Annotated in this window: 218 protein-coding genes and 6 tRNA genes (1 of these 224 only partly in view); 96 read left to right on the top strand and 128 right to left on the bottom strand. The window is 72.2% G+C overall.

Features of this window, described 5'->3' with window-relative positions; all coding sequences use genetic code 11:
- Together N542_RS24030 and N542_RS0108710 are read left to right on the top strand one after the other, a co-directional pair.
- The coding region (locus N542_RS24030; RefSeq protein WP_155992936.1) for an HNH endonuclease signature motif containing protein at nt 1-796 on the top strand (796 nt) is incomplete at its 5' end.
- A 9-nt stretch (nt 797-805) separates the two neighbouring features.
- Nucleotides 806-1,531 carry a DUF4184 family protein gene (locus N542_RS0108710; protein ID WP_028643596.1) on the top strand — a complete coding sequence of 242 codons (726 nt, stop codon included), beginning with the start codon at nt 806-808 and terminating at the stop codon, nt 1,529-1,531.
- Here N542_RS0108710 and N542_RS0108715 read toward each other — a convergent pair.
- From N542_RS0108715 to pcaH, 7 genes are read right to left on the bottom strand one after another with little or no spacing between them, the layout of a single operon-like run.
- Nucleotides 1,518-2,162: a 3-oxoacid CoA-transferase subunit B gene (locus tag N542_RS0108715; RefSeq protein WP_028643597.1), complete on the bottom strand. Its 645-nt coding sequence runs from the start codon at nt 2,160-2,162 to the stop codon at nt 1,518-1,520. The two genes, N542_RS0108710 and N542_RS0108715, sit on opposite strands and share 14 nt — an antisense overlap.
- Entirely contained in the window at nt 2,159-2,830 is a 672-nt protein-coding gene (locus N542_RS0108720) for a 3-oxoacid CoA-transferase subunit A (protein WP_028643598.1), read from the bottom strand. The genes N542_RS0108715 and N542_RS0108720 overlap by 4 nt, the downstream gene beginning before the upstream one ends.
- Entirely contained in the window at nt 2,827-4,008 is a 1,182-nt protein-coding gene (locus N542_RS0108725) for a thiolase family protein (RefSeq protein WP_028643599.1), read from the bottom strand. The genes N542_RS0108720 and N542_RS0108725 overlap by 4 nt, the downstream gene beginning before the upstream one ends.
- Nucleotides 4,005-5,186 (bottom strand): bifunctional 3-oxoadipate enol-lactonase/4-carboxymuconolactone decarboxylase PcaDC, encoded by a 1,182-nt coding sequence (gene pcaDC / locus N542_RS0108730; protein ID WP_231482576.1) that lies wholly within the window; start codon nt 5,184-5,186, stop codon nt 4,005-4,007. The genes N542_RS0108725 and pcaDC overlap by 4 nt, the downstream gene beginning before the upstream one ends.
- Nucleotides 5,183-6,277, bottom strand: a complete 1,095-nt coding sequence (locus N542_RS0108735) for a lyase family protein (protein WP_028643601.1) — start codon at nt 6,275-6,277, stop codon at nt 5,183-5,185. Before N542_RS0108735 ends, pcaDC begins: the two co-directional genes overlap by 4 nt.
- A 4-nt stretch (nt 6,278-6,281) precedes the next feature.
- Nucleotides 6,282-6,785 (bottom strand): dioxygenase family protein, encoded by a 504-nt coding sequence (locus tag N542_RS0108740; RefSeq protein WP_028643602.1) that lies wholly within the window; start codon nt 6,783-6,785, stop codon nt 6,282-6,284.
- Nucleotides 6,782-7,591: a protocatechuate 3,4-dioxygenase subunit beta gene (pcaH, locus tag N542_RS0108745; protein ID WP_028643603.1), complete on the bottom strand. Its 810-nt coding sequence runs from the start codon at nt 7,589-7,591 to the stop codon at nt 6,782-6,784. Before pcaH ends, N542_RS0108740 begins: the two co-directional genes overlap by 4 nt.
- A gap of 70 nt (nt 7,592-7,661) precedes the next feature.
- On the opposite strand from pcaH, the gene N542_RS0108750 reads away from it, so the two are divergent.
- The 4 genes from N542_RS0108750 (at nt 7,662) to N542_RS26550 (ending at nt 11,907) form a co-directional block, all read left to right on the top strand.
- Nucleotides 7,662-8,405: an IclR family transcriptional regulator gene (locus tag N542_RS0108750; protein ID WP_028643604.1), complete on the top strand. Its 744-nt coding sequence runs from the start codon at nt 7,662-7,664 to the stop codon at nt 8,403-8,405.
- Between the two features lie 97 nt (nt 8,406-8,502).
- Nucleotides 8,503-9,693 carry a 4-hydroxybenzoate 3-monooxygenase gene (locus N542_RS0108755; protein WP_028643605.1) on the top strand — a complete coding sequence of 397 codons (1,191 nt, stop codon included), beginning with the start codon at nt 8,503-8,505 and terminating at the stop codon, nt 9,691-9,693.
- Nucleotides 9,694-9,760: 67 nt separating this feature from the next.
- Nucleotides 9,761-11,116 (top strand): S1C family serine protease, encoded by a 1,356-nt coding sequence (locus N542_RS0108760; RefSeq protein ID WP_051551543.1) that lies wholly within the window; start codon nt 9,761-9,763, stop codon nt 11,114-11,116.
- Nucleotides 11,117-11,151: 35 nt separating this feature from the next.
- Entirely contained in the window at nt 11,152-11,907 is a 756-nt protein-coding gene (locus N542_RS26550; RefSeq protein WP_051551544.1) for a CPBP family intramembrane glutamic endopeptidase, read from the top strand.
- On the opposite strand, the gene N542_RS24040 is transcribed toward N542_RS26550, so the two are convergent.
- The 4 genes from N542_RS24040 to npdG form a co-directional block, all read right to left on the bottom strand.
- Entirely contained in the window at nt 11,837-12,289 is a 453-nt protein-coding gene (locus tag N542_RS24040) for a PGPGW domain-containing protein (protein ID WP_036507153.1), read from the bottom strand. The genes N542_RS26550 and N542_RS24040 overlap by 71 nt on opposite strands.
- 52 nt (nt 12,290-12,341) lie before the next feature.
- Nucleotides 12,342-13,004, bottom strand: coding sequence for a PQ-loop domain-containing transporter (locus N542_RS0108775; RefSeq protein WP_028643607.1), 663 nt, complete (start codon nt 13,002-13,004; stop codon nt 12,342-12,344).
- Nucleotides 13,005-13,239: 235 nt separating this feature from the next.
- Nucleotides 13,240-14,004, bottom strand: a complete 765-nt coding sequence (locus N542_RS0108780) for a crotonase/enoyl-CoA hydratase family protein (protein ID WP_028643608.1) — start codon at nt 14,002-14,004, stop codon at nt 13,240-13,242.
- A 30-nt stretch (nt 14,005-14,034) separates the two neighbouring features.
- Complete coding sequence (npdG, locus tag N542_RS0108785; RefSeq protein ID WP_028643609.1) at nt 14,035-14,712, bottom strand: NADPH-dependent F420 reductase; 678 nt, start codon at nt 14,710-14,712, stop codon at nt 14,035-14,037.
- Nucleotides 14,713-14,813: 101 nt separating this feature from the next.
- Between npdG and N542_RS0108790 the strand changes: the two genes are divergently transcribed.
- The gene (locus N542_RS0108790; protein ID WP_028643610.1) at nt 14,814-16,868 is read left to right on the top strand and encodes a DHA2 family efflux MFS transporter permease subunit; all 2,055 of its coding nucleotides are present in this window, start codon (nt 14,814-14,816) and stop codon (nt 16,866-16,868) included.
- Here the strand turns inward: N542_RS0108790 and mftF are convergent.
- Genes mftF through mftA form a run of 7 tightly spaced genes read right to left on the bottom strand, consistent with a single transcriptional unit; the run spans nt 16,865 to nt 22,420 of the window.
- Nucleotides 16,865-18,253, bottom strand: a complete 1,389-nt coding sequence (mftF, locus tag N542_RS0108795; protein ID WP_028643611.1) for a mycofactocin biosynthesis glycosyltransferase MftF — start codon at nt 18,251-18,253, stop codon at nt 16,865-16,867. The two genes, N542_RS0108790 and mftF, sit on opposite strands and share 4 nt — an antisense overlap.
- Entirely contained in the window at nt 18,250-18,972 is a 723-nt protein-coding gene (locus tag N542_RS0108800) for a mycofactocin-coupled SDR family oxidoreductase (protein ID WP_028643612.1), read from the bottom strand. Before N542_RS0108800 ends, mftF begins: the two co-directional genes overlap by 4 nt.
- Nucleotides 18,969-19,604 carry a mycofactocin biosynthesis peptidyl-dipeptidase MftE gene (mftE, locus tag N542_RS24045; protein WP_036507383.1) on the bottom strand — a complete coding sequence of 212 codons (636 nt, stop codon included), beginning with the start codon at nt 19,602-19,604 and terminating at the stop codon, nt 18,969-18,971. Before mftE ends, N542_RS0108800 begins: the two co-directional genes overlap by 4 nt.
- Nucleotides 19,601-20,800: a pre-mycofactocin synthase MftD gene (gene mftD / locus N542_RS0108810; protein WP_028643613.1), complete on the bottom strand. Its 1,200-nt coding sequence runs from the start codon at nt 20,798-20,800 to the stop codon at nt 19,601-19,603. The genes mftE and mftD overlap by 4 nt, the downstream gene beginning before the upstream one ends.
- A gap of 1 nt (nt 20,801) precedes the next feature.
- Nucleotides 20,802-22,007: a mycofactocin radical SAM maturase gene (gene mftC / locus N542_RS0108815; RefSeq protein WP_051551545.1), complete on the bottom strand. Its 1,206-nt coding sequence runs from the start codon at nt 22,005-22,007 to the stop codon at nt 20,802-20,804.
- The gene (gene mftB, locus N542_RS0108820) at nt 22,004-22,300 is read right to left on the bottom strand and encodes a mycofactocin biosynthesis chaperone MftB (RefSeq protein ID WP_028643615.1); all 297 of its coding nucleotides are present in this window, start codon (nt 22,298-22,300) and stop codon (nt 22,004-22,006) included. The genes mftC and mftB overlap by 4 nt, the downstream gene beginning before the upstream one ends.
- A 12-nt stretch (nt 22,301-22,312) precedes the next feature.
- On the bottom strand, nt 22,313-22,420 hold the full coding sequence (mftA, locus tag N542_RS27120; RefSeq protein ID WP_081795100.1) for a mycofactocin precursor MftA: 108 nt from the start codon (nt 22,418-22,420) through the stop codon (nt 22,313-22,315).
- A gap of 85 nt (nt 22,421-22,505) precedes the next feature.
- Between mftA and mftR the strand changes: the two genes are divergently transcribed.
- On the top strand, nt 22,506-23,081 hold the full coding sequence (mftR, locus tag N542_RS0108830) for a mycofactocin system transcriptional regulator (protein ID WP_028643616.1): 576 nt from the start codon (nt 22,506-22,508) through the stop codon (nt 23,079-23,081).
- Here mftR and N542_RS0108835 read toward each other — a convergent pair.
- On the bottom strand, nt 23,074-26,208 hold the full coding sequence (locus N542_RS0108835; protein ID WP_036507156.1) for a M14 family metallopeptidase: 3,135 nt from the start codon (nt 26,206-26,208) through the stop codon (nt 23,074-23,076). The genes mftR and N542_RS0108835 overlap by 8 nt on opposite strands.
- A 214-nt stretch (nt 26,209-26,422) precedes the next feature.
- On the opposite strand from N542_RS0108835, the gene N542_RS0108840 reads away from it, so the two are divergent.
- From N542_RS0108840 to N542_RS0108855, 4 genes are all read left to right on the top strand, one after another.
- Complete coding sequence (locus tag N542_RS0108840; protein ID WP_028643618.1) at nt 26,423-27,592, top strand: acyl-CoA dehydrogenase family protein; 1,170 nt, start codon at nt 26,423-26,425, stop codon at nt 27,590-27,592.
- A gap of 91 nt (nt 27,593-27,683) precedes the next feature.
- The gene (locus N542_RS0108845) at nt 27,684-30,461 is read left to right on the top strand and encodes an alpha-amylase family glycosyl hydrolase (protein WP_051551633.1); all 2,778 of its coding nucleotides are present in this window, start codon (nt 27,684-27,686) and stop codon (nt 30,459-30,461) included.
- A gap of 88 nt (nt 30,462-30,549) precedes the next feature.
- The gene (locus tag N542_RS0108850) at nt 30,550-30,756 is read left to right on the top strand and encodes a hypothetical protein (RefSeq protein WP_028643620.1); all 207 of its coding nucleotides are present in this window, start codon (nt 30,550-30,552) and stop codon (nt 30,754-30,756) included.
- Nucleotides 30,757-30,814: 58 nt separating this feature from the next.
- Nucleotides 30,815-31,831: a LacI family DNA-binding transcriptional regulator gene (locus tag N542_RS0108855; RefSeq protein WP_028643621.1), complete on the top strand. Its 1,017-nt coding sequence runs from the start codon at nt 30,815-30,817 to the stop codon at nt 31,829-31,831.
- Nucleotides 31,832-31,855: 24 nt separating this feature from the next.
- Here N542_RS0108855 and N542_RS27125 read toward each other — a convergent pair whose 3' ends face one another.
- Nucleotides 31,856-32,002 (bottom strand): DUF1059 domain-containing protein, encoded by a 147-nt coding sequence (locus tag N542_RS27125; RefSeq protein WP_081795101.1) that lies wholly within the window; start codon nt 32,000-32,002, stop codon nt 31,856-31,858.
- A gap of 30 nt (nt 32,003-32,032) precedes the next feature.
- Nucleotides 32,033-32,608, bottom strand: a complete 576-nt coding sequence (locus tag N542_RS26555) for a TetR/AcrR family transcriptional regulator (protein ID WP_028643622.1) — start codon at nt 32,606-32,608, stop codon at nt 32,033-32,035.
- Nucleotides 32,609-32,733: 125 nt separating this feature from the next.
- Here N542_RS26555 and N542_RS0108870 point away from each other — a divergent pair, with 125 nt between their 5' ends.
- Nucleotides 32,734-33,585, top strand: coding sequence for a phosphatase PAP2 family protein (locus tag N542_RS0108870; RefSeq protein WP_197025915.1), 852 nt, complete (start codon nt 32,734-32,736; stop codon nt 33,583-33,585).
- On the opposite strand, the gene N542_RS0108875 is transcribed toward N542_RS0108870, so the two are convergent.
- Nucleotides 33,477-35,312 carry a phosphoenolpyruvate carboxykinase (GTP) gene (locus tag N542_RS0108875; RefSeq protein WP_028643624.1) on the bottom strand — a complete coding sequence of 612 codons (1,836 nt, stop codon included), beginning with the start codon at nt 35,310-35,312 and terminating at the stop codon, nt 33,477-33,479. The genes N542_RS0108870 and N542_RS0108875 overlap by 109 nt on opposite strands.
- A gap of 157 nt (nt 35,313-35,469) precedes the next feature.
- Nucleotides 35,470-37,953, bottom strand: coding sequence for a lamin tail domain-containing protein (locus N542_RS26560; protein ID WP_197025916.1), 2,484 nt, complete (start codon nt 37,951-37,953; stop codon nt 35,470-35,472).
- Nucleotides 37,954-38,119: 166 nt separating this feature from the next.
- Between N542_RS26560 and N542_RS0108885 the strand changes: the two genes are divergently transcribed.
- Both N542_RS0108885 and N542_RS0108890 read left to right on the top strand, forming a co-directional pair.
- Entirely contained in the window at nt 38,120-39,151 is a 1,032-nt protein-coding gene (locus N542_RS0108885) for a dihydroxyacetone kinase subunit DhaK (protein ID WP_028643625.1), read from the top strand.
- A 7-nt stretch (nt 39,152-39,158) separates the two neighbouring features.
- Nucleotides 39,159-39,788 carry a DAK2 domain-containing protein gene (locus tag N542_RS0108890; RefSeq protein WP_197025917.1) on the top strand — a complete coding sequence of 210 codons (630 nt, stop codon included), beginning with the start codon at nt 39,159-39,161 and terminating at the stop codon, nt 39,786-39,788.
- Between the two features lie 381 nt (nt 39,789-40,169).
- On the opposite strand, the gene N542_RS0108895 is transcribed toward N542_RS0108890, so the two are convergent.
- Complete coding sequence (locus N542_RS0108895) at nt 40,170-40,598, bottom strand: Hsp20/alpha crystallin family protein (protein WP_442937452.1); 429 nt, start codon at nt 40,596-40,598, stop codon at nt 40,170-40,172.
- Between the two features lie 135 nt (nt 40,599-40,733).
- On the opposite strand from N542_RS0108895, the gene N542_RS24060 reads away from it, so the two are divergent.
- Together N542_RS24060 and N542_RS0108905 are read left to right on the top strand one after the other, a co-directional pair.
- On the top strand, nt 40,734-41,042 hold the full coding sequence (locus N542_RS24060; RefSeq protein ID WP_051551547.1) for a MerR family transcriptional regulator: 309 nt from the start codon (nt 40,734-40,736) through the stop codon (nt 41,040-41,042).
- Nucleotides 41,043-41,051: 9 nt separating this feature from the next.
- Nucleotides 41,052-41,495: a ferritin-like domain-containing protein gene (locus N542_RS0108905; protein WP_028643628.1), complete on the top strand. Its 444-nt coding sequence runs from the start codon at nt 41,052-41,054 to the stop codon at nt 41,493-41,495.
- A 103-nt stretch (nt 41,496-41,598) separates the two neighbouring features.
- Here the strand turns inward: N542_RS0108905 and N542_RS0108910 are convergent.
- Nucleotides 41,599-41,671, bottom strand: a tRNA-Arg gene (locus N542_RS0108910).
- 78 nt (nt 41,672-41,749) lie between these two features.
- On the opposite strand from N542_RS0108910, the gene N542_RS0108915 reads away from it, so the two are divergent.
- The 3 genes from N542_RS0108915 (at nt 41,750) to N542_RS26565 (ending at nt 45,463) form a co-directional block, all read left to right on the top strand.
- Nucleotides 41,750-42,265, top strand: coding sequence for a hypothetical protein (locus N542_RS0108915; RefSeq protein ID WP_028643629.1), 516 nt, complete (start codon nt 41,750-41,752; stop codon nt 42,263-42,265).
- A 228-nt stretch (nt 42,266-42,493) separates the two neighbouring features.
- Nucleotides 42,494-44,326 (top strand): phosphoenolpyruvate carboxykinase (GTP), encoded by a 1,833-nt coding sequence (locus N542_RS0108920; protein ID WP_028643630.1) that lies wholly within the window; start codon nt 42,494-42,496, stop codon nt 44,324-44,326.
- 120 nt (nt 44,327-44,446) lie between these two features.
- Complete coding sequence (locus tag N542_RS26565; RefSeq protein WP_051551548.1) at nt 44,447-45,463, top strand: TrmB family transcriptional regulator; 1,017 nt, start codon at nt 44,447-44,449, stop codon at nt 45,461-45,463.
- 433 nt (nt 45,464-45,896) lie between these two features.
- Here N542_RS26565 and N542_RS0108935 read toward each other — a convergent pair.
- Nucleotides 45,897-45,990: transfer RNA gene (locus N542_RS0108935), tRNA-Ser, on the bottom strand.
- Nucleotides 45,991-46,059: 69 nt separating this feature from the next.
- On the bottom strand, nt 46,060-46,530 hold the full coding sequence (locus tag N542_RS0108940) for a hypothetical protein (RefSeq protein WP_155992938.1): 471 nt from the start codon (nt 46,528-46,530) through the stop codon (nt 46,060-46,062).
- 106 nt (nt 46,531-46,636) lie between these two features.
- Here N542_RS0108940 and N542_RS0108945 point away from each other — a divergent pair, with 106 nt between their 5' ends.
- Nucleotides 46,637-47,020, top strand: coding sequence for a hypothetical protein (locus N542_RS0108945; RefSeq protein ID WP_028643632.1), 384 nt, complete (start codon nt 46,637-46,639; stop codon nt 47,018-47,020).
- Nucleotides 47,021-47,077: 57 nt separating this feature from the next.
- A tRNA-Ser gene (locus tag N542_RS0108950) sits at nt 47,078-47,162 on the top strand.
- A 29-nt stretch (nt 47,163-47,191) separates the two neighbouring features.
- Here the strand turns inward: N542_RS0108950 and N542_RS0108955 are convergent.
- Nucleotides 47,192-47,425: a biotin/lipoyl-binding carrier protein gene (locus N542_RS0108955; RefSeq protein WP_028643633.1), complete on the bottom strand. Its 234-nt coding sequence runs from the start codon at nt 47,423-47,425 to the stop codon at nt 47,192-47,194.
- A 68-nt stretch (nt 47,426-47,493) separates the two neighbouring features.
- On the opposite strand from N542_RS0108955, the gene N542_RS0108960 reads away from it, so the two are divergent.
- Nucleotides 47,494-48,141, top strand: coding sequence for a hypothetical protein (locus N542_RS0108960; RefSeq protein WP_028643634.1), 648 nt, complete (start codon nt 47,494-47,496; stop codon nt 48,139-48,141).
- On the opposite strand, the gene N542_RS0108965 is transcribed toward N542_RS0108960, so the two are convergent.
- Nucleotides 48,053-49,222: a hypothetical protein gene (locus N542_RS0108965; protein WP_028643635.1), complete on the bottom strand. Its 1,170-nt coding sequence runs from the start codon at nt 49,220-49,222 to the stop codon at nt 48,053-48,055. The two genes, N542_RS0108960 and N542_RS0108965, sit on opposite strands and share 89 nt — an antisense overlap.
- A gap of 11 nt (nt 49,223-49,233) precedes the next feature.
- On the bottom strand, nt 49,234-49,998 hold the full coding sequence (locus tag N542_RS0108970) for a carbon-nitrogen hydrolase family protein (protein WP_231482577.1): 765 nt from the start codon (nt 49,996-49,998) through the stop codon (nt 49,234-49,236).
- An 18-nt stretch (nt 49,999-50,016) separates the two neighbouring features.
- On the opposite strand from N542_RS0108970, the gene mobA reads away from it, so the two are divergent.
- Genes mobA through N542_RS0108990 form a run of 4 tightly spaced genes read left to right on the top strand, consistent with a single transcriptional unit; the run spans nt 50,017 to nt 52,529 of the window.
- Nucleotides 50,017-50,565: a molybdenum cofactor guanylyltransferase gene (gene mobA / locus N542_RS24070; protein ID WP_231482578.1), complete on the top strand. Its 549-nt coding sequence runs from the start codon at nt 50,017-50,019 to the stop codon at nt 50,563-50,565.
- Nucleotides 50,566-50,618: 53 nt separating this feature from the next.
- Nucleotides 50,619-50,945 (top strand): DUF6457 domain-containing protein, encoded by a 327-nt coding sequence (locus N542_RS24075; protein ID WP_051551549.1) that lies wholly within the window; start codon nt 50,619-50,621, stop codon nt 50,943-50,945.
- Nucleotides 50,946-50,961: 16 nt separating this feature from the next.
- Nucleotides 50,962-51,936: an NAD(P)H-quinone oxidoreductase gene (locus N542_RS0108985; protein WP_028643637.1), complete on the top strand. Its 975-nt coding sequence runs from the start codon at nt 50,962-50,964 to the stop codon at nt 51,934-51,936.
- Nucleotides 51,937-51,968: 32 nt separating this feature from the next.
- Nucleotides 51,969-52,529 (top strand): bacterial proteasome activator family protein, encoded by a 561-nt coding sequence (locus N542_RS0108990; RefSeq protein ID WP_028643638.1) that lies wholly within the window; start codon nt 51,969-51,971, stop codon nt 52,527-52,529.
- A 114-nt stretch (nt 52,530-52,643) separates the two neighbouring features.
- Here the strand turns inward: N542_RS0108990 and N542_RS0108995 are convergent, their stop codons facing one another.
- Genes N542_RS0108995 through serS form a run of 5 tightly spaced genes read right to left on the bottom strand, consistent with a single transcriptional unit; the run spans nt 52,644 to nt 56,616 of the window.
- Entirely contained in the window at nt 52,644-53,216 is a 573-nt protein-coding gene (locus N542_RS0108995; protein WP_155992940.1) for a hypothetical protein, read from the bottom strand.
- 17 nt (nt 53,217-53,233) lie between these two features.
- A complete protein-coding gene (locus tag N542_RS0109000) occupies nt 53,234-54,034 on the bottom strand; it encodes an HAD family hydrolase (protein WP_028643640.1) in 801 nt (266 codons plus the stop codon).
- Nucleotides 54,027-54,524: a GNAT family N-acetyltransferase gene (locus N542_RS0109005; protein WP_028643641.1), complete on the bottom strand. Its 498-nt coding sequence runs from the start codon at nt 54,522-54,524 to the stop codon at nt 54,027-54,029. The genes N542_RS0109000 and N542_RS0109005 overlap by 8 nt, the downstream gene beginning before the upstream one ends.
- A complete protein-coding gene (locus tag N542_RS0109010) occupies nt 54,521-55,354 on the bottom strand; it encodes an HAD family hydrolase (RefSeq protein ID WP_028643642.1) in 834 nt (277 codons plus the stop codon). Before N542_RS0109010 ends, N542_RS0109005 begins: the two co-directional genes overlap by 4 nt.
- Nucleotides 55,351-56,616, bottom strand: a complete 1,266-nt coding sequence (serS, locus tag N542_RS0109015; protein ID WP_028643643.1) for a serine--tRNA ligase — start codon at nt 56,614-56,616, stop codon at nt 55,351-55,353. Before serS ends, N542_RS0109010 begins: the two co-directional genes overlap by 4 nt.
- Nucleotides 56,617-56,690: 74 nt before the next feature.
- On the opposite strand from serS, the gene N542_RS0109020 reads away from it, so the two are divergent.
- Entirely contained in the window at nt 56,691-58,262 is a 1,572-nt protein-coding gene (locus tag N542_RS0109020) for a YegS/Rv2252/BmrU family lipid kinase (protein WP_028643644.1), read from the top strand.
- Between the two features lie 170 nt (nt 58,263-58,432).
- On the opposite strand, the gene N542_RS0109025 is transcribed toward N542_RS0109020, so the two are convergent.
- Both N542_RS0109025 and N542_RS0109030 read right to left on the bottom strand, forming a co-directional pair.
- Complete coding sequence (locus N542_RS0109025) at nt 58,433-58,900, bottom strand: nitroreductase family deazaflavin-dependent oxidoreductase (protein WP_028643645.1); 468 nt, start codon at nt 58,898-58,900, stop codon at nt 58,433-58,435.
- Between the two features lie 21 nt (nt 58,901-58,921).
- Nucleotides 58,922-60,526 (bottom strand): MFS transporter, encoded by a 1,605-nt coding sequence (locus N542_RS0109030; protein WP_051551550.1) that lies wholly within the window; start codon nt 60,524-60,526, stop codon nt 58,922-58,924.
- 101 nt (nt 60,527-60,627) lie between these two features.
- Between N542_RS0109030 and N542_RS26570 the strand changes: the two genes are divergently transcribed.
- Nucleotides 60,628-61,512, top strand: coding sequence for a MarR family winged helix-turn-helix transcriptional regulator (locus N542_RS26570; RefSeq protein WP_051551551.1), 885 nt, complete (start codon nt 60,628-60,630; stop codon nt 61,510-61,512).
- Nucleotide 61,513: 1 nt separating this feature from the next.
- On the opposite strand, the gene N542_RS0109040 is transcribed toward N542_RS26570, so the two are convergent.
- From N542_RS0109040 to N542_RS0109050, 3 genes are read right to left on the bottom strand one after another with little or no spacing between them, the layout of a single operon-like run.
- A complete protein-coding gene (locus tag N542_RS0109040) occupies nt 61,514-62,992 on the bottom strand; it encodes a DUF6297 family protein (protein ID WP_028643647.1) in 1,479 nt (492 codons plus the stop codon).
- Nucleotides 62,989-63,648: an ABC transporter ATP-binding protein gene (locus N542_RS0109045; RefSeq protein ID WP_028643648.1), complete on the bottom strand. Its 660-nt coding sequence runs from the start codon at nt 63,646-63,648 to the stop codon at nt 62,989-62,991. The genes N542_RS0109040 and N542_RS0109045 overlap by 4 nt, the downstream gene beginning before the upstream one ends.
- Nucleotides 63,645-64,034, bottom strand: a complete 390-nt coding sequence (locus tag N542_RS0109050) for a DUF4446 family protein (protein ID WP_028643649.1) — start codon at nt 64,032-64,034, stop codon at nt 63,645-63,647. The genes N542_RS0109045 and N542_RS0109050 overlap by 4 nt, the downstream gene beginning before the upstream one ends.
- Nucleotides 64,035-64,163: 129 nt before the next feature.
- Here N542_RS0109050 and N542_RS0109055 point away from each other — a divergent pair, with 129 nt between their 5' ends.
- From N542_RS0109055 to N542_RS0109075, 5 genes are read left to right on the top strand one after another with little or no spacing between them, the layout of a single operon-like run.
- Nucleotides 64,164-65,009, top strand: coding sequence for a prephenate dehydratase (locus N542_RS0109055; RefSeq protein WP_442937438.1), 846 nt, complete (start codon nt 64,164-64,166; stop codon nt 65,007-65,009).
- 10 nt (nt 65,010-65,019) lie between these two features.
- Entirely contained in the window at nt 65,020-65,706 is a 687-nt protein-coding gene (gene larB / locus N542_RS0109060) for a nickel pincer cofactor biosynthesis protein LarB (protein WP_028643651.1), read from the top strand.
- Entirely contained in the window at nt 65,703-66,863 is a 1,161-nt protein-coding gene (larC, locus tag N542_RS0109065; RefSeq protein ID WP_028643652.1) for a nickel pincer cofactor biosynthesis protein LarC, read from the top strand. The genes larB and larC overlap by 4 nt, the downstream gene beginning before the upstream one ends.
- On the top strand, nt 66,863-67,453 hold the full coding sequence (locus N542_RS0109070; protein ID WP_028643653.1) for a TMEM165/GDT1 family protein: 591 nt from the start codon (nt 66,863-66,865) through the stop codon (nt 67,451-67,453). Before larC ends, N542_RS0109070 begins: the two co-directional genes overlap by 1 nt.
- 10 nt (nt 67,454-67,463) lie before the next feature.
- Nucleotides 67,464-68,684: an arginine deiminase gene (locus N542_RS0109075; protein ID WP_028643654.1), complete on the top strand. Its 1,221-nt coding sequence runs from the start codon at nt 67,464-67,466 to the stop codon at nt 68,682-68,684.
- Nucleotides 68,685-68,804: 120 nt separating this feature from the next.
- On the opposite strand, the gene N542_RS0109080 is transcribed toward N542_RS0109075, so the two are convergent.
- From N542_RS0109080 to N542_RS0109100, 5 genes are all read right to left on the bottom strand, one after another.
- On the bottom strand, nt 68,805-69,740 hold the full coding sequence (locus tag N542_RS0109080; RefSeq protein WP_028643655.1) for a DUF5926 family protein: 936 nt from the start codon (nt 69,738-69,740) through the stop codon (nt 68,805-68,807).
- 10 nt (nt 69,741-69,750) lie between these two features.
- Nucleotides 69,751-70,569 carry a glycerophosphodiester phosphodiesterase family protein gene (locus N542_RS0109085; RefSeq protein ID WP_051551552.1) on the bottom strand — a complete coding sequence of 273 codons (819 nt, stop codon included), beginning with the start codon at nt 70,567-70,569 and terminating at the stop codon, nt 69,751-69,753.
- Between the two features lie 9 nt (nt 70,570-70,578).
- Entirely contained in the window at nt 70,579-72,219 is a 1,641-nt protein-coding gene (gene abc-f, locus N542_RS0109090) for a ribosomal protection-like ABC-F family protein (protein WP_028643657.1), read from the bottom strand.
- A 125-nt stretch (nt 72,220-72,344) separates the two neighbouring features.
- Nucleotides 72,345-73,544, bottom strand: coding sequence for an ATP-binding protein (locus tag N542_RS0109095; protein ID WP_028643658.1), 1,200 nt, complete (start codon nt 73,542-73,544; stop codon nt 72,345-72,347).
- A gap of 61 nt (nt 73,545-73,605) precedes the next feature.
- On the bottom strand, nt 73,606-73,866 hold the full coding sequence (locus N542_RS0109100; protein WP_051551553.1) for a hypothetical protein: 261 nt from the start codon (nt 73,864-73,866) through the stop codon (nt 73,606-73,608).
- Nucleotides 73,867-73,924: 58 nt separating this feature from the next.
- Between N542_RS0109100 and N542_RS0109105 the strand changes: the two genes are divergently transcribed.
- Nucleotides 73,925-74,791 carry an Fpg/Nei family DNA glycosylase gene (locus N542_RS0109105; protein WP_028643660.1) on the top strand — a complete coding sequence of 289 codons (867 nt, stop codon included), beginning with the start codon at nt 73,925-73,927 and terminating at the stop codon, nt 74,789-74,791.
- Nucleotides 74,792-74,839: 48 nt separating this feature from the next.
- On the opposite strand, the gene N542_RS0109110 is transcribed toward N542_RS0109105, so the two are convergent.
- Nucleotides 74,840-75,433 carry a DUF4396 domain-containing protein gene (locus N542_RS0109110; RefSeq protein ID WP_231482579.1) on the bottom strand — a complete coding sequence of 198 codons (594 nt, stop codon included), beginning with the start codon at nt 75,431-75,433 and terminating at the stop codon, nt 74,840-74,842.
- Between the two features lie 22 nt (nt 75,434-75,455).
- On the opposite strand from N542_RS0109110, the gene N542_RS0109115 reads away from it, so the two are divergent.
- Complete coding sequence (locus N542_RS0109115; RefSeq protein WP_028643662.1) at nt 75,456-75,791, top strand: rhodanese-like domain-containing protein; 336 nt, start codon at nt 75,456-75,458, stop codon at nt 75,789-75,791.
- 4 nt (nt 75,792-75,795) lie between these two features.
- Here the strand turns inward: N542_RS0109115 and N542_RS0109120 are convergent, their stop codons facing one another.
- Nucleotides 75,796-76,287, bottom strand: coding sequence for a hypothetical protein (locus tag N542_RS0109120; protein ID WP_028643663.1), 492 nt, complete (start codon nt 76,285-76,287; stop codon nt 75,796-75,798).
- Between the two features lie 30 nt (nt 76,288-76,317).
- Complete coding sequence (gene aat / locus N542_RS24085) at nt 76,318-77,001, bottom strand: leucyl/phenylalanyl-tRNA--protein transferase (RefSeq protein ID WP_036507168.1); 684 nt, start codon at nt 76,999-77,001, stop codon at nt 76,318-76,320.
- 39 nt (nt 77,002-77,040) lie between these two features.
- Here aat and N542_RS0109130 point away from each other — a divergent pair, with 39 nt between their 5' ends.
- Nucleotides 77,041-77,733 (top strand): EcsC family protein, encoded by a 693-nt coding sequence (locus tag N542_RS0109130; protein WP_028643664.1) that lies wholly within the window; start codon nt 77,041-77,043, stop codon nt 77,731-77,733.
- Here N542_RS0109130 and N542_RS0109135 read toward each other — a convergent pair.
- The 5 genes from N542_RS0109135 to N542_RS0109155 are packed head-to-tail and all read right to left on the bottom strand — an operon-like array spanning nt 77,694 to nt 84,419.
- Nucleotides 77,694-78,908, bottom strand: a complete 1,215-nt coding sequence (locus N542_RS0109135; RefSeq protein WP_028643665.1) for a hypothetical protein — start codon at nt 78,906-78,908, stop codon at nt 77,694-77,696. The genes N542_RS0109130 and N542_RS0109135 overlap by 40 nt on opposite strands.
- Nucleotides 78,905-79,999, bottom strand: a complete 1,095-nt coding sequence (locus tag N542_RS27475) for a hypothetical protein (protein ID WP_028643666.1) — start codon at nt 79,997-79,999, stop codon at nt 78,905-78,907. Before N542_RS27475 ends, N542_RS0109135 begins: the two co-directional genes overlap by 4 nt.
- Nucleotides 80,000-80,030: 31 nt before the next feature.
- Nucleotides 80,031-80,966, bottom strand: a complete 936-nt coding sequence (locus N542_RS0109145) for a hydroxymethylglutaryl-CoA lyase (RefSeq protein ID WP_028643667.1) — start codon at nt 80,964-80,966, stop codon at nt 80,031-80,033.
- A complete protein-coding gene (locus N542_RS0109150) occupies nt 80,959-82,866 on the bottom strand; it encodes an acetyl/propionyl/methylcrotonyl-CoA carboxylase subunit alpha (RefSeq protein ID WP_036507171.1) in 1,908 nt (635 codons plus the stop codon). The genes N542_RS0109145 and N542_RS0109150 overlap by 8 nt, the downstream gene beginning before the upstream one ends.
- The gene (locus tag N542_RS0109155; RefSeq protein ID WP_028643669.1) at nt 82,866-84,419 is read right to left on the bottom strand and encodes a carboxyl transferase domain-containing protein; all 1,554 of its coding nucleotides are present in this window, start codon (nt 84,417-84,419) and stop codon (nt 82,866-82,868) included. The genes N542_RS0109150 and N542_RS0109155 overlap by 1 nt, the downstream gene beginning before the upstream one ends.
- A 104-nt stretch (nt 84,420-84,523) precedes the next feature.
- Between N542_RS0109155 and trxA (N542_RS0109160) the strand changes: the two genes are divergently transcribed.
- Both trxA (N542_RS0109160) and N542_RS0109165 read left to right on the top strand, forming a co-directional pair.
- A complete protein-coding gene (gene trxA, locus N542_RS0109160) occupies nt 84,524-84,910 on the top strand; it encodes a thioredoxin (protein ID WP_028643670.1) in 387 nt (128 codons plus the stop codon).
- Nucleotides 84,911-84,929: 19 nt separating this feature from the next.
- On the top strand, nt 84,930-85,472 hold the full coding sequence (locus N542_RS0109165) for an SACE_7040 family transcriptional regulator (protein WP_028643671.1): 543 nt from the start codon (nt 84,930-84,932) through the stop codon (nt 85,470-85,472).
- Here N542_RS0109165 and N542_RS24090 read toward each other — a convergent pair.
- Entirely contained in the window at nt 85,465-86,166 is a 702-nt protein-coding gene (locus N542_RS24090) for an SWIM zinc finger family protein (protein ID WP_155992942.1), read from the bottom strand. The two genes, N542_RS0109165 and N542_RS24090, sit on opposite strands and share 8 nt — an antisense overlap.
- Nucleotides 86,163-88,868, bottom strand: a complete 2,706-nt coding sequence (locus tag N542_RS0109175; RefSeq protein ID WP_028643672.1) for a DEAD/DEAH box helicase — start codon at nt 88,866-88,868, stop codon at nt 86,163-86,165. The genes N542_RS24090 and N542_RS0109175 overlap by 4 nt, the downstream gene beginning before the upstream one ends.
- A gap of 61 nt (nt 88,869-88,929) precedes the next feature.
- Here N542_RS0109175 and N542_RS0109180 point away from each other — a divergent pair, with 61 nt between their 5' ends.
- On the top strand, nt 88,930-89,418 hold the full coding sequence (locus N542_RS0109180) for a glutathione peroxidase (protein WP_028643673.1): 489 nt from the start codon (nt 88,930-88,932) through the stop codon (nt 89,416-89,418).
- Between the two features lie 98 nt (nt 89,419-89,516).
- Here the strand turns inward: N542_RS0109180 and N542_RS24095 are convergent, their stop codons facing one another.
- Nucleotides 89,517-90,449, bottom strand: a complete 933-nt coding sequence (locus N542_RS24095; protein ID WP_051551555.1) for a type IV toxin-antitoxin system AbiEi family antitoxin domain-containing protein — start codon at nt 90,447-90,449, stop codon at nt 89,517-89,519.
- 269 nt (nt 90,450-90,718) lie between these two features.
- Between N542_RS24095 and N542_RS0109190 the strand changes: the two genes are divergently transcribed.
- Nucleotides 90,719-92,200 (top strand): DHA2 family efflux MFS transporter permease subunit, encoded by a 1,482-nt coding sequence (locus tag N542_RS0109190; RefSeq protein ID WP_028643674.1) that lies wholly within the window; start codon nt 90,719-90,721, stop codon nt 92,198-92,200.
- A gap of 16 nt (nt 92,201-92,216) precedes the next feature.
- On the opposite strand, the gene N542_RS0109195 is transcribed toward N542_RS0109190, so the two are convergent.
- From N542_RS0109195 to N542_RS0109225, 7 genes are all read right to left on the bottom strand, one after another.
- Nucleotides 92,217-93,263 carry an NAD(P)H-dependent amine dehydrogenase family protein gene (locus tag N542_RS0109195; protein WP_028643675.1) on the bottom strand — a complete coding sequence of 349 codons (1,047 nt, stop codon included), beginning with the start codon at nt 93,261-93,263 and terminating at the stop codon, nt 92,217-92,219.
- A gap of 53 nt (nt 93,264-93,316) precedes the next feature.
- Nucleotides 93,317-93,901, bottom strand: coding sequence for a hypothetical protein (locus N542_RS24100; protein ID WP_051551556.1), 585 nt, complete (start codon nt 93,899-93,901; stop codon nt 93,317-93,319).
- Nucleotides 93,898-95,037, bottom strand: a complete 1,140-nt coding sequence (locus N542_RS24105) for a CDP-glycerol glycerophosphotransferase family protein (protein WP_051551557.1) — start codon at nt 95,035-95,037, stop codon at nt 93,898-93,900. Before N542_RS24105 ends, N542_RS24100 begins: the two co-directional genes overlap by 4 nt.
- A 42-nt stretch (nt 95,038-95,079) precedes the next feature.
- Nucleotides 95,080-97,182 carry a RecQ family ATP-dependent DNA helicase gene (locus N542_RS0109210; RefSeq protein ID WP_028643676.1) on the bottom strand — a complete coding sequence of 701 codons (2,103 nt, stop codon included), beginning with the start codon at nt 97,180-97,182 and terminating at the stop codon, nt 95,080-95,082.
- A 202-nt stretch (nt 97,183-97,384) separates the two neighbouring features.
- Nucleotides 97,385-99,040 carry a LuxR C-terminal-related transcriptional regulator gene (locus N542_RS28065; RefSeq protein WP_028643677.1) on the bottom strand — a complete coding sequence of 552 codons (1,656 nt, stop codon included), beginning with the start codon at nt 99,038-99,040 and terminating at the stop codon, nt 97,385-97,387.
- A 22-nt stretch (nt 99,041-99,062) separates the two neighbouring features.
- Nucleotides 99,063-99,800, bottom strand: coding sequence for a 2-phosphosulfolactate phosphatase (locus tag N542_RS0109220; protein WP_028643678.1), 738 nt, complete (start codon nt 99,798-99,800; stop codon nt 99,063-99,065).
- A gap of 20 nt (nt 99,801-99,820) precedes the next feature.
- Nucleotides 99,821-101,770 carry a M13 family metallopeptidase gene (locus N542_RS0109225; protein WP_028643679.1) on the bottom strand — a complete coding sequence of 650 codons (1,950 nt, stop codon included), beginning with the start codon at nt 101,768-101,770 and terminating at the stop codon, nt 99,821-99,823.
- Between the two features lie 87 nt (nt 101,771-101,857).
- Between N542_RS0109225 and N542_RS0109230 the strand changes: the two genes are divergently transcribed.
- On the top strand, nt 101,858-102,166 hold the full coding sequence (locus N542_RS0109230) for a putative quinol monooxygenase (RefSeq protein ID WP_028643680.1): 309 nt from the start codon (nt 101,858-101,860) through the stop codon (nt 102,164-102,166).
- Between the two features lie 7 nt (nt 102,167-102,173).
- Here N542_RS0109230 and N542_RS0109235 read toward each other — a convergent pair whose 3' ends face one another.
- The 6 genes from N542_RS0109235 to N542_RS27480 all read right to left on the bottom strand — a co-directional run bounded on the left by N542_RS0109235 (nt 102,174) and on the right by N542_RS27480 (nt 105,991).
- Nucleotides 102,174-102,500, bottom strand: coding sequence for a hypothetical protein (locus N542_RS0109235; RefSeq protein WP_028643681.1), 327 nt, complete (start codon nt 102,498-102,500; stop codon nt 102,174-102,176).
- 20 nt (nt 102,501-102,520) lie between these two features.
- Nucleotides 102,521-103,489, bottom strand: coding sequence for an NADPH:quinone oxidoreductase family protein (locus N542_RS0109240; RefSeq protein ID WP_028643682.1), 969 nt, complete (start codon nt 103,487-103,489; stop codon nt 102,521-102,523).
- A 36-nt stretch (nt 103,490-103,525) separates the two neighbouring features.
- Nucleotides 103,526-104,191 (bottom strand): hypothetical protein, encoded by a 666-nt coding sequence (locus N542_RS0109245; RefSeq protein WP_155992944.1) that lies wholly within the window; start codon nt 104,189-104,191, stop codon nt 103,526-103,528.
- A gap of 95 nt (nt 104,192-104,286) precedes the next feature.
- Nucleotides 104,287-105,549 (bottom strand): M15 family metallopeptidase, encoded by a 1,263-nt coding sequence (locus N542_RS0109250; protein ID WP_081795107.1) that lies wholly within the window; start codon nt 105,547-105,549, stop codon nt 104,287-104,289.
- A 47-nt stretch (nt 105,550-105,596) separates the two neighbouring features.
- Nucleotides 105,597-105,791 (bottom strand): hypothetical protein, encoded by a 195-nt coding sequence (locus N542_RS0109255; RefSeq protein WP_028643685.1) that lies wholly within the window; start codon nt 105,789-105,791, stop codon nt 105,597-105,599.
- 50 nt (nt 105,792-105,841) lie between these two features.
- Nucleotides 105,842-105,991, bottom strand: coding sequence for a hypothetical protein (locus N542_RS27480; RefSeq protein ID WP_155992946.1), 150 nt, complete (start codon nt 105,989-105,991; stop codon nt 105,842-105,844).
- Between the two features lie 140 nt (nt 105,992-106,131).
- On the opposite strand from N542_RS27480, the gene N542_RS0109265 reads away from it, so the two are divergent.
- Together N542_RS0109265 and N542_RS26575 are read left to right on the top strand one after the other, a co-directional pair.
- Nucleotides 106,132-106,773 (top strand): pyridoxamine 5'-phosphate oxidase family protein, encoded by a 642-nt coding sequence (locus tag N542_RS0109265; RefSeq protein ID WP_028643686.1) that lies wholly within the window; start codon nt 106,132-106,134, stop codon nt 106,771-106,773.
- Between the two features lie 46 nt (nt 106,774-106,819).
- The gene (locus tag N542_RS26575) at nt 106,820-107,686 is read left to right on the top strand and encodes a hypothetical protein (RefSeq protein WP_051551558.1); all 867 of its coding nucleotides are present in this window, start codon (nt 106,820-106,822) and stop codon (nt 107,684-107,686) included.
- Here the strand turns inward: N542_RS26575 and N542_RS24115 are convergent.
- The gene (locus tag N542_RS24115) at nt 107,661-109,061 is read right to left on the bottom strand and encodes an MFS transporter (RefSeq protein ID WP_051551641.1); all 1,401 of its coding nucleotides are present in this window, start codon (nt 109,059-109,061) and stop codon (nt 107,661-107,663) included. The genes N542_RS26575 and N542_RS24115 overlap by 26 nt on opposite strands.
- Nucleotides 109,062-109,125: 64 nt before the next feature.
- Here N542_RS24115 and N542_RS0109280 point away from each other — a divergent pair, with 64 nt between their 5' ends.
- Nucleotides 109,126-109,986, top strand: coding sequence for a hypothetical protein (locus N542_RS0109280; protein WP_028643687.1), 861 nt, complete (start codon nt 109,126-109,128; stop codon nt 109,984-109,986).
- On the opposite strand, the gene N542_RS0109285 is transcribed toward N542_RS0109280, so the two are convergent.
- Genes N542_RS0109285 through N542_RS0109300 form a run of 4 tightly spaced genes read right to left on the bottom strand, consistent with a single transcriptional unit; the run spans nt 109,987 to nt 114,284 of the window.
- Nucleotides 109,987-111,141, bottom strand: coding sequence for an ROK family transcriptional regulator (locus tag N542_RS0109285; protein ID WP_155992948.1), 1,155 nt, complete (start codon nt 111,139-111,141; stop codon nt 109,987-109,989). It abuts the gene before it with no gap.
- 22 nt (nt 111,142-111,163) lie between these two features.
- On the bottom strand, nt 111,164-112,018 hold the full coding sequence (locus tag N542_RS0109290; protein WP_028643689.1) for a carbohydrate ABC transporter permease: 855 nt from the start codon (nt 112,016-112,018) through the stop codon (nt 111,164-111,166).
- On the bottom strand, nt 112,015-112,947 hold the full coding sequence (locus N542_RS0109295; RefSeq protein ID WP_028643690.1) for a carbohydrate ABC transporter permease: 933 nt from the start codon (nt 112,945-112,947) through the stop codon (nt 112,015-112,017). The genes N542_RS0109290 and N542_RS0109295 overlap by 4 nt, the downstream gene beginning before the upstream one ends.
- Nucleotides 112,947-114,284, bottom strand: coding sequence for an ABC transporter substrate-binding protein (locus N542_RS0109300; protein ID WP_028643691.1), 1,338 nt, complete (start codon nt 114,282-114,284; stop codon nt 112,947-112,949). The genes N542_RS0109295 and N542_RS0109300 overlap by 1 nt, the downstream gene beginning before the upstream one ends.
- Before the next feature lie 105 nt (nt 114,285-114,389).
- Between N542_RS0109300 and N542_RS0109305 the strand changes: the two genes are divergently transcribed.
- Both N542_RS0109305 and N542_RS0109310 read left to right on the top strand, forming a co-directional pair.
- A complete protein-coding gene (locus N542_RS0109305) occupies nt 114,390-116,354 on the top strand; it encodes a beta-galactosidase (protein ID WP_197025918.1) in 1,965 nt (654 codons plus the stop codon).
- Nucleotides 116,351-118,465 (top strand): alpha-galactosidase, encoded by a 2,115-nt coding sequence (locus N542_RS0109310; RefSeq protein WP_028643693.1) that lies wholly within the window; start codon nt 116,351-116,353, stop codon nt 118,463-118,465. The genes N542_RS0109305 and N542_RS0109310 overlap by 4 nt, the downstream gene beginning before the upstream one ends.
- Nucleotides 118,466-118,487: 22 nt before the next feature.
- On the opposite strand, the gene N542_RS0109315 is transcribed toward N542_RS0109310, so the two are convergent.
- Both N542_RS0109315 and N542_RS0109320 read right to left on the bottom strand, forming a co-directional pair.
- On the bottom strand, nt 118,488-119,057 hold the full coding sequence (locus tag N542_RS0109315) for a TetR/AcrR family transcriptional regulator (RefSeq protein ID WP_028643694.1): 570 nt from the start codon (nt 119,055-119,057) through the stop codon (nt 118,488-118,490).
- A gap of 5 nt (nt 119,058-119,062) precedes the next feature.
- Complete coding sequence (locus N542_RS0109320) at nt 119,063-120,490, bottom strand: fatty acid desaturase (RefSeq protein WP_028643695.1); 1,428 nt, start codon at nt 120,488-120,490, stop codon at nt 119,063-119,065.
- A 170-nt stretch (nt 120,491-120,660) separates the two neighbouring features.
- On the opposite strand from N542_RS0109320, the gene N542_RS24120 reads away from it, so the two are divergent.
- Nucleotides 120,661-121,437, top strand: a complete 777-nt coding sequence (locus N542_RS24120; protein ID WP_051551560.1) for an NYN domain-containing protein — start codon at nt 120,661-120,663, stop codon at nt 121,435-121,437.
- Nucleotides 121,438-121,446: 9 nt separating this feature from the next.
- Nucleotides 121,447-122,199 carry a polyphosphate--glucose phosphotransferase gene (gene ppgK, locus N542_RS0109330; protein ID WP_028643696.1) on the top strand — a complete coding sequence of 251 codons (753 nt, stop codon included), beginning with the start codon at nt 121,447-121,449 and terminating at the stop codon, nt 122,197-122,199.
- Here ppgK and N542_RS27130 read toward each other — a convergent pair.
- On the bottom strand, nt 122,175-122,699 hold the full coding sequence (locus N542_RS27130) for a MarR family winged helix-turn-helix transcriptional regulator (RefSeq protein ID WP_028643697.1): 525 nt from the start codon (nt 122,697-122,699) through the stop codon (nt 122,175-122,177). The two genes, ppgK and N542_RS27130, sit on opposite strands and share 25 nt — an antisense overlap.
- A gap of 70 nt (nt 122,700-122,769) precedes the next feature.
- Here N542_RS27130 and N542_RS24125 point away from each other — a divergent pair, with 70 nt between their 5' ends.
- On the top strand, nt 122,770-124,935 hold the full coding sequence (locus N542_RS24125) for an MMPL family transporter (protein WP_231482580.1): 2,166 nt from the start codon (nt 122,770-122,772) through the stop codon (nt 124,933-124,935).
- A gap of 145 nt (nt 124,936-125,080) precedes the next feature.
- Nucleotides 125,081-126,031 carry a hypothetical protein gene (locus tag N542_RS0109345; RefSeq protein WP_155992950.1) on the top strand — a complete coding sequence of 317 codons (951 nt, stop codon included), beginning with the start codon at nt 125,081-125,083 and terminating at the stop codon, nt 126,029-126,031.
- A 123-nt stretch (nt 126,032-126,154) separates the two neighbouring features.
- On the opposite strand, the gene N542_RS0109350 is transcribed toward N542_RS0109345, so the two are convergent.
- Entirely contained in the window at nt 126,155-127,528 is a 1,374-nt protein-coding gene (locus tag N542_RS0109350; RefSeq protein ID WP_028643699.1) for an NAD-dependent malic enzyme, read from the bottom strand.
- Nucleotides 127,529-127,719: 191 nt separating this feature from the next.
- On the opposite strand from N542_RS0109350, the gene N542_RS26580 reads away from it, so the two are divergent.
- Complete coding sequence (locus N542_RS26580; protein ID WP_051551561.1) at nt 127,720-128,310, top strand: TetR/AcrR family transcriptional regulator; 591 nt, start codon at nt 127,720-127,722, stop codon at nt 128,308-128,310.
- Between the two features lie 50 nt (nt 128,311-128,360).
- Nucleotides 128,361-130,730, top strand: a complete 2,370-nt coding sequence (locus tag N542_RS24135; protein WP_036507178.1) for an MMPL family transporter — start codon at nt 128,361-128,363, stop codon at nt 130,728-130,730.
- A gap of 118 nt (nt 130,731-130,848) precedes the next feature.
- Here N542_RS24135 and N542_RS0109365 read toward each other — a convergent pair whose 3' ends face one another.
- Entirely contained in the window at nt 130,849-131,331 is a 483-nt protein-coding gene (locus tag N542_RS0109365) for a glutathione peroxidase (RefSeq protein ID WP_028643700.1), read from the bottom strand.
- A gap of 91 nt (nt 131,332-131,422) precedes the next feature.
- On the opposite strand from N542_RS0109365, the gene N542_RS0109370 reads away from it, so the two are divergent.
- Nucleotides 131,423-131,602 (top strand): hypothetical protein, encoded by a 180-nt coding sequence (locus N542_RS0109370; protein ID WP_028643701.1) that lies wholly within the window; start codon nt 131,423-131,425, stop codon nt 131,600-131,602.
- A gap of 29 nt (nt 131,603-131,631) precedes the next feature.
- On the opposite strand, the gene cls is transcribed toward N542_RS0109370, so the two are convergent.
- Genes cls through N542_RS0109385 form a run of 3 tightly spaced genes read right to left on the bottom strand, consistent with a single transcriptional unit; the run spans nt 131,632 to nt 133,857 of the window.
- Nucleotides 131,632-133,122 carry a cardiolipin synthase gene (gene cls / locus N542_RS0109375; protein ID WP_028643702.1) on the bottom strand — a complete coding sequence of 497 codons (1,491 nt, stop codon included), beginning with the start codon at nt 133,120-133,122 and terminating at the stop codon, nt 131,632-131,634.
- A gap of 13 nt (nt 133,123-133,135) precedes the next feature.
- A complete protein-coding gene (locus N542_RS0109380; protein ID WP_028643703.1) occupies nt 133,136-133,429 on the bottom strand; it encodes an SHOCT domain-containing protein in 294 nt (97 codons plus the stop codon).
- Between the two features lie 8 nt (nt 133,430-133,437).
- Nucleotides 133,438-133,857: a DUF6325 family protein gene (locus N542_RS0109385; protein WP_028643704.1), complete on the bottom strand. Its 420-nt coding sequence runs from the start codon at nt 133,855-133,857 to the stop codon at nt 133,438-133,440.
- Between the two features lie 181 nt (nt 133,858-134,038).
- On the opposite strand from N542_RS0109385, the gene N542_RS24140 reads away from it, so the two are divergent.
- Nucleotides 134,039-135,142 carry an AI-2E family transporter gene (locus N542_RS24140; protein ID WP_036507425.1) on the top strand — a complete coding sequence of 368 codons (1,104 nt, stop codon included), beginning with the start codon at nt 134,039-134,041 and terminating at the stop codon, nt 135,140-135,142.
- Here the strand turns inward: N542_RS24140 and N542_RS0109395 are convergent.
- A complete protein-coding gene (locus N542_RS0109395; protein ID WP_028643705.1) occupies nt 135,126-135,317 on the bottom strand; it encodes a hypothetical protein in 192 nt (63 codons plus the stop codon). The two genes, N542_RS24140 and N542_RS0109395, sit on opposite strands and share 17 nt — an antisense overlap.
- Nucleotides 135,318-135,501: 184 nt before the next feature.
- Between N542_RS0109395 and N542_RS0109400 the strand changes: the two genes are divergently transcribed.
- The 5 genes from N542_RS0109400 (at nt 135,502) to N542_RS24150 (ending at nt 143,627) form a co-directional block, all read left to right on the top strand.
- A complete protein-coding gene (locus N542_RS0109400) occupies nt 135,502-136,026 on the top strand; it encodes a DUF1269 domain-containing protein (RefSeq protein WP_197025919.1) in 525 nt (174 codons plus the stop codon).
- A 191-nt stretch (nt 136,027-136,217) separates the two neighbouring features.
- Complete coding sequence (locus N542_RS28430) at nt 136,218-138,776, top strand: LuxR C-terminal-related transcriptional regulator (protein ID WP_028643707.1); 2,559 nt, start codon at nt 136,218-136,220, stop codon at nt 138,774-138,776.
- 219 nt (nt 138,777-138,995) lie between these two features.
- Entirely contained in the window at nt 138,996-141,602 is a 2,607-nt protein-coding gene (locus N542_RS28075; protein ID WP_155992952.1) for a LuxR C-terminal-related transcriptional regulator, read from the top strand.
- A 58-nt stretch (nt 141,603-141,660) separates the two neighbouring features.
- On the top strand, nt 141,661-142,248 hold the full coding sequence (locus N542_RS24145) for an HdeD family acid-resistance protein (protein WP_051551562.1): 588 nt from the start codon (nt 141,661-141,663) through the stop codon (nt 142,246-142,248).
- 14 nt (nt 142,249-142,262) lie between these two features.
- Nucleotides 142,263-143,627 (top strand): hypothetical protein, encoded by a 1,365-nt coding sequence (locus tag N542_RS24150; protein WP_051551563.1) that lies wholly within the window; start codon nt 142,263-142,265, stop codon nt 143,625-143,627.
- On the opposite strand, the gene N542_RS0109425 is transcribed toward N542_RS24150, so the two are convergent.
- Nucleotides 143,548-144,474: a YhjD/YihY/BrkB family envelope integrity protein gene (locus N542_RS0109425; RefSeq protein WP_155992955.1), complete on the bottom strand. Its 927-nt coding sequence runs from the start codon at nt 144,472-144,474 to the stop codon at nt 143,548-143,550. The two genes, N542_RS24150 and N542_RS0109425, sit on opposite strands and share 80 nt — an antisense overlap.
- Nucleotides 144,475-144,591: 117 nt before the next feature.
- On the opposite strand from N542_RS0109425, the gene N542_RS24155 reads away from it, so the two are divergent.
- Nucleotides 144,592-145,161, top strand: a complete 570-nt coding sequence (locus N542_RS24155) for a potassium channel family protein (RefSeq protein ID WP_155992957.1) — start codon at nt 144,592-144,594, stop codon at nt 145,159-145,161.
- On the opposite strand, the gene N542_RS0109435 is transcribed toward N542_RS24155, so the two are convergent.
- From N542_RS0109435 to N542_RS0109445, 3 genes are all read right to left on the bottom strand, one after another.
- Nucleotides 145,128-146,045, bottom strand: coding sequence for a formylglycine-generating enzyme family protein (locus tag N542_RS0109435; RefSeq protein ID WP_036507184.1), 918 nt, complete (start codon nt 146,043-146,045; stop codon nt 145,128-145,130). The genes N542_RS24155 and N542_RS0109435 overlap by 34 nt on opposite strands.
- A gap of 40 nt (nt 146,046-146,085) precedes the next feature.
- Nucleotides 146,086-148,341, bottom strand: a complete 2,256-nt coding sequence (locus N542_RS24160; protein WP_081795111.1) for a SpoIIE family protein phosphatase — start codon at nt 148,339-148,341, stop codon at nt 146,086-146,088.
- A 67-nt stretch (nt 148,342-148,408) separates the two neighbouring features.
- Nucleotides 148,409-149,647 (bottom strand): D-arabinono-1,4-lactone oxidase, encoded by a 1,239-nt coding sequence (locus N542_RS0109445; RefSeq protein WP_028643711.1) that lies wholly within the window; start codon nt 149,645-149,647, stop codon nt 148,409-148,411.
- 81 nt (nt 149,648-149,728) lie between these two features.
- Between N542_RS0109445 and N542_RS0109450 the strand changes: the two genes are divergently transcribed.
- The gene (locus N542_RS0109450; protein WP_028643712.1) at nt 149,729-150,127 is read left to right on the top strand and encodes a DUF7144 family membrane protein; all 399 of its coding nucleotides are present in this window, start codon (nt 149,729-149,731) and stop codon (nt 150,125-150,127) included.
- A gap of 7 nt (nt 150,128-150,134) precedes the next feature.
- On the opposite strand, the gene N542_RS0109455 is transcribed toward N542_RS0109450, so the two are convergent.
- From N542_RS0109455 to N542_RS0109465, 3 genes are all read right to left on the bottom strand, one after another.
- A complete protein-coding gene (locus N542_RS0109455; protein WP_028643713.1) occupies nt 150,135-151,265 on the bottom strand; it encodes an RNA polymerase sigma factor in 1,131 nt (376 codons plus the stop codon).
- Between the two features lie 8 nt (nt 151,266-151,273).
- Entirely contained in the window at nt 151,274-151,687 is a 414-nt protein-coding gene (locus N542_RS0109460; protein WP_028643714.1) for a YciI family protein, read from the bottom strand.
- 144 nt (nt 151,688-151,831) lie between these two features.
- Nucleotides 151,832-151,914 (bottom strand) — tRNA-Leu (locus N542_RS0109465).
- 153 nt (nt 151,915-152,067) lie between these two features.
- Here N542_RS0109465 and N542_RS0109470 point away from each other — a divergent pair.
- From N542_RS0109470 to pknB, 7 genes are read left to right on the top strand one after another with little or no spacing between them, the layout of a single operon-like run.
- Complete coding sequence (locus N542_RS0109470) at nt 152,068-152,775, top strand: FhaA domain-containing protein (protein ID WP_028643715.1); 708 nt, start codon at nt 152,068-152,070, stop codon at nt 152,773-152,775.
- A gap of 12 nt (nt 152,776-152,787) precedes the next feature.
- On the top strand, nt 152,788-153,264 hold the full coding sequence (locus N542_RS0109475) for an FHA domain-containing protein FhaB/FipA (RefSeq protein ID WP_028643716.1): 477 nt from the start codon (nt 152,788-152,790) through the stop codon (nt 153,262-153,264).
- 6 nt (nt 153,265-153,270) lie between these two features.
- On the top strand, nt 153,271-154,593 hold the full coding sequence (locus tag N542_RS0109480) for a PP2C family protein-serine/threonine phosphatase (RefSeq protein ID WP_028643717.1): 1,323 nt from the start codon (nt 153,271-153,273) through the stop codon (nt 154,591-154,593).
- The gene (locus tag N542_RS0109485; protein ID WP_028643718.1) at nt 154,593-156,011 is read left to right on the top strand and encodes an FtsW/RodA/SpoVE family cell cycle protein; all 1,419 of its coding nucleotides are present in this window, start codon (nt 154,593-154,595) and stop codon (nt 156,009-156,011) included. Before N542_RS0109480 ends, N542_RS0109485 begins: the two co-directional genes overlap by 1 nt.
- On the top strand, nt 156,011-157,483 hold the full coding sequence (locus tag N542_RS0109490) for a peptidoglycan D,D-transpeptidase FtsI family protein (RefSeq protein ID WP_028643719.1): 1,473 nt from the start codon (nt 156,011-156,013) through the stop codon (nt 157,481-157,483). Before N542_RS0109485 ends, N542_RS0109490 begins: the two co-directional genes overlap by 1 nt.
- On the top strand, nt 157,480-158,934 hold the full coding sequence (locus N542_RS26585) for a serine/threonine-protein kinase (protein ID WP_051551565.1): 1,455 nt from the start codon (nt 157,480-157,482) through the stop codon (nt 158,932-158,934). Before N542_RS0109490 ends, N542_RS26585 begins: the two co-directional genes overlap by 4 nt.
- 14 nt (nt 158,935-158,948) lie before the next feature.
- Nucleotides 158,949-160,703: a Stk1 family PASTA domain-containing Ser/Thr kinase gene (pknB, locus tag N542_RS24170; RefSeq protein WP_036507189.1), complete on the top strand. Its 1,755-nt coding sequence runs from the start codon at nt 158,949-158,951 to the stop codon at nt 160,701-160,703.
- Here pknB and N542_RS0109505 read toward each other — a convergent pair.
- Complete coding sequence (locus tag N542_RS0109505; RefSeq protein ID WP_028643720.1) at nt 160,700-161,476, bottom strand: DUF881 domain-containing protein; 777 nt, start codon at nt 161,474-161,476, stop codon at nt 160,700-160,702. The two genes, pknB and N542_RS0109505, sit on opposite strands and share 4 nt — an antisense overlap.
- Before the next feature lie 116 nt (nt 161,477-161,592).
- Between N542_RS0109505 and N542_RS0109510 the strand changes: the two genes are divergently transcribed.
- On the top strand, nt 161,593-162,048 hold the full coding sequence (locus tag N542_RS0109510; RefSeq protein ID WP_028643721.1) for a cell division protein CrgA: 456 nt from the start codon (nt 161,593-161,595) through the stop codon (nt 162,046-162,048).
- A 241-nt stretch (nt 162,049-162,289) separates the two neighbouring features.
- On the opposite strand, the gene N542_RS0109515 is transcribed toward N542_RS0109510, so the two are convergent.
- Nucleotides 162,290-163,204 (bottom strand): rhomboid family intramembrane serine protease, encoded by a 915-nt coding sequence (locus N542_RS0109515; protein ID WP_028643722.1) that lies wholly within the window; start codon nt 163,202-163,204, stop codon nt 162,290-162,292.
- Between the two features lie 13 nt (nt 163,205-163,217).
- Nucleotides 163,218-163,730 carry a peptidylprolyl isomerase gene (locus N542_RS0109520; protein WP_028643723.1) on the bottom strand — a complete coding sequence of 171 codons (513 nt, stop codon included), beginning with the start codon at nt 163,728-163,730 and terminating at the stop codon, nt 163,218-163,220.
- Nucleotides 163,731-163,890: 160 nt separating this feature from the next.
- Between N542_RS0109520 and N542_RS27855 the strand changes: the two genes are divergently transcribed.
- Nucleotides 163,891-164,520: a hypothetical protein gene (locus N542_RS27855; RefSeq protein WP_051551566.1), complete on the top strand. Its 630-nt coding sequence runs from the start codon at nt 163,891-163,893 to the stop codon at nt 164,518-164,520.
- A gap of 96 nt (nt 164,521-164,616) precedes the next feature.
- On the opposite strand, the gene N542_RS0109530 is transcribed toward N542_RS27855, so the two are convergent.
- The 16 genes from N542_RS0109530 to dnaA all read right to left on the bottom strand — a co-directional run bounded on the left by N542_RS0109530 (nt 164,617) and on the right by dnaA (nt 180,757).
- Nucleotides 164,617-165,657, bottom strand: coding sequence for a 1-acyl-sn-glycerol-3-phosphate acyltransferase (locus N542_RS0109530; protein ID WP_028643724.1), 1,041 nt, complete (start codon nt 165,655-165,657; stop codon nt 164,617-164,619).
- Nucleotides 165,654-166,520 (bottom strand): patatin-like phospholipase family protein, encoded by an 867-nt coding sequence (locus N542_RS0109535; protein WP_028643725.1) that lies wholly within the window; start codon nt 166,518-166,520, stop codon nt 165,654-165,656. Before N542_RS0109535 ends, N542_RS0109530 begins: the two co-directional genes overlap by 4 nt.
- Nucleotides 166,517-166,861: a DUF3817 domain-containing protein gene (locus tag N542_RS0109540; RefSeq protein ID WP_036507441.1), complete on the bottom strand. Its 345-nt coding sequence runs from the start codon at nt 166,859-166,861 to the stop codon at nt 166,517-166,519. The genes N542_RS0109535 and N542_RS0109540 overlap by 4 nt, the downstream gene beginning before the upstream one ends.
- A gap of 9 nt (nt 166,862-166,870) precedes the next feature.
- Entirely contained in the window at nt 166,871-167,623 is a 753-nt protein-coding gene (locus tag N542_RS0109545; protein ID WP_028643727.1) for an SURF1 family protein, read from the bottom strand.
- 88 nt (nt 167,624-167,711) lie between these two features.
- Nucleotides 167,712-168,728, bottom strand: coding sequence for a hypothetical protein (locus N542_RS0109550; RefSeq protein WP_028643728.1), 1,017 nt, complete (start codon nt 168,726-168,728; stop codon nt 167,712-167,714).
- A 197-nt stretch (nt 168,729-168,925) separates the two neighbouring features.
- Nucleotides 168,926-169,001, bottom strand: a tRNA-Ala gene (locus tag N542_RS0109555).
- A 24-nt stretch (nt 169,002-169,025) separates the two neighbouring features.
- Entirely contained in the window at nt 169,026-169,151 is a 126-nt protein-coding gene (locus N542_RS28080; protein WP_231482581.1) for a DLW-39 family protein, read from the bottom strand.
- A 35-nt stretch (nt 169,152-169,186) separates the two neighbouring features.
- A tRNA-Ile gene (locus N542_RS0109565) sits at nt 169,187-169,263 on the bottom strand.
- Nucleotides 169,264-169,334: 71 nt separating this feature from the next.
- The gene (locus N542_RS0109570) at nt 169,335-169,937 is read right to left on the bottom strand and encodes a DUF3566 domain-containing protein (RefSeq protein WP_028643729.1); all 603 of its coding nucleotides are present in this window, start codon (nt 169,935-169,937) and stop codon (nt 169,335-169,337) included.
- Complete coding sequence (gyrA, locus tag N542_RS0109575) at nt 169,937-172,576, bottom strand: DNA gyrase subunit A (RefSeq protein WP_231482613.1); 2,640 nt, start codon at nt 172,574-172,576, stop codon at nt 169,937-169,939. The genes N542_RS0109570 and gyrA overlap by 1 nt, the downstream gene beginning before the upstream one ends.
- Before the next feature lie 135 nt (nt 172,577-172,711).
- Complete coding sequence (gene gyrB, locus N542_RS0109580; RefSeq protein WP_442937443.1) at nt 172,712-174,859, bottom strand: DNA topoisomerase (ATP-hydrolyzing) subunit B; 2,148 nt, start codon at nt 174,857-174,859, stop codon at nt 172,712-172,714.
- Between the two features lie 217 nt (nt 174,860-175,076).
- A complete protein-coding gene (locus N542_RS0109585) occupies nt 175,077-175,643 on the bottom strand; it encodes a DUF721 domain-containing protein (RefSeq protein WP_028643732.1) in 567 nt (188 codons plus the stop codon).
- Nucleotides 175,633-176,787 (bottom strand): DNA replication/repair protein RecF, encoded by a 1,155-nt coding sequence (recF, locus tag N542_RS0109590; protein WP_028643733.1) that lies wholly within the window; start codon nt 176,785-176,787, stop codon nt 175,633-175,635. Before recF ends, N542_RS0109585 begins: the two co-directional genes overlap by 11 nt.
- A 23-nt stretch (nt 176,788-176,810) precedes the next feature.
- Nucleotides 176,811-177,710 carry a phosphogluconate dehydrogenase (NAD(+)-dependent, decarboxylating) gene (gene gnd, locus N542_RS0109595; RefSeq protein WP_028643734.1) on the bottom strand — a complete coding sequence of 300 codons (900 nt, stop codon included), beginning with the start codon at nt 177,708-177,710 and terminating at the stop codon, nt 176,811-176,813.
- Between the two features lie 23 nt (nt 177,711-177,733).
- On the bottom strand, nt 177,734-178,870 hold the full coding sequence (gene dnaN / locus N542_RS0109600; RefSeq protein ID WP_028643735.1) for a DNA polymerase III subunit beta: 1,137 nt from the start codon (nt 178,868-178,870) through the stop codon (nt 177,734-177,736).
- Between the two features lie 432 nt (nt 178,871-179,302).
- Entirely contained in the window at nt 179,303-180,757 is a 1,455-nt protein-coding gene (gene dnaA / locus N542_RS0109605) for a chromosomal replication initiator protein DnaA (RefSeq protein WP_028643736.1), read from the bottom strand.
- A gap of 513 nt (nt 180,758-181,270) precedes the next feature.
- Here dnaA and rpmH point away from each other — a divergent pair.
- From rpmH to N542_RS0109645, 8 genes are all read left to right on the top strand, one after another.
- The gene (gene rpmH, locus N542_RS0109610) at nt 181,271-181,408 is read left to right on the top strand and encodes a 50S ribosomal protein L34 (RefSeq protein WP_028643737.1); all 138 of its coding nucleotides are present in this window, start codon (nt 181,271-181,273) and stop codon (nt 181,406-181,408) included.
- Between the two features lie 29 nt (nt 181,409-181,437).
- Nucleotides 181,438-181,797, top strand: coding sequence for a ribonuclease P protein component (gene rnpA / locus N542_RS0109615; protein WP_028643738.1), 360 nt, complete (start codon nt 181,438-181,440; stop codon nt 181,795-181,797).
- On the top strand, nt 181,794-182,072 hold the full coding sequence (gene yidD / locus N542_RS0109620; protein WP_028643739.1) for a membrane protein insertion efficiency factor YidD: 279 nt from the start codon (nt 181,794-181,796) through the stop codon (nt 182,070-182,072). The genes rnpA and yidD overlap by 4 nt, the downstream gene beginning before the upstream one ends.
- Before the next feature lie 3 nt (nt 182,073-182,075).
- On the top strand, nt 182,076-183,083 hold the full coding sequence (gene yidC, locus N542_RS24185; RefSeq protein ID WP_036507201.1) for a membrane protein insertase YidC: 1,008 nt from the start codon (nt 182,076-182,078) through the stop codon (nt 183,081-183,083).
- Nucleotides 183,076-183,696, top strand: coding sequence for a Jag family protein (locus N542_RS24190; RefSeq protein WP_081795114.1), 621 nt, complete (start codon nt 183,076-183,078; stop codon nt 183,694-183,696). Before yidC ends, N542_RS24190 begins: the two co-directional genes overlap by 8 nt.
- Before the next feature lie 44 nt (nt 183,697-183,740).
- A complete protein-coding gene (rsmG, locus tag N542_RS0109635; protein WP_231482584.1) occupies nt 183,741-184,466 on the top strand; it encodes a 16S rRNA (guanine(527)-N(7))-methyltransferase RsmG in 726 nt (241 codons plus the stop codon).
- Nucleotides 184,467-184,612: 146 nt separating this feature from the next.
- Nucleotides 184,613-185,554 carry a ParA family protein gene (locus N542_RS24195; protein WP_051551567.1) on the top strand — a complete coding sequence of 314 codons (942 nt, stop codon included), beginning with the start codon at nt 184,613-184,615 and terminating at the stop codon, nt 185,552-185,554.
- A complete protein-coding gene (locus N542_RS0109645) occupies nt 185,551-186,519 on the top strand; it encodes a ParB/RepB/Spo0J family partition protein (protein WP_028643741.1) in 969 nt (322 codons plus the stop codon). The genes N542_RS24195 and N542_RS0109645 overlap by 4 nt, the downstream gene beginning before the upstream one ends.
- Before the next feature lie 45 nt (nt 186,520-186,564).
- On the opposite strand, the gene N542_RS0109650 is transcribed toward N542_RS0109645, so the two are convergent.
- Together N542_RS0109650 and N542_RS0109655 are read right to left on the bottom strand one after the other, a co-directional pair.
- Complete coding sequence (locus N542_RS0109650; protein WP_028643742.1) at nt 186,565-187,329, bottom strand: lysophospholipid acyltransferase family protein; 765 nt, start codon at nt 187,327-187,329, stop codon at nt 186,565-186,567.
- A 13-nt stretch (nt 187,330-187,342) separates the two neighbouring features.
- Nucleotides 187,343-188,557: a pyridoxal phosphate-dependent aminotransferase gene (locus tag N542_RS0109655; protein WP_028643743.1), complete on the bottom strand. Its 1,215-nt coding sequence runs from the start codon at nt 188,555-188,557 to the stop codon at nt 187,343-187,345.
- Between the two features lie 61 nt (nt 188,558-188,618).
- Here N542_RS0109655 and N542_RS0109660 point away from each other — a divergent pair, with 61 nt between their 5' ends.
- The gene (locus N542_RS0109660) at nt 188,619-189,272 is read left to right on the top strand and encodes a GNAT family N-acetyltransferase (RefSeq protein ID WP_028643744.1); all 654 of its coding nucleotides are present in this window, start codon (nt 188,619-188,621) and stop codon (nt 189,270-189,272) included.
- Here the strand turns inward: N542_RS0109660 and trxA (N542_RS0109665) are convergent, their stop codons facing one another.
- The 7 genes from trxA (N542_RS0109665) to N542_RS0109695 all read right to left on the bottom strand — a co-directional run bounded on the left by trxA (N542_RS0109665) (nt 189,273) and on the right by N542_RS0109695 (nt 198,061).
- Nucleotides 189,273-189,599: a thioredoxin gene (gene trxA / locus N542_RS0109665; RefSeq protein ID WP_028643745.1), complete on the bottom strand. Its 327-nt coding sequence runs from the start codon at nt 189,597-189,599 to the stop codon at nt 189,273-189,275.
- Nucleotides 189,600-189,681: 82 nt separating this feature from the next.
- Nucleotides 189,682-190,698, bottom strand: a complete 1,017-nt coding sequence (gene trxB / locus N542_RS0109670) for a thioredoxin-disulfide reductase (RefSeq protein ID WP_028643746.1) — start codon at nt 190,696-190,698, stop codon at nt 189,682-189,684.
- Nucleotides 190,699-190,799: 101 nt separating this feature from the next.
- Entirely contained in the window at nt 190,800-191,441 is a 642-nt protein-coding gene (locus N542_RS0109675; protein ID WP_028643747.1) for a hypothetical protein, read from the bottom strand.
- Between the two features lie 58 nt (nt 191,442-191,499).
- Entirely contained in the window at nt 191,500-192,189 is a 690-nt protein-coding gene (gene sigM / locus N542_RS0109680; protein WP_028643748.1) for an RNA polymerase sigma factor SigM, read from the bottom strand.
- Complete coding sequence (locus N542_RS26595; protein ID WP_051551568.1) at nt 192,186-194,144, bottom strand: protein kinase family protein; 1,959 nt, start codon at nt 194,142-194,144, stop codon at nt 192,186-192,188. The genes sigM and N542_RS26595 overlap by 4 nt, the downstream gene beginning before the upstream one ends.
- 67 nt (nt 194,145-194,211) lie before the next feature.
- A complete protein-coding gene (murJ, locus tag N542_RS0109690; protein ID WP_036507210.1) occupies nt 194,212-195,909 on the bottom strand; it encodes a murein biosynthesis integral membrane protein MurJ in 1,698 nt (565 codons plus the stop codon).
- Between the two features lie 7 nt (nt 195,910-195,916).
- Entirely contained in the window at nt 195,917-198,061 is a 2,145-nt protein-coding gene (locus N542_RS0109695; RefSeq protein WP_155992959.1) for a DUF6049 family protein, read from the bottom strand.
- 70 nt (nt 198,062-198,131) lie between these two features.
- On the opposite strand from N542_RS0109695, the gene N542_RS0109700 reads away from it, so the two are divergent.
- Nucleotides 198,132-199,589 (top strand): CCA tRNA nucleotidyltransferase, encoded by a 1,458-nt coding sequence (locus tag N542_RS0109700; RefSeq protein ID WP_028643751.1) that lies wholly within the window; start codon nt 198,132-198,134, stop codon nt 199,587-199,589.
- Nucleotides 199,590-199,671: 82 nt separating this feature from the next.
- A complete protein-coding gene (locus tag N542_RS0109705; protein WP_028643752.1) occupies nt 199,672-201,243 on the top strand; it encodes a helicase HerA-like domain-containing protein in 1,572 nt (523 codons plus the stop codon).
- 43 nt (nt 201,244-201,286) lie between these two features.
- Here N542_RS0109705 and N542_RS24210 read toward each other — a convergent pair whose 3' ends face one another.
- The 3 genes from N542_RS24210 to N542_RS0109720 all read right to left on the bottom strand — a co-directional run bounded on the left by N542_RS24210 (nt 201,287) and on the right by N542_RS0109720 (nt 204,204).
- Nucleotides 201,287-202,327, bottom strand: coding sequence for a hypothetical protein (locus N542_RS24210; protein WP_036507215.1), 1,041 nt, complete (start codon nt 202,325-202,327; stop codon nt 201,287-201,289).
- A gap of 141 nt (nt 202,328-202,468) precedes the next feature.
- Complete coding sequence (locus tag N542_RS0109715; RefSeq protein WP_028643753.1) at nt 202,469-203,554, bottom strand: inositol-3-phosphate synthase; 1,086 nt, start codon at nt 203,552-203,554, stop codon at nt 202,469-202,471.
- A gap of 17 nt (nt 203,555-203,571) precedes the next feature.
- Nucleotides 203,572-204,204, bottom strand: coding sequence for a PadR family transcriptional regulator (locus N542_RS0109720; RefSeq protein ID WP_028643754.1), 633 nt, complete (start codon nt 204,202-204,204; stop codon nt 203,572-203,574).
- Nucleotides 204,205-204,441: 237 nt separating this feature from the next.
- Between N542_RS0109720 and N542_RS0109725 the strand changes: the two genes are divergently transcribed.
- Together N542_RS0109725 and N542_RS24215 are read left to right on the top strand one after the other, a co-directional pair.
- Entirely contained in the window at nt 204,442-206,748 is a 2,307-nt protein-coding gene (locus N542_RS0109725; RefSeq protein ID WP_028643755.1) for a transglycosylase domain-containing protein, read from the top strand.
- Nucleotides 206,748-208,190 carry a glycosyltransferase family 87 protein gene (locus N542_RS24215; RefSeq protein WP_051551569.1) on the top strand — a complete coding sequence of 481 codons (1,443 nt, stop codon included), beginning with the start codon at nt 206,748-206,750 and terminating at the stop codon, nt 208,188-208,190. Before N542_RS0109725 ends, N542_RS24215 begins: the two co-directional genes overlap by 1 nt.
- On the opposite strand, the gene N542_RS0109735 is transcribed toward N542_RS24215, so the two are convergent.
- Together N542_RS0109735 and N542_RS0109740 are read right to left on the bottom strand one after the other, a co-directional pair.
- Nucleotides 208,151-209,221 (bottom strand): alanine racemase, encoded by a 1,071-nt coding sequence (locus N542_RS0109735; protein ID WP_028643756.1) that lies wholly within the window; start codon nt 209,219-209,221, stop codon nt 208,151-208,153. The two genes, N542_RS24215 and N542_RS0109735, sit on opposite strands and share 40 nt — an antisense overlap.
- Complete coding sequence (locus N542_RS0109740) at nt 209,221-210,366, bottom strand: lipid II:glycine glycyltransferase FemX (protein WP_028643757.1); 1,146 nt, start codon at nt 210,364-210,366, stop codon at nt 209,221-209,223. Before N542_RS0109740 ends, N542_RS0109735 begins: the two co-directional genes overlap by 1 nt.
- Before the next feature lie 103 nt (nt 210,367-210,469).
- Here N542_RS0109740 and N542_RS0109745 point away from each other — a divergent pair, with 103 nt between their 5' ends.
- The 5 genes from N542_RS0109745 (at nt 210,470) to N542_RS0109765 (ending at nt 216,194) form a co-directional block, all read left to right on the top strand.
- Nucleotides 210,470-211,144 carry an RNA polymerase sigma factor gene (locus N542_RS0109745; protein ID WP_231482586.1) on the top strand — a complete coding sequence of 225 codons (675 nt, stop codon included), beginning with the start codon at nt 210,470-210,472 and terminating at the stop codon, nt 211,142-211,144.
- 1 nt (nt 211,145) lies between these two features.
- Complete coding sequence (locus N542_RS0109750) at nt 211,146-211,607, top strand: hypothetical protein (RefSeq protein WP_028643759.1); 462 nt, start codon at nt 211,146-211,148, stop codon at nt 211,605-211,607.
- Nucleotides 211,608-211,614: 7 nt separating this feature from the next.
- Entirely contained in the window at nt 211,615-213,285 is a 1,671-nt protein-coding gene (locus N542_RS24220) for a S8/S53 family peptidase (protein ID WP_051551570.1), read from the top strand.
- Nucleotides 213,286-213,289: 4 nt separating this feature from the next.
- Nucleotides 213,290-215,776, top strand: a complete 2,487-nt coding sequence (locus N542_RS24225) for a CHAT domain-containing protein (RefSeq protein WP_155992960.1) — start codon at nt 213,290-213,292, stop codon at nt 215,774-215,776.
- Between the two features lie 103 nt (nt 215,777-215,879).
- Complete coding sequence (locus N542_RS0109765; RefSeq protein WP_028643760.1) at nt 215,880-216,194, top strand: hypothetical protein; 315 nt, start codon at nt 215,880-215,882, stop codon at nt 216,192-216,194.
- A 50-nt stretch (nt 216,195-216,244) separates the two neighbouring features.
- Here the strand turns inward: N542_RS0109765 and N542_RS0109770 are convergent, their stop codons facing one another.
- Nucleotides 216,245-217,033: a deoxyribonuclease IV gene (locus tag N542_RS0109770; protein ID WP_028643761.1), complete on the bottom strand. Its 789-nt coding sequence runs from the start codon at nt 217,031-217,033 to the stop codon at nt 216,245-216,247.
- A 33-nt stretch (nt 217,034-217,066) separates the two neighbouring features.
- Nucleotides 217,067-217,813 carry an SDR family NAD(P)-dependent oxidoreductase gene (locus N542_RS0109775; protein ID WP_051551572.1) on the bottom strand — a complete coding sequence of 249 codons (747 nt, stop codon included), beginning with the start codon at nt 217,811-217,813 and terminating at the stop codon, nt 217,067-217,069.
- 100 nt (nt 217,814-217,913) lie between these two features.
- Between N542_RS0109775 and N542_RS0109780 the strand changes: the two genes are divergently transcribed.
- Nucleotides 217,914-218,786, top strand: coding sequence for a helix-turn-helix transcriptional regulator (locus N542_RS0109780; RefSeq protein ID WP_036507220.1), 873 nt, complete (start codon nt 217,914-217,916; stop codon nt 218,784-218,786).
- Between the two features lie 6 nt (nt 218,787-218,792).
- Here N542_RS0109780 and N542_RS0109785 read toward each other — a convergent pair whose 3' ends face one another.
- A complete protein-coding gene (locus tag N542_RS0109785) occupies nt 218,793-219,167 on the bottom strand; it encodes a DUF4406 domain-containing protein (protein ID WP_197025920.1) in 375 nt (124 codons plus the stop codon).
- 68 nt (nt 219,168-219,235) lie between these two features.
- Between N542_RS0109785 and N542_RS0109790 the strand changes: the two genes are divergently transcribed.
- Nucleotides 219,236-219,991, top strand: a complete 756-nt coding sequence (locus tag N542_RS0109790; protein ID WP_028643765.1) for a DeoR/GlpR family DNA-binding transcription regulator — start codon at nt 219,236-219,238, stop codon at nt 219,989-219,991.
- Here N542_RS0109790 and N542_RS24230 read toward each other — a convergent pair.
- Nucleotides 219,988-220,932: a serine/threonine-protein kinase gene (locus tag N542_RS24230; protein WP_051551573.1), complete on the bottom strand. Its 945-nt coding sequence runs from the start codon at nt 220,930-220,932 to the stop codon at nt 219,988-219,990. The genes N542_RS0109790 and N542_RS24230 overlap by 4 nt on opposite strands.
- Nucleotides 220,933-221,099: 167 nt before the next feature.
- Here N542_RS24230 and rpsF point away from each other — a divergent pair, with 167 nt between their 5' ends.
- The 4 genes from rpsF to rplI all read left to right on the top strand — a co-directional run bounded on the left by rpsF (nt 221,100) and on the right by rplI (nt 222,837).
- On the top strand, nt 221,100-221,390 hold the full coding sequence (rpsF, locus tag N542_RS0109800) for a 30S ribosomal protein S6 (protein ID WP_028643766.1): 291 nt from the start codon (nt 221,100-221,102) through the stop codon (nt 221,388-221,390).
- Nucleotides 221,391-221,508: 118 nt separating this feature from the next.
- Nucleotides 221,509-222,078 carry a single-stranded DNA-binding protein gene (locus N542_RS0109805; RefSeq protein WP_028643767.1) on the top strand — a complete coding sequence of 190 codons (570 nt, stop codon included), beginning with the start codon at nt 221,509-221,511 and terminating at the stop codon, nt 222,076-222,078.
- Between the two features lie 61 nt (nt 222,079-222,139).
- Nucleotides 222,140-222,376, top strand: a complete 237-nt coding sequence (gene rpsR / locus N542_RS0109810; RefSeq protein ID WP_008355445.1) for a 30S ribosomal protein S18 — start codon at nt 222,140-222,142, stop codon at nt 222,374-222,376.
- 14 nt (nt 222,377-222,390) lie between these two features.
- Nucleotides 222,391-222,837, top strand: a complete 447-nt coding sequence (gene rplI / locus N542_RS0109815) for a 50S ribosomal protein L9 (protein ID WP_028643768.1) — start codon at nt 222,391-222,393, stop codon at nt 222,835-222,837.
- 69 nt (nt 222,838-222,906) lie between these two features.
- On the opposite strand, the gene N542_RS0109820 is transcribed toward rplI, so the two are convergent.
- Nucleotides 222,907-224,262 carry an MATE family efflux transporter gene (locus N542_RS0109820; protein WP_051551574.1) on the bottom strand — a complete coding sequence of 452 codons (1,356 nt, stop codon included), beginning with the start codon at nt 224,260-224,262 and terminating at the stop codon, nt 222,907-222,909.
- Nucleotides 224,263-224,808: 546 nt separating this feature from the next.
- Here N542_RS0109820 and dnaB point away from each other — a divergent pair.
- On the top strand, nt 224,809-225,879 hold the 5' portion of the coding sequence (gene dnaB, locus N542_RS0109825; protein WP_051551575.1) for a replicative DNA helicase. The gene runs 303 nt beyond the window's last position; only the first 1,071 of its 1,374 coding nucleotides appear in the window; the start codon lies at nt 224,809-224,811; the stop codon falls past the right edge of the window.

Genomic DNA, 225,879 nt, shown 5'->3' on the forward strand with positions numbered 1-225,879 from the left:
CGCGGAAGAGCACGACGCGAAGCGCCTCACCATCCTCGGGCGCAGACTCCTCGAGGTCATCGCACCCGACCTCGCCGACCAGCACGAGTCCGACCTCCTCGAGAGAGAAGAAGTCAAAGCCGCACAAGCGTGCCGGCTCACGATGAGCGATGACGGGCACGGCAAGGTCCACGGACGGTTCACGTTGCCCGCCCTGCAGGCAGCCGAGCTGAAGAAGATGCTCCTCGCGCTCGCCGCACCCAAGCACCTCGCCGCCACCCACGGCCCCGGCGTCGAACGCAGACCCGGACCCGAGCGGATGGGCCGAGCGTTCTGCGAGCTCATCGACCACATCAGCGCGAAAGACCTCCCGCAGGTCGGAGGGCGGGACGCGACGATCGTGGTCACCATCAGCCTCGACACCCTCCTCGGCCGGCTCGAGAAGGCCGGGGTCCTCGACACCGGCGAGCGGATCAGCCCAGCCGCAGCCCGCCGGCTGGCGTGCACCGCGAAGATCATCCCCGTCGTCCTCGGCGCGGACTCCGAGGTCCTCGACGTCGGCCGAGCCAGACGGTTCTTCACCAAGGCGCAGCTCACCGCTATCAGTCTGCGCGACGGCGGCTGTGTGGCCGAGGGCTGCGACTGGCCGCCCTGGATGTGCCACGCCCACCACTGGACCAGATGGACCGACGGCGGCCCTTCCGACCTCCACAACGCCGGCCTCCTCTGCCCCCACCACCACGCCCGAGCCCACGACCCGACGTACGAGATGACCCGACATCCCCACGGCAGAGTCGCCTTCCACCGGCGGACCTAGAGTCTGCTCGTGCCGTTCACCCTGAGCCATCCCGCCGCGGTGCTGCCGCTGCGCCGACTCGGCTTGCCCATGACCGCTCTGGCGATCGGCTCGATGGTTCCCGACGTGCCGCTCTTCCTGGGGTGGAGCCGGGGCTACCAGGTGACGCACGGCCTGGTGGGCGTCGTCACGGTGGACCCCCTGCTGGCGGTGTTGGTGATCGCGTTCTGGTTCGGCTTGGTCCGCGACGTGCTGGTCGAGCTGTCGCCCGACGTCGTTCGCTCCCGACTGGCGCCGCACGTGCGATGGACGACGCGGCTGTGGCTGCTGGCGCCGGTCGCGGCCGCCCTCGGCGCGCTGACGCACGTCGTCTGGGACACCTTCACGCACCCGGGCCGCTGGGGAGCCGACCAGATCGGCTGGCTGCACACCGAGCACGCCGGTCTGGGGGGCGCGAAGTGGGCGCAGTACGCCTCCGGCATCGTCGGGCTGGCGATCGTGACCTGGTCGGTGGTCGCCCACCTGCGGGCGTCGGTGCCGATCAGCTCTCCCGCGCCGAGGTCGCGCTGGGCGTCGTTGGTTGTGGCGACGATCGTCGCGAGCGGCGCCGTCGCCGGACTGGTGACCGCGCTCGCGCACGCGCCCGGCCTCCACGCGATGGCGTTCAACGCCGCCGTGAACGGCATCATCGCGGTCGTCGTGAGCACCACCGCGGTGTGCGTCGTCTGGCGCGCCGTGCGGCCTAGCCCCGGGTGAGCCGCACGTCCAGCCGGCTGGCGAGCTCGTCGTACGACGTCCCGAACGTCTCGACGACCACGACGTCCGCGTGGTCCGGGCGGCCACCGACCTCGAAGACGGCGACGTCGGTGTAGACCCGGGAGACGCACCCCACGCCGGTGAGCGGGTAGGTGCACTCCGGCACGAGCTTGGGCGTGCCGTCCTTGGCGAAGAGGGTCATCAGCACGTAGACGCTCTTCGCGCCGATGGCGAGGTCCATCGCGCCGCCGACGGCCGGGATCGCGTCGGGGGCACCGGTGTGCCAGTTCGCCAGGTCACCGCCCGCGGAGACCTGGAAGGCACCCAGGACGCACACGTCCAGGTGACCGCCGCGCATCATCGCGAACGAGTCGGCCTGGTGGAAGTACGCCGCTCCCGGCGGCTCGATCACGGGGATCTTGCCGGCGTTGACCAGGTCGGGGTCGATCTCGTCACCGCGCGCCGCGCGGCCCATGTTGAGCATCCCGTTCTCGGTGTGCAGCACCACCCCGGCATCGGCGTCCAGGTGGTCGGCCACCAGCGTGGGCTGGCCGATCCCGAGGTTGACGTAGGCGCCGTAGGGGATGTCGCGGGCGACGCGGGCCGCCATCTCGTCCTTGGTCAGACTCACACCTGCACCACCCTGTCGACGTAGATCGACGGCGTCACGACCGCCTCGGGGTCGAGCTCGCCGGTCTCCACGATCGAGGTGACCTGCACGACCGTCGTCCTCGCCGCGGTCGCCATCACCGGACCGAAGTTGCGCGCGGTCTTGCGGTAGACCAGGTTGCCCATCCGGTCGGCGCGGTAGGCGCCGACCAGGGCGACGTCACCGCGGATCGGGTACTCCAGGACGTAGGTCCGCCCGTCGATCTCACGGGTCTCCTTGGGCCCCTCGGGGCCCTGGGCCAGCGGGGTGCCGACACCGGTCGGGCAGAAGAAGGCGCCGATCCCGGCCCCCGCGGCGCGCATCCGCTCAGCGAGGTTGCCCTGCGGCACCACCTCGAGCTCGATCGCGCCGGAGCGGTAGAGAGCGTCGAACACGTACGAGTCCGCCTGGCGCGGGAAGGAGCAGATCACCTTGCGCACCCGGCCCTGGGCCAGCAGGGCCGCGAGGCCGGTGTCGCCGTTGCCCGCGTTGTTGGAGACGATCGTCAGGTCCGTGGCGCCCTGCTCGATCAGCGCGTCGATCAGCTGCACCGGCATCCCGGCCAGCCCGAACCCGCCGACCAGCACCGTCGACCCGTCCGCGACCCCGGCGACCGCCTCGGCCGCGGTGTCGCAGAAGACAGCCGTCATGACACGTTCTCCAGCACGAGGGCCAGTGCCTGCCCCACCCCGATGCAGATCGCGGCGACGCCGTAGCGTCCGCCGGACTCGACCAGGCGCGCGGCGAGCGTGGCGATGACCCGGCCGCCGGACGCGCCGAGCGGGTGGCCGATCGCGATCGCACCGCCCTTGGCGTTCACGATCTCCGGATCGACCTTCCATGCGTCCACGCACGCCAGCGACTGCACCGCGAACGCCTCGTTGAGCTCCACCGCCGAGACGTCCGCCCACGTGATCCCGGCCCGGGCCAGCGCCCGCTCAGCCGCCTCGACCGGCGCGTAGCCGAACATCGGCGGCTCCACGGCCGAGACCCCGCGCCCGGCGATCCGAGCGATCGGCGCCCGACCGATCGCCGCGGCGGCACCCTCCGACCCGAGCAGCACGGCAGACGCCCCGTCGTTCAGCGGCGAGGCGTTGCCCGCGGTGATGGACCCGTCGGGGCGGAACGACGGCTTCAGACCGGCCAGCCTCTCCACGGTCGACCCCGGCCGGATGCTCTCGTCGCGGGTCAGCTCGACGCCGTCGACCGGCACGACCAGGTCGTCGTAGAACCCGGCACGCCACGCCGCGTCGGCCCGCTCGTGCGAGCGCGCCGCGAACTCGTCCTGGCGCTCCCGCGAGATCGAGAACCTCTCCCCCAGCAGCTCGTTGGCCTCGCCCAGCGACACCGTCCACTCCACCGGCATCCGGTCGTTGACCAACCGCCAGCCCAACGTCGTGGAGACCGCCGTGACGTTGCCGGCGGGGAAGGCACGTGACGGCTTCGGCAGCACCCACGGCGCCCGCGTCATCGACTCCACCCCACCGGTCAGCACCACCTCCGCATCACCCGACTCGATGGTCCGCGAGCCGATGATCGCGGCATCCAACGACGAGCCGCAGAGCCGGTTGACGGTCGTGGCCGGCACCGAGACCGGCAACCCGGCCAGCAGCACCCCCATCCGGCCCACGTTGCGGTTGTCCTCGCCGGCCTGGTTCGCACACCCCCAGACCACGTCGCCGATCACGGCCGGGTCGAGGCCCGGCGCCTGCGCCAGCACCCCGCTGATCGCCGTCGCGGCCAGGTCGTCCGGCCGCACCTCGGCCAGGGCGCCGCCGAAGCGACCGAACGGCGTACGCACGGCGGCGTACACGAATGCGGAGCTCATAGGAGTCCTTCCTCGACGAGCACTCCGGACGCGATCCGGAAGGCGGTGTTGGCGTCCGGGACGCCGCAGTAGACGGCGGACTGGAGGATGACCTCCTTGATCTCGTCCACCTCCAGCCCGTTGCGGAGCGCGGCACGCACGTGCATCGCCAGCTCCTCGTGGTGGCCCCGCGCGATCAGCGCGGTGAGCGTGATCATCGAGCGCGAGCGACGGTCCAGGCCGGGGCGGGTCCAGATCTCACCCCAGGCGTACGCGGTGATCAGCTCCTGGAAGTCGCGCGTGAAGTCGGTGGTGCCGGCGATCGCCCGGTCGACGTGCGCGTCGCCGAGCACCTCGCGGCGCACGAGCATCCCGGCGGAGTCGTCGCCCCGGGGCCTCTCGCCCAGGAGGTGCTCCCGCAGCAGCCCGACCACCGCCGACGGCGCCTCGGCCGGCGCCAGGTGGGCGACGCCGGGGAGCTCGACGTACCGGCCGTCCGCGACGCCGTCGACGATCTCGCGCAGCCGCTCGGGCGGCGTGGCGACGTCGGCGCTGCCGGCGATCGCGAGCACCGGCGCCGCGATCTCGCCCAGCCGCCCGCGGACGTCGTACGACGCGAGCGCCGCGCAGACCTGGGCGTAGCCCTCGTCGACCGCGTCCGACAGCGCGTGCAGCAGGGCCGCACCACGCTCCGGCTCGCGCTCGAGGAAGCCGGGCCCGAACCAGCGCTCGGCCGAGGCACCGACCAGCACCGGCGTGCCGGAGGCCCGGACCTGGCCGATCCGCTCGGCCCACGACTCCGGCGAGCCGATCTGCGCGCCGGTGCAGAGGAGCACGGCGGCGTCGACCCGGGCGGGCGAGTCCAGCAGGAGCTGCAGCCCGACGGCGCCGCCGACGGAGTCGCCGGCGTAGCAGAAGGACCCGCCGAGGTCGCCGCGCTGCTCGAGGATGTCGTCGACGACGCGGAGCACGCCGGCCGCCAGCTCGGCCATCGTGAAGGGCTCCTCCGGGACCGACCGGTTGTGCCCGTGCCCCGGCAGGTCCCACGCGAGCACGTCGAAGGCGTCGGTCAGGCCCTCCGCGCAGGCGGTCCACAGGGTGGCCGCGGACGTGCCGAGGGAGGGTCCGAGGACGAGCAGCGGGAGCTCGGCGCGGTGGCGCGCTCCGGTCATCCGGACGGCGGTGATGCTCGGGATCACGGGGTCTCCTCCAGGGTCTGCCGGGCGCGGGCCACGACCGCGTCGACGTGGGCGGCCGCGTCGCCGAGGTAGGCCGTCGCGGGCTCGTGGCCGGCGGCCGCCGCCATCGCGCGCTGCTCGCTGAGGACGGTGTCACCGGCCGCGGCCAGCGTGGCCGCCATCCGGTCGGTGTCCACGACCAGGTCGGCGACCAGGTCGTGGGTCTGCGAGGCCGCGACCAGCGTGCGCCGCACCAGGTCGCGCAGCGTCGCCCACTCGGCGTGCCAGCCGCCGTCGGCCCGGTCGTCGACCTGCTGCGCAGCGGCCAGGTGCAGGGTCGCGGCGAGCTGAGGGGTGGTCAGCGCCGCGCGCCGGACCAGGACCGACAGGGTCGGGTTCGCCTTGCCGGGCATCGTCGACGACCCGCCGCCGGTGCCCTCGGCCAGCTCGCCGATCTCGGGCCGCGACATCACGACGACGTCGTTGGCGATCCGCGCGCAGGCGTCGGTGACACCCGCCAGCGCGTCGCCGATCCGGGTGACCGGCGCCCGCGTCGTGTGCCAGCGAGGTACGCCGAGCGGCACCTCACGACCGAGCTCGACGAGTGCGGCCCGGGTGCCGGCGGCTCCGCCCAGCTGCTGCGGGAAGGCCAGCCGGGCCAGGTCGTCGTCGGCGTCGAGGACCGCCGTGAGCCAGGCTGAGACCCGGAAGCCGAACGTCGTCGGCACGGCGTGCTGGGTCAGCGTCCGGGCCACCATCGCGGTGTCGCGGTGGAGCTCGGCCAGCTCGGCGAGCCGCCCGGCGACCGCGTGCACGTCGCGCCGCAGCGTCACCGCCGCGGCCGCGGCCATCCGCATGAGTGCGGAGTCCACGACGTCCTGGCTGGTCAGGCCGCGGTGCACGTCCGGCTCCTGCTCGCGCAGCAGCCGCACCAGCGGGATCACCGGGTTGCCACCGGACTCGGCGGCGAGCGCCAGCTGGTCGGGGTCGACCGGCGTCGAGATCTCGCGACCGAGCCAGTCCTCCTCCACGGCGAGCAGGGCGCCCACGAAGTCCGGTGTGGAGAAGTGCGAGCCGGCGCGCTCGTCCCCCGGCCAGAACAGGTCCGTCATGGGGTCAGTCTTGCGCGTAGGCGAGGAAGACGGTCTCGTCCTCGCCCTGCAGCCGGATGTCGAACACGAAGCCCCGGTCGTCGGCGCGCGCGGTGGCGCCCGGCCAGTGCTCGGGCGCGGCACCCGGCAGGTAGGCCCGGGTCAGGAGCCGGTCGAGCAGGCCGCGGGCGAACACCGTGATGGCGAAGTACGGCGTCGCGCCGCCCGGACGCAGCGTCGTGAACTGGAAGTGCCCGGTGCGGTCGGTCGCCGCCCGGCCCCAGCCGGTGAACGTGTAGCCGTCGCGGTGCAGCGAGCCCGCGGCGCGCGGGACCGCGCCGTCCGGCCCGGTCTGCCACACCTCGATCAGCGCGTCGGGCACCGGGTCACCCGCCCCGTCGTACACACGGCCGTGCAGCCGGATGGCGTCCGGACGCGTGGGCGGCACCAGGTGGCTGTCGCCGTCGTACGGCAGCGCGTAGCCGAAGAACGGCCCGACGGTCTGGCCGGGGGTGGGTGCGAGCGTCACTGGTCGTCCTCGGTGTCGGCGTCGGTCGGCGTGCGGTGCGAGCCGGTGAGCACGATGTCCCACCGGTAGCCGGTGGCCCACTCGTGCGTCGTGACGTCGTGGTCGTACGTCGCGACCAGCCGGGCGCGCGCCGCCGGGTCCACGATCGACTGGTAGATCGGGTCGAGCGCGAACAGCGGGTCGCCCGGGAAGTACATCTGGGTGATCAGCCGCTGGGTGAACTCCGTGCCGAAGAGCGAGAAGTGGATGTGCGCCGGGCGCCACGCGTTGTGGTGGTTGCGCCACGGGTAGGGCCCGGGCCTGATCGTGGTGAAGCGGTAGGTGCCGTCGCCGTCGGTGAGGCAGCGACCCGTGCCGGTGAAGTTCGGGTCGATCGCGGCCGGGTGCTGGTCGCGCTGGTGGAGGTAGCGGCCGCCGGCGTTGGCCTGCCACACCTCGACCAGCTGGTGCCGGACCGGACGGCCCGCGCCGTCGGTGACGCGACCCGTCACGACCATCCGCTCGCCGACCGGCTCGCCGCGGTGCTGGATGGTCAGGTCGGACTCGAGGGGGTCGACGTCACGCTGCCCGAAGACCGGCGCCCACAGCTCGATGCCCTCGGGGTCCACCTGGTGCGGCGCCTTGGTCGGGTGCCGCAGGATGCTGGAGCGGTACGGCGGGTAGTCGAGCCGGGCGTCGGTCTCGACGACCTGCGCGGCGTCGTACTCCTGCGCGATCGCGTCGATCTCGGCGCTGATCTCGGCCTGGGAGGTGGAGGCGGCGTCGGAGGACGCGCTCGACGCGGCGGCGGCGGCAAGCTCGGTCACGTCGAGGACGGTAGGGGGGACCGGCCGCGCTGACGACGCCCGGCTTCCGGCCAGTGGAACAATCGATCCCATGGCCGGCAACAGCTCCACCCCCGGCGCCACCGTCACGTCGCGGGCGCTGGCCCTGCTCGGCGCGTTCGACGCGCAGCACCGCAGGCTGTCGCTGACCGACCTGGCGGCGCGCGCAGCGCTGCCGGTGCCGACGGCCCACCGCCTCGTCGGCGAGCTCGTGGCCTGGGGGGCGCTGACCCGCACCTCGACGGGCGAGTACGCCGTCGGGCGGCGGCTCTGGGACCTCGGCCTGCTCGCCCCGGTGCAGACCGGCCTGCGCGAGCTGGCCTCGCCGTACCTCCACGACCTGTACGGCGCCACGCTCGCCACCGTGCACCTCTCGGTGCGTGACGGCGTCGACGTGCTGTACGTCGACCGCCTCGCCGGGCACGCGTCCGTCCCGGTCGTCAGCAGCATCGGGTCCCGGCTGCCGCTGCACTCGACCGGCGTCGGCAAGGTGCTGCTCGCGCACGCTCCCGCCGAGGTGCAGCGGGCCGCGCTCGGCAGCCTGACCCGGATCACGCCGTACACGATCACCCAGCCGGGGCTGCTGCGGCGCCAGCTCGCCCGCGTGCTCCGCGACGGCTACGCCACCACCACCGAGGAGATGAGCCTCGGTGCCTGCTCGATCGCGGTGCCGATCCGGCGGGGAGCCGACGTCGTGGCGGCCCTCGGCATCGTCGTGCCGACCCTCAAGGACCGGGCCAAGCTCGTCGGCGCGATGCAGGTCGCCGCCCGCGGCATCGGGCGCTCCCTGGGTTGACGCTGGGTTGACGCGGGGTTGACGCGGGGTTGACGCTGGTTCCACCCAGCGGAAGCACGGGGTGAGCCCACCCACCGCCCCCGACCAGACTGCCGCCATGCGCACCCAGGTCGCCATCATCGGCGCGGGCCCGTCCGGCCTGCTCCTCTCCCACCTCCTCGCCGCCGACGGCATCGAGTCCGTCGTCCTCGAGACCCGGTCGGAGGAGTACGTCGCCGGGCGGATCCGCGCCGGCATCCTCGAGCAGTCCACGGTCGACCTGCTGCGCGAGGTCGGTCTCGGCGACCGGCTGGACCGCGAGGGCGACCCGCACCGCGGCATCTACCTCCAGTGGCCCGGCGAGCGCCACCACCTGGACTTCGTGGACCTCGCCGGCCGGTCGGTCTTCGTCTACGGCCAGACCGAGGTGCAGAAGGACCTGGTCGCGGCTCGCACCGCGGCCGGGCAGGAGATCCACTACGAGATCAGCGAGACCGCGCTGCACGACACCGCGTCCTCGGGCTCGGGGACGGACCGGCCCTCGGTGACCTTCACCGATCGCGCCGGGGTCGCCCAGCGGCTGGAGGCCGACGTGGTGGTCGGCTGCGACGGCTCCTTCGGCCCGTCGCGCCAGACCGTCCCGCAGGCGGTACGGCGCACCTGGGAGAAGACCTATCCCTACTCCTGGCTGGGCATCCTCGCCGATGTCGCCCCGTCGACCGACGAGCTGATCTATGCCCGGCACCCCGACGGGTTCGCCATGCACTCGATGCGGTCGGCGACGGTGTCGCGGCTCTACCTGCAGGTGCCCAACGACACCCGGATCGACGACTGGTCCGACGACCGGATCTGGGACGCGCTCGCGACCCGGCTCGGCCACGGGCAGGACGGCTGGCACCTCACGCCCGGTCCGGTGACCGACAAGAGCGTGCTGCCGATGCGCTCGTTCGTCCAGCAGCCGATGCGGCACGGCCGCCTCTTCCTCGCCGGCGACGCGGCGCACATCGTGCCGCCGACCGGCGCCAAGGGACTCAACCTCGCGGTCGCCGACGTCGCCCTCCTGGCACCGGCCCTGGTGGCCCTGCTGCAGAAGGACCACCCCGGCCTCGCCGACGCGTACTCCGACGCCGCGCTGCGCCGGGTCTGGAGGTGCACCCACTTCTCGTGGTGGATGACGACGATGCTGCACACCAGCGGCGACCCGTTCGACGAGCAGCTCCAGCTCGCGCAGCTGCGCTGGGTCACGTCGAGCGAGGCCGGCGCGACCGGGCTCGCCGAGAACTACGCCGGCCTGCCCATCGGCTACTGAGCTTCCACAGCGTTCGTACAGGAAGTTCCGGGTCCTACTCCCAGGATCGTCGGGTCGACTGAGGACCATGAGCGACCACGAATCCTTTGACGAGACGCGCCCGATCGAGCGCAGCCCCCAGCCCCCGGCGTACGACCCCTACGGCAACCCCTACCAGGACCCGTACGCCGCCCCGTTCCACCAGGCCGCAGCGCAGCCCGCGCCGCAGGCAGCCCGCCGCGCCGCCTGGAGCTGGCGCTCCACCCTCGCCGGTGCCGTCGCCGGTGGCGTCATCGCGGCCTCGGTCGCGGTCCCGGTCAGCTGGGCCTTCGCCCACGGCGGCGGGTCCAGCGTCGCCGACAGCCCGGCCGCCGCCGCGCCCCAGACCCCCCAGACCCCCCAGACCCCGCAGCAGACCCAGCCCGAGACCGGCGACGGCTCCGGTGGCGCGTTCGGGTACGGCGGCCCGGGCCAGCAGGACCAGCAGCAGGACCAGCAGCAGGGCGGCAGCACCAGCAGCCAGGCCGGCAACCAGACCGACGCGACCGCCGACCAGTCCCAGGGCGTCGTCCTGATCGACACCACGACGACCGCCGGCGAGGCCGCGGGCACCGGCCTGGTCCTGGACTCCTCCGGCCTGGTCCTCACCAACTACCACGTCGTCGAGGGCTCGACCTCCGTCAAGGTCACCATCGCGTCGAGCGGCGACACCTACGACGCCACGGTCGTCGGCCACGACCAGACCGCCGACGTCGCGCTGCTCCAGCTCGACGACGCGAGCGGGCTCGCCACGATCGACCTGGACGAGAGCGACGACCCCGCGGTCTCCGACGCCGTCACCGCCGTCGGCAACGCGCAGGGCCAGGGCTTCCTCTCGGCCTCGACCGGCTCGGTCGTCGCGCTCGACCAGTCGATCGACACCCAGTCCGAGGGCACCGTCGCCGGCGAGCACCTCACCGGCCTGATCGAGACCGACGCCTACGTCGTGGGCGGCTACTCCGGTGGCGCCCTGCTCGACGGCGACGGCGAGGTCGTCGGCATCACCACCGCCGCCTCCAGCGGCGGGCAGACCCAGAGCTACGCGGTGCCGATCGAGGACGCGCTCGGCGTCGTCCAGCAGATCGAGGACGGCAACGGCTCCGACGAGGTGCAGGTCGGCCCGTCGGCGTACCTGGGCGTCTCCATCAGCCAGCAGGCCGCCCAGTCGGCCTCGTCCGGCGTCCAGGTCGGCCAGGTCGAGAGCGGCGGCGCGGCCGCCGGGGCCGGCATCGAGGCGGGTGCCACCATCACCGGCATCGACGACACCACCATCACGTCGTACGACGTGCTCAAGTCGGCGCTCGCGACCCGCGAGCCCGGTGACTCGGTGACGCTGAGCTGGACCGACGCGTCCGGCGGCACCCACAGCGCGAAGGTGACGCTCGGAGAGTCGCCGGTCAACTGACCCGGCTTCCGCCGGGTGGCCCCTAGGGTCGGCCCGTGGACGCTCTCCTGGCGGCGGTCGTGGTCGTCACGCTCTGCGTGGCGACCGCGGCCGCCGTTCGTGCGAGACGGCTCGGGCACCCGCTCGGCGCCGGCATCCGCGGCGTCGGTGCGGCGCGCAGCATCGCGACCGGCCTGGCGATCGCCGCCGCCGGCATGCTGGTCACCACCGGCCTGATGGCGGTCGCCGGCGTCGCGCACGTCGACGGGGTCGAGCTGCACGTCGGCGTGCTCCTCCTCGGCGCGCTGGTCTTCACGCTCTCCGCGTACGTCGAGGAGCTGCTCTTCCGCGTCCTCATGCTCGGCGGGCTGGTGCGCCTCACCGGACGCCCGTGGCTCGCGCTCGCCGTCATGGCCGCCATGGTGGGCGCCTTCCACCTCGCGACCACCGCGCACACGACCGCACTGTCAGTGCTCAGCAGCACCCTCGGCGGCGTGATGTACGGCGTCGCCTTCCTCCGCACCGGCAGCCTCTGGCTGGGCGTGGGGGTGCACCTCGGCTGGAACTGGTGGCAGGGCACCGTCCTCGGCTTCACCGTCAGCGGCACCGACGACTACAGCGGGGCGCTGCTGCAGGTGCACCCGGCGGGCGCCGACTGGCTCGGCGGAGGCGACTACGGCCCGGAGGGCAGCGTGCTGTCGCTCGTCGGTCGCCTGGTGATCATCGGGCTGGTCCTGGCCGTCACGGCGGGACCGGGTCGCCCTTCACCCGGTACTTCCAGTAGCTGTAGCCCAGCAGCCCGAGGGCGATGAACCCGGACAGCACCAGGGTGACCCCGGTCGCGGGGCCGCCCACCAGCCACCACGACTCGCGCACCGGCCACCAGCCGGGAGCGGACGGGCTGATGATCCACAGCACCCCGACGGCGAGGATGGCCAGTGCGCCCAGCGCCGAGAGGACGATGCGCAGCCACGTCTCGACCCCCTCGGCGGCGGTCCGCTTGGCGACCCGCTCGACCGGTGCCAGCCGGCGCTCGGCCCACTCGTACTGCTGCGACAGCACGACCAGGCCGGCGAAGAGCATCAGCAGCCCGGGACCGGGCAGCACCAGGGCGGCGATGCCGGCGACCACCAGCGTCCAGCCGACCACCTCCAGCAGGATGCGCCTGAGGGCGGCGCGACCGGAGATAGCCATGCCCCGAGCCTGCCAGACCCGGTCAACCGGGCGGCGGCGCAGGACCGGTGGGTCAGGCCGCCAGGCTCAGGTCGTCGCGAGCGACGTCGGGGTCGATGCCGTCGGGCACCCGCACGAGGCGGGCGTGCACGTGCGGGGGCACGGCGAGCCGGGTCAGGATCAGCACGGCGCCGCTGGTCGCGACGAGGGCGTAGATCAGGTTGGCGTCGATGTCGGCGATCAGTCCGTAGGCACCCGCGAGGGCGGCATCGACGATCAGCATCGCCCAGGCCGAGGCCGCGATCGCGGACACGTCGTGCGAGCGCCACGCGGTGACCGCGGCGGGGCCCACCATCAAGGTGATGGAGCAGCCGAGCGCCACGATGATCGGCCGGGAGCCGAGGACCGGCACCAGAGCCGTCAGGACCGCGATCGCGGCCGCCCAGACGAGCGGCATCCACAGGCGGTCCCGGTCGCCGCCGCGACGCCAGGCGAGGACCATCGCGCCGGCCGTGCCGGGCAGGGCGAGCAGTGCCGGGAGGACCACCCAGACCTCGTGCTCGACGACGCCGAAGGTCGTCCAAGCGATGCCACTGACCGTCGAGTTCGCGAGCGCGGCGACGCTGACCCCGGCGGCGCTGCCGGAGCGCGCGAGCTTGCGCATCTGGGGGACGGTGTAGGCGAACGCCAGGAGCGTGCCGGCCAGGCCGACGACGGTCGCGAGCGAGAGGTTCACGGGCTTCTTCTTCTGGACACAGACGACGGCCGCCGGGAGCCGGTGGGCAACCGGGCTCCCGACGACCGTCGTCGAGGCTGACTAGGGAGGGCGGTCGACGGCGCGCACGCCGGGCGACACGCTCCATCGTACGGTTCTTACGGACCATATTCGACCAAAAGCATGGTGCGTCAGGGTGATGTCACCCACAGATCGTCCCGTGCTACGACGTCCAGACAGGAAGATATCCCGTTTCTCAGTGACCCCGGTACTGCGGCGAGCGCTTCTCGGCGAACGCGGTCGCACCCTCCTGGGCGTCGGCGGAGACGAAGACCGGCAGGATGATGTCGAGCTGCTTGGCCCAGGCCTCGGCGGCGGTCCAGTCCCGAGCCGCCCGGGCGACCTGCTTGGTGACCGCGACGGCCAGCGGGCCGTTGGCCGCGATCACGGCGGCGAGCCCGAGGGCACCCTCGAGCGCCCCGCCGGCGGGGGTCACCCGGTTGACCAGGCCGAGGTCGGCCGCTCGCTGGGCGGTGATCGGATCACCGGTCAGCAGCAGCTCCAGGGCGATCGCCTGCGGGATCCGCTGCGGCAGCAACATCGCGGCCCCACCACCGGCCACCAGCGCCCGCTTCACCTCCGGTACGCCGAGGTGGGCGTCCTCGGCGGCGACGACCAGGTCGCAGGCGAGCAGCAGCTCGAAGCCACCCGCGACGGCCCAGCCCTCGACCGCGGCGATCAGCGGCTTGCGCGGCGGCGCCTCGGTCAGGCCACCGAGACCGCGCCCCTCGATGGTCGGCGACTCACCGCGCAGGAAGGCCTTGAGGTCCATGCCCGCGCTGAACGTGCCGCCGGCGCCGGTCAGCACCCCGGCCCGCAGCTCGTCGTCCGCGTCCAGCTGGTCGAGCGCCGCGGCCAGACCGGCCGCCACCGCCCCGTTGATCGCGTTCCTCGCCTCGGGCCGGTTGATCGTGATGACCAGGACGCTCTCGCGCCGCTCGACCAGTACCTCGTCCGCCATGGCTGCTCTCCTCGCTCGTCCGGGTGACGCTCAGATGTCGGTGACCCGGATCCCGGCGTGGGCCTTGTAGCGGCGGTTCACGCTGATCAGGTTGGCCGTCAGGGCCTCGACCTGGTGGGCGTTGCGGAGACGGCCGCCGTAGACGCCGCGGACACCGGGGATGGTGGCGGCGAGGTCCTGGACCAGGTCGGTGGCCTCGCGGACGTCACCCAGCACCAGGACGTCGGTGTCGACCGAGGCGACCTCGGGGTCCTCGAGCAGCACGGCGCTGACGTTGTGGAAGGCGCCGACCACGGTGCTCTCGGCGAGGATGCCCTGCGCCTGCTGGGCCGCCGAGCCCTCCTCGACCGGCAGCGCGTAGGCGCCCTGCTTGTCGAAGCCCAGCGGGTTGACGCAGTCGACGACGATCTTGCCCGCCAGCACGTCGGCGAGCGACGTCAGCAGCTCGGGGTGGCCGTCCCACGGGACCGCGACGACGACGATGTCGCCGGCCGCGGCGGCGCCGGCGTTGTCGGCGCCAGTCACCGTGCCCCCGACCGCCTCGGCCAGCGTGGCTGCGGCCTCGGCGGCGCGCTCGGCGCTGCGACTGCCGATCACGACGGGCAGCCCGGCGGCCGCGAAGCGCCGGGCCAGACCACGGCCCTGCGGTCCGGTGCCACCCAGCACGGCGACGGTCCTGCCAGCGAGGGACTCGGGAAGGTTGCTCATGCCGGCCACTCTGTCAGCCGCTCGCCGGGTCGTCGCGGTCGAGTCAGGTTGTGGACGTCGTTCCCCTTGCGGGTTCCCGGCCTTTCCGGTCTGATCGACCCATGGCATCGGTCGCCGCTGAGGCGGCACCCTCGGAGCCGGCCGTCGGCGGTCCGATCACCCTCGAGGGACGGGCGCGGATCCTCGCCTTCGCGACGATCGGCCTCGGCATGCTGCTGGCAGCGCTCGACGGCACGATCGTGTCGACGGCGTTGCCGACGATCGTCGGCGACCTCGGCGGCAGCGCCCACGTGTCGTGGGTGGTGACGTCGTACCTGCTGGCGCAGACGGCGGTCACCGTGGTCATCGGCAAGGTCGGTGACCAGTTCGGCCGCAAGAACGTCTTCCAGATCAGCGTGACGGTCTTCATCGTCGGCTCGATGCTCTGCGGTCTGTCCCAGGGCATGACCTGGCTGATCGCCTCGCGCGCGATCCAGGGTCTCGGCGCCGGTGGTCTGACGGTCACCGCGACCGCGCTGATCGCCGACATCATCCCGCTGCGCGAGCGCGGCAAGTTCCAGGGTGCGCTCGGCGCCGTCTTCGGCGTCGCGACCGTGATCGGTCCGCTGCTGGGCGGGCTGCTGACCGACCACGCCAGCTGGCGCTGGTGCTTCTACATCAACGTGCCGCTCGCAGCGATCGTGATCGTGGCCGCGCGCTACACCATCCCCAAGGTCCCCGTCGGCGCCAAGCCGCGCATCGACTACCTCGGGATGGCCACCGTCGCGGTCGGCGCGTCCATGCTGGTGCTGGCGACCAGCTTCGGCGGCACGACCTACCCGTGGGGCTCCTGGCAGATCATCGGTCTGCTCGTCGGCGGGGTCGCCGTGCTGGCGCTCTTCGTGCTCGTCGAGTCCCGGGCGGCCGAGCCCATCCTGCCGTTGCGCCTCTTCAGGTCCACGGTGTTCTCGAACTGCTGCGGCCTGGCCTTCATCGTCGGCTTCACGATGCTGGGCGCGATGACGTTCCTGCCGTCCTTCTTCCAGTACGTCGAGGGCGTGACCGCGACGCAGTCCGGCCTCCGGATGCTGCCGCTGGTGCTCGGACTGCTGATCACGGCGATCGTGAGCGGCAACATCGTCAGCAAGACCGGCCGCTACAAGGTCTTCCCGGTCGCCGGCGGCCTGGTGATGGCGCTCGGCCTCTTCCTGCTCTCGACGATGGACCCCTCGACGTCGACCTGGCTGTCGGCCCTCTACCTCTTCGTCCTCGGCATGGGCATCGGCCTGTCCATGCAGGTGCTCACGATCATCGTGCAGAGCTCGGTGCCGTACGGCGACCTGGGCGTGGCCACGTCCGGGGTCACCTTCTTCCGCACCATGGGCAGCGCCTTCGGCGCCGCCATCTTCGGGACCCTCTACGCCAACTTCCTCGGCGACCGGCTGCCGGAGGCCATCGCCCAGAGCCCCGGCGTCACCCCGCCCGACCTGGCGACCCCGAGCGCCCTGCACGCCCTCGACGACGCCCTGATCGCGCCCATCGTCAATGCGTACTCCGAGGCCCTGACGCAGGTCTTCCTGTGGGCGGTCCCGGTCGCGCTCGCGGCGTTCGTCCTCGCGCTCTTCCTGCCGCAGGTCAAGCTCGGCAACAGCCTCGCGCCGTCGGCCAACGACCTCGGCGGCGGCTTCGGTGCGCCCGAGTCGCTGTCCAACGACGAGGTCCTCGGCCGCAGGATCGCCAACCTGCTCTACGGCCAGCGCCGCGACGTGGTCCTCGACGTCCTCGGTGACCAGACCGACTCGCTCGACGCCGCCCGGATCTGGGCGCTGGTCCAGGTGCACGGCCTGACCGTCGCGGACCGCCACGCGGACGTCGCCCAGATCGCGCACGCCCGGGCGCTCCCGGCCGCCATCCTCGAGCCGGTCTTCGCCGACCTGATCGTCGACGGCTTCGCGGAGGGATCACTCCACGACCTCAGCCTGACCCCGGCGGGACACGCCGCGATCGCCGCGCTGCGGGTGAGGCTGCGGGACTGGATCATCGAGCACCTCGACGGCGTCGAGACCGACCCCGAGGCCGTGTCGGCGGCGATCACCCGCGTCGTGCGCCGCTTGGTCATCGAGCAGGCGGACAGCAAGGACCGGGCGCCCGCGCTGCTGCCGTCGGGTCAGGGCTAGCGCGTACGACGCCCGGTGATCCGGGGCACCAGCACCCGCGCCGACCCGGCGCGCACGGCGCCCCACCACAGCCCGGCGCCGTACGCCAGGTCGTCGGCCCGTCGCGCGACGAACGCCTCCGCCGCCTGCGCAGGACGCACCTCGCGATGGTCGAGCAGGTCCCAGAGCATCGCCGCCGCGACGGCCCGGCGGGCCCGGCGGGAGACGAGCGAGGCAGCGGCCGCCCCCGGCCACCAGTGCCGCAGCAGCAGGTGCGAGCCCTGCCGCAGCGTCGAGACCGTGACCTCGGCCGTGAGCGACGTGGCCAGCGGGCCGCGGTCGCGGGTGTCCGGCAGGGTCCGGCCGAGCCGCACGCGCACCAGCGCCACGCAGACGAGCGCCACCGGCAACGACGCACGGCGCTGCGCCGCCAGGGCCAGCACGCCGACCGCGGGCACGGGCGAGAGCACCGCCGGCGCCATCCAGTCGCCGTGCCGCTGGGCCAGCCACGCCCCTCCGGTGCCGTAGAAGGCCTTGCGGCCCAGCCAGGTCGACCAGGTGCCGCGGCTGTCGTGACCGGCGACGTGCGCCGGGTCGTAGCGGACGTGGCGGCCCGCCTGGATCAGTCGCCAGACCAGGTCGACGTCCTCGCCCACGCGACGGCCCTCGTCGAAGGCACCGTCCTCGAGGTCGGCGACCCGCACCAGCAGGCAGGCGCTCGGCAGCCAGCCGACCTTCGACCACGGGCGCACCAGCGCCGGCGCGTCGCCCAGGTCGAGCGAGAGCCCGTCGACGTCCCAGCGCTCGAACCGCTGCGGATCGTCGCTGCGGGCGACCCCCTGCACACGTGGACCGACAGCCGCCACGCGCGGATCCGCGAAGTGGCCGGCGAGACCGCGCAGGCTCTCGACGTCGACGACGACGTCGGAGTCCACGAACGCGACGTACGGCGTCCGCACCTCCCCCAGTCCGGCGTTGCGGGCTCCGGCCGGCCCGAGGTTGGAGGGCAGCGCCACCAGCCGGGCGCCATGTCGTCCCACGACGCCCGCCACCGCCGCCGGGTCGTGCGAGGCGTCGTCGACCACGACGACCGACAGGCCGGCGAGCCCGTGCAGCAGCCGGTCGAGACGATCGGCGCGGTCGCGGACCGGGACGACGACCGTGATCTCGGTGGCAGCAACCGCGGTGTCGATCACCGGCGTCGCCAGGTTGGCCGCCAGCAGCCGCTCGGCGACGGCACCCGTGGTGGGGTCGCGCACCGCGAGCACCTCCCCGCGCTGCAGCGACGGTGCGGGCTCCTTCAGCCGCAGCACCCGCAGCGGCGAGCCGCCGACCAGGGTGCGGCCCCCGTCGTGGACGCGTACGTCGTCGCCGACCCGCACCCGGAAGCCGGTGGGCAGCGTCATCCCGTGAAGCCGCCGTCGGCCTGCACGACGCCGCCGTTGAGGACGGCGCCCTCGACCGAGCAGCAGAACGCGATCGTGGCGGCGACCTCCGCGGGGTCGAGGATCCGCCGGAGGAGCTGGTGGGCGGCGAAGTCCTCCACGTCCGGCAGGCCGTAGAGGTCGGCGGTGGCCTCCAGCATCGGGGTCCGGGTCGAGCCCGGCGACACCGCCACCGCTGTCACCCCGGTCCCGACGAGGTCGGCGGCGAGTCCCCTCACCAGGCCCACCACGGCGTGCTTGACGGTGGTGTAGGCCGCGAGGTGGAAGAGGCCGTGCGCACCGGCCGCGGAGGCGACCGCGACGAACCGGCAGCCGCTCGGGTCCGGCTGGGCGAGCAGGTGCGGCACGACGACCGCGGCGGTGTTCCACACCCCGACCACGTCGTGCTGCCACAGGTCGTCGAGGTCGGCGGGCGGGGTCTGCCACAGCGGTTGCCCGCCTCGGATCACGGCTGCGGCGGCCACGGCGGCGTCGAGCCGACCCCAGCGCTCCAGGGCCAGGTCGACGGCGGCCTCCAGCACCGCCCGGTCGCGCACGTCACCGACGACATGAGCGACGGCCTCCGACTCCTCAGCCGGGTCGAGGTCGACCCCGACCACGGCGTACCCCTGCGTCACGAGGCGCGCGACCGTCGCCGAGCCGATGCCGCCGGCGGCTCCGGTGACCAGCGCGACCCTCATCCGAGCCGCCCAACGACGTCCGCGACCATCGCCTCGAGCACGCGCTCGCCCTCGGCCGCGGAGGCTCCCGCCGGGTCGCCGAGCACCCCGTTGGGGGACACCGCGCCGACGCCGCCGGCCATCATGGCGGGGAGGATCTCCCTCAACGGCCGGGTGTTGCCGACCTCGGCACGGTCGAGCCGCACCGACGCGGGCCGCAGGTGCAGCATCAGCGAGGTCTCGGTGAAGCCGGCGTGCAGGTCGACGTCCTCCGTCGCGCAGGGCACCCACTCGATCTCGTCGGAGGCGCGCAGCGCGGTCAGGTTCCCGCCGTGGGCGTTGACGAAGACGACCCGGTCGGCCCAGGTGCGCAGGGAGCGGGCCAGCTCGACCGCGACGTGCGTGAGCGCGTCGGTGCCGATCGACGCCGTGCCGGCGAAGGACTGGTGCTCACCGCTCGAGCCGTAGGACAGGGGTGGCGCGACCCAGGTCCCGGGCAGCTCGGCCGCCACGGCCCGCGCGACCGCCACCGCGATGGTGGTGTCGGTGTCGAGCGGCAGGTGGGGCCCGTGCTGCTCGATCGACCCGACCGGCACCAGCACCAGAGCGGCGCCGGCCGTCTCGGACGACGTCGCGTCCGGCAGGTGACTCATGACCGGTGGAAGCCGTCGGGGATCAGCAGGTGCTCGGGGGTCAGCTCGTCGACCGAGGAGACGCCGAGTCCCAGGAGCGCAGAGTCGATGCCACCGTGCAGGACGTCGAGGACGTTCTCCACGCCGGCCTGGCCGTTGGCCGCGAGACCCCACAGGTAGGCCCGCCCGATGAGCACGGCGCGGGCGCCCAGGGCGAGGGCCTTCACGACGTCCGAGCCGCGTCGTACGCCGCCGTCCATCAGCACCTCGACCTGGTCTCCGACGGCCGTGGCGATCGGGTGGAGCAGGCGGATCGCGGCCGGGGTGCCGTCGAGGTTGTTGCCGCCGTGGTTGGACACCGAGATCGCCGAGACCCCAGCATCCACGGCCTTCTGGGCGTCGTCGACGCGGCCGACGCCCTTGAGCACGAACGGCGTGCCACTGAGCTGCGACCACTGCTCGCGCATCCAGGCGACGTCCTCCCACGACGGCGGCGGGGTGGTCATCCACTCGTAGTAGGCACCGAAGAACGTCGGGCCCTTGTCCGCACCGGGCGCAGCGAGGTTGGGGGCGGTCAGGTCCGGGATCTGGCCGGTCCTGCCGAACTGGTAGAGCCAGCGCGGCCTGGTCGCGACCTTCGGCGCCATCCGCACCATCGTCTTGAGGTCGACCTTCTCGGGGATCTCCGGGCTGCCCCAGTCGCGGCCCATCGAGAACGACCAGTCCAGCGTGGCGATCAGGCCGATGGCGCCGGCCTGGTGGGCGCGCTCCATGCGCTGGACCATCACGTCGCGGTCGCCGGTCCAGTACATCTGGAAGAGCGTCCTGGGGCAGGCCTCGACGACCTCCTCGACCGACTTGGAGGCGAAGTTGGACAGCCCCATCAGGGTGCCGCGCGCGGCGGCGGCCCGAGCCACGGCGACCTCACCGTCGGGGTGCACCGCCTGGACCCCGGTCGGGCTGATCAGCACCGGCAGCGAGACCTCCTGGCCCAGCACCGTGCGGGACATCGACCGCTCCGCGTGGTGACCGGCGACGTGCGGCAGCACCCCGAGCTCCATGAACGCGGCCTGGTTGTCCGACACCGTCTGCCCGCGCTCCGAGCCCGCGACCAGCGCGGCGTACACCGGCTGGGGCAGGCGCTTCCGGGCGCGCCGCTGGGCGACCGCCACGGACTCGAACCAGGGGTTCTGCCGCCACGGGTTCTCGACCTTCACCTCAACCACCGGCCGGGACGAAGCCGGCGAGCGGGCTCTCGGCGCAGTCGCTGACGGGCGGGCGGGTCATGAGCTTGAGCATGACCGGCTGGTTGCGCGTCGGGTTGGCCTTGGAGTGGTCCTGGCTCGCGGCCGGCAGCACCCGACCGCCCGCAGCAGCCAGGTCGTCGAGCGCGGACTCGCCGTAGCCCTGCACGCACTCGGGGTCCGGGCCGTCGAGGGGCAGGCCGGTGAAGAACTTGGCAGCCATGCAGCCGCCGCGGCAGGAGTCGTAGAAGTCGCACTTCGCGCACGCCCCACCGGTCTGCGGCGAGCGGAGCTCCTCGAAGAGCGCAGAGGTCTGCCAGACCTGCTGGAAGCCGCCGTCGGCGAGCAGGTTGCCGGCCAGGAAGTTGTCGTGGATCGCGAACGGGCACGCGTACACGTCCCCGATCGGGTCGATCAGGCACACCACGCGACCCGCTCCGCAGAGGTTGAGGCCCGGCAGGGCCTCCCCGAACGCGGCCAGGTGGAAGAACGAGTCACCGGTCAGCACGTTGTCACCGGAGGCCATCAGCCAGTCGTAGAGCACCTTCTGCTGCTCCGGCAGCGGGTGCAACTCGTCCCACACGTCCGCGCCGCGACCCGAGGGACGCAGCCGCGTCAGGCGCAGCGTCGCGCCGTACCTGTCGGCGAGGGCCTTGAACTCGTCGAGCTGCCCGATGTTCTGCCGGGTGCAGACCACACTGATCTTGGCGTCGGCGAAGCCCGCGGCCTGCAGGTTCTCCAGCGCGGTGATCGCCATGTCGTAGGACCCCGGCCCACGCACGTAGTCGTTGACCTCCGCGGTCGCGCCGTCGAGCGAGATCTGCACGTCGACGTAGCCGGCACACGCCGGACCCGCCAGGAACGCCGCGCGCTCCGGATCCAGACGCACCCCGTTGGTGGAGAACTTCACGCCCACCTGGTGGTTGACCGCGTACTCCAGCAGGTGCCAGAAGTCCGGGCGGATCGTCGGCTCGCCGCCACCGATGTTGACGTAGAACACCTGCATCCGCTGCAGCTCGTCGATCACCGCCTCGGCCTGCTCGGTGCTCAGCTCGCGCGGGTCACGCCGACCCGACGACGACAGGCAGTGCGCACACTCCAGGTTGCACGCGTAGGTCAGCTCCCACGTCAGGCAGATCGGGGCGTCCAGCCCGAGCTCGAAGTGCTCGATGAGTCTCATGCGCTCTCCTCCACGGATCCGGTCGGTACGTCGGGACGGGGCCGGATCATGTCCGCCTCGGCCAGGCCCTCCAGCGCGGCGGCGTACGCCGCGTGCTGCCCCTCGGGCACCCCCACCGCGACCAGCGCGGACCGCACGTCGGGGTGCTGGGCCAAGCCCTCCACCACCCGCACCAGCTCGGGGCGCTTGAGGAAGGTCAGCTTGCGGTTGCCGAAGTGGTAGGCCAGCGCCCCGAACGGCTCGGGGCGCAGCGCCACCGACGGCGACAGCCGCCACGGCTCATCGAGGATCATCGGGTCAGCGGCTCAGTAGACGCCGCACATGCCGTCGATCGAGACCTCTTCGATCAGGTCCTCACTGGTGAGCGCGGCGGTGACGTCCTGCTCGACGGGCTCGTTCTGCTCCGGGTTCATCGCAGCCTCCTGGTGGATGTGCTCTGGTTGGATGTGGTGCGGGCCACACTAATGGCACCCAGCGCCACAAAGATAGGGTCGAGGAATGAGCAGTCGGGGCCGTCCGGGTGCGACCAGCCACGCGCGGATCGAGGAGTCCGCGTTCCGGCTGTTCGCCGAGCGCGGGTTCGACGACGTGACGATGGCCGACATCGCCGCCGAGGTCGGCGTAGGACGGCGCACGCTCTTCCGCTACTTCGAGTCCAAGAACGACATCCCCTGGGGCCAGTTCGCCAGCACCCTCGAGCACTTCCGCCAGATCCTCGCCTCGATGCCGGTGGACCTGCCGCTCTGGGAGGCCGTGCACCGCGGCGTGCTCGCGTTCAACGACGTGCCCGACAGCGCAGTCCCGCCCCACCGGGACCGGATGCGGCTCATCCTCGGCACCCCCGCGCTCCAGGCCCACTCGGTGCACCAGTACGCCGAGTGGCGCGACGTCATCGCCGACTACGTCGCCCGGCGGCGCGGCCTGGAGCCCACCGACATCCTGCCCCGCACGGTCGGCAGCGTCTCCCTGGCGCTCGCCATCTCGGCGTACGAGGGCTGGCTGGCCGACCCGAACGCGGACCTCGCGACGCTGCTGGACCAGACGATGACCAGCCTGCGCGGCTACCTCAGCTGATCGGCTTCACCCCCGTCAGGTGATGCAGGGCGCGAGCCATCAGCGCGTTGCGCTCCGCGTCGGTGGAGACGCCCTCCAACCCGAAGCCCACCAGCAGCGAGCGCGGTGTGGCGATCGTGTTGCCGACCGGGAAGCCCGAGGCGTCGGTCTGGATGAAGCTGTTGGCGTTGGCGCCGCTGCCGTCGGGAGGTCCGGTGATCTGCCAGCCGCCCAGGTCGCTCTCGAACGACGTGGCGGTGCCGTCGGGGAGGACGATGTCGTCGAGGAAGACGCCGATCCCCTGGGTGGCCCAGTCGCTGGCGTACGCGATCGAGACCTCGACGCTCTGCCCGGCGTACGCCGACAGGTCCACGCTCCACTGCTGCCAGCCGCCGGAGTTCCCGCTCGCCGCGTTCCAGGCCCCGGTGGTGCCGGTGGGATCGCACGTCGAGGGACCGGTCTGGGTCTGGTAGTGGTCGAGCTGCGGGTGGAGGGTCCGCCAGCCATCGGAGTTCTCCTGGTGGCAGCTGTCGCCGGTGGCCTGCGTGGTGTGGCCGCCGGCGTCCGGCAGCGTCGTCCAGTCGTCGGCCCCCGGGGTGCGCGCCTCCACGAAGAGGTGGTCCCAGGCGGCCTCGGTGTCGTACGACGTCCAGAACGTCATCGATCCGCCGCCGGCCGGGACGGCGATCTCCCGGGTGACCCGCTTGTAGGAGGCGTCGGCGATCTGCGAGTACAGGTACTTGTCCCCGCTGTGCGGGTCGAAGGGCCCGCCGGGCTTGTCGTAGCGTGCCGCCGCCCAGCTCTCGAACTGCTTGAACTCATCGACCGGCAGGATGCCGCTGGTCGCGATGAACGAGGACCTGCGCAGCGTGTTGGCGGCGAGGACGGGGTCGTCGAGGCCCCAGGACAGACCCGTGAACGGGTCGTCCACCCCGACCGAGTCGAACGCCGTCCCGTCGGCGTGACCGTCGTTGGCCACGGCCAGGTAGCCACCGAGGTAGTACTGCAGCACGTCGTTGGTCGTGTCGCCGCCGAAGAACGAGCCGTACGTCGGCAGGCAGCGGCGCGGATCGACGTCGGCCGGTGCGGGGTTGCAGTCGATGACGCCCTGGGGGTCGTAGAGCTGGGCGCCCACGTTGGTCGTGTACTGCTGGCCCGCCGAGTCGCCGGCGAGCATCGCCCGGCCGCCCTCGTTGAGGTAGGAGCGCAGCTCGAGCAGCTCGTCGATCGCGAGCCGGTCGGCGTTGCCGCCCGCGCGTCCCGCGGTCCGGGTCACGAGGTCGTCACCGGTCTCCCAGACCACGGCGTCGTAGTGGCTGAGCACGCCGAGCGCGTCGGGTGCGACCCGGCCGGCCGCGTCGATGTCGTAGAGGTCCGCGTCCTCGCCGTTGGCGGCGAGGGCGTCGGTGTAGGCGTCGGCGTGGTGCGGCCCCGCCGTCGACTGCACCGGCGAGGCGCCCGTGTAGTCCTCGGCGGCGACCACCAGCACGTCGCGCCCGGAGTCGGAGACGGCGTCGTAGGTGAACGACTCGCTGCGGTGGTGGCGCGCCTCGAACCAGACCTTGACCGAGTCCCCGGGGTCCGTGCCGCGGACGACGCCGCGGACCTGGTGGTAGTAGACCGACGCCGGGTCGTAGGTGGATCCGCCACCCCACTCGTGGGTGGGTGCCGAGCGGACGCGCCCGTGGTTGATCCGGTACTTCAGCGTGACCCTGCCCAGGCTGCGCTTGGCGAGCACCGCGACCGGCTGCGGGTCGCCGTACGACTTCGTGAAGCTCAGCTGCACTCCCGGGTTGCCGCTCTTGTAGGGGTCGTCGCTGTCCAGGTAGAAGGGCTTGGTCCTGATGCCGGTGACCGTCTTCGGGTCGTCGGGGTCACCCGCCGACCGCGCGACGGAGTCGGCGAAGGGCAGGTTGCGCTCGAACTCGGCCTGCACCAGCGCGTCGTCGTCGGGGAAGACGAAGCCGCATCCCTCGCAGCCCTCGGACAGCTCCGGCGTCCAGGCGAGCGCGCCCGTGCTCACGTGCGCGTAGTCCGTCGTCTCGCCGTTGGTGACGTAGAGGACGTCGGAGCTCAGGCCCGGGTGGAAGTCGGGGATCGCCGGGGCGTCCAGGTTGCCGGACAGGGCGTAGTAGATCGGGTCGTCGGCGGTCGGCGTGCCGGTCTGCCAGCCCTCGGCGTACAGCAGCCACTGGCCCGCCGAGTGGTAGTTGACCTGGAACGCGAACCCGATCCGGTCCAGCAGGCCGACCATGGCCCGGGTCTCGGGCTCCGACGCCGGCGCCGGGCCGCGGTAGGTCTCGCTGGACTGGATGGACGACGAGCCCTCCTCGTCGTACCCCCAGTGGTTGGGGAAGTTGCGGTTGGGATCGACGCCGTCGCCCACCTGGATCTGCCCGTCGCCGTTGTTGTCGCGGAGGTTCTTGCGCCACAGCCGCTCGTGGTCGAACGTGTACTGGTAGCCGTCGGGGTTGGCCACCAGCACGAACCACAGCTCGGTGGACCTCAGCAGCTTGCGGACCGACTTGTCGTGGGCGCGCCAGCGGTCGATGTAGTGGTTCATGAGGCGGCGGTTGACCTCGGTCGAGATCCACTCGCGGGCGTGCTGGGTCGAGCTGTAGAGCACGGCCGGCCGACTGCCGTCCCGCTTGCTGCGGGCGTTCTGCGTCACCTTGACCGCCAGGATCGGCCGGCCCTGCCCGGTGTGGCCGATGACCTCGACCTTGACGAGGCGGGGGTTCTTGCGGGCCGCCGCGTAGATCTGGTCCCGGATGCCGCCGCGCTCGTCGTACGAGCGCCAGACGTCGAACCCGCCGGCCGCCTGCTTGGCCGCGAGCTGACGGACCGTGAGCCCGCCCTCGACCCGGGTGAGCTCGACGCCGACGCCCTGCCTCTCGAGCTTGTTGGCTTGCGCACCGTCGAGCACGACGTCGAGCTCGAGGCCGGCCGCGACCGATCGCTGGCCGCTGACCTCGACGCCCAGGTCGGAGACCGCGGAGAGCTCGGACGGCGTGACCGTCAGGGTGTACGCGTCCAGCCGGTCGGGATCGCGTCCCGCAGCCGTGGGTGCCGCGGTCGCGGGGGTCAGTCCCGCGCACAGGGCGGTCACCACCACGAGGACCAGTGATCCGATGAGCCAGTTCCGCATGTGCCGCACCTCCGAGGAAGCCCCCCGGTCAGTCTCTGAGTCTGGCACCGGCGCCGCCGTCCGGCGTCCCCCAATTTGACGACGCCGGAGCCCGTGGACGTGCGTGCTGGTCCGCGGGTCCGCGGGTCTGCTGGTCTGCTGGTCTGCTGGTCTGGGGAGCGTGGGAAGGACTCCGCCGCGCGGTCACGTGGGGCGTCGGGGTTAGGGTCCGAAGATGCCCGCGTCCCGCCTGCTGCCCTCCGACGAAGCCGTCGACCTGATCGGCCTGGTCCGTGACCTGGCGACCCGCGAGCTGGCCCCGCTGGTGGCGCGTGCGGAGCGCGAGGAGCAGTTCCCGCGTGAGGTCTTCCGGGTGCTCGGCCGGGCCGGGCTGCTCGGCCTGCCCTATCCCGAGGAGTACGGCGGGGGCGGGCTCGCCTACGAGGTCTACCTGCAGGTGCTGGAGGAGATCGGAGCCGTCTGGGCGAGCGTCGGCGTCGGGACCTCGGTGCACGCGCTGAGCTGCTTCGGACTGGTCACCGCCGGGACCGAGGAGCAGCGGCAGCGCTGGCTGCCCGACATGCTCGGTGGCGAGCTGCTCGGTGCGTACTGCCTCTCCGAGCCGCACGCCGGCTCGGACCCGGCCGCCATGACGACCCGCGCCCGGCTCGACGGCGACGAGTACGTCATCACCGGCGCCAAGGCCTGGACCACCCACGGCGGGCACGCCGACTACTACAAGGTGATGGCCCGCACCGGCGACGGGCGCAACGACATCTCGTGCTTCCTCGTGCCGGCCGACACCGACGGGCTGGTCGCCGACCCGCCGGAGCAGAAGATGGGTCTCACCGGGTCCGCGACCGCGACGATGCGCTTCGACGGCGTCCGGATCCCCGTCGAGCGCCGCCTGGGCGCTGAGGGGCAGGGACTCAAGATCGCGCTGGCCGGTCTCGACGCCGGCCGGCTCGGGATCGCCGCCGTCGCCACCGGGCTCGCCCAGGGTGCGCTCGACCACGCGGTCGCCTACGCGCAGAGCCGCGAGACCTTCGGCGAGCGGATCATCGACCACCAGGGCCTGAGCTTCGTGCTGGCCGACATGGAGGCCGCGGTCCAGAGCGCCCGGGCCACCATGCTGCACGCGGCCCGGCTCAAGGACCAGGGCCTGCCGTACGGCCGCGAGGCGTCGGTCGCCAAGCTCGTCGCCACCGACAACGCGATGCGGGTGACCACCGACGCCGTCCAGGTGCTCGGCGGCTACGGCTACACCCGCGACTTCCCGGTCGAGCGCTACATGCGCGAGGCCAAGGTGATGCAGATCTTCGAGGGCACCAACCAGATCCAGCGGCTGGTCATCGGCCGCTCGCTCGACCGCGGCGACTCCGGACGCCTCCACCGCTCGACCTGAGGAGCCTCCCCGGGTTGTGGACCGTCGGTGCCGCCGGTTAGGTTGCAGGTCTCGTCACCAAGGTGTGACCTGGATCACTCGGGAGTTCCAGATGCGTCTGCTGCTGCGCACCCTGTCCGTCGTCGTCGTGCTCGCGGTGCTGGCGCCCCTCGCGCCGGCCGCCGCCCACCCGCCGCGGCACGGCCATCCGTCGGGCTCGGGCGGCCGGTACGCCGGCCACGCCCTGCGCACCGGGCTGACCGACCAGGACTTCTACTTCGTCATGGGCGACCGGTTCGAGAACGGCGACACCGCCAACGACGAGGGCGGCCTCGGCGACGACCCGCTGGTCAGCGGCTTCGACCCGACCAGCAAGGGCTTCTACAACGGCGGCGACCTGGCCGGGCTGCAGTCGAGGCTCGACTACATCAAGGGGCTCGGCACCGACGCGATCTGGCTGACCCCGATCTTCCAGAACAAGGCGGTGCAGCTCGAGGACGGCCCCTCCGCGGGCTACCACGGCTACTGGATCACCGACTTCACCAAGGTCGACCCGCACCTGGGGACGAACGCCGACCTCGCGGAGCTGGTCGACGCCGCGCACGCCAAGGGGATGAAGGTCTTCTTCGACATCATCACCAACCACACCGCCGACGTGATCGGCTACGAGCAGGGCGACCGGACGGCGTACGTCTCGAAGGACGTCTCGCCCTACCGCACCGCGAGCGGTCGGGTCTTCGACGACCGCGACTACGCCGGCACCTCGCGCTTCCCCGACCTGGACCCCGCGACGTCCTTCCCCTACACGCCCGTGCTCGACCCGGCGGAGCGGGACCTGAAGGTCCCGGCCTGGCTCAACGACCCGACGATGTACCACAACCGCGGCAACACGACCTTCACCGGCGAGGACAGCCAGTACGGCGACTTCTTCGGCCTCGACGACCTCTTCACCGAGCGGCCGGAGGTGGTCGACGGGATGACGGACATCTACCGGAGCTGGATCGGCGAGTTCGGGATCGACGGCTACCGCATCGACACCATGAAGCACGTCAACGACGAGTTCTGGCAGGCGTTCGGCCCGGGGATCCTCGACTACGCCCACCGGCACGGGAAGCGCGACTTCTTCATGTTCGGCGAGGTCGCGCTCGACGGCAGCGACGCCGCCGCGAAGAGCTTCACGTCGCACTACACGACCCACGACGGCATGCAGGCGATCCTCGACTTCCCGTTCCAGGACGCCGCGCGCGGCTTCGCCTCCAAGCGGCTGCCGACCCAGCGGCTGGCGGACTTCTTCGCCAACGACGACTGGTACACCGACGCCGACTCCAACGCCTACTCGCTGCCCACCTTCCTCGGCAACCACGACATGGGCCGGTTCGGCTCCTTCGTCACCGCCGACAACACCACCAACGGCGAGAGCGCCGACGACACCGAGCTCCTCGCGCGCGACCGGCTGGGTCACGAGCTGATGTACCTCTCGCGCGGCAACCCCGTCGTCTACTACGGCGACGAGCAGGGCTTCACCGGAGCCGGGGGCGACCAGCTCGCGCGGCAGACCATGTTCGCCAGCCAGGTGCCGGAGTACCGGGCCGACACCCAGATCGGCACCGACCGCACGGGCGCCGACGACAACTTCGCGACCGACCACCCGCTCTACCGCTCGATCGCCGACCTCGCCGCCCTCACCGACCGCTACCCGGCGCTGCGCAACGGCGCCCAGCAGGTGCGCCTCGCCTCCGACTCGACCGGGCTGCTCGCCTTCTCGAGGATCGACCGGCGCCGGCAGCGCGAGTACGTCGTGGTGCTCAACAACAGCGAGCAGCCGGCCTCCGGCGCGGTGCCGACGTACGCCCGCAACGGTGGCTTCTCGCGGGTCTACGGCACCGGCCCGGCGCACCTGCGCACCGACCGCAGCCGCAACCTCGCGGTGACGGTGCCCGGGCTGTCGACGACCGTCTACGCCTCGGACGCCCGGATCCCCCGGTCCCACCGGGCGCCCGACCTCAGGCTGCGCGCTCCCCGGCCGAGCGAGGTCTCCCGCGGCCGGATGCACGTGGCCGCGGACGTGGCGGGCTCCTCGTTCTACGAGGTCACCTTCCAGCGCCGGACCGGCCGCGGCCCGTGGCGCACGATCGGCACCGACGACTCCGCGCCGTACCAGGTCTTCGACGACGTCAGCACGCTGCGGCCCGGCACCGGGGTGGAGTACCGCGCGGCGGTGCTCGACAACGCCGGTCACACCCGGGGGACCGCGCCCCGATCGGCGCGCGTCCCGTCGCCGACGATCCGGCTCGCGTCGCCGGCCGGCCCGACGGTCACCGCCATCGACCCGGTCCGGCTCGACGCCGCCGTGGACCCCGAGCGGGCCACCCAGTCGGTCACCTTCCAGCGACGGCTCGGCTCCGGCGCCTGGACCACTCTGGGCACGGACACCTCCTCGCCGGCCTACACGCTCAGTGACGACGTCTCGGACCTGCCGATCGGCACGGCGGTGACCTACCGCGCGGTCCTCCACGAGCGCTCCCTGCCGGCCGTGACCAGTGCACCGGTCACGGTGACGACCGCCGATCCGGTGCCGCTGCGCGACAGCGTGACCGTGGCGGGCAGCCTGCAGTCCGAGCTCGGCTGCCCCGGCGACTGGCAGCCCGACTGCGCCGCCGCCCACCTGGCGTTCGACACCTCGGACGGGCGGTGGCACCGGACCTTCACGCTGCCGAAGGGCGACTACGAGTGGAAGGTGGCGATCAACGACTCCTGGACCGAAAACTACGGCGCCGGTGGTGCCGCGGGCGGCGGCAACCTCGTGCTCAGCGTCCCGGTCGGCGGCGGCACCTACGTCTTCACCTGGGACCAGGTGACCCACGAGCCGAGCCTGGCGCCGGCGGGCTAGACGTCTCCTCCCGGACTACTTGACCGGTAAAGTGCGGCAGGCGTACTGTACCGGTACAGCGTCATTCCACAGAGCCCGAGGAGGAGCCATGACGTTCGACCCCACCACCGCCAACCTGGCCGTCCGGGCCACCCTCGCGACGGTCGGCAGCGCCCGACCGGACGCCCCGGTGGTCGCGGAGCGACCCGCCCGCACCCGTCGTACCGTCGCCGCCCGCAGCCAGGTGGCCGCCCGGCTGCACGGCCTGGCCCGCTGGGTGGAGCCGGCCCAGCGGCACAGCTGCCAGCCCGGCTGAGCGTCACCTGGTGAGCGCCGTGCCGGCCGTTGGGCCGACCCGCGATACTGGGTCGGCCATGGCCAAGGTGACCCTGCAATCGATCGCGGACCGCGTCGGCGTCAGCCGGATGACGGTGTCCAACGCGTTCTCGCGCCCCGACCAGCTCTCCGCCGAGCTGCGGACCCGGATCCTGGCGGCCGCCGAGGACCTCGGGTACGTCGGACCGGACCCCGCGGCCCGCGCGCTGGCGCGGGGGCGCAGCGGCGCCGTCGGCATCATCCTCAACGACCGGCTCAGCGACGCCTTCGAGGACGCCATCGCCTCGGAGTTCTTCGCCTCGGTCGCCGACACGCTCGCCGACAACGGGCTGGCGCTCACCCTGCTGGCGTCGAGCCGGGACGACTACGTCCCGTCGCGCGACGTCGCGATGGACGGCGCGCTGCTCTACATCTGCGAGCCCGAGTCGGTGGACCTCGCGTGGCTGGACCGACGAGGCCTGCCGCAGGTCGCGATCGACCAGGACAAGCGCGAGCACGTCGCCAGCGTCAACGTCGACGACCGCGGGGGCGCGCGCTCGGCGGCCCAGCACCTCGTCGACCTCGGCCACACCCGCATCGGCATCCTCACGCTCGCGAGCAACGCGGGCGGTCCGTCGCCCAGCTTCCCGGCCACGCAGCGGATGCTCGGCTGGGACGACGTCCTCGCCACCGCCGGCATCGAGCCGCAGGTGGCCACAGCGCCCTACCGGCCGACGAGCGCCGCCCAGGAGGCCGCTCGCGCCCTGCTCGACCGACCCGACCGGCCGACCGCCGTCGTCTGCTTCTCCGACTCCTTCGCCCTCGGGGTCGTCCGGGCCGCGGAGTCTCTGGGACTCTCGGTGCCCGGCGACGTCTCGGTGATCGGCTTCGACGACAGCCCGCTGGCCGAGGTCTCCCGACCGCCGCTGACGACCGTGCGGCAGGACGTCGCCCGCAAGGGCGGACTGGCCGTGGCCTCGCTGCTGTCGGTGATGGGCGGGCAGCAGCCGGTCGACGACGTGCTGCTCCCGACCGAGCTGGTCGTGCGGGAGAGCGCCGGACCGCCACCGCGCTGAGGCGTCACCCCAGCAGCGGCCGCGTCACGTCGCGATGAAGAGGATCTCGTCGCGGCCGTAGGACATGCCCGGATGTGCGGCCGCGAGGTGCTGCTGGGTCAGCTCGACCAGCTCGTCCTCGTCCTGGGCCTTGATCACGTCACCGCACGGGCAGCTCAGTCGCGTCTTCATGGCTCCAGGGTAGGGCGCAGCAAGAACGTGTTACAGGTCGGTCGGACCCAGCACCCGTGCGGACAGCGCGACGAGGCTGGCGGCCAGGTCGTCGGCGCTCGGCCGGTCCGGGCCGTCGTCCTGCAGCAGCCACGCCCGGACGACCCCGAGGAACCCGGCGGCGGCGTACCGCAGCACCGCCGGTCCGGCCGCGGGCGTGCGCTCGGCGAGCCGGTCGACCAGCCAGCTCTCGACGGCGTCGCGGGAGGCGGAGAACGCCGTACCGCTGCCGATGGTGCGCTGCCAGGACGCGCGCTCGGCGCCCAGCTCACCGAGGAATCCGACCAGCAGGCGGTAGGACGCCTCCGGCCCGTCGCACGGCGACTCCCCGCTCGCGCGCTGCTCGGCGTGCAGCCGGACGAAGCGCTCCTCGATGCCGGCGGCCGCGACCTCGTCGAGGCTGGAGAAGTGCTGGTAGAAGGTCGGTCGGCTCACGCCGGCCTCGGCGCACAGGGCCGAGATCGAGATGTCGCGCGGGTCCCGGGTCCGCATCAGGGCACGCAGCGCCTCGGCGAGCTGGGTGCGGCTGCGCTCGACGCGCAGGTCGGCGCGAGTATCTGACGTCACGCTCGCCCCTCCTCCCGATGAGTCTGCCGTGCGGTGCGGGTCGGACCCAGTGTGGAGCGGATCGCCCGCGCACGCTAACTTACACTTGTAAGAGTTGTCGGAAGGACGGGTACGACGCGATGTCGGTGAGCACGGCGGGGCGCATCTCCGCTCGCCGTACCCTTAACCTCGACGTGGCCCGGGAGTTCGCCCAGGTGCTGCTGGCCTTCCTCGCCTACAACGTCGGCCGGATGCTGGCCACCCACGACCTCGGTCGCGCGAACGCCAACGCCCACGGGGTCGTCGACGTCGAGCGGTGGCTGCACCTGCCCGCCGAGGCCGCCCTGCAGGACTGGGCTCTCGGCCACGAGTGGCTGATCGAGCTGGCGAACCGCTACTACGTCTCGGTGCACTTCCCGCTCACGGTCGGCGTCCTGGTCTGGCTCTACCGCTACCGGCGCCCGACGTACCGCTGGGCGAAGCGCGCGATCTTCACCGCGACCGCCGTCGCCCTGGTGTTCACGGTGCTGCTGCCGGTGACCCCGCCGCGGCTGCTCGGCTCTCTCGGGATGGTCGACACCGGTCACGCCGGTGGCATCTCGATCTACCAGGCGCCCGTGCTGGGGAGCATGTCGAACGAGTACGCCGCGATGCCGAGCCTCCACGTCGGCTGGGCGCTCCTGGTCGCGGTCGTGCTCGTCTCCGCGTGCCGGACCCGCTGGCGCTGGCTGTGGCTGCTGCACCCGGTGACCACGGTCCTCGTGGTCGTCAGCACCGCGAACCACTACTGGATCGACGGCATCGCCGGCTCGGCCCTGGTGCTCGCAGCGCTGTGCCTGACCCGGCCGGGCACGACGCTCCGGGCATGGCCCCGGGCGACCGGCGTCGCTCAGGCCTCCGCGTCGAGCGCGGCCGAGACCCGGCGGTGGGCCTCCCAGATCTCCTCGGGCAGCCGGTCGAAGGCCTTGAGGTGCGCCTCGCGGAAGCCCATCTCCTGACGCCACCGCTCGTTGTCGATCGTCAGGATGATCTCGAGGTCCTCGGGCGTGATCTCGACACCCTCGAGCTCGAGCTCCTCGACCGTCGGCAGCACGCCGACCGGGGTCTGGCGCCCGGTGACGTCGCCGTCCTTGAAGCGAGCGAGCCAGAGCAGCGCCCGCAGGTTCTCGCGGTAGCCGGGCCAGCGGAAGTGGCCGTCCTCGCCCCGCTGGAACCAGTTGACGTGCGCGAAGATCGGGCGGTCGGTCGCCGCACCGATGATCTTCAGCCAGTGCGCGGCGTAGTCGCCCTCGCCGTACGCCATGAACGGCCGCATCGACATCGGGTCGTAGCGCAGCTGGCCGTCCACGCCCTCGGCGGCGAAGGTCGCCTCGGCGCCGAGCGTCAGGCCGTCGTAGACGCCCTCGGCCAGGTCGGTGATCGCGCGGACGAGCGGCTCGCGGTCGCTGGTGCGGCCACCGAAGATGATCGCGTCGATCGGGACGCCGGCGGGGTCCTCGAAGTCGGCGGCGACGTTGGGCACGTTGTCGAGCGTCGTGGTGAAGCGGCTGTTGGGGTGCGCCCACGGTGACGTGTCGTCCGCCGCGCGCTCCGAGATCAGCTCGCCCTTCCAGTCCTGCCACCCGGTGACGTCCGCGGGCGGGCTCTTCGTCATGCCCTCCCACCAGACCTCGTGGGTCTGCTCGTTGTAGGCGACGTTGGTGAAGATGACGCCGGACCCGTCGCCGATCGACTCGAGCGCCGTCGGGTTGGTCTTCTCGTTGGTGTCCTTGGCGACGCCGAAGACGCCGAACTCGGGGTTCATGCCGTAGACCCGGCCGTCGTCGGGGTTGACCCACAGCCAGGCGATGTCGTCGCCGTAGAACTCGACGTGGTAGCGGTCGCCGAGGGCGTCCGGCGCGAGCGTCATCGCGAGGTTGGTCTTGCCCGAGGCGCTCGGGAAGCCGCCGCAGATGTGCCAGCGCTTGCCGGTCTCCTTGTCGGTGATGCCGAGGAGCATGAACTGCTCGGCCAGGAAGACCCCGGACGCGCGGCCGTCGTAGCAGGCCTGCCGCAGCCCGTGGGCGATCTTGCCGAGGAGCGCGTTGCCGCCGTACGACGAGCCGAAGTGCAGGATCGTGCGCTCGTCGGCGACCGTCGCGAAGTAGCGCTGGTCGTCGGGCGTGCCCTGGCCGAGGTTCTCCAGGTCACCGGTCACGTGCACCGCACGCACGAAGCTGTTGGGGTCCTCGAGCTCGTTGACGTACGACGCACCGACGCGCGACATCCGGATCATGTGCAGCACGACCGGGCGGCTGTCGGTGAGCTCCACGCCCGCGGCGTACGGCGTCAGCGGCGATCCCGGGGGTGCCATCAGGTACGGGATGACGTACATGGTCTTGCCGGCCGAGGCCCCGCGCATCCGGTCGGTGAGCAGCTCGGTCATCTCGGCCGCGGGCTTCCAGTTGTTGTAGACGCCCTTGTCGTCCTCGGTGCTGGTGGCCACGACCGTGCGCTCCTCGGAGCGTGCGGTGTCCTTGAAGTAGCTGCGCGAGTAGTAGCGGCCCTCGCCCGCCGGGAGCAGCTCACCCGCGTCGAGCGCCTCCTGGACCAGTCGCGCGTCGTCGGCCGCGTCAACCACCTCGACCCGGTCGGGCTGCGTGATGGCGGCCCACTCGGCCACGTACTCACGCACTCGGGGGTTGGTGAGTCCTGCCTCGTCCAGCGCACTGTTCACATCGACCATGTCCGTCGCAGCCTCTCGATCCATCCGGCGGGTGCTGGGCACGGTACCCAACATCCGCACCGCCGGGTCCATCGGCGTGCGTTAGAAGCGCCACATCCCAACCCACACTGGGCTTTCGTCTTCGGAGGGCCTAAGTGGGAGGGTCGAAAACGGTCGTTCAGCGGACCCTTCCGGACGCCGCCGAGGACCGGGCGGCGGACCGGTAGCCGGCCGCGGAGCCGACCACCCGGACCGTGATCCGCTGGCCCCGCAGAGCCGCCGTGAGCCGCAGCCGCGCGGTGCCCTGGCCTCGGATCACCGTGCCGTTGGCCAGCCACCGGTACGACAGGTGGACGGCCGAGCCGCCGGCGCTCCATCGGCCGGGCCTGACGACGAGCGTGCGCCCCACCCTGGCGGTGCCCCGGATCGTGGGCCGCGCCGTGGTGATGGTGCCGGACCGGACCGCAGCCGTCGCTCGCGAGGTGGCGGTCCGGGTCGCGTAGCCGACCCGCGCGCCGGTGACCCGGACGGCGATGGCGGCTCCGCGCTGGGCCGCGGTGAGCCGCAGGGAGCGGCCCGTGGCGCCGGCGATCGCACGGCCGTCGGCGAGCCAGGTGTAGCGGAGCTGCACGGGGCCCGGACCCCAGCCACCGGCGGCGGCGGTGAGGGTCCGACCGACCGTCGGCGTACCGCTGACGGTGGGGGTGCCGGCGGTGAGCGCGCCCGCGACGACCGTGGTGGTCGCCGTCGTGGTGACCGGGCCGAACCCGGAGCGGGTGCCGGTGACGCGGAGCTCGACCGTCGCGCCGACCAGCGTCGGGTCGCTCAGGGTCAGCGGCGCATCGGTCGCGAGGACGGTGTCGCCGACCTGCCAGCCGTAGTGCGTGCTGACGCCGTCGTCCCACGTGCCGAGGTCCGCGGTCAGCCGGCTGCCGATCGTCGGTGTCCCGCCGATCTGCGGGTCCGGGGTGAGCGACTGGGTCAGCCCGAGGTCGAGGTCGAGCGTGCCGCTCCACAGCGAGTGGCCGAAGCGGTTGCCGTCATCGGCCCAGAGCACCTGCCGGGCGCCGCCGGTGGCCGTCGAGGCCGGGGCGACGACGAAGCCCTCGAGGTTGTAGTTGGGCAGGCCCGTGGGGGCGCTGTAGTCGCGCTCGACGGCGAAGTGGCCGTCGCTGCCGACCTTCAGCAGCGCGGTGGCGTTGCCGCAGGTGTTGTCGCAGTGTGCCCAGATCCGGCCGAGGTCCGCGTCGTACGACGCCTCCATGACGCCGACCATCCCGGTGGCGATGTCGGCGACGCGGACGAAGGTGTGGTCGGTGTTGAGCACGTAGGCACGCAGGTGGCCCGTCTTCTCCACGGCGCCCAGGAAGAGCCCGGGGGCCGCTTTGCCCGGGTACGCCGCCGGGTCGTAGCGCGTCCCGGCGTCGGTGCGGAACCCGGCGCGGGTCAGGAAGGCGTCGGGCACGTAGGCGACGCCCTCGAAGCCCAGGTTGGCGTCCGCGTTCGTGAGGCCGAGGTCGGGCGTCAGGACCCACTGGTCGCTGGCGACCAGCGTCGTGCCGCTCGCGGTCGGGTCCAGCTTGAGCACCGAGTCCAACGGGACGCCGGAGGCGGCGTTGTCGCGCTCGGTCGTGACGTAGAGCGAGCCGTCGGGGCCGACGGTGAGTCCTTCGCTGTCCGGCAGGCCGGAGCCTCCGGGGAAGCGGAGGTCCTTGCCGGCCGACCAGTCGTTGGCGGTGTCCTTGACCCAGCCCGCGCCCGATCGCAGCAGCCGGTAGACGTGGCTCTTGTTCTTGACGGCGTACAGCACGTCGGCGTCGTTCGGGTCGAAGGCGAGGCCGCTGAGGTCCTGCCCCGACAGGCTGGTCACCCAGGCGCACTGGTCGTCGGCCGTCACCGGCGTCTGCGAGCCGGGCCAGGCGACGACGCCGGCGGGGACGGTGCCGGGCGCGGTGCCGCCGTCCTCGGTCTGGCACGGCGCCTCGGGACCTCCGCCGCCACCGGCCCCGCCACCGTCTCCGGTGCGGACGTCGGTGGGCGTCAGGGTCCCGTGGGTCGAGGCGCCCGGCGAGCCGATCGAGCCGGTCGCGCTGGTCCAGGAGGCCTCCGCGTCGGCGGCCGTCGCGATGCTCCACCCGGTGGTGGTCGCCTTCGCACCCAGGTGGGCGGCGTCCACCCACGCCGACCGGCCCTTGCCGGGGAAGAAGCCGCTCACGTACGACACCGAGTCGACCTCGGCGCCGCTGCCGTCGTAGAGGTGGACCGCGTTCGGGCCCTTGTTCAGGGTCTCCGTGCCGTCGTTGACGATCGCGACGGAGGCCTTGAGTCCCCAGTCCGTGCGGAACGCCGTCGCGTCGGCGTCGGTGATGATGGCCGACGCTCCCGGGGCCAGCGTGCCGAGCGACGTCAGCGACACGGCTCCTGCCGTCGCCTTCACGTTGTCGTAGGACCAGCCGGTCAGGTCCTGGGCAGCGTCGCCGATGTTGGTCAGCTCGACGTACTCGCCGTCACCGCCGGACGCGATCAGCCCGCCGTACGCGATCTCGGTGATCCGGATGACGGCCCCGGTGTCCGCGTGCGCGGGTGGGACGACGACGCCCAGGGTGAGCACGCCGAGCGACGTGGCCAGTGCGGCAGACAGGGAGCGGCGCGCGTGCGGCAAGACAGTTCCTTCGTCCGGGGTGGCTCGAGATCCGACTCCGCAGGCTGGACATCGCGTCGCAACGAGCCGCCAACCCGGACGGAACGGCGCGAGAACGTCAGGTGACCACTCGCGGCCGGCCCGTGGCCCGGCCATGATGGCTCCGTCCGGACGAGGGGAGACAGTGGTGCGACGGAGCCTGGCGAACGATCCCGACGACCTGGTCGCCGAGGCGCTGGAGGGCCTCGCGCTGGCGCACCCCACGCTGCTCCGGTACGACGCCGAGCACGGGTTCGTCGCCCGGGCGGCGCCGGCACCCGACAAGGTCGCCCTGGTGTCAGGGGGTGGCTCGGGGCACGAGCCGCTGCACGCGTCCTTCGTCGGCACCGGCATGCTCGACGTGGCCGTGCCGGGTGCCGTCTTCGCGAGCCCGACCGCCCTGCAGCTCTACGAGGCGACGCGCGCCGCGGACGCCGGACGGGGCGTCCTGCACATCGTGAAGAACTACACCGGCGACGTCATCAACTTCACCATCGCCCGCGAGCTGGCCGACGAGGACGACGCCGTCGCGACCGAGGTGGTGCTGGTCGACGACGACCTCGCGACCGACCCAGCGACCGACCCAGCGACCGACCCAGCCGAGACCGACGACGGTGGGCCGGGGCGACGCGGTACGGCGGCCGTGGTCGCGGTCGAGAAGATCTGCGGCGCCGCGGCCGAGGCCGGGGCGGACCTGGCGACGGTGGCGGCGCTCGGCCGGCGGGTCGCCGGCCGGGCCCGCAGCATGGCGCTCGCGCTGACGGCGGGGACGCACCCCGGCGAGTCGCGGCCGGCCTTCGAGCTCGACGGGGACGAGGTCGAGCTGGGCGTCGGCATCCACGGCGAGCGGGGTCGCTCGCGGGTCCCGATGGCGAGCGCCGACGAGCTCACCTCGCTGCTGGTCGAGCCGCTCCTGGCGAGCCTCGAGCTGGCCCGTGGTGGCGGCGTCGTCGCGATCGTCAACGGGCTCGGCTCGACGTACCCGCTCGAGCTGCACGTCGCCGCCCGGGCCGTCCACCGGCTGGTGACCGCCCAGGGCCTGCGCGTGGATCGCTTCCTGGTCGGCTCCTACGTCACGTCCCTGGACATGCACGGGGTGTCCGTCACCCTGCTCCCCGTCGACGAGGAGCTCCTCCGCCTGTGGGACGCCCCCGTCCGAACTCCCGCCCTGACCTGGTGAGGCACCCGTGAACGCATCCGACACCACCGCCGGCGACGAGCTGGCCCCCGGCTTCGGCCGGACCTGGACCGAGTCGATGATCGCCACCTTCGCGGTCGAGGCCGCCCGCCTGGGCGAGCTGGACCGGCTCTCCGGCGACGGCGACTTCGGGCGCAACCTGACCTCGGCGTACGCCCGGGTGGAGCAGGAGGTCGCGACCGCTCGGCCCCGGACCTACCGGGAGTGGCTGACGTGCGTCTCGCGCGGCTTCCTGGGCACCGGCGGCACCAGCGGTCCGCTCTTCGGGATGTTCTTCCGCGAGCTGGCCCGCTGCGCACAGGGCGACGAGCCGACGCCGGCCGAGCTCGGTGCCGGGTTGGCGGCCGGCCTGGCCGTGGTGCAGCGCTACGGCCAGGCCGAGGTCGGCCACAAGACGATGGTCGACGCCCTGTCCCCGGCGGCCGACGCCCTCGCCGTACCGGGGGCGACCCTGCGTGACGCCGCGGCTGCGGCCGCACGCGGCGCCGAGTCGACGTCGTCGATCATCGCCCGGCGTGGCCGCGCCAGCTACGTCGGCGAGGCCTCCCGCGGCGTCCTCGACCCGGGCGCCGTCGCGGTGGCGCTCATCGTGCAGCTGGCGGCCGACGCCGCCGGCTGAGGGACCGCGGGCCACGACTCCCGATCGCTCCACCGGAGCGGGGGGCCGTGGCCCGGGCTCTCGTCATCGTGCAGGCGGTCCGCGTTCGCGTGCCACCGTGGCTGCGGGTCGCCGAGCGCCACCGCCGCGGCGGAAGGTCCGACCGGCGCCCCAGCACGGCGGCCCGGACGGGTCGTGCGCCCCACGACGGACGGGTGGGCGGGTGGGCGGTGCTCCGCCCCAGGCCGCCTCGATCAGCTCGTCGAACTCGCGCCGGAGCCATGCGACGTCACCGGCGACCATCGCGATGAAGGCCTCGTCGATCTCGTCCGTAACGGATCGTGGGGCCGTCGCGGCGACGTCGCGAGAAGCGTGGCCGGACATCGCAGGTCCACCGCAGGCTCAGGCGCTGATGGCGGTGCGCTCGGCGTTGGCGCCGCCGGTGCTGATCTGGATCTTGCGCGGCTTGGCCTTCTCCGCGACGGGCACGCGGAGGCGCAGGGTGCCGTCCTCGTACCGCGCGTCGATGGCGTCCAGATCCAGGTTGTCGCCCAGCACCAGCTGGCGGCTGAAGATGCCCCGGGGACGCTCGGAGGCGAGCATCTCCCAGTCACCGTTGCGGGCGACCCGCTCGGCCCGCACCGTGAGCACGTTGCGCTCGACGTCCAGGTCGATGGACTCCGGGGAGACGCCCGGCAGGTCGAACTCGATCACGAACGTGTCGGCCTCCCGCCACGCGTCCATGGCCATCACGGCCGGCCGGTTGGTCGTGCCCAGCACCTGGTGGGTCAGGCGGTCAAGATCGCGGAATGGGTCGGTGGTGCGCAACAACATGAGTCGTCCTTTCCCTCGAGGTCGTCAGACCGGTGGTGTGTCCCAGGATCTGTATCACTGGGTATAGGTTTTATATACCCACGATCACGGCAAGGATCAAGTGGTCGGCATCGGGAAATCTGGAGGGTCGTCATGTCGGACGCACGCGGGGTCTTCGCCATCTCGGTGGCGGCCGACCTGGTGTCGATGCAGATCCAGAACCTCCGGGTCTACGAGCGCCATGGACTCGTCACGCCCAGCCGGACACCGGGCGGCACCCGCCTCTACAGCCCCGACGACATCCGGCGGCTCCACCGCATCCGCACGCTCCTCGCGGAGGGACTCAACCTGGCGGGGATCGCGCGCGTGCTGCTCCTCGAGGACGAGGTCGCGCGACTGAGGGCCCGGGTTACGTCGACGCCCCGGACGGGTACGGCGCCGTCAACATCCCATCGTTACTGAGGAGTCATCGTGTCGGACGACAAGCACGTCGCCAAGGAACTGGTCGAGACGCTCAAGGACGGTGACCGCGGCTTCGCCAGCGCGGCGGACAAGCTGCGGGACAGCGACCGCCCGGAGTGGGCCGCGACGCTGCAGCGTCTGTCCGAGCAGCGTGCCGAGTTCCACCGCGAGATCGTCGCCATGGGCGAGGACTACGGCGACGACGTCGACGAGAGCGGGACGGTCGCCGCGACGGTGCACCGCGGGTGGATCTCGCTGAAGGACGCCCTGACCGGCGACGACCCCGACGGCGTCCTCAAGGCGGTCCTGACCGGCGAGGACCACGCCGTGTCGGAGTACGAGAAGGCGCTCCAGCAGGACCTCACCGCGGGATTCCGGACCGTTGTGACCCGGCAGCACGCCGCGGTCGTCGCTGCCCGCGACGAGGTCAAGGCGCTCCAGGCCGTCTCCTGACCTTCGCGCGCCGGTCGGCAGCAACGCCGGCTCCGACCGGCGTGCTGCGAGAACGACAGAAGCCGCAGACCCAGCATCGCTGGTCTGCGGCTTCTTCGTTCGGTGCGCCTGTAGGGATTCGAACCCCAAACCTTCTGATCCGTAGTCAGATGCTCTATCCGTTGAGCTACAGGCGCATGTCGCCACTCGCGTGAGCGACTGGACGAGGATAGCCGAACGCAGCAGGGTTGCCGAAATCAGGGGAGGATCGCGCCATGCTCCCTCGGGTCGCCGTCGCACTCGTCCTCGCGCTCGCCACCGGCGCCGGACTCGTGCTGACGGGCTGCCAGGGCGGGAGCGAGCAGCCCGGGCCCGCGCCGAGCAGCGTCGAGGCGTTCCCGGAGGCGCCGCGGATGTCCGAGCCGCTCACGGTCCGGCTGCGTCCCTCGCTGCGCCGCCTGGGCGAGTCGGGCGCCTACCGCTTCGTCGGTGACTCCGGCCCGGTCGTGGTCGCCCGAGTGACGACCGCGCCCTCGGCCGACCACACCTCGTGGGGCACGACCGTCGTGTTCGCCGCCGGGTCCGCCGACGCCGTACGGCGGGCTCGGGACCAGGCGGCCGGCTTCGGCGGCGTGGTCGTGGTGACGGTGGGCGACGACGTCGTCGCGAGCATCCCACCGGCGGACCTGACCCCTCGTCGAGCGGTCCGCTTTGGACTTGAGAAGTCCGAAGCATGGGCGGTTGTGGACGCATATCGCGATGCTCAGACCCGCTCAAAACAAGGGATGTGACGCTCCCCACGGAGCATTGATCGATCCAATGTGTGGCTGCCGGACAGCCCGGTACTGTCGCTGCAATCCCGAGCCAGACCGCCCGGTCTCCGGCCCCCGGGACGCTCCACCACTCGCCGACAACGACGCCGAGCGATCCGCCACTACTCCACGACACACCGTCGATGCGCTCGACGGCCGGCGACGCCCCTCCCGTGGGCAGCACCGTGCATCGCGAGAGGGACCAGCATGACCGCCACGCAGACCGCCATCACCCACCCCACCACCCACCAGGGGATCCTCGAGTTCGTCACCGAGGTCGCCGAGCTGACCCGGCCCGACCGGATCCACTGGTGCACCGGCTCCGACGAGGAGTGGACGGAGCTCACCCAGCAGCTGGTGGCCACGGGCACCTTCACCCGGCTGAACCCCGCCATCAAGCCGAACTCCTTCCACGCCGCGTCCGACCCGATCGACGTCGCCCGCGTCGAGGACCGCACCTACATCTGCTCGGTCGACGAGCGCGACGCCGGCCCCACCAACAACTGGATGCAGCCGGAGGAGATGAAGGACCGCATGCGCGGGCTCTACGCCGGCTGCATGCGGGGACGCACCATGTACGTCATCCCGTTCGTGATGGGTCACCTCGACGCCGAGAAGCCGATGTTCGGCATCGAGGTCACGGACTCGGCGTACGTCACCGCCTCGATGCGGGTGATGTCGCGCATGGGCAGCGACGTGCTGGCGCGGATGGAGCAGCTCGACGCGTCGTTCGTCCGGGCCGTGCACTCCGTCGGGCACCCGCTCGCCGAGGGCGAGGCCGACGTGACGTGGCCGTGCAACGACACCAAGTACATCGTGCAGTTCCCCGAGGAGCGGACCATCTGGTCCTACGGCTCGGGGTACGGCGGCAACGCCCTGCTCGGCAAGAAGTGCTACGCCCTGCGCATCGCCAGCGTGATGGCCCGCGACGAGGGCTGGCTGGCCGAGCACATGCTCATCCTCAAGCTCACCTCGCCCGAGGGCACGGTCAAGTACATCGCCGCCGCCTTCCCGAGCGCCTGCGGCAAGACCAACCTCGCCATGCTCGAGCCGACGATCCCGGGCTGGACGGTCGAGACCCTCGGCGACGACATCGCCTGGATGCGCGTCGGCGCCGACGGCCGGCTGTGGGCGGTCAACCCGGAGTTCGGCCTCTTCGGGGTCGCACCCGGCACCAACGAGCACACCAACCCCAACGCCATGCGCACCATCAACAAGGGCAACTCGGTCTTCACCAACGTCGCCCTCACCGAGGACGGCGACATCTGGTGGGAGGGCCTCGAGAACCCGCCCGCACGCGCCACCTCGTGGAAGGGCGAGCCCTGGACCCCCGAGTCCGACGAGCTCTCGAGCCACGCCAACAGCCGCTACTGCACCCCGATCAAGCAGTGCGACATCCTGGCGGCGGAGTACGACGACCCGCGCGGCGTGCCGATCGACGCGATCCTCTTCGGCGGCCGGCGCAAGACCACCGTGCCGCTGGTCTTCGAGGCCCGTGACTGGACGCACGGCACGTTCCTCGGCGCGACGCTCTCCTCCGAGACGACCGCGGCGGCGGTCGGTGCGGTCGGCGTCGTCCGCCGTGACCCGATGGCGATGCTGCCCTTCATCGGCTACAACGCCGGCGACTACTTCGGCCACTGGATCAACATCGGCAAGGACAACGACGCCACCAGGCTGCCGAAGATCTTCTACGTCAACTGGTTCCGCCGCGCCCGGCTCGACGACGGCAGCGAGGGCGGCTTCCTGTGGCCCGGCTTCGGCGAGAACAGCCGGGTGCTCAAGTGGGTCGTGGAGCGGATGGACGGCCGGGCCGAGGGGGTCGAGACCCCGATCGGCTACGTCCCGACCCCGGACGCGCTCGACACCGACGGCCTGGACATGTCCGACGCCGACCTGGCGGCCGCGCTGTCGGTCGACACCGACGAGTGGGCCGCCGAGCTCCCCCAGATCCAGGAGTGGTTCGAGAAGTTCGGCGACGACCTGCCGGCCGTGCTCTGGACGGAGCTCGACGCGCTGCGCGCCCGGCTCGGGCGCTGACCGACCAGGACGCCGTACGACGTCGCGACGGCCCCGTCTTCTCGGACGGGGCCGTCGCCGTTGGTCCGCTGTGGAATCATCGGGGCACGAGCGGTCTCGGGAGGACTGGCGGGAGGGGACGTGGGGACACCTGGCGCGGACGAGCGCGGGCTGTTCGAGCTGGCTGCGACACCCCTGTACGAGGAGATCGTCGGCACCGGCGGCCTCGTCGCCGGAGACCCGCGGATCGAGCCCGGCGGCGAGCTGCAGGCTGCGTTCGAGCAGCTGCGCGACCTGGGGCTGGTCCGCCTCGAACCCGCCAGCGACCGGTGGGTGGCCGAGGATCCCGGCCTGGTGCACGGCCGCATCGTCGCGCCGCTGAGCCAGCAGGGGGCCCAGCTCCTCGAGGAGTCGTCGCGCTGGGCCGAGGCCATCAACGTCGTCGCCCAGGTCTGGCGCAAGGCACCCGAGGCCTCCGAGCGCGGGCCCTTCCGCTACCTGCACGGCAGGGACGCCATCAACTCGTTCCTGCACACGGTGGTGCCCGACGCCGAGGAGGAGGTCCTCACCGCCCAGCCGCAGAGCGGCCGGGACACAGGCGAGGGATTGGTCAACGTGCTCGCCAAGGAGAAGGCGATGCTCGAGCGGGGCGTCCGGATCCTCACGCTCTACCAGCACAGCGCCCGGCGCAGCACCGCCACCCGCGAGTACGTCGCGGCGCTCAGTCCGCTGGGGGCGGAGGTGCGCACCCAGGACGAGTTCTTCAACCGGATGATCGTCGTCGATCGCCGTACGGCCGTCATCCCTGCCCCAGACGACCTGGGCACGGCACTGGCGATCCATGAGCCCACGATCGTGGCCTATCTCGTCGACGTGTTCACCCGGTCCTGGGAGCGGGCGAGGCCCTTCACCAGCCAGGAGGCCTCGGTCGTCAAGCACATCGCGGGCGAGCAGCGCGCGATGACGATGCGGATGCTGGTCGAGGGCCACTCCGACCCGGTCTCCGCCAAGCGTCTCGGGGTCAGCCCGCGGACCTTCGCGGGCTACATCGCCGACCTCAAGGACGAGTTCGACGCGGAGACCCGCTTCCAGCTCGGCTACACGATCGGCCGGCTGGGCGCCGTCGAGAGCGAGACGAGCACCCCCGAGAACGACTGAGGGCAGTGGTCCGATGGACCACTGCCCTCAATCTCGTGAGGCGGCTCCCAGGGAGCCATGGAGCACGGGAACGTGGGGGGACGTCCGGCTCCAGCCTCAAGTCTGTCGATCAGCGGCGGTGCGAGTTACCCCACGTGAAGTCGGCGTGGGCGGGGGCGGAGATCCCCAGCAGGCCGACACTGAGCATGGCGGTCGCGATGACAACAGCGGCCTTTCGCACAATCTTCATTCTCTTCACCTCTGCTTGGATCGGACCCCACGGTTGGCCCGTTGCTTCAAGTGTGGGCGATCCGTGAGGGGCTCGGAACCAAACCGTGCCTCACTTATCTGCAATGCAACATCCTGCAATTTGGGGCAAAGTGCACAGATGTGCGAACCCCCGGAAGTGCGCCAGCCCCCCTCCGCGACGAGCGCGCGAGGGGGGCTGGGCCACTGGCGGAGGCGGAGGGATTTGAACCCTCGATGGGGTTGTAGCCCCAAACCCGCTTAGCAGGCGGGCGCCATAGACCGGACTAGGCGACGCCTCCCCGACAGCGAGCACACATTACAAGCACGCGGCGCGGCGCGCCGAATCAGGGCCGAGATCCGGCCGGGGATCACGAGAGCGGGCGCAGCCCCTGGCCGCGGCGCAGGTGGCCCTGGAGGTCGCGCACGAACTGCTCCCGGTCGACGTCGAGCAGGGTGACCGGGATCGTGGTCGTGCGGCCGTCGACCAGCTTGAGCACCAGCACCGGCAGCCCCCGGGGCGTCGCCGTGACCGCCTCGCCCACCTCGGTCCACGCCGCGGCGGTGACCCCGGCACCGCGCACCAGGCGCACCCGGTAGCCCGTCGTACCCAGGTGGACCACGACGATCCGGCGAGTCAGCAGGTGCCCCGCCGCCAGGACGCCGAGCACGCCGAGCACCGCGACGCCGACCAGCACCAGGATCGACAGCCCGGAGACGGCGACGACCAGCGTGACGACGGAGAGCAGCACCGCGAGCACGACCAGGAGGCCGCCGACGATCCGGCCCGAGACCGCCGGCGCGAACCGGTAGTCGGACACCTCCGGGGACACCTCAGGCATGCACTGATTGAACAAGACACCGGATTGGTGCCCGACAGCGGGTTGTCGTCGGGCCGACCGCGGGGTGACACTCGAGGTCCCACTCCTCCGGGCCCGGGAGGCAGCCATGCCCGTCACCGACACGGGGCTGCCCGCCGCGATGCGAAGCCTGGCCGTGGCGCTCGACTCCCGACACCGGACCGGGGTGTCGACGGGTCAGTGGCGCTGGCGCGTCCGCCAGCAGATGGCGGCACTGCGCGACGCGCTGGTCGCGGAGGCGGGCAACGGCGACGAGGGGTGGACAGCCGCCCGCGAGGGCGGGATGCTGCGCGAGCGCAACGCCCTGCTCGTCCGGATGGGGACACTCGGGCCCCGGGTGCTGGAGCACCCGGACCCCGACGCCGTGCACCTCGACCTCCAGCGGCTCCTGGCCGACGTCGGCCACCACGCCCAGCGGCTCCGCAACCTCGCGTACGACGAGGTCGAGCTCGAGCTGGGCGGATCCGAGTGATCGCGCCGGTCGGCGCCTTCTACACTTCTCGGGTGCCCGGTCCTCGGACCGACACGAGGAGGGGTGCCGGAGCGGCCGATCGGAACCGCCTTGAAAGCGGTCGTAGGGAGACCTACCGCGGGTTCGAATCCCGCCCCCTCTGCTCAGCCGGCTCTGCTCGCCCGGCCCTGCTCAACCGGTGACGATCTCCACGAGCACGTCGCCCTCCTGGACCACGTCGCCCGGGGCGACCTTGATCGCGCGGACGGTGCCCGGCGCCTCGACGAGGACCGGGATCTCCATCTTCATCGACTCCAGCAGCACGACGGTGTCGCCGGCCTCGACCCGGTCGCCCGGCTCGACCGCCAGGCTCAGCACGTTGGCCACCATCTCGGCCACGATCTCGGTCACCTGTTCGCGCGCCATGCTGCGAACCTAGTCGTTACCGCCCCGTACCCCGGTATCAGGGCGGCCGGACGCCGCTCCTCGTCGGCATGACCACACTCCGGATCCGCCTGGCGGTGGCCACCGTCGGGGGCGAGGACCTCCCCCAGCCCTTCGTGTGCGAGGACCTGGACGCGATGATCGGCCTCGATGCCGACGTGTACGTCGGCTCCGGGGTGCGCACCGATCGGCACCGGCAGGCGTGGTGGCGCAAGCTGCGCGAGGCCGGCCTGGAGACCTACCACCGTCACGAGGGGGCCCCGATCTCGACCCGGCTCCCGGTCCTGCACCCCTGGTCGGCCGCGATCCGGCTGGATGCCGCGCCCACGACGCAGGTCCTGGGGCCGTGCTTCTCGAGCAGGCGCCTCGAGCGGTGCCGGAGCAGAGGGGTCACCAGCATCATCGCGGGCGAGCTGGGCGCCCAGCCGCCGGCGTACCACCCCGACCAGGTGGTGGTGGCCCGGGTCGGCTCCGTCGGCATCGTCGTGGTGCCCGCGGCCGGCGTCGAGGTGACGCTGAGCGGCGAGCTCGCCGTACCGGCCAGCCAACTGCACGCCGAGCGGCCGGTCTTCGCCGCCGACCTGACCCTGAGGGCGACGGTGGCGGCGGTCAGAGCAGGGCGCGCGTACGGCGCGGCTCCGGTCGCAGCGCGCCGGCTTCCTCGGCTCGACGACCTCGCCGCCCGCGCGGCCCGGTGACCGCCAGGTCGACCCGGATCACGACGAACCCGACGACCAGGCCGACCACGGCCCCGTACGTCACCGAGAGCACGCTCTCGGTGAGCGTGACGCCCGGGTTGACCAGGCCGCAGGCGACCGGCGCGGTGGCGGCGACACCGAAGGCGCACACCCACCAGCCCTGACGGCGCCGGGCGCGCATGTGCACGCCCCAGGCCAGGGCGGGGATCCCGAGCGCCGTCTCGAGGGGGCGCGGGAAGGCACCGAGGTGGTCGCGCGACCAGACCACGACGTCGAGCAGGCTGGTGACCAGGCCGGGGGTGCCGTAGCGCCGGAGCAGCTCGGCGTACGCGAGGGTGATCGCGAGCACGACGGTGCCGATCAGCACGATCACCACGCCGCGCCGGCCGAGGCCGTGCAGACCGGCCCCGAGGCGGTAGACCAGCGCGAACGCGCCGAGCAGGGCGAGGCCCAGCACGGCGTACTCGAAGCGGACGACCTGGACGACCGGCTCGAAGCCGACGGTCGCCAGCGCTCCGATCGCGGCCAGCAGCACCGCGATCGCGACCTCACGCACCGTCGCCACGAACCGGACCGCCGGGACGGTGGCCATCACCGCGAACACCGCCGAGACCACGGCGGTCAGCACCGCGGCCCCGGTGCGCAGCGCGTCGTCGCCGCTGATGGCGGCGATCAGGCCGAGCGCGAGGGCCACCCCGCCGGACACCAGGGGGCGGCCGCCGGTGCGGACGGCGAGCGCCCACGCGTACGCCGTCGTGACCGCCACGGCGCCGCCCGCGCAGGATCCGGCGGGACCGACGTCGAGGAGGCAGCCGACCAGGGCGACCAGGCCCGCCAGGACGACGACCGCCCAGAGCACGAGCGGCCAGCGCGAGCGGGCGAACCGCTGGCTCCGGCTGAGCGCGCGATCCGGCGCGCGATCGACGTCGGGAGCGGGCACCGCCGGCCGGACCGCCGGGGAGTCCGGCGGCGTCTCGACGGGTGTCGCCGGGGGCACGGCGGCACTGCGGGTGGCCCGGGTGGCCCGGCGCGTCCGCCGGGGCACCGGCTCGGCGCGACGACGGGGGGCGGACCTGGACACGGGGAGGAACGTTACAGACGCCGGTTGGTCAGCGAGGGATTGGTCCTGCGGGCCCGTTCGAGCACCGGGTGCTCCAGCACGGCCGTGAGGACGGCAGCGTCCTCGTCGGCCTCGACGAGCACCTCGCCCAGCGGGTCGACGACCAGCGAGTGCCCGGAGTAGCGCGGCCCGGGCTGGCCGACGGCCACCACGAAGGCGGTGTTCTCGATCGCCCGCGCCCGCACCAGCGTGCGCCAGTGGTCGACCTTGTGCGGCCCGGCGACCCAGGCCGACGGGACGACGAGCACCTCCGCGCCGGCGTCGACCAGCGCGCGGGCCAGCTCCGGGAAGCGGAGGTCGTAGCAGGTCATCAGCCCGACGCCGAAGCCGTGGAGGTCGAAGACCACCGGTGCGATCGGCCCGGCCGACAGCCGGTCGGACTCGCGGTAGCCGAAGGAGTCGTAGAGGTGGATCTTGCGGTACGACGCCGTGGCGCCGCCCCGCACCACCAGGGTGTTGAAGGGCCGCGCCGGCTCGTCGCCCGGCTCGAACATCCCCGCGACCACGGTGGCGCCGCGGTCCTGCGCGACCCGACCGACCTCGGTCGCGAACGGGCCGTCCAGCGGCTCGGCGTACGCACTGATGTCGGAGCCGGCCTCGCCGAAGTCGCGGGCGAACGCCTCGGGGAAGACGACCAGGTCGGACCCGCTCGGCGCGAGCCGGTCCAGGGACGCCCGGTTGGCCTCCGGCTCGAGGCCGGATGCCTCCTGGACGAGAGCGACGCGCAGACTCACCACGGTGCGAGACTGCCACACGTGACCTTCTCCGCCATCGTGCTCGCCGGCGGTCGGGCCGTGCGGCTGGGCGGGGCCGACAAGGCGTCGGTCGAGCACCGGGGCCGCACCCTGCTCGAGCACGCGCTCGAGGCCCTGGCCGACGCGGCCGAGGTGGTGGTCGTGGGGGACCCGGTGCCGACGACGCGGCCGGTGAGCTTCGTGCGCGAGAGCCCGGCGTACGGCGGGCCGGTGGCGGCGCTGCTCACCGGGCGGGACGCGCTGCGCGACACCCCGGGCACCCTCGGCGTCCTGGCCGTCGACATGCCGCTGGTCACGGCCTCGACCTTCCGTCGCCTGGTGGCCGCGGCGGCCGGTCACGACGGCGCGTTCCTCACCGACGCCGACGGCCGGCGCCAGCTCGCCGGCGTGCTGCAGGTCGAGCGCCTCGACGCCGTACGCCCGGGTGCGGAGGCGCAGCACGGGATGGCCCTGCGCGCGCTGCTCGCCGACCTCGACCTGGCGCTGGTCGCACCGATCGGTGCCGAGGGCCACGACATCGACAGCTGGGCGGACCTGCGGGAGCTCTGAGCGGCGCCACGAAGGGGGTTGCGGCACCGCGAGGATGCGACGACTGTGGTGTCGTGAACCTGCACGACTGGATCGATGAGCTGATCGACGTGCTCGACCTCGACACCGAGGTCGACGAGGCGCTGGTGCTCGACCTGGCCAGGGTCGCGGCCCACAACGTGGTCCGGCCGGCCGCCCCCATCTCGACGTACCTGCTGGGCTACGCCGCCGGCTCCCAGGGCGCGGACCCCGAGCAGATCGAGGCGCTGGCGGCCCGCGCGCAGCGGCTCGCCGAGAGCTGGGACCGGCCCGCGGACGCGCCCGACCCCGACGACGTCAACGACCCCATCCCCGACGATGCCGGGGTCGACCACACCGGCGAGGAGTTCGAGGACGCCTGATCCCTAGGGTGGGTCCATGCGCGCCGTCATCGCCACCACGCCCGGTGGACCCGAGGTCCTGTCCGTCACCGAGCTCCCGGACCCGGAGATCGGTCCGGACGAGGTCCTGCTCGACGTCGCCGCGGCCGGCCTCAACCGCGCCGACCTCCTGCAGCGCCAGGGCTTCTACCCGCCGCCGCCCGGTGCGTCGGAGGTCATCGGGATGGAGTGCAGCGGCACGGTCGCGGCGGTCGGCGCGGGCGTGACCGGCTGGTCCGTCGGCGACCGGGCGTGCGCCCTGCTGGCCGGGGGCGGGTACGCCGAGCGGGTCGCCGTACCGGCCGGACAGCTGATGCCGGTCCCGGACGGTGTCGACCTCGTGACGGCCGCGGCGATCCCGGAGGTGGCGGCCACCGTGTGGTCGAACGTCTTCATGGTCGCCGGCCTGCAGCCCCGGGAGACCCTCCTGGTGCACGGCGGGGCCGGCGGCATCGGGTCGTTCGCGATCCAGCTCGCCCACCGCCTCGGGTCGCGGGTGATCACGACGGGCGGGACCGCGGAGAAGCTCGCCGCCTGCGCGGCCCTGGGCGCGGACGTGACGATCGACTACCGCGAGCAGGACTTCGTGTCGGTCGTGGCCGAGCAGACCGACGGGGGGGTCGACGTCATCCTCGACAACATGGGCGCGAAGTACCTCGACCGCAACATCGACGCCCTCGGCATCGAGGGCCGGCTGGTGATCATCGGGATGCAGGGCGGGTCCAAGGCCGAGCTCGACATCAACAAGCTGCTCCGCAAGCGTGGCGCGGTCATCGCGACCAACCTGCGCGGCCGGTCGGTCGCGGAGAAGTCGGCGATCTGCGCGTCCGTCGTCGAGCACGTCTGGCCGCTGGTCTCCGACGGACTGGTGCAGCCGATCGTCCACGGCACCTTCCCGCTCGCCGAGGCCGGCGCGGCGCACGCCCTGATGGAGTCGGGCGAGCACAGCGGCAAGATCCTGCTCACCGTCTGAGTGCCTTCGGTGCCCCGGTTACGGTTGCGGGCATGAGCGAGCCCAGCGAGCCCGAGCAGCACGTCGTCGTCATCGGCCCGGACGGCCAGCCCGTCGCCGTACCCGCGTCGGCGCTGCTCCCCACCCCCGACGACGGTGACGAGCACACCGGGGCCGGCGACCTGGTGGAGCAGCCGGCCAAGGTGATGCGGATCGGCAGCATGATCCGCCAGCTGCTCGAGGAGGTGCGCTCCGCGCCGCTCGACGAGGCGAGCCGGATCCGGCTCAAGGAGATCCACGCGGTGTCGATCAAGGAGCTCGAGAGCGGGCTCGCTCCCGAGCTGGTCGACGAGCTCGAGCGCCTCTCGCTGCCCTTCACCGAGGACGCCGTCCCGTCCGACGCCGAGCTGCGGATCGCGCAGGCGCAGCTGGTCGGCTGGCTCGAGGGGCTCTTCCACGGCATCCAGGCCACGATGTACGCCCAGCAGATGGCGGCGCGGGCGCAGTTCGAGCAGATGCGGCGGGGGCTGCCGGCGGGCGCGGCGCGTCCCGAGGGTGGCGAGGGGCCCCAGGCGCCGGCCACGCCGGGCGACTCCGGCGGCATGTACCTCTGACTTCTCAGGCACTTCCTGGACTTCTCGGGCACTGCAAGGCCTGAGAAGTTCAGGAATCCCCGGTTTACCGGGTATCCCTGGCACGGCCGGCCCCGAGCGATCCGGCGGCAGGGACTAGGCCCGACGCCGACCGCGCCAGGCCACGAACACCAGCCCGAGGACGCCGACGAGCACCAGGGCGGCGCCGGGTGCGGCCACGCGCAGGGCGTCGGCCGGGGCGTCGGCGACGGTGGTGAAGGTGGCCTTGACCGGAGCCGGCGGCGCGGCCGCGCGGCCCTGACCGAGCAGCCGCTCGACCTGGGCGACGTACGCCGCCGTGGCGGGCGCGGTGCCGCCGCGCCGGTCGATGACCAGGTCGCTGCCCTGCACCTCGGTGAAGAAGACGTACGCCGTGTCGACCTGGAGACCCGGTCGCCCGCACGCACGCGGCCGGCTGTCGGTCGTGACGGTCACCTGCTGGCCCGTCACCTGGCCCTTGTAGATCCGGTCGACGTCGACGGTGAAGGTCGTGGTGTTGCCCGCGACCGTGCGCTCGGCGACGGTCCCGGTGAAGACGTCGGCCGCCGCGATGGTGCGCTGCTGCAGGTCGGCGTTGCTCGCCGGGCAGGCGGCCAGCGCCGGCGCGCTCCCCAGCGCCACGATCGCGGAGCACGCGAGGAGGAGGGCGGTGAGGAGACGGCGGACCACGGCGCCCATCTAACAGATCACAGCCCGAAGACACCAGCCAGGACCTGCGCGACGCCGTCCTCGTCGTGGCCGGGCGCGACGTGGTCGGCCGCCGCCACGACGCTGGGGTGGGCGTCGGCCATGGCGTACGACGTGCCGGCCCAGGTCAGCATCGGCAGGTCGTTGGGCATGTCGCCGAACGCGATCACGTCGGCCGCGTCGACACCCAGTCCGGCCGCCACCACGGCGAGCGTCGACGCCTTCGTGACGCCGGGCGCGCTGATCTCGAGCAGCGCGGTCGACGACGACCAGGTGATCACCAGCCGGCCCTGCACGACGTCCTCGGCCAGCGCCCAGAACTCCTCCGGGTCGAGCTCCTCGTGGCGCGCGAGCAGCTTGAGCGCGGGGCGGTCGAAGAGCTCCGCCAGGGGCGCGCGTCGTACGCCGTCGGGCAGGTCGCCGCGCTCCATGAAGCCGGGCTCGAGGTCGATGCCGTCGAGGGACTCGACGGCGAACGTGGTGCCCGGGACGGCGGCGCGCAGGTCCGCCGCGACGGCGATGGCGGTCGCCGCCTCGATCGGGCGCACCGTGCGCGGCTCGTCGCGGGCGACGTCCCACACCAGGGCACCGTTGGAGACGATGGCGATGCCGTGCGACCCGACGTACTCGAAGACGACCTCGGTCCAGCGCAGCGGCCGGCCGGTGACGAACACGACGGGGACGCCGAGCTCCTCGACCGCGAGCAGCACGTCCCGGGTGCGGTCCGACACCGAGCCGTCGGAGCGGACCAGCGTGCCGTCGAGGTCGGTGGCGACCAGCCGGGGCTTCACCTCAGCCACCGGCCGCCGCCGGCAGCGGTCGGGCCATCACGAGCTCGCCGTCCTCGCTGGCACCGCGCAGCTCGGTGAAGCCGCACTTCGCCAGCACCCGGATGCTGGCCTTGTTGGTCGGCTCGACGCTGGCCCGCACGCGTACGCCGGCGGCGTCGGTCTCGGCCAGCAGCGCGGTCAGCGCCTCGGTCGCGAAGCCCCAGCCGCGGGCCTCCTCGACCAGCCCGTAGCCGACCTCGGCCTCGGGCACCCCGTCGGTCGCGGGCTCCGGCGGGCCGAAGAAGCCGATCGAGCCGAGGGCGGTGGTGCCGCGGACGATGTGCCGCGGCGCCCACGGATCGCCGGGCCGGTAGATCGTCGCCGCGTCCCGGTCGTCCTGGCGCGGGTAGTCGCGGTGCCACCCCTGGCGGCCCCGGCCGGCCCGGATGTCGGCGGCCTCCTCGGGGGTCCACACCGGCAGCGTCAGCCGCTCGCTGGCCACGGTCGGCGGCAGGCTCACGCGAACCACCGGTCGAGCTCGGTGGCCAGTCCGTCGTCGTACACGCTGCCGGTCACGTCGTCGGCGGCGTCGAGGACCACCTGGATCGCCTGACCCATGGCCACGCCCCGGCGCGCCCACGCGAACATCTCCAGGTCGTTGCGGCCGTCGCCGACCGCGAGCGCGTCGTCGGCGGTGAGGCCCAGCTCGCGGGCGACGTACGCGAGCCCGGAGGCCTTGGAGACGCCGACCGGCGCGAGGTCGAGCCAGGCCGTCCACCCGACGACGTAGCTGGTGCCGTGCAGGCCGAGGTCCGCCGCGAGCGCGACGAAGTCGTCGGCGGTGGCGTCCGGGTCGCGGATGATCACCCGGCTCACCTCGGCGGCCAGCAGGTCGGCGACGTCGGTGATGATCATGTCGCCGGAGAGCTCGCCCTCCGGGAAGTGCGAGTTGACCCGGTAGCCGACGCCACGCTCCTCGACCGCGACCAGCGCGGAGGGGTGCCGCTCGAGGATCGCCTCGACCGCGGGGCGGGCGTCGAACTTCTCCTCGTGCACGACGTCGAGCGGCGGGTAGCGGAACACGACCGCGCCGTTGGACGCGACGATCCAGAGCCGCTCGCGCTGCTCGTCGTACAGGTCGAGCAGGTCGGCGACGTCGGTCATGCCGTGCGGGGAGCGTCCGCTGGCCAGCACGACGTGGGCGCCGGCGTCGAGCGCCCGGTGGACGGCGGCGTGGACGGCGGGCGAGATCTCCTCGTGCGTCGTGCCGGCACCGTCGATCCACTTCAGGATCGTGCCGTCGATGTCGAGGGCGACCAGGGCGGGCCGCCAGCCGTCGGGAGTGCTCACAGCGCGACGGGCTCCAGGACCTCGCGCCCGAGCCACTTCTGCAGCGCCTTCGGGACCTTCACGGAGCCGTCGGCCTGCTGGTGCGTCTCCAGGATCGCGACGATCGTGCGGGTCGAGGCGCACAGCGTGCCGTTGAGGGTCGCGACCGGCTTCACCCCGTCCTCGAACCGCCCGCGGATGTCGAGGCGGCGGGCCTGGAACTCGGTGCAGTTGGAGGTGGAGGTGAGCTCGCGGTACTTGCCCTGGGTCGGGATCCAGGCCTCGCAGTCGAACTTGCGGATCGCCGACGTGCCGAGGTCGCCGGCGGCGGTGTCGATGACCTGGTAGGCGAGCTCGAGCTTGTCGAGGAAGGCCTTCTCGATGCCGAGCAGCCGCTGGTGCTCGGCGTACGAGTCCTCGAGGGTCGTGTAGACGAACATCTCGACCTTGTCGAACCAGTGCACGCGGATGATGCCCTTGGTGTCCTTGCCGTGAGAGCCGGCCTCCTTGCGGAAGCAGGGGCTGAACGCCGCGTAGCGCAGCGGGAGCGTGGCGCCCTCGAGGATCTCGTCGGAGTGGTACGCCGCCATCGGGACCTCGGAGGTCCCGACGAGGTACATGTCCTGGCCCTCGATCCGGTAGACGTCGTCGGCGGCCTGGCCGAGGAAGCCGGTGCCCTCCATCGCGCGGGGCTTGACCATCGACGGCGCGATCACCTGGGTGAAGCCGTGCTCGCGAGCCGTCTCGTTGGCCAGGTTGATCAGGGCGAACTCGAGCTCCGCGCCGACACCGGTCAGGAAGTAGAACCGCGAGCCCGACACCTTGGCGCCGCGCTCGATGTCGATCGCGCCGAGGAGGCGCCCGAGCTCGATGTGGTCGCGCGGCTCGAAGTCGAACTCCACCGGCGTGCCGACCCGCTCGATCAGCGTGAAGTCGTCCTCGCCGCCCGCCGGCGCCTCGTCGGCGGCCAGGTTGGGGATGCTCAGCACCGCCTCCTGCCACTCGGCCTCGGCGGCGTTCTGCGCGGCCTCGGCCGCCTTGACGTCGGCCGCCAGCGTCTTGGTCCTGGCCAGGAGGTCCTGCTTCTCGGCGCCCTGCGCCTGCGGGATCAGCTTGCCGAGCTGCTTCTGCTCGCCACGCTTCGCCTCGAACTCCACGATCGCCTGTCGACGGGCCGTGTCGGCGGCCAGCGCGCGGTCGACGACGTCGTCGGACAGGCCGCGCTTGGCTTGGGCGGCACGGACGCGGTCGGGGTCGTCTCGGAGGATGCGCGGGTCGATCATGCCGTCAGGCTATCCGGGGTCGCCTCGGGGGCGCGCAGGAGATGTCCTCGGTGGGGGACGGCATACTTCGGGGCGTGCTCGACCGTCCCCGCGCCATCGTCCTGAGCTGGGCCACGCTCTGCTTCGTCCTCCTCGGCCTGCTCACCCTCGCGGTCGTCGACAACGCCGAGTGGCTGTGGGACATCGACAACCGCGGGGAGTCGTCCCAGGAGTGGGCGACCGACGTCTCGTGGCTGCACGACGTGCTCCGGTGGGTGGAGATCGCCTTCGGCACGGTCGCGATGACGGCGTACACGGTGGTGCTCGTGGTGGTGCTGCTGCGCCGCTACCAGCGCGCCGCGATCTTCACCGCGGGCGTGATGATCGTGACCTCACTCGCGACGACCGTGCTCAAGGCCGTGGTCGCGCGTGACCGGCCCTCGTGGCAGAACCCGGACGCGCTACTGCACAACGGCGCCTTCCCGTCGGGTCACGCGTCGGCGGTCACCGCCCTGGGCGGCGTCGTCGTCGTCCTGGTCTCCATGCTGGTGCGCCGCAAGAGCGTGCGCCGCCTGACGTACGTCGCGGTCGCGCTGGCGATCGTCGTCGTCGGCCTCGACCGGGTGCTGCTGGGCCGCCACTACCCCTCCGACGTCGTCGGTGGCGTGCTGCTGGGCCTGGGTGTCCTGCTGCTGGGGATCGCGCTCTACAACCCGCTGCCGCGCAGCCACGCGGCCAGCGTCGAGCCGCTGCCCGAGGTCTTCGTGTCCGACCGCCGGCTCGCGGTCGTGCTCAACCCGATCAAGGTGGAGGACGTCGGCCAGTTCGAGTCGATCGTGACCGCGATGGCGGCGGAGACCGGCTGGTCGACGCCGTCGTGGCACTACACGACCATCGAGGACCCCGGGACCGGGATGGCCGCCGCCGCGTCCGTCGCCGGCGCCGACCTGGTGCTGGTGTGCGGGGGTGACGGCACGGTCCGCGAGGTGTGCGCCGAGCTCGCCGGCACCGGCATCCCGGTCGGGATCATCCCCGCGGGCACCGGCAACCTGCTGGCCCGCAACCTCGGCATCCCGCTCTACCTGCGCGCCGCGATCGACGTCGCCCTCACCGGTCAGGACCGCGCGATCGACCTGGCGAGGGTCTCCGGAGACGGCTTCGACGCCACCCACTTCATGGTGATGGCCGGGATGGGCTTCGACGCCGCGATCATGGAGGGCGTCAACGAGGACATCAAGAAGCGCGTGGGGTGGCTCGCCTACGTGCTCTCGGCCCTGAAGTCGCTGATGTTCCCCGCCGTCCGGGTCGAGGTCTCGGTCGACGGCGGCGAGTTCACCAAGCACCGGGCCCGCACGATCGTGGTCGGCAACGTCGGCTTCCTCCAGGCGGGCATGCCGCTGCTGCCCGATGCGGCGATCGACGACGGCGTGCTGGACGTGGTGATCCTGCACCCGCGGAAGTTCCTGTCCTGGATCCCGCTCGCCTACCGGGTGCTCGCCCGCCGGCCCCGCACCGACGAGCTGGTGAACCGGATGACCGGGCGCACGATCGTCATCCGCACCGGCTCCGACACGCCCCGTCAGCTCGACGGAGACGCCATCGGCCCCGGTCGCGAGCTGCGCATGGAGTGCATCCACGGCCGGCTGCTGGTCCGCGTCCCGAGGTAGCGGAGACGCGCCAGCGGATCCGCTGAGGGTGATCGAGCGAGCCGCGCGGCTGAGGGACGAAGCCGCGACCGGCGTGTCGAGATCCGGAGACGCGCCAGCGGATCCGCTGAGGGTGATCGAGCGAGCCGCGCGGCTGAGGGACGAAGCCGCGACCGGCGTAGGACCGGCGCCTAGCGCGGGGTCAGCCAGAAGAGCGGCAGCTCGCGGTCGGTGCGCTCGGCGTACTTCCCGTAGTTCGGCCAGCCGGCGACGGCGACCGCCCACTTCTCGTCGCGCTCGGGCCCGGAGAGCTCGCGCGCGTCGACCGCCATCGTCCGGCCCCGGTAGGTGATCAGCGGCTCGTCGGCGACCCGCAGGTTGCCGGCCCAGGCGGGCGGCGTGGCCGCGCCCCAGTTGGAGCCGACGACCAGCCACCCGTCCCCGTGCGGCACCGTCAGCAGCGGCGTCGAGCGCAGGATCCCGCTCTTGCGGCCGGGCACCTGCAGCACCAGCTCCTGCAGACCGGTCGCCATCATGATCGTGACGCGTCCCCGGCTGACCCGCTGCAGGAGCTTGTCGGTGCCGACGATCAGCCCTGAGTAGCGAGGCAGCCAGGGCTGGGCGCCGAGCTTGACCGCCATCCACCGCATCGGGTTCATGGCCGGACGATAGCGCTCGGATCAGGCCGTGGCGACGCCCTCGGACAGCGAGGCGTCCGGCTCGTCGCCCGCGGGCGCCGGCGGCCCACCGTGGACCACGAAGTCCTGCTGCCGGATCAGCACCAGGCACAGCACACCGACGACGAACGCCGTGCCGGCGCCGATCAGCACGATGTGGTTGAGCGCCTCGACGAAGGCGGAGGTCGCGGCGTTCGCGAGCACCGGGCGTACGGCCGCGGGCGCCTGCTGGATGACGGCGTCCACCTGGCCGCCGGTGACGGCGCCGGCGATCTGGTCGGAGCGCCCCGCGGCCGGCGTGCCCGCGAGCTTGTCCTGGAGGCCGGCGGCGACCTGGTGGCTGAAGATCGACCCGAGGGCCGCGATGCCGGTGGCGATGCCGACCTGGCGGAAGGTCGAGTTCACCCCGGAGGCCATGCCCGCCCGGGCCGGGGCGACCACGCCGACGGCGGTCGAGACCAGCGGCGGGTTGATCATGCCGACGCCGATGCCGGAGACGACCAGGCCGGGGATCAGGTGCGTCCAGCCCGAGCCGGTGTCGATGCCGGTCACCAGCAGCAGGCCGACGCCGAGCACCAGGAAGCCCGGCCCGATCAGCCACTTGGTGGGCAGGTGGTCCATGAAGCGACCGGTGACGGCCGAGGCGACGAAGGTGGCCGCCGAGAGGAAGAGCAGGCGGACGCCGGTCTCGACCGCGGAGTAGCCGAGGACGTTCTGCAGGTAGATCACGATGTAGGTCAGCAGCGAGAAGATCGACGCCGAGACGCCGAAGGCGGCGAGCAGGCCGGCGGTGAACGTGGGCTTCCGCAGCAGCGCCAGGTCGAACATCGGGTCCTGCTGACGCAGCTGGGTGACCACGAAGATCGCCAGCAGCGCCGCCGAGACGACCAGGCTGGTCACCACGGTGCCGTCGTCCCAGCCGTCCTTGCCGGCCTCGATCAGGCCGAAGACGAGCAGGCCGAGGGCCGAGCTGAAGGTGACGAAGCCGATCCAGTCGGGGCGGCCGGCGTACGGGTTGCGAGACTCCTGGACCCGCGTCATCGAGATGAACATGGCGACCAGGCAGATCGGCAGGTTGACGAAGAAGATCCAGCGCCACGACAGGCCGCTGGTCAGGATGCCGCCGAGCACCGGGCCGATCGCCACGGCCACGCCGGTGGTCGCGCCGAAGGCACCGAAGGCGACCCCGCGGTCCTTGCCGGTGTACGTCGTGCCGAGGATCGCCAGCGACGTCGCGAACATCGCCGCGCCGCCGATGCCCTGGGCGGCCCGGGCGATCGCGAGGAACTCGATGCTCGGCGCGAGCCCGCAGAGCAGCGAGCCGATGGTGAAGAGCGCGGTGCCGATCACGAAGACCTTGCGGCGGCCGTAGATGTCGGCGAGCGAGCCGGCGGTCAGCAGGAGCGCGGCGAGGCTGAGCGCGTAGGCGTCGATCACCCACTGCAGGCCTGACAGCGAGGCGCCGAACTGCCCCTGGATGTCGGGCAGCGCGACGTTCACGATCGTGACGTCGAGCAGGAGCATGAAGACCCCGGTGCACACCGCGACCAGCGTCCACCACCTGCCCCGGTCGGTCCCGTGCTCCGCCTGCACTGTCGAGTCAGCCATTTTCATCAACCACCAAATCATCATCTGCTTAACGATTACCTGCAGTACGATACGCTGGATCGGAAATTCGTCAAGTGGCTAACGATCAGGGGCTTGATCGCATGGTGATTCCCGAGGTGACCGAGAGCCGGGTGCTGCTGCCCTCGCTCGCGCAGAACGACGGTCATCTCTTCTGGCGCGCCGCGGCGCGGGTGCACGCCGCTCTCGCCGAGACGCTCCCGCCGGGCGTCGACGTGCACGAGTACGCCGCCCTGCTGTCCCTCGCCGGCGGCGTGACCCGGACCCAGCAGTCGATCGCGTCGGCGATCAGCACCAGCCGCACCACGGTCGTGAAGGTCGCCGCCGACCTCGCCGCCCAGGGGCTGGTCACCCGGGTCCGCAACCCCGACGACCGCCGCTCGTACGCCTTGACCCGCACGGCCGAGGGCGCGGCCGCCGCCCGGCGCTGGCGCCGGCACGTCGAGGACCTCGACGAGGCCCTGACCTCGGTCTTCACGATCGACGAGCACGAGGAGCTCCGCCAGCTGCTGGTCCGGATCTCGGAGGGGGAGCTCGCGCAGGACACGCCCCCGCCCCTGCTCGAGAGCGTGGGCTTCCTGATCACCCGCGTGCACTTCCGGATGCACCGGGAGTTCTCCGCGGTGCTCGCCCCGCTCGGGATCGAGCCCCGGCACAAGGGCTGCCTGGCGGCGCTGCACGAGTCCGGGCCGATCTCGCAGGCCGAGCTGGCCCGGATCCTCGGGGTGAGTGCCGCGAGCGTCGTGCAGATGGTCGACGACATGGAGCGGCGCGGGCTGGTCGAGCGGCGCCGGCCGGACACGGACCGGCGTACGCAGCTCCTCCACCTGCTGCCCGCCGCCGAGACGGTGGCCGCCGAGGCCGGGGTGCTGAGCGACGGGCTGACCTCGGCGCTGCTCGCCGTGCTGACCCCCGCGGAGCGCACGCGGCTGACCGGCTACCTGGTGCGGTTCGTCACCGCTCCGTAGGTCAGGGCCGCGACACCAGGAACGACAGCACGGCCGCCATGAGGGCGGCCGAGACGGCGGCGCCGTTCGTCGTCGGCGCGACCAGCAGCGGCACCGTCCCGAGCAGGAGCACGTCGAAGCCGCGCAGCACGCTGAAGTAGAGCGAGGTCGGCACCGCACCCATCGGCGAGGTGATCAGGGGAAGCCGGTAGTCCGGCGGCCGGCTGGTCATCCAGCGCACGGCGGACGTCGCGACCACCAGGCCGCACGCCAGCGCCGTCGCCACGCTGTCGGCCCAGGCACCACCGACCGCGTCGTGGACCGCGGGCGTCGCGGCCGCCCCCCACAGGACGAGGACCCCGCCGGGCACACCGAGACAGGCCCAGCGCACGGCGGAGGCCGGGAGCGGGAAGCAGCGCAGGAGGCTCGCCGTGCGCGAGAGGACGCGGAGAGAGGTGAGCAGACCGACCCCGGCCACGAACCCCGTCAGGGTCACGACCAGCAGCATCGCGTGGCCGAGCCCGAGCGTGGCCGCGAGGTAGGGCAGGACCAGCGACCCGGCGAGCGCGACCAGCACCTGCGGGGACCGGCGCAGCCGGACCACCTCGCGCCAGACGAGCGCGCTCGTCCCGGTGCCGCGACCGCGGACCACGCGCACCGAGCTGCGCGCGCGCCAGTGCCGGGAGACCAGGATGTCGTAGAGGAGCGTGAGGTCGAGGCTGGCCAGCGCGCCGGAGAGCCCCGGGAGCAGCGCACCACCGGAGACGAGGCGGTCGCGCCCGATCAGCCGCAGGTCGCGGTAGGCGGCGACGAGGGCGAGCACGGCCAGCGACCCGACCACCACCAGGGCGAGCACGAGGCGCGGGGCCGTCGGGGCCCGGAGGGTCGAGGGGACGGCGTCGACCGCGACCAGGACCAGCCCGACCCACAGGGCGCCGCCGAGCAGCCAGGACAGCACGCGTACGGCGGGGTGGCGGCGCGCCTGGGCGACGGTGGCGACCCCGACCAGCAGCACGCCCCCGGCCGCGAAGACGCCGGTGAACCACCCCACGACCGGCGCGGGGTAGCCGCTCAGCGTGGCGCCGACAGCAGCGACGGTCGCGGCGGCCACGGCGCCGGCCACGGCGGAGAGGGCCAGGCGTCCGCGCACCAGGGTGGTCCGGTCGAGCGGGGTCGTCAGCAGCCAGGTGCCGACCGCCGGGGAGACCAGCATCGGCCCGAGCAGCCGGGCGACCGCGAGGACGAGGGCGGCCGCGCCCAGCCCGAAGAGCCAGCCGAGGGCGTCCCGGGCGTCGAGGCACGACAGCGCGGTGCAGGAGCCCGTGGCCCCGACGCGCAGGTTGACGATCACGCTGACGGCCATCGCCCCCAGCACGATCGCGGAGAAGATGACGACGTACGCGTCGGTGAACGCCTCCACGAGGCTGGTGTCGACGCGACCGCGGCGCCAGTGCCGGATCTGTCCGCGGAGCTCGCGCACGTCCCTGCCGGCGGTGCTCACTCGGGTCGGTCCAGGTCGTGCACCCGGTCGGCGACCGCGGCGACCAGGTCCGGGTCGTGGCTGGCGAGCAGGATCCCCAGGCCGGCCGCCTTCTCCCGGAGCAGCCGCTCGGTGAGCCAGACCAGCCCGGCCTGGTCGAGCCGCGCCTCGGGCTCGTCGAGCACCAGGAGCCGCCGCGGCCGGACGAACGCGCTGGCCAGGGCAAGGCGGCGCCGCTGCCCCGATGACAGGGTGCCGGGCAGCTGGGCGGCCTGCGGCGTCAGCCGGACCTCCTCGAGCACCTCGTCGACGACGCGGTCCGCGTCCTCCACGCCGTGGGCCCGGGCGAAGAGGTCGAGGTGCTCGATGACGCTCAGGTCCGGGAAGAAGTCCATGTCGTCGAGGACGATCGCCAGGTCGCGGCGGACGCTCACCGAGCGCTCGTCCACCGGTTCCCCGTCCAGCTCCACCGACCCGGACGTCGGGGCGTCCACCCCCGTCACGCAGCGCAGCAGCGTCGACTTGCCCGCGCCGTTGCGCCCCCGCAGGGCCAGCGCCTTGCCCGCCGTGACGGTGAGGTCGACCCCGGAGAGGACCTCGACGTCACCGAACCTCTTCGTGAGCGCGCGGACCCGCAGCAGTGGCGGCGTCCGGCTGGGCCTGCCCGACCTGCTCACGGACGCGCGTGCTCGATCGCCTCGAGCTCCTCGGGCGAGAGCTGCTGCTCGCAGGTCCAGCCCGTGATGCTCTTGGCGTAGGTGCGCGCGTCGCTGCGCCCGTGGATCGAGGTGAGCACGACGCCGCTCCCGCTGGTGTCGAGCAGCGCCACCGACCACGAGAGGTGACCACCCATGTCGCCGAACGCGTCGTACCGCACCACCGCGAGGTGGCGCAGCGCGTCCACCGCCTCGCTCTGCAGGGCCGCCACCTCCTGGCGCAGGCCCTGGACGTCCTCGGGGAGCGCGTCGACGCCGGTGCCTCGCCGCGGTCGACTCCCCCGGCGCAGCGTCACCAGCGCGACGACCAGGGCGAGGACGGCGACGATCAGGGCGAGGAGGTCCACGCGTCCGAGAGTAGGTCGGCGCGGGTGGACACCTGGCCGGACCCGCCGAGCCGGTCGGTCCGGACCGCGCGGACGCCGCTCCCCGGGCGGCCCGCCTCGACACCCGGCCTGCGTGGGACCATGACCGGCGTGACCCGACGCATCGCCTACCAGGGCGAACCCGGCGCCAACTCCCACCTGGTGTGCAAGCAGCACTACCCCGACTGGGAGGCGCTGGCGTGCGCGTCGTTCGAGGACGTCTTCGCCGCCGTCGAGGCCGGCGACGCCGACCTGGCGATGATCCCGATCGACAACTCGATCGCGGGCCGGGTGGCCGACATCCACCACTTCCTGCCCGACTCCGGGCTGCACATCATCGCCGAGCACTTCCTGCGGATCCGCTTCAGCCTGATGGCCATCCCAGGCGCGCGGATCGACGACATCCGCACCGTGCACAGCCACGTCCACGCGCTCGGCCAGTGCCGCAAGGTGATCCGCCAGCACGGGCTGACGCCGGTCATCTCGGGCGACACCGCCGGGGCCGCCCGAGAGATCGCCGAGCTCCGCGACCCGACCCAGGCCGCGATCTCCCCGCCGCTCGCGGCCGAGATCTACGGGCTGGAGATCCTGGCCGACGACGTCGAGGACGAGGACCACAACACGACCCGCTTCGTGGTGCTGTCGCGCGATCTCGTCGAGGCCCCGGCCGGCAACGGTCCGGTGGTCACCAGCTTCATCTTCAACGTGCGCAACCTGCCGGCCGCGCTCTACAAGGCCCTCGGCGGCTTCGCGACCAACGGCGTCAACATGACCAAGCTGGAGAGCTACATGGTGGGCGGCGAGTTCACCGCGACCCAGTTCCTCGCCGAGGTGGACGGGCATCCCCAGGACACCGGACTCCGCAACGCGCTCGAGGAGCTCGCCTTCTTCACCACCGAGGTGAAGATCCTCGGGGTGTACCCCGCCGATCCGTTCCGCGCGCGGGTCTCGCAGTAGGTTCGCCTACGTGGACCAGCACGACCCCCGCACCGCAGACCTCGGTTTCGCCCGCGTCGACGTCGATCGCGCTGCGCGCACCGGCGACCCCGAGGTCGTCTACGGCGCCGGCAAGACCCCCGACCAGGTGGTGGCGATCCTGCGCGCGCTCCACGACAAGCACCCCGAGCGCGCCGTGCTCGCGACCCGGCTGACCCCGGAGGCGCTGGACCTGGTGGCCGCCGCCCTGCCGGACGCCACGATCGACCTGGTGGCGCGCGCGGTCACGCTCGGTCCCCTGCCCGAGCCGCACGGCACCGTCGCGGTCGTCGCCGCCGGCACCTCGGACGCGCCCGTCGCGGCCGAGGCCGCGCTGACGATCCGCGTCCACGGCGCGGCGGTCGACCGGGTCGACGACGTCGGTGTCGCCGGCCTGCACCGCGTGCTCGGCGTGCGCGAGCGGCTCGCCGCCGCCGACTGCCTCGTCGTGATCGCCGGCATGGAGGGCGCGCTGCCCTCGGTCGTCGGCGGCCTCACCGGGGTGCCGCTCGTCGCGGTGCCCACCAGCGTGGGGTACGGCGCCTCCCTCGGCGGCGTGGCCGCCCTGCTCGGGATGCTCAACTCCTGCGCGCCCGGCGTCACGGTCGTCAACATCGACAACGGGTACGGCGCCGGGGTGCACGCCGCCCGGGTCGCCCGGCAGAGCGCGCCCCGATGACGCACCTCTGGGTCGACGCGTCCTCGGGCGCGAGCGGCGACATGCTGCTCGGCGCCCTGGTCGGGGCCGGCGTGCCGCTCGAGGTGGTGCAGTCGGCCGTCGACGAGGTGTCGCCCGAGCCGGTCGCGCTCCGCGTCGAGGAGGTACGCCGCGCCGGGCTGGCCGCCACCCGCGTGCACGTCGACGTCGCCGACTCCCAGCACCACCGCACGTGGCGCGACGTCCGGGGGCTGCTCGCCGGCCACGACCTCGCGCGGTCGGTCTTCGAGCGGCTCGCGGTCGCCGAGGCCGCGGTGCACGGCACCACCCCGGAGGAGGTGCACTTCCACGAGGTCGGCGCCCTCGACGCGATCGCGGACATCGTCGGGGCCTGCGCCGGCTTCGCCCACCTGGGTGCGACGTCGGTGACGGTGTCGCCGGTCGCGGTCGGATCCGGCACCATCGAGAGCGCGCACGGCACCCTGCCGGTGCCGCCCCCGGCCGTGGCCGAGCTGCTCCGTGGCGTCCCCACCTTCGCCGGCCCCGGCCGCACCGAGCTCTGCACGCCGACCGGTGCCGCCCTGCTGACCACGCTCGCCACGGCCTGGGGACCGCAGCCGGCGATGTCCGTGGACGCCATCGGGGTCGGTGCCGGCGGGCGTGACCCCGAGGGGCACGCCAACGTGGTGCGCCTCTTCGTGGGCCTCGCGGCCCGTGCCTCGACCGGCGGGGGCCCGCTGCTGCTGGAGTGCAACATCGACGACCTGGACCCGCGCGTCTGGCCGGCGGTGATCGCGGCGCTGCTCGAGGCGGGTGCCTCGGACGCCTGGCTGACCCCGATCCTGATGAAGAAGGGCCGCCCGGCCCACACCCTCAGCGCGCTGGTCGACAGCGGGTCGGCGGACGCCGTACGCGCCGCGATCTTCCGCCAGACCACGACCATCGGGCTGCGCGAGCAGCCGCTGACCAAGCACGCGCTCGACCGCGAGATCGTCGTCGTCGAGATCGGCGGACAGCGGGTGGACGTCAAGCTCGCCCGCCACGAGGGCGTCGTGGTCAACGCACAGCCCGAGTACGACCACGTGGTCCGGGCCGCGGCCACGCTCGGCTGCCCGGTCAACGACGTGCTCACGGAGGCCTCGGCACTCAGCCGGGCCTATCTCGGAGAGGCCCCCTGATGGACCCGGTCGTCATCGGCCTCACGTTCCTCGCGATCTTCGTCGTCGAGCTGCCCGACAAGACCTTCCTCGCGACGCTGGTGCTCGCGACGAAGTACCGCCCGATCCTGGTCTGGATCGGCGTCGGCCTCGCCTTCCTCGTGCAGACCCTGGTCGCGGTGCTGCTCGGCCACGCGGTGTCGTTCCTGCCCGAGGAGGTCGTGCAGGCCGCCGCCGGGGTGATGTTCCTCGTCGGCGCGGTGATCCTCATCCGGGAGGGTCGCGGCCACCAGGAGGCGGCCGCCAGCGACGAGGAGATCGAGACCAGGCCGGTGCACGGCTGGCGCGCGGTGCTGGCCAGCTTCCTCGTGCTCTTCGCGGCCGAGTGGGGCGACCTGTCGCAGCTGCTCACGATCTCGCTCGTGGCGAAGTACGAGGAGCCCGTCGCGGTCTTCATCGGCGCGCTCAGTGCGCTGCTGATCGTCAGCGGGCTGGCCGTCGTCGCCGGGCGCCAGCTCCAGCGCTTCGTCAAGCTGCACGTGCTGCACTACGTCGGGGCCGGGGTCTGTCTGGTGCTGGCCGCGATCACGGCGTACGAGCTGCTGACCTAAGGTCGGGCCCATGCCCACACATGGCGCCGACAGCGAGGTCGGCCGGCTCCAGACCGTCCTGCTCCACCGTCCCGGCAACGAGCTCAAGCGGCTGACGCCGCGCAACAACGACCGCCTGCTCTTCGACGGGATCCCGTGGGTGGCCCGCGCGCAGGAGGAGCACGACGCCTTCGCCGAGGCGCTGCGCAGCCGGGGCGCCGAGGTGCTCTACCTGACCGACCTGCTGACCGAGACGCTGGCCGACCCGGCAGCGCGGCTGCACGCGATCACCACCGCGCTGGCTGCGCTGCACCTCGGCGACACCCTGCGCGACTACCTCGCGCGGTTCCTCGGCGAGGCCTCCCCCGAGGAGCTCACCGACTACCTGACCGCCGGCATCCGCAACGACGAGGTGCGCGGCGGCTTCGGCCTCGTGACGTCGCTGCTGGCCAACGACGACTTCCTGATCGACCCCCTGCCCAACCTGCTCTTCACCCGCGACTCGTCGGTGTGGGTGCGCGACCGGGTCGCGGTCACCTCACTGGCGATGCCGGCCCGCTCCCGCGAGACCCAGCTGACCGAGCTCATCTACACCGAGCACCCGCGCTTCCGCGGCACGCGCAAGCTCCACGGCTGGCACCACGAGCACGTGGAGGGTGGCGACGTGCTGCTGCTCGCCCCCGGCGTCATCGCGGTCGGCGTCGGCGAGCGGACCACGCCGGCGGGCGTCGAGCGGTTCGCCCGCCAGGTCTTCCACGCCGACCTGGCGCACACCGTGCTCGCCGTGCCGATCGCGCAGGAGCGCGCGACCATGCACCTCGACACCGTCTGCACGATGGTCGACGTCGACAAGATCGTGATGTACCCCAACGTCGCCGACTCGCTCACGGCGTACGCCGTCACGCCCGCCGGCAGCGCCCAGGACGAGCACGACCTGGCGCTGACGGTGGCCGACGCCGAGCCGTTCCTGGTCGCCGCCGCGAAGGCGATGGAGATCGACACGCTGCACCAGATCGACACCGGGCTCGACCCGGTCACGGCCGAGCGGGAGCAGTGGGACGACGGCAACAACACCCTGGCGATTGCGCCCCGCGTCGCGGTCGCGTACGAGCGCAACCACGAGACCAACGCCCGCCTCGAGGAGGCCGGCATCGAGGTGGTCCGGATCGCCGGCTCCGAGCTCGGCTCGGGCCGCGGAGGGCCGCGCTGCATGAGCTGTCCGGTGTCCCGGACGCCGGTCCCCGTCGGCTGAGGGGTCGCGAAGACCCGGCCGCTGTCGACGGGGGAGGCGACAACGACCGGGCGTGGTGACACTACGACGCCGAAGCGCGGTCCTACAAACTTCAACCCGCCATTTCGACGTGACGAACGTCTAGCGCAGCGTGACCTGACGGTTGGCGAGGCCCGAGCGCGCGGACCGCTCCTCCGTGGTCAGGTCGGAGTCGTCGACGAGCGCCGCGGCCAGGTCCTTCGCGAACCGTGCCGCGGGATCCTCGAGCGCCTCCGGGCCGGTGCCGACCGGCAGGTCCCAGACCGGCGCCAGCAGCCCGTGGGCGCGGAACATCCCCACGAAGCGCGAGCCCTCGACCAGCACGTCCTGGCCGGCGGCGTGCAGCCGCGCGAGGGCGTCGAGCAGGTCGTCCTCCGGCTCGGGCATGACCCAGCGCAGGTGCTCCTTGGTGCCGACGTTGGTCCAGTACGCCGCCTCGACGCTGGTCAGCCGCGCGGTCGGGTTGGACGCGGCGTTGGCCTGCTCGAGCGCGGCCTCGGCGGCGGGACGGTCCGCCTCGGGCACGTCGGCCACCCAGAAGCCGAAGCCGTCGTGGACGGTGACCGTGAGCGGGTCGCTGCCGACCAGGTCCTGCAGGCGCGGGCCGGCGCCGGGGTCGTCGGTCAGCCCGACGACGCCGGGCTCGGCGACCAGCGCGGCCTCGAGCACCGCACCCAGGTCGCGGGCGGGGTCGCCGAAGTTGTGCTGCACCTGGAGGCCGAGCCAGATCTCGCCGTTGTCGCGCACCATCGCCGGGGACGCCATCGGCAGCAGCGTGCAGAGCCGCACGACGCGGTCAGGGTCGGCCTGGAGGACCAACGGGGCGGTGGCGGCCGGCACGAGCTCGCGCAGGGCCACCACGTCGCACTCCGACGGGAGCCCCTCGAACGGGCGGCCGACGTACACCGCGGCGGCGCCGCCGGGCGCACCGTGGCAGGCCTTGTAGCGCTTGCCCGATCCGCACGGACAGGGCTGGCGTGGGCCGACCTCGCCCTCGGTCGGGGCGGGACGGGACTTGGTGCGGGACTTCTTGGCCATGGCGGCGAGGCTATCCGGCGCTGCGCCCGGCGGCACTCTCGCGGTCGTCGAGGAGGTCGAGCAGGTACGCCGGCCGGTCGGTGATGACGGCCTTGACGCCGAGCTCGAGGCAGAGGTCGAGCTGGCTCTCGGTGTTGACCGTCCATACGTGCAGGTCGTGGCCGGCGCGGAGGATCCGGGGGCCGAGCCGGGGGTGCTCGGTGAGCTCCTTGATGCCCGGCCCGACCAGCCAGTCACGGCCGATGGTGCGCCGCAGCATCGGCCAGGTGCGGGCGTGCTCCAGCAGCATCACCACCGGGACGTGCGGCGCCAGCCGCTCGACGCGCTGCAGCGCCGTGAAGGAGAAGCTCATCACCCGGGCCGGTCCGCCCGGGCGGTCCCAGCCGAGGTGGCGGAGCTGGTCGACGAGGCGGCGCTCGACGAGCCCGCCGTACCGCGTCGGGTGCTTGGTCTCGATCGCCACCTCGACCCGACGGTCGTAGTCGGCGACCACCTCGAGGAGCGTGCGCAGGGTGAGCACCTTGTCGAGCTGGTCGTCCGGGTCGGGCGCCTCGTCGTCGAGGTCGGCCCAGGGGTGCTTCCAGGAGTGGAAGTCCAGCTGGTCGAGCTCGGCGAGCTCGGTGTTGGAGACCACGGTGCGGGTGCTCGTCGTACGCCGGAGGTCGCGGTCGTGCACGCAGACCAGGTGCCCGTCGGCGGTGAGCCGGACGTCGCACTCGAGACCCTCGGCCCCGGCGTCGAGCGCGGCGACGTACGCCCGGAGCGTGTGCTCGGCGTTGTCGTGGCTGGCGCCGCGATGCGCGACGACCTGGGGTCTCACGAGGACCATGGTGCCGCCTCAGGACTCCTGGACGACGGAACCGTCCGCGACACGCCAGCGCCGGTCCAGGCTGACGTTGTCCAGGAGCCGGCGGTCGTGGGAGACGAGCACCAGGGCCCCGTCGTACGACGCGAGCGCCTCCTCGAGCTGCTCGATCGCGGGCAGGTCGAGGTGGTTGGTCGGCTCGTCGAGCACGAGCAGGTTGACCCCACGGCCTTGGAGCAGCGCGAGCGCGGCCCGGGTGCGCTCCCCCGGCGAGAGCCGGCCGACCTCGCTGGCGACCTGGTCGGCCTTGAGACCGAACTTCGCGAGCAGCGTCCGGACGTCGGCCGGCGACAGCTCCGGGAGCTGGGCCTCGACCGCGTCCCCGAGCGGCCGGTCCTCGGCGAGGCCGGTGCGGGCCTGGTCGATCTCCCCGATCTCGACCGAGGCGCCGAGGCTGGCGCTGCCGGTGTCGGGCGCGATCCGCCCGAGCAGGAGGCTGATCAAGGTCGTCTTGCCGGCGCCGTTGGGTCCGGTGATGCCGATCCGGTCGCGCGCGTTGACCTGGAGCGAGGCCGGGCCGAACCGGAAGTCGCCGCGTCGCAGGACCGCCTCGTTGAGGGTCGCGACCACGGCGCTCGAGCGGGGTGCCGCGCCGATGCTGAACTGCAGCACCCACTCCTTGCGGGGCTCCTCGACCTCCTCCATCCGGGCGATCCGCGACTCCATCTGCCGCACCTTCTGGGCCTGCTTCTCCGACGACTCGCTCGAGGCCTTGCGACGCATCTTGTCGTTGTCGGGGTTCTTCTTCATCGCGTTGCGCACGCCCTGCGAGCTCCACTCGCGCTGGGTCCGCGCCCGCGAGACCAGGTCGGCCTTCTTGTCCGCGAACTCGTCGTACGCCTCGCGCGCGTGCCGCCGCGCCACCGCCCGCTCCTCGAGGAACGACTCGTAGCCGCCGTCGTACACGCTCACCTGGTGCTGGGCCAGGTCGAGCTCGACGATCCGCGTGACGCAGCGGGCGAGGAACTCGCGGTCGTGGGAGACCAGCACGACGCCGGCGCGCAGCCCGCGGACGAAGGTCTCCAGGCGCTCGAGGCCGGCGAGATCGAGGTCGTTGGTGGGCTCGTCGAGCAGGACGACGTCGAAGCGGCTCAGCAGCAGCGCCGCCAGCGCGGCGCGGGCGGCCTGGCCGCCGGAGAGGCTCGTCATCAGGGCGTCCGGGCCCACGTCGAGGCCGAGGTCGGCGAGCATCGGCGCGATCCGGTCCTCGAGGTCGGCCGCACCGCTGGCCATCCACCGGTCGAAGGCGGCGGCGTACTCGTCGTCGGCGCCGGCCGCGCCCGTGCCCAGGGCCTCCGCGGCCGCCTCCATCGCGGCGGTCGCCCCGGTCGCGCCGGTGCGGCGCCCGACGTACGCCGCCACGCTCTCGCCGGGGACCCGCTCGTGCTCCTGGGGCAGCCACCCGACGAACGCGTCGGAGGGCGCCGTCGACACGGTGCCGCCGTGCGCCTCGAGGTCGCCGGCCAGGATCCGCAGCAGCGTGGTCTTGCCCGCGCCGTTGGAGCCCACGACACCGACGACGTCACCGGGCGCGACGGTGAGGTCGAGGCCCTCGAAGAGGGTGCGGTGCCCGTGCCCGCCGGCGAGGTCCTTGGCGACGAGGGTGGCGCTCACGGGCTCATTGTGGCGGGTCGGGCCTGCGTCGGTTTCACCGGTGCACCGGTGAAACCGTCACTTCTCGGGTGATGCAACGGCCCAGAAGTGACGGAACTGCCCGAGAAGTACGCCGGCCGGGGCGCTCACCGGCTGCGCAGGAACTTGCCGAAGTGCGGGACCGTGAAGGCCACGCTGCCGCGCTCGCCGGAGTAGACCAGGCCCTTCTTGATCAGCCCGTCGCGCGCGGGCGACAGCGACTGGGGCTTGCGGCTCAGGTGGGCGGCCACGTCGGCGGTGGCGATCGGGCCGTCCACGCTCCCGTCGCCGCGGTCGACGCCGAGGTCGGCCATCGCGCTCATGTAGTCGCGCTCGGCCGGGGTGGCCCGGTCGTAGCGGGCGCCGAAGAACCCGACCGCGAGCTCCGCCTCGGCCTCCGGCGCAGCGGCGCGTACGTCGGCGGCGCGGATCGGCGTCCCGACGGCGGCGTCCCAGGTGACCTTGCCGTAGGCCTGCACGAAGTAGGGGTAGCCGTCGGTGAGCCGGTAGAGCTCGTCGAGCGCCTCGTCGTCGAAGTCGACGTCCTCCTCGGCGGCCGGGAGCCGCCAGGCCCGGTCGGCCATCTCCCGCGGGAGCCGGTCGACGGAGGCGTAGCGGAAGAGCCGCTCGGCGTACGACTTGGACGCGGCGAGCGCGACCGGCAGGTGCGGGAGTCCGGCACCCACGACGATCAGGGGCGCGCTCTGCTGGCTGATCTCGTGGCAGGCGCCGCAGAGCGCGGCGAGCTCGGCGGTCGAGATGTCCTGCATCTCGTCGATGAAGAGCGCGATGCCGACACCGAGGTCGCCGGCGAGCGTGGCGACGTCGGTGAAGAGCTCGACCAGGTCCAGCTCGAGGTCGCCGGAGTCGGCCCGACCGCGCGCCGCGACGACGTCGGTGGGCGGCGTCCAGCGGAAGCCCCTGCGGTGGTCGACGTCGGTACGCAGCGCGAAGCTCTTGAGCACCCCGGCGACCGCGTCGACCCGGTCGGGGTCGCGGTGGCGGTGGGCGACCTCGCGCACGGCGGCGTGCACCGCCTGCGCCACCGGGATCCGGATGCTCTGGTCGGGACGGGCCTCGATCTTGCCGGTGCCCCACGCGCGGCGCACGGCCTGCCCGCGCAGCGCGTTGAGCAGCACCGTCTTGCCCACGCCGCGCAGGCCGCTGAGCACCATGCTGCGCTCGGGGCGGCCGGCCGCCACCCGCTCGAGCGTGACCTCGAACTGCTGCAGCTCGCGGTCGCGACCCGCGAGCTCGGGCGGTCGCTGGCCCGCCCCGGGGGCGTACGGGTTGCGGATCGGGTCCATGCCAGGAAGGTATCGGGCCGTCTAGCGGATCTCCTAGACTCCCGACGGCGCGGCGCGCGGGTCAGGCGGACTCGGACTCGACCACGCCGAGCCGGTCGCGGGCGTCCTCGTAGGAGCGCACCAGCCCCGCGCGGAGCGTGTCGATCAGCCCGGGCACCTCGTCGATCGCCAGGCGGAAGGACCCGGCGCACACGTTGTCGCGCCACAGCGACAGCACGACCATGCCGGCCTCGTCGTGCCAGGTGACGCGCAGCGCACGGTCGCCCCCACGGGGGTCGAGGTAGATCGACCCCGTCTGCGGCAGCGGGCGGACGGCGGGCACACCTCCATGATGCTCCCGACCAGCAACTGTTGTCACCGGTTCTGCCTAGGATGACGGGGTGCCCGAGCTGCCCGAGGTGGAAGCCCTGGCCCTCGACCTGAGGAGCCGGCTGGACGGCCACGCCATCGCGAAGATCCACCTGGCGGCGTTCAGCGCCCTCAAGACCTTCGACCCGCCGCTGTCCGCGCTCGAGGGCACGATGGTCGACGACGTGACGCGGCACGGCAAGTTCCTCGACATCGAGGCCTCGGGGATCCACCTGTGCCTCCACCTCGCGCGGGCCGGCTGGGTGCGCTGGCGCGACGAGGTGCCGACGATCCCGCCCAAGCCCAGCACGAAGTCCACCCTCGCGCTGCGCGTGGTGCTCGACGACCAGTCCGGCCTCGACATCACCGAGGCCGGCACCCGCAAGAGCCTGGCGGTGTACGTCGTCCGCGACCCGCAGGACGTGCCCGGCATCGCCCGGCTCGGCCCGGACCCGCTCACCGACGACTTCACCCTGGAGCGGTTCGCCGGGATCCTCCGGGCCGAGGGCCGCAAGCAGCTCAAGGGCGTGCTCCGCTACCAGAGCACCATCGCCGGGATCGGCAACGCCTACTCCGACGAGATCCTGCACGCCGCGAAGATGTCGCCGTTCAAGCCGGCCAGCGGCCTCAGCGACGACGAGGTCGCCGCGTTGTACGCCGCCCTGCGCACCACCCTCGGCGACGCGGTCGAGCGCTCGCGCGGCCTGCACGCGAGCGAGCTCAAGGGCGAGAAGAAGTCCAACCTCGCGGTGCACGGCCAGACCGGCAAGCCCTGCCCGGTCTGCGGCGACACGGTGCTCGAGGTGTCCTTCGCCGACTCCAGCCTGCAGTACTGCCCGACCTGCCAGACCGGCGGCAAGCCGCTCGCCGACCGCCGGATGAGCCGCCTGCTGAAGTGACCCCCCGGCGCCGGCCGGCGAGCCGGGCGCGCTCGTGCGCCGGGCTCCTCAGCGGCCGGCAGCGGCGTGGCTCCGGTCGCCGTCGAGCTCGTCGGCGATCGACACCACGAGACCGCCGAGCATGAACGCGACCAGCACGGCCACCAGCGACGACGTCGGCAAGGACGGGATGAGCCGCCGTGCTCCGACCACCTCGCCACCACCGTGGTGGTGCTCGTGCAGCAACGCGTGTCCCTTGCCGCGCTGCAGCAGGTGGCGGTTGACCGGGTACGCCGCGAAGAACGCCGCCGTCAGCGAGATCATCATCCCCACCCAGAACACGACGTTGACCAGCCCCGCGTCCATCGCGCCGGGGATGATCGCCATGACGAGGTTGTCGACGAGCTCCATGGTCGCTATTGACAGAGTGTCAGCAGCGACGACGACGCTCAGCGCGGCGCCGACGGACAGCCCGGCCCGGACCAGCGGGAGCGAGGAGAGCGTGAAGCCGAAGACGAAGGCGAGCGCCACCGACAGGGCGATGGTCCAGCCGTTCGCGAGCCCGGCGGCGGTGCCGACGATCAGCCCCACGATCTCGCCGATCGCGCAGCCGGTCAGGCAGTGCAGCGTCGCGCTCGCGGCCATCGAGTTCACGCCCTGCACGGCGTCAGCCTAGTCTCGGACCATGAGCCAGATCCCGACCGTCTCCGTCGACGCCGTGCCCGACCCGCTCCCCGAGGAGCTCTCGGTCCTCGACGTCCGCGAGGACGTCGAGTGGGAGCACGGGCACATCGAGGGCGCCGTCCACATCCCGATGAACGACCTGCCCGAGCGGCTCGACGAGGTCGGCGGCGGGCAGACCCTGGTGGTCTGCAAGGTCGGCGGCCGCTCCGGTCAGGTCACCGCCTGGCTGGCCGAGCAGGGCTACAACGTGGTCAACCTCGACGGCGGCATGCTCGACTGGGCCTCCGCCGGCCGGCCGATGGTCAGCGAGACCGGCCAGCCGCCCCGGGTGGTCTGACCGGTCAGGAGCCGGACGACGGCAGCGACAGGTCCGGGGTCGGGCAGCTGTCCGCCGTCCACGTGGCGAACGCATCGGCCGCCTTCTTGTCCGCCTTCGACAGCTGGTCGTCGAGGTTCTGGAAGTCCGTGAGCCCGGCCTTCGAGCTCAGGTCCTGGATCTTCGCGATCACGACCTCGAAGCCGTCGCGGGCCTCGTCGCTCATCGTGGCCGGCGTCCCGTAGTCGGCCATGCCGTCCGCCCACTTCTTGATGCCCGCGAGGGCGCGCGTGGGGTTGGTGCGGTCCCCGGCGAGCAGGCTGTCGTACAGCCCGTTGAACTTCGCGCAGAAGCCGCTCTCGGAGGCGTCCGTCGGCGCACTCCCGGCATCGGCGCCACCACCGTCGCTGTCGGACCCGCCGCACCCGGCGAGGCCACCGAGCAGCAGCACGACCCCGGCGATCCTGAGAGCGGTCGTCCCTGCGGTCGTCCCCGTGGTCGTCCCTGTGGTCGCCATGCGTGCCCCTCGGTCGTCGATGGTTGCGGCTCACCCTGCGGTGAGGAAGGCCGGCTCGCTCTCCCGAAGAGCCCGGGACAGCCGGCGCAGATACGTCTCGCGGCTCACCTCGACCACCCCGAGCGACGCCAGGTGCGGCGTCGACCACTGCACGTCGAGCAGACGCTGACCCGGCCCACTCTGCCGCAGCCCTTCGACGAGCGCGACCAGGGCGACCTTCGAGGCGTCCCGCTCGCGGTGGAACATCGACTCGCCCGCGAAGAGGCCGCCGATGGCGACGCCGTACAGCCCCCCGGCCAGACGTCCGTCGCGCCACGCCTCGACGGAGTGCCCCCAGCCCAGCTCGTGCAGGCGGAGGTACGCCGCGCGGATGTCGCTGTCGATCCAGCCCTGGGGCCGCGAGGGGTCGGCGCACGCGTCCGCGACCTCGGCGAAGGCCGTGTCGACCCGGATCTCGAAGTCGCGGCAGGAGCGCCGCAGCGACTTGGTGACCCGCAGCCCGTCGAGCGGCAGCACGCCGCGGCGCACCGGGCAGAACCAGTACATGGGGTCCCCCGGCGTGCCCGACGGCATCGGGAAGAGCCCGCGTCGGTACGCCGCCAGGAGCGTCCCGGGCGCGAGGTCGGCGCCGATGCCGACCAGGTCGTCATCGGGGTCGTAGCCCGCCGGGTCGCCGAACGTCCAGTGCGACGGCGGGGGCTCGACGGGAGGCACGCACCGACCGTAGCGGGCACCGGTCCGTACGATCGAGGCGTGGGCGCGAAGAGCAACATCACCGCAGCGGCCGGCAAGTACGTCGCGCCGCGGCTGCCCGCGCTCGCCCCGGAGCTGAACGCCTCCTTCGTGCGCGAGGCCCTCGACCGCGCGATCCACGGGGTCGGCCCGCTGCCGTCGGCCGCGAAGACGGCCGAGAAGGCGCTGCGCGAGGCCGACGGCCGCGACCGGCGCGCGGTCCGCTCGGTGGTCGACGACCACGTCCGCTACGCGGGGGCCCAGGGGATGCTGACCAGCGTCGGTGGCGCCTTCACCGCGATGGTCACGATCCCGACGAACATCACCGGCCTCGCGCTGATCCAGGCCCGGATGGTCGCCGTCATCGCCCACGTGCGCGGTTACGACCTCGAGGACCCGCGGGTCCGCAACGCGGTGCTGGCCTGCATGCTCGGCGAGGACCGGGTCGACGCGCTGGTCGCCGCCCGCAAGATCCCGGCTCCGCCGATGGCGCTGGCCACCGCGCCGGCGCACGACCCGGCGACCGACCGGGTGCTCTGTGCCGAGGTCACCTCGGAGCTGGTGACGAAGGTCGCCGGCAAGCACGCTGCCATCGCGGTCGCCCGCCGGGTCCCGGTCGTCGGAGGCATCGTCGGCATGAGCGTCGACGGCTTCGCGACCTACCAGATCGGGCGCTACTCCGGCGCGGAGCTGCGCCCGCGCGCGCGCCGGTAGGCGCCGAGCGCCGTGCGACCGAACCCGCTGTCCTGCAGCCGGCGTACGGTCCGCTCGCGCCAGCGGTACGTCGGGCGCAGGTAGGAGCGCTCGAGGGCGCGGTAGGCCTCGTCGAGCTCGGCCTGCACCTCGCCCTCGCGCCGGCGCAGCCGGGCGCCCTCCAGCAGCAGCGCCTTGATGGCATCGAGGGCGGCGGCGCCGACCTCGGTCTCGTCGGGCTGGTCGGGGTCGACGTACGACGCGGAGGGTGCGGCCCCGACGAGGTCGTCCAGGTCGCCGATCACGTCGTACCCCTGCCGCCGGAGCTCCTCGGTCCACGTCGTGGTGAGCTCGGAGACCCACGGGTGCAGGTCCGGCGGGAGCGCGAGCCGAGCGGAGCCGGTGCGCCGCGACAGCATCTGGTGGGCGACCACCTCGGTGACCAGCGGCCGGTAGTCGCCGGGCTCCAGCTCCGCGCTGGAGATCGCGTTGATCCGCCGCATCAGGGTGGTCTCAGGCACGCCCAGGGACACGTTGGAGCGCTCGCCCTCGAGGTCGAGCTCGAGGCCGTCGAGGCCGAAGGCGGTGCTGAACCGCTCCCACAGCAGCTGTCGCGGGCCGCCCGCCGGCGGCACCGTGATGATGTGGACCTGCTCGGGCGGCAGGTCGTGACCCCACCGGTCCAGGATGTCGGGCAGCTCCTGCGCCGCCCAGAACCAGCTGCCGATCCGGGAGTCGCGGTCGGGGTCCTGGATGGTGTCGAGGAACTCGCGGTAGGACAGCTCCTCGCGGTGCTTGAGGTTCTCCTGCCACTCCGCGGGGATCTGGCGGACCAGGTCGCGCGCGGAGATGACCAGGTGGACCTCGGTCCCGGCACCGTGACCGAGGGAGCGGATCGCCCGGTCCGCCTCGGCGCGCGTCGCGGTCGCCAGGATCTCGTGGCTGACGATCGCGGTGCCGGGGTGGCGGCGTACCGCCTCGGCCAGCCGGTCCCACCCACCGACGCCCTGCCGCTCCAGGCCACCCCACTGGGTGCGGGTCAGCTCGAGCGCCGCGAGGAAGTGGGCGTCGAAGCGGTCGGCGGGGTAGAGGATGCCGGCGGCTTCGAGGACGGTGCGGTTGCGGAAGAGGACGTCCTGGAGGTACGACGTGCCGGTCTTCGGGGTGCCGACGTGCAGCAGGACTCGAGTGCTCACTTCTTCTCCAACAGCAGGCGCAGGGCGAGCGCCAGGACCCCGGGGTCCGAGGGCTCGGTGACGCCGGGACGGTCGATCGGCAGCAGGCTCCCCAGACGGCCGTGGACAGCGTAGCCACCCTCCAGCAGGTCGTCGGTCGTACGACGGGCGTGCGCGCGCACCCACCCGGTGTGCCGCGCCGGCAGCACCAGCGGCTCGCCCGGGGCGTCGAGGAGGCGCGGCACGAGGGACTGGCGGAGGAGGGCCCGACGCTCCTCGGGCACCACGAGCACCCCGAGCACCTGCCCGACCCGGCGGGCCAGGTCGACGGCGTCGGCGGTGAGCGGTGGGCTCCCGGGCAGCGGTCCGCGGCCCCGGGTCAGGCGAGGGACGGCGTCGAGGTCCAGCACGACGTGGACCCGCGCGGTGCCGACCTCCCGGCCCCAGTGGTCGGCGGTACGCGCCAGGTCGATCCTGGCCGGCAGCCGGTCGGCTCGGGAGGCCCGGTCGAGCCAGGCGCGCCACGACTGCACGCCCTGCGACAGGCTGCGCGCGGTCCACAGGTCGACCAGCATCTGGCCCACGTCGGTGCCGAGCACCAGCGTGCGCGCATCGCGGCCCCCCGGCGGCCGGCCCTGCGCCGCGAGGGCGGCCCGGCGCGGGTCGGTGAGCATCGGGTCGCCGACGAGCCGGTAGCGCCGGCGCCACGGCCGGGGACGCGGCAGGCGCGTCGGGCTCGCCAGCCCGGCAGCGACGACGTCCTCCGCGAGCAGGGCGGACGCGACCCGCAGGAGCTCGCGCTCGGGCAGGTCCGCCGGATCGACCGGCGCGGACCCGAAGCCACGGGGTCGCGCGGCTCCGGCGAGCTCCAGGTCGAGACGCCCCCGGCCGGCCGGGCTCGCCTCGAGCACCCGTCGGGCGAGCACGGCGTCGACCGGGCCCGCGGCGTTCAACCGCCGCAGCAGCTCGAGCTGCTGGGCGCCCGGGAGGTAGCGCCCGGCCGCGGCACCGTCGTCGCTCCAGCGGTCCCAGGGCGTCGTACCGCCGTCTCGGAGGTGGGCCACCCACCCCCACCCACGACGCAGGCCCGGGAAGTCGTCGTCGAGGGCCATGGCGAGGATTGTGCCGCAGGCACGGGGTTCGCTACGACGCGTCTTGAGCCAGTGCTCGCACGACGGCCGACGGGCTGGGCCGCCCGAGGTGCCCGGCCATCCAGACGCTGGTGTCGACGACCTGCTGCAGGTCGACGCCGTGCTCGATGCCGAGCCCGGTCAGCATCCAGACCAGGTCCTCGGTGGCGAGGTTGCCGGTGGCGCTCTTGGCGTACGGGCAGCCGCCGAGGCCACCCGCGCTCGCGTCGTACGTCGTGATGCCGGCCTGCAGGGCGCTGTAGGTGTTGGCGAGGGCCTGGCCGTAGGTGTCGTGGAAGTGCATCGCGAGCTGGTCGACGCCCATGCCGGCGCCCACGAAGGCGTCGACGAGCGCCGTCACGTGCCCGGGTGTGCCGACCCCGATGGTGTCGCCGAGGCTGAGCTGGCTGGCGCCGAGGTCGAAGAGCCGCCGGCCCACCTCGACGACCTGGTCGACCGGCACGCCGCCCTCCCACGGGTCGCCGAAGCACATGGAGACGTAGGCCCGGACGTCGAGCCCGGCGTCGCGGGCGCGGCGCACGGTCGGCTCGAACATCGCGAGCTGCTCGTCCAGGCTGCGGTTGAGGTTGCGCTGCGCGAAGGTCTCGGTGGCCGAGCCGAAGACCGCGATGTGCCGCGCGCCGAGCTCGAGCGCGCGGTCCAGGCCGCGCTCGTTGGGGACCAGGACGGGGCAGTCCCGCCCGGCCTCGCCGAGCAGCCCCATCAGCTCGGCCGCGTCGGCCAGCTGCGGCACCCACCTCGGGTGGACGAAGCTGGTGGCCTCGACGATCGGCAGACCGGCGCCGAGGAGGCGGCGTACGAACTCGGCCTTGACGTCGGTCGGGACCAGCGCCTGCTCGTTCTGCAGGCCGTCGCGGGGTCCGACCTCGTAGATCGTGACGTGCGTCGGGAGCCCGTCCGGTCGTACGACGGTGGGGAGCTCACTCATCGGGCTGCACCTCCTGCTCGACCTGCACCAGCGTGGCTCCGAGCGCGACCTGCGCACCGGTGGTCGCGGCGAGCCCGACCACGGTGCCGGCGAAGGGCGCCTTGAGCGACAGCTCCATCTTCATCGCCTCCAGCACGACCAGCACCTGACCGGCCTCGACGCGGTCGCCGTCGGTGACGCGCACGTCGAGCACGGTGCCCGGCATCGGCGCCGTGATCGCGCCGTCGCCGGCAGCGACCGCGTGGTCGCCGAAGACGTCCGGCGCCTCGAAGACGAACCGCTGGCCGCGGAACGACACCTCGGCGACGTGCGGCTGGACGTTGACGACGGCCGTGTGGCGCTGCCCGTCGACCGCGACGGTCAGGGTGTGGTCGGCCGCGGCGACCTGCCGGACGGTCCTGCCGTCGACGGTGCCCCGGTGCCGGTCCACCACGACCGGGCGGTCGAGCTCCACGACGGTCGGCGCCGGATCGGCGCCCGCGCGCCAGCCGTCGGACTGGAACGGGTGACCCGCGTCGACCACCGCGGTGAGCATCGCGCTCACCCACGCCGCGAAGATCCGCGGCAGCGCGTCGTCGGGACGCTCGATCTCGGCGGTGTCGAGCCAGGCGGTGTCGATGGTGGCGTCGCGGAAGTCGTCGCCCGCGACCAGCGTCCGCAGGAAGCCGGCGTTGGTCGTGAGGCCGAGGATCGCGGTGTCGTCGAGCGCCGCGACCAGCGCCTGTCGCGCGGTCTCGCGGTCGGGCCCGTGCACGACGACCTTGCCGAGCATCGGGTCGTACGACGTGCTCACGACCTGGCCGGGCTCGAGCGCGTGGTCGACCCGCACGGTGGCGCCGGTCGTCGAGGTGCGAGCGGAGCGAGCCTCGGAACCACCCGGCCACCTGACGATCGACGTCCGGCCCGCCTGCGGCAGGAAGCCGCCGAACGAGTCCTCGGCGTACACCCGGGCCTCGATGGCGTGCCCGGTGGCGGTGACGTCGTCCTGGGTGATCGGGAGCGGCTCGCCGGCGGCGACGCGGAGCTGGAGCTCGACCAGGTCGAGCCCGGTGATCGCCTCGGTGACGGGGTGCTCGACCTGGAGGCGGGTGTTCATCTCCAGGAAGTAGGCCTCGCCGGTGTCGGAGTCGAGGAGGAACTCGACGGTGCCCGCGTTCTCGTAGCCCACGTGGCGGGCCAGGGCGACCGCGCTGCTCGTGACGAGCTCGCGGACCTCGGGGGTGATGGTCGGAGCGGGCGCCTCCTCCAGCACCTTCTGGTGGCGGCGCTGGGTGGAGCAGTCGCGCTCGAAGAGGTGGACGACGTTGCCGTGGCTGTCGCCGAGCACCTGGACCTCGATGTGGCGGCCGCGCTCGACGTACTTCTCGACGAGCATCGTGTCGTCGCCGAAGGAGGACAGCGCCTCCCGCCTGGCGCCGGCCAGCGCCTCGTCGTACTCCGCGGCGGACCGGACGATCCGCATGCCCTTGCCGCCGCCGCCGGCGGCGGCCTTGACGAGCACCGGGTAGGCGGCGTCGTCACCGGTCGGGACGACGGGTACGCCGGCGGCGATGGCGATCTCGCGGGCGGCGTCCTTGCGGCCCATCCGGTCCATCACGTCGGCGGAGGGGCCGACCAGCGTGATGCCGGCAGCCTCGACCGCGCGGGCGAAGGCCGCGCGCTCGGAGAGGAAGCCGTAGCCGGGGTGGATCGCGTCGGCCCCGGAGGACTGCGCGGCTGCGACGACGGCGTCGATGTCGAGGTAGCCCTCGACCCGGACCGCGTCGTCGGCGGCGCGGACGTGCGGCGCGTCGGCGTCGAGGTCGGTGAAGAGCGCGATCGTGCGGAGGCCCATGGTGCGGGCGGTGCGCATCACCCGCAGCGCGATCTCGCCGCGGTTGGCGATCAGGAGGGTCTGCATCACATCCTCCAGACGCCGTACGACGGCGCAGGGATCGGGGCGTTGGCGGCGGCCGCCAGGCCGAGGCCGAGGACGCGGCGGGTGTCGGCGGGGTCGATGACGCCGTCGTCCCAGAGCCGGGCGGTCGAGTAGTACGGCGAGCCCTGGGTCTCGTACTGCTCGCGGATCGGCGCCTTGAACGCCTCCTCCTCGACCGGGTCGTCGAAGCCGCGGACGGTGGCGAGCACCGAGGCCGCCTGCTCGCCACCCATCACGGAGATCCGGGCGTTGGGCCACATCCAGAGGAAGCGCGGGTCGTAGGCGCGCCCGCACATGCCGTAGTTGCCGGCGCCGAAGGAGCCGCCGATGACGACGGTGAACTTGGGGACGACGCTGCAGGCGACCGCGGTGACGAGCTTGGCGCCGTCCCGGGCGATGCCGCGGTTCTCGTACTCCTTGCCGACCATGAAGCCGGAGATGTTCTGCAGGAAGACCAGCGGGATGCCGCGCTGGTTGCACAGCTCGATGAAGTGCGCGCCCTTGAGGGCCGACTCGCTGAAGAGGATGCCGTTGTTGGCGACGATGCCGACGGGGTGGCCCCAGACGTGCGCGAAGCCGGTGACCAGCGTCTCGCCGTACAGCTTCTTGAACTCGTGGAAGCGGCTGCCGTCGACGATCCGGCGGATCACCTCGCGGACGTCGTACGGCGTGCGCGTGTCGGCGGGCACCACGTCGTACAGGGTGCTCGGGTCCTCGTGCGGCTCCTCGACGGGCAGCACCTCCCACGGCGTCCCGGTGGTCGAGGTGCGAGCGGAGCGAGCGTCGAGACCACCTCGCGGGAGGGTGCCGACGATGCTTCGGACGATCGCCAGCGCGTGCGCGTCGTCCTCGGCGAGGTGGTCGACGACGCCGGAGGTGCGCGCGTGGACGTCGCCGCCCCCGAGCTCCTCGGCGGTCACGACCTCACCGGTCGCGGCCTTCACCAGCGGCGGACCGCCGAGGAAGATCGTGCCCTGGTTGCGCACGATCACGGTCTCGTCCGACATCGCCGGGACGTAGGCGCCGCCGGCGGTGCAGGAGCCCATCACGCTGGCGATCTGCGGGATGCCGCGGGCGGAGAGGTTGGCCTGGTTGAAGAAGATCCGGCCGAAGTGCTCCCGGTCGGGGAAGACGTCGTCCTGCATCGGCAGGAACGCGCCGCCGGAGTCGACGAGGTAGACGCACGGCAGCCGGTTGTCGGCGGCGACGGTCTGCGCGCGGAGGTGCTTCTTGACGGTCAGGGGGTAGTAGGTGCCGCCCTTGACGGTCGCGTCGTTCGCGACGACCACGACCTCTCGGCCGCTGACCCGGCCGATGCCGGTGACGATGCCGGCGGACGGCACGGCGTCGCCGTACATCCCGGTCGCGGCCAACGGGCTCAGCTCGAGGAAGGGGCTGCCCGGGTCGAGCAGCCGGTCCACCCGGTCGCGCACCAGCAGCTTGCCGCGGTCGGTGTGCTTGGTCCGCGCCGCCTCGCTGCCGCCGGTCCGGGCGACCGCCAGCCGCTCGCGCAGGTCGTCGACGAGGTCCTTCATGTGGCTCACCCCGCCAGGTTAGCGATCATTAACCTGGTGGTCCACCGTGAGGAGGATCCCGTCGCAGCCGGAATGACCGGGCCGCCCGAGCCGTTGAGGAGAGCATGGCCACCACCGAGCTGACCTCTGACATCTTCGAGCGGACCGTCGTCGACAACGGCATCGTGCTGGTCGACTTCTGGGCATCCTGGTGCGGCCCGTGCGTGCAGTTCGCACCGATCTTCGAGGCCGCTGCCGAGCGCCACGAGGACGTGGTCTTCGGCAAGGTCGACACCGAGGCCGAGCAGTCATTGGCGGCCGCAGCGCAGATCACGTCGATCCCCACGCTGATGGCGTTCCGTGACGGCATCCTGGTCTTCAGCCAGCCCGGCGCCCTCCCGGCGCCCGCGCTGGAGCAGGTGATCACGGCGGTCAAGGGCCTCGACATGGACGACGTACGCCGTCAGATCGAGGCGCAGCAGAACGGTGAGACCGGCACCGCCCAGGGTTAACAGCCCCTAACCTGGGGCCATGAGCCGGCGCGACCAGATCCTCGCCACGGCGGCGGAGCTCTTCGCGCAGCGCGGCTATCACGGGGTCTCCGTGGCCGACCTGGGAGCGGCCTGCGGCATCTCCGGACCGGCGCTCTACAAGCACTTCCCCTCGAAGCAGGCGATGCTCGCCGAGATGCTGGTCTCGATCAGCGAGGAGCTGCTCAGCGAGGGCCGGCGCCGGGTCACCGAGACGCCCGAGCCCCGGGCCGCGCTCGGGGCGCTGGTCGACTGGCACGTCGACTTCGCGCTGCGGCACCGCCCGCTGATCGTCGTCCAGGACCGCGACTGGGAGTCGCTGCCCGAGGACGCCCGCGAGCGGGTCCGGGCGCTGCAGCGGGAGTACGTCGACCTCTGGGCCGCCGAGCTGCAGCTGCTCCACGCCCGGCTCGAGCTCGCGACCGCGCGGTCGATGGCGCACGCGGCCTTCGGGCTGATCAACTCCACCCCGCACAGCGCTCTGCTGCCGGACGCCGCCATGCGCGACCTGCTGACGCGGATGGCCCTCGGCGCGCTCACCTGACCGGGTCGTCCGCCTGAGGCTGGTGGATATCCATGCCGGAGGCGGACGACTCGGCTTCGTCGACGATCCGGGCGGCGTACAGCGCGGCCTCGACGGCCTGGTCGAGATCGACGTCGGCCTCGACGTCTGCTGCGACGACGGCGCGCGCGTGCAGGCGGGCGAGCAGCTCGTCGCGGGACAGTCCCCGCAGCTGGAAGAGCACGAACGGGTCCGCGTCGACCAGCCAGGCCAGCTGGTAGAGCACCGCCAGGGCGTGCACGCACGGGTCGGTCCAGTGGTCGCACCCGCAGACCGAGCCGAGCTCGTAGCCGCTCGGCAGCAGCTCGGCACCCGACTCGTCGGCCTGCTCGACCAGGTCGTGCGGCAGCTCGCCGGCGACCAGGGCGGCGACCCGGCCGGCCACGGCGGCGACGGTCTCGACCAGGGCCGTCAGCCCGGAGTGGTCGAGCACCGGCAGCGTGCCCTCGACGGTCCAGAGCCCGCGCGCGTCGTCGACCGACGCGACGTACCGGCCCGGCTCGGTCGCGATCTGCCCGACGTGGCCGCCGCGGGCCAGCGCCCGAGCGGCGCGCAGGTCGGCCTCGGCGTACGACGCCTCCTCGACGGCCCGGACCCACGCCTTGCCCCACCACGTCGACGCCCGGGCGCCGCCGCGACGCGGCCCGACCCGCGGGTGCAGCACGGCGCCCGTCATGAGTCGAAGGCGTCCGGGCGCAGCGTCACCAGGTCGCGCAGCTCGTCGTTGCTGAGCTCCGTCAGCGCGGCCTCGCCGCGACCGAGCACCGCGTCGGCCAGCGCCCGCTTGCGCACCAGCATCTCGGCGATCTTCTCCTCGATGGTGCCGCGGGTGATCATCCGGTGCACCTGCACCGGCCGGGTCTGCCCGATCCGGTAGGCACGGTCGGTCGCCTGCTCCTCCACCGCGGGGTTCCACCACCGGTCGACGTGCAGGACGTGATCGGCGCGGGTCAGGTTCAGCCCGGTGCCGCCGGCCTTGAGCGACAGCAGGAAGACCGGCGACTCACCGGCCTGGAACCGCCGCACCATCGCCTCCCGCTCCCGCACCGGCGTGCCGCCGTGCAGGAACTGGTGCGGTACGCCGGCGCGGGCCAGGTGCCCCTCGAGCAGCCGGCCCATCGCGACGTACTGCGTGAAGACCAGGGCGGCGCCATCCTCGGCCAGCACCGTGCCGAGCAGCTCGTCGAGGAGGTCGATCTTCTGCGAGCGTCCCGAGAGCGTCACCGCGGACTGCTTGAGGAACTGCGCCGGGTGGTTGCAGATCTGCTTGAGCCCGGTGAGGAGCTTGAGCACCAGCCCCCGACGGGTGTCCTCGTCCGCACGCTCGATGCGGTCCATGATGTCGCGCACGAACGACTCGTAGAGCACCACCTGCTCGCGGGTCAGCCCGATCCGGTGGTCGGTCTCGGTCTTCGCCGGCAGCTCGGGCGCGATGCCGGGGTCGGACTTGCGCCGGCGCAGCAGGAAGGGGCCGATCAGGTCCGCGAACCGGGCCGCCTTGGTCGGCTCCCTGCCGGACTCGATCGGCGCGGCCCAGGCCTTGCGGAAGGCGTTGCGGCTGCCGAGCAGTCCGGGGATCGCCCAGTCGAGGATGGCCCAGAGCTCGGTCAGGTTGTTCTCGACCGGGGTGCCGGTCAGCGCCACCCGGGCGCGGCTCGGGATCGTGCGCAGCGCGCGGGCGGTCGACGTACGAGGGTTCTTCACATGTTGGGCCTCGTCGGCGACGACCAGGTCCCAGTCGGCGGCGCCCAGCCGCTCGGCATCACGCTGCATGGTGCCGTACGTCGTCAGCACGAACCCGTCGCCGGCACCGGCGAGGTCGCGTGCGCTGCCGTGGAAGCGGACGACGGGCGTGCCGGGGGCGAACCGGTGCACCTCGTCCTCCCAGTTGCCCAGCAGGCTCGCGGGGCAGACGACCAGGGTCGGCCCGGTAGCGCCGCGCTCGTGGCGGTGCAGGTGCAGCGCGATCAGCGTGATCGTCTTGCCGAGGCCCATGTCGTCGGCCAGGCAGGCGCCGAGGCCCAGCGAGGTGAGCTCCGCCAGCCAGGTCAGCCCGTGGCGCTGGTAGTCGCGCAGCGTTGCGGTCAGGGCGGCCGGCGGCTCGACCGGCTCGCGGGTCGCGGCGCTCAGCAGCCGGTCGCGCACCTGCAGCAGGCTGGCCCCGACGATCACCTGCTCCTGCCGGCCCTCGCCCGTCGCCGAGTCGGTGCCGACCTGCACGGTCCCGGTCAGCGCGGCCGCGACCGCCTCGGCCGGCTTCACCGTGCGCAGCAGCCGCTTGCGGGCCTTGCGGACGATGGAGGGGTCGACCACGGTCCAGTTGCCGCGCAGCCGCATCAGCGGCGTGGCCGACGACGCCAGCAGGTCCATCTCGTCGTCGGTCAGCGGGTCGCCGTGCAGCGCCACCTGCCACTTGAAGGCGAAGAGCGCCTCGGTCCCGAGCAGCGGCTCGTTGAGCGGCTCCTCGCGCGAGGCCCCCGGCGAGGCGCGGTCGAGCGTCGCGGTCGCGCTCAGGTCACGCCCGAGGCTGCGCGGCCAGAGCACGTCGACGCCGCCGTCGCGCAGCGCGCCGACGCCCTCGTCGAGCAGGCTGACCAGCTCGTCGGTGTCGAGCACGAGCTGGTCGGGCACCCGCAGCTCCAGCAGCCGGTCGAGCACCGGCCACGCGTCGGCGGCCGCCCGCAGCGCGATCGCGGCGTGCGTGCGCGCCCGGCCCCCGAACCCGTGCTCGTCGGCGTCGTGCGTCCACAGCATCGCCAGGTCGCAGAGGTGCAGCGGGTTCTGCTCGTCGTGCACCTGCGGCACCAGGCGTACCGCGCCGGCGACCAGCTCCTCCTCGTCGGCCTCCACCCGGATCGAGAGCCGCACCAGCTGGGGCAGGTCGGTCGGGTCGACGCGCCGGTGCTTCGCGAGCCGGGCCTGCAGGCGCTCCTCGAACGTCGGCCCGCGCGGCGTCGCGGGCCGGCGTACCGGCGCCTCGGTCGGAGGCTGCCGCGGCATCGCGTCGGCCACCGCGTCGATCAGGTCGCGCACCACCCGCTCGTCGTCGCGCTGGGCGCGCGCGAGCATCTCGATGCGCTCCTCGTCCTCCTCGTCGAGCCCGCTGATCCGCCAGCTCGGCGTACCGGTCCCCGACGCCGCGGCGCTCGGCGCGAACTTGCCCGCCGCCACCAGCCGCATGCCCAGCAGGGCCGCACCGGCGAGCAGCCCGACGCTGGGGTGCAGGTCGTCGCGGTTGCGGGCCTTCGTCAGGACCGGCAGCGCCGCGCGGATGGGGAGCGCGACCGTGCGACGCGCGTCGCTGAACTCGACGACCCCCTCCCGCGGCGGCTCGGCGGCGCGGAAGGTCGCCGGGCCGGTGAGCGGGACGAAGGACACGGGCAGACGCTAGCCCGAGACACCGACACGGCGGCTTCGGCGAGGTCCTACGCTCGTCGTCATGACGATCCTCGACTCCCCGATCGCCCGGCTCGACGGCTCCGCCGCGACCCTCGGCGACATCACCGGCGGCAAGCCTGCCCTGCTGGTCAACGTGGCGAGCAGGTGCGGCCTGACGCCGCAGTACACCGGGCTCGAGCAGCTCCAGGAGACGTACGCCGACCGCGGCTTCACCGTCGTCGGGATCCCCTGCAACCAGTTCCTGGGCCAGGAGCCCGGGACCGCCGAGGAGATCCAGGAGTTCTGCTCCGCGACGTACGGCGTGACCTTCCCGATGACCGAGAAGATCGAGGTCAACGGCGACGAGCGTCACGAGATCTACCGGTCGCTCGTGGAGACCCCGAACGAGAGCGGCGAGGCCGGCGACGTGACGTGGAACTTCGAGAAGTTCCTCGTCGACGGCTCCGGCGCGGTCGTGGCCCGCTTCAGCCCGGGCGTCGTTCCCGAGGACCCGGCTCTCGTCGGTGCGATCGAGGCCCAGCTCGCCTGAGGCGTCGCCGGTCGGGTGGGTTTCACCGCCTACCCGGTGAAACTCACCGTTCTTCGACAGAACTTCGTCGAGGAACTCCGAGTTCTGTCCAGGAACCCCTACGCGGCGGCTCGCAGGATCGAGCGCAGGCGAGCTGCCGTCCGGTCGGGGGCCAACAGGTCGGCCCACACGAAGCGGACCATGCGGTAACCCGTCAGCTCCCGCATCTCGTCCTCGCGCCGCTTCTCGCGCAGCACGGCTTCCTCGATGGACTCCCCCGGCCTGCGAAGCCGGAGGTACTTCGCCTTCCCGTCGAACTCGCCCATAGTCGCCGCGTCGTGCCACACGAAGTCGGAGCGGCCGACGAGCCGACCGCTGGGCGCGCGGACCTCCCACTGGAGCTCCGGCCGGGGCAGGTTCATCCGGCGACACAGCAGGCGGAACAGCGTCTCGCCCACTGACTCTGAATCGCCGTCGATCAGGTCGAGCATGATGCGGTGGGTCAGGGTGCTCGGCCAGAACTCCATGGGCCGCACGAGCAGCTTCATCTCAGGCACGGAGGTCAGTCCGCGGTGCACGAAGTCGTCGCCCAGGACCACACCCGCCTCCACGCCGTGCAGGGCGGTGACGTCGAGCACCGTCCGACCGGGCGAGGTGAGCCAGTGCCCGTTGCGCCGGCTGATGTCTCCGACGAGGCAGCCTCCGGTGTGGTGCACCAGACCGGCGCTCTTGCGGCCGCCGCCGTCGAAGTGCGTCAGGTGGACGCGACTGAGGTCGAGCCCGTACGCCGGCCCGCCCCACAACTGCGCAGCGCTCACGTGTGACAGGGCGACGCCGTCGTCGTACTGGAGCATCACAGCCTTGGCCAGCAGCAGCTGCTTCCCCTGGGCATCAAGGCTCCTCCACGTCGCTGCGAGGGCGTACGCGCCCTGCCGGATGCGCACGATGTGTCCCGCCTTCATCAGCTGGGACAAGTGGCTGTCGCGATAGCCGCAGCGAATGACGTCGCGTCGCAGCAGCAGACCGTCGGGAGTGATCAGCTCGAGCACCATGACCTGCTGATGCCCCCTCCGCCGCGACCCCCACCACGCGACCTCCTCACCTGTGGACAACCACGGATTCCTCGGTTGTGCGGGACTTGGTCACCCGACGAAACTCGGGGTTCTTGGCCGAAACTTCGTGCGAGAACCCGGAGTTTCACCGGGTAGCCGGTGAAACTGCTCCCGACGAGGCCGTTGCACTCAACGCGGTGACGAAGACCACGGGACGGGGAGACCAAAGTCGGGTGACCGGCTCCGGGGAGCCCGCCTAGCCTGGTCAGGTGAGCACCGAGACCCCCACCCAGCCGTCCCCGGCCGCATCCGACAAGCTCGACCGCGGAGTCCTCGTGATCGCCGGCGTGGTCGTGCTCGGCGCGATCATGTCGATCCTGGACATCACCATCGTCTCGGTCGCGCTGCAGACCTTCACGGAGGTCTTCGACGCCACCGCGGCTCAGGTCGCGTGGACGATGACCGGCTACACGCTGGCGCTGGCCGCGGTGATCCCGCTGACCGGCTGGGCGGCCGACCGGTTCGGCACGAAGCGGCTCTACCTGATCGCGATCGTGCTCTTCGCCCTCGGCTCCGCGCTGTGCGCGCTCGCCACGTCGCTGCCAATGCTGGTCACCTTCCGGGTGCTCCAGGGTCTCGGCGGCGGCATGCTGATGCCGCTCGGCATGACGATCCTCACCCGGGCCGCGGGACCGGAGCGGATCGGCCGGGTGATGGCCGTGATGGGCATCCCGATGCTGCTCGGCCCGATCTTCGGCCCGATCCTCGGCGGCTACCTGATCGACGTCGCGAGCTGGCACTGGATCTTCCTGATCAACGTCCCGATCGGCGTCGCCGCGCTCGTGTACGCCGCGATCGCGCTGCCGAAGGACCACGTCCACCCCTCGGAGAGCTTCGACTGGCTCGGCATGGTGCTGCTCTCGCCCGGGCTCGCGCTCTTCCTGTACGGCATCTCGACGATCCCCGAGACCGGCACCTTCTTCGCCACCAAGGTCGTCGTGCCGGTGGTCATCGGGACCGTGCTGATCGTGGCCTTCGTGCCGTGGGCGCTCGCCCGGCGCAACATCCACCCGCTCATCGACCTGCGGCTCTTCCAGAACCGCAACATGACCGTCGCGGTGATCGCGATGTCGCTCTTCGCGATCTCGTTCTTCGGCGCCGGCCTGCTCTTCCCGCTCTACTTCCAGCAGGTCCGCGGCGAGGACGCGCTGCACGCCGGACTGCTGCTTGCACCCCAGGGCTTCGGCGCGATGATCACGATGCCGATCGCCGGGATCCTGGCCGACCGGATGGGGCCCGGCAAGATCGTGATCGTCGGCATCACCGTGACCACGATCGGCCTGGCGATGTTCTCGACGCTGACCGACACGACGTCATACGGCTTCCTGATGCTGTCGCTCTTCGTGATGGGCCTCGGCATGGGCGGCACGATGATGCCGATCATGTCCTCGGCGCTGGCCACGCTCCGCGACCACACCATCGCCCGTGGCTCGACGCTGATGAACATCGTCCAGCAGGTCGCCGCCTCGATCGGCACCGCGGTCTTCACCGTGCTGCTCACCAACGGGCTCCTGGACAACGTCACCGCGGCCACGCCACCCGAGGAGGTCCCGGCGGCGACGGCCGAGGTGTTCGGCAACGTCTTCCTGGTCGGCGCAGCGCTGGTCGCCCTGGTGCTGATCCCCGCCTTCTTCCTGCCTCGCAAGAAGATCGAGCACCAGGTCGACCCGGCCGTGCTCATCGGCCACTGATCGCGCGACTCGCCGGTCAGCCGGCGGCCGCGACCCGTCCGGTCACCGGTGGCAGGTCCGCCAGGGTGACGATCCCGGGCTCGGCGGCCACGACGTACGGGACCGCGTTGGTGACCGGCATCGCGGTGTAGCTCATCCCGAGGTCCATGAATCCCTCGCTCCAGTCCTTCGGGGGCAGGCAGTGCAGGACGGTGCGCATGTTGGGCACCCCGAAGACCTGGATCACGTGGCCGTGCTGGAGCGGCTTCGGCGGCACCGTGTGCTCGCCCATGGTCCAGTTGAAGCCGACGCTGACGACGTTGCGGTCACCCACCCAGCCGCGGTGGTAGCCCATCACCCCGCCGACGGTCCCGGCCGGGATGGTCATGAACCCCAGGTCACTGTCGCCGGTCGCCGCGGTGAACTCGACGTCGAAGCTCATCCGGTCGAGCGTCACCCCGATCGCGTCGGCCATCATCGCGGCTGACTCCGCGAAGACCTCGCTCTCCCGCCGCACCGACTCCGCCAGACCGGGCGTCTCCGGGTCGAGCGAGAACCCCATCGCCCGCTGGGTCTCCGCGCTCTCGTACGTCGAGCAGTCGACCGACTCGGTGATCCGGAGCTCGTCCACGCGCTCGCACGAGCCGCTGAGCACCATGGCGACCATGTTGGTCATGCCGGGGTGCGCCCCGCTGCCGAAGATCGAGGTGCGGCCGGTCTCGCACGCCTGCTCGATCCGCGCCCGGTCCTCGGGCGTCTGCTTGCCGCCGGTGATCCAGGCGGCCGACGTACAGACGTTGACGCCCGACCCGAGCAGCGCGCAGAGCTCGTCGACGCTCGGCCACAGCGGGTTGTAGCAGCACGCGTCGGCGCCGAGGGCCAGCAGCGCCTCGACGTCGTCGGTGGCCAGGATGCCGGTCGGGGCCGGCCACCCGCCGAGGTCCGCGGCGTCCTTGCCGACCTTGTCGGCACCGTGGGCGTAGACCCCGACGAGCTCCATGTCCGGGCGGCCGAGGATCGCGTGCAGGGAGCGGCGGCCGATGTTGCCGGTGGTCCACTGGATCACGCGGAGAGGTCTGTCCATGGCCGCAGACTAGAACCTGTTCTACTCCCGGTCCAGGGCCGGACGGGGATCCCTCAGTCGGTCCAGGCCCAGCTGGCGAGGACCGAGTCCGTCACCTTCGCGCGCTCGCTCCCCGCCAGGTCCGCGCTGAAGGAGAACGTCACGACGAAGGTCTGGCCGTCGTTCGTCGGGTAGAACTGCTCGACGGCGTAGTCGGTCCCGTTCGTCGAGGCGGACGCCGACAGGTGCGCGGTCTCGCTCCCGGACACGTCGACGCGGTCCTGGACGACGATGTCCTCGAAGCTCCCCGCCGCCAGCTCGCGGCGGGCGAGGGTCTCCGCCTGCGCGGGCGTCAGGTCACCGGCCGGCGACAGGATGACGTTGACGTTGTCGGTGAACCCGTCGCGGTCGGCCGGATCCACCGCGAAGCTGTCCAGGTCGAAGCCGGAGGGGCTCCGCGACGGCTGCCGCCATCCCCGAGGTGCGTGGAAGACGTAACCGGTCCCGCTGATCTCCCGGCCCTGCGCGACGGGCGTCGGCGAGGGCGAGGTCGATCCCGTGGACGTGGACGTGGACGGCGCTGCCGTCGGCTCGTCGGACGAGCCCGAGCAGCCGGCGCACGCGAGCACGGCGGCCAGGGTGACGAGCGCGCGGATCATGCGGTGATCGCCTGGTCGAGCCCGGGGCCGCCCACGAGGCGGTCGCGGAGCGCGATCAGCTCGGCCACCGACTCCAGGAAGCGCGTGGTGCTCTCCCCGACCTGGAGGTCGTCGAAGTAGTGGTGCCGCATGGCCGCCCGGGCCAGGTGGTGCTCGTCGTGCTCGAGGCGCGCGGCGACCAGCGCGGTGAGGTCGGCCACCTCGAACTCGTCCAGCACGTCCGCGCACCGGCTGACCGGCACCTCCTGGCGGAGCCGCTCGGCGTCGTGGTGCCGGTCGGTGAGGAAGATCGGCTTGTCGGTGCGCAGGTAGAGCCAGTCCAGGCCGACGGAGGAGACGTCGGTGATGATCGCGTCGCAGTCCGGCATCACCGCGAGGATGTCGCCGGCCGTGACGGCGACGTGACCGGCCTCGGGCTCCTCGACGTCGGCCGCCGTGACCAGCGCGAGGATCCGGGCGTGCGCGTCCCGGATGGCCTCGACCTGGCTCGTGGTGACCTTCGGGTGCGGCTTGTAGACCACCCGCACGTCGGGGACGTCGAGCACGGCCCGCACGATGTCGACGCCGAGGGTGTCCACCGAGGTGTAGTCGTTGTACTCCGCGTCGCCCTCCCAGGTGGGCGCGTAGAGCACGGTACGGCGCGCGCTCGGCTCGAGCAGCGCCGGCGGGCGCAGGTCGAGCTGGGGCCGCCCGGTGCGCACCAGGCGGGACACGTCGAACTCGAGCAGTCCGGCCTCGTGCCGCTGCACGGCGGCCTCGCCGGCGACGAAGACGCGGTCGTACGCCTTGGCGTTGTTGCTCGCCATGCTCTGCTTGTCGCTCTCACCGTGGTTGATGTGGACGTGCAGCTTGCGCCCGTCCAGGAGCGACTGGAAGTTGAGCATCGAGTTGTTGCAGTAGAGGACGACCTTGGCGTCCGAGTGCGCGTACCGGTCGGTCAGCTCGGCGAAGCCCGGGACCAGCGTGATCGGCAGCCGGGTGCGTCCCGCGAGCAGCTCGGCGGTGTCCTCCTCGCGCGCGACGATCTCGACCGGATGCTGGTGGTCGAGCTGCTCCAGCACGGGCAGCCACTGGATCAGCTGGTAGCTGCGCGTGGGGTCGTCGGCGAAGTAGGCGAGGACATGAGCGTGGTTCACCGACGCACTCTAGATCCCGGTTGTGTCATTCGTGCAACCGGCCTACGAGGTGGTGGCGAGCACCAGCGGTCGCACCTCGGCGGCGCCCGCCGACCGGATTGCCCGGGCGGCCAGGGTGAGCGTCCAGCCGGTGCCGACCCGGTCGTCCACCAGCAGGATCCGGCTGCCCGCCGCGACCTCGGCCTGGAGGTCGAACCGGCGACCCACCGCCGCGATCCGCTGGGCGGAGTTGGCGGCACCCTGACCGGGGACCACGTCGGGGTCGACGATCGCGTAGCGGCCGACGACCGGGACGCCGAGGTAGCGCGACAGCCCGTCGGCCAGGTCGGCGGTGAGCGTCGGGTGGGTCTCGGACTCGACCACGACGATGGCGTCGACGGGCGGTCGCCAGTCGCCGAGCACCTCCACCACGGCCTTGACCAGCGGCACCGGCACCGGGCCGTCGGGGGTGGCCGGGGCGAAGAGCTCGCGCAGCGCGTTGCCGTAGCCGAGGTCCGTGAGCCGGGCGACCGCACGCCCCTCGAGCGCGGCCTCCGCGATCTTGCCGCGCAGCTCGACCCCGAGGTTGGCCAGGGCGGTCGGCCACATCTTGCGCGGCTCGACGACGACACCGGGTCGCGACAGCCGCGCCTCCGCCTCCTCGACGGCGCCGGCCGAGATCTCGGCGGCGAGCGTGAGCCCGCCGCAGTTGTCGCAGCGTCCGCAGTCGGTGGCGCCCGGGTCGTCGAGCTGCTCGCGCAGGAACCTCATCCGGCATTCGTCGGTCGCGATGTAGTCGAGCATCGCGCGCTGCTCCCGCTCGCGGGCCTCGGTCACCCGGCGGTAGCGGTCCTCGTCGTAGGTCCACGGCTGCCCGGTGGACTCCCAGCCGCCGCGGACCCGGCGTACGGCGCCGTCGACGTCGAGCACCTTGAGCATCGTCTCGAGGCGGTTGCGGTTGAGCTCGACGTAGGTCTCCAGCGCGGCGGTGCTCAGCGTGCGGCCCTCCTCGCCGAGCACCTCCAGCGTCCGGCGGACCTGCTCCTCGCGGGGGAACGCCAGCGAGGCGAAGTAGGCCCAGATGTCGCGGTCCTCGATCGCGGGCAGCAGCACGACCGTGGCCTCGGCGGTGCCGCGGCCGGCACGACCGACCTGCTGGTAGTAGGCGACCGGCGACGGGGGCGCCCCGAGGTTGACCACGAACCCGAGTGTCGCGTCGAAGCCCATGCCCAGGGCGCTGGTCGCGATCAGCGCCTTGACCCGGCCGTGGACCAGGTCCTGCTCGAGGGCGTGCCGCTCGGTGGGCTCGGTCTGGCCGGAGTACGCCGCCACCTCGTGACCGCGCGAGCGCAGGTAGTCGGCCACCTCCTGGGTGGCGGCCACGGTCAGGCAGTAGACGATGCCGGACCCGGGCTGCTCGGCGAGGTGGTCGGCGAGCCACGCCAGCCGCTGCTCCGGCGTCGTGAGACGGACGACGCCCAGTCGCAGCGACTCCCGGTCGAGGGTGCCGCGCAGCACCAGCACGTCGCCGAGCGTGCCGGCGCTGCCGAGCTGCTCGGCCACGTCGTCGGTGACCCGGGCGTTGGCGGTGGCGGTCGTGGCGAGCACCGGGATGCCCTCGGGGAGGTCGCGGAGCAGCGTGCGGATGCGGCGGTAGTCGGGACGGAAGTCGTGGCCCCAGTCGGAGATGCAGTGCGCCTCGTCGACCACCAGCAGACCGCAGGTGGCCGCCAACCGCGGCAGCACCTCGTCGCGGAAGCCCGGGTTGTTGAGCCGCTCCGGGCTCACCAGCAGCACGTCGACCTCGCCGGCCCGGATGGCGTCCTGGATCGGCTGCCAGTCCTCCATGTTGGTGGAGTTGATGGTGACCGCGCGGATGCCGGCCCGCTCGGCGGCGGCGATCTGGTTGCGCATCAGGGCCAGCAGCGGCGAGACGATCACCGTGGGACCCGCGCCCTGGTCGCGCAGCAGCAGGGTCGCCACGAAGTAGACGGCCGACTTGCCCCAGCCGGTGCGCTGGACGACGAGTGCCCGGCGCCGGTCGACCGCGAGGGCCTCGATCGCCGCCCACTGGTCCTCGCGCAGCCGGGCGTCGTCGCTGCCGACCAGGGCTCGCAGGTGGGCCTCGGCGCTGGCGCGGGCGTCGGTGGTCGGCGCGGATGTCATGGCTCGTGTCTACCAGCGAGCAGCGACACCGGCCGCGCCCCCTCCACAGGACCTCCACGAGAAATGTCCGGGGCGAGGTATCTGGCGCCCGGTGGCCGCCTCCTGACGACTGCCGGCGCGCAACACGGGGTGCGTGCCAGTGCACACAGGTCGTGTGCCCCAGGACGTCCCATGGCGCGTGCTGGGGCACACGACCGCCGCACTACCTCGCGGCCACCACCTCGCGCGCGATCGCGGTGCGCCCGGAGAGCCCCCAGCACAGCAGGATCGACGTGACGTGCTTGTCGACCGTCCGCGCGCTGATGCCGAGCCGCTGCGCGATCTTGGCGTTGCCGAGTCCCTCGGCGACCAGCTCGGCCACCTCCCGCTGCCGCGGCGTGAGGGCGTCGAGCGAGCACGAGGGCGCGGCGTACGACGTGCCGTCGGCCATCGCGCGCGGCAGCTCGGCTCGGGTCGCGACGCCGAAGGCGGCCAGCACCCGGGAGACGTGCGCGCGCACGGTGTTCTCGCTGAGCCGCAGGCGGCGCGCGACCTGGCGGTTGCTGGCGCCGTCGGCGACCAGCCGGGCGACCTCGCGCTCGCGCCCCGTCAGCCCGGACCACGCGCTGCCTGTCACCGGCACCATCCGCAGTCCGACCGAGCGCAGCTCACGAGCGGCCGCACGGCGTACGACGAGGTGCCCCCGGGCCTCGGCCGCCGCCACGACGTCCGCGAGGTTGCGCGCCACGGCCGGGCGCCCCGACGGCAGGTGCATCCGCGCCCGCGCCAGCACGATCTCGGCCTCCGCCTGCTCGATCCCCCGGCCCGAGCGGGCCGCACGGGCGGTCGCGACCTCGCCCCACGCGACCGCGTCCTCGACGGCACCCCGGGCCAGCTCCACCCGGCTCAACGCCCGCGCCGCCGTCGAGTCACCGGCCGAGGAGCCCAGCAGCGGCTCGAGCCACGCCGACCAGGCCTCCGCGGCGTCGGTGTCGCCCTGGTCGATCGCCAGGGCCACCAGCATCTCCAGGCCCAGCGCCCGGTCGACGACGGTCAGGTCACGCAGGTCCGGGTGGAGGCCTCCCGCCACCAGCACCTGCCGGGCCGCGTCGGCGAGCTCGGCCACCGCGACGAGCCCGAACGCGGCCAGCAGGTGGCTGCCCCGACTCAGGTGGTCCGACGGCTGCGGCGCCAGCTCGTCCACCGCAGCCGCACGACGGCGTACGTCGGCGCGCTCGGCCCGGTTGCCGGCCAGGAAGCAGGCGGTGCCGTGGTGCACGGCGGCCAGGGCCGGCGGCAGCGGGGTGACGTCGACCGAGCCCAGGACCGCCAGAGCCGCGTCGAGGTCACCGCTGAAGGCGAGCATCCGCGCCCGGCACGCGACCATGACAGCGCCGAACGGGTGGGCCCGGCCGCCCAGCACCAGCGGCTCGACGGGCCGCTGCCCTGCCAGCCGGGTGGCCTCCTCGATCCGCGCCTGCGCCAGCAGCGCCTCGGCGGCGACGTAGCGCACGAACTCGCCGGCGGCGCCTGCAGGCACCGCGTCGAGGACCGGGGGCGCGGGGTCGTCGTGGCACCAGGCCGCGGCCCAGCCGGTCACCGATGCGGCCAGCGCCGCCGCGTCGGGGTCGGGCTCGCTGACCTCGGCGAGCGCGGCCGCCCAGTCGCCCGTCAGCGTCTGCGCGAGACGCCGCAGCTGACCCGCCCAGGTGCCCGACGCGGCCGTGCCCTGGACGTACTCGGTCAGGTCCCCGGCCGCGACGGCGTCGAGCAGCGTCTCGAGCTCGCGCTCGCGGACCTCGTCCCCCACGTCGGCAGCGTAGGTCGCGCCGGGCGTCGTGTCGCCCGACATCGCGGTGTCGGGGGGCAGGCGGCCCACCCCGGCTCCACGCGTCAACGCGTCAGCGCGTCCCGGCGCCGGTCACCTCGGCGGCCACGAAGGCGTCGCCGACGAGCACCGGCACCCGGTCGCTCGTGTCGGCCTCGGCCGCGATGGTCACGTCCTCGGCGAACCCCATCGCCACCAGCTCCTGCCCGCTGGTGCAGGCGTGCAGCTCCTCCGCGAGCCGGCCGGCCACGGCCCGGTGTGCCTGCTCGGCCATCCGCGCCTCCGGGCTCAGGCGGGCCGCTCGCAGGTCGACCAGTCCGGCGATCACGGCGCCGGCACCCCACAGGTCCTCGACGGCCGGGCGCAGTGACCCGTCGGGCCAGCGCTCACCGGCGGCGATCACCACGATCGGCGTACGGCGTCCCGCCAGCCACCGCGCGACGGCCGCGGCGTTGCGCAGGCTCGCACCCACGACCGTCGAGCCGCCCCCGGCCAGGGCGGAGCAGATCGCAGACCCGTTCGGCGAGGGCAGCACCAGCCGGCGCACGCCGGTCGCCGCGCGGACCGACGCGGGCGACAGGCTGACGCCGGCGCGCCGCGAGCGACCCCGGGCCAGCACGGCGTCCCGCTCGACGGCGTACGCCTCCGCCCGCTCGTCCTTCCAGCCGAAGGGGTAGACCGTCACCCCGTCGTCGATCGCGACCGACAGCGTCGTGGTGAAGGACAGCACGTCGACCACGACCGCGACGCCGCCGCGCTCGGCCGTGGCCGCGGCGCCGGTCGGTCCCCACTCGAACCCGATGTCCCCCACGGGTCCAGGCTAGGAGGCCGTCACCAGATCCGCACGCGGTCCTCGGGCTCGAGCCACAGACCGTCACCGGCGGTGGTCTCGAAGACCTCGTGGTACTCGTCCAGGTTGCGCACGATGTTGGCGCGGAACTCCGGCGGGCTGTGCGGGTCGATCGTGAGGAACTGCTGCTCCTGCTCGGTGCGGCGCTTGGTGCGCCAGCAGTAGGCCCAGTTCATGAAGAGCTTCTGCCGGTCCTCGGCGGGAGCCGAGCCACCACGGGCGATCAGGTACGCCGTGTGCCCGATCGTCAGGCCGCCGAGGTCGCCGATGTTCTCGCCGACGGTGAGCGCGCCGTTGACGTGCTCGCCGGGCAGCGCGCGCGGCTCGAAGGCGTCGTACTGCTCGATCAGCGCCTTGGACTTCACCTCGAAGGCGGCCTTGTCGTCGGGGGTCCACCAGTCGTTGAGGTTGCCGTCCCCGTCGTACTGCGCACCCTGGTCGTCGAAGCCGTGACCGATCTCGTGCCCGATCACCGACCCGATGCCGCCGTAGTTCTCGGCCTCCTCGGCGTCGGGCGAGAAGAACGGCGGCTGCAGGATGCCGGCCGGGAAGCAGATCTCGTTGGTGCCGGGGTTGTAGTAGGCGTTCACCGTCTGCGGCAGCATGAACCACTCGTCGCGGTCGACCGGGGAGCCGATCTTCGCCAGCTCGCGGTCGGTGTCGAAGGCGGAGGCCGCGGCGACGTTGCCGAGCAGGTCGTCACGCGAGACCTGCAGCGCGGAGTAGTCCCGGAACTTCTCGGGGTAGCCGATCTTGGGCCGGAAGCGGTCGAGCTTGTCGTAGGCCCGCTGCTTGGTCTCCTCGGTCATCCAGTCGAGCGCCTCGATGGAGACCCGGTACGCCGCGAGCAGGTTGGCGACCAGCTCGTCCATCATCGCCTTCGCGCGGGGCGGGAAGTGCCGCTCGACGTACACCTTGCCGACCGCCTCGCCCATCGCCCCCTCGACGAAGGCGACGCCACGCTTCCAGCGCGCCCGCAGCTCGGGCGTGCCGTTGAGGGTGCGGCCGTAGAAGTCGAAGTTGGTCTCGACGAAGTCGTCGGTGAGGTAGCCCGCCGACGCCCGCAGGACGTGGGAGAGCAGCCACTCGCGCCACTCCTCGATGGGGACCTCGTCGAGGACGGACGACAGGTGGGAGAAGTACGACGGCTGCCGCACGCACACCTCGGCCAGCGTCTCGTCGCTGCCACCGAGGTTGGTGACGTAGGCGTCCCAGTCGAAGCTCGGGCAGAGCTCGACCAGCTCGGCCTTCGTCATCAGGTTGTAGGTCTTCTGCACGTCGCGGGTCTCCGCGCGCTCCCAGTGACCGGCGGCGATCCGGGTGTCGATCGCCAGCACCGTCGCGGCGGCCCGGCCGGCGTCGGCGTGACCTGCGAGGTCGAGGAGGCGCGTCAGGTAGCCCACGTACTTCTCGCGGATCTCGGCGAACTTCTCGTCGCGGTAGTAGGACTCGTCGGGCAGCCCAAGGCCGCCCTGGCCCAGGTTGAAGAGGTAGCGGTCCGAGTCCTTGCTGTCGGTGGCGACGTAGGAGCCGAAGAGCCCGTGGCCACCGATCCGCTCGAACTCGCCCAGGAACGCCGCCAGGTCGCGGACGTCGCGCAGCCCGGCCACTGCGTCGATCATCGGGCGTGCGGGCTCGATGCCCTTCGCGTTGATCGTGTCGGTGTCCATGAAGGAGTGGAAGAGGTCACCGATCTTGCGGGCATCCTCGTCGACGCCGCCGCCCTCGGAGACCGTCCGCGCGAGGTCCTCGATGATCGTGCGGACCTGGTCCTCCGCGGCGTCGGCGAGCTGGACGAAGGGCCCCCAGCTGGAGCGGTCGGACGGGATCTCGACCTCGTCGAGCCAGCGCCCGTTGACGTGGCCGAACAGGTCGTCCTGCGGCCGGATGGTGGTGTCCATGCCCTCGCGGGCCTCCTCGAGAATGCTCACCTCACGACCCTAGCCGCCCCGGGTGGGCAGAGCGGAATAGGCCGTACGGGCAGCGTCGAGACGGTTCGGCGCGCTACGGTCCACGTCATGACCGACCTGCCTGCGGACGCCCTGCGCGTCGTTGCCACGATCCCGATCGACCCGGCGAAGTCGGCCGAGGCCGCCGCCGCCCTCGCGACGCTCGCCGCCGCCACCCTCGAGCAGGAGGACGGCTGCTACGCCTACGACGTCTACGAGTCCGCCGCCGCTCCCGGGGTGTTCGTCACCGTCGAGGCCTGGCGCGCCCAGGCCGACCTGGACGCGCACATGGGCACGCCCCACATCGCTGCGGCCTTCGAGGTGCTCGGCGGCGCGATCGCGGGCGACATCGCGATCCACCCGCTCAAGGCGATCTGACCCCGGCTCAGCCGTTGAGCGACTCGCGCGCGTTGGCGATGACGTCCTCGCGCGAGCTCCCCTCGAGGCGCGCGAGCCGGTCGACGAGGTGCCCCACGACCAGGGTGATCCCGCTGAGGAGCGGCGCGATGTCGACCTCGAGCTCGGCCTCCTCGTCGTCGGACTCCTCGACCGTGATCTCGATCGCCCCGATCTCGAGGAGCCGCCCGAACGCCAGCTGCATCGCGTCGTTGATGACGGCGTCACCGATGCCCGGGTCGGCCGCGGTCACCCCGTCGAGGATGACCTGGGCGGTCTGCAGGGCACGGGCGCGGTCTTCTTCGGTCTCGTCCATGCACCCATTCTCCTACGTCGTCAGCCGCGCACGTGCACGACGGACTTGCCGAGCGTCCTGCGCTGCTCCATGTCGACCAGCGCCTGGCCGAAGCTCTCCAGGTCGTACGTCGCCCCGATCGGCGGCCTGATCACGCCCGACTCCATCATCGGCAGCAGCTCGGCCCACTGGTGCTGCATGTAGCCGGGCCGCATCATCGCGAAGGCGCCCCAGCCGACGCCGCGCACGTCGACGTTGTTGAGCAGCAGGCGGTTGACCTTGACCTCGGGGATGCCCTGGCCGGCGGCGAAGCCGACCACGAGCAGCCGACCCTGGGTGGCCAGCGAGCGCAGCGAGTCGGTGAAGACGTCACCGCCGACGACGTCGACGACGACGTCCACCCCGCGACCGCCGGTGAGATCCTTGACGGACTCCCGGAAGCCGTCGAGCAGGACGGTCTCGTCGGCTCCCGCCGTGCGCGCGATGGCCGCCTTCTCCTCGGTGCTCACGACGGCGATGGTGCGCGCGCCGTACCCCTTCGCCACCTGGAGGGTCGCCGTGCCCACGCCGCCCGCGGCGCCGTGCACGAGCACCGTCTCGCCCTCGCGGAGGTGGCCGCGCTCGGCCAGCGCGAAGTGCGCGGTCAGGTAGTTCATCGGCAGCGCGGCGCCCTCGTCGAAGGTCAGGCGGTCGGGCAGCGCGAAGGTCGTGTCGGCCGGGCTGGCGACCAGGTCGGCGGCGTTGCCGTAGCCCGCCACGCCCGCGACGCGCTGGCCCGGGGTGAAGCCCTCCGGACCGGAGACGACGACGCCTGCGAAGTCGACGCCCAGCGTGAACGGCGGCTCCGGCTTCAGCTGGTACTCACCCTTGCTCAGCAGCAGGTCCGGGAAGGAGATCCCGACGCTGTGCACCTCCACCAGCACCTCGTCGGCCTGGGGCGTGGGCTCGAGGACGTCGTTGACGACGAGATCGGCCGGACCGGTGGGAGTGACGACCTGGACAGCGCGCATGCGCCCGAGGCTAGCGGGGCGCATGCGCGCCCCGGATCACGGTGCGGTGTAGACCCAGACGTACGGCAGCCTCATGGTCCCGGCGTTGGACGCCGTCGCGGTGACGTAGAACCCGTTGTTGCCGGCCGCGTCGGTGCCGCTCGTGGCTCCCGAGTACACGACCGAGGCGCCGTTGGCCACGTTGGTCGTCGTGCTCCCGAGGTAGACGCAGAGCGCCCCCGGCACCGCCGTCGGCGCGGCGAACGTGCCGGGGCACGACGCCGCGTCGGTCTCGCTGACCTCGGCGAGCGCCGACGTGCCGAAGAAGAGGTTGCGGCCGGTGGTGAAGTCGTCGAGCACCACGGCCGTCGTGAAGGGCAGCGGGGTGTAGGCGTTGAGCACGATGCCGCCCGCGCTGACCTCGCCGTCGACCCGTCCGCCTCCCTTGATCACCGTGCCGGACGGCGGCGGGGCGAACGCACTCGCGCCGGCGGTGCCGTTCTTGCCGTTCTTGCCCCGGAGCTTGGCGATCTCCGACTTCTTGACGTCCCTGAGCAGCAGCGTGCCGTTCTTGATGTCCTTGCTGGTGATCGTGTTGTCCTTGATCTGCTTGCTGGTCACGAGAGCGCCGGCCGTTGCGGCGCCGCCCATCGCGACCACCAGGACGAGGACGCCCAGCAGGAAGATCGGCAGGCTGGACAAGCGGCGGGGACTTCGGGGCATGCTGGCTCCTGGGACGTCACGAGATCGGATGGTCCCTCGACCGTAGGGTGACGGGTCGTCCACCGATATGGCCCGATCGGAGCATTGCCAGCGGCTCAGCGCGGTGCGATGAGCCGGTTCATCTCGAAGTGCATCGGGTCGGTGTAGTGCCAGTCGCCGCCCCAGGCGAAGCCCCAGCGCTTGAAGATGGCCACGACGCCCCGGTCCATCTGCCCGACGGTGCCGCGCTGGTTGCCGGGCACGTTGAGGTCGAGCGCGAGCCCGAACGCGTGGTTGGAGAGGCTGGTCGACCCCGCGATGAAGCGCGGGTAGTAGCAGCCGGCGTACTCGCCGGGATGGATCTTGTCGGCCAGGCCCTGCGCCTGCACGTCCTTCAGTGCCGCGATCAGCTGCGGGAAGATCGCCTTGTTGCAGGTGATGCTGCCCAGGATCGGCACCGTCGCCGTCGCGATGTGCGCGGCCGCCCAGGCCGGGTCGGGCGCGATCCGGCCGCCGCCGAGCACGGTGTAGCGGTAGGTGCCGACGGCATCCGCCGCGGAGCCCACGACGACGGCCGTCTGCACGACGTCGGGGTCGAGGCCGTAGCGGGCGATCGAGTCGGTCATCTGCACCGACGAGCCGGTGCCTCGCAGCAGCTGGGTGATCGGCGTGCGCAGGGTGATCGGTGCGGTGCCCCCCGAGCGGATCAGCAGGGCGTTGCCCGGCGTCAGGTCGAGGTCCTTGATCCAGGTCGCGTTGACCACGGCGTCGACCTCGAGCGCCTGCGGGGCGTAGGCGCCGATGTGGACGGCGGTGGCGTCCTCGGCGCTGCCGAGCGCGAGGAAGCCGTCGGCGCCGACGGGCAGCTTCTTCGCCGTCGAGCGGGCCAGGGCGAGCTCACCGGCCGCGACCCGGCCCCAGATCTCGTCGGTCTGCGCGCTGCCGGTGGGCGTGTAGTTGCGGTACGTCGCCGGGTCGACGGCGGCGATGGTCAGCGCGCGGTTCTCGATGACCGCCTGGCCCAGGGAGATCTGCTCGACGTCGGTCACCCCGGGCAGGCGGCGGATCGCCGTCACGACGCCGTCGTCGAGGGTCTTCGAGCCGGTGACGATGATGTCCGAGGGGGCGATCTGGCCGGTGCGCCGACCCGGCGCGTCGACGGCGTGCGCCGGGTCCAGGGTGGGGCCGCTCGACGGCGACGGCGACGGCGTACCGCTCGGACTGCCGGAGGCCGTCGCGGGGCTGCTGGAGACCGGACCCGACGGCGGGTCGTCGGCGCGCGAGCCGGACGCGTCGCAGCCCGCGGCCACGGAGACGGCCAGCAGCCCGGCGACGGCCGTGCCGACGCGTGCCCTGACCCGCGCTCCCCCCGATCTCACCGGTCCAGGGTAGGCGGGCCTGCGCAGCGCGTCAGGCGGTCACCGGTTCACACGCACCAGAGCACGGCCTCGGTGGCCAGGTCGGCCGGGGAGTAGACCCCCGCCAGGTCGGGGCGTCGGCCGAAGAGGTCGTTCAGCGCGCGGACGTGGTCGAGCGCTCGGCTCTCCGCGACCGCCGCTGCGTCCTCGGCCGGTTCGACGGGGCGGACCGACTCTCGTTGCAGTGTCGCTGCGTGGGTCATGCCCAAAGTCTACTGGATCTATTGAGTTAATCAGTCAGGCGGTGCTGCGGTCAGGCGGACCAGCGCAGGGCCTCGTCGGTGACGTCGGCCGGTCGGTAGACGCCGGTGAGCTCCGGTCGCCGGGCCAACAGGTCTGCCAGGGCACGCACGCGGGCGACCGCCCGCGGCTCCCAGACCGGTGCCTGCTGCTCGTCGGTCATGTCGTCTTCCCCTCGTTCGGTGGCGGTCGTGGGCCTTCCCTCCTATCGGCAGCGGTTCCCTCGATCGCACCGACGACACCCGACGGGAGCCACCCGGTCTGGACCTTCTGCGGCGCACGACGAGATGGTGGGATGGCTCCATGGACCGACTGCACCGCTTCCCCGAGCAGGGCGTCGCCGACCGGGCCGCGCTCGATGGCCTGCTGGACTCCCAGTGGGTGGGCGTCCTGGCGTGCGTCGTCGACGGGTGCCCACTGGCGGTCCCGATGCTCTACGCCCGCGACGGCGACCGGCTGCTGCTGCACGGCTCGACCGGCGCCGGGGCGCTGCGCGAGGTCGCTGCGGGCGCTCCCGCGGTGCTGACCGTCATCGCGCTGGACGCGCTGGTGGTCGCACCGACGACCTTCGAGTCGTCGGTCAACTACCGCTCGGCGACGGTGCGCGGACCGCTGGAGACGCTCGACGACGAGGCCCGGGCGGTGGCGCTGGACACCTTCTCGGAGGTGCTGGTCCCGGGTCGTACGGCGGAGGTCCGGCCCTCCAACCGCAAGGAGCTGGCGGCCACCCTCGCCCTGTCCCTGCCGATCCGGCCCGGCGGCTGGCTGCTCAAGGTCGCCGCCGACTGGCCGGCGACCCCGGCGGAGGCCGACGCCGCGGAGGACGTGTGGAGCGGCCTGGTGCCGGTGCGCACGGTGCTGGACCCACCCGTCCCGGCCCCGTGGGCGACCGGACTGCCCGTGCCGGAGTCCGTCCGGCGACTCACCGGCCCCGACGACGCCTGACGACGGCACGAGGGAACCGGAGCCCGCCGGTGCGCGTCCCAGGCACATGCGTCTGATCCTGGCGACCCTCGTGCCCGTGCTGCTCCTCGCCGCGTGCGGCGGGCGGACGACCACGCTGCTGGCCGACCCGGCGGCCACGCCGTACGCCGGCCCGATGCACGTCGAGCGGGACCTCGACGACGACGCGACCGTGCTGGCCGCCACGGGGGCGGCCGGTCTCGCCCTCGAGTGCACCGGTGCGCCGCGGCGCGGGGGTGGCGGCGACTACGTCGACGGCGGCCTGGAGACCGTGCAGGACTCGCCCCGGGCCGCCCTTGCCGACCTGATCGACGAGGAGGGCGTCCCGGTGCCGGACGACGGCTACCGGGTCGAGCGGGTCGAGGACGGACGCGCACTGCTGTCCTACGACGTCGACGACCGGACGAAGGTGGCGGTGATCGCGCGCGACGACATCACCGACTTCGACCACGACACCGGCTGGGGCGTGGAGGTGTGGGCGATGTGCGATCCCGCGGAGCTCGGCGCGGAGGTCGCGGAGCGGCTCGGTCTCCAGCTCTGGGCGGACGCCGACGGGCGGCCCGTGGCGACGACCGAGGTGATGTCCTACGCCGGCGCCGCGCACTGCGACTGGCAGGACCTGACCTGGTTGGAGATCGGCGCCGCCACCGACGCCGACCAGGACGTCGACACCTACCTGAGCGGTGACGAGGACGGCGCCCTGGCCGACTTCCTCAGCACCACGCCGGACGCGTCGGCCACCCTGCCGCCCGACGCGACCGACACCGGGTGGCAGCGCGCCGGCCGCGAGCTGTGGCTCGGCGAGCATCCCCGGGCGGCGTACCTGGTCAGCGTCGACGACCGGACGGACGTGCAGCGCTGGCCGGCCGTCACGGATCCGATCGGCTGCGCCTGATGGTCAGCCAGGACAGGACGCCGGCACACACCAGCAGGACCGCGCAGATCCCGAGGGCCGAGCGGTACGCCGCGTCGAACGCCGCCGGGTCGGCGTACTCCTCCCCACCGAGGCCGACCACCAGCGGCAGCGCGGCCACGGCGAGCAGGGAGCCGGCACGGGCGACCGCGTTGTTGACGCCGCTCGCGATGCCCGCGTGCTCGTCGGAGGCCGCCGCGAGCACCGTCGCGGTCAGCGGCGCGACGAGCAGCGCCAGGCCCAGTCCGAAGAGCGTCATGCCGGGCAGGACGTCGCGCCAGTAGCTGACGTCCTCGCCGACCGAGCGCAGCAGCAGCGCGCCGACGGCCATCACCAGGGGACCCACGGTCAGCGGGATCCGCGGACCGATCCGGGTGGCGAGCGCACCACCCCTCGAGGCCAGCAGCAGCATGCACACGGTGAGCGGCAAGGTGGCGATGCCGGCCCCGAGCGCGCCGTACCCGCTCACGGTCTGGAGCTGCAGCACCAGGAAGAAGAGCACGGCGCCGAGGGCGGCGTAGACGATCAGCGTCATCGCGTTGGCGGCCGTGAACGTGCGGTCGCTGAAGATGCCGAGCGGCAGCATCGGGTGGTCGCTGCGGCGCTCGTTGACGACGTAGCCGACGGCGGCGAGGCCGGCGATCGCGACGGCCCAGGGCGCGACCGGACCGCCCCACTCGATCAGCGCGTAGGTCAGTCCGCCGAGGAAGACGGTGGCGAGCAGCGCTCCGACGAAGTCCAGACGGCGCGGCGCGTGGGGGTCCAGCGTCTCGGGGACCGACCTCACCGCGACCACGACGGTGACCACCGCGATCGGGAGGTTGATCAGGAAGATCCAGCGCCAGCTGGCGTACTGCACGAGCGCGCCGCCGAGGAACGGCCCGATCGCGGAGGCGACGCCGCCGAGCCCGACCCAGGAGCCGATCGCCCGGGCCCGGTCCTGACGGACGAACGCGCCCTGGATCATCGCCAGGCTGCCGGGCGTGAGGAGGGCGGCGCCCGCGCCCTGGAGGACCCGCGCCGCGATCAGGACCGTCGGGTTCGGCGCCAGTCCGCACAGCAGCGACGCGGCGGCGAACCACACCGTGCCAATCACGAAGACCCGCCGGCGGCCGTACCGGTCGCCCAGGGCGCCGCCCAGCAGGATCAGGCTGGCCAGCGAGAGCAGGTAGCCGTTGGTGATCCACTGCAGCTGGGCGAGCGACGCGTCGAGGTCCTCGCCGATGGTGGCCAGGGCGACGTTGACGACCGTGCCGTCGAGCATCGTCATGCCCGAGCCGAGGACGGCGGCGGCCACGACCGCACGACCGGTCGCCGTCCCGAGTCGTACGCCGTCCAATCCGGGAGCGTCGGTCACGACGAACACGCTATCGGTGACATCCCCGATGTCGCCGCCCCGCACTCCACCCTAGGATCCAGCAATGTCGCCTGTCTCGCTCAACGAGGCGAGGCTGGTCGACCACGTCGATCGGCTCGGTCTCGAGCACCCGCCGATCGACCTCGCGTCGGTCGACTACTCGGTACGCCGCCCCGACGTCTTTAACGAGCGCTTCGGCCGCGTCCTGGACTACATGGCCCGCGTCGAGCTCGAGGTCGATCGCAACGTCATCGAGCTGACGACCCTGCTGCCGGACCCTCCCGAGATCGACCGGCGCTTCTACGCCGACGTGTGGCAGCCGCAGGAGATCCAGCACGGGCTGATCCTCGACGAGCTCCAGATCCGGCTCGGTCGTCCCGGCGCCGAGCCCGACCTGACGTCGCTGGGCGTCAAGATGCGGATCCTCGGCGCGGTGGCCCACCTCGACGCCTTCCAGGACGTCTGCCGGATGCTCTACTACCTCACCGGCATGGCCACCGAGCGGTCCGCGGTGCTCGCCTACAACCTCCTGCACGCCGGGGTCGTGGAGATGGGCGAGACGGCCGTCGCGGAGACGATCGTCGCACCGATCCGGCGTCAGGAGCCCGGCCACTATGCCTTCTACCAGCTCTCCGCCCGCGGCCTCTGGTCGCAGCTCGCGGCCTGGCAGAAGTGGATGGTCCGCCGGATGCGCAGCCTCTCCTTCGCCCCGGTCGGCGCCAACAACGCCCAGCAGACCGCCGACTTCGGCGACATGCTCGCGACCCTGCGGATCGACCAGGACGTCGAGGGCTTCGCGGGCCAGATCTCCCGGGTCGAGCGGGAGCTGCTCTGGGCCCACCGCCGTGGTCTCAAGGTCCCGCCGTACGTCGCGCGCGCCTTCCGCGACGCCGTCGACCTCGCGCACCTGCGGCGCGCCGCCTGATCAGCCCTCGCCGCGGATGAACGCCTGGAGCGCGATCGTGGCGGCGCCGTGCGCCCAGGCCTCGAAGGTCAGCGGCCGGATGATCAGCTCGCAGTGGATCGCCTGGCCGTAGGCCTGCTCCACGAAGCCCGCCCGCATCGGCTCCCGGATCAGGTCGAGCGCCGCCAGACCCTCCCCGGTGAGCACCACGCACTGCGGCCCGAACAGGTTGACCACCGAGGCGATCCCCAGCCCCAGCGCGTGGCCGGCGACGCGGAACACCTCCGCCGCGCCCTCGTCGCGACGACCCCGCTCGACCGCTGCCTCGAGGTCCAGCACCTCGGAGCCGACAGCGGCCGAGACGTCGCGCAGGATCGAGGGCGTCGTGGCCACGGTGTCCAGGCAGCCCGTGCCGCCGCAGTGGCAGAGCCGGTCACCGGCGATCGGCAGGTGCCCGAGCTCGCCCGAGACCCCGTGCACCCCCGCCAGCACCTGGCCCTGGAAGGACAGCGCGCACCCGATCCCGGCGCCCACGGTCACGACCGCGAACGACGGCCGCCCGGCGCCGGCGCCGAACCACCACTCACCGGCGGTCAGCGCGCGTACGTCGTTCTCGACGATCACCGGCAGCCCGATCCGCGCGTGCACCATCGGCGCGAGCCGGACGCCGTGCCACCCCAGGAAGTGGGAGTAGGACACCAGGCCGGACTCGTCGACGCCGCCGGAGATGCCGATCGCGACGTGCCGCAGCCTCTCGCCGTGCTGTGGCTCGGTGCACAGCTCCTCGATCACCTCGACGATCGTGTCGACCACCGGGTCGACCTCGTGGGTGGCGAGGTCGCGCCGCACGGTGGCACAGGTCTGTCCGGACAGGTCGACCAGCACGCCGAGCACCTCGGAGCCGGTCACCTTCAGGCCCACGACGTACGCCACGTCGCCGCAGATCTCGACCCGGCTCGCCGGCCGTCCGAGCCCGCCGCTGATCGACGGCCCGACCTCGCGCAGGTAGCCGGCCTCGGCGAGCGGGTTCACGACCTTGGTGACGGCGGCCGAGGTGAGTCCGGTCCGCCGCGTCAGGTCGGCTCGCGACATCGGCCCCTCGATGACCAGGGCGGACATCACGGCCACGGCGCCGGGGCTCGAGGAGGGCAGTCCTCCGGGGCGCCTGCTGCTCACGCGCACACGGTACCGGCCCGTCTCATCCCTTCGTGGAGCCCAGCGTCAGGCCGGCGACGAAGTGCTTCTGGAGCACGAAGAACACCAGCAGGACCGGCAGCGCGATCAGCACCGACCCCGCCGAGAGCAGGTTGTAGTCGGTGAAGAACTGGCCGCGCAGGTTGTTGAGCGCGCTGGTGATCGGGAACTTGTCGCCCTGGCCCCCGAGCAGCACGGTCGCCCAGAAGAACTCGTTGTAGATCCAGGTGGTCTGCAGGGTCGCCAGCGCCGCGAGCGCCGGACGCACCAGCGGCATCGTGAGCTGCCAGTACTGCCGCCACACGCTGGCCCCGTCGACCTCGGCAGACTCGTAGATCTCGATCGGCAGCGTCTTCATGTAGTTGCTGAGCACGAATGTGCAGAACCCGATCTGGAACGCGACGTTGATGCCGATCAGGCCCCAGTAGCTGCCGAGCAGGTGCCCCGTGTCGCTCATCGCCATCGGCAGCGGCACCTCCCGGTACATCCGGAAGACCGGCACCAGCAGCGCCTGCGGCGGCAGCAGGTTGGCGGCCAGGAAGATCCCGAGCAGGGCCAGGTTGAAGCGGTAGCTGAAGCGGGCCAGGACGAACGCCGCGAGCGAGGACAGGAAGAGCGTGAGCACGACGGCAGGCACGGTGATGATCACCGAGTTCACGAAGTACTTGCCCAGCTCGGCGTTCTGCCAGACGTCCACGTAGTTCTGGAGGGTCCAGCCGCCGAACGACGCGTAGCCGTGTGCCTGCGTGTAGGCGTAGTCACGGAAGGAGTTCAGCACCGCCCACAGCAGCGGGAAGAGCCAGATCAGTGCCAGCACCCCCATGCAGACCGTCGCGATCGCGCCGCGGTTCTTGTTCATCGCTCGCGCTCCTGACGGAAGACCACCCGAAGGTAGAGGGTGATGAAGACCGACGAGATCACCATCATGATCACGGCCAGCGCCGAGCCGAAGCCGTAGCGGCTGGCCTCGCCGACCACGTTCTGCGCGACGAGAGCGCCGATCAGCTCGAGCCCGTTGGTGCCGCGGTTGATCACCCAGACCAGGTCGAAGGCCCGGATCGACTCGATCACCACGATGACGACGACGATCATGTTGATCGGGCGCATCACCGGGAAGATCACCTGGAAGAACGTCTTGGCCTCACTGGCCCCGTCGACCGCCGCGGCCTCCCGGAGGGACGAGTCGACGCCCTTCAGCCCGGCCAGGTAGATCAGCATGATGTAGCCGGTGTGCCGCCACGCGGTCGCGACCAGGGCGGCCCACAGGTTGACCGAGGGGTCGCCGTACCAGTCGGTGTCGGTGCCGAAGACCTGGTTGATCAGGCCCTGGTCCCGGGAGTACATCAGCTGCCAGATGAAGCCGGTGAGGGCCAGGGACAGCACGACCGGGAGGTAGAACGCGGTCTGGTAGAAGCGGCTGAACCGCATGTTGCGGTCGAGCACGACGGCCAGGAACATGCCCAGCAGGGTCGGTCCGAGGAAGAGGAAGGCCAGCCAGATCAGGTTGTGCCGGATGGCGGGCCAGAACGGCGGGTAGATCTCGACGATGTCCCGGTAGTTCTGGGTGCCGATCCACTGGATCGTGCTGACGTCGCCGATCCCGTTCCAGGCGCCGAAGGACAGGATCACCGACAGCACCGCCGGCACCCAGACGAGCGCGATCACGAAGACCGCCGGCAGCGCCACCATCACCAGGACGACGACGCGGTCGCGCCAGGGCAGCCGTCGTGACGGGCGACGGCCACCCCGCGGTGCCGCCTCGGGGACGGGGAGCTCAGGGACGGACATCAGCCACCGAAGATCGAGACCTTCTGCTGCTGCAGGCTCTTCGTGACGCCGTCGATGTCGGACGGGTCCTTGAGGAACTGCTGCAGCGACGGGATGACCACCGTGGAGGCGAAGTCGGAGCGGGTGTCGCGGTCGAGGAACTGCGCGATGTCGGTCGCCTGCCCGACCACCTCCGCCGACTTCTTCTGCAGTGCGGAGTAGACACTGGTGTCCGCGCCGGAGTTGGCGGCGATCAGCGGCGTGTTGCCCTTGTTGGCCGCGTCCGCGGCCGCCGCGGTGCCGAGGTACTTCATCATGTCCTTGGCACCGGCCTGGTTGCCACCGCCCTTGGCCACGCAGAAGCCGTCGATCGGGGCGTCCAGCGCGGTGGCGCCGATGGAGGCGTCGAGCTCGGGGAAGGTGAAGAAGTCGAGGTCGTCCTCCTGGTCCGGGATCCCGTCGACCACGAACGTGCCGAGCAGGTACATCCCGCACTCGCCCTTCCCGAGCGAGGTGGCCGCCTCCTGCCAGGTCCGTCCGAGCGGGTCCTCCTGGTGGTAGGGCAGCAGGCCCTTCCAGGCGTCGAAGACCTGCTTGACCTCGGCCGAGTCCCAGTCCTTCTCGCCGGCCATCAGGTCCATGTGGAAGTCGTAGCCGTTGATCCGCATGTTGAGGATGTCGAAGGTGCCCATCGCCGGCCAGCCGTCCTTGTCCGCGAACGCGAACGGGGTGACGTCGTCCTTCTGCATCTTCTTCATCAGGGTCGTCAGGTCGTCGAGCGTCGTGGGCGGCTCGTAGCCCTTCTTCTCGAACGTGGACTTGAGGTAGAACACCGCCCACGGGTAGTAGCCGACCGGCACGAAGTACTGCTTCCCGTCGCTGGCGGTCGACGCCTGCTTGAAGCTGTCCCCCAGGCCGTCGATCGGCCAGACGTCGTTCACGTCGGAGATCAGGCCGGACTCGGCGAACTGGTTCATCCGGAAGCCGGCGAACCACGTGAAGACGTCGTCCGGGCTGCCCTGGAGGTAGGTGTTGATGTTCTCCTGGAACGTGTTGTGGTCGACGGCGTTGAGGTCGACCTTGCCGCCGGACTTCTGGGCGTACGCGTCGGCGACGGACTTGAGCCGGTCGTACGCCGGCCCGGAGCCTTTGGCCTCGTTGATGCCGAACTTCACGGTGCTGCCGGCACCGGAGCTGCCGCCGCTGTCAGAGCCCCCGCAGGCGGTGAGCAGCGAGGGTGCGCCGAGCAGGCCCGCACCCAGCAACGCCCCTTGGAGGAACCTGCGCCGCGAGGCGGCCGCGGTCACGGCCACGGACGGCGGGAGCGGCTGCCCGAACGGCGAGCGAGCTGGTGACATGACGACGACCTCCCATTTGACAACACTTTCTTATAATGAGACGAATAGTCGGCGTGACCACGGTCACATGTCAACCCCGGCGTCGAGAAGGACGGTGTGAACGGCGTGCCAGCAATCGCGTTCGGCGGTGACTACAACCCGGAGCAGTGGCCCGAGGAGGTCCAGGACGAGGACGTCCGCCTGATGCTGGAGGCCGGCGTCGACCTGGTCACGGTCGGGGTCTTCTCCTGGGCGCTGCTCGAGCCGGAGCCCGGGCGCTACGAGCTCGAGTGGCTCGACCGGGTGCTCGACCGGCTCGGTGCGGCCGGCATCGGCGTGGACCTCGCGACCGCGACCGCGTCGCCGCCGCCCTGGCTCGCCCACCGCCATCCGGAGACGCTGCCGGCGACCGCCGACGGGACCCGGTTGTGGCCCGGCGGGCGGCAGGCCTTCTGCCCGAGCTCGCCGGTCTACCGCGAGCACGCCGTACGCCTGTGCCGCACGCTCGCGGAGCGGTACGGCGCCCACCCGGCCCTCCGGCTGTGGCACGTCGGCAACGAGCTCGGGTGCCACAACCCGCTGTGCTACTGCGACGTGAGCGCGGCGGCCTTCCGCCTCTGGCTGGCCGAGAGGTACGGCGACGTCGCCGAGCTCAACCGGGCCTGGGGCACCGCCTTCTGGTCCCAGCGCTACGGCTCCTTCGACGAGGTCGTGCCGCCGCGGACCGTGACGGCCACGGCCAACCCGACGCAGCAGCTGGACTTCCGGCGCTTCTCCTCCGACCAGCACCTGGCCAACTTCATCGCCGAGCGCGACGTGCTGCACGAGGTCTCCCCCGGCGTCCCCGTCACCACGAACTTCATGGTCACCAGCCACATCCGCGAGCTCGACTACCACCGGTGGGCGTCCGAGATGGACGTCATCTCCAACGACTTCTACGTGACGGCGGCGGACCCGGAGGGCTACCGGGAGCTGGCCTACTGCGCCGACCAGACCCGCGGGCTCGCCGGCGGCGGGCCATGGCTGCTGATGGAGCAGTCGACCAGCGCGGTGAACTGGCAGCCCCGCAACGTGGCGAAGCAGCCCGGCGAGCTGCTGCGCAACAGCCTGCAGCACGTCGCCCGCGGCGCGGACGGCATCCTCTTCTTCCAGTGGCGCGCGTCCCAGGCGGGCTCGGAGAAGTTCCACTCCGCCCTGGTGCCGCACGCCGGCACCGACACCCGGGTCTGGCGCGAGACCGTCGAGCTCAGCCGGACCCTGGACCGGCTCGACGAGGTGGTCGGCTCCCGCACCGACAACGACGTGGCGATCCTCGTCGACTACCAGGCGTGGTGGGCCTGCGAGCTCGACTCGCACCCGAGCACCGACGTCACCTACCTCGACCGGGCGCACGCCGTGCACGCCGCGCTGACCGACCTCGGCATCGGGGTCGACGTCGTCCACCCCGACACCGATCTCGGGCACTACCGCCTGCTGGTCGTGCCGACGCTCTATTCGCTCACCGACGCCTCGGCCGCGCGGATCGAGGCCGCCGTCAGCGCCGGCGCTACCGCGCTGGTCACCTACTTCAGCGGGATCGTCGACGAGCACGACCACGTGCGGCTCGGTGGCTACCCCGGCGCCTTCCGCGACCTGCTCGGCATCCGGGTCGAGGAGTTCTACCCGTTGCGCTCCGGAGACCGGGTCGCCCTCAGCGACGGCTCCGCCGGCGACGTCTGGACCGAGCTGCTGCACCTCGCGGGCGCGACCGCCGAGGCGTCGTACGTCGACGGGCCGCTCCCGGGCGTGCCCGCGATCACGCGCCACCAGCACGGCGAGGGGGTCGGCTGGTATGCCGCGACCCGCCTCGACCGGCCCTCGCTGGCGGCGCTGGTGGCCCGGCTCGTCGAGGAGGCCGGGGTCCGGCCGATCGCCCCGGGGCGCCCGGGGCTCGAGCTCACCGAGCGGACCGACGGCGAGCGTCGCTGGGTCTTCGTGGTCAACCACACCGACACCGAGGCGGTGGTGGACGTGGCCGGTCACGACCTGGTGCGCGACGAGGCCTTCGGCGGTCGGGTGCCGGCCGGCGGGGTAGCGGTGGTCCGTCGATGAGCGACCTGGTCCACCTGCGCCGCGGCGGCACCAGCGTCGTGCTGCGGCTTGACGACGACCGGCTGCCGGTGGTGCTGCACTGGGGCCCCGACCTCGGTGACGGCCCCCTGGACGACCTGCTGGCGGCGATCGCGACGCCGTACGTCGACTCGGTCGTGATGATGCCGCCGTCGGTCTCCGTGGTGCCGCAGCACTCCGCCGGGTGGCTCGGTCGCCCCGGTCTGCTCGGCAGCCGGGACGGGCAGGCGTGGTCGACGACCTTCGCCACCGTCGCGCACGCGGTCACCGACGGTGCCGTCCGCAGCGTCGGCCACGACCCCGAGAACGCGCTCGACGTGTCGGTCGAGCTGGAGCTCACCGTGGACGGGCTCGTGCGGGTGCGCGCCGGCGTCCGCAACCGGGGCGCGACGGCGTACGGCGTCGACCGGCTCGAGCCGACCCTGCCGGTGCCCGACGAGGCCGCCGAGCTGCTCGACCTGACCGGTCGCCACAACCACGAGCGGGTGCCGCAGCGCCGGCCCTTCGACGTCGGGCACTGGGTGCGCGAGGCGTGGGGCGGCCGGCCCGGGCACGAGTCGGCCACGCTGATGTGCGCCGGCCGACCGGGCTTCGGCTTCCGGTCCGGACGCGTGTGGGGCGTCCACCTGGCCCACAGCGGCAACCAGTCGCTGAGCGCCGAGCGCTCCTTCACGGGCTGGCGGCTGCTGCGCGGCGGCGAGCTGCTGCTGCCGGGCGAGGTGCGTCTCGAGCGGGACGAGGAGTACTGGTCGCCGTACCTGCTCGGCTCCTGGGGGGAGGGCCTCGACGAGCTCTCCGGGCGCGTGCACCGCCACCTGCGGCGGCGCCCGCAGCACCCGCGCACGCCCCGCAAGGCCCTGCTGAACACCTGGGAGGCCGTGCACTTCGACCACGACCACGACAAGCTGCTCGCGCTCGCGGACCAGGCGGCGGCGGTCGGGATCGAGCGGTTCGTCCTCGACGACGGCTGGTTCCGCGCGCGGACGGCGGACCGGGCCGGGCTGGGCGACTGGTACGTCGACGAGGTCCGCTGGCCCGACGGGCTGCACCCGCTGGTCGACCACGTGCACGGGCTCGGCATGGACTTCGGGCTGTGGTTCGAGCCCGAGATGGTCAACCGCGACTCCGACCTCGCGCGCGCCCACCCGGAGTGGCTGCTGCAGACGGAGCACGGGCCGGGCCCGGACTCGCGGCAGCAGCAGGTGCTCGACCTCGGCCACCCGGAGGTCTTCGACCACCTGCTGGCGCGGATCTCGGCGCTGGTGTCGGAGTACCGCATCGCCTACCTCAAGTGGGACCACAACCGACCCCTCGTCGACGCCGGCCACACCCCGACCGGTCGCGCCGGCGTGCGCGCGCAGACCGCGGCGGTCTACCGGCTGATGGACGAGCTGAGGCTCCGACACCCGGGCCTGGAGATCGAGTCGTGCAGCGCCGGTGGCGCCCGGCTCGACCTCGGCGTCCTCGACCGCGCCGACCGGGTCTGGGTGTCGGACTGCATCGACGCGCACGAGCGGCACCGGATGGTGCGCTGGACCGGCGTGCTGCTGCCGCCGGAGGTGATGGGCACGCACGTCGGCGCCACCGTCGACCTGACGACCCGGCGCGCCCACACCCTCGACTTCCGCGCCGCCACGGCGATCTGGGGGCACTTCGGCGTGGAGTGGGACCTCACCTCCGTCTCGGCCGAGGAGCTGGCCCGTCTGGCCCTCTGGGTCGCGTTCTACCAGGAGGTGCGGGGCCTGCTGCACCACGGCGACGTCGTCCGGGCCGACCTCGCGAACCCGGCCCTGCAGCTGGACGGGGTCGTGGCCGCCGACCGCCGCGACGCGCTCTTCCGGCTCTCCGCGCTCGACCACAGCGCCACCTGGCCCCCCGGGGTCGTGGCGCTGCCCGGGCTCGACCCGGACACGACGTACGTCGTGCGCGCGCAGGCTCCCGGGGACGCCGCGGTCAACGGCCGGGACGTCGGGCGGGTGGGGTGGGCCGGCGACGGCGTCCGCCTCACCGGGCGGGTCCTCGGCACCGTGGGCCTCCAGACCCCGCTGCTGCAGGTGGACGAGTCGGTCCTGATCCGGGTGTCGGCGGAGTAGGCCGAGCGACCGGGAGCGACCGCTAGCCGCGCAGCGCCCGACCCGCGAGCCAGGCGATCCCGTCGGCGGTCTCGGCGGGCGGACCGGTCGGCTGCATGACGTGGCTGAGCACCACCCGCACGACCACGTCGATGGCGATGTCGAGGTGCGGGCCGTCCAGGCCCAGGTCGTACGGCGTGACCCGGTCCGTGACCACCTGCTTGGCCACCGCCAGCAGCGAGTGCGAGTGCGTCGTGAGCAGCGGGAGCAGCTCGGTGTCGGCGCCGTGGGTCGCGGAGACCACGGCGTGCAGCAGGTGGTTGTCCTCGGCCAGCTCGAGGACGCCGTACGTCGCCGCGCGGATCGCGCCCACCAGGTCGTCGGGGTGCTGGTCGAAGGCCGTCGACACCACGGCGAGGAAGCGGGTCAGCTCGCGCAGGATGACCGCCTCCGCGAGGCCCGTCTTGGAGCCGACCTCGTTGTAGACCGTCTGCCGGCTGACGCCGACGCGCTCGGCCAGCGAGCCCATGGTGACCCCCGACCAGCCCGCCTCGGTCGTCATCGCGACCGCGGCGTCGACGATCCGCTCGCGAGTCGTCGGGGCCGCGGTCATGGTGCTCAGGCTACGACCTCCGGGAGCGGCACGAAGTCGACCTTGTCGCGGACGCCGCAGTCCGGGCAGCACCAGGAGTCGGGCACGTCCGCCCACGCCGTACCGGCCGCGAAGCCCTCGTGCTCGTCGCCCTGCTCGACCCGGTAGGTGTAGTCGCAGCCGGGGCAGCGCGCCGCGAGCACCTCGACCGGCCCGGTGCTCGAGGTGCGAGCGGAGCGCGCGTCGGACCCGCCGGCGACCGGGGTCGGGGCGGGCGGGTACGTCGCGAGGATCCGGTCCCGCTTGCGCGGCGAGAGGTTGGCCCGCGACAGGTCCCCGTCGAAGTGCGCCAGGACGCGCGGGTCCATCACCCGCCGCCACACCGCCGGGACGGCGGCGAGCACGATCATCCCGGCGTACCCGGTCGGCAGCACCGGCGACTCCTCGAAGTCGCGCAGCGACTGGTAGCGCCGCGTCGGGTTCGCGTGGTGGTCGCTGTGGCGCTGCAGGTGGTAGAGCAGCACGTTGGTCGCGATGTTGTTGGAGTTCCACGAGTGCGACGGGTCGACCCGCTCGTAGCGCTGCCGCTCGCCGACGCCGACCTTCTGGCGCAGCATCCCGTAGTGCTCCATGTAGTTCACGACCTCGAGCAGCGAGAAGCCCACCACCGCCTGGATCACGAGGTACGGCAGGATCCCGATCCCCAGCCACGCGACCAGCGCGCCCCACAGCACGAGCGACATCAGCCAGGCGTTCAGGACGTCGTTGCCGAGCCGGAAGGGGTGCTGCTTCCTGCGGGCGTAGCGGCGCCTCTCCAGGCGCCAGGCCGACCGCACCGAGCCCACCACCGTGCGCGGCCAGAACTGGTAGAAGCTCTCACCCACCCGCGAGCTCGCCGGGTCCTCGGGGGTCGCCACCCGCACGTGGTGCCCGCGGTTGTGCTCGATGTAGAAGTGGCCGTAGAAGCTCTGCGCCAGGGCGATCTTGGAGAGCCAGCGCTCGTTCTCCTCGCGCTTGTGGCCGAGCTCGTGCGCGGTGTTGATGCCGATGCCGCCGATGCAGCCGATCGACACCGCGAGGCCGACCTTGTCGACCACCGCGAGGTCCGCTCCGCCGGCGACCAGCCACATGCTGCCGACGAAGCCGACGTACTGGATGGGCAGGAAGAGGTAGGTGATCCATCGGTAGTAGCGGTCCTGCTCGAGCGCCTCGATCACGTCGTCGGGCGGGTTGGACCGGTCGAGCCCGGCGACCAGGTCGATCGCCGGCACGACGACCAGGATCACGATCGGGCCGATCCAGAACCAGACGCCCCAGCCGGTCAGCGCCCACAGGCCGTAGCCGATGAACGCCAGCGAGGGGACGACGAGCCCGATCAGCCAGAGGTAGCGCTTCCGGTCCCGCCAGCCGTCGGTCGAGCCGGCCGAGACGGTGCTGTTGGCGATCGCAGACATCCGAGGTGCCTCCTGTCGGTGGTTGACAGAACCCTAGGAAATGTCAATCAGTTTGACAAGACCGATCCGAATGTAAAGTTCGGCTGGAGCGGTCCGTCCGGCCCGGCAGGGAGCACCGGCGCGCCGACGCCGGCGCGGCATCTCGGTGACGACAGTGGTAGGAGTGGGGCGTGACCGAGTCCCCGACCGTCCGCCTCGCCGTCCTGATCGACGCCGACAACGTCTCCTCCTCCCACTCCTCCGCCCTGCTCGCCGAGCTCGCGCGCTACGGGATCCCGACGGTCAAGCGGGCGTACGGCGACTGGACCACCCAGCAGCTCACCGGCTGGAAGTCCGAGCTGGCGCGGCACGCGATCCAGCCGATCCAGCAGTTCGCCAACACCGTCGGCAAGAACTCCACGGACTCGGCGCTGATCATCGACGCGATGGACCTGCTCTACTCGGCCAACCTCGACGCCTTCGCCCTCGTGTCCAGCGACAGCGACTTCACCCGCCTCGCGACCCGGCTGCGCGAGTCCGGCAAGACCGTCTACGGGCTCGGGCAGCGCAAGACCCCCGCCTCCCTGCAGGCCGCGTGCGACAAGTTCATCTTCCTGGAGGTGCTGCGCGACCAGGACGACGCCGAGGACGTGCCCCCGAGCCAGGACGCGGACGCCGAGGGCGACTCGCTGCCGGACCTGCGCACGATCCTCGAGGCCGCCGTGCGCAGCACCGCCCAGGAGGACGGCTGGTCGCCCCTCGGCGCGGTCGGCACCTACCTGGGCAAGGCGCACGCGTCCTTCGACCCGCGGCACTACGGCTACTCGCGCCTCAGCGTGCTGGTCGGCAAGCAGGACTACCTCGACCTCGACCACCCCGACGGCGGGCAGCCGCGCGTGCGGGTCACGCCGAAGCGAGCGCCCCGCAAGCGGACCGCCGCCAAGAAGACCACGGCCGCCAAGCCGTAGGTTGGTCCCATGTCCAGCGCACAGCCCTTCGGCATCGACTTCGGCGGCACCGGCATCAAGGGCGCCCCGGTAGACCTCGACACCGGCGACTTCGCCGCCGAGCGGGAGCGGATCCGGACCCCGGAGAGGTCCACGCCCGAGGCGATCGCGGAGATCTTCGTCGACCTTCTCGCCAAGTTCCCCGACTGCACCGGGGCCGTCGGCGTGACCGTGCCCGGCGTCGTACGCCACGGCGTGGTCCACTCGGCGGCCAACATCGACAAGGCCTGGATCGGCACCGACGCCGACGCGCTCTTCACCCGGGCCACCGGGCGCGACGTGCACGTCGTCAACGACGCCGACGCGGCCGGGCTGGCCGAGGTGCGGTACGGCGCCGCGAAGGGCCGCTCCGGCGTCGTCATCGTGACCACGCTGGGCACCGGCATCGGGTCTGCGCTCGTGAGCGACGGCATCCTGGTGCCGAACTCCGAGCTCGGCCACCTCGAGATCGACGGCCACGACGCCGAGTCGCGGGCGGCCAACAGCGCCCGCACCCGCGAGGACCTCTCGTGGGAGCACTGGGCCAAGCGGCTCACGAAGTACTACCGCACGCTCGAGAAGCTCTTCTCCCCCGACCTCTTCGTGGTCGGCGGCGGGGTGAGCAAGGAGGCCGACAGCTTCCTGCCGCTGCTCGACATCAGCACCGAGATCATCCCCGCCCAGCTGCGCAACAAGGCCGGCGTCGTCGGAGCCGCGCTCTACGCCAGCGAAGGCGGCGGCTGAGCGACCAGCCCCTCCTGGTCGACGACCACGTCGAACGCCTGGAGCGTGCGCGTCAGGTAGCGCGCCACCACGGCGCGCTCGTCCTCGTCGAACTCCGCGTCCAGCCGCGCCAGCTCGACGAACATCGGCAGCAGCAGCCCGAGGACCTCCTCGCGCCCGGAGTCGGTGACGTGGACGTCGGTGCGCCGCCGGTCCTCGGGGTGCGGACGCCGCTCGACGTGCCCGTGGGCGACCAGCCGGTCGACGATGCCGGTCGAGGCGGCCGTGCTGACCTCGAGCAGGCGAGCGACCTCCCCGGGCCCGCGGGCCCCGAGGATCAGGTGCTGCAGCGCAGCGAGCTCGGACTCGCCGAGCCCGGCGCGGCGCGCGACGACCCGGCGGACCTTGCTGCCGGCCTCGATGACGGCGCGCAGCGCCTGCAGCGACGGCGTCTGCACGAAGCGCTCGGCGTACTCGGTGGCGGGACCGGGTGCGGGTACCTCCCCGTCGGCTGGGGTCACTTGGTATCTCACCTGCTTAGTTGCTAATTTGATGAAGTATATCCCCCACGTCCCCCGGGAGTGAACCGCCGTGTCGCGTGACCGTGTCCATCCTTCCAGCCCGCCCGACGCGACCGGCCCCGACGGCACCCGCAGTCCTGGAGATCCTGGCGATCCTGGCAGCCCGGACGGCACTGCACGCCCGTCGCGCCTGGTCGGGCTGGTCACCGGACGGCGTACGGCGTGGGCGGTCACCCTGGTCGCCTTCGTGCTCGCCGGGCTCGCCATCGGCGTCCTCGGCGAGGGCACGCACGAGCAGGGCCCGACCGACGGCCTGCCGCGCGGTGCCGACAGCACGCTGGCCACCGAGCTGCGCGACCGGCTGCCGGCCGAGAGCTCGTCGGTGGCGATCGTGCTCTACACCGCCGACCGGGGCGAGCTCTCGGCACGCCAGCTCTCCGAGCTCGAGGCCCAGGGCTCCGAGCTCGGCGACGGGGACGGGCCGGCGCTGGTCCCGGCCGAGGACGGTACGGCGGCCATCGTGGTGGTCCCGGTCCGCGCGAGCGACGACGCGGCGGTCGCCGACGCCGTCACCGACCTCCGCGAGCGGGCATCGGCGGGGGCGCCCGACGGCGTGACCGCGCAGGTCACCGGCCCGGCCGCGGTCAAGGCGGACCTCTCCGCGGTCTTCGACGGCGCGGACGTGCGGCTCCTGCTGGCCACCGCCGGCGTGGTCGCCCTGCTCCTGCTCCTCACCTACCGCAGTCCCATTCTGTGGCTGATCCCGCTGACGGTGGTCGCCGTCGCGGACCGCCTCGCCACCGTGGTCGCGACCCAGATCATGGGGGTCCTCGACGTCGCGTGGGACGCCTCGACGACGGGCATCCTCTCGGTCCTCGTCTTCGGCGCCGGCACCGACTACGCCCTGCTGCTCATCTCGCGCTACCGCGACGAGCTCAAGAGCGAGGAGTCGCGCAACGTGGCGATGGCGCACGCGCTGCGGCGTACGGCCGAGGCGGTGCTGTCCAGCGCCACGACCGTCTTCCTCGCCCTGCTCACGCTGCTGCTGTCGCTGATCCCCACGACCCGCGGGCTCGGGCTGGCGTGCGCGATCGGCATCGTGGTCGCCGCGACGTTCGCGCTGCTCGTGCTGCCGGCGTTCCTGGTGCTCTTCGGCCGCTGGGTCTTCTGGCCGCGGGTGCCGCACGTGGGCGACGTGGCCCTGGTCGACGGGCACGGCCTGTGGCGTCGGGTCGGCGACCGCGTGGCGGCCCGGCCGGCGGCATTCATCACCGGCGCGCTGCTGCTGCTGGCCCTCCTGGCCGCCGGCACCACCCAGATCGAGGTCGGGCTCGACGACTCCGACCAGTTCCTCGACAAGCCCGAGGCGATCGCCGCGGCGGACCGTCTCGGCGAGTCCTTCCCGGCCGGCACCACGAACCCGACCCAGGTCCTCACCCGTGCCGACCCGGCCCGGGTGCTGCGCACGGTCGAGGACACGCCGGGGGTGGAGTCGGCGATGCCGGGAGCCCGCGGGGGCGGGATCGCCGAGATCGACGTCATCCTCTCGGGCGAGCCGGGCAGCGCCGAGGCGCAGCAGGCGGTCGACACGCTGCGCGACCGGCTGGCGGCGTACGACGACACGCACGTCGGGGGTTCGGAGGCGGAGTCGATGGACGAGCGGTCCGCGTCGCAGCGCGACCGGCTGGTGATCCTCCCCCTGATCCTCCTGCTGGTGCTCGGCGCGCTGGGGCTCCTGCTCCGCTCGGTCGTCGCGCCGCTGCTGCTCGTCGGGACGGTGCTGGCGACCTTCGCCGCGGCCCTCGGCGCGTCCTGGTGGATCTTCACCCAGCTGCTCGGCTTCGAGGCGATCGACGTCAGCGTGCCGCTCTTCTCGTTCCTGTTCCTGGTGGCGCTCGGTGTCGACTACAACATCTTCCTGGTCACCCGGGCCCGGGAGGAGGCGCTCGCGCACGGCCACCACGAGGGCATGCTGCGCGCGCTCACCGCGACCGGCGGCGTCATCACCAGCGCCGGCATCCTGCTGGCCGCGGTCTTCGCCGTGCTCGGCGTGCTGCCGCTGGTCGTCCTCGCCCAGATCGGCACGGTCATCTGCGTCGGCGTCCTGCTCGACACCCTGGTGGTGCGCACCGTCCTGGTCCCGGCGCTCGCGCTCCGCCTCGGCGACCGGTTCTGGTGGCCCCGGCAGGTGGGGGTGGGGGCGCGGACCCGGTCGGTTTCACCGGTGCACCGGTGAATCCGTCACTTCTCGGGCAATGCATCGCCCGGGAAGTGACGGTTCTGCCCGGGGAGTGACGGGTCGGCGTACGACGCCATCCCGGTTGTCCACAGGCGGCGAGGTCGTCGGCTTCGTCCACAGGGACCGCGGGCAGGGCCCCAGCATGATGATCCCCGCCGAGCGGGCGGCCGACGACCCGCGCAATGCTCCGGTCTACCTGCGCAAGACACTGCTCGCCAACGGTCACAACGACCGGACGATCAGGCAGCTGGTCGCGGAGGGCGTCCTCGTCCGGGTTCGCCACGGGGCGTACGTCGACCGGAGCAACCACGACCACCTCGACGCCGGAGGCCGCCACGGGCTGAGGGCGCGTGCCGCCTACCACCAGGCCCGGACCGGGGTGGTGCTGTCGCACGTGTCCGGTGTGCCGGAGTACGACGCACCGACCTGGGGCCTCGACCTCACCGACGTCCACCTCACGCGTTCCGACGGGAGTGCCGGCCGGCACGAGGCCGGCGTACGTCAGCATTGCGGCCGGCTGAGCGACGGGGACGTCGTCGAGCGGCACGGGATGCTGGTGATGACGCCGACCCGCCTCGCGCTCGAGGTGACCACGGTCAGCTCTGCCGAGGCCGGCCTCGTCGTCGTCAACCACTTCCTGCACTGCGGCATGACGACGAAGGAGGAGCTGCTGGACCGGTACGCCGTCATGGAGCACTGGCCGAACTCGCTGCGCACCGGCTTGGTGCTCCATCGCGCGGATGCTCGCGTCGAGACGGTGGGAGAGAGCCGGACCCTGCACCTCGTCCTCAGCGCCGGCCTGCCCCCACCGAGCCCTCAATACGAGATCCGCGACGGCGCTGGTCGCGTCATCCACCGGGTCGACTTCGCGTGGCCGGACCTCGGCGTCTTCCTGGAGTTCGACGGCAGGGTGAAGTACGAGAAGCTCCTGAGGCCGGGGCAGCGCGCCTCTGACGTGGTCATTGCCGAGAAGAAGCGCGAGCGCCTCATCTGCGACCTGACCGGCTGGCGGTGCGTCCGGCTCGACTGGTCCGACCTCGGGAGGCCGGCGCTGACCGCGGCTCTTCTGCGCGCCGAGCTCTTCCGGAGCTGACCGACCGACGGCTGACCCAACGACTTCTCGGGCAGGACCGTCACTTCTCAGGCGTTGCATCGGCCGAGAAGTGACGGTTTCACCGGTGCACCGGTGAAACCGCCGAAGCCCCGAACGAGACCGTCAGCTGCCGCGGACCGCGGCAGCGACCGCCTTCGGCACGTCGGGGTGGAAGACCGAGGGGATGATGAAGTTCGGGTTGAGCTCGTCGTCCTTGACCACGTGGGCGATCGCGTCGGCCGCACGCAGCAGCATGTCGATGCTCACCTGCGAGGCGCGCGCGTCGAGGAGGCCGCGGAAGACCCCGGGGAAGGCCAGCACGTTGTTGATCTGGTTGGGGTAGTCCGAGCGGCCGCTCGCGACGACCGCGGCGTACTTGTCCGCCTCGGCCGGGTCGACCTCCGGGTCGGGGTTGGCCAGCGCGAAGACGACGGCGTCCGGCGCCATGTCCTGGATCCACTCCGGCTTGAGCACGCCCGGGGCGCTGACGCCGATGAAGACGTCGGCGCCGGAGAGGACGGTGTGCAGGTCACCGGTCACGCGGCGCGGGTTCGTGGCCGCCGCCAGCTCGACGTGCACCGGCGAGAGGGTGTCGTCGTCGGCCGAGAGCGCCCCGGCGCGGTCGACGACCACGACGTCGGTGACCCCGGCGGCCAGCAGGAGGGTCACGATCGCGGTGCCGGCGGCACCGCCGCCCGACACGACGACGCGCACGGCGGAGAGCTCCTTCTTGACCACCCGCAGCGCGTTGGTCAGAGCCGCCAGGACGACGATGGCGGTGCCGTGCTGGTCGTCGTGGAAGACCGGGATGTCGAGCGAGGCCCGCAGCCGGCGCTCGATCTCGAAGCAGCGCGGCGCGGCGATGTCCTCGAGGTTGATGCCGCCGAAGCCCGGCGCGATCAGCTCGACCGCCCGCACGATCTCGTCGGTGTCCTGGGTGTCCAGGCAGATCGGCCAGGCGTCGATGTTGGCGAACCGCTTGAAGAGCGCCGCCTTGCCCTCCATCACCGGCATCGCCGCACCCGGGCCGATGTTGCCCAGCCCGAGCACCGCCGAGCCGTCGGTCACGACGGCCACCGTGTTGCCCTTGGTCGTCAGGCGCCACACGTCCTCGGGGTGCTCGGCGATCGCCATGCTGACCCGGCCGACGCCGGGCGTGTACGCCATCGACAGGTCGTCGCGGTTGCGGAGCGGGACCTTCGACGCGACCTCGATCTTGCCGCCGAGGTGGAGCAGGAACGTGCGGTCGCTGGTCTTGTAGACCTTCACGCCGTCCACCGCGTCGACGGCGGCCTCGACCACCGTGGCGTGGTCGGCGTCGCTGGCCGAGCAGGTCACGTCGACCACGAGACGCTCGTGGCTCGACTCCGCGACGTCGATCGCGGTGACGATGCCACCGGCGTGCGCGATCGCCGTCGCGACCGCCCCCACGATGCCGTGGTCGGGCGCGGTGTGCAGACGCATGGTGATCGAGTACGACGAGGGGGTGGCGGCCATGCCCCGACCTTCCTCCCGCCTCGCGGTTACCGGCAAGTCGGCGCCGCCGATCCCAGGCATCACCCGTGCGACGAGCCCTGCGACAAACACCGCGACGAGCACTGCGGCGCACACCGGCGGACCACCCGACCGCCGGTGTGACGACCGCCACATTTTTGCACTTCGTCTCCGATAGTGCAAGAATGCACTTAATGACCGAGAGTGCAATCAGCCTGCGTGAGCAGAAGCGGTGGGAGACCAGCCACCGCATCTCCATGTGCGCCCAGCGCCTCACCGACGCGCACGGGCTCGACGGCTTCACGATGGACGAGCTGGCCGACGCCGCCGAGGTCTCGCGCCGCACGCTGTTCAACTACTTCCCGAGCAAGCTCGACGCGGTGCTCGGCACGATCCCCGAGCTGCCGGCGGAGGCGCTCGCCACCTTCCAGGCCGGCGGACCGCACGGATCCCTCATCGAGGACCTCGGCGCGCTCGCCAAGGCGCTGCTGGCGGCGAAGGAGCCGGACCGCGAGGCCATGCTCCTCACCCGGCGGGTGCTCTCCAGCAGCGCCCGGGTGCTCGCCGCGGCGCACCAGCGCTTCGAGCAGATCACCGACGACTTCACGGCGCTGATCCTCGAGCGCGAGGGCGACGACTTCGGCATCGACCGGGCCCGACTGGCGATCCGCATCATCGGCGCCCTCTTCGACTCCGCCCTCACGACCTTCCTCGAGGGAGGCGAGCGCCCGGTCGACGAGCTGTTCGACCGCTACCTCACCGAAGCCCGCTCCCTCTTCGCCTGACGCCCACCCCGACCCCGACCCAGACCCCGACCCAGACCAGGAGCCCACCCATGGCCACCCTGCTTCACCGCCTCGGCAAGACCGCCTACCGGCGCTGGCCGTTCTTCATCGCCGGCTGGCTGGTGCTGCTCATCGCAGTCATCACCGTGGCCGCGGGCTTCTCGAAGCCGATGAGCGACGCGTTCACGATCCCCGGCATCCCGTCGGAGAAGGCGGCGGACCTCCAGTCCGAGCTCTTCCCCGGCTCCGCCGACGCCCTCGACGAGGCCTCGGTCACGGTCGTGGTGGCCGCTCCGAAGGGTCACACCCTCCAGGAGCCGACCTACTCGAAGGCCGTCGACACCCTGGTCACCGGGCTGGGCGACCTGCCGCAGATGGCCAAGGACGCGCCGGTCGCCAACCCGGTCGAGGCGGCCAAGACGCAGACGCAGCAGATCCTCGACGCCGCCGAGCAGAGCGGTACGCCGCCGGACGAGGCGCAGGCCAACGCCGACGCCCTCTCGCCGCTGTCCGCTGACAAGCGGGTCGGCACGATCAGCTTCACCTTCGACGTCGACACCGTGGCTGACGTGAAGGCCACGACCATCGACGACCTGACCGAGGTCATGGACCAGGGCCGCGACGCCGGCCTCACCGTCGAGGCCAACGGCTCCGGCTCCCAGACCCAGGAGATCGGTGGCGGCGCCTCCGAGCTCATCGGCATCGGCATCGCGCTGATGGTGCTGCTGCTCACCTTCGGCTCGTTCGTCGCGGCCGGGCTGCCCATCCTGAGCGCCGTCTTCGGCCTCGGCGTCGGCCTCACCGGCATCACCGCCCTGACGGCCTTCATGGACGTCAGCTCCAGCACCACGATCCTCGCGACGATGATCGGCCTCGCGGTCGGCATCGACTACACGCTCTTCATCCTGGCGCGCTACCGCAACGAGCTGCACCACACCGACGACCGCGAGGAAGCCGTCGGCATCGCCGTCGGTACGGCGGGCTCGGCCGTCGTCTTCGCCGGCCTCACCGTGCTCATCGCGCTCTCGGCCCTCTCCGTGGTCGGCATCCCGTTCCTGACCGCGATGGGCCTCGCGGCCGCGGCGACGGTGCTCATCGCCGTCCTCGTGGCGCTGACCCTGCTGCCGGCGATCCTCGGCGTGCTCAAGTCCAAGGCCTTCGGCGGCGGCTTCCGTCGCTACGAGCCCAAGCGTGACGAGGACGGCCGGGTGCTCAACAATGGCGTGCGCTGGGCCCGCTTCGTGGGCAAGCGCCCGGTGGCGCTCGCGCTCCTGGTTGTCGTGGTCCTCGGCGCCCTCGCGATCCCGCTCAAGGACCTGCACCTGGCGTTCCCGACCGACAGCACCGCGTCGACCGACACGACGCAGCGCAAGGCCTCAGACCTGATGTCCGAGGCCTTCGGCCCCGGCCGCGAGGGCCCGCTGCTCGCCGTCGTCGACGGCCGGGCCATCGATGACGCCGACTCCCGGGACACCGCGTTCCAGGACGTCGCGACCTGGGCGGCCGGTGAGGACGACGTCGCCAACGCGCAGGTGGTCGCCACCAACGCCGTGCGCGACGCCGACGGCAACGTGACCACCCCGGCCACGGGCGCGCTCGTGCAGATCACCCCGTCCTCGGGCCCCGACGACACCGCCACCGAGGACCTGCTCCAGGCCCTGCGCGACGGTCAGGGCGGCATCCAGGAGTCCACCGGCACCGACATCGGGATCACCGGCCAGACCGCGATCCAGACCGACGTCTCGGAGCGGCTCAGCAATGCGCTGCCGATCTACCTCGCGATCGTGATCGGGCTGGCGTTCCTGCTGCTGATGATCGTCTTCCGCTCGATCCTGGTGCCGCTCACGGCGACGGTCGGCTTCCTGTTCAGCGTGCTCGCGACCCTGGGCGCCACGGTGCTGATCTTCCAGGAGGGCACCTTCGGCCTGATGCAGGGCCAGCCGATCGTCAGCTTCATGCCGATCTTCCTGATCGGCGTGGTGTTCGGGCTCGCGATGGACTACCAGGTCTTCCTGGTGTCGCGGATGCGCGAGGCCCACGTCCACGGCATGTCGACCCGCGAGGCCGTGGTCGACGGGTTCCGCAACAGCGCCCGCGTGGTCACCGCGGCCGCCACGATCATGACCGCGGTCTTCGCCGCGTTCATGCTCCAGGACGACGCGATCGCCAAGTCGATGGGCTTCGCGCTCGCCGCGGCGGTCGTCTTCGACGCCTTCATCGTGCGGATGGTGCTGATCCCGGCGCTGCTCTACCTGCTGGGCGAGAAGGCCTGGTGGCTGCCGACGTGGCTCGACCGGATCCTGCCGAACGTCGACGTCGAGGGCGAGAAGCTGCAGCGCGCCCACCTCGTCGGTCGCCCGCTCGAGGCCGACCTGGCCGAGCTGGACGAGGTCGACGACGAGGCCTCGGCCCGGGTCTGACCGCAGCACCACGGACGAGCTGGTCCGGTCCCGGGACCGGACCAGCTCGGCACGGTCACGCGCGCACCCGCCGACTGCGGCTGTCGACTGCGGTGCTGACCCGCGAGTGGTCCGAGGATCAGGAGCCGAGGGTCTTCTCGAGGTCGCCGGCGATCTTCTCCGGCTTGGTCGTGGGCGCGTAGCGGCCCACCACCTCACCGTCGCGGTTGACGAGGAACTTCGTGAAGTTCCACTTCACCTTGTCGCCGAGGACGCCGCCCTTCTCGGAGGTCAGCCACCGGAAGAGCGGGTGCGCTCCCTCGCCCTTGACGTCGATCTTGGCGAAGAGCGGGAAGGTGACCCCGAAGTTGCGCTCGCAGAAGCCCTGGATCTCGGCCTCGTCGCCCGGCTCCTGGTTGCCGAACTGGTCGCACGGGAAGCCGAGGACCGTGAAGCCGCGGTCGGCGTACTCGTCCTGCAACTTCTGCAGGCCCTGGTACTGCGGGGTGAAGCCGCACTGCGATGCGGTGTTGACCACGAGGACCACGTCGCCGTCGTACGTCGAGAGGTCGATCTCGGAGCCGTTGATGCCGATGGCCGAGAAGTCGGAGAGGGAGGTCATGGACGAAGCGTCTCCGACGAGGCGCCCCCGCGGCCACCAGGTGTGGGCTGCGCCACGTTTTGGCCCCGACCGGTACGGACACCGTGCAGCCATGTCGATCGAGTCTGAGGTCATGATGGGTCTGATGACCTTCGTGCTGCTGGTGCCGGCGCTGATGGTGACGGTGCTCGTCACCGGGCTGTCGCCCCGCGACCGCGACGCGGTCCGAGGACGCGAGCTCGTGCCGGCACGACACGCGGCTGGACGCTCCGACCGCCGCGGGGGGGCCTGACCCTTCTCCGGCGGAAGCGCCGGCGCGGCTCACTGGATCGTCGCCGTGAGCCGCATCAGGTTGTCGAGGTAGGTGTCCTTGCGACTGCGCCCGAGCCAGTCGTCGAGCGTCAGCTCGGTGGACAGCTCCCGGTAGTGGTCCTGGACCTGGGACAGGCGGGCGACGACGTCCGCGCCGGTCATCATCATCACCACCTCGTAGTTGAGGGCGAACGAGCGCATGTCCATGTTGCTCGACCCGATGACCACGACCTCGTCGTCGACGGAGAAGTGCTTGGCGTGCAGCACGAACGGCTCGGGGTAGAGCCAGATCCGCACCCCTGCCCGCAGCAGCGACTCGTAGTACGAGCGCTGGGCGTGGGCCACCATGAACTGGTCGGCCGTGGCACCGACGAAGAGCTCGACCTCGACACCTCGCTGCGCGGCCGTCGTCACGGCGTACAGCAGCGAGTCGTCCGGCACGAAGTACGGGCTCGTCAGCGACAGCCGCTTGGTCGCCGAGTAGAGCATGCTGTTGAAGAGGCGCAGGTTGTTCTCAGTCACGAAGCCCGGACCGCTCGGCACCACCTGGACGCCAACCCCGGTGAGGGCACCGGGACGCGGCGACGGCTCCGGGGCCACGACGGCCACCACGTGCTGGAGGTTCTCGCCGGTCTCGGTGAACCAGTCGGTCGCGAAGACGACGTTGAGCTCCTGGACCACCGGCCCCTCGACCCGGGCCATCAGCTCGACCCAGGCGCGGCCGAGCTTCTGGTTCTTGGGCTTGTCGTAGTGCGGCTCGATCAGGTTCTGCGAGCCGCTGAACGCCACCCGGCCGTCGACCACGAGGATCTTGCGGTGGTTGCGCAGGTCCGGCCGGCGCACCTCGCCCTTCAGCGGCCTGATCGGCAGCATCGCGGCCCACTGGATCCCGGTGCCCTCCAGCTTGGCCAGCATCTCCTTGTAGACCGGGATGCCACGGGAGCCGATGTGGTCGAAGAGGAACCGGACCGTCACGCCCCGCTGTGTCGCGCGCACCAGCTCCTCGAAGAACGGGGTGGTCATCTCGTCCCAGGCCGAGATGTAGAACTGCACGTGCACGTAGTCGGTGGCCGCGGCGACCTCGCGGGTCATCGCCTCGATGCCGCCCTGGTAGTCCTCGATCAGCTCGACGGTGTTGCCGAAGCTGAGCGGGAGCACCCCGAGCTCGCTGTTGAGCCGGGCGAACGACTGGACCAGGGGCGGCAGGGCGGCGCGGAGCTCGTGGTTCTCGATGTCCTCGAGGTGGGCGGCGGCCAGGATGGCGGCGTTGACCTCCGCCTGCAGGGCACGCCGCTTCTTGCCGACCGTGGTGCGCCCGAAGAGCAGGAACAGCACGAAGCCCAGCAACGGGATCGCGATGATCAGCAGCAGCCACGCCATCGCGGTCTGCGGCCGGCGCCCGCCGGGCAGCACCAGGAGAGCGCACAGGATGATCGCGATGTCGACGGCGACCAGGATCGCGCTGACCGCAGCGCCGGGTGACGAGAACAGCGCTGTCATCGGAGGTCGGCGCTCAGCCGATCAGGCGCTGCTTGGCCGCGGAGAACTCGTCGTCGCTCAGGATCCCCTGCTGGTGCAGATCGGCGAGCTGCTGGATCTTGGCGATCAGGTCGTCGCCGGCGCTCGGCGCTGCCGGGGGAGGCGGTGGGGGCGGTGGCGGCGCGGACTGCTGCTGGTACGCCGCGGCGTCGGCCTGCTGCTGGGCCTGCTCCTGCTGGCGCCGGTTCACGGCGTTCGAGGTGGCGGTGGCGGTGCCGGCGATGACCGCCGTGCGAGCCATCGTGCCGACGAGTCCGGGCCGTCCCATCCGACGCCTCATGCGCGAGCCTCCTGTGCTGCGAACGCCGCGTCGACGTCCTCGGGTGTGATCCGGGCGAAGAGCGCGACCTCGGCACCCAGCGCCTCGAGCTCGTTCACCGCCTCGCGTGCCCAGACCTCCTCGAACACCAGGGCCAGGCCCTGCTGGTCGTCGCCGAGCGAATCGGTCAGCACGGCGAGGTCGTCGTCGCTGAGCAGGTCGTTGTCGTCGATGTCGAGCCCGGACAGCGCCGCCGGCAGGCCGTCCTCGAGGTCGAGGAGCCCGAGCCGGCCGCTGTCGTCGCGCAGGGCGACGACGCAGTCGATGAGCCGGATGACGCCGGCCTGGACCGGCTTGCGCACCACTGCCACCATCTCGGCGAGCCCGACGTCGTTCGGGAACGCCAGGAACAAGACCTCGACCGGTCCTCGCTTCATCGACGTCTCCTGATGCCGTGGGCGCACAACTGAGCCGGGAACCCGGCTCCGTGCCTGAACCCTAGGCTCGCCGTGTCGGTGCAGCGTCACCCGAGATGGGTGAGCCGCCGGCACCCATCGGTTACCACGATAGGCACGATGGGGAGGCCTCCCCGACCGAGGACGGAGAACACAGGTGTCGATGCCCAGCATGCCGGCCCCGACGGCTCTACCGCGCGGCGTGCTCGTGATGGCCGGGCTCGCCGCCACCGTGATCGTGGTCGGCGGGCTGAAGGCGTCCGCCGACATCTTCGCGCCGGCGTTCCTCGCCCTGGTCCTGACCGTGCTCGCCCACCCGCTCCGCAAGTGGCTGGACCGGTGGATGCCGTCCTGGGCCGCCTCCCTCATGTGCACGGTCGCGATCTACCTCCTGGTCGTCGCGCTGGCGCTGGCGGTCGTGGTGTCGGTGGCCAGGTTCGCCACCCTGCTGCCGCAGTACACCGAGGAGTTCCAGCAGCGGATCGACGACCTGACCGGCTGGCTGAACGACGCCGGCGTCAGCACCAAGCAGATCGACGAGGTCGAGTCCTCCTTCGACCTCGGACAGCTCGGCGGCTTCATCGGCGACCTGCTCTCGGAGCTGATGGGCCTGGTGTCCAACCTCTTCTTCATCCTCACGCTGGTGCTCTTCATGACGATGGACGGCGGGACCTTCCCGCGTCAGCTCGAGCGCGCCCGGGCCGTGCGGCCCCACGTCGTCGACGCCATCTCCGAGTTCGCCAGCGGCACCCGCCGCTACCTCGCGGTGGCCACCGTGTTCGGCCTGATCGTCGCGGTGCTCGACACCATCGCGCTCTACATCCTCGACGTGCCCGCGCCGCTGCTCTGGGGCCTGTTGGCGTTCATCACCAACTACATCCCCAACGTCGGGTTCGTCATCGGCCTGATCCCCCCGGCCATCCTGGCGCTGCTCTCGAGCGGGCCGGGACTGATGCTGGCCGTGATCGCCGTCTACTGCGTGCTCAACGTGGTGATCCAGACGGTGATCCAGCCGAAGGTGGTCGGCGACGCCGTCGGACTGTCGACGACGCTGTCGTTCGTGTCCCTGGTCTTCTGGGCGTGGGTCGTCGGGCCGCTGGGCGCGCTGCTCGCGATCCCGCTGACCCTCTTCGCCAAGGCCCTGCTGGTCGACATCGACCCGAGCCTGGGCTGGGTGCGGCCGCTGATCTCCAACCACGACGAGCCCGAGGACGTGGGCGCCACCAGCGGCACGGGACCGCCGCCGGAGCTCAGTCCGGGATCGTGACGACCTCGACGACGCCGATGCCCAGGGACGTCAGCAGGTTGAGCACTCCCTGCAGCTCCTCCTGATCGGTCATCTCCCCGGTCAGCGTGGTGCTCGCGGGCTGGGTGCGTGCCGTCAGGTGCGGGAACGCGCCGCTGAGCTCGTCGCTCAGCTCGGCATCGACGCGGATCAACATCCTGGTCATCGTCGCCGTTCCCCTGCCCGTGTACGCCGGCCGCTGCACCGACGGTAGGTCCAGCGGCCGGTGACCGCCTCACCGGAAACGGGCGATGCCTCCCGACGACCCGGGGCGGTTGAGTGGTCCGGGTGACCACCACCGGTACGGAGTCCTCGAGCACGCTCCGGCGTACCCGCGGGGCGTGCTCCTCCCGGGTCCCACGACCGTGACGTCGACCCTGGCGGCGTGGCGGTTCGCCAGCGCCGACGGCGCGAGCGGTGCCGCCGGCCTGCTCGAGGCGATCGCCCACGACGACCCGGTCGTCCTCGGATCCGCGCTCGTCGAGTGGGCACCGGGCGACCGTCGGCCCACCACCCGACGACTGGCGCTGGGTCGTGCCCGGGCCGACGGGCGAGGAGAGGGACTGGGCGACGGGTTCTGGGGGCTGCTGTTCGGCATCGTCTTCTTCGTGCCGCTGCTCGGGGCGGCGATGGGTGCCACGACCGGTGCGCTCACGGACGCACTGGCCGACGTCGGCATCGACGACCACTTCATCAACCGGGTCCGTGACAGCGTCATCCCCGGGACGTCGGCGTTGTTCGTCCTCGCCCCGAGCGAGGTCGTCGAGCGGCTCCGCGCCGCGTCTCGCGATCGCGGCCGGGCAGCACCGATCACCACCGACATCGACGACGAGCAGGCAGCCGCGCTGCGCTCGGTCTTCGGCTGAGGTCGGCACGCGCCGTCCCACGTTGTGCACAATGTCGGCCGGCGTGCGCCGGACCGGGTTGAATGAGGGGCGCACGGCGCCGACCGCCGTCGGGAGGGCGAGGACCGATGGCTTCCGGGCAGCACGCGCGCTCGGGCGGCGCTGCACGCACGCTTCCCGTCCCAGCGGCTCCTCGACCGCCGGAGCCGTTCGTGCCGCGATCCCGGCTCGACGACTTCCTCGACGCGGTGCCCACGACTCCGGTCACCCTGGTGATCGCGCCGGCCGGCTCCGGCAAGACGGCCGCCGCCGCGGCCTGGACCGAGCGGGTGCGCGGGTCGGGGCAGCCGACGTCGGTCGCCTGGACCCGCGGCGACCAGGCCACCCTGATCGCCGCCCAGGTGGAGGCGATGCGCTGCCCGGAGCAGCCGGACGGACCCACCGTGGTGGTGATCGACGACGTCGAGCTGCTCTCGGAGGCGTCGCGCGACTCGCTGGCCGGCATCCTGACCGCGGACCCCGACTCGGTCCGGCTCCTGCTGATCGGCCGGCACGAGCCCGACCTGGTGCCGGTCTCAGCCGCCCTGGCCGGCGCCGTACGCGCCCTGCGGGTCGACGACCTGCGCTTCACCGACGACGAGGCCGCCGACCTGGTGCGCTCGCACCACCCGGCGGCCGGGCCGGACGACGTCGCGGCCGTGCTCGAGCAGGCAGCGGGCTGGGCGGCCGCCCTGGTGCTCGGCTCGCAGGCCCTGGCCGGCTCCGCGGACGTCGCCGACGCCCGTGCCTGCCTGGCGGCGACCCGGCAGCCGGTGCTCGACTACGTCCTCCACGAGGTGTTCGAGGAGCTGACGCCCGAGCTCGCCCGGGTGCTGCTGGTCACCTGCCGGCTGAGTCCGGTCGGGGCGGCCGACGCGGTGCTGCTGTCCGGGCTGCCGGAGGCGCCGGCGCTCCTCGACCGAGCAGCCGCCACCGGCCCCTTCGTCACCAGCCATCGCGACCGTCCCGACCTCGACTCGGCGGTCTGGACCTACCACCCGCTGCTGCTCGACCTCCTGCGCCGTCGCACGGCCCCCACCGGGCCCGACCGGCCCGTCGCGGTCTCGGCGCACCGCCGTGCCACCGCGGCGTACGCCGAGCGGCGCGACGCCGAGGGGGCGGTCCGGCACGCCGGGCTGACCGGCGACCTCGACCTCCAGGTCCGGGTGCTGCGCGAGTTCGGGCCGGAGCTCGTCGGCACACGCCGGTCCCACGTGCTCCAGACGGTGCTGGCCTCGATCCCGCTCGACGTCCGCTCGCGCAACGCCGACCTGCTGGTGGTGCACGCGATGCTGCTGCGGGCCCAGGGTCGGATCGACGCCGCGAAGACGGCCACGGACCAGGTGCTCGCGATGGACGGCGCCGGCCTGCGGGACCCGGTCTCCCGGCCCACCGAGGCGCAGCTCGCGCTCCTCGAGGTGTGGCAGGCGCGGTTCGGCTGGCGGGAGGCCCAGCCGGCCCTCGACCGCGGCGCCCGGGTCCTGCGGTGCCGTCACCACGAGGAGGTCAGTGCCCACGACCTCAGCGGCCTCTCACCGGTCTCGGCCGCCTGGCTCACCCTGGAGATGACGTACTTCCAGATCTGGCTGGGCGATCTGGAGATCGCGGCGATCCATGTCCAGGACGTGGCGATGTACGCCCGGCAGGTGGACCTGCCGCTGCTGTCCCGTGCCAACCTCGCCGCTCGGGCCATGCTCGAGACGACCGCCGGCGCGCACCAGTGCGCGCTCGCCACGGCCGAGGCCGGGCTGCTGATCGAGGCCGGTGCTCCGGCGGACGCCGCCAGTGCCCGGCTGCACCTGGCCCGTGGCTGGGCCATGCTGCACTCCCTGCGTCTCGGCGACGCGAAGGCCGCGGTCGCTCGGATCGAGGAGACACCGAGCGGGGTGATGGACCCGCTGCTCCTGACGTCCGGCCGGCTGCTCCGAGCCTGCCTGCTGACGGCCCTCGGTGACGCCGCGGAGGCACAGCGTGTCCTGGACACCCGTGGCGACGTGCCCGAGCGGCTGCCGCGCCACCTCGCCCAGCTGGACCGGCAGGTCCGGCTGCTGATCGCGGTGGCGACGGGTGACGTCGCGACGCTCGACGCTCTGCCACCCGCGATGCGCGCCATCGGGTCCGAGGTCGACGCCCGGCTCGCCGAGGCCCTCAGCCTCGGGCTCGCCGGTGACGAGCCGCGCGCCGTACGCCTGCTCTCCGCCCTGCTGCCCGACACCGCCGACATGCCGGTGACGGGGCTGAGCACCGCGGTCGCCCGGGCGGCCATGCTCCAACGCATCGGCACGCCGGGGTCGGTGCAGGCCGCTCGCGACCTGGTCCCCGACCTGCTGAGCCGGGCCGCGCCCCAACGGCTGCTGTGGCTGCTCGCCTTCGGCACCCCGATCAGCCCGACCTTCGTGGAGCTGGTGGCAGCCCACGCCGACGGCGCCGACCCCCACCCCTTCGCGGCGCCCGCCGCCTCAGCACTGAGTGGGCTCCGCCGTGCCTACCCCGGGGCCGGCCGGCACCGCGCGGGAGGCCTCGTCCCCGACGACCCTCGGGCGCCCCTGACCGCGCGCGAGCTCGACGTCCTGGAGCAGCTCTCGCTCGGTGGCGGCAACGCCGACCTGGCCCGGGCGCTCTTCGTCAGCGAGAACACGGTGAAGACCCATCTGGCGTCGATCTACCGCAAGCTCGAGGTCGACCGCCGCGTCGACGCGCTGCGGGTCGCGCGGACCCACGGCCTGCTCTGAGCGGGACTGGCCCCTTCCGGGTGAGCCGAGCCGCGCCCACGTCTCCTACCGTCGGACACCCCAGGCGTCGCCGGTGGGCCGACCACCGGACGCCGATCTCACCCTGCCCTCATCCCTCGCGGGTGAGGCCCCCGGCTCGAACGCGCCATACTGTCCTGAGTCCAACGACCGGCCACGCCGCACAGCGGGCCGATCAGCGAACCGAGACGAGACGTCGCCATGACCCGGTCAATGTCGAAGCGGGAGCAGCAGGGGTCGATCGCGCTCATCGGACACCTCCCCGCCCTGCCGCGGGCGTACGTCCCGCGGCTGCGCCTGTGGAGCCGGCTCGACGCCGCCACCGAGACCGCCGTGACCCTGCTGGTCGGGCCGGGCGGATCCGGCAAGACGCTCGGCATCGCCGGCTGGCTGCGCCGCTCCGGCCGCGCTGCCGACACCACGTGGGTCTCAGCTGATGCCACCTGGGACCCCGAGCGGCTGCTGACCCACCTCGCCCGCCGCGACGACGAGGAGCGGCCGGCACTCGTGGTGGTCGACGACGCGCACCTGCTTCCCCTCGCGACCATCCAGGCCCTCGACAGCCTCCTGGACACCGACCCCGAGGCGTTCCGGGTGCTGCTCGCCTCGCGCTGGGACCTGCCCTTCACCCGCCTCGCCCCCGAGCTGCTCGGCGACCTGACCATGCTGCGCGGCGACCTGCTCCGGCTCGACGAGACGGAGTCCAGGGCCCTGGTCGCGGCCCACGCCCGCACCGGTTCGCCGGAGGTGGCTCAGGCGATCGCCCTGCGCGCCCAGGGCTGGTGCGCCGCCGTCGTGCTCACCGCCCGCGCCGTGGGTGCCGCTCCGGACCCCCTCGAGGTCGCCCGTCGGTACGCCGAGGTCGGACCATCGGCCGCCGACCGGGTGGCGACCGAGGTCTTCGCGACCCTCCGACCGCGCGAGCGGCACCTCCTCCTGTGCGTCGCGAGCGAGCCGGTCGTGACGCCCGCGCTCGCGGTGCACCTGTCGCACGACTCCGGTGCGGGCGAGGTCCTGGCCGACCTGGAGGCGACCGGCCTGCTGGTGACGCGGGTGGCCTCCCACGAGCAGGACGGGGACGCCGCGGCCGGCGAGCGCTACTCGATCCATCCGCTGCTGGCCGAGGTCGTGCGCCGGCGGATCTCCTCCGGCGGCGTCGACGTGATGCGCGCCGCCGCCACGGTGCAGCGAGCCGTCCTGCTCGACGTCGGTCGCGGCAGCACGGCCGACGCCCTCCACCGGCTCGAGGCCGTCGGACAGCACGCCGTGGCGGCCTCCGTGCTCGCCGACGAGGGCCCGAGCCTGCTGCTGCGCGGCCACGGTGCACCGGTCCGCGCGTTCGCCGAGTCCCACCCGTCCTCGATCGAGGTCAACCCCGGCTCCTGGTTCACGGTGGCCCTGGAGCGCTGGTTCAGCGGTGACGCCAACACTGCGGCGCAGTGGCTCGAGCGGCTGCTCCACGAGCCGCAGCCCGACACGGCCGCGGCGGTGCTGCAGCAGGCGTGTGCCCGGGTGATGCGCGCCCGGATGGGTCTGGAGCCGGTCGGACCCGCGATCGACCACGGTCAGCGGATCGTCACCGACCCGGAGCTGACCACGGCCGCACCGTCGGTGGTCCCCATCCTGCTGAGCGAGCTGGCCATCACCCAGAACTGGACCGGTGACCTGTCCCAGGCCGAGGAGAACCTCGGGGCGGTGATCCGGCTGAGCCGCACGCACGACCTGCCCCTGCTCACCGTCATCGCCCTGTCGCACCTGGCCCTCACCGAGTACATGCGCGGACGCGAGAGTGCCGCCCTCGAGCTCGCCGACCAGGCACTCGCCCTGGTGGCCGAGCGTGAGCTCGACACGCCGTTCTCCGTGGGACGCGCTCGGCTGGCGCGTGAGCTCGCCCAGCTCAGCGGGCTGCCGCTGCGACCCGACGGTGAGGTGCTCGACCTCGCGCCGGCCGCCGAGCACGCCGCCGACCTGACCACCCGATTCTGGATGCGGACCCGACGCTCCCGCGTGCAGCTGGCGCACGGGATGGTCGCGGCCGCGGAGCTGGCCCTGGAGGTGCCCCTCGAGACGCCGCCGCTCCCGGCACACCTGGCCGTGTCGCTCCTGCTGGAGCGCGCCTTCCTCGCCAGCCTGTCCGGGGACGGTGCGCTGCTGACGCAGCTCCAGTCGCAGCTGAGCGAGCTCGGTGCGAGCGCCGAGTCGTCCTTGGTCGCCGGACTGCGTGCCGACTTCTCCGGTGACCGCCGCGCCGCCGTCCGCCACCTCGACGACGCGACCCACGAGAAGGCCACCGCCCAGCCCGCGGTGCGCGGGGTGGCCCTGGTCGCGCAGGCGCAGCTGGTCGACGCCCTCGGCGACAAGGAGCGGGCGCTCCAGCTGCTGCGCGACGCGGTGCGCGAGACCCAGGTGCGCAGGAACGCCGTGCCGTTCCTGGGCTGGAGCCGGCACGGCACGCCGGTCTCGGCGCTGGTCCAGGGCCTCGCCGACACCGACGCGGATCCCTGGCTGCGCGAGGTCGAGGCCGGGACCGCCGGCCTGGCAGGCATCGCCAGCTACTTCGGGCCGCAGACCTCACGGCCGCGCGAGCGCGAGGACTTCTCGTCCGGCTCCCTGCGACCCACGCTGAGCCCCCGTGAGCACGACGTGCTCTACGAGCTCGCCCGAGGCTCGACGTACGCCGACATCGCGGCCAACCTCTTCGTCTCGGAGAACACCGTGAAGACCCACGTCTCGAGCCTGTACGCCAAGCTCGCGGTCAACCGGCGCAGCGCCGCGCTCGCGACCGCTCGCTCCCTGCATCTGCTGTAGCCGGGCCACCCGATTCGGGTGACGGCAGCGGAGCCTGCGGCGCGGGATGGTGAGAACCATGACCGACACCACGACGAGCGACCGCTCCCGCCCCAGGTCGCCGGCCGCGTCCGCGCTCGCCGACCACTGGGGCCTGGTGCTCACCTACGGCGTCATCACCCTCGGCCTCGGCATCGCCCTGGTGGTCTGGCCGGACGCGTCGGTCACGGTCTTCACGGTCCTGCTCGCGATCCAGCTGATCGTCGCGGGGATCTTCCGGATCAGCGCCGCACTGTCGGTCAGCCGCAGCGACGGCGGCGTCCGGGCGCTGATCGGGCTGAGCGGCGGCCTCGCCCTGATCGTCGGGCTGCTCATCCTGCGCGACCCGCTGCAGAGCGTCCTGGTCCTCGGCATCATCCTCGGCGTCTTCTGGGTGCTCGCCGGGATCATCGACATCGTCGGCGCCATCATCGCGCCGCCGGCGACCGGTCGCGGCTGGGAGTTCCTCACCGGCGTGGTCACCGTGCTGGCCGGGGCGTTCCTGCTCGAGTACACCGACCTGTCACTGAAGCTCTTGGTGGTCTTCGTCGGGATCTGGCTGATCGTGGCCGGCATCCTGGCGGTGCTGGCCGCGTGGCGGCTGCGCTCCCTGCGCGCCGCATCCTAGGAAGAGGAAGTCCGATGACGACCGCAGGCGACCAGCCGAGCAACGACGACGTGGCCGAGCTCCGGCGGGAGGTCGCGCGCCTCAAGCAACAGCTCGGGGAGACCGGCACCGTCGCCCTGCCGACAGACGCCCCCGCGCGCCGAGGCTGGTGGCGACCCGTCGTCGCCACCGCCCTGATCGTCATCATGGCGGTCCTGGTGCCGCTCTCGGTGGTCGCCCGCTGGGCGCACGACACCGTCTCGGACACCGACCGCTACATCGAGACGGTCGCGCCGCTGGCCAACGACCCGGCGGTCCAGACCGCCGTGATCGAGCGGGTCACCACCGAGATCGTCACCCGCCTCCAGGTCGACGACGTCACCGACCAGGCCGTCGACGCCCTGGCCGAGCGCGGCCTGCCGCCGCTGGCAGCGGGCAGCCTCAAGGCACTCTCGACACCGCTGGCCGACGCGATCGAGGGCTTCGTCAAGAAGCAGGTCACCGCGATCGTGAAGTCCGACGAGTTCGAGACCGCCTGGATCGAGGCGAACCGTCAGGCGCACACCCAGATGGTCGCCCTGCTCACCGGCAAGGACACCGACCTCGTCGACATCAGCGATCGCGCCGTCAGCGTCAACCTCGCCACGATCATCGAGACGGTCAAGCAGCGCCTGGTCGCCCGCGGCTTCGCCCTCGCGGAGCGACTGCCGACGATCAACGCGCAGTTCACGATCTTCGAGTCCGACGACATCACCAAGGCGCAGACCGGGTTCCGGCTGCTCAGTGCCGCCAACACCGCGCTGCCGATCGTCGCGCTGCTCTGCCTCTTCGGCGCCGTCGCCGTGGGCCGCAACCGCCGGCGGACCCTGGTCGCGGGCTCGCTCGCGGTCGTCGCGGCCGTGATCCTGCTCGGCGTGGCTCTCAACGCGGCCCGGGTCGTCTACCTCGACGCCGTGCCCACCGACCAGCTGCCCACGGACGCCGCCGCGGCCATCTACGACACCCTCGTCTACTTCATCCGGCTCAACATCCGCGCCCTGCTGGTGCTCTTCCTCGCGATCGCCTTCATCGCCTGGGTGACCGGTCCAGTAGGGGCTCCCGTCGCCCTGCGCGGGGCCACGACCCGCGCCATCGGCGCCACCCGGTCCCGGGGGGAGCGGGTCGGCATCAACACCGGACGCTTCGGCACGACGCTCGGCACCTACCAGACGCCCATCCGGGTCGGCCTGCTCGGGATCGCCCTGCTGCTGTACGTGCTGCGCGACCACCCGACGGGGGAGTTCACGCTGTGGCTCGTCGTCGTCGTCGGCGTGCTGCTGCTCATCGTGGAGCTGCTGGCTCGTCCGCCCGTCCCCGCAGTCGAGCCCAGCCCGACCGCAGGAGCTCCAGGACCGAGCTGACGATCCGGAGGACCGTCGGGTCCTCCGAGACGATCCGACCAACCAGGGCCGAGGCGACCATGATGCCGGCGAAGCCGATCAGCCAGGTCGAGATCGCCAGGATGAGGCCGAGCGTGCCGAACTGCTCGGTGTTGGCCGCGACGTACGGCGGCATCACCAGCGCCGAACCCCGGGTGTAGGCGACACCGATGCCGCCGGTGAGGAGCGCACCCACCACCAGCCGCCGCCAGCCGACCCGCCCGAAGAGCAGCAACCACGAGGTCACCCACCAGATGCCACTGAGCGCCAGCACCTGGAAGACCAGCCTCGCGGCGCTGGTGCCCAGCCCGTCGGCCCCGAGGAGCAGCGCCCGCAGGCCGGCGGCCAGCTGCAGCGTCACGAGCCAGCCGAGCAGCCAGCTGAGACACCGGCGCAGCCCGACGACCCCGCCGACGTGGTGCTGCTCCCACACCCGCTCGTACATCCGCTGGATCGCCCGGGCGAAGCTGGTGGCGGAGAACAGGGTGATCAGGAGCCCGACGATGCCGGTCTGCGCGCGCACCTGGTCGGCGCTGACCTCGCCGCGCAGGGTCTCGGTGCCCGTCGAGCCGACGCCGGTGGCGTGGGAGAAGGTCGACACCGCATCCCCGGTGAGGCCGGGGAAGAGCGACGCCAGCACCACCAGCATCGGCACCAGCGCCAGCAGGCCCTGCGCCGCGATCAGCATGCAGCGGTCGATGAACTCGATCCGGACGAAGTCGCGGATCAGGCGGCCCAGGATCGGGACCTCGTCGGCCAGTGCCTGTGCCTGCGCGCGGCGCGCGTGGTACGTCGAGGTGAGCCGCTCACGCATTCCGGCGACGTCCAACGCCACTACCTCCCGTACGGTCGCCGACGGATCCGGCAGGATGAGCCCAAGCGTGGGCGTACTCGTCGCGTGGTCGATCACCCGTAGCGGGTGAAAGCAGCAGCCGGAGGAGTCCGTGTGACGGGATGGAAGCGTTGGGCCCGGCTGGCAGGCGTCCTGGTCGTGGTGCTCGTCCTCTACTTCACCGTCCCGGTGCAGGTGGAGATCTCGCGCAGCTCGGTCCTCCAGCTCCTCGTGAGCCTGGTCGCCCTGACGCTGCTCGCGCTCACGGTCCTGGTCGAGGTGCGCCACCAGCTCCTGGAGAGCGACCGTCGCATCGACGGCCTGCTCATCGCGGTGATGATCGCGGTCCTCGGGTTCGCGCTCGGCTTCTACGTCCTCGCTCAGCGCAACCCCGACCAGATCTTCGACCTCGAGACCCGGGTCGACGCGCTCTACTTCACGATGGCCACGCTGCTGACGATCGGGTACGGCGACGTCCACGCCACCGGCCAGGCGGCCCGGGTCCTGGTGCTGATCCAGATGGTCTTCAACGTCGTCATCATCGCGACCGCCGCCTCCACGATCTCCACGCGGGTGCGGACCCAGGCCGAGAAGCGGGCCGAGGAGCGCCGCCTGGCCGAGGCCGACGGACCGCTACCGGCGCGCCGCCGTCACGATCGGCGGACGCATCGGAACCCGACGTGAGACGTGGTGTCGTTGACGCCGTGTCCCTGCCGGGCGGCCGGGCGGTAGCGCTGGCAGTAGTGCGGCGAGCAGAGGTGTGACCCGCCCTTCGTGACGAAGCGGTCGGTCTCCGCCAGCCGGACGCTGCCGCCGCAGCACGGGCTGGCCGTGCTCGCGGCCGGGACCGACTCCCCCTCGCTGTGGTGCGACTCCGTCCACCGCGACGCCGTCCACTCCCAGACGTTGCCGATCATGTCCTGCAGGCCGTGGTCGTTGGCCGGGTAGCTGCCGACGGGGGCGGTGCGGTGGTGGCCGTCAGGGTCCTCGCTGCGCCACGGGAACGGGCCCTGCCAGGTGTCGGCCAGCACGACACCCCCGGGTGACAGCTCGTCGGCGTACGACGCGCCCCAGCCGTAGTCGCGCCCGACCAGGCCACCGCGGGCGGCGTGCTCCCACTCCGCCTCGGTGGGGAGGTCCTTGCCGGCCCACCGGGCGTACACCGTGGCGTCCTCCCAGCCGACGTGCACGACCGGGTGGTCCGCGGACTGCTGCCACGCGCTCCCCGGCCCCTGCGGCGCCCGCCACGAGGCGCCGGGCTGCCAGCGCCACCACTGCGTCCAGTCACCGAGGTGCACGGGTCCACCGGTCTGCGTGAAGACCTGCGAGCCGGGCACGAGCAGGGCCGGGTCGGCGCCCGGGAAGTCGGCGGCGTCGGGCGCGACCTCGGCGACCGTGACGTGGCCGGTCTCCTCGACGAACCGGGCGAACTCCGCGTTGGTGACCGGCCACCGGTCGAACCACACATCCCCGACGACCACCTCCCGCAGCGGCCGCTCCTCCGCGTAGAAGTGATCGCTGCCGATCGTCGTGGTCCCGCCCGGGACCAGGACCATGCCCTGCGTCATGCGCCCTTTCTACAGGCCGGCGCGCCGGGCTGGTCCGTCGCTAGGCCATCCGCAGGGCCAGGACCGTGGTGTCGTCGCCACCGCCGTCGTCGTGCACCTCGATCAGCCGGTCGACCCAGGCCTGCAGGTCGGAGTCCGCGTAGGTGTCCGCGGCGAGCGCGCGCAGCCGCTCGGTGCGCTCGTCGAGGTCGGCGCTGCGGCGCTCGACGAGTCCGTCGGTGTAGAGGAGCAGGGCCGCACCCGGCGGCAGGTCGAGCTCGACGGACTCGGCGGCGCCCGTGCCGACGCCGAGCAGCGGACGGACCGGCAGGTCCACGTCGTACGCCGTGCCGCGGGTCAGCAGCATCGGCGGCGGGTGCCCGGCGCTGGCGAGCTCGACTCGCCCGGCGCGGGGGTCGAGGACCGCGAGCACAGCGGTCGCGACCCGCTCGTCGAGGAGGCCGGCCATCAGCAGGTCGAGCTTGTCGAGGCAGGTGGCCGGGCTGTGACCCTCGAAGAGGTAGGCGCGCAGCGCCGTGCGCACCTGCGTCATGGCGGAGGCCGCGGAGACGCCGTGCCCGGCGACGTCGCCGACGACGAAGACGATGCGGCCGTCGGCGAGCGCGAAGCTGTCCCACCAGTCGCCACCCAGCTTGAAGGTGGACGCGGGCTGGTAGCGCGCCGCGAGCTCGATGCCGTCGAAGGTCGGCGGCTCGTCGGACACGACACTGCGCTGGATCGACTCGGCCATCGCGATCGTGTCGCGGGAGCGGGCCAGCAGCAGCCCGATCAGGTGCTTGCCGAGGGCATCGGCGACCTCGAGCTTCCACGGCGCCCAGGGGGTGCTGCGACCGCGGACCACCTGCCGCCACTTGTCGAACGACCGTCGCGGGCTCAGCCGGACGTGCGCGCCCTCAGCCGCCGCGAGCTCCTTGTTGGTGGGGTCGCCTCCCCAGTCGACGACCCGCTCCTGCTCCGGGCGGAACCACAGGAGCCACCGGTCGGAGTCGGACCCGACCCGGAGCACCCCCGCGACGGACGACGCGTCACCCAGCCCGGGCACCAGCTCGGTGACCCGGTCGGTCGAGGTCGCGTAGCTGAGCGGGTCGCGCAGGGCCGTCGCGATGGCCTGGAGCTGGTCCGGGGCGAGATCGACGTTGCCGCGCACGGTGACCACGCCGTCGTACGACAGGACCGCGCCGGTGGCATCGACCAGGGAGAGCAGCTCCGGGTCCTCCATCACGCTGACCAGCGGTGACTCCAGGCTCGCCGCGGTGCGCGCGGCCATCCTGCCGAGCACGGTCTGGGCGGCCAGGGTGCGCTCGCGCTTGTCGGCGCGCTCCCGGTCGCCGGCGAGCTGGGAGGCGACCTGGCCCAGGAACTCGGCGGCCGAGCGCGCGTCCTGGCTCGGCCGGTGCGCCCCTGAGTAGTGGTGGCAGGCGACCAGGCCCCACAGCTGACCGTCGACCATCAGCGAGATCGACATCGAGGCGGTCACGGACATGTGCGACAGGTACTCGAGGTGGATCGGCGAGACGCTGCGCAGCGAGGCGTGCGACAGGTCGAGCGGTGCGCCGGTGCCCGGGTCCAGGACCGGGTGCAGCGGCACTGGGACGTAGTCGACGTCGGCGATCAGCCGGGTCCAGTTGACCGAGTAGAGGCGCCGCGCCTGGGCCGGGATGTCGGTCGCCGGGTAGTGCAGGCCGAGGAACGAGTTGAGGTCGTCGCGCTTCTCCTCGGCGATCACCTCACCGTTCCAGTCCTGGTCGAAGCGGTAGACCATCACCCGGTCGAAGCCGAGCAGCGTGCGCACCTCCAGCGCCAGCCGCGCGGCCAGGTCGCCCACCGACGAGGCCTGGGCGAGGCGGGCCATCGCCCCCCGGGTGGACCGGTAGGTCAGCCGCACCTGGTCGACCGTGCTCACCGGCTCGATCTCGACGACCAGCCGGTCGCCCGAGCGGTGCTGACGCACCTCGACGTCCACGTCGCCCAGCGTCGTGGTCTCGACGCCGTCGACGATCGCGATCGCCAGGTCCGCGCCCACCAGCTCGGCGAGCGTCCGTCCGATGGCGTCCTCGGGCGCGACCCCGAGCAGGCCGTCGACGTTGGTGGAGACCGTCACCGCACGCTGCTCGGCATCGAGGGCCAGCAGCAGGCCGTGCGGCTGGATGGCGCCCGGGATGTGGATGGGCTCGCGGTCGCAGGTGGTCAGGTCGACCTCGCCGTACGCCGGGGTGTGCGCCGGGGTGTGCGTCGGAGGTGGGCTCAGGACGGGTCCTTCCGATGAGCTGCTCTGTGGAGCCATGATGTGGTCCATCCGGGATTTCTACCCACTCCACCCGGGGTGAACGCCCACGTGGGCGTGAGGTCCACCTCAGTCGGGCTCAGTCGAGCTCGAGGCAGCGCGCCAGGAAGTCGTTGCGGAACTTGCCCTGCGGGTCGACGCGCACCGCCAGGTCGCGGAAGTCCTCGAACCGCTTGTACAGCGGAGCCAGCGCGGCCGTCTCGGCGGCGAAGCACTTGCCCCAGTGCGGGCGGCCGCCGAGCGGGAGCAGGGCCTCCTCGATGGCGGGCAGCACGGCGTACACGGCCGGCACGTCCCGCACCCAGGTGAAGTGGAAGCCGACGACGTCGCGGTCGTAGGCCCCGCTGAGCCACAGCCGGTCGGCGGCGATGGTGCGGATCTCACCGACCTGGAGCAGGTGGGCGTACGACGGAGCCAGCGCCCGCAGCCGCTCGACCGCGACCCGCGCCTCGGTGCGCGGCACGAGGTACTCGCTCTGCAGCTCCTCGCCGCGGCTCGGGGTGAACTCCAGGCGGAAGTGCGGCAGCCGCTCGTGCCACGCCCCGGTGATGCCGCCCTGCTGGGTCACCGCCTCGACGTCGGCGCCCGCGAGCATGTGCAGCGTCTCCACGGCAGGTGCGGCGCCCCACAGGTCCGCGGGCGGTACGCCGTCGCGGCTCTTCAGCCACACCTGCTTGATGCCGCCGCTGACCCAGTCGGTGAAGAGGCTGACGCTGTAGGCGGTCGACGTGAGCTCGTCGAGGTGCTCGACCGCCACGTCCCACGGGAGGTCGGCGTAGAGGTCCTGGCGCACCTCGTAGGTGGGCTCGAGGTCGAGGATCACGTGGGTCACGACGCCGAGCGCGCCGAGGGAGACGACGGAGCCGTCGAAGTCGGGCTCGCCCCGGGACACGACCCGCAGAGCGCCGTCGGCCCCGACGATCTCGAGGCCGGCGACGGCCGCGGCCAGGGAGCCGGTTGCGTCACCGGAGCCGTGCGTGCCGGTCGCGATCGCCCCGGCGACGGAGATGTGCGGGAGCGAGGCCATCGTGGCCAGGGCCCAGCCGCCGCGCGCCAGCTGCTCGGCGAGCACGCCGTAGCTGACCCCGCCGGACACGCGTACGACGCGCCGCTCGGCGTCGACCTCGATGTCCTGCCCGAGCTCCTGGGTCGAGACCAGGTCGCCCGTGGTGTCGGCGAGGTCGGTGAACGCGTGCCGGGTGCCGAGGGCCCGGACCCGGGTCGCGGAGCCGACGAGGTCGCGCAGCTCCTCGACGCTGCGTGGGTGCCGGACCCGTGACGCGCCGTACGTGTGGTTGCCCGCCCAGTTCTGCAGCATCCCGCAATCCTGCCTGACGCCACCTACTCTCACCCGCTCCGGGTGATCCGAGGAGGTCGGGACCGGCCCGACACTGGGTGCATGTCTACGTCACACCAAGAGAGCGCCTGGGCCGACGGCATCAGCATCTTCGCGGGTGCGGTGCTCCTGACCGCCGGGCTCTTCCAGTTCCTGGAGGGCATCGCCGCCGTCGCGAAGGACGACGTCTTCGTGCGCACCACGAACTACGTCTTCGAGTTCGACCTCACGACCTGGGGCTGGCTCCACCTGGTCCTCGGTCTCGTCATCGTCGGGATCGGCGCCGCGATCCTCGCCGGCCAGCGGTGGGCGCTCGTCGCGGGAGTCGTGATCGCCATCGTGTCGGCCCTGATGAACTTCGTCTGGCTGCCCTACTACCCCGTCTGGGCGGTCGTGCTCATCGCGCTCGACATCGCCGTCGTCTGGGCCCTCAGCACCGTGCTGGGCAACAGCCGCCGCTGAGCGTTCCTCACCCCCGCAGGCGCGCCGCCTGGCGGGTGAGGTGGTCGCGCTCGGCGACCGAGGTCGCCCGGGCGGCCGCCGCGACGTACAGGTCGTGCGCCAGCGCCCGGTCGCCGGCCCGGTCGTGCAGGTAGGCGCGCAACGCGGTGTGCCGGGGCACGTCGGCGGGCACCTGCGCCACGGCCCCCAGCCCGGCGAGCGGGCCGTCGACCTCACCCACCGCCACCGCCCGGTTGAGCGCCACCACCGGGCTGTCGGTGAGCCGGGCCAGCTCGTCGTACCACTCCAGCACCTGCGGCCAGTCGGTCTCCTCCGCCGTCGCCGCGTCCGCGTGCAGGGCGGCGATCGCGGCCTGCGCCTGGTACTCCCCCAACCGGTCGCGCGCCAGCGCCGCCTGGATGACCACGACGCCCTCCGCGATCATGTCGGCGTCCCACCGCGACCGGTCCTGCTCGGCCAGGGGGACCAGCGAGCCGTCGGCCGCGAAGCGCGCCGTACGCCGCGCGTGGTGGAGCAGCATCAGCGCCAGCAGCCCGCCGACCTCCGGGTCCTCGCCGGCCCCCGCGAGCTGACGGGTCAGCCGGATCGCCTCCGCGGCCAGGTCGACCTCGCCGGTGTAGCCCTCGTTGAAGATCAGGTACAGCACCTTGAGGACGGTCGCCAGGTCACCCGGCTCCCCGAGCTGGACGGCCGCCACCGTCCGCTTGGCCCGGCTGATCCGCTGCGCCATCGTCGCCTCGGGCACCAGGTGGGCCCGGGCGACCTGCCGGGTGGTCAGCCCGCCGACGGCCCGCAGGGTCAGCGCCACCGCCGAGGCCGGGCTCAGCGTCGGGTGGCAGCACAGGAAGAGCAGCTGCAGCGTGTCGTCGCGGGACTCGGCGGCGCCCGGCGGTGGCTCCTCCACCTGGGCGACCTCGCGCCGCAGCCGGGCCGCGTCGGAGCGGCGCGCATCGAGGAACTTGCGCCACGCGACCGTGACCAGCCAGCCCTTGGGCTCGGCCGGCAGCTCGTCGGCCCACCGACGCACGGCCTCGACCAGCGCCTCCTGGACGGCGTCCTCGGCCGCCGCGAAGTCGGCTCCGCGGCGGACGAGGATGCCGAGGACCTGCGGGCCCAGGTCGCGGAGCAGCTCCTCCACCGACGACCTCAGTCCGTGACGGTCGGCGGGTGCTCGAGGAAGGGGCGGACCTCGATCCACTCGTGCAGCGGCACGCCGCCCTTGCCGGGCGCCGAGGAGAGGTACGCCGCCGCCTCGTGCGCGCGCTCCACCGACTCGACGTCGATCATCATCCAGCCGGCGATCAAATCCTTGGTCTCCGCGAACGGCCCGTCGGTGACCGGCGGCCTCCCGGGCCCGTCGTACCGCACGAACGCGCCCTCGGGCGACAGCGCCTGGGCGTCCACGAACTCCCCGCGCTCGCGCAGCTCGTCGGCGACCCGCTGCATGAACGCGATGTGGTCGGACACCTCCTCGGGCGTCCAGTCGCTCATCGGGGCGTTGCCGTAGTCGGTCCGCTCAGGTCCGCCGCGGTAGTGCTTGAGCAGCAGGTACTTGGCCATCGTGGTGCTCCTTCGTCGTCCGAGGCAACCATGATGGCTGCCTTCGGACCGAGGACGGAGCCGTCGGGCGTTTCTCGACACCGGCGTCGGTCCGGGCCGGAAATGACAGCAGGCCCCGGATCTCTCCGGGGCCTGCTGCTCACGTGCGCGAGGGGGGATTTGAACCCCCACGCCCTTTCGGACACTGGCACCTGAAGCCAGCGCGTCTGCCGTTCCGCCACTCGCGCGTGAAGCGGCCCAAGGTTATCCCAGCGCTCGGGTTTGCCCCAAACCGGGGCGAGGGCATCCCTCAACCGTCGTCACGACCCCGTTACGATCGGGTCGCAGCCCGGCCGCGGCCGGACGCAGGACCCGAGGACACCAGAGGAAGGGGGGCGGACGTGGGCGGACTCCAACGACTGGAGAACAAGCTCGAGCAGATGATCTCCGGCGCGTTCGCGCGGGCCTTCCGCTCGGCGGTGCAGCCCGTCGAGATCGCGGCGGCGCTCCAGCGCGAGTGCGACAACAACGCGCAGATCCTCTCGCGTGACCGGCGGCTGGTGCCCAACGACTTCCACGTGGAGCTCTCGGGCACCGACCTGGAGCGGCTGGCGCCGTACGACAGCGCCCTGGCCGACGACCTCGTCGGGCAGCTCCGCGACCACGCCGACGAGCAGAGCTACGTCTTCCCCGGCCCGGTGAGCATCGTCTTCGACCCGGCCGAGGACCTGACGACGGGCCGGTTCCGGATCCGCAGCCGCGCCCAGGCGAAGGTCACCAGCGACGCGACCGCGACGCAGGTGGGCCGGGCCAAGGCCTACCTCGAGGTCAACGGCACCCGCCACCCGCTGCAGCCGCCCGGGTTGGTCGTGGGTCGCGGCACCGAGGCCGACCTGCGCATCAACGACCCCGGCGTCAGCCGGCGCCACATCGAGTTCCTGGTGACCGGTGGCGGCGCGCGCGGCATCGCGGTGGAGGTCCACGACCTCGGCTCGACCAACGGGATGCTCGTCGACGGCCACCGGATCACCAACACCGGGCTGCAGGACGGGTCCGAGGTGCGCATCGGCAACACCACGCTCGTCGTACGCGTGCTCGAGGAGCGATGAGGATGGTCGTGCATGTCTGAGCTGACGCTCTTCCTCATCCGGGTGGCCTACCTCGCGATCCTGTGGATCTTCGTGCTGTCGGCGATCTCGGTGATCCGCTCCGACATGTTCGGCGCCCGGGTGCCGGAGGCCGCACGCACCGGTGGCGGCAAGGCTCCGAAGCCGCCCAAGCAGCCCAAGCCCGGCAAGCGCCGCAGCGCGCCGACGCACGTGCTGGTCACCGAGGGCTCCAACGTCGGCGAGCGCGCCGAGCTCGCCGCCGGCCCGGTGCTGATCGGCCGCGGCAGTGACGCGGCGATCCGCCTCGATGACGACTACGTCTCCACCCGCCACGCCCGGATCGCCGCGTCGGGCGACCAGTGGTTCGTGGAGGACCTCGGCTCCACCAACGGCACCTTCGTCGGCACCGTGCGGATCACCCAGCCGACGACGATCACCATGGGCACCCAGGTCCGCGTGGGCAAGACCATCCTCGAGCTCCGGAAGTAGCCGGCGATGTCCGACCAGCCGACCGAGGCACCCGCCACGCAGCTGCGCCTCCGGCTCGACTACGGCGCCGTCTCCGACGTGGGGCGGGTGCGACGCGACAACCAGGACTCCGGGTACGCCGGCCCCTGGCTGCTCGCGGTCTGCGACGGCGTCGGCGGCGCGGCCCGGGGCGACATCGCCTCCTCGACCGCGATCGGCCAGCTGCGCCGGCTCGACCAGCCGCCGACCAGCGACTCGGCCGAGGAGCTCCTCGCCCGGACCGCGGGCGCCATCCACCGCGCCCACGACCGCCTGGTCGAGCTCGTCGACGAGGACCCGGCGCTCAACGGCACCAGCACGACGGCGACCGTGCTCACCTTCGACGGCACCCGCGTCGGCGTCGGCCACGTCGGCGACAGCCGCGCCTACCTCTACCGCGCCGGCGCGATCCGGCAGCTGACCCTCGACCACACGTTCGTGCAGACCCTGATCGACGAGGGCCGGATCACCGAGGCCGAGGCCCGCGTCCACCCGCACCGCAACCTGATCATGCGGGCCATCGACGCGGTCAGCGACAGCGACCCCGACCTCTTCGTCGTCGACCTCGAGCCGGGCGACCGCCTCCTGGTCTGCAGCGACGGCGCCTGCGGCGTGCTCGAGGACGGCCGGATGGCCGACATCCTCTCGAGCGGCAGCCCGGAGTACGCCGCCGTCGAGCTGGTCCGCGCGAGCCTCGAGGCCGGCAGCACCGACAACGTCACCTGCATCGTCGCCGACCTCCGCGAGGCCGCGCAGGACTCCACCGAGGGCGGCCCGGAGGCCCTGGTCGTCGGAGCCGCCGCCGAGCGCCGCCAGCAGCGCGGGCGCAGCGGGGGGCTCTTCCGCGGCCACCGCTCCGGCGACACCGGTGAGCTCGACCCGGTGCCGTCCGACCTGCCCGACGACGCGCCGTACGACGCCATCGACGCCGACCCCGAGGCGGTCCGCTACGCCCCGCGTCCGCCGCGCCGCTACGCCTGGGCCAAGCGTCTCTTCGCGCTCGCCGTCGTGGTCGGCCTCGGCTGGCTCGCGGTCGCCGCGATCTGGTCGTGGTCGCAGCACCAGTACTACGTGGGCCAGCAGGACGGCACGGTCGTGATCTTCCGCGGCCTCAACGGCTCCATCGGCGGCCTGGACCTCTCCGAGGCCTACCAGACCACCGACGTGCAGCTGGACCGGCTGTCCGACTTCGACGCCGGCAAGGTCGAGGACGGCATCGAGGCCGACGACCTCGACGACGCCCAGCGCACCGTGCAGAACCTGGCGGAGAACCAGGAGCCCGAGGTCGCCGACTCCGGGGCGAGCGGCTGATGGCCGCCCCGTCCTCCACGATCATGGGGTTCGTGCACCGCCGCCGGCGGGGCGCGGAGCTCTTCCTGCTCGTCCTCGCGCTCATCGTCGGCATCGGCGCGTACGCCGCGGTCGGGGTCGGCGTCCAGGGTGAGGTGCCGCCCGACATCCTCGGATACGGCGGCTGGCTGGTCGGGCTCATCATCGGCGCCCACGTCGTGATCCGCCTCGTCGCGCCGTACGCCGACCCGGTGCTGCTCCCGGTCGTCGCGGCCCTCAACGGGCTCGGCCTCGCGGTGATCCACCGCATCGACCTCGCCAAGGAGGCGGCCGGGGACGCGGACGGCTTCGCCCAGCAGCAGCTGATCTGGATGACCCTCGGCGTGGGGCTCTTCCTGGTCACCCTGCTGGCGATCCGCGACCACCGCCTGCTCCAGCGCTTCACCTACACCAGCGGCCTGGCCGCCATCGTGCTGCTGCTGCTCCCGATGCTGCCGGGCATCGGACGCACCATCAACGGCGCGCGCATCTGGATCCACCTCGGCCCGTTCAGCTTCCAACCCGGCGAGCTCGCCAAGCTGCTGCTCGTCATCGCGTTCGCCGGCTACCTGGTGCTGCACCGCGACGCGCTCGCGCTCGCCGGTCGTCGGGTGCTCTTCGTCGACCTGCCCCGCGGCCGCGACCTCGGCCCGATCCTGGCGATGTGGCTGGTCAGCCTGGGCATCCTGGTCTTCCAGCACGACCTCGGCTCCAGCCTGCTCTTCTTCGGGCTCTTCCTGATCATGCTCTACGTCGCCACCGAGCGACCCGGGTGGCTGGTCGTCGGCGGCCTGATGTTCGTCGGCGGCGCGACCCTGGCCTACGTCCTCTTCGGCCACGTGCGGATCCGCTTCGACATCTGGCAGCACCCGTTCGACTTCTACACCGCCGAGCAGGGCGGCAAGAGCTTCCAGCCCGTCGAGGCCAAGTTCGGCATGGGCTGGGGCGGTCTGATCGGTCGCGGCTTCGGCGACGGCGACCCGAACCGGGTGCCGTACGCCAACTCCGACTTCATCCTCTCCTCCATCGGCGAGGAGCTCGGGCTGACCGCGGTGATGGCGGTGCTGATGATGTACGGCCTGATCGTCGAGCGCGCGCTGCGCACCGCCCTGATCTGCCGCGACGCCTTCGGCAAGCTGGTCGCCACCGGCCTCGGCACCGCCATCGCGCTGCAGGTCTTCGTCGTCGTCGGCGGCGTCACCGGGCTGATCCCGCTCACCGGTCTGACCACGCCGTTCCTGTCGTACGGCGGCTCCTCCCTCGTCGCGAACTGGGTGATCATCGCGCTGCTGCTCCGCATCTCCGACCAGGCCCGGCGCCCGCTGCCGTCGATCTCCGACGACACGACCGCCATCAGCTCCGACGACACCCAGGTGGTCCGGCTGGGGGCGTCGAGCTGATGAACAAGCCGATCCGCACCGTCTCGATCTTCTGCCTGGTGCTCTTCCTGGCGCTGATGATCAACGCGACCTACCTGCAGTACTGGAAGGCGGGGGCGCTCAACGACAACCCGCTCAACCGGCGGGTGCAGGTGGCGGCGTACTCCCAGGAGCGCGGCGCGATCCTGGTCGGGCGCAACCCGGTCGCCGAGAGCGTGAAGTCCGACGACCAGTACAAGTTCCAGCGCACCTACCCCAAGCCGAGGGAGTTCGCGCCGATCACCGGCTACTTCTCCTACTATGGCGCGACCGCCATCGAGCGCTCCCGCAACTCCGTGCTCTCCGGCGACGACCCGCGGCTCTTCGTCAAGAACTTCGTCGACCTGCTCAGCAGCGAGCCGCCGCAGGGCGGCAACGTCACCCTGACCATCGACGCCAAGGCGCAGCGGGCGGCGTACGACGGGCTCAAGGGACTGGGCAAGGACGTGCAGGGCTCCGTCGTGGCGATCGAGCCGGCCACCGGCAAGGTGCTGGCGATGGTGTCGCTGCCGACGTACGACCCCAACGACCTGGCCTCGCACGACCTGGCGTCGGTGGCCAGGAAGGCCCAGCAGCTCAACGAGGACCCCACCGAGCCGCTGCTCAACCGTGCCATCCAGACCCGGCTGCCCCCGGGCTCGACGTTCAAGGTCGTGACCTCGGCCGCCGCGATCGAGAAGGGCCTCTACGACGCCGACTCGAAGGTGCCCGGTGGCGTCACCTACCAGCTGCCGCTGACCAGCGGGCCGACCGGCGAGATCGACAACGAGGGCCGCAACTGCGGCGCCAACGGGTCCAAGATCCCGTTCCGCCAGGCGATGGAGCAGTCCTGCAACACCGCCTACGCCCAGATCGCAGAGCAGGTCGGCGCCGAGGACATGGCCAAGACCGCCGAGGCCTTCGGCTTCAACCAGCACTACTTCGACGACCTGTCGCCGCAGGCGCTCTCGGTCTTCCCCGAGGAGCTCGACAAGGCGCAGCTGGGCCAGACCGGCTTCGGCCAGTTCGACGTGTCGGCGACCCCGCTGCAGATGGCGATGGTCTCCGCCGGGATCGCCAACGCCGGCTCGGTGATGAAGCCCTACCTCGTCGACGAGGAGCAGTCGGCCGACCTCAACGTGCTCAGCAAGACCGACCCGGAGAAGTTCTCCCAGGCGATCTCGGCGAAGACGGCCAGCGAGGTGACCAAGCTGATGGTCTCCACCGTCGACGAGGGCACCGCCTCGCCGGCCGCCATCCCGGGCATCTCGGTCGCGGGCAAGACCGGGACGGCGCAGACCGGCACCGACGACACCTCGCCGTACGCGTGGTTCATCTCGTTCGCGCCGGCGGACAACCCCGAGGTCGCCGTGGCCGTGATGATCCAGAACGCCGACATCCCGCGCGACGAGGTCGCCGGCGGCCTGCTCGGCGGCCCCATTGCCAAGTCCGTCATGGAAGCGGTGATCAAGTGAGCCAGACACCCCACGGGTTCGCGGACGACTCCCGGCGCTACCGCCTCGATGCACGGATCGCCACCGGCGGCATGGGCGAGGTCTGGCGTGCGACCGACACGCTCCTGGACCGCGCGGTGGCCGTGAAGCTGCTCAAGGCCGAGTACGCCGACAACGCGACCTTCCGGGTGCGCTTCGAGTCCGAGGCCCAGCACGCCGCGTCGCTGCACCACCCCAACATCGCCACGGTCTTCGACGTCGGCGAGGCGATGATGACCGACGGGTCGCGCTCGCGCCGGCCCTACCTGGTCATGGAGCTCGTCGACGGCCAGCCGCTGTCGGCGCTGCTGCGGCCCGACGTGCCCCTGGACCCGCTGGCCACCCGCGAGCTGCTCGCCCAGGCCGCCGACGGGCTCGGCGCCGCCCACGAGGCCGGCATCGTGCACCGTGACGTGAAGCCGGCCAACCTGCTGGTCACGCCCAACCGCCAGATCAAGGTCACCGACTTCGGCATCGCCCGCGCGGTCGAGGGCATCGGCCTGACCGGCACCGGCGAGGTGATGGGCACCCCGCAGTACCTCTCCCCCGAGCAGGCGCAGGGCCTCACCGCGACCCCGGCCTCCGACGTCTACTCCCTCGCCGTCGTGGCCTACGAGTGCCTGGTCGGCCGACGCCCGTTCGTCGCCGAGACCGCCGTCGCGACCGCGCTGGCGCACCTGCGCGAGCCGGTGCCCGCGCTGCCCGCGTCGGTGCCCGCCGACCTCGCGGCCGTCGTACGACGGGGCCTGGCCAAGGACCCGGCCGAGCGGTTCGTCGACGGTGACGCCTTCGCCGCCGCCCTGCGCAGCCCGGCGACCGCGGCCACCCAGGTGGTGGCCCCGCCCGTCGCCTCGACGCAGGTGATCGCGCCAGTCCCACCACCGGCCGCCCCCACCCCGGTCGCCTACGACGAGCCCGAGGGCAACCGCTGGCTCTGGCCGGTGCTCGGCGTGCTGGCCGTGGTGGCGATCGTGGTGCTCGTCGTGCTGCTGATGACCCGGGGCGACGGTGACGACGCCCCCAGCGACGACACCAGCCAGACCCCGACCCGGTCGTCCTCGGCGCCCTCGTCGCCCAGCGAGCCGACGACGAGCGCCACCGAGGAGGACACCACCGTCCGCCTCGACGAGTCCGACTACCTCGACCGCCCGTTGCGCGACGTCCAGCGCGAGCTGGCCGACCTCGGACTGCGGGTGGAGACCCGGCAGGTCGACAACCCGGGCGACGAGATCGAGGGCGACGTCACCAGCGTCAACCCGACCGGTGCCCTGCAGCAGGGCGACACGGTCACGGTCTCGTTCTGGGGGCCGCTGCCGCCGGAGACGCCGACCGCGGACCCGACGGAGGACCCCACGCCGTCGGAGACCCCGAGCGAGACCCCGAGCGAGACGACGGCCGACACCCCCTCCGACAGCACCTCCCCGAGCAGCTAAGGCATGGTCACCCCGTGAACAACCAACAGCCGACCGTCGGCGGTCGCTACGAGCTCGGCGAGCTGCTCGGCCGTGGCGGCATGGCCGAGGTCCGCAAGGGCATCGACACCCGGCTCGGGCGGGTCGTCGCGGTCAAGCGGCTCCGCACGGACCTGGCCAGCGACGCCACGTTCCAGGCGCGCTTCCGGCGCGAGGCGCAGTCGGCCGCGTCGCTCAACCACCCCGCGATCGTGGCGGTCTACGACACCGGCGAGGAGCCGGCCGACGACGGCTCGGGGATCTCGCAGCCCTACATCGTGATGGAGTTCGTCGCCGGGCAGACCCTGCGCGACATCCTGCGCCAGGGTCGCAAGATCCTGCCCGAGCGCGCCCTCGAGATCACCAGCGGTGTGCTCTCCGCCCTCGACTACAGCCACCGCGCGGGGATCATCCACCGCGACATCAAGCCCGGCAACGTGATGCTGACGCCCAGCGGCGACGTGAAGGTGATGGACTTCGGCATCGCCCGCGCCATCAGCGACGCCTCCTCCACGATGACGCAGACCGCGGCCGTGGTCGGCACGGCGCAGTACCTCTCCCCCGAGCAGGCGCGCGGCGAGACCGTCGACTCCCGCTCCGACGTCTACTCGGCCGGCTGCCTGCTCTACGAGCTGCTGACCGGCCGGCCGCCCTTCGTCGGGGACAGCCCGGTCGCGGTCGCCTACCAGCACGTCCGCGAGCCCGCCGTGCCTCCCTCCGACCACGACACCGAGCTCCCGCCCGAGATCGACGCGATCGTGCTGAAGGCGCTGGCCAAGCGCCTCGACGAGCGCTACCAGTCCGCCGCGGCCATGCGCAGCGACATCGAGCGCTACCTCGCCGGGCGACCGGTGCAGGCGCCGCTCGTGCAGCCCAGCCCCGTCGTCCCGGTCGCCGCACCCGCGACCGCGGTGACGGCTGCGGTGCCGGCGTACGACGACGAGCCGCGCAGCCGGACCGGTCTGATCGTGGCCCTCGGGCTGCTGCTCGTGGTGCTGATCGCCGGCGGGGCGTTCCTGCTCCCCCGTCTCTTCGAGAAGGCGCCCGAGCAGGTGCCGGCGCCCAACGTCATCAACAAGACCGAGAAGCAGGCGCGGACGCTCATCGGCGACGCCGGGCTCGCTGTCGGCACGATCGACCGGGAGGCCAGCAGCGAGGTCGCCTCCGGCAAGGTGATCCGCCAGGACCCGCAGCCCGACCAGTACCTCGACCCCGACACCGCGGTGAACCTCGTCGTCTCGCTGGGCAAGCCCCAGGTGGAGGTGCCGTTCGTGATCGGGCAGGACAAGAAGGACGCCGAGGCGGCGCTGGTCTCCCAGGGCTTCGACGTCCAGCTCAAGAAGGAGGAGTCCGACGAGGACAAGGACACCGTGACCCGGACGGAGCCGTCGCAGGGCACCACCGTGGCCGAGGGCACCCGGATCGTCGTCTACTTCTCCGACGGGCGCGAGAAGGTCCCCAACCTCGTCGGCAAGCAGCAGGCGGAGGCGGAGAACGCCGTACGCAACGCCGGCTTCGAGCCGCGGGTGATCCAGTCGTCCGACACCACCAAGCCGGCCGGCACCGTGATCGACCAGAGCCCTCGTGCGGGTGACACGCCCTCGCAGGGCTCGACGGTCACGATCGTGGTGTCCAGCTTCGTGCCGCCGTCGAACACCCCGAGCCCGACGCCGGACCCGTCGGCCACCCCGAGCCCGGACCCCTCGGAGACTCCGGTGGTCCCACCGCCCGCGGGTCGGCGCCGGCCCTAGGGGTTCAGCGGGGTCGCGTAGTTGAGGTCGAGGAGTCCGTCGTACCCCGGGGCCTTGACCAGGCTCTGGAGCTCGAGGTCCCAGCCGACCGAGATGTCCGGGTCGACGGCGTCCTCGCGGTAGGCCCCGATGTAGGCGTCGCCGTCGACGGCAGCGAGCAGGGCGCTCTGGTCGCCGACGGCCTCGATGACGTAGGGCTGCGGGTAGGGCACGCCCTGGAGCTGCACCGAGTTGCCCTCGCACTTGATGCCGGTGGTGGACACGATGCGCTGGCCCTGGATCGTGACCGCGGTGGCGCCGCCCTTCCACAGGGCGTTGACGACGGCCTGGATGTCCTGCTGGTGCACCAGCAGCGGGTTCACGTTGCCGGTCGTCGAGTTGATGACGTCCTCGGGAGCGTCGGAGAGCACGATCTTCACGCCCTGCCCGGTGCGCGGCCTGAGCCCGGCCGGGTCCTCGAGCCGCGCGATCCGGCGCTGGTAGCGGCGTACGTCGTCGTCGCCGACCCGGGTGCTGAGCATGTCGACCTCGGCGTTGAGCGAGGCAACCCGGTCGCGCAGCTCGTCGTAACCGTCCGCCTCGTCGTCGACCAGCGACGCCAGGTCGGTGTAGCGCCCGGGCCGCAGGTCGGTGCCCTGGCTGTTGTTGGCGCTGACCACGAAGAGGCCGCCGCAGGCGAGCACGACGAGCGGCGTGCCGAGGCGCCACCACAGGCGTCGGCGGCTGCCCGGACCGCTCGGCCCGGTGGGCCTCGCGTGGGATCCGGCGCTCACGTTGACTAAGGTATCCCGGAGTCCGTCCCAGCCGGGAACGGACGACCGCATGGCCCGCGTCACGAGTCCGCCCCGACCGGGCCCCGCACGACCTCACGAACCACCCAGGAGCACCCGTGTCCAAGCTGAAGGCCAAGGACCCCCTCGCCCCCGAGCGGGGACCCGTCGCGTCGCCGCGATTCATCGTCGCGCTGGTCCTGATGGTGCTCGGCATCGCCTGGATCGCGTACTACTACATCGCCTTCGACCCGATGGCCGTCCCGGCGAAGACCGGTGGCTCGCCGGCGTTCCTGCGCGACCTGGGCGACTGGAACTACCTGATCGGCTTCGGGCTGCTGATGGTGGGTCTGATCGTCTCGGCCCACCCCTCCACCCCGCTCGGTCGCGGCCGCGGCGTCGTGGTCGGCATGCTCGGCTGCTTCCTGGTCGGCCTGCTGTGGATCTGCACGTACTACGTCTTCAGCAACGACCTCAGCAGCATCCCGGTCTTCGATGACCTGGGCCAGAAGAACCTCTTCGTCGGCATCGCCTTCATGGCCGTCGGCTTCACCTTCGCCACCCGCTGGGAGTAGCGCGCACGCGCCACTGCGCCCGCCACTGCACACCCGACGCCGGTCGGTCCGCGAGGACCGGCCGGCGTCGCTGATTTGTCCACACCTGTGCACACAGTTGTGGAGGAACTACACGGGTGTAGTTCTCCACAGGTGAGTGCACAGGTGTGGAGAACTCGGGCTCGGCCGCGCGAGGTCGTCGAGACCCCCGAAGTGGCTGCTCGGACGCGGGTCCGACCGCCCATTCGGGTGTCTCGACGGCTCAGGCCAGCGCGGCGGTGCGGACGGCGACCGCCAGCAGCGTCAGCACGGTGACGGCGACCAGGCCGGCGGACTGGTACGCCGTCCGGTGCTGGCGCGGGGCGTAGACGAGGATGCCGGCGACCAGGACGCCGCCGACGAAGCCGCCGAGGTGGCCCTGCCAGGAGATGTTCGGCACCGCGAAGGTGATCAGCACGTTGACGGCGATCAAGCCCCACAGCGCCCGCAGGTCGCCGCCGACCTTGTGCGCCACGACGAGCAGCGCCCCGAAGAGGCCGTAGATCGCGCCGGAGGCGCCGATCGTGAGCTGGTACTCGCCCGCCGCCCACATCACGACGGCCGAGCCGACCAGCAGCGAGACCAGGTAGAGCGCGAGGAAGCGCACCCGGCCCAGCACCACCTCCAGCTGCGGACCGATCATCCACAGCGCGAGCATGTTGAACGCGATGTGCGTGATGGTGACGTGGGTGAAGCCGCCGGTGACGAGCTGCCACCAGGCGCCGTCCGAGACGCCGGGCATCCACTGCCCGGTGCAGCTGGCCGCGTCGCCTTGGAGCTGCACGAAGCCGTTCTGCAGGTCGCAGACGCCGTTCGGCCGCAGGCCCAGGAGGTCGAGCAACCGGCTGCCAGCACCGCCTGACGCCAGGAGGGCGACCCAGACCGCGACGTTGATCCCGATCAGGACCCCCGAGGTGATCGAGGCGTTGGTGGGCCGCAGCCCGCCGTACGCCGTCCGCCCGGCCCGGGTCGACTTCGCGCCCTCGGCGACGCACTGGGGGCACTGGAAGCCCACGGCCGCGTCGCGCATGCAGTCCGGGCAGATCGGCCGGTCGCAGCGCTGGCACCGGATGTGCGACTCGCGGCCGGGGTGCCGATAGCAGGTCGGCACCCCGGCCGGGGCCGGATGATCGGTCATCGGTGGTGGTGGATCAGGCGCCGACGATCTCGACGGTCTCGATGACGACCGGGTCCTTCGGCTTGTCGCCGGGGCCGGTCGGGGTGGCGCCGATCGCGTCCACGACGTCGCGCGAGGCCTGGTCGGCCACCTCGCCGAAGATCGTGTGCTTGAAGTTCAGCCACGTCGTCGGCGCGACCGTGATGAAGAACTGCGAGCCGTTGGTGCCCGGGCCGGCGTTGGCCATCGCGAGCAGGTAGGGCTTGTCGAAGGTGAGCTCGGGGTGCGGCTCGTCCTTGAAGGTGTAGCCCGGGCCGCCGGTGCCGGTGCCGGTCGGGCAGCCGCCCTGGAGCATGAAGCCCTCGATGACGCGGTGGAAGACCAGGCCGTCGTAGAACGGGCCCGTCTTGCCGTTGCCCGCGTCGTACTCCTTGGTGCCCTGGGCGAGCCCGACGAAGTTGTCGACCGTCAGGGGGGCGTGGTTCGGGAACAGGTTGATCGTGATGTCGCCCCGGTTGGTCTTCAAGATGGCCTGCTGGTCCGCCATGACTGCCTCTCACGTTTGGTGGGTACACCACGGACGTACGCGGTGCTGTTGCGGTCCGATCCTCGCACGGTCGACAAGCAGCCCGCCCGCTGGCCGGCCCCCTGGTTCGGTCACCGGTGACATGATCGAACCAGCCAGGGACACGACGAGAGGAAGCCCCATGGGTCTGCGGAAGAACAAGTCGATCCTCGACCAGGCCGGTGACACGGTGAGCGAGTACTACGACCAGGTCGGGTCCGTCGTCGCGACGGCGATCGAGAAGGCCGGCCCGGCGCTGGCCGACGCGAAGACCAAGGCGGCGCCGTACGTCGCCGACGCCAAGACCAAGGCGGCCCCGTACGTCGCCGACGCCCGCGCCAAGGCCGCACCGGCCATCGCCGCAGGAGCAGCCGTGGCGGCGGACAAGATCGCCTCCGGCGCGGCCATCGCCGCCGAGAAGGCCGCCGTGGCCTCCCAGGCCGCGGCCGTCAAGGTCGCCGAGGTCGCCGAGCCGACGAAGAAGAAGAAGGGCGGCAAGCTCAAGAAGCTGCTCCTCCTCACCGGGCTCGCGGCCGCAGCGGCGTTCGTCGTCACCCGCCTCAAGGGTGGCAAGGAGAGCGACAACTGGCAGTCGTCGTACACGCCGACCCCGGCGCCCGCGCCGACCCACGCGGCCGCTCCGGTGACCGAGGACGACGGGGCCGGCGCCACCGCCGGCGAGGCGATCGCCGACCAGGTCGAGACCCCGCACGCCGTGACCACGCCGGACGAGCCGGCCGACGTCATCACGCTGGACGACACCACCAAGTAGGACCGCTCGAGCAGCCGCGCGGCTCAGCGGGCACCGGCGCGCCAGTCGCGCCACCGTCCCTGCGCCGCGCGGCCCGCTCCGCCCGCTCGAGCACCCTCAGCGGGTCCGCTGGCGCAGCCGCGCCCGACCGGTCGGCATCTCCACCGGTCGGTTCTCCGCGATCCAGGCGTCGATCGTCTCCCACCAGCCGAAGAGCCACTCGATCCGCTCCTCGCGCCCGCTCGGGATGTCGGCCCGCGGGATCTGCCACCACCGCATGATGATCCGCTTGTCCATCGGCAGCTCGCGCCAGATGTCGGCCGCGGAGACCAGGTGGTCCAGGCCGGTGTGGGCGACCAGGACGACGTCGGCCTCGGGCGCGGCGTCCAGCGCCGCCAGGAAGCCGCCGGGTCGGGGCGCGAGCACGTGGATCATCTGCTCCGCGCGCTGCGCCATCCGCTCCATCCCGAGCCTGCGCAGCCGGTCGATCGCCTTCTGCCGGCGCCGCGGGGTGAAGTTGCCCCCCTCGGGGAAGATCACGAACGCGTCGTTGCCGTCGAGCCCGCTCGCGAGGTCCGCGATCTGCGACTCGAGGTCCTCGTCCGGTCCCGGGTTCGGGGTGATGAAGCGCGCCGGGATGCGGTTGAGCACCACCGAGATCGCGGGGTCCCAGGCCAGGGTGTCCTTGAGGACGACCCGTGGCTCGCGGTGGTACCACGCCATCAGCGTGTGGATGAGCACGAACGAGTCGCCCGGACCGGCGTGCCGGCAGCACACCAGGATCGGCCGGCCGTGGTGCTCGAGCGGGCCGGGTCCCTCGGACTCGATCTCCAGGCGCAGCACCCGGCGGGCCTCGCGGAAGAAGATCCACATGGTGCCCTGCACCAGGTCGTAATGGATGCCCTCGAAGTACGCCGTGCGCAGCCGCCACCCGAAGCCGGACGCCATCCACAGCCCCAGCATCACCACCAGCAGCAGCGCCTCGCAGGTGAGGTAGACGACCATCACCCAGAAGAGGCGCAGCGGCCGCAGCCACCCGGGCACGATCGGCGAGATCACGGCCGCGCCGAGCAGCCACAGCGGGAGCGTGAACCAGGCGAGCCCCGCCAGGGCCACCACCAGCGGCGCGATCACGCAGCGCCGCAGGACCCAGGTCACGGGTCGCTCGCTGGCACCGGCCCGAGATGCTCATCGAGGTACGCCACAGTCGCCTCGTAGGTCAGGTCGATGCGCTCCTGCACGCCGGAGAAGTCGCGGGTGCCGAGCACGCTGTCGTCCTTGCCCGACGTGCCCCGCGCCGGCAGGACGTGCGCCTCCACGCTGGCGGGCAGCTCGGCGAGCTCCCGGTTGAAGCGGTGCCGCCGCGCGATCTCGAAGGACACCCGGGCCACCTCCCACGGACGCCGGGGGACCGTCAGCGGTCGGTCGATCCGACCCACCTGCAGGACGAACACCCGCGACGCCCCGAGCTGGACGGCTCGCCCCAGCGGGATCGAGTTCACGATGCCGCCGTCGAGGTAGTGCTCGTCGCCCACCTTCGCCGGAGGCAGCAGGCCGGGCACGGCGGCGCTCGCGACCACCGCGTCGACGACCGGGCCGGAGTCGAACCAGTGCTCGGCGGCCCGCTCGATGCTGGCGGCGCAGACCTGGAACCGGACCGGGAGCTCCTCGAAGGTCAGGTCGCCGAACTCGTCGACCAGTGCCTGCTTCAGCGGCGCCGACGACCAGAGGTGGGTGCCCGTCGAGACGGCCCGGCGTACGGTGCGCAGCGGGCTGTCGCCGTACACCTCGGCGCCGGAGCCGGCGCTCTGCCAGAGCGCGGTCAGCTTCGGGATGACCGAGGCGTCCGGGTCCCGGGCGACCATCGCGCCGTTGAGCGCGCCGATGCTGGTGCCGAGCACCAGGTCGGGGGTGATGCCGCGCTCGAAGAGCGCCCGCAGCATCCCGACCTCGACCGCGCCGAGCACGCCGCCGCCACCGAGGACGAAGGCGGTGGTCGCGGTGGTCGCGGGCTGGCTCACACCGTCGAGGGTGCCACGAGCTCGGGGTTCTCGGCGCGCACCTTCTGCGTCACGCGGTGCTCGACCCAGAAGATCAGCAGCGGCACCAGGCCGGCGATCAGCATCAGCAGGGTGAACGGGATCGACCAGCGGGCCCGACGGGCCAGGAGGAACGCCACCACGACGTACACCATGAAGAGCCAGCCGTGGAAGAGCCACATGATGCTCGCCGTCTCGCCGAACTGCTGGAGGCTGCTGCCCTCCGCGGCGAGGTACTTCAGGGGCATGGCCACCAGGGCGCAGAAGGCGAGCAGCACGCCCACGACGAGGGCCAGCACGCGGTAGGCGTTGAACAGCTTCACGGGCACAGCCTACGGATCGCGCGGGGGCGAGCCGGCGGCGTCCTCGACGACCGGCCGCTCGGCTGCGGTGTCGGTCACCCAGCGCCACCAGATGAAGGCGGCGAAGAGGCCGAAGAACCACCACTCGATCGCGTAGAGCAGGTTGCGGATGCCCGTGAACGTGCCGACGTCGGGCAGCTGGTCGACGCTCGCGCGCTCGAGCCCCGGCTCAGGCTCCGTGGCGACGCCGTACGCGCCGTAGAGGTCCTGGTCGACGTGCTGGATGAGGTCCGCGATCCGGAGCTGAGGAAGTACGTCGTCGGTGGGGTCCCGGTCGACCTCGCCGGTGCCCTCGGGGGGCTGCAGCCACGCGTCGAGGCTGGTCGGGCCGCTGGGGGCCGCCGGCGCCTGGGCCGGGTCGGCGACCCAGCCGCGCACGATCGGCAGGGCCGAGCCGTCCGCGTCGTCGACGGTCAGCGGGGTGACGACCCAGTAGCCCTTCGCGCCGTCCTGGACCCGGCCCGACACGTAGACCGTGCCGCCCGGCACCCACGTCCCGCTGACGGTGACCGGCTGCCCGACCTTGGTGCCCGGGAAGGGGTCGTCCGGGCCGATCACGTCGGTGAGCGGGACCGGCCGGGCGTGCGTCAGGTCGTCCGCCTCGGCGTCGCGGTGCGCCTGCCACGCGTCGTACTGCCAGACCCCGAGCCCGACGGCGGCCGCGACGAGCACGACGGCCAGCAGGTGCGCGCCCCAGTAGCGAGGGGCGAGCGGGCTGGGCACGCGCTCCAGCGTACGGAGCGGGCGTCGTGGCCGACGAGCAGGGCCGCCCACCTCGGCCGGCATCGGCGTGGTGGGCGGCCCGCGTGGCTCAGCTGCGGCTCTTCTTGGGCTTCTTGACCTTGACGACGGTCGAGGCCTTGGAGCCGGAGAGCTCGCCGTTGCCCTGGTAGGCGACGCTCACCTTGCGCTTGCCGGGCTTGAGGGCCGGGAGCCTGACCGGGACGAAGCCGTCCTCGACGCGTGCCCAGACCGAGCCCTGACCGGAGACCGACACCTGCGCCCATCCGGTGACCTCGTCGACGGGACCCTTGACCCGCACCAGGGCCAGCCCGCCGCTCACCTTGACCGAGGTCGTCGACTTGTTCTTGGCGACCGTGGCGCTGGTCTTGGTGACCGGTCCGGGTGCGAGGTCGGCACCGCCGGCGAGAGCCGCCGTCAGCAACTTGAGGATGCCGGGGTAGCTGATGGTCGCGCTGATCTTGGCGCCCACGTCACGACGGCCCAGCGTGTACTGCGTGCCCTTCGCGGTGGCGATGACGGTGCCGCCGCGCTTCCAGACCACCTTGGGGGCGATGAAGTCCCCGACCAGGTCGCCGAGCACCTCGCCGAACGTCGCCGCCGAGGTGACGACCAGCGTCTCGCCGACGCGGGCAGCGCCCGCGAGCTTCGGGGTCGCCGTGACGACCGTGTACGTCGCGGCCGGGCCCTCGTCGGTGACCGTGATCGCCTTCGTGAAGGTCGGCACCACCGGACCGCCGAGCCCCCCGATGGCGTCCAGGCCGCACGGCGTGACGCCCACGCACGTGAAGAGCGGCCACCCGCCGAAGACCATCAGCGCGTAGTCGCCGACCGGGACGTCGGTCGCGGTGTACGACGACTGGAGCGTGCCCCCGACATCCGGGACCATCGAGATCGGGGCGTCGCCGTTGACGGGGACGAGCTGCACCATTCCCTTCACCGGGGTGCCGAGGTCGTCCGAGATGTCGATGGTGGCCGTGCCGAGGCCGTCGGGGTCGGCGTGGGCCGGTCCGGTGACGACGAGCGGGGCGGCGATCAGAGTGGCGGCGGCAGCGAGGCCGATCAGTCGGGACAGGGGGGTACGCACATGTGCTCCTAGGGTGCAGACACGAATCTGGCGCACCGATTGAACCGAACTCCCGCCACCCGCGGAGCGGATTGCGCGGGGCCGTGGCGCTGGACTAGTCCTGTGATCGCCGACCGCGAGCACCAGCGGGCCCCACGCGGACGAACGTCGCGGCCCGTCACATGAGAAAAGACCGCAGGATCTCCTGCGGTCTCAGGTGGTGGAGCCTAGGGGACTCGAACCCCTAACCCCCTGCTTGCAAAGCAGGTGCGCTACCAATTGCGCCAAGGCCCCCGGTGGAGCTGATCGAGCAGCAGATCAGGAGCGGGTGACGCTGTCCGTCGCCTCGGCCCAGAGAGCCTGCTCGTGCTTGCCCTCGTCGAGCTTCTTCTTGACCACGACGGCTGCGCCGGCAGCGATCGCGAGGAGCAGGATCTTCTTCATGGTGACTCCCGCGGAGCTGGGTGGTGTGACCGGGATGGTGGGCCTAAGAGGACTTGAACCTCTGACCTCTTCCTTATCAGGGAAGCGCTCTAACCGTCTGAGCTATAGGCCCCGGACCGAGAGGGGACATTACCCCACCCTCGGAGCCCCCGACAAAACGGCGGGGGAGCTGGGGGTACTCCGTCAGCGCTGGTCCTCGGCGAGGGTGAGCTCCACCCCGCCCAGAAGTGCCGCCGCCATGTTGTAGAGGAAGGCGCCGAGGGTCGCGATGGCGGTGATCAGGATGACGTCGACGACCGCGACCAGCATCGTGAATCCCATGACGCGGGAGATCCCGACGTACTTCTCGACGTCGAAGTCGGCGGCGTCCTGGCCTCCGACGACGTCCTGCACGGTCTGGTTGATCGAGGTCCACACGCCGGCCGCGGAGAGCACCGACCAGATGATGAAGACCGACACGACCGTGACCACGCCGAAGGCGATCGCCAGCAGGAACGACGTCTTCATGACCGACCACGGGTCGATCCGCGTCAGCCGCAGTCGGGCGCGCCGCGGCGGCTTCCGGTTGGGGGAGGCCTTCTTGGCGGCCGCCTTGGAGCGCGGGTCCGCGTTGGCGCGGTGCTCGTCGGTGGCCTTGCCGACCGTGGACGTGATCCGCTCACCGAGCCCGGGCCGGGTGGCGGTGTCGGTCACGGAGTCCTGGGCCGGCCGCTCGGTGGCGGGACGGCCGGTGGGCTTGCGCGTGGCCGTGCGCTCGGCGGTGCGCTCGGCGGAACGGTCGGTCATCAGACCTCACTCTCCCCGTCAGTGTCGGGTCCGGATGCGTCAGCGGAGTCGGACGCGGTCTCGTCCACTGTTCCCCCGATTGTTGCACCCACGCCGGCATCGGACGATTCACCAGCGCCCTGCCCGCCGTCGACCAGGTCCTCGGACTCGGCCTCCTCGTCCTCGCGGGACTCCACGGAGCGGGCCACCACGGCCACCGAGTCACCGGACTTCGGCCCGACGAACTTGACGCCCATCGTCGAGCGTCCGGTCGGCCGGAAGTCGGCGTTGATCGGGCTGCGCACGACCTGGCCGTTCTGGGTGATCGACATGACCTCGTCACCCTCCTCGACGATGAAGGCGCCGACCAGCTGACCGCGGTCCTCGTTGGCAAGCGCCATCGCCTTGATGCCGAGGCCACCGCGGTTGGTGGTGCGGTACTCCGAGATCCGGCTGCGCTTGGCGAAGCCGCCGTCGGTGATCGTGAAGACGTACTGCTCCTTGACGTCCGCGACCTCGCCGGCCTCGGTCGCCTCCTGGGCGGCTTCCTCCGCGGCGACCTGCTCGGCGCGGATCACCGACATCGACAGCACCGAGTCGGCCGCCGTGCGGAACTTCATGCCGGTCACGCCGGAGGTGGCGCGACCCATGGGTCGCAGCTGGCTGTCGTCGGCGCCGAAGCGGATCGCCTGGCCCTTGCGGGAGACGAGCAGGATGTCGTCCTCGGCGTTGACCAGCTCGGCGCCGATCAGCTCGTCGTCGTCCTCGCGGAAGTTGATCGCGATGACGCCGGCCTGACGCGGGCTGTTGTAGTCGCCGAGGCGGGTCTTCTTGACCAGCCCGTTGCGCGTGGCGAGCACCAGGTACGGCGCCTGCTCGTAGTCGCGGATCGCCAGCACCTGAGCGATGTTCTCGTCCGGCTGGAAGCTCAGCAGACCCGCTACGTGGCCGCCCTTCGCGTCGCGCGACGCCTCGGGCAGGTTGTAGGCCTTGGTGCGGTAGACCCGGCCGGCTGTGGTGAAGAAGAGCAGCCAGTGGTGGTTGGTGGTGGCGATGAAGTGCTCGACGACGTCGTCGCCGCGCAGCGTCGCGCCGCGCACGCCCTTGCCGCCGCGCTTCTGGATCCGGTACGCGTGCCGCTGGGTGCGCTTGGCGTAGCCGCCGCGGGTGATCGAGACGACCAGCTCCTCGTCGGGGATCAGGTCCTCCATCGAGAGGTCGCCGTCGGCTGCGATGATCTGGGTACGCCGCTCGTTGCCGTACTTGTCCACGATCTCGCCGAGCTCGTCGACGACGATCTGTCGCTGCCGCGAGACGTTGGCCAGGATGTCGAGGAAGTCCGCGATGACCAGCTCGATCTCGGCGAGCTCGTCGATGATCTTCTGACGCTGCAGGGCCGCCAGCTGGCGCAGCTGCATGTCGAGGATCGCGGTCGCCTGGATCTCGTCGATGTCGAGCAGCCCGATCAGGCCCTCGCGGGCCTCGGCCACGTCGGGCGACCGACGGATCAGGGCGATCACCTCGTCGAGCTGGTCGAGGGCCTTGGCGAGGCCGCGCAGGATGTGGGCGCGCTCCTCGGCCTTGCGCAGCCGGTACTCCGTACGCCGGCGGATGACCTCGATCTGGTGCGTGACCCAGTTGCTGATGAACTGGTCGATCGACAGCGTGCGCGGCACGCCGTCGACCAGCGCGAGCATGTTGGCGCTGAAGTTGGTCTGCAGCTCGGTGTGCTTGAGCAGGTTGTTGAGCACCACCCGCGCGACGGCGTCGCGCTTGAGCACGATCACCAGGCGCTGACCGGTGCGGTCGGAGGTGTCGTCGCGGACGTCGGCGATGCCCTGCACCTTGCCGCTGTCGGCGAGCTCGGCGATCTTCAGCGCGAGGTTGTCCGGGTTGACCATGTACGGCAGCTCGGTGATCACCAGGCAGGTGCGACCGCGCGCGTCCTCGTCGACCTCGATCACCGCACGCTGGGTGATGGACCCGCGCCCGGTGCGGTAGGCCTGCTCGATGCCCTGGTGGCCGACGATCAGCGCACCGTTGGGGAAGTCGGGACCCTTGATCCGCTCGAGCAGCGCCTCCTGGAGCTCCTCGCGGGTCGCGTCGGGGTGCTCGAGCGCCCAGGTGGCACCGGCCGCGACCTCGACCAGGTTGTGCGGCGGGATGCTGGTGGCCATGCCGACCGCGATGCCGGCCGAGCCGTTGACCAGCAGGTTGGGGAACCGCGCCGGCAGCACGACGGGCTCCTCGGAGCGACCGTCGTAGTTGGGCTGGAAGTCGACGGTCTCCTCGTTGATGTCGCGGACCATCTCCATGGCCAGCGGCGCCATCCGGCACTCGGTGTACCGCATGGCGGCGGCGGAGTCGTTGCCCGGCGAGCCGAAGTTGCCCTGGCCGTTGATCAGCGGCGCGCGCATCACCCACGGCTGCGCGAGGCGCACCAGGGTGTCGTAGATCGCGGTGTCGCCGTGCGGGTGGTACTGACCCATGACGTCGCCGACGACGCGCGAGCACTTCGAGAAGCCGCGGTCGGGGCGGTAGCCGCCGTCGTACATCGCGTAGAGCACCCGGCGGTGCACCGGCTTCAGACCGTCGCGCACGTCGGGCAGCGCGCGCCCGACGATGACGGCCATCGCGTAGTCGATGTAGGCGCGCTGCATGGAGGTCTGCAGCTCGACCGGCTCGATCCGGCCGCCCGGGCCCAGAGGGGGAGTGCCGCCGTCGGTGGGGGTCTCAGTCACAGGTCTTGTTCTCTCTCGTCGGCTCTACTGGAATCTAGTGATCTCGCTAGAGATCTAGATATCCAGGAATCGGACGTCCTTGGCGTTGCGCTGGATGAAGGAGCGGCGCTGCTCGACGTCCTCGCCCATCAGGATCGAGAAGATCTCGTCCGCGTGGGCCGCGTCGTCCAGGGTCACCTGGAGCATCAGGCGCTGGTCGGGATCCATGGTGGTCTCCCACAGCTCCTTGGCGTTCATCTCGCCCAGACCCTTGTAGCGCTGGACCGGGTTCTCCTTGGGCAGCTTCTTGCCGGCCGCCTGGCCCTCGCGGAGCAGGGCGTCCCGCTCGGCGTCGGAGTAGACGAACTCGTGCTCCTGCGGCTTGTTCCACCGCAGCCGGTAGAGCGGCGGCTGGGCCATGTAGACGAACCCGCCCTCGATCAGGGGGCGCATGAAGCGGAAGAGCAGCGTCAGCAGCAGGGTGTTGATGTGGTGGCCGTCGACGTCGGCGTCCGCCATCAGCACGACCTTGTGGTAGCGCAGCTTGTCGATGTTGAACTCTTCCTGGATGCCGGTGCCCAGGGCGGAGATGATCGACTGCACCTCGGTGTTGGCGAGCACCTTGTCGATGCGGGCCTTCTCGACGTTCAGGATCTTGCCGCGGATCGGCAGGATGGCCTGGATCCGCGGGTCGCGGCCCTGGCGGGCCGAGCCGCCGGCGGAGTCACCCTCGACGATGAAGACCTCGCACTCGGCCGGGTTGGTCGACTGGCAGTCCGAGAGCTTGCCGGGGAGGCTGCCGCCGCCGAGCAGTCCCTTGCGGGAGCGGGCCAGGTCGCGCGCCTTGCGCGCGGCGATGCGCGCCTGGGCGGCGGCCTGCGACCGACGGACGATGTCGCGGCCCTCGGCCGGGTTCTGCTCGAGCCAGGCGCCGAGCTGGTCGTTCATGATGCGCTGGACGAAGCCCTTGGCCTCGGTGTTGCCGAGCTTGGTCTTGGTCTGGCCCTCGAACTGCGGCTCGCCCATCTTGATCGAGATGATCGCGGTCAGGCCCTCGCGGATGTCGTCACCCGAGACCCGGTCCTCGGGCTTCTTCATCAGGCCCCACTCGAAGCCCCAGTTGTTGACGAGGGAGGTGAGCGCCGCGCGGAAGCCCTCCTCGTGGGTGCCGCCCTCGTGGGTGTTGATCGTGTTGGCGAAGGTGTGGACCGACTCGGAGTACGTCGTGTTCCACTGCATCGCGACTTCGAGGCTCATGTGGTTCTCGGTCGACTCCGGGGTCTCGGCGTCGAAGGAGATGATGGTCGGGTTGGCGACCTGCTTGCGGCGGTTGAGGTGCTCGACGTAGTCGACCAGGCCGCGGTCGTACTTGAAGACCTGCTCGATGCCGCCGCTCTCGGCGCGCTTGAGCGCGTCGGCGCGCTGGGCGTCGGTCTCCTCGGCGACGATCTCGTCCTCGACGGCGTCGGCGATCTCGTCGGCCGCGGGACGCTCGTCACGCACGACGATCTCGAGACCCTTGTTGAGGAAGGCGTACTCCCGGATCCGCGACGTGATCGTCTCCAGGGAGTGGGTCGTGGTCTCGAAGACGTCGGGGGAGGCCCAGTAGGTGATCGTCGTACCGGTGCGCTCGCCGGGCTCCATCGCCCGGACTTCCTCGAGCGGGCCGTCGGGCACGCCGATGGTGAAGCTCTGGCGCCAGACGTGTCCGCGGTTGCGGACCTCCGCGATCAGGTGGCTCGACAGCGCGTTGACCACAGAGACGCCGACGCCGTGCAGACCGCCGGACACCTTGTAGCCGCCGCCGCCGAACTTGCCGCCGGCGTGCAGGACCGTCAGCGCGAGCGTCAGCGCCGGGATCTCCTGGCCGGGGGCGGTGTCGGTCGGGATGCCGCGACCGTTGTCCTCGACGCGGACCCCGCCGTCGGCCTGGAGGGTGAGGACGATGCGGTCGCAGTGACCGGCCAGCGCCTCGTCGACCGCGTTGTCGACGATCTCCCAGATCAGGTGGTGGAGTCCGCGCTCACCGGTCGAGCCGATGTACATGCCCGGGCGCTTGCGGACGGCCTCCAGGCCCTCGAGGACCTGGATCGCGGACGCGTCGTACTCCGTCTCGATGCGGCCCGGGGCCACGGTCGTGGTCGAAGGGGCGGTGGGGGCCTCGTCGGCCTGGACGGGGTTGACGTCGCTCACGCGTACCTCTTCTGACGGCAGTCCTGACATGGAGACGGCCGCGGGAGTCGATGCCCTGCGGCCGATGTCCATGATAGCCCTCAGAAGGCCGTATTCCACGCGTGGCCCTCGGAGCAGGGGGGATCTGTGGAGGAAAAGTGGCCCGTCCCGCCCCGTGAGCGCCGATCGGAGGGCCTCGCAGGGGGTCGGACAGGTCCCGGTACGGCGACGGGGCGCTCAGATCGTCTCTGTCGCTCCCGTGCCCGGCTCAGCCGTAGGTGTCGCGGGGACCCCGGCCGTCCCGGGCCGAGCGGGGGCCCTTCTTCCAGGTCGGGCCGTGCGGGCCCAGCACCTCGATCACGGTCACGGTGCCGTGGCCGAGCTCCTCGTTGAGGCGGCGTACGACGGTCGGGGCGAGCAGCCGGAGCTGGGTGGCCCAGGCCGTGGAGTCGGTGCGCACCACCAGCCGGCCATCGTCGAACGTCTCCGGCGTGCAGTGCTGCGCGACCTCGGTGCCGACCAGCTCGGCCCACCGGCCGAAGACGCCCTGGACGCGCAGGTCGAGCGCCCAGCCGTGGTCGGCGACCAACCGGCCGAGGGTGTCGTCGAGCAGCTGGGGGTCGCGGTCGTCGGGGTGCGCGCCGGTGACCCGGCCGCGGGTCGTGCGCTGGTCGAAGCGCTTGGGCTTGCGCGCCTTCGGGGTCGACCTGGCCGTCGACCGCGTCAGCGCCCGGGCCAGGTCGAGACCCTCGGCCTGGTGGCTCGCCTCCACCGGCTCCGCCGGTCCGGACGACTCCGGGTCCGACGGAGCTTCGTCGGGGGGCTCAGTGCTCACGGACCACCTCGCCGCCGCCGACGGCGTACCGCACCCCGGCCAGCGCCTCGGGCACGTCGGCGCCGACCGCTGCGGTCACGAGCACCTGCTCGGCGCCGGCGACCAGCTCCGCGAGCTGGGCCCGGCGCTCGGTGTCGAGCTCGGCGAAGACGTCGTCGAGGATCAGGATCGGGTCGTCGCCGTCGGAGCGGAGCAGGTCGTACGACGCCAGCCGCATCGCCAGCGCGAACGACCACGTCTCGCCGTGCGAGGCGTAGCCCTTGACCGGCAGCCGGTCCTGGTCCGGGCCGTGGCCGATGCTGAGCAGCAGCTCGTCGCGGTGCGGGCCGACCAGGGAGATCCCGCGGTCGAGCTCGTCCTTGCGGCGCCGCTCGACCTCGGCCAGCAGTGCCTCGGCGAGATCCTCGCGGCCGGTGCGGCCCTCGAGGTCGAACGACGGTCGGTACTCGACGTCGGCGTCGTCGCGGCTCGCGCCCCGGGCGACCGTCTCGTACGCCTTGCCGATGTAGGGCCGCAGCGCCTCCACCAGGGTCAGGCGCTCGGCGAGCAGCTCGGCGCCGGTGCGCGCGAGGTGGTCGTCCCAGACCCCCAAAGTCGAGAGGGCGCCCTCCTGGCTCGAGGAGCCGCGGCGCGCGGCACCGGCGGTCTTCAGCAGCGAGTTGCGCTGCTTGAGGATCCGGTCGTAGTCGGCACGGACCCCGGCCAGGCGCGGGGTGCGCAGCACCAGCAGGTCGTCGAGGAACCGGCGCCGGTCCGACGGGTCGCCCTTCACGAGGGTGAGGTCCTCGGGTGAGAAGACCACCGTGCGCACCAGGCCGACCAGCTCGCGCGCCCGGGGGAGCGGAGACCGGTTCACCCGGGCCCGGTTGGACCGACCCGGGTTGATCTCGACCTCGAGCACCGCGGTGCGACCGTCGCGCACGACGGCCGCGCGCACGACGGCCTGGTCGGTCCCGGCGCGGACGAGCGGCGCGTCACCGGACACCCGGTGCGAGGCCAGGCGCGACAGGTAGTCGATCGCCTCGACCAGGTTGGTCTTGCCCTGCCCGTTGCGTCCGATGAACGCCGTCACCCCGGGCCCCAGCTCGACGTCCGCCGTCGCGTAGGAGCGGAAGTCGTGGAGCGAGAGGTGCGCGACGTACACGGAGGTCGGCTAGGTCGGCTGGATCAGCCGGCGTCGCCGCCGGCCGGCGGCTCCGTGTGCACCGCGTGACCGCCGAACTGGTTGCGCATGGCCGCGATCGCCTTCATCGCGGGGCTGTCCTCCTGGCGCGAGGTGAAGCGCGCGAAGAGCGAGGCCGCGATGACGTTCATCGGTACGGCGTTCTCGATCGCGGCCTCGACGGTCCACCGGCCCTCGCCGGAGTCCTCGGCGTAGCCGGAGATCTTGTCGAGGTGCGGGTCCTCCTCGACCGCGGCGACCAGCAGGTCGAGCAGCCAGGACCGGATCACGGTGCCGGAACGCCAGGAGTCGAAGACGTCGGTGACGTTGTCGACGAGGTCGACCTTCTCGAGCAGCTCCCAGCCCTCGGCGTAGCTCTGCATCATCGCGTACTCGATGCCGTTGTGGACCATCTTGGCGAAGTGGCCGGCGCCGGGCTTCTTGCCCGCGTGGACGAAGCCGCCCTCCTCGGGCTTGAGCGCGTCGAGCGCGGGCTGCACCTTCGCGACGTCCTCGTCGGTGCCGCCGACCATCAGCGCGTAGCCGTTCTGCAGACCCCAGACCCCGCCGGAGACTCCGCAGTCGACGAAGCCGATGCCCTTCTGGGCCAGCTTCTCGGCGTTGATCTGGTCGTCGGTCCACTTGGAGTTGCCGCCGTCGACGACCAGGTCGCCGTCGCTCAGCAGCTCGCCGAGCTCCTGGATCGTGCCGCGGGTCGGGTCCCCTGCGGGCACCATGACCCAGACGACCTTGGGTGACGGCAGCTGTTCGACCATCGCGGCCAGGCTGTCTGCGTCTGCCAGGTCGGGGTTGCGGTCGTAGCCGATGACGGTGTGGCCGGCGTCGCGCAGACGGGTGCGCATGTTGCCACCCATCTTGCCGAGCCCGACGAGTCCGATGTCCATGACGACAGCCTAGAACGTGGTGGTCAGGACAGCAGTCGGCGAGGCATCAACAAGTAGCGGAACGCGGTCTCCGCCTCGCCCTCGGTCGACCCGCTGAGGACCACCGGCTTGGAGGCCTGGGTGAACGCGAGCTCGATGACCTGCTGGTCGATGACGGTCAGTCCGTCGAGGAGGAACTGCGGGTTGAAGCCCGTGGTGATGTCGTCGCCCTGGATGCTCGCCTCGATCGACTCGGAGGCCTGGGCCTCGTCACCGGAGCCGGCGTCGAGGGTCAGGACGCCGTCGCTGAAGGCGAGCTGCACCGCGGTGTTGCGCTCGGCGACCAGCGACACGCGTCGGACCGACTCGATCAGCGCGGTCTTGTCGACGAGCGCGGTCGTCAGGTGCTCACCGGGGAAGAGGCTGCGGACCTTGGGGAACTCGCCGTCGAGCAGGCGGGTGGTCGTACGACGTCGACCGCCGGGTGCGTCACCCTCGAAGCCGATGATGCCCTCACCGGTGCCGGTGGTGGACAACGCGATCGTCACCTCGCTGCCGGCGGTCAGCGCCTTGGCGGTGTCGCCGAGCACCCGGGCGGGGACCAGCGCGGCCGCCGAGACGTCCGGGGCGTGCGGGCTCCAGGTCAGCTCGCGGTGGGAGAGCCGGAAGCGGTCGGTGGCGAGCAGCGAGATGGTCGAGCCGTCGATCTCGATCCGCACGCCGGTGAGCACGGGCAGCATGTCGTCGCGGCCGGCGGCGGTCACGGCCTGGGCGACGGCGTGGGCGAAGCCCTCGCTGTCGACGGTGCCGGTCGCCGCGGGCATGTCGGGCAGGGCGGGATAGTCCTCGACCGGCATCGTCTGGAGGCTGAACCGCGCCGATCCGCAGGTGAGCGAGACACGGGCACCGTCGAGGACCATGTCGACCGGCTTGGCCGGCAGGCTGCGGCAGATGTCGGCGAGCAGGCGGCCGCTGACCAGGGCGCGGCCCTCGTCGCTGACCTGGGCGCTGAGGGTGGCCCGGGCCGAGGTCTCGTAGTCGAAGGTGGAGAGCACCAGACCGTCGTCGGTCGCCTCGATGAGCAGTCCGGCGAGGACCGGGACGCTGGGACGGACCGGGAGGCTGCGCGCAGCCCAGGCGACAGCATCGGCGAGCACGTCGCGCTCGACGCGGAACTTCACGATGGGTCCTTCTGGTCGGTCGTCACGGACGGTGGGATTGCAGATCCTGCCATGCAGGCACCGCGAGCGGGAGGTTCGGTGTCGTTTCGGGCCCCGGGGACGGGGCGACCCGGCACGGCGTTCGGGTGGTTGTCCCCAGGTTGGGACCCGGTTGGACGTTTTCGGGGGATCGATCTGTCTAGAGGTACGGAGGAGTCATAGCAACGGTGGAAACTGTGGACAACTTCCGTACCTGCAGGTCAGGACGGCGATTCGACGTGCACAGGGGCTGTGGAGAGAAGCGGTGCCACCCGGGTCCCGGTGTGCACTCGGCCCGGCGCTGCACACCCCGGTGGCCGCGAGTGCACAGGGCCTCGGTCCGGATGTCACGCGGGACCACACCTCATCCACAGGCCGGAGAACCACACGTCGTCGTGTGGTTCGAGCCGGCGATCAGGACTGGCGCGCCTGGAGCTTGACCCGGTTGGTGAGCTCGCTGACCTGGTTGAAGACGGCGCGGCGCTCGGCGAGCAGCTGGTTGATCTTGCGGTCGGCGTACATCACCGTGGTGTGGTCGCGGTTGCCGAACTGGGCGCCGATCTTGGGCAGCGAGAGCGCGGTGAGCTCGCGGCACAGGTACATGGCGATCTGCCGGGCCATCACCAGGTGCCGGCCGCGGCTGGGGCCGGTGAGCTCCTCGATGGACAGCCCGAAGTACGCCGCGGTCTGCGCGATGATCAGCGCGGCGGTGATCTCGGGCTCGCCGCCCTCGGGGATCAGGTCCTTGAGCACGATCTCGGCCAGGGTCATGTCGACCTCCTGGCGGTTGAGGTTCGCGAATGCCGTCACCCGGATCAACGCTCCCTCGAGCTCACGGATGTTGGTCTGGATCTTGGAGGCGATGAACTCCAGGACGTCCGGCGGCGCCGTGAGCCGGTCCATCGCGGCCTTCTTGCGCAGGATGGCGATGCGGGTCTCGAGGTCGGGCGGCTGCACGTCGGTGATCAGGCCCCACTCGAACCGGTTGCGCAGTCGGTCCTCGAGCGCCTCGAGCCGCTTGGGCGCGCGGTCGGAGGTGAGCACGATCTGCTTGTTGGCGTTGTGGAGGGTGTTGAAGGTGTGGAAGAACTCCTCCTGGGTCTGGGTCTTGCCCTCCAGGAACTGGATGTCGTCGATCAGCAGCACGTCGACGTCGCGGTAGCGGCGCTTGAAGCGGTCCTGCCGGTCGTCGCGGATCGCGTTGATGAACTCGTTCGTGAACTCCTCGCTCGACACGTAGCGCACTCGCGCGGAGGTGTAGAGGGAGCGGACGTAGTGACCGATCGCGTGCAGCAGGTGCGTCTTGCCGAGACCGGAGTCGCCGTAGACCAGGAGCGGGTTGTACGCCTTGCCCGGGGCCTCGGCGACGGCGACGGCGGCCGCGTGGGGGAACCGGTTCGACGAGCCGATGACGAAGGTCTCGAAGGTGTACTTCGGGTTCAGGCGGGTCTCGAGCGAGGACGACGGCCGGGTGCCGCCGTCCGCACCGTGGGCGACCGGCTCGGGAGTCGGCGGCTGCGGTGCGGGGATCGCGGGATGCGTGTTGACTTGGTGATTAGTCGACAAGTCGATCTGTGGATGGAGTGGCTCGTCCGACGGCGGGGACGTGGCCTCGGTCTCCAGGGCCGGGTTCACCGTCACCGCGATCCGGATCTCCCGACCGAAGCGCAGGCTCAGGGCGTCCTCGAGCTGGGCGCGCAGCCGGCCCTCGAGCTGGTTGCGCGTGAAGTCGTTGGGCACCGCGACGATGGCGGTGCTCTCGTGCAGGGTCACCGGCTCGCTCGCGCTGAGCCAGGCCCGCTGGTTGGGCTGGAGGTCGTCGACCACGCCCCGCCAGGCGACGTCGAGGTCCGAGGTCTGCTGCTCCACCGCTCCCGCTTTCTTTCCTACTGGTCGTGCTCACCGGTTGGGACGACGAGTTGGTCCACAACTTTGTCCACAGGCTGTGAACCCGACGCTCACACTGTGGAGAGAGTCGGTCCGAGACACGTCCGAGACCCGGCATTTGCATCGTTCGTGCAGGTCAGGTGCTTGTGGATACCGTTGTGTCTGGCGTCACACGACCCGCAGATGCGGTCCGGATCGGGGTCGGCGGGGAACCTCGGTCGGCTGGAACGTAACAAGGTTGGGACGCCAGCGGCAACCCGTCATCCACAGGCAGGACGGTGTCGGGGCCGTGTGGGTTTGACCCTGTGGAATCCCAGCGCGTACCGTTGCTCGGTCACCCGGTGTCGACCGGTGCCGCATGTCCACGAAGAGCAGCCGACCATCTGGTCAACTCGTGGATGGGCGGTGCCAGCCGAAAGGCGTCAGGTACTGCCGTCCCGGCCCGATGTGGCTGCCCTGAGCCAGTCATGGCCTCAACCAGTTGGAGAAGAGCTCGTGAGCAAGCGTACGTACCAGCCGAACAACCGTCGCCGTCACAAGGTGCACGGCTTCCGCCTCCGGATGCGCACCCGCGCCGGTCGCACGATCCTGTCGTCGCGTCGCCGCAAGGGCCGCAAGAACCTGGCGGTCTGACGGCGCGGTCCGCCGCCCCAGGCCGGCACGTGCTGCCCCCGGAACTCCGTCTCACCGACGGCGCGTCCTTCCAGCAGACCGTGCGCGCCGGCAGACGGGCCGGCAGCCGGACGCTGGTGGTGCATCTCGCGCGCGAGGTGGGCTCCCCGACCGGCTCCTCCGGTCCCCGGGTCGGCTTCGTGGTCAGCAAGGCGGTGGGCAACGCCGTGGTGCGCAACCGCGTGAAACGCCGGCTCAGACACCTGGCCCGGGAGCACGTCTCGTCGCTCCCGGGCTCTGCTGCGCTCGTGGTCCGGGCGCTCCCGGCCGCGGCGTCTGCCTCGAGCGGGGAACTCTCGGCCGATCTGGTCCGTTGCCTCGCTCGGGTGCGGGAAGAGGTGACGCGATGAGGTACGACCCCGTCCGCTGGCTGCTCATCGGCCTGCTGCGGCTCTATCGCTGGGCGGTCAGCCCCCTCTACGGTCAGGTCTGCCGCTACCACCCCTCCTGCTCGGCGTACGCCCTCGGAGCCGTCACCACGCACGGCAGCCTGCGCGGCAGCTGGCTGACGCTGCGGCGACTGCTGCGCTGTCACCCCTGGGCGGCCGGCGGGTACGACCCGGTGCCACCTCGTACGTCCCGCGGTCACGCGGGCCCCTGTCCCTCACCCCAGCAAGGAGCCTGATCCGTGGGAGCCCTCGGCGATCTCGGCGGCCTGATCATGACGCCGCTCTATTACGCGATCTCGGCCGTGCTGGTCGCGTGGCACTGGATGTTGACGCAGATCGGGCTCGACCCGGACAGCGGCCTGACCTGGGTGCTCTCGGTCATCGGCCTCACCCTGACGGTGCGCGCGGCGCTGATCCCGCTCTTCGTGAAGCAGATCAAGTCGAGCCGCAACATGCAGCTGATCCAGCCCAAGGTCAAGGAGCTGCAGAAGAAGTACGGCCACGACCGGGAGCGGCTGGCCCAGGAGACGATGAAGCTCTACAAGGAGAGCGGGACCAACCCGTTCGCCTCGTGCCTGCCGATCCTGATCCAGATGCCGATCTTCCTGGCGCTCTTCCGGCTGCTCGACCACCACGCGGCCAAGGGCGACGGCAAGGCCTTCATCACCACCGAGCTGGCCCACAGCTTCCAGAACGCCGAGCTCTTCGGGGTCATCCCGCTGAAGGCGACCTTCCTCAAGGCGGACGGATCCACGGCCGTCATGGTTGTCGCGGCGCTGCTCGTGATCGCGATGACGGCCACGACCTTCACCACCCAGCGGCAGCTGATGAGCAAGAACATGCCGGCCGACGCGCTGAGCGGCCCGTACGCCCAGCAGCAGAAGCTGCTCCTCTACGTCCTGCCCGTCGTCTTCGCGGTCGGTGGCATCGCCTTCCCGATCGCCGTGCTCTTCTACTGGACCACCTCGAACCTGTGGACCATGGGCCAGCAGTTCTACGTGATCCGCAACAACCCCGCGCCGGGCACCGCCGCCGAGACGGCCAAGAAGGAACGTGACCGGCTCAAGGCGGAGAAGCACGGCAGGAAGGTCGAGCCGGAGGCCGAGGCCCTGCCCGTCGTCGAGGAGCCGCGGCCGCAGGCCCGCCAGCAGCCGAAGAAGCAGTCCAAGAAGCAGCGGAAGCAGACCCCAGGTCAGCGACCCAGCCCCACCCCCAAGCCGAAGACCGAAGGAGGCACCGATGCCTGACGAGACCCTGACCGACGACGCAGTGGTGGACGAGACCGTGGTGGACGAGACGGCGGACGAGACGTCTGACGACACGGCCGATGACACGGCCGATGACACGACCGCCGACGAGGAGCAGGTCGACGACGGCGAGGAGCCCTCGGCGAGCACCTCGCGGCTCGAGGAGCTCGAGGCCGAGGGCGACATCGCCGCGGACTACCTCGAGGAGCTCCTCGACATCGCCGACCTGGACGGCGACCTGGACATGGACGTCGACGGGGACCGCGCCGCCGTCTCGATCGTGGGTGCGGACCTGTCGCAGCTCGTCGGTGACAACGGTGAGGTGCTCGAAGCCCTGCAGGAGCTGACTCGGCTCGCCGTCTACCGCGAGACCGGCGAGCGCACCCGGCTGATGCTGGACATCTCCGGCTTCCGGGCCCGCAAGCGCGAGGAGCTGCTGGCGGTGGCCGAGGCGTCGGTGGCTCGGGTCCGCGAGTCCGGCGACCCGGAGTCGCTCCCCGCGATGACGCCGTTCGAGCGCAAGGTCGTGCACGATGCGGTCGCCGCCGCCGGCCTGACGTCCGAGTCCGAGGGCGTCGAACCGCGTCGCTTCGTGGTGGTCCTCCCGGGGTGACGATGGACCCCGATGTTTCACGTGAAACGCCCTCTACGCCCGACGTGGCGCGGAGGGCGTTCGCGTCTGAGCGCCTGCCGCTGGCAGAGGAGTTCGCCCACCTGCTGGCGACCGATGGGGTGTTCCGGGGGCTGATCGGCCCCCGCGAGGCGCCCCGCCTCTGGGACCGGCACCTGGTCAACTGCGCCCTGCTGGCGCAGGCGATCCCGCACGACGTGACGGTGTGCGATGTCGGGTCGGGTGCCGGGCTGCCCGGGCTCGTCCTCGCGATCGCCCGGGCCGACCTGCGCATCACGCTGGTGGAGCCGCTGCTGCGCCGCACCACGTTCCTCGACGAGGTCGTCAGCACGCTCGGGCTGACGAACGTCGAGGTGGTGCGCGGCAAGGCCGACGCTCTGCACGGTCGGGTGACGTACGACGTGGTGACGTCGCGGGCAGTCGCGCCGCTCGAGCGGCTGCTGGGGTGGTCGATGCCCCTGGTGGCTCCCACCGGTGCGTTGCTGGCGATGAAGGGCAGCTCGGTGGGCGAGGAGATCACGGCGGCCGCCGCGGCCTTGCACCAGTGGGGGTGTGCAGAGCCGGAGGTGCTCATGCTCGGGGAGGGCTGGCCGGTGTCCCCGACCATCGCGGTGCGGGTGGCCTGGGCCGATCCGGCACGGGTATCTTGGCCGCTGGCCACCAGCCCGGTCCAGGAGCAGCGACCGCCGCGCGGTGGCGGACGCACCTCGGGGCGCGAGCGATCGACAGCGAAGGGGAGGCGGCAGAAGTGACGGATGGCGCCGGGTCCGGCGAAGAGTTTTCCACCGGACAGAATCCCCCCGTTGAGCGTGGCTATCCACAGATCGACGACAGTTCTCCACAGGAGAGACCCATGCAGTCCGGTCCCGATGTTTCACGTGAAACCGGCGGCTTCCGCGTGCGTACCGCCGCGGACATCGCCGTCGCCGCTGCGTCCTTCGACGACGACCACGCCACCCCGCTGGCGCGCGCGGCGGAGCACATTGTGCTGGCCCGTCAGGGGGCTCGGATGCGACCGCCGATGACGCGACCGAGCAAGACCCGGATCTTCGTGGTCGCGAACCAGAAGGGCGGCGTCGGCAAGACGACCTCGACGGTCAACATCGCCGCAGGGCTGGCGCAGCTCGGGCAGCGCGTGCTGGTGATCGACCTGGACCCCCAGGGCAACGCGTCGACCGCCCTCGGGGTGGAGCACCGGCGCGGGGTGCCCTCGACGTACGACGCGCTCGTCGACGGCGAGCCCCTGGTCGACGTGATGTCCGAGTCGCCCGAGGTCGCGAACCTCTGGGCCGTGCCGGCGACCATCGACCTGGCCGGTGCGGAGATCGAGCTGGTCTCCGTCGTCGCCCGTGAGAGCCGCCTGCGCAAGGCGGTCCACGGCCACCCGTGGGTCGGCACCGAGGCGGACGCGGGCGAGGATCGCTTCGACTACGTGCTCATCGACTGCCCGCCCTCCCTCGGCCTGCTGACCCTGAACGCGCTCGTGGCCGGTGACGAGATGCTGATCCCGATCCAGGCCGAGTACTACGCGCTCGAGGGGCTCGGCCAACTGCTCGAGACCGTCGACATGGTCCGGGCGCACCTCAACCAGGCGCTGGAGGTCTCCACCATCCTGGTCACCATGTTCGACGCCCGCACCCGACTGGCCGCCGGCGTCGCGGAGGAGGTGCGCGATCACTTCGGCGACCAGGTCCTCAAGACCTCGATCCCCCGGTCTGTCCGCGTCTCGGAGGCGCCGTCGTACGGGCAGACCGTGATGACCTACGATCCGGGTTCGCCGGGTGCGCTGTCCTACCTCGAGGCCGCACGCGAGATCGCCGTCCAGGGAGCCAGCCGATGAACGCCAACCGCCAGCCCCAGCGTCGTGGTCTCGGCCGGGGTCTCGGCTCGCTGATCCCGACCGGTCCGCCCAGCGAGGAGACCCCCGTCGACGGAGGCACGCCGGACGCCGGCTCGATCGGTCAGCTCGACGTCGCCGGGCTGGCCCCCGTCTCGGGCGCCTACTTCGCCGAGATCCCGGTCGGGCAGATCCAGCCCAACAAGGTGCAGCCCCGCCAGGTCTTCGACGAGGAGGCGATGGCCGAGCTCGTGCACTCGATCAAGGAGATCGGCGTCCTGCAGCCGGTCGTGGTGCGCCGCCGCGGGCCGGAGGAGTACGAGCTGGTCATGGGGGAGCGTCGCTGGCGCGCCTCACAGGCCGCCGGCCTGGACCTGGTCCCCGCGATCGTCCGGGAGACCGACGACGTCGACATGCTCCGCGACGCGCTGCTGGAGAACCTGCACCGGTCCCAGCTCAACCCGCTGGAGGAGGCCGCGGCCTACGCGCAGATGCTGGACGACTTCGGGTGCACGCACGAGGAGCTCGCCAGCCGCATCGGTCGCTCGCGGCCCCAGATCAGCAACACCCTGCGGCTCCTCAAGCTCACACCCGCCGTCCAGCGCCGGGTCGCGGCCGGCGTGCTCTCGGCCGGCCACGCCCGGTCGCTGCTCGCGATCGAAAACCCGGAGATCCAGGACCGGCTGGCCGCCAAGGTGATCGCCGAGGGCATCAGCGTGCGCGCCCTGGAGGAGATCGTCGCCCTTCGCGACGTCGACTCGCCGGCACCGCGGGCCACCCGCAGCAAGCCGCACGCTCCCGGCCTGGTCGACCTGGCCGACCGGCTCTCCGACCGCTTCGAGACCCGGGTCAAGGTGGACCTCGGCCGGGCCAAGGGCAAGATCACGGTGGAGTTCGGCTCGCTGGACGACCTGCAGCGCATTGTCGACATCATGGACCCGCGCAACCGCAACGACCGCCCGGTCTGAGCGGGAAGCGCAGCCGACAAAGCAATGAATTGGTAAGTCAGCAAGTCACTTTGTCGACTTGTTGGCTCGTCGCTCGGCCCGGATCCGTCGCTCCTCGGCGTCCAGGCGCAGCGCCTCGTCGGGGGTCGGGGCGGAGCCGCCGTACGCCGCGGGGAGCCACCAGGACCCGGTCGGCTGCTCCTCGCTCGGGTAGCTGCGGATCGTCTCGTCGAGCAGCCCCGCCATCACCGAGCGCAGCTCCTCGGTCTCGGCGACCGGGTCCGCGCCCGTGGGGTGCAGCGGCGCGCCCACGGTCAGCGCGATGGTCTTGCCCCGGGAGAAGTCGCGCGGGTGGTCCTTCGTCATCATCCGCTGCGTGCCCCACATGACGACCGGCACCACCGGCACGCCGGCCTCGGCCGCGATCCGCACCGCACCGGTCTTGAACTCCTTGAGCTCCATCGACCGCGAGATCGTGGCCTCCGGGAAGATGCCGACCGCCTCCCCGCGGCGCAGGTAGTCGATCGCCGTACGCGCCGAGGACTCCCCGGCCCCGCGGTCCACCTCGATGTGGTGCAGCGAGCGCATCAGCGGCCCGACCAGGGAGTGGTCGAACAGCTCGCGCTTGGCCATGAACCGGACCAGCCGGCCCGAGGGGTTGGCGGCGAGGCCGCCGTAGACGAAGTCGACGTAGCCGATGTGGTTGCAGGCCAGCAGCACGCCGCCGGTCCGCGGCACGTGCTCGGTGCCGGTCATCACGAAGCGCTGGCCCAGCAGCCGGAAGCCGGTCTTGGCAGCCAGGATGACCGGGGGGTAGGTGATGTCGCGCATGGTGCTCCTCGGGTCAGCGGCGGGTCTCGAGGAAGTCGGCGATGCGGCCGATCGCCTCCTCGAGGACGGTGGCGTCGGGCAGGGTCACCAGCCGGAAGTGGTCGGGCCGCGGCCAGTTGAAGCCGGTGCCGTGGGTGACGAGCAGCTTCTTGGCGCGCAGGAGGTCGATCACGAACGCCTCGTCGTCCTCGATCGGGTAGACCTCGGGATCGAGCCGGGGGAAGCAGTAGAGGGCGCCCATCGGCTCCACGTTGCTGACGCCCGGGATCTCGTTCAGCAGGCGGCTGGCGAGCTTGCTCTGCTCGTAGAACCGACCACCGGGCACGACCAGCTCCTCGACCGACTGGTAGCCGCCCAGCGCGGTCTGGATCGCGTGCTGCGCGGGGACGTTGGCGCACATCCGCATGTTGGCGACCAGGGTGAGGCCCTCCAGGAAGTCCTGGGCGATCTCCTGCGGCCCGGAGATCATCAGCCAGCCCGCCCGGTAGCCACAGACGCGGTAGGCCTTGGACAGGCCGCCGAAGGTCAGGCAGAGCACGTCGCTGCCGGCGTACGTCGCCGCGTGGTGGTGCTCGGCGTCGTCGAAGATGATCTTCTCGTAGATCTCGTCGGCGAAGACGACCAGCTCGTGGCGGCGGGCGATGTCGATCAGGCCCGTGACGACCGCCTCGCTGTAGACGGCGCCGGTGGGGTTGTTGGGGTTGATGATCACCAGGCCCTGGGTGTGCTCGGTGATCTTGGCCTCGATGTCGGCGAGGTCGGGATTCCAGCCGTTGGCCTCGTCGCACTCGTAGTGCACGGCCGTCCCTCCGGACAAGGTGACGGCGCCGGTCCAGAGCGGGTAGTCGGGCGCCGGCACGAGGATCTCGTTGCCGTCGTCGAGGAACGCCTGCAGCACCATGGTGATCAGCTCGGAGACGCCGTTGCCGATGAAGACGTCGTCGACGCCGACGTCGCGCAGCCCGTGGCTCTGGTAGTACTGCGCGACAGCGGTCCGGGCCGGGTAGATGCCCTGGCTGTCGCTGTAGCCCTGCGAGTAGGGCAGGTGGTGCACGATGTCGGCCACGATGGCCTCCGGCGCCTCGAAGCCGAACGGCGCGGTGTTGCCGATGTTCAGCTTGAGGATGTGGTGACCCTCGGCCTCCAGCCGCTGAGCCTCGAGCAGGATCGGTCCGCGGACGTCGTACCGGACGTTCTGCAGCTTGCGGCTCTGTCGGATCTTGCGCACCCGGTCATCCTGACAGGCCGGTGCCTACCATGGGTCGGGGGAGCACGGCGGAGGGAGTGTGATGTCGCGCAAGGTGGTCCGGCTGACCCTCGACCATCTCGAGGACCTCGCCGCGCCCTGCCGCTCCTGCCTCTTCTGGGAGCTGGACCCGGTACGCCGCGGCCGGGTGACGGATCCCTGCGCGGAGAAGGACGCCTGGGTGTCGGAGGTGCTGCGCGAGTGGGGCTCGTGCGGTCGGGTGGCGCTGGTCGACGACGTGCCCGTCGGGTTCGCGCTCTACGCGCCGGAGGCGTTCGTGCCGGGCGCGGCGGCCTTCGCGACGGCACCGGTGTCGTCGGACGCGGTGCTGCTGACCACGATCCACGTGGATCCGGCGCACCGCGGCGGTGGACTGGGCCGGATGCTGGTGCAGGGACTGGCCAACGACCTGGTGCAGCGCGGGGGGATCGGCGCGGTCGAGGCCTTCGGCGACCCGCTGGGTCGCGGTGGACGCTGCCTGCTGCCGGTCGAGTTCCTCGGCAGCGTGGGATTCAAGACCCACCGGACGCACCCGAGCACGCCGCGGATGCGGATGGACCTGCGGGCGGCGCTCAGCTGGAAGGACGAGGTGGAGAGCGTCCTGGGCCGCCTCGTGGGCGCGATGCGCCCGAAATCGGCGCGAGGCCCGGCGCCGAAAGCGACACGGGCCTCGCGGGACACCCTTGCGGGTGGTTGATCAGGCGATGTACTCGGCCAGCTCGTCGAGCAGCTTGGCCTTGGGGCGGGCGCCGACGATGCTCTTCACGACCTCGCCGCCCTGGTAGACGTTGATCGTCGGGATGCCGGTGACCCGGTACGACGACGGGGTGACCGGGTTCTCGTCCACGTTCATCTTGAGGAAGGTGACCTTGTCACCGTGGGCGGTCGCGATCTCGTCGAGGATCGGGGCGACCTGGCGGCACGGGCCGCACCACTCTGCCCAGAAGTCCACGAGGACCGGCTTGTCGGACTTGAGGACCTGCGCCTCGAACTCGGCGTCGGTCACTGCACTGATGTTGCCCACGGATGGTTCCTTTCGACGGTGAACTCGGAGGTCTGATCACTCAACACCAGGCCGCGGCCCGATGTTCCCTGAACGACGCGGGTCAGAGGCCCGCGGTCGTCACGCGCTCGTCGAGCGCCTCGGCCGCCACGTCGTCCTGCGCCTGCGCGGGGGTGACGGCGCCGAAGTCCAGGTCTGCCAGGTAGCGCTCGGCGTCCAGGGCCGCCGCGCAGCCCGTGCCCGCCGCGGTGATGGCCTGGCGGTAGTGGTGGTCGACCAGGTCGCCGGCAGCGAACACGCCGGGGACGTTGGTGGCCGTCGACGGGTGCCGCACCAGGACGTAGCCGTTGTCGTCGAGGTCGACCTGGCCCGGGAGCAGCTCCGAGCGCGGGTCGTGGCCGATCGCGATGAAGAGGCCGGTCGCCGGCAGGTTGCTGGTCTCCCCGGTGACGGTGTCCTCGAGGGTGAGGGACTCGAGGCGGTCGGCGCCGTTGATCTCGGCGACCTTGGAGTTCCAGATGATCTCGAGCTTGGGGTCGGCGAACGCCCGGTCCTGCATGATCTTGGAGGCACGCAGCTCGTCGCGGCGCACGATGAGGGAGACCTTGGACCCGAAGCGGGTGAGGAAGGTCGCCTCCTCGATCGCGGAGTCACCGCCGCCGACGACCGCGATGTGCTGGTCGCGGAAGAAGAAGCCGTCGCAGGTCGCGCACCACGACACGCCGCGACCGGACAGCTCGTCCTCGCGGGGCAGCTCGAGCTTGCGGTAGCCCGAGCCCATCGACAGGATCACCGAGCGCGCCCGGAAGGTGGCGTCGGCGGTCTGCACGACCTTGATGTCGCCGCTCAGGTCGACCTCGACCACGTCGTCGGAGATCAGCTCGGCGCCGAAGCGCTCGGCCTGGGCACGCATCTCGTCCATCAGGGCGGGACCCATGATGCCGTCGCGGAAGCCGGGGAAGTTCTCGACCTCGGTCGTGTTCATCAGCGCACCACCAGCCGTCACCGACCCCTCGAAGACCAGCGGCTGGAGGCTCGCGCGGGCGGCGTACACCGCAGCGGTGTAGCCGGACGGGCCGGAGCCGATGATGATGACGTTGCGGACGTCGGTGTCGGACATGGAGCGCGACTCTCCTCTTGCTGGGTGGAGCGGGTGCCGCTGTCGGTGTCGAGCGGCACGGGTAGAACCGATCGTAGGTGAGGAAACTTCCCCGGAGTGGCTCAGCCCACCGCGACCGTGCTGGACCGGACCACCGCGGTCTCGCCGCACAGGTAGAGGTCGACCCGCTGCCGGTCGCCGGACGGCGGCCGCAGGACGAGCACGCCGGGCTCCCCGTCGTACTGGACGGCCAGGCGCTCACCGGGCCCCACCGCCAGGTCGGCGCAGGCGGGCGGCAGCGACGGGACGATCGGGCGCGCGCTGGCGGAGCCCTGCTTGGCGGCGAGGAGGGCTCTGACCTCGGTGCCGAAGCCGGCCGAGCTCAGCACGACCGGGGGGCCGGTCGCGAGCTGGCTGCGATCGCCCGCACTGTCGCCGTCGACGTCGGACTGCGGCGCGGAGGCGCCCCCGGCCTCGGACCGCTGGGCGGACCCGGCGTCACCGCCCCCGCCGCCCAGGTCGAGCTGGGTGAAGCCCACAGCGAGGACGACCACGGCGGAGGCGGCGACCAGGAGGGTGCGTGCTGTACGCCGTCGCCGGCGTGCGGCGAGGTCGACGGGAGGGGTCGGCCGACCTAGGTCGAGCCCGGCGAGCACCCGGTCGAGACGGTCGACGACCTCGGCGGGCATCGGCTCGTCGTGACGGGCGTCGGCCAGGAGCCGGCGTACCTGCTCCTCGGCGGGGGTCGGCTCGGGATCGGACACGGGTGTTCACCTCCTCGTGGTGGTCGGCCTGGTGGTGGCACTGGTGGGTGACGGGGACTCAGCCGGTGGCCGGTGGACCACGCGGGGCGTCGGTGGGTTCGACGGGCGTCGAGGCCACCGGGTTCCGCGCCGGGGTGTCGTGCGGGTCACCCTCGGCGGCGTCGAGCAGGGGCGCGAGCAGCTCGGCGAGGCGGGCCCGGCCGCGGGAGCACCGTGACTTCACGGTCCCGACCGCGCAGTCGAGGATCGCGGCCGCCTCGGCGACCGGGTAGCCCTCCATGTCGACGAGCACCAGCGCGGCTCGCTGCTCCTCCGGCAGGGTGCGCAGCGCGTCGAGGACCATGGCGCGCTGCTCGGTGCGGCTCGCGTGGTCGGCCGGGTCGGCGACCTCGTCGGTCGCCGAGCGCAGCGACCCGCGGTCCCCGCGCTCGTCGAGGTCGTCGGGCAGCGGCTCGGCGCGGCGTACCTTGGCCGCGCGCAGGCGGTCGAGGCAGGCGTTCACGACGACGCGGTGCAGCCAGGTGGTCACCGCGGAGTCACCGCGGAACGTGCCGGCCCGGCGGTACGCCGCCACCAGGCCGTCCTGGAGGCCGTCGGCCGCGTCGTCGCGGTTGCCCATCGTGCGCAGCGCCACCGCCCAGAGCCGGTCGCGGTGCCGGGCGAAGAGCCGGCCGAACGCGTCCGGGTCACCCCCGACGTGAGCGGCCAGCAACTCGGCGTCCGTGGGCTCGTGCTGCGCCTCGCTCATCCGCGCGCCGTCACCTCGGCGACCTCACCGCGGAAGCCGTCGGCGGTGGCGGGCACGGAGGTGAGGAACACGACGAGGTAGCGGCCTCGGACCGGCTGGTCGAGGGTGATCCGGTCGGTCTTGTCGACCGTGGCCCGGGCGACGGCCTTGAGGCCGTCGGTCGTGGTCGGGCGGGTGTCGGTGAGGTAGAGCGACAGGCCGGTCGACCCGCCCAGCACCGTCACGTCGACGGCCGTGACCGAGCGCTCGGCGCCGAGGTCGAGGACCAGGCCGACCCCCGCCTTGAGCCCGCCGGGGCCGAAGTTCTGCTTGTAGTTGAGGCTGCGCCAGGCTGTCGCCTTGTCGCCGTCGACGGCGAGCGGCGCCAGCTCGGGGTTCTCCTGCGGCGGCGTGCCCTGCGGGTCGAAGTCGGTGGCGGTGACCCCGGTGATCGGGTCGGTCGCCGGCGAGACCGGCGCCTGGCTCGACGGGGTCGCGGACGGACGGTCGTCGTCGTCCGGCACGGCGCCCAGAGGGGTGCGGCCGCGGCCGAGGTTGTAGGCGACGGCGACGGCGAGCAGCAGGAGCACGGCGGCCGCGATGACAGCGGCCAGGCGCAGCCAGTTGCGACCCGGCATCTCCTCCTCGGGCTCGTCGGCCGCGGCGATCAGGCCGGTGCCGGTGTCCCAGGGCCAGAAGCCGCGGCCACCGGGAGCCGGGGCGGGCGCCGGGACCGGTGCCGGGACCGGCGGCGTGCTGGGCCGCGCTCCGGGACGCGGCCTGCGGGTGGGCGTGCCCTCGGCCGGGGTAGGGGCGAAGAGCGGGCGCTCCGGTGGCTCCTCGAACGGCGGGGGTGGCGCGGCGGGCTCGCCCGGCGCGACCAGCCAGGAGACGTCGTCGGTCTCGTCGTCGAAGATCGGCAGCCCGGCCTGGGTCGGCAGCTCGGCCGCCGGCTCGGGCGTGTCAGCGGGCTGGGCCGGCTGGGCGGGCTGGGCGGGCTGGGTCGTCTCGACGGTGTCCACGGGTACGGCGGGCTGCGCCGGGTCGGTCGCCGCCTCCGGCTCCGGGTCGGGCTCCGGCTCCGGCTCGGGCGTCGGGGGCGGGACCTGGCGGGCCGGCCGGTCGGCGATCGCGGGCAGGGCCGCGATCTCGTTGGTGTCGCGGTGACCGGCGGCGGCCTCCGCCTCCGCCAGGCCGGTGCTGTCGCCGACGAACGCGCACAGGTAGTCGGCGATGCCCTGGGCGGAGGCGACGTCGTGGGTCTCGCGCAGGCGGGCGCCGGCCGGCCCGGAGTAGGGGTTGACGACCTCGTCGCACAGCGTGTCCAGCGGCCGCGGGATGCCGGCGCGGACCTGGCGGGGGCGGAGCACCCGGCCCTGCTCGAGGGGCGCCTCGGCGATGGCCGACGAGGAGACTCCGGGCCACTTGCCGGTGAGCGCGCAGTAGAGGATGCCGCCGAGGTCGGCGACGTCGGTCGACACCCGGCCGGCCGGGAGCCCGTGCATGGCCGCGTCCACGGCGTACCCGATCAGGCGGACGCCGCCGGTGTGGTCGACGAGCACGTTCTCTGGGATCAGCCGGCCGTGGGCGACCCCGACCTCGTGGCCGGCGGCGACGGCGGCGGCCACCTCGGACACGAGCCAGGCCGCTCGACGCGGACCGAGCGGTCCGGCAGCGAGCATGATGTCGAGGGAGTCGCCCGAGCCCCACTCGTTGATGACGTAGCAGAGCCCGTTGGCCCGGTCGGCGTCCAGGACCCGCAGCAGGCGCCGGTCGTGGACGGTCGCGGAGCGCCGTGCCGCCTCGAGCAGGTCGGTGGCGCGCTCGTCGTCCTCGGCGATGACGTGCAGGGCGACGTGCCGGTCCAGCACCCGGTCGTGGGCACGCCAGAACCGGCCGCCCCCGCTCTCCGTGAGCAGGTCGACCAGGCGGTACCGGTCGGCGAGCACGTCGCCGGGCCGGATCGAGCTCGGCACTCAGCTCCCCTCGTCGGACTCGGACCAGACCGTCGTCGCGGTGGTCCAGGCCCATCGTAGGGCGATGTCAACGCCGACGAGGGAGGGGCAGCCGACGTGCGATCGTGTCGACGATCGACGTCAGCTCGCTCAGCCGCAGCGCGCGCGCCGCGCCGACCAGCACCAGGCCGCCGGCGGCGCCGGCGAGGACGAGCGTCACTGCGGCCGCCCACCAGCTGTCGTCACCCACGATCTGGTGCAGCAGGTACGCCGAGCCGCCGGCCGCGGCCACCGCCGCGGCCGTCGCGACGGCCAGGCGGAGCAGGAACCGGAGCAGCGCCGCGGCCTCCAGGCCACCGACACGACGCGAGAGCATCAGGTAGGACAGCGTCGCGCCGACGAGGTACGCCGCGGCGTACGCGAGCACCAGCGCGGACGCGGTGCCGAGCTCGTCGACGCCGTGGACCAGGGTCACGGCGACCGCGATGTTGACGACCCCGACGACGCACTGGATCCAGAACACCTGGGCGTTGCGCTCGAGGGCATAGAAGCCGCGCAGCATCAGGTAGTGGACGGTGAAGAAGACCAGCCCGATGCCGAAGAGCGAGAGCGGCGGGGCGAAGAGGTCGTAGTCGTCGCGCCCGGCGCCGTACCCCCAGAGCAGGTGCGCGGCGTCGGTGGCGACGACCGGCAGCAGCGCGGCGAACGGGACGACCAGGGCGAGGGCGCTGCGCAGGGTCGACGACAGGGACCGGGCGACCGCCGCGAGGTCGCCGTCGGCCGCGCGCGCGGCGAGCCGCGGCAGGATGGCGGTGGCCAGCGACACGGTGATGATCGAGTGCGGGACCATGATGATCAGGAACGTGTTGGAGTAGACCGTGTAGCCGGTGGCCCCGGAGGCGTGCACGCCGTCGCAGGCGATCGCCGCGGTGCCGCCCGAGGCGAGCCGCACCACGACGGTGTACGCGATCTGGTTGACGATCACGAACAGCACGGTCCAGACCCCGAGCTGCAGGGTCCGGCCCAGCCCGGTGCCGACGAAGTCGAAGCGCGGGCGGTAGTGGAAGCCGGTCGCGCGCAGGTAGGGCACCAGGATCGCGAACTGGGCGGCGATGCCGACGGTGGCGCCCAGGCCCAGCAGCAGCTCCTGCCCGGAGGTGAAGGAGCCGAACACCTCGGCGCCGCGCGCGGGGCCGAAGACGAAGAGGTAGACCACCAGCACCGCGATCGAGATGGCGTTGTTGGCGATCGGCGCCCACATCATCGGCCCGAAGCGGCCGCGCGCGTTGAGCACCTGGCCGATGAGGACGTACATCCCGTAGAAGAAGACCTGGGGCAGGCAGAGCCGGGCGAAGTCGATGATCGAGTCGCGCTGGGCGCTCAGGCAGGGTCGACCGAACGCCGAGTCCAGGAACACCGACATCACCCACGGGGCGGCGACCACCAGCAGCACGGTGACGACGCCCAGGAACAGCCCGGCCAGCGTGATGATCCGGTTGGCGTACGCCTCGCCGCCGTCGGCGTCCTGCTTCATCGTGCGCACCAGCTGCGGGACCAGCACGGCGTTGACGACGCCGCCCGCGAGCAGGATGTAGAGCATGTTCGGGATCGTGTTGGCGATGTTGAAGAGGTCCGCGTGCAACGACGCGCCCAGCGCCGCCACCAGCAGGGCGGACCGGATGAAACCGCTCGCCCGGGAGAAGACGGTCCCGACCGCCATCACCGCGCTGTTGGCGAGGACGCGCTCGCGCTCCTCCTCGGGCCGCTCGTCGTCGAAGGCGCTCATCGGCTGCTCACGCTGACGTTGCAGCCGCTCGGATCCGGCGGAAGAGCCGGATCACGATGGTGGCGAAGAGCAGGGCGAGCCCAGTCCCGAGGATCAGCCAGATGACGCTGCTGACCCGGCTGGAGCGGAAGGGAAGGGAGTCCGACGTGCCGAGCGGCGCACCCTCGGAGTCGGTGAGCACCAGCCGGGCGTTGCGGACGCCGGTGGCCTCCGACGACGCGTGGAGCAGGATCGTGGTCCGGCTGCCGGGGCCGATCTCGACGTCCTTGTCCGGCACCGTGACCGTCAGCAACGGGTCCGTCTCGGCTTCCAGGCGCACGGTCACGGGCTGGTCCAGACCGTTGGTGACGGTGGCCGAGAACCGGCCGCTGCCGCTCGCCAGGATCACCGACGGCGGTGCCGCCACGTCGACCATGCGCAGGCGCTCCTCGATCCACTCCCGCGAGCGCGACGCGGAGGCCTGGCTGATCGTGGGGTCGCGCCGGTCGGCGAAGGACACGTCGGTCATCGCCTCGTCCCGGACGACGCCGCCGACCCGGTCGTTGCGGGTCAGCAGGTTCTGCAGGGTGTCACCGGCGTGGGCCAGCGCCGTCGCGGCGGCGAAGTCGGTCGCGTCGAGCTCGGCGGCCTGCTGCGCCTTCGGGTAGCTCAGGGTGTCGGCGTCGACCTCGCGCCCGGTGTGCGCCGCGACCGTGTCCACCGTCGTGAGGTGCAGCCAGTCGACGTCCAGGCCCTCGAAGAACCCGGTGCTCGAGCCCGCGTCCCAGCTGCTCGGGACCGTCACGACCAGCGGGGGCTGACCCGTCGTCGCCAGGCGCAGCGCGGCCTCGCTGAGGATGCGCTGCCGTACGGCGACCGGCGCCAGCGACTCGTCCGGACCCGGCCCGCCGGTCGCGGCCTCGGACGACGTCACGACGACGGTGTGCCCTCCGGTCGTGGCGACCGCGGGCGCCCGGCCCCGGAACATCCGGTCCGTCAGGAGCACCTGGGAGTCGGCGGCGGCCAGCTCGACCGCGGCCGGCGAGAGGTAGCCGGACGGCGACGAGACGGCGGGGGAGAGGGGGAGCCCCCAGGGCGCGAGCTCGGTGCCGGTGCGCTTGTGGGCCCGGGCGTAGGCCTTCGGGTTGTGCGCGGCGGCGCCCGAGACGTCCACGTCGCCGTACGGCAGGCCGAGGATCTCGCTGCCCTCCAGCCCGGTGTGCAGCCGCTCGAGCCACTGGGTGGCGGCCGCGGAGGCGGCAGCCAGGTCGGGGTCCTCCGGGGTGTCGGCGTCCGCGGCGTCGGACCCGTCGTCGGTGGGCTCCGGCGACGCGTCCGGCGACGGGCTCGCGGACTCCGTGCTGTCCGGCTCGCCCGGCTCGAGCGTGGGGGCCAGCGACCGCGCCGGGTTGCCCTCGGTGAGCCGGGTGGCGGCGTCGGTGATCGCCGGATCCACGAGCCAGGTGATCGGCCGGTCCCCCGCGGCGAGGCCGAAGTCGGTGAGGCCCCGCAGCCGGCCACCGGTCGACAGGGTGCGCGTCCAGTCGCTGAGGCCGGCGATCCGGCCGTCGCTCTCGTGGCGCACGGCGCCGCGGATCGGCACGACCAGCGCGGTGTCGACGACCTTCGTGGTCGCCGCCGGGACGAGCGGGAGGAAGGTGCGGGCGCGGCCGTCGGCGGTGTTGTCCCGGGTGCCGTCCGGGCCGGCGCCGAGGGCGTGGACCCCGAACCAGTAGACCCCGGGCGCCGTGACGAGCAGGCGCACGCGCGGCACCGAGATGGAGTACTGCATGGTCTCGCCGGGAGCCAGCTCGTCGATGGTGAAGTAGGGCCCGGGGTCGACGATCCGCTTGCCGACGTCGTCCTCGGCGTCGGTCTCGGAAGCCTCGGCCAGCTCGGCGGTGCTCGAGATCGGGGTGTCCGAGATGAACGGGTAGAGGTTGACAGTGGACCACGTCTCGGTGTCGAGGTTGGTCACCGAGCCGGTGACCCGGATGGGTCCCTTCCGCGGGATGGTCGAGGGCGCGAGGCTGTCGATGCTCACCGACAGGGGTGCGTCCGCCGCGTCTCGGGCGGGCACCGCGGCTGCGGCCGGGGCGGTGAGAGGTACGGCGAGGGTGCCGGCAAATGCCGCCGCCGCCAAGGCAGACAGCAGCGACACCAGGCGTAGCACGCAGCGACTCTACTGGCCGGGCCTGCGCGGATCGGGCCCCCGCCCCGCTCACGCCCTAGACTCGCCTGCCGTGCCAGAAGCTCCGCCGCCGTTGCCGCAGATCGCCGACGTCCAGCGTTCGGTCACCGCCGAGCTGGACCGGATCGCGCCGGTCATCGACGAGCTCGGCCACCGGTTCGCCGCGGCCGGGCACGAGCTCGCGCTGGTCGGGGGCCCGGTCCGCGACGCCATGCTCGGGCGGCGCCACCACGACCTGGACTTCACCACCTCGGCCCGCCCGGACGAGACCGAGCGGCTGCTCAAGGGCTGGGGGGACGCGATCTGGGACATGGGCCGCGCGTTCGGGACGATCGGCTGCCGCAAGGACGACTGGCAGGTCGAGGTCACGACGTACCGCTCGGAGTCCTACGACCCCACCTCCCGCAAGCCGGACGTCGACTTCGGCGACAACCTCGTCGGCGACCTCGGCCGACGGGACTTCACCGTCAACGCGATGGCCGTGCGGGTGCCCGGCCGCGAGATCGTGGACCCGTACGCCGGCGTCGTCGACCTCGCCCACGGGCTGCTGCGGACGCCGGGCCGGCCCGAGGACTCCTTCTCCGACGACCCGCTGCGGATGATGCGCGCCGCCAGGTTCGCCGCGCAGCTCGGCTTCACGGTGGCGCCGGAGGTCGTCGAGGCGATGCGGGCGATGGCCGGGCGGATCGAGATCATCTCCGCCGAGCGGGTCCGCGACGAGCTGGTCAAGCTGGTGTGCGCGCCGTACCCGCGACTCGGGCTGACCCTCCTGGTGGAGACCGGGCTGGCCGACATCGTGCTCCCCGAGCTCCCGGCGCTCGCCCTCGAGCGTGACGAGCACCACCGGCACAAGGACGTCTACCAGCACACGCTCACGGTCCTGGAGCAGGCGATCGACCTCGAGCCGCGCCTGCCCGGCGGCGGCCCCGACTTCGTCTCGCGGTTCGCCGCGCTGATGCACGACGTCGGCAAGCCGCGGACCCGGCGCTTCGTCGACGACGGCACCGTCACCTTCCACCACCACGACGTCGTCGGCGCCAAGCTGACCCGCAAGCGGATGAAGGCGCTGCGCTTCTCCAACGACCAGATCGACGCCGTGAGCGAGCTCGTCGAGCTGCACCTGCGCTTCCACGGCTACGGCTCGGGCGAGTGGACGGACTCCGCCGTACGCCGCTACGTGCGCGACGCCGGCGACCAGCTCGAGCGGCTGCACATCCTGACCCGTGCCGACTGCACCACGCGCAACAAGCGCAAGGCCGAGCGGCTGAGCCGGACCTACGACGAGCTCGAGGTCCGGATCGCGCGGCTGTCCGAGGAGGAGGAGCTGGCGTCGCTGCGCCCGGCGCTCGACGGCAACCAGATCATGCAGCTGCTGGGGGTCGGTCCCGGCCGCGACGTCGGCGCGGCGTACAAGTTCCTGATGGAGCTGCGCCTCGACCAGGGCGTGGTCGAGCCCGCCGCCGCCGAGGCCGCGCTGCTCGCCTGGTGGGCCGAGCGTCCCCGGCAGTGACCGCCTCGCCGAGCCGGCGACGTCGCAGCGGCAGTCGCTGGTGGAGCGTGGTCGCCGTTGACGGGCGATCTACAGTCGCCCCATGGGAGCCACGGACGACGCCGCCGACCAGGAGCTGACCGAGGCCGTGCGGGCCGGCTACGCCTTCGACGGAGCGGCGCTCGAGCTCGGGGGGCTGATGCTGGCGCCCGACCGGCTGGCCGACGTGCCCGTCCGGATCCCCACCGCGATGCTGAACCGGCACGGCCTCGTCGCCGGCGCGACCGGCACCGGCAAGACGCGGACGCTGCAGCTGATGGTCGAGCAGCTCAGCGCCCAGGGCGTCCCGGTGTTCGCCGCCGACATCAAGGGCGACCTGTCGGGGCTGGCCCAGGCCGGGCAGCCGAGCGAGAAGCTCAGCGCCCGGGCCGCGACGGTCGGACAGGAGTGGACGGCGACCGGCTTCCCGGTCGAGTTCTATGCCATCGGCGCGATGGGCTCGGGCATCCCTCTCCGGGTCACGATGAGCGCGTTCGGGCCGACCCTGCTGAGCAAGGTGCTCGGGCTCAACGACACCCAGGAGTCCAGCCTCGGGCTGGTCTTCCACTACGCGGACCGGGCCGGGCTGCCGCTGCTCGACCTCGCCGACCTGCGCGCCGTGGTCGCCCACCTCCTCAGCGACGAGGGCAAGGTCGAGCTCAAGGAGCTGGGCGGGCTCTCGTCGGCGACGGCCGGGGTGATCCTGCGCGAGCTGATCGGGCTCGAGGACCAGGGCGGTGACGTCTTCTTCGGTGAGCCGGAGTTCGAGTCCGCGGACCTGGTCCAGCTCGCCCCCGACGGCCGCGGCCTGATCTCGCTGGTCGAGCTGCCCCAGCTCCAGGACCGGCCGGCGATCTTCTCGACCTTCTTGATGTGGCTGCTCGCCGACCTCTTCCACGACCTGCCCGAGGTCGGCGACGTCGACAAGCCCAAGCTGGTCTTCTTCTTCGACGAGGCCCACCTGCTCTTCGCCGACGCCTCCAAGGCCTTCCTCGACCAGGTCGCCCAGACCGTCCGGCTGATCCGGTCGAAGGGCGTGGGGGTCTTCTTCGTCACCCAGAGTCCGACCGACGTGCCCGACGACGTGCTCGCCCAGCTCGGCTCGAGGGTGCAGCACCAGCTGCGCGCCCACACGCCGAACGACGCGAAGGCGCTCAAGGCCACCGTGGCGACGTACCCCACCAGCGGCTACGCCGACCTCGGCGCCGTCATCACCGGCCTCGGCATCGGCGAGGCGATCGTGACCGTGATGGACGAGCGCGGCGCACCGACCCCCGTCGCCTGGACCCGGCTGCGGGCACCGGAGTCGCGGATGGACCCGTGCGACCCGGACCTGCTGACAGCCGCGGTCGCGGCCAGCCCGCGGGCGACCAAGTACGGCGCGGCCATCGACCGCGAGTCGGCGCGCGAGCTGCTCGCGACCCGCCTCGAGCAGGGCGCCGCCAAGCAGGCGCAGGAGAGCACCCAGGTGCAGGTGCCGGTGCCGAAGCCGGCGAAGCGGGCCGCGCCGAAGAAGGCGTCGCCCCGCGACGACGGGATCGTCGACCAGGTGGTGGGCTCCGCGGCCTTCAAGGACTTCATGCGGACCGCGGCCCGCGAGATCGCCCGGGGGATGTTCAAGACCGGTCGCCGCTGAGGGGTTCGTCGCCGACAGGTCGTCGAGACACCCGAACGGGCTGTCAGTCCGGCGATTCGTCAGCCATTCCTGGTGTCTCGACGACCCGGTGACGGTCGCGCCGGTCCAGGACCTCGTCCAGGGTCGGCACCGTCCGCGGGGCCAGCTGCCACCGGCGCTCGAGGTGTACGGCGCGCGCCGCCGCCTGCTCCATCCGGGCGACCACCCGAGCCGGGTCCCGGAGGGTGCGGCCGACCATCTCGACGTACTCCAGGCCGACCGCGCGGACGGCGGCCTCGCGATCGACGTCCGCCTCGTGCTGGTCGAGGTCGCGGTGACCGGCGCCGGCGTACTCACCGACGACGCCGCGTCCCGGGTCGAGGAGGTCCGGGTTGGCGACGAACCGGCCGCGGGCGTCGAGGATCGTCGGGTTCAGCAGCGGGCGCCCCCACTGCGCGTCGAGCTCCCAGACCTGGCGGAAGCGGTCCTCCTGCGGCGACCGGCACCCCTCCACCGAGATCTCGACGGCGGCCTTGACGAGCCGGACGTCGCGGTACCAGCGCCGGGTCGCGGCGTAGAGCCGCATCCGCTTGACCGAGGTGAGCTGAGCCGCGCACGCAGCACCGACGGCGACGGCCATCTCGCGGACCTCACCGATCCGCTGCATCTCGTCGTACAGCGCCCGCTCGGCGCGCGCGCACCGGATGCCGTGGAGGACGACGACCTCGTCCTCGGGGACCCGGTCCTCCGCGACCGCCGTGCCGAGGTCGCCGCGGTGGCGCGTGCCGTTCGCGGCTACCGGGACCCGCACTCGGGTCCGTCCGTCCGGGGCGAGGCCGTCGAAGAACCCTCCGCCCTGGAGGCGCAGGGCCGCCCAGCCGGTGACCACGGCGGGCGCACCGCTCCGGGCGTACGACTCGAGGATCCGTTGCTCCACCACGTCGTCGCTGATGCCGGCAGGCACCACGAGCCCCGGCGCGGTGAACCGCCAGGACGGCCCGCGGGCCTGCGCCCGCGTCGGTCCCCGTCGACCGGTCGGGTCGAGGCGCACCGGAGCCACCAGCCCGGTGACGGGCGGCGCGATCGGGTCCCAGCGGTGCGGCACCCCACGGGCCTGCCCGCCGTACCTGGGGACGAATCAGCCGACCCGGCGGCCTGTGGAAACACGTCGAGACACCACAAGTGGCTGCCAGAACCAGGTTCTGACAGCCACTACGGGTGTCTCGACGATCTCAGCGGGCTGAGGTCACTCCTCGCCGGCGATGAAGGCCTCGACGCGGCGGCGACCCTCGTCGTCGGGGAGCTGCACCGGCGGGGACTTCATCAGGTACGACGAGGCGGAGATGATCGGGCCGCCGATGCCGCGGTCCTTGGCGATCTTCGCGGCCCGGATCGCGTCGATGATGATGCCGGCGGAGTTCGGGGAGTCCCAGACCTCGAGCTTGTACTCGAGGTTGAGCGGGACGTCGCCGAACGCGCGACCCTCGAGGCGGACGTAGGCCCACTTGCGGTCGTCGAGCCACGCGACGTAGTCCGACGGCCCGATGTGGACGTTCTTGCTGTCGACCAGGCCGGCCAGCGGGCCGGTCAGGTTGGAGGTGACGGCCTGGGTCTTGGAGACCTTCTTGGACTCCAGGCGCTCGCGCTCGAGCATGTTCTTGAAGTCCATGTTGCCGCCGACGTTGAGCTGGTACGTGCGGTCGAGCACGACGCCGCGGTCCTCGAACAGCTTCGCCATCACGCGGTGGGTGATGGTGGCACCGACCTGCGACTTGATGTCGTCACCGACGATCGGGACGCCGGCGTCCTCGAACTTCTTGGCCCAGACCGGGTCGGAGGCGATGAAGACGGGCAGGGCGTTGACGAAGGCCACGCCGGCGTCGATCGCGCACTGGGCGTAGAACTTGTCAGCCTGCTCGGAGCCGACGGGGAGGTAGGACACGAGCACGTCGGCGCCCGTCTCCTTGAGCACCTGGACGACGTCGACCGGCTCGGCGGCGGACTCCTCGATGGTCAGGCGGTAGTACTTGCCCAGACCGTCGAGCGTCGGGCCGCGCTGGACGTCGATGCCGAGCGTGGGGACGTCGGCGATCTTGATGGTGTTGTTCTCGGAGGCGTTGATGGCCTCGGAGAGGTCCTTGCCGACCTTCTTGTCGTCGACGTCGAACGCCGCGACGAACTCCACGTCGGACACGTGGTAGTCACCGAACATCACGTGCATGAGGCCGGGGACCGTGCCTGAGGGGTCGGCGTCCTTGTAGTACTCGACACCTTGGATGAGGGAGGTGGCGCAGTTGCCCACTCCCACGATTGCTACTCGTACCGAACCCATCGGGTTTCCTTTCGTGTTCACAACTTCTGGTCAGCCGCGGGGGTCGCGGGTGGCCTGATCGGAGGCGCCACCGGCGCCGTGGTCTGCGACTGGTGGTGCGGGGTGCCGTTGCGCTCGGCGTTGATCAGCTCGGAGAGCCACTCCACCTCGCGCTCCACCGACTCGACGCCGTGCCGCTGGAGCTCGGCCGCGTAGCGGTCGACCTCCTTCTGCGTGATGGAGAGCTGGGTCTGCACCCGGTCGAGGCGCTCCTGGAGCCGGGTACGCCGGCCCTCGAGCACCCGCAGCCGGATCTCCATGTCGGTGGAGGAGAAGAACGCGAACCGGATGTCGAAGTTGTCGTCCTCCCACGCGGTGGGACCGACCTCCGACATCAGCCGCTCGAACTCGCGCGTGCCCGCCTCGGTGACCTGGTAGGTGATCCGCGGCCGCTTCGACACCGGGGTGCCCGGCGTCTTGGTGGCCAACGACTCCTCGATCAACGAGGCACGCAGCATCTTCTTCAAGGTCGGGTAGAGCGACCCGTAGGAGAGCACCCGGCCCCACCCCAGCATCAGGTTGAGGCGCTTGCGGAGCTCGTAGCCGTGCATGGGTCCCTCGTGCAGCAGTCCGAGGACTGCGAGCTCGATGGTCTCTGCGCGACGTGCCATGAGACGTATCGTAGCGATATATCCGCGCGTTGCGAACCACCGACCTGTCACGAGGTTGTGTCAGGGCTTCCGATTGAGACGTCGGTCACCGGCAGACGACCGCTGCCGCCTGCGCGGAGCACCCGGTCGGAGCGCCGCCGTGCGGCGTCTTGGGGCTCTGCGGGCGGCCCCCGTACCCTGACCAACGGTCTTCGACCGAGATTTCGTCCCTGATCCCCGACCCGCGGAGCCGTCGACGTGAGTGGCAAGCGCCGGGCCGCCGAGCCCACGCAGAACAGCAAGTCGGCGTCCAAGCGACCCCGCACCCGCAAGCAGAAGGTGTGGCGGTTCTTCCGCTGGGTCCTGATCGCGGGCCTGGTCGGCATGCTCCTGCTCACCGGCGGGGTGGTCTACCTCTACCGGTCCACGGACATCCCGGACCCCAACAAGGACTTCCAGACCCAGACGTCCTTCGTCTACTACTCCGACAGCAAGGCTGAGGTCGGGTCCTTCGCGACCCAGAACCGCGAGTCGATCTCCCTCGACACGATGCCCGACGACCTGCAGAACGCCGTGGTCGCGGCCGAGAACCGCTCCTTCTGGAGCGACAACGGCATCGACCCGCGCGGCATCGTGCGCGCGGCCTTCAGCAACGCGAAGGGCAACGCGACCCAGGGCGCGTCCACGATCACGCAGCAGTACGTCAAGATCCTCTACCTCAGCCAGGAGCGCTCCTACCAGCGCAAGGCCAAGGAGGCCGTGCTCTCGCTGAAGCTGCAGCGCACCAAGTCGAAGTCGGAGATCCTCGAGGGCTACCTCAACACCATCTACTTCGGGCGCGGGGCGTACGGCGTGCAGGCGGCCGCCCAGGCGTACTTCAACCAGGACGCCGCGGACCTCAACCTGCGTCAGTCGGCCGTGCTGGCGAGCGTGCTCAACAACCCCTCCTTCTTCGACCCGGCCAAGGGCCCGGCCTCGCGCGAGGCGCTCAAGGAGCGCTACGACTACGTCCTCAACGGGATGGTCTCGGCGGACAACATCACCGCCGAGCAGGCTGAGCACGCCAAGCGGCGGCTCCCGACCTTCCCCAAGATCAAGGCGGAGAGCCGGTACGGCGGCCAGAAGGGCCACATGCTGACGATGGTCCGCGACGAGCTGCACGAGCTCGGCTTCAAGGACGAGGACATCGACGGTGGTGGCCTCCGGGTCACCACGACCTTCACCAAGAAGGCGATGGCCGCCGCCGAGAAGGGCGTCAAGGAGCAGCGTCCCGAGGGCAAGGAGTTCTCGGACAAGCACCTGCACATCGCCGTCGCGACCGTCGAGCCGGGCACCGGCGCCGTCCGCGGCTTCTACGGCGGGCAGGACTACGTCGACTCGCAGATCAACTGGGCCATCACCGGTGGCCAGGTCGGCTCGACCTTCAAGCCGTTCGCCGTCGCCGCCGCGCTCAAGGACGGCTTCTCCCTCAAGGACTCCTTCGCGGGCAACTCGCCGTTCTACTACAGCAAGGACGGCACCGGCGCGAAGGTGAAGAACGAGGGTCCGGGCGACGGCAACAACTACGGCGACAAGGTCAGCCTGCTGACGGGTCTCGAGGAGTCGATCAACACCGTCTTCGCCGACCTCACGGTCTCGATGCCGGACGGTCCGAAGCACATCCTCAAGACCGCCGAGAAGCTGGGCATCCCGCACTGGAACAAGAACCAGGGCGGCTACAACAACCTCGACAGCAGCCCCGGGCTCGAGCCGGTCTCCGGCATCGCCCTGGGCTCGGCCACGATCGCCCCGATCAACATGGCCAACGCCTACGCGACGATCGCCAACGGTGGCCGCGCGGCCGCGCCGCACGTCATCAACAAGGTCGTGAGCAAGGACGGCGAGGTCCTCTTCCAGTTCAAGCAGCGCACCAAGCGCGCGGTGTCCGAGGACGTCGCGGCCGACACGTCGTACGCCATGCAGCAGGTGGTGAGGTCCGGCACCGGCACCGCGGCGCTGGCGCTCAACCGTCCGGCTGCCGGCAAGACCGGTACGGCGACCGCCTCCTCGCCCAAGGAGGGCGTCGCGGACTACGTGTCGTCGGCCTGGTTCGTGGGTTACACCCCGCAGCTGGCCACCGCCGTCATGTACGTGCGCGGCAAGGGCCAGGGCCAGCTCGACGGCTGGCTGCCCGAGTACTTCGGTGGCTCCTTCCCGGCGCGCACGTGGACCGACGTGATGGGTCGCAACCTCGAGGGCAAGGACGTCGAGCAGTTCCCGCCGCCGGCCAACCTCGACGGTGACGCCCCGGTCGACGGGCACGACCCGTACACGCCGAAGCCCCAGCCGTCGAAGAAGCCGTCGAAGAAGCCGTCCAAGACCCCGACCAAGAAGCCGAGCCCGAGCAACACGCCGAGCCCGAGCAACACGCCGACGCCGACCCCCGAGCCCACGCCGACGCCGACGCCGACCGACCTGCCGACCGAGCCCTCCAGCCCGACCACCTCGGACCCCGCGAGCCCGCCGGCCACGGGCGCCACCCCCGGACGCACGCAGTCCGGTCGGCGGAGGGTCCGGCAGGGCTGATGGCCGGGCCGGCGCGCGGTCGCGACTGGGTGGATCCCACCGCTGACGACCCGGTGGTGACCGCGCTCAGCGACGGCATCGGCGGACCGATCGGCAGCCGGGCCTCCCGGCACCCGTGGTGGACGCCGGTGCGGGTGCTGCTGGCCCTGACCGTCGTCTGCGTCGCCCTCGGGATGGTGCAGAAGGGCAACTGCTACGACGACACCTGGCAGAACGGCCAGGCCCGCTACAGCCACATGTGCTACTCCGACCTGCCCTACCTCTACACGGGCCGCGGCTTCGCCGAGCTGAACTGGCCCTACAGCGACGATGCCCAGGTGCGGGAGCGCTTCGAGGTCATGGAGTACCCCGTCGGCATCGCCTACTGGGCGTGGGGCACCGCCTGGCTCACCCACTGGCTCAACGGCTCGCCGGACCTCGAGTCGCGCTACCAGGCGCCCACCGAGGACGTCGCCGCGCGGCCCGAGGTGCTTCGCGAGATCCGCATCTTCGTGATCGTCAACGCGCTCGGCTTCGCCGTGCTGGCGCTGCTGTGCACCTGGCTGCTCGCCGGCGTGAACCCGCGGCGGCCGTGGGACGCGGCGGCCTTCGCGCTGTCTCCGGCGCTGCTCCTCACCGGGTTGATCAACTGGGACCTGCTCGCGGTCGCGCTCGTGTCGGGCGCGCTGTGGGCGTGGGCGCGCGGGCGGCCCCTGCTGACCGGCGTGCTGATCGGTCTGGGCACGGCGACCAAGCTCTACCCGCTCTTCCTGCTCGGCGGCCTGCTCGTCATCTGCTGGCGACAACGCCGCTACCGCACCTTCGGCGTGGCCGTCGCCGGCGCCGCCGGTGCGTGGGTGGCGGCCAACCTGCCGGCCCTGCTGACCGGCCCGTCGCAGTGGAAGGTCTTCTGGAGCTTCAACTCCGACCGAGGGGCCGACCTCGGCTCGATCTGGCTGGTCGTCCAGCAGGCGCTGGACACCCCGTCGCAGCCGCACACGGTGGACCCGCACGCGATCAACGTCGTGTCCTGGCTCTTCTTCGCCGGGTGGTGCCTCGTCGTCGCGGCGCTCGGCCTGAGGTCACCGGCGACCCCCCGGCTGGCGCAGCTGGGGTTCCTGATCGTCGCGGGCTTCCTGATCATCAACAAGGTCTACTCGCCGCAGTACGTGCTGTGGCTGCTGCCGCTGGCCGTGCTCGCCCGCCCGCGGTGGCGCGACCTGCTGATCTGGCAGGCCGGCGAGGTGCTCTACTTCGCGGCCGTCTGGTGGTACCTCGGCGGCTACCTCGCCCCGGCGGCCGGTGGTGACGCCGGCTTCTACTGGGCCGCGACCCTCCTGCGGATGGCCGCCGAGCTCTACCTCGTCGTGATGGTCGCGCGCGACCTGTGGGACCCGCGCCGCGACCCCGTGAGGGCCAGCGCTCAGCTCACCACGACACGGTCGAACGCGGTGGCGGTGTAGCGCACCCGGACGTCGATCACGTCGCCGACGGCGGGGACCCGGGCGCCGTGGGGCAGGAAGAGCATCGAGGCCTGCATGTGCGGCGGCTCCGCGAAGAGCCGCTGCTTGCCGTCGATGGAGAAGGGCGAGCGCACGAAGCCGGCCGCGTCCATGCCGCCGCGGGCCAGCGTCGCCGCGCGGCCGCGCAGGCTGGCGTCGCCGAGCGGCGCCTCGAGCCCGATGCCGTGGGCGGTGCCACCGCTGACGACCAGCACGTGGCCGGCCTTGGGCGCCGTCCGGTGCCGGTAGCCGAAACCGTCGCCGCGCTCGACCTCGTGGACGTCGAGCACGGTCGCGGTGACCCGCAGGGCCGAGCGGTCGCCGAGCCACAGGTCCGTGCCGATGCGTGGGTGGAAGGTGAAGTCCGGGTACGCCGTGCGCAGCGCCGTCAGCTCGGCCGCGCTGAGGTGGCTGACCCACACGGTGTCGAGCGGCAGCTCGGTCGCGACCACGTCGATCAGCAGGCGGTGCACCTCGGACAGGTTCGCGCCGTTGGCGAGCGGGAGGTGCAGGGCCACCCCCTCGACCCGGGCCCGGGGGTGCCCACGCACGACCTCGGCGGTCGACCACAGCTCGCGGGTCGTCATCCCGTGTCGCAGCATGCTCGTCGAGCGCTCGAGCACGAAGCGGGCGTCGGGCCGGCGTGCCAGCAGGACGGGCAGGTCGACGGCGCGGCTGACGGTGTGGATGACCCGGTCGGCGTACGCCGGGTCGAGCTCGAGCGCCGCGCCGAAGGGGCGCCACGGGGTGAGGACGAGCAGCCGGCCGTGGTAGCGCTGGGCGACCTCGGGCAGCTCCTCGTAGGTGCCGACGGCGAGGGTGTCGACGCCGAGGCCCTGGTCGTGCAGCCACTGCGACTTGCGGGCCAGGCGGCCGAGCGTGAAGCCGTAGCCGTTGCCCTTCACGACGGGGACGAGACCCGGCTCGCCGCTCGCGACGGAGCGGAGGTGGTCGCGCCAGCGGTCGCCGTCGACGGTGAGGTCCAGGCTCATCAGCGCCTCCTCATGTAGAGGTCGAACGCGGCGTAGAGCGGCTTGTTGAGGGGGAGGTCCCACTCGCCGACGTACTCGACGGCCTCGCCGCCCGTGCCGACCTTGAACTGGATCAGCCCGAGGTGCGGGTCGTCGTCCGCGAGCGTGTCGGTGATGCCCCGCAGGTCGTAGACGTCCGCGCCGGCGGCGATCGCGTCGCGGATCATCTGCCACTGCACGGCGTTGGAGCCGCGGACCTCGCGCTTCTCGGTGGACGACGCGCCGTAGGAGTACCAGGCGTGCGCGCCGACCCGGATCGCGATCGTGGCGGCGACGAGCGTGCCGTCGTGCCGCGCGGTGTAGAGCCGGATCCGGTCGGGCTCCTCGGCGCCGAGCGCCTCCACCATGGTCCCGAAGTACGCCAGCGGCCGCGGGGTGAAGTGGTCGCGCTCGGCGGTGTGCACGTAGAGGTCGTGGAAGGTCGTCAGCTCCGGCTCGATCGCCGCGCCGTCGTACGACGTGACCTCGACGCCCTCCTTGGCGGCCTTCTTGATGTTGCGGCGCCAGAGCTGGTTCATGCCGGCGAGCACGTCGGCCTCGGTGCGGCCGGCGAGCGGGACCTGGAAGACGAACTGCGGCTGCCCGGCAGCGAACCCGCCCTCGACGGCCTGCGCGCGCCAGCCGAGCTCACCGAGCTGGGCGACCACCCGCGCGCCGGCGTGGCTGCGCTCGGTGGGGACCAGGTCGCCGAGGCGGCGTACGGCGGGGTCGGCGATGCCGGCCTTCACGGTGGCGGCGTCCCACCGGCGGGTCACGACCGGCGGCCCCATCCGCACGCCGAAGGCGCCGCGGCCGCGCAGGTGCGTGGCCAGCGGCCGCAGCCAGCCGGCGAGGTCGGGGTCGTCCCAGTCGATGACGGGTCCCTCGGGCAGGTAGGCGAGGTAGCGCCGCACCTTCGGCAGCTGGCGGTAGAGCACGAGCCCGACGCCCACCAGCTCGCCACCACGGAACCAGCCGAGCGACTCGTGCCGCCACTCGGACTTCACCCGGCCCCAGGCCGGGGTCTGCAGGAAGCTCGCGGCGGGCTGGCGGCGCAGGAAGTCGAGGTGCTCGTCGGCGCCGATCCCGCGGACGTCGAGGACGGTCGTGGGGCTCGGCGGGGTCACGGGTCGAGGCTATCGAACGGTTCGCAGGCCCGATTCGGCGCCGCCTCACCCGGTGCGGGCGAGTGACCTGCGAACGTTTTCCCCCGACTATGTCTTCAGGGAGATGTATCAGGACGCGCGCACGGCACTCCTCATGGGCGTGATCCTGATCGAGAGACAACCGGGAGCGACGGGTCCGATGACCTCCAGCGGTGGTTCGCGAGCCGAGGACGCGCGCCCTGGCGCGGTCTGGGGCGAGGCCACCGACGGGTTCAACCGCTGGGTGGCCGGCGAGGCCGGCGGCCTCGACGACCTGGTCGCGGTGATGACGCCCGTGCTCTGGCACGTCGTGCGCGCCTACCGCCTCTCCGACTCGGCGGCCGAGGACGTCATCCAGAACACCTGGCTGGCGCTCGTACGCCGCCGCGCCGCCATCCTCGACCCGGTGGCCGTGGGCGGCTGGCTCACCACGACCGCCCGCCGCGAGGCCTGGCGGGTCGCGGGTGCGAGGACGACGCCGACCCCGGTCGACGACGAGGACCTGGCGCAGGTGCTTCCGCGCCAGCGCTCGGCGGAGGACAGTGTGGTGCAGCACGACGAGGGCGACCGCCTCTGGGCCGCCGTCGACGGGCTGCCGGAGCGCTGCCGCCGGCTGCTGCGGATCGTCGCCTTCGAGAACCGCCCCGACTACCGCGAGCTGGCCACCGAGCTCGGCATGCCGGTCGGCAGCATCGGCCCGACCCGCGGCCGCTGCCTCGCCAAGCTGAGAGTGGCCCTGATGCAGGCCGGAGGGATCTGAGATGAGCGAGCTGAGTCGCGAGGCACTCCTCGGGATCGTCCGAGACGTGCACGAACGCCACGACCCCGTGCCCGAGCACCTGGTCGCCGCCATGCAGGCCGCCGCCGCGATGGCGGCGTCCGACCTCGACCTGGAGCTGATGGAGCTGGTCGAGCGCTCGACCGAGCTCGTCGGGACGCGCGGCTCCTCGTCGTACACGCTGCGGTTCGTGCACGGCGACACCGACCTCCTGCTGCGAATCGCCGTCGACAACGGGCGCTCGCGGGTGGACGGCTGGATCGTGCCGGCCGAGCCCATGACGATCCGCGCCCTCCCGGGCGAGGAGCCGACCCCGCACGAGGCAGTGGTGAGCGACTCGGGACGGTTCGCGCTCACCGACCTGCCGGTCGGGCTGATGCGGCTCCGCCTCGAGCCGCACGACGTCGCCCGGCCGGCGTTCGCCACCCCCACCTTCGAGATCTGAGGAACCCGTGGACCCCGAGACGCCCGAGAAGCAGCCGCGCCCCGCCCGCCCCGCGCGCAAGCCGCTGGACCGCGACCCGCGACCGCCCCACCCGGGTGCGATCGCCGGCGCCCAGGGCCGGCTGCTCGACCCGGCGACCGCGTTGATCGTCGACGGGGTCGTGCCCCGGCCCACGGTGTACGTCGGCCCGCGGCTGCTGGTGTCGAAGTCGGTCGACTTCGAGGGGGCCGTCCGGGTGCTCCGGGCGGTGGCGGAGCCGCTCGGCTGGGACGTGGTCCCCGAGGAGGAGGACCCCCGGACCGTGAACCTGAGGTTCGGCGTGCGGCCGCTGCGACTGGTGGTCGCCTCGAACCGCGCGACGATCGCCCCGGACGCGTGGACGCTGCTGCAGCAGACGCGTGCCCAGTTCGGGGTCGAGGCCGTCACCGGAGTCAGCCTGGACCACGTCGTCCAGCCTGCGATCGACGCCAACCCGCTGCACGACAGCAACCCGCTGCACGACAGCAACCCGCTGCACGACTCCAACCCTCTGCACGACTCGAACCCCCTGCACGACAGCAACCCGCTCCACGACTCCAACCCCCTGCACGACAGCAACCCGGCCAGCGACGCCCGCGGCTCGCGCGCGATCGCCAGCTACCTGCAGATCGGGTTCGGCGGGCGCCAGCCCGTGGCGTACGTCGGTCCCGCGCCGACCCGGCGCCCCGACTCCGCCTTCGAGGGCCGCCGCCCGGTGGTGGCGATCCTCGACACCGGCTGCGGCAAGCACCCGTGGCTCGACGGGATCGTGGACACCACCGTGACCCTGGACGGCACGCCGGTCGGCTACTCGGACAGCACCTCGGTGTCTCCCGAGCACGACGGCGACCAGGACGGACCGCTGGACGGCGCCATCGACCCGCTCGCCGGCCACGGCACCTTCATCGCGGGCCTGGTGCGGCAGCGCTGCCCCGACGCCGACATCCTCGCCTGGCGGGTCGTCCCGCCCGACGGGCCGATCGTGGAGTCCGACCTGGTCGCGACGCTGGCGCAGATCGCGGAGCTCGCCCGTCGCCACCGCGCCGGCGAGCCTGGTGGGCACCCGATCGACGTGCTCAGCCTGTCCATGGGCTACTACCACGAGACGCCGGAGGACTCGCTCTTCGATCCCACGATGTACGCGATCCTGGAGGAGATGGCCCGCAACGGTGTCGTCGTCGTCTGCTCGGCGGGCAACGACGCCACCAGCCGCCCCTCCTTCCCGGCCGCGTTCGGCCCGTGGGAGGACGGCGCCGGCCCGATCCCGGCCGACCCGTCGATCTCGCCGATCGTGTCGGTCGGGGCGGTCAACCCCAACCGGCGCTCGGACGCGATGTTCAGCAACGCCGGACCCTGGGTGCGGGCCCGCGCCGTCGGCGCCTCGGTCGTCAGCACGATGCCGTCCTTCCAGGGGGGCTTCGAGCCCCTGGCCCGCACCACCGCGTACGGCCGGCTGCGCGAGGCGATCGACCCCGACGACTTCCGTGGCGGCTTCGCCGTGTGGAGCGGCACGTCCTTCAGCGCTCCGATCGTCGCCGGCACTGTCGCCGCCGGCCTCGTGGGCAGCCTGGAACCGGTCGGCGAGCCCGGGGACACCGCGACGGCGGTGACGAATACCTGGGATGTCGTCACCTCCTGCACGGGTCTGGCGCGATCATGAGGGTGTGAGCTCCTCCCAGGAACTGCACAGCCGGGGCGTGCGCGCGCTCAACCGGGGGCGACACCGTGAGGCGCAGCGCCTGCTGGAGAGCGCCCGCGCGGGGGTCGGTGCCGGCGGGGCGGCCGGCGTGGACGGCACGGACGCCGCGGACGGTGCCGACCTGGCCGCCCGGATCGCCGCGAGCCTGTCGTACGTGCTCTCGGAGACCGGCCAGCACGAGCTCGCCATCGAGCTCTGCCGCGAGACGCTGGGTCAGCAGGGGCTCACGGACCCGACGCGGGGGGTCCTGCACTCCCAGCTCGGCCTCCTGCACATGCTGCGCGGCGAGACCGCGGAGGCCATGGGCCGCTTCGACCAGGCCCTGCCCCTGCTCGACGAGCCGGCCCGGATCGCTCGGATCCACCTCAACCGGGGCAACGTCCACCTGCAGCGCAAGGACCTGGCCGCCGCGACGTACGACTTCGAGCGGGCGGTCTCCACCTACCTCGAGGCGTGTGACGAGTACGGCGCCGCGAAGGCGCTGCACAACCTCGGCTACGCCCACTTCCTCGGCGGCGACCTGGTCGCCGCCCTGCGGGACTTCGACGCGGCCTACCCGAGGGTGGCGTCCGAAGGGCCGGTGATGACGGCGATGGTCGAGCAGGACCGGGCCGAGGTGCTGATGGCGGCCGGGCTCCACGAGCAGGGCGCCGCAGCCCTGGCGGCGGCGGTCGACGCCTACGGTCGCCGGCGCCTCTACCAGCGCCGCGGCGAGGCGGAGCTGGCGCTGGCGCGCAGCCTGGTGCTCCGCGATCCGGGCCGCGCCCGGACCGCTGCGCGTGATGCCCGGCGGCGGTTCCGGCGCACCGGCGCCCGCGCCTGGCAGGTCCGGGCCGAGGCCACCCTGCTCAACGCGGAGGTGGAGGCCGGCGGCGCCGGCCCGATGCTCGCCCGCCGTGGCGGCGCGCTGGCGGACGAGCTCACCGCCCAGGGTCTGCGGTGGGAGGCGGCCCTCGCCCGGATTGACGCAGCTCGGGTCCGGATCCGGCGCGGTGACGTGGCAGAGGCGCGCGAGGACCTGCGCGCGGTCGGGTCGGTCCGCCGGGCGCCGATCGGCGTACGGCTCCTGGACAGGGACGCGCGGGCCGCGCTCGCCGCCGCCTCGGGCAGTCGGGGCGGCGCCCTCCGGCACCTGCGTGCCGGGCTGTCCGACCTGCACGCGTGGCAGAGCTCCTTCGGCTCCCTCGACCTGCAGACCGGGGTCGCCGGCGCCGGCACCCGCCTCGGCGTGCGCGGCCTCGCCCTGGCGGTGGAGTCGCGGCAGCCGGCGGTGCTCTTCGAGTGGTCTGAGCGCGCGCGCATGCTGGCGAGCCGGGTGCAGCCGGTGCGGCCCCCCGACGACGAGCAGATCGCGGCCGACCTCACCGAGCTGCGGGAGATGGCGGCCGAGGGCGCGCGACGCGACCCCGAGCGCGAGGCCGGGCTGCGGCAGCGGGTGCGCGAGCGCGCCTGGCAGCACCGGGGCTCCGGGGAGGTCGCCGACCCGGTGCGGCTCGGTGAGCTGCAGGCCGCCCTGGGCGACGGGTGCGCGCTGGTGGCCTACGTCGTGACTGCGACGGCCGTCGTGGCGCTGGTCGTCACGGCGGGCACGACCACGTGGGTCGACCTGGGGCATCGCGACCGGCTCGACGCGCTGCTGGGCGGGCTGCTGCCCGACCTCGACATGGCGGCCACGGACCTGCCGGACCCGATGGGCGCCTTCGTCCGCGCGGAGCTGGCGGCGCGGCTCCGCACGCTCGCGGAGCTGCTCGTCGCACCGGTGCTCCGGGCGGTCGGTGACCGGCAGGTGGTGCTCACGCCCTCGGGTGTGCTCTCCGGCGTGCCGTGGACGCTGCTGCCGGGCTACGTCGGGCGCCCGGTCACGCTCGCGCAGTCGGCGACCACGTGGCTGGCGCGGCGTACGACTCCCCTGCGCACGGCGACCGCCGGGTTCGTCGCCGGCCCGCGGGTCGCGCGTGCCGAGGACGAGGTGGTGGCGGCCGCGAAGGAGTGGGCGACCGCCCGGGTCCTGGTCGGTGACGACGCCACCGCCGCCGCGGTGTGCGCGCTGGCCGACTCCGTGGACGTCCTGCACGTCGCCGCGCACGGTCGGCACAGCGCGGAGAACGCGATGTTCGCCGGTGTGCAGCTGGTCGATGGTCCGTGGTTCGGCTACGACATCGACCGGCTGCAGCGGGCACCCGACGTCGTCCTGCTGTCCTCCTGCGAGGTCGGCCGCTCGACGGTCCGGTGGGGCGAGGAGCTGATCGGGATGACCACCGCGTGGCTGCACGCCGGCGCGCGCTGCGTCATCGCCTCGCCCGCGGCGATCAACGACGAGGCGGCGTACGGCGTGCTCGTCGCCGTCCACGAGCACCTCGCCGCGGGGCTGGACCCGGCCGCCGCCCTGGCGCTGGCGGTGCCGCCGGTCTCGGCTGACGCCGCCCCCGTGCCGCTGGTCTGCTTCGGATGATCGGTAGTCGGAGTTCCCCATAGCGCCGCAGGACGTATCAGGGCACGGTTGGTGCCCTCCTCAGGGTCATCAGGGAGACCGCTCGACCTGCGAGGAGTTCCACATGTCCGTCACGGCATCACCCCACCGGTCCACCGCTGTCCACGTGGTGCAGGACCCCCAACCGGGCCAGCACCTCGTGGTGCCGGCGGGCGCCCGCCTCGCGGTGCGGTTCCGCCGCCGCGGGCTGGGCCTGAGCCGCTGGCAGGTGGTCGACCGGCCCGGCAACCTGCTGCCCCTCGAGGAGGGCCCGCACGGCTTCCTCTTCCTCGTCTTCGACGCCGAGGCCTCCGGCGACCAGCCGCTGCGGCTGGTCCGCCGCCGCGTCGACCGCTCGGACCCCGGCGAGGTGCGCGACCTCACCGTCCGCGTCAGCTGACGGGTCGCGTACGCCGCTGCGCCCGGTCCAGAGCCCGGGCTGCGCCGCGTCTACAGACGCTCGGAGAGCCAGTGGGCGTCGGCCACGTGCTCGGCCGCACCGCCCGGCGTCTCCAGGACCACGGGGGCGCCGGCGTCGCGGACGACGGCGGCGAGCAGGTCGGCGTCCACCTTGCCGGCGCCGAGGTTGGCGTGCCGGTCGGCGCCGGAGTCGAACGCGTCGCGGCTGTCGTTGCAGTGCACGAGGTCGATGCGACCGGTGATCGCGAGGACGTCGCCGACCACGGTCTCCAGGCTGTTGCCGCCGGCGTGCGCGTGGCAGGTGTCGAGGCAGAAGCCGACCAGGTCGGCCTGCTCGGTCGCCGCGATCGCGTCCCAGACCCGACCGATCCGCTCGAGGTAGCGCGTCATCGCGTTGTCGCCGCCGGCGGTGTTCTCGATCAGCAGCGGCAGCTTGAGGTCGGTCGCCTCGATCGCCTTGCGCCAGTTGTCGAACCCCTTCTCGGGGTCGTCGTCCTTGTTCACGTGCCCGCCGTGCACGATCAGCCCACGCGCCCCGATGGCGGCCGCGGCGTCGACGTGCTGCTGCAGCAGCTTGCGGCTGGGGATCCGGATCCGGTTGTTGGTGGTCGCGACGTTGACGATGTACGGCGCGTGCACGTAGAGCCCGATCCCCGCCGCCTCCGCGTCGGTGCGCAGGCCGTCCGCCCCGCCGGCGTACCGGATCTCGGGGCCCCGGTAGCCCTGGGGGTCGCCCAGGAAGAACTGCACGTGCGGCGCCCGGCGCGCCTGCGCCTCCGCGATCGGGTCGGCCTGGTCGACGTGGGCACCGATGTCCATGCCCTCAGGCTATGCCGGGGCACGGACACCGCGTCACCGCGGGATCGCGCCGAGCCGGTCGATGTGCGGCCCGGCGACGTGCTCGGCCGACGCGGCGGCGACGATCGCGTCGGTGCCCTCGGTGACGGACTGGTAGCCGCTGTGGCCGTTGAGGTCCGTGGCGGTGTAGCCGGGGTCGACGGAGGTGACGCGCACCGACGGGAGCTCGCGGCCGTACTGGTTGGCGATCATGTTCAGCGCCGCCTTCGACGACTGGTAGGCGAAGCCGGGCACGTGGCTCTCGACCCGTGCGGGGTCGTTGACCAGCGCGATCGACCCGAGCCCGCTGGACACCATCACCAGCCGCGCGCGCGGCGAGGAGGTGAGCAGCGGGAGGAACGCGTGCGTCACCCGGACCGGGCCGAGCACGTTGACGGCGTACGTCGCGGTCAGGTCGGCGGGCACGGTCTCGGCTGCCGAGCCGCCGCCGAGCGAGATGCCGGCGTTGTTGACGAGGACGTCGAGCCCGGTGCCGGAGCTCGCGACGACGTCGTACGCCGCGGCGACGGACTCGTCGGAGGTGACGTCGAGCCGGACGACGCGCAGGTCGGCATCGGGCTGGTCGGCCCGGATCGTCTTCGCGGTGGCGTCACCGGCTGCGGTGTCGCGGGCGCCGATCCAGACGGTCCAGCCCAGCAGGGCCAGGCGGCGCGCGGTCTCCTGGCCGAGGCCCTTGGTGGCGCCGGTGATCAGGACGGTGGTCTTCTCGGTGGTCTTCTCGGTGGTGCTCTCGGTGGTCATGCACCCACCCTGCGCCGCGTGGAGGAGTGGCAACAGGACCGGTCGATCGTGGGACCGACGCTCCTACCCACCGACGAGGGTGGCGAGGGATGCTGGTGGCGTGAAGCCCAACCGCACCGAGCTCGCCGAGGCCCTCAAGCGCGCCCGCGGCCGGGTGCGGCCCGAGGACGTGGGTCTGCCTGCCGGCTTCCAGCGCCGGGTGCCGGGCCTGCGGCGCGAGGAGCTGGCGATCCTCGCCGGCATCAGCGTCGACTACGTCGTCCGCCTCGAGCAGGGGCGTGGCCCGCAGCCCTCCGAGCAGGTGATGGGTGCCCTGGCCCGGGCGCTGCGGCTCGAGGACGACGAGCGCAACCACGTCTTCGCGCTGGCCGGGGTCGCCGCTCCGCAGCCCGGTCGTATCGCCATGCACGTGCGCTCGAGCGTGCTGCGACTGATCGACCGGTTCGCGGACCTGCCGGCCATGGTGCTCAGCGCCAAGAGCGACATCCTGGCCTGGAACCCGATGTCGTCGGCGCTGCACGGCGACTGGTCGCGGATCGCTCCGGAGCGGCGCAACCACCTGCGCCTCACCTTCCTGCCCGATCCGGGCGACCCGCCCCGCACCGTCCTGGTCGGCGGCGCGGCCGAGCAGGAGAAGTGGGCCCGCCAGAGCGTGGCGAGCCTGCGCACGGCGGCCGGGCGCTACCCCGACGACCCCGAGCTCCAGGTGCTGCTGCGCGACCTCCTGGCCGGGTCCGCGGCGTTCGGTGAGCTGTGGCGCACGACCGACGCCGGCATCTGGCGCTCGGAGCGCAAGACGCTGGCGCACCCGACGCTGGGCGACCTCACCCTCGAGTGCGACACCCTGCACGTGCCCGACGCCGACCAGCAGCTGGTCGTCTACTCGGCGGCGCCGGGCACGTCCGCGGCGGACGCGCTCGCGCTGCTCCGGGTCGTGGGCACCCAGGAGCTCAGCCCGTCGCCCGACCGCTGAGGCGGGTCAGGCCGCGGCGTACCCGGGCACGTCCTCGAGGCTGAACCACACCGGCAGCCCGCGCTCGCGGGCGATCCGCACGTCCTGGTCGGCGCCGTTCGAGTCGCCGGGCAGGCGCAGCACCCCGTCGCAGTGCTGGAGGAGGCGCTCGGCGGTCGGGTACATCACCCGGGCGGCGAGCGGGTCGCCGAGACCGCTGGCCCCGGCGCTGCTGAGCACGGGCAGGGCGACCCACTCGCCGATCATCGGGACGTGACCGGCCCGGAAGAGCGGCCAGGCGGCGGACTCCAGCGCGGCGAGGTTGGCCGCGAGCAGCTCGGGGTCGTCGCCGGTGCCCGAGCGGTAGGGACCGGCGATCAGGATCATCAGTGGTTTCGTCATATCCCGACAGTAGCGTGCAAAAGCGTGCAGAAACAAGCAGAAGGACGCATCGGGTCTAGGGTGGCGCCGTGCTGGCCGCCCAACGCAAGGACCTGATCCTCACCACCCTGCGCGAGCAGGGACGGGTGGTCGCCAAGGACCTCGCCGCCGAGCTGGACCTGTCCGAGGACACCATCCGCCGCGACCTGCGCGACCTCGCGGCCGACGGGCTGCTGCACCGCGTCCACGGCGGCGCGCTGCCCGCGTCGCCCGCGGTCGCCGACTTCGCGGCGCGCACGGCGATCGGCACCGGCGCCAAGGCCGAGGTGGCGCGTACGGCGGCCGCGCTGGTGCGCCCCGGCCAGACCATCGCCGTCGACGGCGGCACCACGGCGCGTGAGCTGGCGCGTCGGCTGCCGCCCGACCTCCGCGCCACCGTGATCACCCACAGCCCGACCATCGCCGTCGAGCTGGCCGCGCACCCGACCATCGAGGTGATCATCATCGGTGGCCGGCTCTTCAAGCACTCGGTCGTCGCGGCGGGAGCGGTCGCGCACGAGGCGATCGGCCGGGTCAGCGTGGACGCCTTCTTCCTGGGCGTCACCGGCATCCATCCCACGGCCGGCCTGACGACCGGCGACGCCGACGAGGCCGCCATCAAGCGGGCCTGGACCGAGCGCGCCGCCGAGACCTACGTGCTCGGCAGCGGCGAGAAGATCGGGGCCGCCTCCGCCTTTGAGGTGGTGCCGCTCGCCGCGGTCACCGCGGTGATCACCGACCAGGCCGCGCCGGCCCGCGGCGTGGCCGAGCTGCGCGCCGCCGGCGTCGACGTCCGCGGCGCCTAGCGCAGCATCGCCCACGTCGCCAGGGCGCACCCTCCGATCACCAGCAGCGACACGACGATCACCACGGTCGGCCACCGCGGCCGCGGCAGCCGAGGCGGGTCGCCGAGCCGGTCGGGCACGACGGGCCACGGCCCGTCGTCGGGGAGCTCGATGCGCCGCAGCCGCTCGAGCGCGACGGCCGCCGTCGGCGGCCGCAGCTCCGGGTTCGGGTCGACCAGCGCGGAGATCCAGCGGCGCAGCGGGCCCTCGGGCACCATCGGCGCCCGTCCGGCTCGCGGTGGCCGGGCGAGCAGCAGCTGCGTGGCGACCACACCGACGGCGTACAGGTCCTGGCGCGGGTCGGGCGCGGCGCCGGCCTCCTGCGCGGGGGCCAGGTAGCCGTCTGTGCCGACCACGGCGGGTCCGCGGGTCAGGCGCACGTCCGCGACCGGGACCGCGACGCCGAAGTCACCGAGCCGGAGGTACGGCGCACCGCTCGCGGTCGGCTCGAGCAGCAGGTTGGCGGGCTTCACGTCGCGGTGCACCACTCCCGCGGCGTGCACGGCGGCGAGCGCCTGGAGGAGCTGGTCGAGCAGCGCCGCGGCGTACGACGCGGGGAGCGGTCCGGTCTCGCCCAGCAGGTCGTCGACCGTGCCCCCGCGCACCAGGTCCATCCCGAGGACCACCCGGTGGTCGTCAGCGGCCCAGCCGGTCGGGGTGAGGACGTGCGGGTGCCGGATCCGCAGCGACTGCTCGCGCACGAAGCGCAGCAGCATCGCGCTGTCGTGCGCGCCGAGGACCTTGACCGCCACCAGTTCCCCGGAGCGGAGGTCGCGGGCCCGCCAGACCGACCCCATGCCGCCCACGCCGATCTGGTCGAGCAGCAGGTAGCGGCCGGCGAGCGGGGTGCCGGGCCGGGTGCCGGGCCGGGTGCCGGGCCGGGTGCGGGGCGAGGACGTCATCGTCGGGCTCCTACCCCGTCGTGCGCCGGTTATGGGCGGGCGCTCCCACGCTGTTAGCCTGGGGCGTTCTCTGCGTCGACCATCCGGGTCGCACAGGGACACAACGCATATCCCTCCTGCCACGGAGAGTCCGTGGCCGCCCTAGCCCACAGGAGGTGGACAACGACATGCGTGCCTACGAAGTGATGGTCATCCTTGACCCGAGCATCGAAGAGCGGACCGTCGAAGGTTCGCTCGACAAGTACCTCAACGTCATCCGCAAGGACGGCGGCTCCGTGGAGTCCGTCGACGTGTGGGGACGCCGCCGGCTGGCCTACGAGGTCAAGAAGAACGCCGAGGGCATCTACGCCGTCATCACGTTGAACGCCGAGCCGGCCACGGTCAAGGAGTTCGACCGTCAGCTCACCCTCAACGAGTCGATCCTCCGCACGAAGGTCATGCGTCCCGACGCTCACTGATCCTTCCCGGCCACGGGCACTGCCTGTGGACGACCACTTCCCAGTGTCGGCGCCAGCGGCGACGATGTGCGGACGTGGTCGGACGACTCTGATCAACACCTTCGCTTAGGGAGCATCCATGGCAGGCGAGACCGTCATCACGGTGGTCGGCAACCTCGTCGACGACCCGGAGCTGCGCTTCACCCCCTCGGGTGCGGCCGTGGCGAACTTCCGGATCGCATCGACGCCGCGCACCTTCGACCGGCAGACCAACGAGTGGAAGGACGGCGACGCGCTGTTCCTCTCCTGCTCGGTGTGGCGTCAGGCCGCGGAGAACGTCGCCGAGTCCCTGCAACGCGGCATGCGTGTCGTCGTGCAGGGTCGCCTGAAGCAGCGCTCGTACGAGACCCGCGAGGGCGAGAAGCGCACCGTCGTGGAGCTCGAGGTCGACGAGGTCGGTCCGTCGCTGGCGTTCGCCACCGCCAAGGTCACCCGGGCCTCGCGCTCGGGCGGCGGCGGTGGCTACTCCGGTGGTGGCCAGGGAGGACAGGGTGGCGGTCAGTCCCGTCCCCAGCAGTCCTCCGGCGGCAACGACCCGTGGGCGACCCCCGCTCCGTCCCAGGGTGGCCAGGGCGGTGGCGGCCAGTCCGCCCCCGCAGGCGACCCGTGGGGCGCTCCCGGCGCAGGTTCTGACGAACCACCGTTCTGATCCATCCGTTCACCCTCAACCATTCCGGCTCCGGCCGGGCTTCTAGAAAGGGAGCACCACAATGGCCAAGGCAGTGATTCGCAAGCCCAAGAAGAAGGTTTGCCAGTTCTGCAAGGAGAAGGCGACCGGCGTCGACTACAAGGACGCCACGCTCCTCCGCAAGTTCATCTCCGACCGCGGCAAGATCCGCGCGCGTCGGGTCACCGGCAACTGCGTCCAGCACCAGCGGGACGTCGCGATCGCGGTCAAGAACGCCCGCGAGGTCGCACTGCTGCCCTACACGTCCACCGGTCGCTGAAGGGAGCTGACGACATGAAGCTCATCCTGACCCAGGAAGTCACCGGTCTCGGTGCCCCCGGCGACGTCGTCGAGGTGAAGGACGGCTACGGCCGCAACTACCTCGTCCCCCGCGGCCTCGCGCTGCGGTGGACGCGCGGTGGCGAGAAGCAGATCGAGTCGATCAAGGCTGCTCGCTCCTCGCGTGCCGTCCGCGACCTCGGCCACGCCGAGGAGATCAAGACCAAGCTCGAGGCCGAGTCGGTCAGCGTGAAGGTGCGCGCCGGTGCCGGTGGTCGTCTGTTCGGGGCGGTGACCGTGGGCGAGATCGCCGACGCGCTGTCCGAGACGTCCGGCGAGAAGGTCGACAAGCGCACGATCGTGGTGACCAACCCGATCAAGGCGCTGGGCAACCACGAGGTGGCCGTGAAGCTGCACGATGGCGTCTCCGCCACCGTCGCGCTGAACGTCATCCCTGCCTGACCCCGTCAGTCGCCCCAGGGGCCGTTCCTCCTTCGGGAGGGGCGGCCCCTGGTGCGTTGCTCGACGACGTCAGGCGCCCGCGCCGGTCACCAGCCACGCATCGCTCCGGGCGCGCCGCACCAGCACCACCAGCCGGGCGCCCATGAAGACCGAGCAGAACGCCACCCAGATGGCGACCAGGCCGGCGGAGGTCGCGGCCAGCAGCAGGGCCACCGGGGCGTAGACGGCCAGCGTGACCAGGCCGGCCCGGGCCAGGTAGCGGCCGTCGCCGGCGCCGATCAGCACGCCGTCGAGCACGAACACCACCCCGGCCACCGGCTGGCCGATCGCCGCCACGACCAGGACCGGCACGAGCAGGTCGGTGACCGCGTCGTCACCGGTGAAGAGGTGCCCGACCCACGGGCTGACCCCGGCCAGCAGGAGCCCGGTGACGACGCCGCTCACCGCGCCCCACCACACCATCCGTCGGGTCATCTCCCGGGCGCCGGCCACGTCGCCCGCGCCGAGCAGCCGACCGGTGAGCGCCTGCGCGGCGATCGCGATGGAGTCGAGGGTGAACGCGAGGAACGTCCACAGCGTCATCGCGAGCTGGTGGGTGGCCAGGTCCACCTCCTGGTCGCGGGCGCTGACGGCGGCCAGCGTCACGACGTACGTCGTGATCACGATCGCGGCCCGCAGGGTCAGGGTGCGCACGACGAGGGGGACGCCGGCCCGCCCCGCGGCGCGGATGCCGGGCAGGTCCGGGCGCAGCGGGGCACCGGTGCGACGCGCGGCCCGCACCACCACGAGCACGAAGACGCCGGCGCTGGCGACCTGGGCGACCACGGAGCCGAGCGCGGAGCCGGCGATGCCGAGCCCGAGCGGGTAGACCAGCAGCAGGTTGAGCACGACGTTGAGCGCGTTGCCGGCCACCGCGACCACCAGCGGCGTCCGCGTGTCCTGGAGCCCGCGCAGCACGCCGGTCGCGGCGAGCATCAGCAGGAGGGGGACGGTGCCGAGGAACGCGACCCGCAGGTACGTCGTCGCCGAGTCGCTCACGGCGGCTCCGGCCCCGAAGGCGTCGACCAGCCGGTCTGTCGACGCCACCCCCAGGACGGTCACGACCGAGCCGATGCCCAGGGCCAGCCAGAGCCCGTCGACGCCCTGGGCGACGGCGCCGCGCAGGTCGCCGGCGCCGAGGTGGCGCGCGACGCTCCCGGTGGTGCCGTAGGCCAGGAAGACGCACAGCCCGATCACGGTCTGGAGCACCGCCGCCGCGATGCCGAGGCCGGCGAGCTCCGCAGAACCGAGGTGTCCCACGATGGCGGCGTCGGAGAGCAGGAAGAGCGGTTCGGCGACCAGGGCGAGGAACGCGGGGACCGCCAGCCGGAGGATCTCGCGGTCGCGCGACGCTGGCACGGCGGGCTCCGGTCGGGGTGTAGTCATGGTCAGGGGCAGGGTGCGGCGATGGGGCTGACAGGACTAGTCCGTCCGTGCCTGTGGACGACACCGGTCGTTCTGTGGGTAACCCCGGAGGCGAGTGGGATGTCGACAAAGCCCTAGGGCGACGGCTAGATGACCCGCAGGTGAACGATATCCGGTGCCAAGAGTTTTTGGATCCACAGGTGTGAGCGAGCGTTTACGCAGGTCAGAGGGCCTGTTCGCGCCGCCACCCGGGTTTTCTCCACAGCGTCCTCCCCACGCTGTGCACACGCAGGGAGGCGTCCTCCACGTGGATCACCGGGTTATCCACAGGTGCCTGTGCACAACGGGCTTTCATCCCGGGCGGCCACCCGCGTACGGTCGCGAGGTCAGCCGCCGCCCCTCCCGTCGGGAGGGAGGTCCGGGCGGCGGTCTCGGCGCTCTGTCGGCGGTCGTCGCTAGCGTCCGCAGGGACGTGACGGGTCCCGGCGGCGGGCCGATGCCGCAGGGCGAGGAGGGGGAACGGTGAGTCTCACCGAGCAGGACTCTCGGGGGATCCCCGAGCCGCCGATGGACGACTGGGGCGACGGGCCGGCGTCGTACGCTCCAGGCGAGCGGCCCTCCCGGCCCGGCGACCGCACGCCGCCCCAGGACATGGCCGCCGAGCAGTCCGTGCTCGGCTCGATGCTGATCTCCAAGGACGCGATCGCCGACGTCACCGAGGTGATCCGCGGCGTCGACTTCTACCGGCCCTCGCACGAGACCATCCACGACGCGATCATCGACCTGTACGGCCGCGGCGAGCCGGTCGACATGGTCACCGTCGCCGCCGAGCTCCAGCGCCGGGGCGAGCTGCAGCGGATCGGCGGCGCGCCGTACCTGCACACGCTCTCGGCGAACGTCCCGATCGCGGCCAACGCCGGCTACTACGCCGAGATCGTGCGCGAGAAGGCGATGCTGCGCCGGCTCGTCGACGCGGGCACCAAGATCGTCCAGATCGGCTACGCCGGCGAGGGCCAGGTCGACGACATCGTCGACCAGGCGCAGGCCGAGGTCTACAAGATCACCGACAAGCGCGCGACCGAGGACTTCGCGCCGCTCAGCGACATCATGGACGGCGTCCTCGACGAGATCGAGGCCATCTCCAACCGCGAGGCCGGCCTGTACGGCGTCCCCACCGGCTTCGCCGACCTCGACGACCTCACCAACGGTCTGCACTCCGGTCAGATGATCATCGTCGCGGCGCGTCCCGCCATGGGCAAGTCGACCCTGGCGCTGGACCTGTGCCGCGCGGCGTCCATCCACAACAACCTGACCAGCGTCTTCTTCAGCCTCGAGATGACGCGCTCCGAGATCACCATGCGGCTGCTGTCGGCCGAGGCGAAGGTGCCGCTCAACCACATCCGCAACGGCAACATGAACGACGACGACTGGGCCAAGCTGGCCCGCAAGATGGGCGAGGTGTCCTCGGCGCCGATGTTCATCGACGACTCGCCGAACATGACGATGATGGAGATCCGCGCCAAGGCCCGCCGCCTCAAGCAGCGCCACGACCTCAAGCTGATCGTGATCGACTACATGCAGCTGATGAGCTCGGGCAAGAAGGTCGAGTCCCGTCAGCTCGAGGTCTCGGAGTTCTCG

This window comes from Nocardioides sp. URHA0020 (genome assembly GCF_000620705.1).
Lineage (GTDB): Bacteria > Actinomycetota > Actinomycetes > Propionibacteriales > Nocardioidaceae > Nocardioides.

Excerpts from the sequence above, each read along its gene's own strand:
- N542_RS27855 (WP_051551566.1), top strand. The coding sequence starts at position 163,891 with ATGGGTCTGCGGAAGAACAAGTCGATCCTCGACCAGGCCGGTGACACG.
- N542_RS24135 (WP_036507178.1), top strand. The coding sequence starts at position 128,361 with ATGGCCACCCTGCTTCACCGCCTCGGCAAGACCGCCTACCGGCGCTGG.
- N542_RS0109805 (WP_028643767.1), top strand. The coding sequence starts at position 221,509 with ATGGCAGGCGAGACCGTCATCACGGTGGTCGGCAACCTCGTCGACGAC.
- N542_RS0108835 (WP_036507156.1), bottom strand. The coding sequence starts at position 26,208 with ATGCGGAACTGGCTCATCGGATCACTGGTCCTCGTGGTGGTGACCGCC.
- N542_RS0109345 (WP_155992950.1), top strand. The coding sequence starts at position 125,081 with ATGATGATCCCCGCCGAGCGGGCGGCCGACGACCCGCGCAATGCTCCG.
- N542_RS0108750 (WP_028643604.1), top strand. The coding sequence starts at position 7,662 with ATGGCCGGCAACAGCTCCACCCCCGGCGCCACCGTCACGTCGCGGGCG.
- serS (WP_028643643.1), bottom strand. The coding sequence starts at position 56,616 with ATGATCGACCCGCGCATCCTCCGAGACGACCCCGACCGCGTCCGTGCC.
- N542_RS0109770 (WP_028643761.1), bottom strand. The coding sequence starts at position 217,033 with ATGGACATCGGTGCCCACGTCGACCAGGCCGACCCGATCGCGGAGGCG.
- N542_RS0108855 (WP_028643621.1), top strand. The coding sequence starts at position 30,815 with ATGGCCAAGGTGACCCTGCAATCGATCGCGGACCGCGTCGGCGTCAGC.
- N542_RS0108940 (WP_155992938.1), bottom strand. The coding sequence starts at position 46,530 with ATGCCTGAGGTGTCCCCGGAGGTGTCCGACTACCGGTTCGCGCCGGCG.
- N542_RS0109785 (WP_197025920.1), bottom strand. The coding sequence starts at position 219,167 with ATGACGAAACCACTGATGATCCTGATCGCCGGTCCCTACCGCTCGGGC.
- N542_RS0108720 (WP_028643598.1), bottom strand. The coding sequence starts at position 2,830 with ATGACGGCTGTCTTCTGCGACACCGCGGCCGAGGCGGTCGCCGGGGTC.
- N542_RS0109155 (WP_028643669.1), bottom strand. The coding sequence starts at position 84,419 with ATGAAGGACCTCGTCGACGACCTGCGCGAGCGGCTGGCGGTCGCCCGG.
- N542_RS0109735 (WP_028643756.1), bottom strand. The coding sequence starts at position 209,221 with ATGAGCCTGGACCTCACCGTCGACGGCGACCGCTGGCGCGACCACCTC.
- N542_RS0108780 (WP_028643608.1), bottom strand. The coding sequence starts at position 14,004 with ATGGCGGACGAGGTACTGGTCGAGCGGCGCGAGAGCGTCCTGGTCATC.
- N542_RS28080 (WP_231482581.1), bottom strand. The coding sequence starts at position 169,151 with ATGAAGAAGATCCTGCTCCTCGCGATCGCTGCCGGCGCAGCCGTCGTG.
- N542_RS24190 (WP_081795114.1), top strand. The coding sequence starts at position 183,076 with ATGCCTGACGAGACCCTGACCGACGACGCAGTGGTGGACGAGACCGTG.
- mftA (WP_081795100.1), bottom strand. The coding sequence starts at position 22,420 with ATGAACCCGGAGCAGAACGAGCCCGTCGAGCAGGACGTCACCGCCGCG.
- N542_RS0108955 (WP_028643633.1), bottom strand. The coding sequence starts at position 47,425 with ATGGCGCGCGAACAGGTGACCGAGATCGTGGCCGAGATGGTGGCCAAC.
- mftE (WP_036507383.1), bottom strand. The coding sequence starts at position 19,604 with ATGAGTCACCTGCCGGACGCGACGTCGTCCGAGACGGCCGGCGCCGCT.
- N542_RS0109280 (WP_028643687.1), top strand. The coding sequence starts at position 109,126 with ATGTCGCCTGTCTCGCTCAACGAGGCGAGGCTGGTCGACCACGTCGAT.
- N542_RS0108915 (WP_028643629.1), top strand. The coding sequence starts at position 41,750 with ATGCTCCCTCGGGTCGCCGTCGCACTCGTCCTCGCGCTCGCCACCGGC.
- N542_RS0109145 (WP_028643667.1), bottom strand. The coding sequence starts at position 80,966 with ATGAGTGAGCTCCCCACCGTCGTACGACCGGACGGGCTCCCGACGCAC.
- N542_RS26580 (WP_051551561.1), top strand. The coding sequence starts at position 127,720 with ATGACCGAGAGTGCAATCAGCCTGCGTGAGCAGAAGCGGTGGGAGACC.
- N542_RS0109240 (WP_028643682.1), bottom strand. The coding sequence starts at position 103,489 with ATGCGCGCTGTCCAGGTCGTCACTCCCACCGGTCCGGCCGATCTCGTC.
- N542_RS0109460 (WP_028643714.1), bottom strand. The coding sequence starts at position 151,687 with ATGGCCAAGTACCTGCTGCTCAAGCACTACCGCGGCGGACCTGAGCGG.
- N542_RS0109080 (WP_028643655.1), bottom strand. The coding sequence starts at position 69,740 with ATGGCCAAGAAGTCCCGCACCAAGTCCCGTCCCGCCCCGACCGAGGGC.
- N542_RS0109750 (WP_028643759.1), top strand. The coding sequence starts at position 211,146 with ATGAGCGAGCTGAGTCGCGAGGCACTCCTCGGGATCGTCCGAGACGTG.
- N542_RS0109030 (WP_051551550.1), bottom strand. The coding sequence starts at position 60,526 with ATGGCTGACTCGACAGTGCAGGCGGAGCACGGGACCGACCGGGGCAGG.
- N542_RS0109480 (WP_028643717.1), top strand. The coding sequence starts at position 153,271 with ATGTCCGACCAGCCGACCGAGGCACCCGCCACGCAGCTGCGCCTCCGG.
- N542_RS0109195 (WP_028643675.1), bottom strand. The coding sequence starts at position 93,263 with ATGGACAGACCTCTCCGCGTGATCCAGTGGACCACCGGCAACATCGGC.
- N542_RS24230 (WP_051551573.1), bottom strand. The coding sequence starts at position 220,932 with ATGACGTCCTCGCCCCGCACCCGGCCCGGCACCCGGCCCGGCACCCGG.
- N542_RS0109095 (WP_028643658.1), bottom strand. The coding sequence starts at position 73,544 with ATGGACCCGATCCGCAACCCGTACGCCCCCGGGGCGGGCCAGCGACCG.
- N542_RS0109745 (WP_231482586.1), top strand. The coding sequence starts at position 210,470 with ATGTATCAGGACGCGCGCACGGCACTCCTCATGGGCGTGATCCTGATC.
- sigM (WP_028643748.1), bottom strand. The coding sequence starts at position 192,189 with ATGAGCGAGGCGCAGCACGAGCCCACGGACGCCGAGTTGCTGGCCGCT.
- N542_RS26570 (WP_051551551.1), top strand. The coding sequence starts at position 60,628 with ATGGTGATTCCCGAGGTGACCGAGAGCCGGGTGCTGCTGCCCTCGCTC.
- N542_RS0109445 (WP_028643711.1), bottom strand. The coding sequence starts at position 149,647 with ATGCTGCAGAACTGGGCGGGCAACCACACGTACGGCGCGTCACGGGTC.
- N542_RS0109300 (WP_028643691.1), bottom strand. The coding sequence starts at position 114,284 with ATGTCACCAGCTCGCTCGCCGTTCGGGCAGCCGCTCCCGCCGTCCGTG.
- N542_RS0109490 (WP_028643719.1), top strand. The coding sequence starts at position 156,011 with ATGAACAAGCCGATCCGCACCGTCTCGATCTTCTGCCTGGTGCTCTTC.
- N542_RS0109395 (WP_028643705.1), bottom strand. The coding sequence starts at position 135,317 with ATGTTGATCCGCGTCGATGCCGAGCTGAGCGACGAGCTCAGCGGCGCG.
- mftR (WP_028643616.1), top strand. The coding sequence starts at position 22,506 with ATGAGCAGTCGGGGCCGTCCGGGTGCGACCAGCCACGCGCGGATCGAG.
- N542_RS0109650 (WP_028643742.1), bottom strand. The coding sequence starts at position 187,329 with ATGCGCGACATCACCTACCCCCCGGTCATCCTGGCTGCCAAGACCGGC.
- larC (WP_028643652.1), top strand. The coding sequence starts at position 65,703 with ATGACGCACCTCTGGGTCGACGCGTCCTCGGGCGCGAGCGGCGACATG.
- N542_RS24095 (WP_051551555.1), bottom strand. The coding sequence starts at position 90,449 with ATGGTGCTCGAGCTGATCACTCCCGACGGTCTGCTGCTGCGACGCGAC.
- rpsF (WP_028643766.1), top strand. The coding sequence starts at position 221,100 with ATGCGTGCCTACGAAGTGATGGTCATCCTTGACCCGAGCATCGAAGAG.
- yidD (WP_028643739.1), top strand. The coding sequence starts at position 181,794 with ATGAGGTACGACCCCGTCCGCTGGCTGCTCATCGGCCTGCTGCGGCTC.
- N542_RS0109515 (WP_028643722.1), bottom strand. The coding sequence starts at position 163,204 with ATGACCGATCATCCGGCCCCGGCCGGGGTGCCGACCTGCTATCGGCAC.
- N542_RS0109380 (WP_028643703.1), bottom strand. The coding sequence starts at position 133,429 with ATGGGACGGCCCGGACTCGTCGGCACGATGGCTCGCACGGCGGTCATC.
- N542_RS0109120 (WP_028643663.1), bottom strand. The coding sequence starts at position 76,287 with ATGGCGACCACAGGGACGACCACGGGGACGACCGCAGGGACGACCGCT.
- N542_RS0109295 (WP_028643690.1), bottom strand. The coding sequence starts at position 112,947 with ATGTCCGTCCCTGAGCTCCCCGTCCCCGAGGCGGCACCGCGGGGTGGC.
- N542_RS0108790 (WP_028643610.1), top strand. The coding sequence starts at position 14,814 with ATGGCATCGGTCGCCGCTGAGGCGGCACCCTCGGAGCCGGCCGTCGGC.
- N542_RS0109210 (WP_028643676.1), bottom strand. The coding sequence starts at position 97,182 with ATGACATCCGCGCCGACCACCGACGCCCGCGCCAGCGCCGAGGCCCAC.
- ppgK (WP_028643696.1), top strand. The coding sequence starts at position 121,447 with ATGTCCAGCGCACAGCCCTTCGGCATCGACTTCGGCGGCACCGGCATC.
- N542_RS0109315 (WP_028643694.1), bottom strand. The coding sequence starts at position 119,057 with ATGACCGCGGCCCCGACGACTCGCGAGCGGATCGTCGACGCCGCGGTC.
- N542_RS24140 (WP_036507425.1), top strand. The coding sequence starts at position 134,039 with ATGCCCAGCATGCCGGCCCCGACGGCTCTACCGCGCGGCGTGCTCGTG.
- N542_RS0109310 (WP_028643693.1), top strand. The coding sequence starts at position 116,351 with ATGAGCGACCTGGTCCACCTGCGCCGCGGCGGCACCAGCGTCGTGCTG.
- N542_RS0109365 (WP_028643700.1), bottom strand. The coding sequence starts at position 131,331 with ATGACCTCCCTCTCCGACTTCTCGGCCATCGGCATCAACGGCTCCGAG.
- N542_RS24150 (WP_051551563.1), top strand. The coding sequence starts at position 142,263 with ATGACGACCGCAGGCGACCAGCCGAGCAACGACGACGTGGCCGAGCTC.
- N542_RS24060 (WP_051551547.1), top strand. The coding sequence starts at position 40,734 with ATGTCGGACGCACGCGGGGTCTTCGCCATCTCGGTGGCGGCCGACCTG.
- N542_RS0109715 (WP_028643753.1), bottom strand. The coding sequence starts at position 203,554 with ATGGGTTCGGTACGAGTAGCAATCGTGGGAGTGGGCAACTGCGCCACC.
- N542_RS24145 (WP_051551562.1), top strand. The coding sequence starts at position 141,661 with ATGACCGACACCACGACGAGCGACCGCTCCCGCCCCAGGTCGCCGGCC.
- N542_RS0109370 (WP_028643701.1), top strand. The coding sequence starts at position 131,423 with ATGTCGATCGAGTCTGAGGTCATGATGGGTCTGATGACCTTCGTGCTG.
- N542_RS24040 (WP_036507153.1), bottom strand. The coding sequence starts at position 12,289 with ATGGCTATCTCCGGTCGCGCCGCCCTCAGGCGCATCCTGCTGGAGGTG.
- N542_RS0109765 (WP_028643760.1), top strand. The coding sequence starts at position 215,880 with ATGTCCGTCACGGCATCACCCCACCGGTCCACCGCTGTCCACGTGGTG.
- N542_RS0108945 (WP_028643632.1), top strand. The coding sequence starts at position 46,637 with ATGCCCGTCACCGACACGGGGCTGCCCGCCGCGATGCGAAGCCTGGCC.
- gyrB (WP_442937443.1), bottom strand. The coding sequence starts at position 174,859 with ATGTCAGGACTGCCGTCAGAAGAGGTACGCGTGAGCGACGTCAACCCC.
- N542_RS0109290 (WP_028643689.1), bottom strand. The coding sequence starts at position 112,018 with ATGAACAAGAACCGCGGCGCGATCGCGACGGTCTGCATGGGGGTGCTG.
- trxA (WP_028643670.1), top strand. The coding sequence starts at position 84,524 with ATGGCCACCACCGAGCTGACCTCTGACATCTTCGAGCGGACCGTCGTC.
- N542_RS0109705 (WP_028643752.1), top strand. The coding sequence starts at position 199,672 with ATGGGAGCCACGGACGACGCCGCCGACCAGGAGCTGACCGAGGCCGTG.
- N542_RS0109075 (WP_028643654.1), top strand. The coding sequence starts at position 67,464 with ATGCCCACACATGGCGCCGACAGCGAGGTCGGCCGGCTCCAGACCGTC.
- N542_RS0109025 (WP_028643645.1), bottom strand. The coding sequence starts at position 58,900 with ATGAACCCGATGCGGTGGATGGCGGTCAAGCTCGGCGCCCAGCCCTGG.
- N542_RS0109475 (WP_028643716.1), top strand. The coding sequence starts at position 152,788 with ATGTCTGAGCTGACGCTCTTCCTCATCCGGGTGGCCTACCTCGCGATC.
- N542_RS0108800 (WP_028643612.1), bottom strand. The coding sequence starts at position 18,972 with ATGAGGGTCGCGCTGGTCACCGGAGCCGCCGGCGGCATCGGCTCGGCG.
- N542_RS0109775 (WP_051551572.1), bottom strand. The coding sequence starts at position 217,813 with ATGACCACCGAGAGCACCACCGAGAAGACCACCGAGAAGACCACCGTC.
- N542_RS0109165 (WP_028643671.1), top strand. The coding sequence starts at position 84,930 with ATGAGCCGGCGCGACCAGATCCTCGCCACGGCGGCGGAGCTCTTCGCG.
- rpsR (WP_008355445.1), top strand. The coding sequence starts at position 222,140 with ATGGCCAAGGCAGTGATTCGCAAGCCCAAGAAGAAGGTTTGCCAGTTC.
- N542_RS0109720 (WP_028643754.1), bottom strand. The coding sequence starts at position 204,204 with ATGGCACGTCGCGCAGAGACCATCGAGCTCGCAGTCCTCGGACTGCTG.
- mftF (WP_028643611.1), bottom strand. The coding sequence starts at position 18,253 with ATGACGCTGCCCACCGGCTTCCGGGTGCGGGTCGGCGACGACGTACGC.
- gyrA (WP_231482613.1), bottom strand. The coding sequence starts at position 172,576 with ATGCAGCGCGCCTACATCGACTACGCGATGGCCGTCATCGTCGGGCGC.
- npdG (WP_028643609.1), bottom strand. The coding sequence starts at position 14,712 with ATGAGCAACCTTCCCGAGTCCCTCGCTGGCAGGACCGTCGCCGTGCTG.
- N542_RS0109485 (WP_028643718.1), top strand. The coding sequence starts at position 154,593 with ATGGCCGCCCCGTCCTCCACGATCATGGGGTTCGTGCACCGCCGCCGG.
- N542_RS0109435 (WP_036507184.1), bottom strand. The coding sequence starts at position 146,045 with ATGACGCAGGGCATGGTCCTGGTCCCGGGCGGGACCACGACGATCGGC.
- N542_RS26575 (WP_051551558.1), top strand. The coding sequence starts at position 106,820 with ATGCGTCTGATCCTGGCGACCCTCGTGCCCGTGCTGCTCCTCGCCGCG.
- N542_RS0108920 (WP_028643630.1), top strand. The coding sequence starts at position 42,494 with ATGACCGCCACGCAGACCGCCATCACCCACCCCACCACCCACCAGGGG.
- N542_RS27475 (WP_028643666.1), bottom strand. The coding sequence starts at position 79,999 with ATGGCCCTCGACGACGACTTCCCGGGCCTGCGTCGTGGGTGGGGGTGG.
- N542_RS0108735 (WP_028643601.1), bottom strand. The coding sequence starts at position 6,277 with ATGACGGACCTGTTCTGGCCGGGGGACGAGCGCGCCGGCTCGCACTTC.
- N542_RS0109450 (WP_028643712.1), top strand. The coding sequence starts at position 149,729 with ATGTCTACGTCACACCAAGAGAGCGCCTGGGCCGACGGCATCAGCATC.
- N542_RS0109180 (WP_028643673.1), top strand. The coding sequence starts at position 88,930 with ATGACGATCCTCGACTCCCCGATCGCCCGGCTCGACGGCTCCGCCGCG.
- N542_RS0109645 (WP_028643741.1), top strand. The coding sequence starts at position 185,551 with ATGAACGCCAACCGCCAGCCCCAGCGTCGTGGTCTCGGCCGGGGTCTC.
- N542_RS0109245 (WP_155992944.1), bottom strand. The coding sequence starts at position 104,191 with ATGCCCCGAAGTCCCCGCCGCTTGTCCAGCCTGCCGATCTTCCTGCTG.
- N542_RS0109520 (WP_028643723.1), bottom strand. The coding sequence starts at position 163,730 with ATGGCGGACCAGCAGGCCATCTTGAAGACCAACCGGGGCGACATCACG.
- N542_RS0109570 (WP_028643729.1), bottom strand. The coding sequence starts at position 169,937 with ATGACCGACCGTTCCGCCGAGCGCACCGCCGAGCGCACGGCCACGCGC.
- N542_RS0108960 (WP_028643634.1), top strand. The coding sequence starts at position 47,494 with ATGACCACACTCCGGATCCGCCTGGCGGTGGCCACCGTCGGGGGCGAG.
- cls (WP_028643702.1), bottom strand. The coding sequence starts at position 133,122 with ATGACAGCGCTGTTCTCGTCACCCGGCGCTGCGGTCAGCGCGATCCTG.
- N542_RS0109385 (WP_028643704.1), bottom strand. The coding sequence starts at position 133,857 with ATGAAGCGAGGACCGGTCGAGGTCTTGTTCCTGGCGTTCCCGAACGAC.
- N542_RS0108755 (WP_028643605.1), top strand. The coding sequence starts at position 8,503 with ATGCGCACCCAGGTCGCCATCATCGGCGCGGGCCCGTCCGGCCTGCTC.
- rplI (WP_028643768.1), top strand. The coding sequence starts at position 222,391 with ATGAAGCTCATCCTGACCCAGGAAGTCACCGGTCTCGGTGCCCCCGGC.
- N542_RS0108985 (WP_028643637.1), top strand. The coding sequence starts at position 50,962 with ATGCGCGCCGTCATCGCCACCACGCCCGGTGGACCCGAGGTCCTGTCC.
- N542_RS0108850 (WP_028643620.1), top strand. The coding sequence starts at position 30,550 with ATGACGTTCGACCCCACCACCGCCAACCTGGCCGTCCGGGCCACCCTC.
- N542_RS0109085 (WP_051551552.1), bottom strand. The coding sequence starts at position 70,569 with ATGGTCCTCGTGAGACCCCAGGTCGTCGCGCATCGCGGCGCCAGCCAC.
- N542_RS0109235 (WP_028643681.1), bottom strand. The coding sequence starts at position 102,500 with ATGGACGAGACCGAAGAAGACCGCGCCCGTGCCCTGCAGACCGCCCAG.
- mftB (WP_028643615.1), bottom strand. The coding sequence starts at position 22,300 with ATGATCCTCGATGAGCCGTGGCGGCTGTCGCCGTCGGTGGCGCTGCGC.
- N542_RS0109820 (WP_051551574.1), bottom strand. The coding sequence starts at position 224,262 with ATGACTACACCCCGACCGGAGCCCGCCGTGCCAGCGTCGCGCGACCGC.
- N542_RS0108840 (WP_028643618.1), top strand. The coding sequence starts at position 26,423 with ATGCCCGCGTCCCGCCTGCTGCCCTCCGACGAAGCCGTCGACCTGATC.
- N542_RS0109660 (WP_028643744.1), top strand. The coding sequence starts at position 188,619 with ATGTCGCGCAAGGTGGTCCGGCTGACCCTCGACCATCTCGAGGACCTC.
- N542_RS0109150 (WP_036507171.1), bottom strand. The coding sequence starts at position 82,866 with ATGCAGACCCTCCTGATCGCCAACCGCGGCGAGATCGCGCTGCGGGTG.
- N542_RS0109255 (WP_028643685.1), bottom strand. The coding sequence starts at position 105,791 with ATGACCCACGCAGCGACACTGCAACGAGAGTCGGTCCGCCCCGTCGAA.
- N542_RS0108990 (WP_028643638.1), top strand. The coding sequence starts at position 51,969 with ATGAGCGAGCCCAGCGAGCCCGAGCAGCACGTCGTCGTCATCGGCCCG.
- N542_RS24090 (WP_155992942.1), bottom strand. The coding sequence starts at position 86,166 with ATGACGGGCGCCGTGCTGCACCCGCGGGTCGGGCCGCGTCGCGGCGGC.
- N542_RS0109070 (WP_028643653.1), top strand. The coding sequence starts at position 66,863 with ATGGACCCGGTCGTCATCGGCCTCACGTTCCTCGCGATCTTCGTCGTC.
- mftC (WP_051551545.1), bottom strand. The coding sequence starts at position 22,007 with ATGAGACTCATCGAGCACTTCGAGCTCGGGCTGGACGCCCCGATCTGC.
- murJ (WP_036507210.1), bottom strand. The coding sequence starts at position 195,909 with ATGAGCGCCTTCGACGACGAGCGGCCCGAGGAGGAGCGCGAGCGCGTC.
- gnd (WP_028643734.1), bottom strand. The coding sequence starts at position 177,710 with ATGGACATCGGACTCGTCGGGCTCGGCAAGATGGGTGGCAACATGCGC.
- N542_RS0109115 (WP_028643662.1), top strand. The coding sequence starts at position 75,456 with ATGAGCCAGATCCCGACCGTCTCCGTCGACGCCGTGCCCGACCCGCTC.
- N542_RS27125 (WP_081795101.1), bottom strand. The coding sequence starts at position 32,002 with ATGAAGACGCGACTGAGCTGCCCGTGCGGTGACGTGATCAAGGCCCAG.
- N542_RS0109320 (WP_028643695.1), bottom strand. The coding sequence starts at position 120,490 with ATGTCTGCGATCGCCAACAGCACCGTCTCGGCCGGCTCGACCGACGGC.
- N542_RS0109350 (WP_028643699.1), bottom strand. The coding sequence starts at position 127,528 with ATGGCCGCCACCCCCTCGTCGTACTCGATCACCATGCGTCTGCACACC.
- N542_RS0109265 (WP_028643686.1), top strand. The coding sequence starts at position 106,132 with ATGGACCGACTGCACCGCTTCCCCGAGCAGGGCGTCGCCGACCGGGCC.
- N542_RS0108725 (WP_028643599.1), bottom strand. The coding sequence starts at position 4,008 with ATGAGCTCCGCATTCGTGTACGCCGCCGTGCGTACGCCGTTCGGTCGC.
- N542_RS0108760 (WP_051551543.1), top strand. The coding sequence starts at position 9,761 with ATGAGCGACCACGAATCCTTTGACGAGACGCGCCCGATCGAGCGCAGC.
- N542_RS24160 (WP_081795111.1), bottom strand. The coding sequence starts at position 148,341 with ATGGACCACATCATGGCTCCACAGAGCAGCTCATCGGAAGGACCCGTC.
- N542_RS0109230 (WP_028643680.1), top strand. The coding sequence starts at position 101,858 with ATGACCGACCTGCCTGCGGACGCCCTGCGCGTCGTTGCCACGATCCCG.
- N542_RS0108875 (WP_028643624.1), bottom strand. The coding sequence starts at position 35,312 with ATGGTCGATGTGAACAGTGCGCTGGACGAGGCAGGACTCACCAACCCC.
- N542_RS24215 (WP_051551569.1), top strand. The coding sequence starts at position 206,748 with ATGGCCGGGCCGGCGCGCGGTCGCGACTGGGTGGATCCCACCGCTGAC.
- trxB (WP_028643746.1), bottom strand. The coding sequence starts at position 190,698 with ATGTCCGACACCGACGTCCGCAACGTCATCATCATCGGCTCCGGCCCG.
- N542_RS27480 (WP_155992946.1), bottom strand. The coding sequence starts at position 105,991 with ATGACCGACGAGCAGCAGGCACCGGTCTGGGAGCCGCGGGCGGTCGCC.
- N542_RS28075 (WP_155992952.1), top strand. The coding sequence starts at position 138,996 with ATGACCCGGTCAATGTCGAAGCGGGAGCAGCAGGGGTCGATCGCGCTC.
- N542_RS24100 (WP_051551556.1), bottom strand. The coding sequence starts at position 93,901 with ATGATCCGCGCGCTCGTCACCCTGGCCGCCGTGCTCGCGTGCGCCGGC.
- N542_RS0108845 (WP_051551633.1), top strand. The coding sequence starts at position 27,684 with ATGCGTCTGCTGCTGCGCACCCTGTCCGTCGTCGTCGTGCTCGCGGTG.